The following is a 230,686-nucleotide window of genomic DNA, read 5'->3' as shown; positions in this document are numbered from 1 at the left end:
GGTCACGGATGCTAAGTGTTCCCGCAGTTTGGGATGGCCTACATCCTCGGTTAAGCGCTGGAATAATTTGTGCTTTAGCTGGCCTTTCTCATTGCGCGGAGTTTGTGCGCGAAGTTCTTCGAGAACCCCCGGTGCGAGTCTCGAATAAACTAGGTCGTTTGTAAGATGGCCGATGTATTGCGGTTTCTTGACGCTGCCCGTATACGCAAGCCCACGAAGCCTGAACAGTTCTTGATAGAACTCCGCCGGGAACGTCTTAACCCACTTCCTCAATTCCTTCGCAACAAACGCCTCAAGGATCTTCGCGAGTCCGTCTCTCGCACGATCTGCCTGATAACCCGTAGCTTCATCGACTAGCGCGATAATTCCAACCCGCGCAAAACCGCGAACCAGGATTTCGCACTGCGCGGCTATGCGCTCATACCGCTTCGTCAGCTTTCCTTGTTTCCGCGCTTCGAGAACTGCATCGCAAATGTCCGCCAGTATTGTCGCCTCGTAACCCAAGGCGCGAGTCCCTTGCGGAGTCCTGAATTCAATAGGCCCGAAGGCATCACTACTTAAATTATTAGAAACAAAAGGTTTAAGTCGATCTTGGCTCGCAAATTTGGCAATTCGGTCCCCGCCTCTGCTGGAGCCTCCGCGCGTCATTCCAAGCGCATCTAGCATTCCAACTTGCGCTAGTACTCGGCGACCGTCAGACAGGACGTACGCTGGAATCATCAAATTGCCAATTCTCAGTGGGCTATCGGGTGAACCGTGCGTAGCTTGGGGAACCTCTGTTAATTTTCCTTCTTTACGCCAGCGTGCCTCCACAGCAGTTCTGGCGATCTCACTTCGCCTTTTAGAAGTGAGCGATTCGGCCCGTGCTTTGCCGCCCTTGGAAGCTCCCAACTGGGAAAGTTCCTTCGCGGCTTCTGAGGTTAGTTTGAAAGGTTCTTCCTTCATGAGACTAATCTATACTTGCCCGAGAAAGAATTCAAGATATTTGTTGTCTTCATGCCCGGGCAAGCATGCATCCCCGTATGGGCTCCAATCGCGCAGTTCTAAAAGCGTTTGCTCGTCCAACTGCATGTCGCCAAGAAGGAACGGGGCGGCCTGCAGCCCATAATGAAACTCATCTCTGCCTCCGCGAAGGATCGGTGCTAAGCAGAGGCTCGCCGTGAGATAATTTTGTTAGATAAATCCATCAGCGTAAGCAGGTCCCAGTGAAAGCATTTTCTCGATTGCTCATTCTTTCGTCCCTCATTCTTTTGTCGCTCACCGGCCTGGATTGCATGTCTCAGGCCAAGCCAACAGATATTGCCGCCAAAATCGAGCGCCAGATTCGCGCGACCTACAAATTGCCGCCGGAGGTTCCGGTCGCAATTGGCCCGCTTGCACCCAGCCCTGAGTGGCCCGGATTCGACGCATTCACCGTTACCATTGGTGAAGGAGAGCGCAAGCAGGATTTTCCGTTCCTTCTGGCGAAAGACCAGAAATCCATCGTGAGGGTAAACCGGATAGATCTTTCCGACGACCCGTACGGCGATGTGATGAAAAAAATTGACGTGCGTGGGCGGCCGGTCCGCGGGGCAAAACAATCCAAGGTGGTGGTGGTCGCCTATGACGACTTGCAATGCCCGTTCTGCACCATGATGCATCAGATATTGTTTCCCGAACTGCTCAAGGAATACGGCGACCGCGTAAGTTTTGTGTACAAGGACTTCCCACTGCCGAACCATGCCTGGGCAAATCATGCGGCGGTGGACGCCAATTGTCTGGCCTCGCAGAACCAGGATGCATACTGGAGTTTTGTTGATTCTGTCCACGCCAGCCAGCAGGAAATCAATGCCAAGGGGACGCAGGAATTGCGCCTGGCTGAGTTGGATAGGATCGCCATGCAGCAGGGCGCCGATCATAAGGTTGATGCCGCAAGCCTTCAGGCATGCGTGAAAACCCAGAACGATACGGCGATCAAGGCGTCTGTGCATGAAGGCGAATCACTCGGCGTGGACTCCACGCCTACGTTGTTCATCAACGGCGAGGAAATGTCCGGCGGCGTGGCTCCGCTTCCGCGACTGCGCGCGGCGCTGGATCGAGCGCTGAAAAATACCGGGCAGGCTGCGGCACAACCAGCGGCAAGCCAGTCTTCACCCAAAAATTAAAAGCGTTCGTTGTTGGAAGACAAATATACAAAAGGCCGCAACGCTCGCTGCGGCCTTTTCTTTACAATGCCTGTCTTAACCCCGGCTCAGCCGGCTTTGGCGGTCACCAGCACTGGATCTTCCGCCTGGCGCAAGACGGGCAAAGGGATGAAGCGAAGCGCCAGAACCAGTACTGCGGAAACCAGCGTCAATGCGGCGGTCCAATAAACCGGAATGTTCCAGCTTCCATACTTCTGGAAAAGCAGTGCGGCGATGCCACCGCCGCCGATGGAGGCGACTCCCTTGGCGGTATAGAGGAAGCCGTAATTCGAGGTAGCGCATTTCGCCCCAAAGTAGTCGCCAATGATCGCGGGGAAGAGCGAGAACATGCTGCCCCAGGTGAAATAAACGGCGATCATGTCCGCGATAAACCAGCCGTCGCGACTCAATCCAAGATAGGTTTGTCCCTGGCCCAATTTGCCGACTCCCACCACGCCAAGGAGGCAGCCGGCCTGGATGGCAAACGGTATCGCCATGGCCAATTCGCGGCCTACGAAATCGGAGAACGATCCCCACAGGATGCGGCCGGCGCCGTTGGCGACGCGGCTCCAGGCAACAGCGGCAACAACTGCCCAAGCGGCGATCTTGAAGCTCCGGCCTACCGGGGAGGCTTGCGCTGTGATCATGAGGCCGCCGATGGAGGTCAGAACAAAGCCGACATAGAGAATCCAGAAGTGCGGCGTCAACATCATTTGTCCGCTATTAAACTGCTGCGTGTTGCGCCGAATGCGCGCGGAAACGACCTTCTTTGCCGCCGGGGAAACCTGAAAGTCCGGCCCGGGATTGTGCAGGAACTGAGCGGCAATAATGATGACAAGGCCCTGTCCGATGCCGGTGTAAAGGAATGCGGATTGATAGCCGGACTTGGCCAGCAGCGGGGCAATAATCGTGGGAATGAACAGGGCAGAGCCCGCTCCAAACCCCGCGGTGATGAATCCGGAAACCGTGCCGCGGATATCGGGGAACCACTTGAGCGCGGTGGCAATGGAACCGCTGTAAACAAAGGCCGCACCGACTCCGGCAATCCCGTAAAAAATGTCGAGTTGCAGGACGGTTTTGGCGTATCCCATGGCGGTCCAGCCGATGCCAACCAGGACGCCGCCGGCGGTCAGGAAAATCCGCGGTCCGACGCGGTCAATGAGCCAGCCTTCGATCGGAGTGATCCAGGTTTCCAAAAAGATGAAGACGGTGAACGCGAATTGAATCGCGGTCAGGCTCCAAATAAACTGACCATGGGCGTCCCTGCCGTGAGCTTCCTGGAGCGGTCTCACGAAGAGGGTCCAGGCATATTGCAGGTTAGCTATCATAATCATAGCTATAACGGCGCTTCCGAACTGAATCCAACGCTTGCTCATACTTTTCCCCCTCGAAGATTAAGTTTTGTGCGCCGCCGCGCTACGGCGCTCAGCCAGTAACTTGGTACAAGCGTAAACACTGCGCGTGTGCGGCATGGGAAGGCCGATTCTTTCTCCTACCTCCAGCACCGCGCCAACAATCGCTTCCAACTCCAGCGGACGTCCTGCTTCCAGGTCCTGAAGCATTGAAGTCTTGTGCTCCCCGACCTTGGCTGCTCCCGCCATGCGCTGCTCAATAGAAACCTGCATCTTCACGCCCAGTTTCTCCGTCAGCGCTTCCGTCTCCTGCATGATGTTGCGAACAAGGTTTGTCGTCTCCGGGTTACTGAGCATCTGGGCCAGCGTTGCTCCGGTAAGCGCGCTGATGGGATTAAACGCCACGTTGCCCAGGATCTTCACCCAGATTTCATTGCGCAGATGCGTCGTAACCGGCGCACGCAACCCGGAAGCGATCAGCGCTTCTGCTATCTTCTTGATTCGCTCTGATCGGCTGCCATCGGGCTCTCCCAGTGACATCCGCGTGCCTTCGTTATGCTTTACCACGCCCGGCTCAATAATTTCCGTAGAGAAGTAGATCAGCGATCCGATCACGCGCCGCGCTTCAATCGCCTCTGAAACTACTCCGCCGGGATCAACGCGTTCCAGCCGTGTTCCGGCCAGTGGCCCGCCATCGCTCTGAAAATACCACCACGGAATTCCATTTTGCGTACTCACGACGGCAGTTTCCGGTCCCAGAACAGGCGCTAGTTGCTCCGCCAGCGGTGGCAGACCATGGGCTTTCACGCAGAGAAATACCACGTCCATAGGCCCAGCATCTTTCAAGTCGGCCACCAGTTGCGGATGCGCTACAAAATCATCGTCGGCGCTAATCACGCGCACGCCTTTTTCCTGCATGGCGCGCAGGTGCGGGCCACGAGCATGCAGGGTCACGTCATAACCCTGGCGCGACATCATTGCGCCAATGTACGCTCCTACAGCTCCGGCCCCGACAATCAGAAATTTCACTTCTCGCCGCCTGCAAATGCCGCAGCCACTGCGCGACGCTGTATTTTCCCCGTCGCGGTGCGCGGAATCTTTTCCACGATATGGACCTTCTTCGGGACCTTGAAATCCGCAAGGTGCTGCTTGCAATGTTCGATCAATGCTGTTTCTGCCGATGGTTCTTTCAGCACCACGGCCACAGCCACTTCTTCTCCCCATGTCGGGTGCGGCATGCCAAACGCCACGGCCTCAGCCACGCACGGGTGCGCCATCAGCACTTCATCAATTTCCAGCGGAGCGATTTTTTCGCCACCGCGATTGATCAATTCCTTGATGCGGGCCGTCAGATGCAGGTACCCATCGGCATCAATCGTGCCCTGGTCGCCGGTACGAAACCATCCATTGGTAAATGACTTGGCATTGGCCTCCGGATTGTTCTCATAGCCTTCAATCACGTTAGGGCCCTGGATCACGACTTCGCCCACTTCTCCGCTGGGGAGGATGTTGCCGTCATCATCCATGATCCCGACTTTTACACCGGTTCCGGGGCCGACCGACGCAGATTTGTGTGGCCGTGGCGGCAGCGGATTGGAACACATCTGGTGTGAAGCTTCCGTCATGCCATACGCTTCCAGCACTGGCACCTGGATGAGGTTTTCAATTTTTTCCATCAGCGCGGGTGAAAGGGCGGAACTGCATGAGCGGACAAAACGCAGCTTTTCAATTCCTTCTGGCTTCGCATTCAGTCGCGCAACCGATAGCTGATGGATCGTCGGAACGCAGGAATACCACGTCACGCCGTAATCGCGCACCGTCCGCCAGAAGCTCATGGGATTGAACTTGCCGGGGACTACTACGGTGCCGCCGGTCAAAAATGTTGAAAGCGTGCTTGCGACCAGCCCATGGATATGGAACAACGGCATCACGCACAGAGAGACGTCTTTTGCCGTCAGCCCGTAAGTGGCCGCCACGTTCTGGCAGGAGACGGCGATGTTTTTGTTTTTTAGTGGCACACGTTTCGGTCGGCCTGTGCTTCCGCTGGTATGCAAGACTAATGCCACGTCCTCCGGGCTGGGCGGGACAACCGGAACGCCTTTCGGCGCGCCCTCAATACTTACATTTCCCTTTTCATCCATCTGCACGGCAAATATTGGAATATTCAGGTGCCGCGCGGCGCGCTTGGCCTCCTCCGCGCCTTCCGGCGGGACCAGCAAAACCTTGGCGGAAGTGTCTTCCAGATAAAAGGTAAATTCCTCAAACCGGTAGGCAGGATTCAATGGCGCAGCAGTCCCGGCAAACGCTCCAGCCAGAAAAGCCACGATCGTCGGCAGGCCATTCGGGAGCACATTGGCTATGCGGTCGCCGCGCTTGATCCCAATCCCAGCCAGGGCCTCAGCCATGGTCTTTACCTGCTGGCGGAGTGATTCATACGTGATAGAAGTTCCTGTCTCAGGAATAATCAGGGCGGTGGCATTCCCGGGGGCAGCGTTCAACAGCGAAGGGAGGTCATTCATTAGAGCTTGGCTCCGGTGACAAGGGGGTCTGTTGCCTTCGTTCAGCTTTGGGCGGCAAGTATATACCAGATAAAACATGATGCAAGTAGTTGCCGTTTCGTCGTCCCATTGGCCTAAATCAACCGATAGCACTGGCTCAAAACCACCGGATCCTTTCTAAATCTCGAGCGTAGCGAGAGATCCCTATTGCCGAATTGAGGAGCGTCCAGGCAAACGATTTCTCTTTGCCGAAATACTTGAAAACAGAAGCTTCAGCGCAGAATGCAGCGGCAATAACTCACTGTTCTGAAACGTCTCTGCAAATAAACGGCCCTAAACATGCTGTGATCGACTAGAATCCTCACTCGGAGACCCTCAGAAATGAACACCAGAAAATGTCTCGCCGTTGCCTTGGTTTGCATATCTTCGGTCTGCATATCTTGGGTCTGTGTATCTTCTCTAATCGCCCAGACACGGCGTGGCACCGTGCCGCGCTCCGCCGCCACGGGTTACGCTGCCCACGCCTCGCAGGATAACGTCCAGATCGGCGCGTCACTGCTGACCCACAAAGAGCTGAAAAAAATCTTTGCCACTGACGTGAACCAGTGCTGTCTGGTGGTGGAAGTGGCCTTTTATCCTGCCAAAGATCCTAAAGACAATAAAGACCAGTTCGTAAAAATCTCACTCGATGACTTCATGCTGCGTGAGGCCGGCATGGAACTGGGGACCAGGCCCTCCACGCCGGATGTGCTTTCCGCGCGGCTTGAAGTGCAGCCGGTTGCGCCTGATCGCGAGCACCGCCCCGGCGTGACCAGTGGCTCAGACATCGGCTACGAAAGGACCACGCAGCAGAATGGCCCGGAGCGCACTACTTCCGGCGGAGTCGTTCAACGCTCGAGCGTGGGAATTGGCGTCCCGATTGGCGGCGGAGGAGGTTCACGTCTTCCAGAAAGCCGTACCGCGGAAGGCAATCGTCGCGCCATTGAAGCCGAGCTACAGGAAAAAGCGCTTCCGGAAACCAGCGCCTGGGAGCCGGTCGCGGGCTATCTGTATTTCTCCGTACCGAAAAAGAAAAAGGGCGGCTATGAGCTTGTCTATATGGTGGGAGACAAGAAAGTTGTGCTGCCGCTCAAGTAAATTGTTGTTCTCTCCCTGCATTATCTTTGCGGTCCTGAAAAACGGGACCGCAATTTTTTCACGACAAACAGATATTTGGACCTCCTTGATTTAAATTTCACCAAAGCACATTTTTTTACCCTGAATTTACAAATGGCCCCGTGCAGGTTGGTGAGCGCTTTTATGAACAAAAAACAAGCAAATTCAATCGCTTACACAAGGCAAAGACCTCCGACAGCAACTCTGCATCAAACATTACGGACGTGCCGTTACTCTGGCAGACGGCCATCCGCGGGGCGTAAAATTTTACTGAGACGCTTGGCTTTTCAGCGCAGCGGATTTGTAACTAGAGGCGTATCCCTATGGGAAAAATTTCATGTTTATTGTTTGGTGTGATCGTATTGATTGGGGCGGTTGGATGCGGTGGCGGAGGTTCCAGTACGCCGGCGCCAACCCCTACTCCCTCCAAAGTTTTCCCCAATGACGAGCAGTTGGCGCAAGTGGCCCCGGTCAAGCTGGGAACGTCTGGCGGGAACGCCAATGACCTTGGCACCAAATTCTGCTGCATCGGGACACTCGGCAGTCTCTGGACACATGTGGGCACAACCAACCCTGTGATCCTGAGTAATAACCATGTTCTGGATAGATCAGGGCTGGGCGCGGCCGGTGAAGCGATTAATCAGCCCCTGCAACTTGCCTGCACAGCGACGGGTGCACCACCGCCGCTTACTGTTGCACATCTTACCCAGGGCGCAGCGCTGAAGCCTGTGGCGAATGAAACTACAGGACCTTGCGCAACCGATGCGTCTAAAGCAGCCCTTTGTGGTCACGCTCCCAGCAACGTTGATGCGGCTTTTGCCGAAATCGTCCCAGGGCAGGTTGAGCTTTCCGGCGCTATCCTGGATTTGGGGCCTGTGGGAGCCACGAACATTTCCCCAGCGGCCCCATCCGCCACGATTGGCGCCCCTTCGTTGGGCGAACCGGTGGGAAAGAGCGGCAGAACGACCGGGCTTACATGCTCCACTATCCAGTCACTGAACGATACGATCTTGATAAATTATGAAGGAAAATGCGGCGACACCAGTAACGGTATCGCTCCCGCTTTTACCGCGTATTTCAACAACCAGGTCACGATCAGTGGCGGAAGCTTTAGCGCCGGAGGCGACTCGGGATCATTGGTCGTTGATACAAACACGTCCAGGCCCGTGGGTTTGCTTTATGGCGGCAATAACCTGAGCACGGTGGCCAATCCAATTCAGGATGTCATCACGGCATTTGGCGGACCAGCGGCCTTTTCCATCGTCGGCGGCGGTGACCACGCCGTGAGCTGCGCCAAGACAGCATCGGCTGCAGGAACCCAGGTAGGAACGGCACAGTCCGCTCTCGTGCCTTCTGAACTCCAACGTGTAAAAGCGGTGCAGCAGCGCAGGGCCCAGTCACTGATGCGGGACTTTGGGGTTGCTTCAGTCCAGACAGGCGCCAGCGCGGACAATCCCAATGAAGGCGCGCTCATGATTCACATATCCGGAAAGTCCATTCCGGCGATTCCGCCCGTGATTGACGGAGTACGCACACGCCTGGTCTTTGACGATCCCAGCGCTCTGGCACAACTTCCGCAGGTAAGCGCCAAGCAACTTCAGGATGCCACTGCCATCAAGGAAGCGCACGTTTCCGAATTCCTGGGCAAAGGAATACAGGGCATTGGCGTTGCCGTTAGCGGTGACAATCCGGCTGAAACTGCAATCGCGATTTTTGTGATCAAGGGGGCCGCACACCCAGCAATCCCCGCCACGCTGGACGGAGTGCGAACACGGGTCTTTGAAGGCGATCTCTTCAAAGCCTATTGATCGACTCGATCATTTATGCCATCAGCCCTGGCTGCAAGCCGGGGCTTTTCTTTTAGCCAATCCCCAACTCTCGCGCGGCTTGCTTTGCGATGTCCGCCATCGCGCTCACCGGAGCGATGCGGATAGCATTCTGCTCCAGCGTTTCCCGGGCAAAGGTGACCGATTCATCGTCGGAAGGTAGATCGTCCTCCACAATAGCCGTGAGAAATGTCTGCTTGTTTTCTGCTTTGCGAACCCCCTGGACAAGCTGCGGGAAACTGAAAGCCAGCACTTTGGCGGCGTTCACATCGGTGTTAAGCGTTACGGCATGAAAGAGTTTCACCGTGCCGTTGGGACTATACCCACAATCAATCTTGAGCGGATCGCCGGTACGCGTGTAGCGCGAAACCGGAATTTTCTCTTGCATCAGTGGCCACACGCCAGCAACCTCGAATTCGGAGCGCATCCGCGCTACTATCGCCACGCGCGCACCCGGCTCACGCGCTGATTGGCGACGGCGTGGACGCTCCAGGTAAAGCCGCGCCAGTTCATCAGCTTCAGTCACCGGCGAGGCAGCCAGGCATGCCTGAAATTCCGAAGGCTGGATGGCGTTGGAAAAAGAATCCTGTATGCGGCGGAGGATGAGGTCGTAATCGCCATTCATCTCACGCAACTGGTTGCGCAAATCATTTTCCAAGGCTTGCAGCATTTCCACGTCAGCGTCAGGATCAAGGCAGAGCACGCGTGACCAGTCCCGGGTAAAACGCACCTGGGCGCCACCAGCGGGCGGCAGCAGCACCAGCCCCACGTTGATGAATTCATTTTTGACGGCATCTGGCGCGTAACGAAGGACGAAGAAGCGACACTGAAGCCTCTCCGCCATTACTGCACCGCCGATTGATTGGCTGTCGCTCTTACCTCAGCTGCGTGGCCCCAACCGGAGAATGGCTGGCGCGTGGAATTGCGAAACGCCGTAATCAACTCCCGCACTTTGCTTCTGCGTTCCACGATCGTTGCCGTCAGGGTTTCCATCTCTCCCCAATCGTTGCCTGTCCACGCTGGCGGTACTGTGCCGGCGATTTCATGAATTAACGCGGGATCCATGTTCTCCACCCGGCTGAGCCACGGTTCAAATGATTCCCAGCCGCTCACGCCCTGATAGACAAAGTTGCGCGCGTAAACGCCGCGCAACGCTGAGTCAGGGAAGTTCCATTCTCCGGCATTGAAGCAATAACCCTGGTCAATGAACGTCGCGGTATATTTCCGCTCGTTAGTTTTCTTCCAGAACACAGCCTGGCGTCCATTGGCGTTTCCCAGCCATTTATCTACCACCAGCATACCGGCAAACGCGGCAATGTTCTTCACTTTCGCGAACATGCTTTCCGGAATGTAGTCAAAGACCTGGCCTTCAGCCGGATCGCAAACATAACGAGCGCCGAATTGAAGTCCGGGCTTGCATTGTGACGAAAGGCCAGCCTGATCGATGTGTAGCTCCTGCGTATTTTTGATCAGCCATTCGCGTACTTCAACGATCTCAGTTACCGGTACTGGCAGGCCCACGCTTTCCGCCAGACGTGTTGCCAGCAGCTCATTGGCCAGCACGCGCAGATGTTGCGGATTGTTCTGAAATTTGACGACGTAGAAATGGCCGTCATCGGCGCGCATTAAATGCGCTTGCGCTCCTCCGCGCATCCTTCTCACGTGCTGGACGGCTTCCACCGGCATGGCGGGATTTTAGCACTCAGCGGTCAGCGTTCAGCCAAATGTATTTACCGCAAAGAACGCGAAGGACGCAAAGGAAAAGATATATCGCTTGCCGCATTCTTTGCGTTCTTGCGCCCTTTGCGGTTCAAGGCTGAATGCTGATGGCTGACTCTTTATCTTGGATTCGTGTTAGCCGACTCATAGACCTTCATGAAATTTTCCACGCTCTCAACGTAGCATTCGGCAAAGTCAACCACATATCGGAGTTCCTGGATCAGATTTTTAGCGTCCTGCAGTGACCATCCCAGCACGCGCATGATCGCCAGAGTCATCATGGGCGCGCGATGCACGCCGGCGGCGCAGTGTATATAGATTTTGCTTTTTGGCTGGTCCAGAGCTTCCAGCGCAAAATCCACCCCTGCCTGGAAAAGCGCGGGCGGCTTGGGCATGAAATCGTCGTCAGTGGGATTATTGAGCACCCTTACCGGGTAAGGTTCAGCCAGAGGGCGATCGTCAAACTCAATCTGCATATTGATAATATGCGTGACGCCGCGCTGCACCAGTTCTTCCATGTTCTCGTCGTTCCAGATACCGCCTCCAACCGCAATCCGGTCCGTCACCCAGGTCATGTCCATACTTAAGATGTTAGCATCGGGTGGGCTGGTGATCCGCCGCGAAACTCGCTGATAAGTCCACAAGGCCTGGGCTTCTAATGAAGATCGCTCAAGACGCGGTTGGACGTTGGGCCGGTATTTGGCCTGTCTCAAACTGGCTTAACAAAACTTTTTGCTATCTTTTTACACAAATCTGCCGTCTTTTTGAGATGATTATCCGCACCTATCTCGCATAATAGACACAGCCGAGCATATCGGACATGAGCGAAAGGCACCCTCCGATGATCTGGAGGGGACGATCCTGAGAATTAATCTTGCTAATCCTCACTTATCTGGGAGAGTTCTGATTGGTAGCTAAGGCAGCAAAGTTTACGGAGAAGTGGATTTACTCGTTGGCGGTAGCAGCGGCGCTCAGCGTGGCTTTAGGCGTCGCTTTAACGGCCCAGGAGCGTCCGGCCGGTGAAGCTCCGCAGGCCGCTGCCGGCAGCGCAGTAAAGAATGTGGGCGTTGTAAAGTCAATCCACGAGAAAAACCTGGTGCTCAAAACGGATGCCGGCCCCGAGATTTCTATCTCTGTGCCGGATGGCGCGCGCATTGTTCGCCTTGCCGCCGGACAAACCGATCTGAAGAGCGCCCCTGCCGTTACGTTTGCTGAAATCCAGGTTGGCGACCGCATGTTATTGCGCGGGCGGGCCGCAGCGCATGGCGACATCGAGGCCACGACGATTGTAGTAATGAAACAGGCCGACGTGGCCCAGAAACAGCAGCATGATCGCGAAGACTGGCAAAGGCGCGGCACGGGTGGAATTGTGAGCGCGATTGATCCCGCGGCCGGAACTTTCACCATTTCCATCACGCCAACTCTAAGCGTGCTGGTGAAGACTTCAAAAGACACCAGCTTTCTGCGCTATTCGCCCAACTCAGTGAAGTTTGCCGACGCGCAAAAAGGAACAATTGACCAGATCAAGACTGGCGACCAGTTGCGCGCGCGCGGCACTCGCAGCGCTGACGGCAAAGAAATCGCGGCGGAAGAAGTTATTTCCGGAACATTTCGCAACATTGCCGGGACCATCAGCTCGATTGATGCGGCCAACAACAGCATCACGGTGAAAGACATACTGGCCAAGAAATCCGTGATCATCAAATTCAATTCTGATTCGCAGTTGCGCAAGCTTGCGCCGCAAATGGCGCAGCGGCTGGCGTTTTTCCTGAAAGGCGGAGCGCAAGCGGCACAGGGTGGAACTCCTGCAGGCGGCCAAACCCCGGCCAGCGGAGCGCGTGGGCCTGGAGCAGGGCAGGGTGGCGGGCCAGGCGGACGCCCCGCAGGCGGGCCTGATTTCCAGCAGATGCTGAGCAGAATACCCAGCATTACTCTTGCTGATTTGCAGAAAGAAGATGCAGTAATGGTTGTAGCGACACAGGGAACCAGCGGCAATGAAGTAACGGCTATTACTTTGCTTGGCGGCGTTGAGCCGATTCTCACCGCATCGCCCAACGGCACAAGCGCAGCGGCTTTGTTTTCTGGATGGAACATGGGAGCGCCCGGTGGCGAAGGCGGGGGCCCACAGTGAATCGCAGCAACGATGATATTGAGGAGAGATTGATGAAATTCTGGCCTTCGGGGAGCCGTGTACGGATCTCGGCTTTTCTTTTCTTCTTTACGCTGGCCTGTTCCACTGTGCTCATGGCGCAGACACAGGCTGGCAGGCTGCGTGGACAGATCATTGACGCCACCGGCGCGGTCATTCCCGGGGCCAGCATCACTGTCAAGAATTCCAGCGGACTTGCGATCACGGCAACTTCAGATGGTGCAGGCGCATATGAAATCAAGAACCTGGCGCCCGGCAAGTACACCGTCGCGGTCACAGCGAAAGGCTTTGCTCCCACAACCAAGGATGTGGAAATCGCCGCGGGCCAGTTGAAAGATTTTGATATTCCCTTGGCAATTGTGGTGAAGGAAGAAGATATTGACGTGCAGAGCGATTCCACGAAGGTGAGCACCAGCTCTGACAGCAATGCCAGCAGCGTTGTACTCACGGGCAAAGACCTTGACGCGCTTTCAGACGATCCCGATGAGTTGCAGTCAGAACTTCAGGCGCTTGCCGGCCCTTCCGCCGGACCTAACGGCGGCCAGATTTATATTGACGGTTTCACGGGAGGCCAGCTTCCGCCGAAGTCTTCGATACGTGAAATCCGCATTAACCAGAATCCGTTTTCAGCGCAATATGACCGCATGGGCTTTGGCCGGATTGAAATCCTGACCAAGCCGGGCACCGACAAACTGCATGGCCAGGTCTTTTTTAACGACAATCATTCGTTCATGGATGCGCTGAATCCATTCGCCTCCACGGAACCTGATTTCAGCACGCAGTTGCTCAGCGGAAACATTGGCGGACCGCTGGGAAAGAAGCTCTCCTACCAGATCAACGCGGAGCGCCGTAACATTAATGAAGCCGCAGTCGTGTTTCCCGCGGCCTTTGAGGCGGCCAATCAGCCGGTGATCGGCGTGCTGAACCCGCGCATGCGCACCAATGTGAGCGCCCGGTTTGACTACCAGGTTTCAGCTTCCAACACGCTGATGGCCCGCTACCAGTTCACGCATGATAGTGAAGAGAATAACGGCATAGCCCAGTTGGCCCTGCCTTCACAAGGCTATAACCAGACTGGAAATGAGAACACGATTCAGATCAGTGACACGCAGATCCTGAGCCCGCACGCCATCAATGAAACGCGTTTTGAGTGGGAGCGCGGCGCGACGGACCAGAATTCGCTGTTTCTAACTCCTGCCATCAACGTGCTGGGACAATTCAGTGAAGGCGGCAATCCGCTCGGAATCAGCTCTGTCATTACCAATCACTACGAGCTGCAGAACTATACGTCGATCAACAAAGGCAATCACTTTGTGCGACTGGGGGGCCGACTGCGCGTTAATGGAAACTCCAGCCTTTCCACGCAGAACTTTAATGGAACGTTTACGTTTGGCGCCACAAAAGATCCGATCACGCAACAGACTGTTACTCCATTGGCGAATTTCAACAGCGGCCAGCCGACACAATTCACTGTTCTTACCGGCAATCCCCTTATTGAAGACACTTTTGTCGATGGCGGACTTTACGCGGAAGACGACTGGAAGGTCCACCCTAACATGACCCTGAGTTATGGGTTGCGTTTTGAAACGCAAAACGGCATCAATGACCACGGCGATTGGGCGCCGCGCATTGGATTTGCGTGGGGCCTGGGCGGCAAGAAAAATGCTGCGCCCAAAACGGTGATTCGCACCGGCTTCGGCCTCTTTTACGATCGCTTTCAGCAAAATCTGATCATGAACGCGGAGCGGCTTAACGGAACAAACCAGCGACAGGTCACTATTACGATTGATCCTAATGCTTCTGCCGCGGCGAACGCCGCCACACGCGCGTTGCTGGCATCGCTTTTCGCGGGTTACCCCAATATTCCAGCTTTGCCGGGAACCGGTACCACTACATACACAATTGATCCCGCGTTGCGCACGCCTTATACGATCCAGTTCGCCGGCTCCGTTGAGCGACAGCTTACGAAGACTGCCACGCTCACGGGAACCTATATCCACTCTCATGGCGTCCATCAACTGTTCTCCAGCGTGCTTACGCCAACCCCGCTGCCGCAATATCAGTATGAGTCCGGCGGAGTCTTCAACCAGAACCAATTGATCCTCAGCTTCAACATGCGCGCCGGAACCAGGCTGACTATTTTTAGCTTTTATATGTTCGGTCATGCGAACAGTGACACGGCCGGCGCCAACAGTTTTGCTTCTGATCCAGCAAGGGGCATCGCCGCCGACTACGGCCGCGCGGCGTTCGATGTACGCCAGCGTCTTTTCCTGGGCGGCACAGTCGCTTTACCGTACGGATTCCGTGTTAGTCCGTTCATGGTGGCGAATGCGGGAGCGCCTTTCAACATCACTACCGGCACAGATTTGAACGGCGATTCGATCTTTAATGATCGTCCGGCCTTTGCCGGCGGAGCCACGGGACCAACCATCGTGGATACAACTCTCGGATCATTCAATACTTCGCCCGCGCCGGGACAAACAACCATCCCGTCCAATTTTGGCGATGGTCCTTCTCAATTCACGCTCAACCTGCGTGTGGGCAAGACAATTGGCATCGGGCCAAAGCTTGAAGCCTCGAATCCCAATCCGCCGCAGGGGCAAGGGGAACATAACCATGGCGGCGGAGGAAGGCCCAGCGGTGGTGGCCCAGTGCGCATGGGCGGCCCGCGTGGAGGCGGCGGTCCTTTTGGCGGTCCAGAGAGATCGAATCAGCGCTATAGCCTTACCTTTAGCGCGAACGCGCGCAACGTGTTTAACAACGTTAATCCGGCTCCGCCCATCGGAAATCTCAGTTCGGGCCTTTTTGGACAATCAATCGCTCTGGCCGGAGGCGTATTCAATACGCAGTCCGCAAACCGGCGCATTGATTTGCAAGTGATGTTTTCGTTCTAGGAGATGGGACCAATCGCGTCAACTTGCTCGTCGTGTGCCGGTGTGCTGATGGCGCCAATGGGATACCGTGGCAGCACTTCCCGCAGGGCCCACTCGATGCGATTCACCGAATCATTAATGAGCTGAAGCTGAACATCGTCTAAGCCGCTACGTTTTTGCCCGCCCAGAAATTTGATCACTTGCAGCGCGTTGCGGATATGGTGGTTGAGTTCCGCGATGGTTTTCATCCGCTCCGCCACAAGATCGCGGCTTGCCTTGGCTTCCCTGGCCATCTGCCAAAATAAACCGCCCGCCAAGAGACCCGTAAGACCATTGCTGAAAATGATCATATCCAGCCGTGGCAAGCCTTCTTTTAACAGCAGCCGGTCCAGAATAATACCGATCAAAGAGACAATCACCACGACCAGCAAAGAAAGCAGGCCGCTACGGCGAGACCACAACGATTCAACCGGAAGTTTATCTTCTTTCACAGTAGCTTTATTTTAGAACAGGGCTATGCAGGAGGACGTCGCAGAGCTGGTCTTTACTAAACTTGATGAGTGCCTGGCTTAAGCCAACACGCTGAGTGCTGTTACTGACTGCCGACCGCTGATTGCTGAGCGCTCTCCGCCGAGACTGTCTCCGCGTCGCCCATCCGATCCATCATTAGGCCGAAGGGCTCTTTGCGCACTCGCAGATCGTAGTAGACCAGCGTGAGCCCGATGGCGCTGATCGGCGCGAACAGCGTCAGGGCCAGTACGGAGCTGATGTCCCGCAAGTTTAGCTTTGTCAAATGGACAAAGTGCGGATGGATTATTGGCCACAGTAGTTCCAGACCGGCATTCAGCGCATATTTCATAATGCCGGAGAAGATCGTGGTCAGGAAGAAGACGATGATCACACGTGACCTGAAATTCTGGGTTAGGTCCGAGCTTCTGGGCAGCGCCTGCCCCACGCGGATGTTCTCCAGGACCACGGCGGGAATAGCGACGCCAAACACTCCAGCCCAGTAAACACCCGGAGCCAGCAATAGCAACAATCCAAAGCCGACAATGATCCCCACCATCAGAGAGACAGCCAATATTTTAAGGACCTTGCCGAAAACGCGAAAAAAACAGCTCCGGATGCTCGTGGGCCGTTCTAGACAAACATCCGATACCGCGAACGTGGTGGCTGCGGTAACGATGCAAGGAACAAGCACAATGGCAACTATTGTGAAAAGCACTTCCAAGGCCCCCAATATCCCAACGCCATTCCGGATTGTGCCTAACGTTTTATCGAACAGAATCAGGATCAGCAGCAGCACCCCGTTCGGAATGGCGCTGATGCCTAAAAAAAGCAGGAAATTGTGCCGATAGATGTCGAAGGTCTCAGCGAGCAGGCGGCCAAGAGAGAGCGGGCGGCGTATGGCGGGCATTCCTTACCTCGAAAAAGCGGAAGGGGGCCCGCCTATTGTACAACCGCTGGGCGCGAGAGGATCAATTGTTGAATGAAACTGTTCTTATGCCCGCGATCCAACTATTCCACAGTCACTGACTTGGCCAGATTGCGTGGCTGGTCAACGTCGCAACCGCGGCGAACGGCAATGTGATACGCCAGCAGTTGCAGTGGCACCACTTCCAGAATCGGCAGCAGCAGTTCCGGCGCATGCGGCACATACAAAACGTGGTCAACAGATTCCTTGATCTCTTCGTCGCCCTCAGTGGCCACGGCAATCACAATGCCGGAACGCGCTTTTACTTCTTTCACGTTTGACATGGTTTTTTCATAGCGCAACACAGAGTTCGGATCTCTTGAATCTTTGGTCGCAACCATCACCACGGGCAGGTTTTCATCGATCAGCGCGTTAGGGCCGTGCTTCATTTCGCCGGCGGGATAGCCTTCCGCGTGAATGTAAGAAATTTCCTTGAGCTTGAGCGCGCCTTCCAGCGCGATGGGATAGTGGATGCCACGGCCAAGGAACAGAAAATCCTGCACGCGGTAATACTGCTTGGCCAGCGCTTCGCATTCTTCGTCGCGGGCCAGGATCGATTCAAGCTTGGACGGCAGCTTGAGCAATTCTCCGATGTAGCGCCGCCCGTCTTCGGTTGACGTGGCGCCGCGCAGTTCGCCCAGATAAAGCGCCAGCAGAAAAAGCGCGGTCAGCTGCGCCGTGAATGCTTTGGTCGAAGCCACGCCGATCTCAGGTCCTGCATGCGTATAGACCGTGCCGGAAGCCTCGCGGGCAATCATTGCTCCCACCACGTTGCAAATAGCCAGCGTCTTGGAGCCTTTGGCTTTGGCTTCGCGTTGCGCGGCAATCGTGTCTGCGGTTTCGCCGGACTGCGTGATCAGCAGCGTAATTTCCTTGCTGGAAGTAATGGGATCGCGATAGCGCCACTCGCTGGCATAATCCACTTCCACGGGAATGCGTGCCAGCCGTTCAATCATGAACTTGCCGGCCAAGGCGGCGTGCCAACTGGTGCCGCAGGCGGCAATATTGATTTTTTGCACGTTGCGCAGCTCGTCTTCAGTCACGTCCATCTCTTCCAGAAAGACGCGGCCGGAGTCCAGCGAGACGCGGCCCAGCGTGGTATCACGCACGGCGCGGGGCTGCTCATAAATTTCCTTGAGCATGAAGTGCTTAAAGCCGCCCTTTTCCGCCATGATGGGGTCCCAGGTTACATGCTGGATTTCCCGCTTCACGGGCTTGCCGTCAAAATCCGTGATCTGGACGCCGGAGGTGGTGATCACCGCCAGATCGCCATCCTGAAGGAAGAAAATGTTGCGCGTGTGCGGCAAAAGGGCGGGGATATCTGACGCAACAAAATATTCGTTGTCGCCTATTCCAATGACCACAGGCGGGCCGTTGCGCGCCGCAACAATCTTGTTGGGCTCGTCTTCAGAAATCACGCCGAGGGCAAACACGCCGGTCAGCTGGTTCACCGTCTTACGCACAGCTTCTTCCAGGCTCGGGCGATGCCCGTTGCCCTTTGCGTCAAGCGCTTTTTCAATCAGGTGCGCGATGACTTCTGTATCAGTCTCAGTGGAAAACTTGTGGCCTTCTTCAATCAGCTTCTTCTTGAGCGAGAGATAATTTTCCACGATGCCGTTATGCACCACCACGATCTTGCCGGTGCAGTCGCGATGCGGATGGGCATTCTCTTCCGTCGGGCGGCCATGCGTGGCCCAGCGCGTGTGGCCGATTCCCCAGCTGCCTTCCAGCGGCTTCAGCCGGATCACCTCTTCCAGGTTGCGCAGCTTGCCTTCAGCGCGCCGCACCTGCAGCGCTCCGCCATTGCCATTGCCGCACACGGCAATGCCAGCGGAGTCATATCCGCGATATTCCAGGCTTCTGAGGCCCTCAATAATGACTGGGACAACACGTTTTTTGCCTACGTAACCAACGATTCCGCACATGACCTTTACCTCTGTCGCTTCGCTCCAAACCGCTCCAGGACCTGCACAGCTTTAGTGCTGTTCTGCTCCTGCGGCGGTGGACTCGGCACGCAAGCCGGCCTCGTCCTTAGCCATTCAATTGGACTCCGGTTGTCTCGCGGGGGATTCTGACTAATTCTACTCCGGAAGGGTTATAAACCCCGAGCGTAGCGAGGGGGCCCCTATTAACCTTTGGTAATCCTCTCAGATAATCCCGGAATCATTCAGCAGATTCCTATCACTTTCAATCCTTGGGCGTGACACGGACCCCTGGATGGATTCGTGTTCAATTCGCGTGTATTGGCGGCTAAGATTCTCATGCGGGTAAGGCTCCCTTCCGTTCGCTTAGCTCAGGGTCGGGATTTCACAACATCTACTCTTCGATCCGATATGAAAATTCTTCAATCACCGGATTCGTGAGCACGTCTTTGGCGATCCGCTCGACTTCGGCTTTGGCGGCATTTTTGTCCAGGCCTCCATCCAGGTTCAGTTCAAAGAACTTGCCCTGGCGCACAGCGCCCACGCCTTTGTATCCCATTTTTTTGAGCGCGCCGTGAATGGTTTTGCCCTGAGGATCAAGGACGGTGGTCTTAAGCATGACTGTAACGTAGGCCTTCATGGATAAGGCTATTTTACAAAACTTTGCCGCCGATTGAAGTCTGTAACGCACCGCGGATTCACGCGGTTGAGCGTGGATCGGAATCGGCTGATTTACCACTATACCGGTTCCGGAAATGGCCATGGCGCAGCAGGAGAGCGGAGTGGAAAATTAACTTGCCGCAGATTTTGCAGATAGAGTGCGGATTGAAAAACCCCTTGTCCGAATTCCCCATCGCTGATCCACGCTGGTAAAGATTCGCGCCTGTCTCCTGGGGTACGAAGAACAACTATTCATTCCACCGCGACATTCAGCGGCAACCGCCCACATGACCTGCTTTGTCGCTTGTAACACCGGCTCTTGCAAGCATAACTTCAGTGAATGCTGAAACAAGATTCACTCTAGTAAGAAGTAGCTATTTAGCTTAGTCGTAGCCTAGGTGTAGATAGTGTCCCTTCGCAGCTAGTTTTTTCGATTAGATGAAAGCCCTTCGGGCTGTAATTGTTTTGTAATAGGTGAAACGATTGGGACAAGTTTGTCACTGTTTCACTAGATGCAGCAAAAGTCTTCCCGATCCTGTCCGCTATTAACGTTGGACTAAAGATCCTCCATGGAATGCGACCGGGCATAGACTTCGGGCCCCAGCACCTCAAGACAAGGAGAATCGCATGAAACGTACCTGCATTTTTATATTTGTGCTGGCTTTTTCGGTTTTTACGGCCACCGCAAATGCGCAAGTTACCTCGCTCGCGCTCAATAGTGATCCGGGCGATTTTATAGGAGGCGGCCAGTCTCTTTTCCTTACTCCCGCGGACGGGACTTTCAGCGCAACCACAAACTTTGACAGCGGCGTATCGGTGTCATTCTTTGGGCCTACTCATTTCTGGTTTCTCGACTTTGCCGCAGCCGGCGATGTGCCCTTGACCGTGGGCACTTACACCGGGGCAACGCGATTTCCTTTTCAGGCTTTCGGCGAGCCGGGGCTATCGGTAGACGGCGACGGGCGCGGGTGCAACACCCTTACCGGAAACTTCACCGTGGTGGAAATCGATTACGGCGCAAGTGGCGGCGTCAACTCCTTTGATGCTCTGTTTGAGCAACACTGCGAAGGAGCAACACCCGCTCTGCGCGGCGAGATCCGATTCAATGCTCACCCGATAGTTACCGTGTTCGCGCCCTCGAATCTGACAGTTGGGCAAAATCAGAATGTGCATTTCAACGTGACTGCCACAGACGCCCAGTCAAGGCATGTGGTGCTGAGCGCTACTGGTATACCTGCGGGCGCTATTTTCATTGACAATGGAGATGATACCGGGACCTTTGACTGGACTCCGACCAGCGCCCAGTCTGGAAACTTCTTTGTAACTTTCCTGGGCGATAACCTATCCGGTAACACCGGCGTGGCCGTTACTCATATCAGCGTGATTCCACCACCACCGCCGAATGACGACTTCAATAGCCCAACTGTAATACCATCCATGCCTTTCACCGTAAGCCAGGACGTGACCAATGCAACTACTGCCCCCGACGATCCATTCTGCGCGGGCAGAACACAGACTGTCTGGTTCTCTTTTACCCCAAGCCAGAACATGCGACTGGAAGCCAACACCTTTGGCAGCAACTACGATACAACGCTCTCGGTTTACACCGGTGCACGAGGCGCGCTGACCCAACTGGCATGCAACGACGACTCCAGCTCGCTGCAATCTCGCGTGCGGTTCGATGCGGTAGCGGGTACGACCTACTTCTTCATGGTCTCGTCGTTCTCGTTCTTCCCCGTGTCTTCCGCGAATCTTACCTTTAACCTGGTACCGGCTCCTCCGCCGCTGGTCATTTCCCCCAGCGTCACCCAGTTTGGATCCGTGGATTCAACTACTGGAGCGGCAACCATTTCCGGCTTTGTCTCTTGTACACAGCCGGCCTTTGTGACTATCTTTGGACAACTAAAACAAAGTCACGGAGGCACACCGCTCAGCGGCTTCTTCTCAGCGTTTGTTCCGTGCAATGGAACTACGCCGTGGAGCGCTAACATACAAACCACGGTCGCGCTCTTCCATGGACGATCAGCCGATTTGTTCACTGGAGGCAAAGCCGATGTGACTGCTACGGCATCGGCATTCGACTTTGAAAATGGCGTCTTTGTTCAAAGAAACCTGGCAGTAACCATCATATTGCGAGGCAAACCGTAACGTACCGCGCTCTAGCGCGTTAACTAATTGAACTTCAAACAGCGATGGCCGCAAACCGCGTAAGCGGAGCGGCCATCGGTTTCTAGTCGCCAATCAATCCAGCGCAGTTGAATCACTGCACCCGGAATGCCGTAACAAACTGCACACCATTGGCGTCACTCACGCGGAAGATATTGAATGCGCCTATCTGGACCGTGCCGACATCGGCACTGGCATTGCCTTGGGCATCGGTGGTGATACTGGCCAGGTTAATGCACGTCGCCGCGGTAGACACAGCGCACACGGCATTGCTGAAAGTATGGTTCGGGAAGGCGCCCGTCAACGTGACGTGGGCCGTAGTGCCGGTCACGGTGGCTCTCCCCGTCCCGGGAGAGTTACCCGTGGTCTGGCCGATGCCGCCGGTAATGGTGGCTGCAGGCAACAATGCGAAATTGGACTGGATCCCGCTGCTGAAACCGATGCCGGTGACCTCGACCGGGAATCCAGTAGTGTCAATGATCTGAAAATCGCCGGAGAACGTTCCCTTCATCGGGAAGGTGAAGTTTGTGGTGGCGGAGTTGTTGTTCAATGCCGTTATGTTGGTACAGGCGCCCTGAGGATAGGGGCAGAACTGCAGAACGAAAGTGGCGGTACCCCCTCCAGTGCTCGTGCTTCCGGCGCCATTGTTCGCCGTGGTGTCAAGGGTAATGGTGCCGACGGGACCTATATTCCTGCCGACGTTGTTGAGCCAGCTTGCCAGGAAGGCATCGGGCTGAGCAGGAGTCGGGCTGGGTGATGGAACTGGACTTGGCGAAGGCGATGACATCGGAGTCGGAGTTGGGGTCGGACGCATATTGTTGGAAACCGAGCCGCAACCGGCGAGAAGTGAAAATATTCCTGTGAACAAAAGAAAAGTGACGGTACGCACGAAATCCTCCTTGGAACTTGGGCTTTCAGTTAAGAAGGGGAACGTGTCGATAGATAGGAGAGCGGCTGCTCAGGGCAGGTTGTCCTGGAAAAAGCCTTAACCCCGTGGATAAGAGAGATCCATTCGCATACCAAGATCGTTTGTGAATTCGTGACTTTAGTCTTTTTCCCTGTGCGGGATGAACACACTGAAGATTGTTCCGTGATGCTCTGTTGATTCGCTGCTGCGGACTTTTACCCGGCCTTCATGCTTTTGGATGATGCCCAGCGTTACCCACAAGCCCAGTCCTGTGCCGGTAATGCCTTTGGTGGAAAAGAATGGCTCAAAGATGCGGTGCAACGTTTCTTTGGACATGCCATGGCCGCAGTCGGCCACGGTGACGCGAATGCCTTTGCGTCCGGTGCGCCAGTCTGTGGCTTCGCGCGTGCGCAGCGTCAATTTGCCGCCGTTGCGGGAAGCGTCCAGCGCATTGCCGACAAGGTTGGTAAATACCTGGCGCAGTTCGCCTTCAAAGGCGAGCAGCGGCGCGGCGACACGGTAGTCACGGACGATCTCCACGCCGGCCGAGGCGAGTCGGCCTTGATAAAGCTTGAGCACCGAATCAAGCTGTTCAGAAACGCGCACGGCGGTCCGCGCGGTAGGCTGGCGATAGAAGCGCAGAGTCTGCGTGGCGATCTGGCTCACGCGCGCCAGTTCCTGTTGCGCCAGATGAGTAAAGCTGCGGGCCTGCTCAGGAAGATCTTTTTCCTCATTGATGAGGTAAAGAAGATTGGTTACGGCTTCCAGCGGATTATTAATTTCATGCGCGATCGAGGCCGAAAGGCGTCCTACGGCAGCCAGCTTTTCGCTCTGCAACAGTGCGTCCTGGGCACGTTTGCGATCTGTGACATCCACGCCCAGAACCAGGACACCGGAAATTTTATCGTCGGTTTCCCGCATCGGCTGGTACACGAAATCCAGATAGCGCTCTTCCCTTGGCTGTCCTGGAACTCGCGCAATACTGATGCTGAGACCATTGGCCACGAAAGGCTCACCAGTTTGATAAACCTTGTCAAGAATATCGATGAAGCCTTGTTCCGCAGCTTCAGGCAATGCCTCGCGCAGAGGCTTACCCAGCAAGTCGCGATTGCCAATCAATTCCTGATACTGCCGGTTGGTCCTTTCAAAAACGTGCTCGGGGCCGCGCAACATCGCCATAAATGCGGGCGCCTGGCGGAACATTTCCACCAACCGTGCGCGCTCTGAGCGCACCGCCTGGTCTGCCATGCGGCTCTCATGCACGTCACTGGCTACGCCCAGCCATTGCTGAATCGCGCCGGTTTCATTGCGCAAAGGAAGAGCCCGGAAATGCCACCAGCGCGCAGCACTATCGCTTCCGCGAATCAGCCGCGCGTCGATCATGTAGTCTTCGCCGGTCTTGATGCTATGTGTCCAGACGTTCAAGACTCGTTCCCTGTCCTCTTCATAGAAGAGATCGAGATATTCGGCGCCGTCCCGGGGAAGAACGTCTTTGCCCACATATTCCAGAAATCTCTGGTTCGCATAAACCACGCGTCCGTCGCGATCGGCTGTCCAAAGTCCCTGTGGGCTCAGCTCCGCCAGCACGCGATACTGCTCTTCGCTCTGGCGCAACGCCGCTTCGGCTGTCTTGCGCTCGCGCATGTCGCGCGTCACCGTTGCCAGGCCAGCCATTTCGCCGGTCTGGGGATCATTGACGGGAAAAACGTGATAGTCCACCGGAATGCTCGCGCCGGTTTTGAAATGGCGGAAATTTACTTCGCCCTGCCAACGGCCTTCCCGTACCACCGTGGAAATTACCTCGTCTTCAAGGAAGGGAACGTCTTTGGAGAAAAAGAAATCCTTGATCCTGAGCTGGCGGACATCCTGCGTTTCGGCCAGCCCCATCATGGCGCGGGCACTTTTATTTACGTAAAGCACACGCCCTTGCATGTCGGCCAGGCCGATAAAATCGGTGGACTGGTTCACCACATCCAGCAACTGCTGCTGTTCGCGCTCAGACTCGCGCAACTCGCTTTGCAGGCGCGATTCTCTTTCCAGCGCTTCGCGGCGGAAGCTCGCGATCTTGATGTGGGCTTCCACGCGCGCCAGCAGTTCACGCGCCGTAAACGGCTTTACCACGTAATCGTCCGCGCCGGACATCATGCCTTCAATCAGCGATTCCTCGCCGGCCCGCGCAGAAAGCAGCACCACCGGAACGGAAGAAGTGGCAGGATTCTCCCGCAGCGCAGCCAGGAGTTGCAGTCCGTCCATTTCCGGCATCATCACGTCGCTCAGGACCAGCGCAGGCAACTGCTGACTGGCTTTCTCCAGCGCCTGCCTGCCATTTTCCGCCGTGGTGACTTCAAACCGCGAGCTGAGCAACCGCCGGACGTATTCGCGCATGTCGCGATTGTCATCCGCCAGCAGCACGCGCGGCTTGCTGGAGGTTACCAACAGCGGCGCACTCAACGCATCGGCAGCTTCCAAGTCTTCCCGGCTTGCCTTGTCGTCTACCGTTTGTCCCGGCAGCCAGCTCAAGGCTTCCTGCACAAAGGCTTTACGCGCCGTTCCGAGAACTATCTGCTCCGCCTCTGGCCTGACGCGCTCCCTGGGAAGATGCTGGCTTCCATACGGCAGCGTTACCGTAAATGTTGTTCCTTTGCCCACGTGGCTCTGCACCGCGATCTTGCCGCCATGCATGGCCAGCAGTTCACTCACAAGCGCCAGCCCGATTCCGCTGCCTTCATGCGTACGTCGGCGCGCGTGCTCCACGCGGCGAAACCTTTCAAACAAATGAGGCAGCTCGCGCTCTGGAATGCCCGTTCCCGTATCGCGCACGGAGAATTCAACATGGTCCGCCTTGTTTGCCAGCTCGAGTTCAATGTAGCCATGAAATGTTGACTTCAAGGCATTGGAGATCAGGTTAAGCACGATCTTTTCCCACATCTCACGGTCGATATAGACCGGCTGCGGCAACGGGGCGCATTCCACAACGTAATTCAGCCCGGCTTTTTCAATGGCCGAGCGGAAGATGCTCGCCAGCTCCAATGTGTAAGCGCACAGGTCTGTTGGCTGGTAGCTTGCGGTAACCCGGCCCGCTTCCAGCCGGGAAAAATCCAGCAGGGTATTCACCAGCTTCAGCAATCGCAGCTCATTGCGGTGGACAGTTTCCAGGTCCCTGCCACGCAGCGCCTTTTCCGGATTTGCCAACGCATCTTCGGTTGGCCCCAGCATCAGGGTCAAAGGCGTGCGGAACTCATGGCTCACGTTGCTGAAGAAAGTTGTCTTTGCCCGATCGAGCGCCGCCAGTTCTTCCGCGCGATGCCGCTCACCTTCATAAGCACGGGCATTCGCAATTCCCGCGGCAATCTGTCCAGCGACGAGATCAATGAATCCCGAATAACCGGCGTTGAGCTGCCGGTAAGGATTCAGCGCCGTGATAAACACTCCAGCGGGGCGCTCCTGCCCCTGGCCTGTAATGGGGACAAGGATTGCGCGCGTCGGTGGCCGGTCCCATGCGCCGGTCGGCATCGAACCAAAGCGTTCAGTGAGGTGCTCTACAAACAGCGAGCCCTTCGTGTTCAGAAGGTCACGAATCGGCCAAACTTCATCTTCCGCTCCGACTTCGATCCTTTGCGGGGCCGCCGGATGCCCGCGTTCGATTCCGGTTTCACAGGCCAGCCGCGCCTGCGTCTCACCCTTTTCAAAAAGATACGTGAGCGTGACCGGAAGATCTTGTGGATTGGTTTTGAGGCTGGCCGGAATGGCAATGCAGACATCCTCTTCAGTGTTCTTGGAACTAAGACCAGCCGCCAGATGACGCAGCAATCCAAGCTGGCGCTCACCGATCACGCGCTCAGTTTCTTCCGTTACCACGCAAAAAAGACCGTTGACCTTGCCGTCATCCGCAGTCAAAGGGCTATAGGAGAAAGTATGATAGGTCTCTTCCGAATAGCCGCTGCGCTCCAGGAACAGAAGAAGGGCCTCATCCCAGGTAGCCTCCCCAACTTCAAGTACGCTGCGGATTCGTGGACTAAGGTCGGCCCAGATCTCAGCCCAAACTTCGCGGGCCCGCCTGCCTAGCGCCCAGGGGTGTTTCTTTCCCAGTGACATGTGAGCATAAGCATCGTTATAAAAAAAGGTGAGATCAGGCCCCCAGCCCAGCCACATTGCGTAGCGGGAAGTGATCATGATGCGCACGGCGGTCTTTAAGCTCTGCGGCCAAGTGGAAATTGGCCCCATGGGAGTTTTTGACCAGTCAAATGAGCGAATTCTCTCGCCCAGCTCACCGCCACCGGAAAAGACATGCTCGGGAATTTGACCGTCCGTTGGAAATGCGGGGACTTCGCTTACCGGAGGAGAATCGGGTTGTGCTCTGCGGGTATTCAAGAAAGTTTCCAGATTTTATTTCCTGGAGTCTATTGGCCGAGACTAAGGATTCAATCACTTAGCTGTTTCAGGCAGCCAGATCACGCGAATGTTACACCCCTGCCCAACGGGTTGTGCAAGCGGGCCCGCAAGTCCAAAACAAATTGGGTTCGAATCTATTGGTTGTAGATTGGCTTCTACCCGAGAGAGTTTTGATGCGGTTGGAAACCGCTTTGGATGCCGCCGATTGGCGCTTTCTTTTGATTTCGCGCATTCCTGGAATAGAATGCATCTCCGGGGAGGCTGCGAATGGCCAGATTCTATGAAGACGTCCCGATCCAATGGAAAGAAGGCGAAATGACCTACGGACGAGGGCTTGGCAACCATGTGGCCTGGCGCTGTAAATGCGACCATCTAATGCTGGCGCCGCATGAGGAATTGTACTTTGTCCCTCCCTGCCCTACCTGCGGCCGTAAGTTCCGGGTCATAAAAGGGAAAAAGCCACGGTATGTGAAGAGAGTAGTTGAGCGGGTGGAAAGACCGTATCGGCCGACGTAAGCAGCGCTTTCTTAAACCTTTGGGGCCGCTGCTGGCTCATGCGGAGATAAGCCACGGCCTTCCATGATCAGTCTTGCCATCTCCGCACCCCACATCTCATACATCCGGGGCCCAGGATGAAAGCCATCTTCCGCCATCATGGGCCCGTAACGCCTGCTGGTACAGCGACGAACACGCAGTCAAATTGCGGCTCCGTCCATTCGCGCAGCAGGCGGGCAAACCATTTCGCCCTGGCCCCCAGATGCCAGCGCAAGGGCTGCGGAAGCGCGGGAAATTCATGCATCGGCGGCAGCCCGCTCCAGAGAATCCGCTGCGCACCAAACTTAAGGCGCAAGAGACCGGCTAACTCATCCAGCTCGGCCAGCCACGTAGTTGCGCGCCTTCCGCAGGTCACGTCATTGACGCCAAGCGATATTGCGACGGCTGCGAATGGTTCCTGCGTCATGCTTTTGAGCCTGGCGATAGTGCTGCGGGTGGTGGCGCCCGTCTGCGCTTCAACTCGCCAGACGACACGGAACTTGCTCTTGAGACGGCTCACCATATAACCGGCAAGCGCTTCTTCCTGGGTTCGCACACCCACTCCGGCCGCGGCCGAATCTCCCAGGACCAACAGTTGCAATGGCGTTCCTGAGCCGGCTTCGCCTGAGCGAGGTCCGTCGGCTTCCGGTAATTTGGGCGTCACACGACGCACATAGATTCCCTGGCATACCAGCAGCGGCGACAGCACAGCCATTGCGGTCGCCAGTTTGGCGCCGTTCTTTTTAGTGCGATTCATCGTCTCGCTCAAAACTGAGTATAACCGCGGTGTTACTGACCGACCCAGGATTGAAGATTGAGGATGCACGGCCTCTCTTGGCGCCTTATAATTCGCCGCATCGCTATTTCGCACCCGTTTATCCAGGAGGCACCCCTATGCGGAAAAATCAGAGCAGAAAAACTTGAAAGCCAGCGCAGCGCCGGCAAAATCATCCAGCAATCCGTTTGACCGGCGCAGCTTCCTGGTGGGTGCGGCCGCCGGAGCAGCAAGTCTTGCGCTCCCAGGCTGGGTAAGCGCTACGGAAGATGTCTTTGCTTCATCGCGCACTGGCCTCACTGGGTTTGACGATGACTTATCAGCCATTCGCTCTGAAATCACCAAGCGCCACGATGAAACCGTGCAACGCATGCAGACATGGATGAAACAGCCTTCCATTGCGGCGGAAAATCGTGGGATGAATGAAGGTTGCGAACTCACCATGCAGATGCTGCGGGATGCCGGTTTTCAGCAGGTGATAAAAATCCCCACCGACGGACAGCCGGGCATCTTTGCCACGCTGGACGCGGGCGCTCCTAAAACTCTTGGCCTTTACTTTATGTATGACGTGAAGCAGGTCGATCCTTCGGAATGGTCGTCACCACCTTGGGAGGCCCGTATTGTTGATAAGCCGGGCTTTGGCAAAGTTGTGGTTGGCCGTGGCGCGGTCAACCAGAAAGGGCCGGAGGCTACATTTTTGGCGGCGCTGCATGCTATCCGTGGCGCGGGACGCAAGTTGCCGGTGAACTTTGTTTTTGTGGCTGAAGGAGAAGAAGAAATTGGCTCGCCGCATTTTGCCCAGGTCGTCCACCGGCCGGAAGTTCTGGCCGCGCTGAAGAAAACAGTGGGAATCTTTATGCCGTTTGCTTCGCAGGATCCCGACGGAAAAGTTACGGCGTTCTTGGGCGCAAAAGGTGTAGTCGAATTGGAATTGGTTTCCAGCGGTGAGAAGTGGGGACGCGGCCCCAAAGCCGACATCCATTCCAGCAACAAGGCAAGGCTCGATTCACCGGCATGGCATCTGGTGAAAGCCTTGAACACATTGGTCTCAGCCGATGGCAATGATCCCGCGATTGCCGGCTTTGCCGACAAGGCGCGTCCTATTTCAGCGCAGGAAAAAGCCATGGTCGCGGAAGCGGCGCGACGGCTCGACGAAAAAGCGCTGATGAAGCAGATGGGCGTGGAACACTGGGTGCATGACGTGAGTTTCCAGGAGTCGCTGGAGCTGCTGGTATCCAAACCAACGGTGAACATTGAAGGCCTTGTCGGTGGTTACACCGGCCCAGGCGGAAAGACGATCCTGCCGCATCGCGCCGTGGCCAAAATGGATATGCGCCTTGTGCCGGACATGACTGCTGCCGATGCGTTGGCTGCGCTGAAGGCGCATCTGGCAAAGAACGGCTTTGGCGACATCGAAGTCAACATGACAGGCGGCTATGATCCCACCACTACACCTGCCGACGCAGCGGTTGTCCGCGCGGAACATGCCGTTTACAAACGCAATGGAATCGATCCCATCGTAATGCCGCGTCTGGCTGGTTCATGGCCGGGCTATGTTTTCACCGGCGATCCATTGCACCTCCCTGCAGGACATTTTGGCCTGGGCCACGGCAGCGGCGCGCACGCTCCCAATGAATACTACGTGATCGAATCCAGCAATCCGAAAGTCCAGGGCGTCGATGGCGCAGTGATGTCCTACGTGGAATATCTGTATGAGGTGGCGAGGACGGCGTAGGTAGCAACTGGCAATTGGCCAGACTTATTCACCGCAAAGGACGCCAAGGTCGCTAAGGGACAGGAAAGCTGGATTCCTTCCCTCGTGATGGACACCTCTTCTGCGATATCTGCTTTGGCTAGTTGCCAGTGACTAGCTGCTAGCTGCTTCTCTATTGCACCGTCAAGTTCACTGTGCTGGTGGCCGTTGCGCCGCCGCTCGCGCTGCTGGCCGTAACCACTATTGCCGAAGTTCCAGCTGGCGTGCCCAATCCTTTTGGGCCGGGAGTTGGAGTCGGTGCAGGCGTGTTGTTGCTGACGCCGCACCCCGCCAGCAGCAGCAAAGCTAATCCGGCTGAGGCGGTCGCCAGACGAATCTTTGAACTCTTTGTGCGGGCAAGCGCAAGCGCCAACGCGGCAAGTCCCATCATGCCGAGCAGCAAAGTGAATTGCGGTGGCACGCCGTTTGGCTGCGGGACGGCATTTGATCGCGCAGTGGTGGCGATAGTCAGCGTCACCGGAGTTGTGCCTGCCGCCGTCACGGACGCTGGGTTGAAGCTGCAAGTGCTTGCGGCGGGCAGACCGCTGCAGGCAAAAGTTACCGCGCCCAGGCTTCCGTTGTAATTCACGTTGAGCGTTGTGCTCGTTGTGTTTCCGGCCGCCACTGTAAGATTCGCCGTCTGGGCCGACATCAACAGCGCCGCGTCAATCTGCGTCACATCGCTGGCGGAGTCATTTGCTGTGTTGGCCTCTGCTCCGCCGGAAACCGTGGCTGTATTTGTCACTGAAGATGCGGCATTGGCAGCAACGTTCACCGTGAGCGTGATCGGCTCAAAACTAGTTCCAGCAAACAGCACATCACCGCGCGTGCATTGCAGCGGAGAAAGAGTGCAATTCCAGTTGAGGCCGCTGAGATCGGTTGCGGTGAGACCTGCCGGCAAATTGTCATTCACCGTGATCAGCGCTGACGTATCGGCACCGCCGCTATTAGAAATGGTGATCGTATAAGTAGCGCCGGTCTGCGGACGAACAAAATTTCCGGTGTGCGTTTTCGTGATCGTCAGGTCTGGCACAAGCACGCTTACAGTGGCCGTGGCCGTGCCGCCTGTCCCGCCTTCAGCCGAGGTTACGGCACCCGTTGTGTTCATCTGGTCTCCTGCGGCGGTGGCCAGCACATCGATGGAAAGCGTGCAACTGCTGTTGGCAGTAAGCACGGCGGCTGTCAGGCTGATGTTCGTGGGTAGGAGCGTTACCAAGCTGGTGTCGCAAGTGCCGCCGAGGCTGTCTGGGTTGGCGATGAGCAGCCCCGCGGGCATATCGTCACTAAAGCTCACGCCAGTGAGATCGGTTGCCGGATTGGGATTGGTAAGCGTGAACGTGAGCGTGACGCTACCATTCAAGCTAACAGTGGCGGCGCTGAATGATTTAACGATGGTGGGTGGAGACTGCGCCTGGGCAAGTCCGGTACACATGAACGCCATCATGCACACTGCGAAGGTCATTTGTTTCATGTGCTTCATGCGGCTCACCAGAATCATTGCGCCACTCCCTTTGCCGGTGCTCGCAGAATATCCGGCCGGCGTGCGGCTGGTTGGGCCTGAGGAAGTTGAACAGAGAGCAAGCGTGGAAGCAAGCGAGATGCAGGCAGATTTCATATTTTTTTCCGGAAGATGGCGATGATTGTAGCAGCTCACAATCAGAGCGCAATTAGGAAAAAGGTTTAGATCGGCACTTTTGGGTCACGCTCAGGTAATCAAGCTACAAAAGCGCGTTCTTTGTCGTGAGTGAAGGCCTGTGAATCGCGGTGCAACTCGCGCCCATAGACAACAAGGTTTTTGCGCCGGACATCTAGATTGGCATCCCCTGAAAAAAGAGAAGAAAGAGAAATGATCCATGCGTAAGCACTCTTTAGCTGTATGCCTAACTGCGCTGTTCGTACTGGGAATCGCTCAACCGCGTGCCCACGCCCAATCAACAACCACATGCCCCGCTGGATACTGGGACACGGCTGACGTAGTGATGATGGACCAAAGCCTGAGAAACAATAATTACCATCTGGCAGGAACGATCACTACGCCTGCCGGACCGGACGGAAATTCATACCTGAATGAATCCATACCATCCACCAATAACAGCAGCTCCGGCAAGCTGCAATATGTAAAAACCTATCAAACTGCGCCGGGGCAATCCGGTTTGAAGGGCTATCCCTGGGACATTAATTTGTATGATAGCCAGTACGTTTATCTCTGGGTCACGGAGCAGTGCTGGGCCGATCCATGGGCTTATAAGAAATTCAATTCAGGAAGCAATGATTACTCCATGCGGTTTATGCGCCGTTGCGTTCTCCCCGGCGATGGAAACACCAGCGTGATCGTGAACGCGCCACCAAGCGTGGACTCCAACAACAATACGAATTACATTAACCAGCCAGCCACGCTGCCGCAAAATCCTTCGTCAGCCGATTGCACTGCGCCATCAAGCACGGCCAACCTGAAATATTCGCGCATGACGGTGCAATCCACGCAGTCCGGATTCACGTTTCATGACGACCATCAACAACCAGACGCTCAGCCTCACAGTGGTCCCAGTCGATTATGAATATAGCTGCACTACAGGCTCGGGAGGTCCAGCCGACTGCAAATTCAAAGAGGAGTTTACTTACAACAACACGTACGGCTGGGTGAAATGGCAGTACTGGACTTCAACCGGTTCCGCATGGTCATGGCAAAAGACCAGCCTGCATGACCACCTGAAACCCAATGACGGAAACAGCGGGATCTTCTTCCCGTGCTTCTAATATGTGTTTGTAAAACAATTGTATTGACAAGTAAATTGGAGCGCAGTCGCATCCCCTGGCTGCGCTTCTTTGTTGATGCCGTTGGCCCAGCAGCCCCGCGCGTTGGGGACCATTCATGTGCCACTACTACTAAAGAATTTTAATTCTTAGTTTGATAGTTAAGCATTGATAATAAATAAGTTGATAGATAGCTAAAGCTGGCATAAGCGAAACAAGTAGCTAAATAATTTATAAAAATACTGCAACGTTTTACCAGTCAATATCACTACTCTGCAAGCCCCCTTCCCAAATGTCGCCTGGCGGAACTATCAACGCAAGCCAGGGTGTCTAACAACAACGAATGCAAACTGATCCAACGGCCGTCTCACTCTGTCCGGAGCCGCACAATTTCCGTTTGCACAAACGAAAAAGGAGATTGAATTGAAAGACTGGAAGGAAACGCTGACTAGAAAATGCAGCATTCTATGGATTGCTTTCTTTTTGCTGCTTGCAACCATGGCCCACGCGCAAGTCACCTCGCTCAGCCTTTTCAGTGATCCGGGCGACTTCGTTGGAGACGGCCAAAATGCGCTCTTTACGCCTGCTGACGGGACCTTTAGCGTGCAAGCATCGGCAAATGACAACGTAATAGGCGTGCATTTTGTGGGCCAGCCGGGCGTGTTCTGGGACCTCGAATTTGCCGCGTGCTGCGGCGCGCCACTCGCTGCTTTTGAACAATACTTCGGAGCACAGACCTGGCCCACCCAACCTAGTTTCCTGCCGGGAATGCTGATCTCCGGCGACGGCCGGACCTGCGATGCTGTCACCGGTAACTTCACGTTCCGGCAGCTCAGTTTCAACCCGGACGGCAGCGTCGCCTCCCTGGATGTGATTTTTGTGCAGCAGTGCGACGGCGAGGCTCCGGCATTGAGCGGCGAGATTCGTTTCGGTGCGGTTGAACCCATTTACATCTCTTCGCCGCCGCATCAGGTTGTCCCGGTGGGCCAGACCCTGACGTTCACAGTTTCAGCCATCGACGCCCAGGGCGGACATGTTGCCCTGAGTGCTCCGGTGCCCGCCGGAGGTACCTTGGGATCCTTTGTTGACAATGGCGATAACACGGGAACCTTCACATGGACGCCTAACATTACATTCTTTGGCACAAAGACTTTTTTTAACTTCACTGCAACCGATTCGGCCGGCAATTCCGCTTTTGCTCCCATCGAGATTGACGTGATTGCTCCGCAGCCGCAGACCCCGCCGAATGACGATTTCAATCATGCGACGGTGGCCCCCTCGGTCCCCTTTACCACAAGCCAGGACGTCAGCAATGCCACAGTGGCTCCCGATGATCCGTTCTGCGTCAACAGAAACCAGACAGTATGGTTCGCCTTTACTCCAACGCAGAACATGCGACTGGAAGCTAATACAATTGGCAGCGACTACGATACAACTTTAGGGGTTTATACCGGCACTCGCGGGGCTTTGAACCAGATTGGCTGCGATGATGATTCCAATGGAACTTTGCAGTCAACTGTGCGGTTCGATGCGGTTGCCGGAGTCACCTATTACTTTGAGGTATCCTCATTCTCTACCGTGTCTCCGGCCGATCTGGTATTCAACTTGGTTCCCTCTCTTCCACCGCTTGCGATTACGCCCAGCGTTACAAAGTTTGGAACAGTTGACCCTACCACCGGAACAGCCACCATTACCGGCTCTGTTTCCTGTACGAAGCAGGCGTTTGTGACCCTCTCCGGGCAACTGAAACAAACCCACGGCAATACTCCCATCACCGGGTTCTTCTCGGTATTTGTTCCCTGTGATGGAATAACGCCATGGAATGCCACCATCCAAACGGTGGCCACGCTCTTCCATGGACGGTCCGTGGCGTTGTTCACCGGCGGCAAAGCGGATATATCTGCCACCGCAACTGCGTTTGATTTCGATAGCGGTGAAACGGTCGAACAAGACCTGGCAGTTACGATCACCTTGCGCGGCAAAAACTGAAAGACCCTCATAATACAAAAAGCCCCTGCTATACAAGCAGGGGCTTCACTTTTGATGATTCAGGGAAAACTATGCGCCGCGTCCGACGCCCATATACTCAAAGCCCAGGGCTTTCATGCGTGGACCGTCGAGCAGGTTTTTGGTATCCACCACAACAGGGTTGCGGATGATGCGGCGAATGCGGTCAAAATCGAGCGTGCGGAATTCCGGCCAGCCCGTGCCCAGAACCAGCGCGTCCGCGCCTTCTGCTACGGAGTACGCTGAATCACAATAGCGCACGTTGCCGCTGAGCTCCTGCTGCGCGTCCGGCATTGCGATGGGATCATAGGCTTTCACGTGCGCGCCGCTTTCCATGAGGCTGCGCGCCAGGCGAATGGAGCCGGAGCTGACAACGGAGTTCGTATTCGGCTTGAATGCCAGTCCCAGCAGTCCGACTTGCTTGCCCTCAACCGAGCCCATGGCACTATTGATTTTCCGCATGATGCGTCCGCAAAATTCCTGATTCACTTCACGCGCGGCGCTCAGAATCTTGAGTGACACGCCGGAACCGGCGGCAAGATTGGCCAGCGAGTCCATGTCTGATTCAGTAAAGCTTCCGCCCAGCGATCCCGGTTGCAACGACCGCGGCGCGATCCGCTTATCGAGGCCGAGCGCAAGAGACAGATCAACAGCGTCGGCATTGATGCGTTCGCACAAGCTGGACAGCTCATTGATAAAGGAAACTTTCGTCGCCAGGAATGCCGTTGAAGCTTCACGCACCAGCTCTGCTGTCTGGTGGCTGGTAACAATCACCGGAACGCCGCGCATCACCAGCGGTCGGTAAAGAGCTTTCAGGGAAGTCACCGCAGCGTTTGACGTGGTTCCCAGAACGATTCTGTCCGGCCAGTTGAAGTCTTCCACCGCGCAGCCTTCAGAGAGGAACAGCGGATGGGACACTACCGTGATGTTCTTTCCGGAGGCCTTGAGGCGTTCTTCAATCCTGTGCGCCGTGCCCACTGGTACAGGGGTGACCAGGACCAGAATCTGACCGTGATCGCAATAATTGGCAATCTCCATGGAGATGGCTTCCATGTCACGGTTGGCGTCTTCAGCCAGGTAGATGATTTCTGCGCGCTGCACCATGGACTGCAAGTGCGTGGAATACATAAGCCGCCCGGAGCGGACGCCGCGGCGGACAATGTCACTTAAATTCTTTTCATGGAAGGGCAAAATGCCGCTGGCGAGCAACGTGGTATTCACAGAGTCGCTGCCATACGCTGTCACGGGCACGCCAAAATCGGCAAGACACGCAGCCACTACAGTTCCCAGATACCCACAACCGTAGACACCGATCTGCATAAACTCTCCTGGAGAAAACTAGAGCATCGGCGACTCGGGGGAAGTTATTGAGGGTTCGCCAACTGGTCTTTAATTTTTATGTTGCCGTGCTGACTAACTCAAGCAGTTGTGATTAGAAGCTTTTACTTAGTACACCGCAAGATCGTATTAGGACATGTACCAAGCACAAGTGCATGTCCGGATCCCGATGTTTAAAGGCTTTTCTCGCCCCACCCCAATCGCCAGCGTGCACGAATTCTAGTGCAAAACTAAGGCCCATGCCAGTGCTTTTTGCTTCAGGTTGTCTCATCAATCCATCTTGATTTCGATCTTGTGTCCATCCGGGTCGCGTACCCAGATGGAGAGCCCTTTGCCTTTCGCCCCCGTGTTAACCTCTGCCTGCGAGGGATCCATCCCTTTGCGCTTGAAGGTGGCAATCACGTCGTAAATGCTTGATCCTGTGGCAGATAGACAAATATGCTCTTCGCTCAGGTTGGCCGTGGGCGCAGGGTTTGTGGGCGAAGCTTCAAACAAATCGATCAACGACTCCCCGGCCCGGAGCGTAACAATGTTGTAACCGGCCTTTGATTTGCTCTCTTGCTCCAGGGTCATTCCCAGCTTCTCTATATAAAAGGTCTTCATGGCGGCCAGCCGCTTGGTTACCAGCGCAATGTGGTCGACGCCTTTATAAGTGAACACGGTCTCTCATTCTGCTGCCTGCCGTCCCCGCTGCTCAAGGATATTCTTCAGCCCCGTACCATGCTGCGCACCCTGACTGCGGGCGGGATTGGGTGCGTTGACCGCATCCGGCTATGTTTATGTCCTTCTCGATCTCGCCTAAATATCGCCTTTTCTGGCGCTTAGCTGTTGATCTCGGTTTTACCCGCGGATGAGTCGGCGTGCATTGCCGGTTGACTTCGTCCGGGAGCAAAGTGCCGTCATAGCAAGCGACTGCGGCGGGAACTGGCGGAAAGCGCAGCTCCTTCCAAGCTTTCTTCCATCCCTCACCGCGGGTCGCAAGCGGAATCGTGAATCGGAGGTGATTCAAAAAATGCTCAACACTCGGCCATCTACCCAAACCATTCCTAACCCTGGCTCAAGCAAGACCAACTTCCGGGAAGCCAAGCGGATACAGCAAAGCTTCCTGGCTAACGCGGAAAAACGCACCCTGATCTGGCTGGCGACCAGAACGCCGGCCTGGATCAACTCTGACCATCTAACGCTGCTCGGCTTGCTTTCCATGGCGGCGGCCGGCGCGGCTTACTGGTGGTCGGCCAGCAATCGCTTTGGTCTGGTCGTGGTTGTGCTTTGCCTGGCGCTCAACTGGCTGGGCGACTCGCTGGACGGAACGCTGGCCCGCTTTCGTGATCACTCGCGTCCGCGCTACGGCTTTTACGTTGACCACATTGTGGACGCCTTCAGCGCGTTCTTTCTTCTTGGCGGCTTGGCGCTTTCCGGATACATGTCGCCTGCGGTTGCGCTTGGCTTGCTCATTGCTTATCTGATGTTGTCAGTTGAAATTTATCTGGCCACGTATGCTCTGGGCGACTTCAAAATTTCGTACTACAAAATGGGACCAACGGAGTTGCGCATCCTGCTCTCCATTGGCAACCTCGCGGTGCTGTGGAAGTCCACCGTGCATCTGTTTGGGCGCGCTCACCGGTTCTTCGATGTTGCTGGAACGCTTGGCATCTCCGGCATGTTGCTGATTATGGTGATTTCCGCTGTGCGCAACACCGTACGCCTGTACCGTGAAGAACCGATTCCGGTCGGCAAGCCGCTGCCAAATGCGAGACAGGCTGCGCTGCCTTTTTCAGCGTCTCAGCATCTTCACCGTGAGTCATCTTTGTGAATGTCTGAGCGGAGGACATACCGCCACTCACACTCCTTGCCGCTTCTTTAGCACAGCCTGCGCGGGCGGCGCAGAGACGCGCTTGCGGCGGAACTGGGCCGGAGGACAATTTAACTCTCGCTTGAACGCGCGGTTGAAGGCCGCCTCTGAGCCGTATCCAACGGTGGCGGCGACTTCAGCCACGCTGTCTTCGGTTGACTGAAGCAGCTCCGCGCCGAGCTTCACGCGCCACCGAGCAAGGTAAGCCATGGGCGGCTCACCCAGAAAATGGTTGAACCGCTCCGCAAATCGCGTACGAGACGCAAATCGCGTACGAGACAAACCTACGCGCCGCGCCAGCTCTTCAACGGTCCATGGATCAGCGGGCTTTTTATGCATCAGGGCCAGCGCCTGACCGATGAAGGGATCGCGCGCGCCGGCAAGCCAGCCGATCTGGTCCGGCGGCAGGTTGGTGATGTAACGCCGCAGGGTCTCAACGAACAACACTTCAGAAAGCTTGGCGAGCACCAGGCCGGTTCCGTCATTTGCGCCGCTCATCTGGCCGACGGAAAAGCGGATAGAGTTTTCCAGCCACTCGCCTGAGGGTTCATTGACCACATGCACTTTCAGGATTGGCGGCAGGCCCGCAAGAAAGACCTGGCTCATGCGCGGTTCGCAGGCCAGGAAGCCGCAGACGAAGCGGGTAAGCTCTCCGCCTCCGCCATAACGCGCGACCTTGACTCCCTCAGTGAGGTTGGGGCCAAAAGTCTTGAATGAATCCACTGGTTTTACAGATGGGCCATTGCCGATAAAGTGGGCGTCGCCGTGGGGAAAGACCACGATGTCGCCGGCGGTCAACTCTTCCCGCGTTCCGTCTTCAAGTTTGGCGTAGGCGCGGCCTTCCGTGAGGAAGTGATAGATGATCAGGTGCCCCGACTGGGGCGAGAGACATGCCGTGATCGCGGCTGATTCAGACGTCCTGAAACACCAAGGCGCTGAAAACTCTCCATGAAAGAAAAGCGCGCCGTCGAGCCTTACGACCCTCAGCACATCGGAAAGCACATCCATCAGAACAGCCTCACTGCCATTATAGGTGTTTGGGCCAAGGATACGGGACGCTCGATCAAGTATTCAAGGCCGCATAAGCCCATAGTGTAAACAGATCGAACGCCGATCCAACATAGGTTAAGGAGATGGCCACGGATGACGACGAATGCTGTTGCAAAAGAAATATTGACGAATGCCGATTTTGATCAACTTAAAACCCGCCTGAAAGCGACATGGATGACCGGGGATTACGACGTTTTTGCGCGCTACATGGAAAAGGACGCGGAGGTATTTTACCAGCGGCTTGGAATCAAGCCGAGAGCGCGGCTGTTGGACGTGGGATGCGGCGCCGGACAGCTTGCCCTGATTGCGGCCCGGGCGGGCGCGAAAGTGACTGGCTGCGACATCGCAATCAACTGGCTTGAGAAAGCGCGGACGCGCGCCGCCGCTGAAGGACTGGACATCAACTTTGAAGAAGGCGATGCCGAAGCGCTGCCGTATGAAGATGGACAGTTTGACGCGGTGACCAGCATGTTCGGGGCGATGTTTGCGCCGCGTCCGGAACTGGTTGCGGCTGAACTGACGCGCGTTTGCCGGCCCGGCGGCACAATCGCCATGGCCAACTGGACGCCCGGCGGTTTCGTCGGCCAGATGTTTAAGACGATTGCCAGACACATTGCTCCTTCCGGCATGCCGTCGCCCGCGCTGTGGGGCGATGAAGCCACGGTGCGTGAGCGCTTCAGCGACGGGATCGTCACGCTGAAACTCACTCCGCGCTTGTATCGCTTGGAATATCCCTTCCCGCCGGATGCGGTGGTGGAATTCTTCCGCCTCAATTACGGCCCCATGACGCGCGCCTTTGCATCGCTGGACGCAAGCGGGCAGAAGGTGCTGCGCAGTGAACTTATCCGCCTGTGGGCGGAACACAACGCCGCACCCGGCAACACCACGCTGGTTGCCGCCGAATACCTTGAGGTTGTTGCCACTCGCAACGGCGCTCAGGATGCTCCCGGGCCGCATTTGCTCAAGAAAGAGACTCCGGCAAGCCGTCGCGCTGCGCTGCTGGCTGACCGCATTGAGCAAGGCGCTGCCGGACTGGCCGCGTTTGCTGAAGGAATCTCTGAAGCTGAGTGGCATCTACCGGTCTCCAGCACGGACCATCGCTCCGTTGGCGTGATCGTGAACCATGTTGCCAGCATGTACCCGATTGAGATTGACGTGGCGGGTGCGGTGGCCGGTGGCAATGCCGTTACAGACGTTAGCTGGGATGCCGTGGCACAGATCAATGCCAAGCACGCTCAGGACCAGGCGTCCGCGACCAAGGCCGCAACGCTGGAACTGCTGCGCAAAAACAGCCGTGAAGCGGCCGCCGCGGTACGCGCCTTGACCGATGCTGAACTCGATCAGGCTGCGCCATTCTCGTTGAGCTTTGGCGCGCCCATGACGGCTCAGTTCGTGATTGAAGACCATGCGCTGCGGCATAGCTGGCACCATCTGGCAAAGATAAGGAAGGCACTGAAGCGGTAAGGCGGTGACGATAGCAGATGGGCGTCCGCAATGGTAAAGCAGTCGCAAGCCGTTGCGGAGCCATCCTTCCCTGTTCCGATTTCGGGCTCCTCCGCGTCTCTGCGCCTCCGTGGTGGGTTTTCGCTTTCCGATTTCGGCGATAGGCGCTGAACGGACGGGCGGATCCCTGACAGTTTAGACCGGGCACATAGCTGACACTTTCTGGTCCACTTGGTTGAGGGGATGGGGGTGCAGGGGATGGGGACGCTTCCCCTTTCCCTGCATCAGCCTTGTAGTCAACCCCTGCTTTGGGCAACAGCGTCACTCGCAGTTGCTTACTGTCGAATCTTGCAATGGGTATTTGGGCAAAGTAAACGGTGAACCAGCGATCATCAGTCGGTAACAACCCGATTGGCTCACCCCAGAGAACTTCGCTCAAAAACACATCCTGCTTCTTCCAACGAAACTGCCCTTGGTGTTTTATCTGACGTACCAGCATCTCGTCCGGGTATTCCACTTCCGGCAGCCGTACCGGAAAACTTCTTCCCGACGCCTCATACACCGCAGCTGGCGTCTGCATGGCCAACGCTTCGTGCGGCCGCACCTGGTTATATTCCTGACGGAATCTCTCCATCACTCGTTGCTGCTCTCTCCAGTTCGCTGCCGCTGGTTGGGCTACTTCCTGCTTCAGCGTGCGATGCATTCGCTCATGTCTTCCGTTCTGCTCCGGATGCCCGGCTTCGATCCGCTCCGGCACAATCCCCAGCTTGATCCACCACACCGCCAGCCGTGACAATCCCGCGATCGCATGCGAAGCGAACGGTGCCCCATTATCAGTACGAATCGCCTGGGGCAGTCCATACTCGCGAAACGCCGCTTCAAAGATCGCCTGCACCCGCGCCGTGTCCGTCTTCTCCACTGCCTGGCACTTCAGCAGATACCGGCTGTGAGCATCTGTGATCGTCAGCGGATCGATCCGTCGTCCATCTCCGGTTCGAAACCAGCCTTTGAAATCCGCGCACCACACTCGGTTCGGTCCATCGGCATGTCCCAGAGGTTCACTGTAGGGCTCGGTCCGCCGCCGCTTGCGCCGCCCTATCACCAAACCTTCCCGCTTCAACAGCGCTCCGATGGTGCTCGCCGCCGGCCACACTCGCCCGGGCTCATCCCGCTCCAGGATCCGTTTTAACTTACGCGGCCCCCAGCGCATGTGCGCTTGCCGCTGTTCCAGAACCATCCGCTCTATCTCGGCTGGTGTCTGATTCCCATGCCGCAAGGATGCCCGACTTCGTTCTACCAACCCCTCGATTCCTCGCTCGCGATACCGGCGGATCCACACATACCCGGTCTCCCGCGCGATCTCATAGCGTTGGCACAGCTCCGTCATCGACCTCTGCCCCTGTTCATACTCAAAGACAAACCGCAGCTTCTCTTCCATCACACTGCTCGTTTTCCATGGCATGCACTCTTTCTTAACTCGCGCCCGCCATCGTTCACAGTGTCAAGTATCCGCCCGGTCCATTCTGTCAGGGATGCGCCCGGTCCGTACCATCCCACTGCATCGCCCCTCCCCCCTCCCTCGGTCCCAATGTCTAAAGGACTTACGCGATTCCTCCCCATAGATCCCCATACGCCGTTATTGCAAACAAAGGCACTTATTTGAAACCTCCCCATTTCATCCCCATGCCATTCGGCTGGGAGATTCGGCAGAGGGTCGCAAGCTTAAGAAGCCGCGCGGCGCAACAACCGCCGCGCTACAAACTGTCATCGTGAGCGACAGGTGCCAACCGGAAGCTGAACGATCTAAATCAGGCGAAGCCTCACTCAATTTGGCTGATTGCTGAGTGCTAATTGCTGAATGCTTATTTTCAAAGATCGTTCAACATCCCACTTTTTCGCTCTGGAGCGAATCTCTAAATTTACCATTTGTTCGCCTTTATGCCAAGGAAAAGCTGTCGGGTTCTTCGCCAGTTCGTTAGCTATTTCGGCTGGCTACTCGGGCGCCTGCCTAACGCCTCAACCTTAAGGTCCTCGATTTGCGGCAAAACGGGCGAGCATGAGCAAGAGCCAGATCAACCAGAAGATCCAGCGTATATTGACGTTGGAATTTCCTTGACTGCGTTTTATTGCCGGGAGTTTGAAATCGTTTTGCTTCCAGAGCCAACGCCAACGCAACATTCTGGCTTTGACCCATTGGTCTTTTTCCAAATATCCAGCCATCAGGGGAATCTCATGCAACAGGTTTCTGCGTGCATTCTGGAACCATTCACCCTCTTTGGTGGCTCCGGTAAAGTAGGCGGGTTTGTAGCGCTGCCATATCTCCAGAAATGCCTTTTTGTCCCCGAGAAGCGCATATGATTCGGCTTCAACGTGGGCCAGAAAGCGCGCACAGTGGTCGTGCGGCAGGCCCGCAAGTGCGTCATGGCAGGTGGCGGCCATCTCGCGGAGTTGTTTGCGACGGAATGTGTTGTAACACGTGACCAGATTGGTAATGGTCCACATATGCACGCCGGTACGCTTACGCCATTGGCCCAGCAGTTCACGCGCTTGTTTTCTGCGCTTGAGCGCAGTGAGAGCGCGTCCGGTTTCCGCCCACGCGCGGGTATTTGATTCCACTTGTGCGCGATGCTTTTTCCAATATCTCGCCACAACTCTGCGATAGCCAAAATCATTCATCTTTTGCAAAAATTCACTGCGCAGAGCCTGGGCATTCTGTTCGTTTGCATCAAGAGCTTTCAACAATTCCAGCACTTCACGCGCGCCAGGGTCAGGGAACCACTCGCGCCAGATTGGCTGAGTTGTTCGTTTTTGCGTAGCGTTGCGGTCAAACGCATAATCGGCAAGAATCGCCACCGTACGCAATGTGGGCCGTGCTCCCGTGGCCAATTTTGCGCGAGCTTGGGCATAGGCATCTGCCTCACAGTTTGCTTTGCGGATCGCCTCCCAGGCATAGTTGGGCGGCCATACAGAAGGCTCAGCAGAGGCAAAGAAGAGACATAGCAAGGTCTCAATGGCCTCTTTTTTCTTGCCGGATTCCATCAGCACTTCAGTAAAACGGCCCAGCAGATAGGGGTTGTCCGGTTCAAGCGGACGGACCTTTTCCAGCACGTCGATTGCATCAAATATCCGCTTCCGCTCGTGCAAGAAGTCATAACGAAGCAGGTGTAGAGGAATCTCTTCTGGAAAATCGGCGAGCAGCGTGCTCCATTCAGAATCGAGCTTGGCATCGGTGAAGCCGGCTTTTTCCAGTAAGAGCAGGCGTTTCTGGCAAAAATGCACATCCGTGCGAACTTCAGGCGGAATTTCAGCGAGAAATTGCCGCGCGGTGCCCCATTCCTTGTCTTCTTCCAGCCACGCGATAAAAACGTTCCATCCCCAGCGATACGAGGGAGCGTCTGTCATCAGTGCTGTTATCTCAATCAATGCCTGTCTTTTCTTTCCCTCCTGCCGATGGATCCACGCCAGGCGGCCCAGCGCAGGGCTCGGGTCATCGAGCCGGTTGACGATCTTGTGCATCAGGTCAGCCGCTTCTTCATAGCGGTGCTGCTCAACAAAAACAAGCGCCAGATGGTCGGCGGCCGCAAAAAGTCCCGGGTTCAGGGCTAGGCTCTGCCGCAAGATGGCCTCAATTTCACCCTGCGCGGCAAAGCGCCGGTGATCGTAAAGGGTCCGTCCAAGAAGCAGCCACAGATAAGCACCGTCAGGATAGACAACAATTCCGCCACGCGCCGCCTGCACGGCCGCTTCAGCATCACCGCATTCCAGAAGAAGATGAATACTGCGTTCACGCCAGTGCACCACACGCGGGAAATTCTGCAATGCCGCATTGATGACCGTAACAGCCTCTTTGAGACGGCGTGCGCGCATAAGAATTTCAATCTTCACTTCAAACAGGCTGGTATTTTGCGGATCACGACGGATCGCGGCATCCAGTCTCTGCAGTGCTTCTTCAATTTGCCCACGACGGTCCTGCACTCTGGCCAATTGAATCTGGGCTGAAGAATTATCAGGATGCCGGCGCGCAATCTCATTCAACACATCTTCGGCTTCCTGAAATTTACCGAGCTTCCTGAATGCATCAGCCTGCGAGAACCGAAGCGCAGAATCATAAGGAAAGCGTTCAATGGCAGGGCCAATCATCGCCAGGGCCCGCTCAAAATCTGTACGGCCATGGCCATGTTCAAGCAGCAGGTCAGCGTATGCTTCAATGGCTCCGGGATCGTCAGGCCGAATCGTGGTCCAATGTGAGATCGACTTCTCTGCCGCAGCAACGCCGAATCGTTTCGCTGCCATCAGGACAAGGTTTCGCGCAATCTGGAGCCGCCCTGTGCTGCCGAGAAACAAAGTTTGCATGCTCTCCCACACTTCCTGGCGCTTTGCTGCATCAAGATGAGAGACACAATCCCATGCATGCTCATACCCATAAAGAGTCTTGGGAGCATGCGCGATAGCATTCATCCAGAGATCAAGCGCGTGCGCCCATTCGCCCTGGGCCTGCTGCCAGTCTGCGTGCAAATATAGAGTCGAAACATGGCCGGGGGAGGTGCGATCGCATTGAACAATCAGGCTTTCCATGCGGCGTTTAATTCTTCCCCGGTACTTTTCATCCGCAAGATCATACTGTCGCAGGCAATGGAAGCCCATTTCACGCCATGTCCATGCATCTTCAGGATTGCGTTTCACACGCCGCCTGAGGACTGAATACTTTTTCGCCCTTGAAACCCCCGCACGCTCCAGTTGGCGATAGTAGAGACTTTCCATGTGGTCATGGCCAGGACGTTCGGCCATCCATTTTTTTGCCAATGCCGCTGTAGCATCATCACCGTCGCGCTTGGCAATCAGAAGAACAAGTTCATCCCGTGCGTGCATGGAAAGCGGCAGCTCTTCCACCCATTCTTCGGCGTGCTGGATTGACTGCTCAAGGTCGCCTCGCATTTTGTGAAACGCAACCGCCGCCTCCCTGAAAAGTGCAAGATTGCCTGACTGTTCCAGCCGTGACAAAAGAGCTTCAGCTTCATCCCATTGGCCCATGCGTGCCTGAAAAGGGACCACAAAAGCCAGAAGAACAGGCGACTCTGGATGCTTTGCCAGACCTTCCGCAGAGGCTGCAAGCGCACGACCGGGATGACCAAGCTTTTCGAGTGAACTGATCCATGTAACCCAGGTATCAACAGCGTGTGGAGACGAACCATACGTGCGAACACGGTTTTCAAGCCACTGCAAACCCTCTTCTTCACGGCCTGCTTCCGATAGAGCATCGCAAAAGGCGGTGGCGTAATGCTCATTGCTTTCGTTCAGGCAGGAAGCTACCCGATAAGCAAACAGTGCACCCTCAATATCTCTCTGATGCCACAAAAGATCAGCCAGCACATGCCACGCCGGACCATACGAAGGCTGCCGGCGAATGACTGAATTGATGATTGCGCGCGCTTTGTCCAGTGTCTCATCGGAATCACGCAGCAGATCAGCATATTCAATGGCGTAATTCGCCGGCGGATACTTCCACACCTGTTGCGATTCAACCCCTGGCAGCACACCACGCTCTACAATATCAGCCAATATTCCGCGCATCAGCGCTGTGTTTTGCATTGACCGGCAACTGGCAAGCAGGTTGCTGCGAACATACGCTGCGTTGGGGTAAACAACGGCTAACTGCTGATAACGAGCGAGCGCCTTGCCGGTTTGCGCTTCGTCCAATTCCTGCAGCGCCTGCATCAATTGGGTCACAGGATGCGCAGGATAACGGGCAATGGCCTGCTCAAGCACTGAACGGGCAGCAGTAACCCCGTGGAGAAACATTTCACGCCGATATGACTGGTGCAGCGAGATGGTTGCGGTGTTTTCGGCAGGCAGGAGCTGATCAACAAGCGCAGCTTTTCCTGGCGGCACAATCACTGTGCCCAACGGCCCGAGCGGAATCTGTCCCTGGCCAATACTCTCCAGCAGATACTCCGTACTGCGAAAGCTTTGTGGATCATGAATGATCAGGGTCCCGGCAGCTTCATCAAGGCCCACAGCAGCAACGGCGTGCGCGCTGAAGTCCTCTTCAAGAGTCATGACAAACGCTATGCCGTTCTGAATCAGTTTGGCTGCAATTTCCGGCGTGACGGAGAAGAATCGCGCAACCAATCCGCGCTTTTCCAGCCACTCTGCGGCAGCCCACTCACGCGTGCCGCCAAAAGTGATTTCTCCGGCCATGGTGTCCGGATCAATATGAACATCAGAAGAGGCCAGGGCTGAAGACAAGCTTGTTGGCAGACACGCATTATGCTTTTGAATGGCGCGGCGGAACGGCAATCGAATACGCGCGCCAGAGGGGTTGGCACGTAAATTTTCCAACACCTTGCGATGAAATGGCGACCGGGCTTCAGCAGCCCACCGCTCCATGCCTGCATGATCGTCAGACATGCTGGCGATATCGATGCGAGCGTATGCGATCTGCGATTTGGTTCCACGGTCCGCGAGTGGCGCAAGCTTTTCCAGACCATCAGCAATATATGTGGCCCGTTCTAATAGCTTCCTGCGCTCTTCGCCGGTGTGGGTTTCAGCGGCAGCGCAGAGATACCAGCAGGCCAGCACCGCATTTTCATAAGACTGGCCGCTCTCCGCAGTTTGCGCCAGAATCTCCGCAGTTCCTGCGCGCGACGAAGGTTCAGCAAGCTTGTGGCAAGTCCACGCGCGGCAAACGGCGTTCCGGGCGATACCCGCCAGGCCTGCTCTGCCGACTGCAAAGCTTCCGGCCACCGATCTTCAAACCCCAGGACATCCGCTTCACAGCTGAACACCCAGCCATCGCGCGTCTTGTAAGAGTGGGCACGCTTGAGATACTGGTGGGCGCGGTCAAAATCGCGCACAGTTCCGGCAAGCACCGCATGATAGGCAAACATGCTGGCTTGAATTTCATCGTTGGCGCCGGGAATTTCAGGGTTTGATTCGAATTTACGGAGCACATCAAAGAGTGCTTTACCGCGCCGCTCAATATAACTTGAGTAGTAGATAGCCGAGGGATCAGAAGGATCGCGGCGAAAAGCCTCTTTGAACAATCGCCGTGAAAGTTGCGAGCTACCCAGGCGCGAAGCAAGCCTGCCACCCAACACCAGCTCAGCCGTGGAAAGATCTTCTAAGCGCGTGGATGGCTTCCAATATTCACTGCTGAGCTGGTATGCATCCAGAAATTGATTGCGGTCATAAAGCTCCTGCAATCTCTCAAGAGACAGCATTGGCTTGGTGGAACCAGTAGAACTGAAACTCATGTATATGGTGTACCTGACAAAGCGAACCTGACTTGCGAGTGATTAGCGTTGGGCGTTAGGCGTAGAGTGCCATAGAAATGTGTTCTTGGATAGATAATTCTTGAAGTCGCATTCTCCTATTCCCCTGACCTTGCCAACTCCACCGCCCGGACCAGGGCCTGGGCCTTGTTCAGACATTCCTGATACTCGCTTTCAGGGACTGAGTCAGCCACGATGCCGGCGCCGGCCTGCACGTAAGCCTTCTTGCCTTTCACCAGCATGGTGCGGATGGCGATGCAGGAGTCGAGATTGCCGGCGAAGTCGGCATAGAGAACGGAGCCGCCGTAAATGCCGCGGCGGACGGGCTCGACTTCCTCAATGATCTCCATGGCCCGGACTTTGGGCGCGCCGGTGAGAGTGCCCGCGGGAAAACACGATGACAGCGCGGCGATGGGAGTGAGGTCGGCGCGGAGGGTGCCTTCAACGGCGGAGACCAGATGCATGACGTGCGAGTAGCGCTCCACGAACATCAGATCACGGACGCGGACGGTACCGTAGTCGCTGACGCGGCCAACGTCATTGCGGCCCAGGTCGACGAGCATGACGTGTTCCGCGCGCTCTTTTTCGTCGTGGAGCAGCTCTTCTTCCAGGCGACGGTCTTCGGCTTCATCACGGCCGCGCTTGCGCGTGCCTGCAATGGGCCGATACTCAAGTTTGCGTCCGGTCACACGGACCAGCATTTCCGGCGACGAGCCCAGAACGGTCATCTCCTGCATGCGGAGGAAATACATATACGGCGATGGATTCACGCGCCGCAGTGCCCGGTAAATGTTCAGCGGCTCAACGCCGGGCTCAAGCTCAAGCCGCAAAGATGGCACGGCCTGAAAGACGTCGCCGGCCATGATGTATTCCTTGATTTTTTCCACAGTGCTGATGAAATGCTTTTTGCTTACCGATATCGCAACCTTCACCTTGCCGGCTTTTGGCTTGGGCGCGCGAAGGAATTTTGCCGGCAACGGCGCAGCCAGCTTCTTTTCAATCCTGGCGATATCGCGCAGCGCCTGCGCGTATGCCTGTTTGGGAGATTGGCGGCGGACGTCGGCGGTGGCGATGATGAAAATCTCATGCCGCACGTGATCGAACGCCAGCAGCCGATCGAAGAACATCAGGTTGCAGTCGGGAATTTGGAGATCGTCTTTGGCTATGACAGGGAGCTTTTCAATTTGGCGCACTGCATCATGGGCAAAGAAGCCGACAGCGCCCGCGGTAAACGGCGGAAGTCCGGGGACCGCCGCGGGAGTATGCTCGCTCAAGAGGCCGTCAAGGACCTTGAAGACGTCGCCTTCCTGCTGCGTCTTTTTGCCGCTGCGCTCAATCGTTATCTGGCGGCCGCGCGCTCGCAGAACCATGTAAGGTCGCGCGCCCAGAAAGGTGTATCGGCCAATCTTTTCGCCGCCTTCCACCGACTCCAGCAGAAACGCGTTTGGCTCGTCGGCGGCCACGCTCAGGAAGGCTGACACAGGCGTGCGCAAGTCGGCAGCAACGGTCTTGGCCACCGGAACCAGTGATGCCGTTGCGGCCAGCCGGGAAAACTCTTTGTAATCGGGGAAAAGCATCAGGAGGCCTATCTTAGCCGATTCTTAAATTCTGATTAAGCTACACAGCACGAAAGTACACGTACCTCATATTCATCCAAAGTACACATTTGATTACGCTGGAACGCCAAAGCTAGTGGTTTCAGGAATGCCAATGGACTATACTTTGCGTCAAATAGAAGAAAGCAGAGCATTTCCCGCACGAACTGTTGTGCCCCCTTGGAGTTTCGCGGGACCGAACCGATGGCAGAAGAGGCGCCTCATCAAGCTCCGGCGCCACAGGTGAAGACGATGCTAGTCAGATTCTGGGGTGTGCGCGGCTCAACGCCCACGCCTCAATCAGAAAACCTGCGTTACGGCGGCAATACTTCGTGTGTTGAAGTCCGCGTCAATGGGCACATTTACGTTTTCGACTGCGGCACCGGATTCCGCAACCTGGGCAAACAGCTTTCCCAGGAACGGAATGGCCATCCCATCAACGCGCATATTTTTCTTTCGCACTTTCACTGGGACCACATCCAGGGCATCCCGTTTTTCTCGCCGCTGTATAACGACCGCGAGAGCTCTTTTGTTTTCCACTCATCCAGCCGCACGCGCGGGCTGCAACAGGCGCTTGAAGAACAAATGGCCGACCCATATTTCCCCGTGAACATGAGTGACATGGCCGCGCACCGCAAGTTCTGCACTATCGACGAAGGCCGCACGCAGCTTGAAGGTTGCACTGTGCAGGCCATGTGGCTCAATCATCCGCAGGGCTGCCTGGGCTTCCGCATGGAAACGCAGGGCAAGACCATTGTTTACGCCACGGACAACGAGCCCGGCGATCCGGTGTTTGATAAAAGCGTCCGCAAGCTGGCTGAAGGCGCTGATGTGCTCATTTACGACGCGCAATATCTCCCGGAAGAATACGCTGCCCGCAAACAGGGCTGGGGACACAGCCACTGGCGTGAAGCTATCAACGTTGTGATGGAAAGCGGCGCGAAGGAACTCATTCTCTTCCATCACGACCCTGACCATTCCGACTCCTGCATTGACGCCGTGGTTAAGCAGGCGCGCGAGTACTACCCTAAGGTGAGGGCAGCGTCTGAAGGTATGGAGATAGTGCTGTAGTTTTTCCCGTTGAGTTATTTTTCTGAAACCTCGAGCGCAGCGAGAGGTACCTATAGCCGGTTAGCTTTTGGCCTTTAGCCCTCGGCTTCCGATCATCAATGGCTTTTGTGGCGCAGCCGTCATAAGTGCAAACGCCTGTTATCGACAATAATCGTCTGGCTTGAAGTTTGTGCTGGTGGATGCTATGGCACGGATTTAACGTCATGAGAACGTCCAATTAAGCCGTTGGCCCAATTTTGCCGCATGAAAACGAACGGCTTCTCGTTCCTAAGAAGTCCAAATACTGAGGCGTATTAGCCTGACCGCCAGTTTGCTATCACCGGCTGGATTGAAAGGAGTTTCGTGATGTCTTTTTTGCGTTCTGCTGTTGTTTGCGTTGCCGCCGTCTCTTTCACTTCATTCCTGCTGCCGGCTCAAGTGAAAAATGAACCAACTGTTGTGAAGATAGATTCACGAGTCTTCGACCGATATGTGGGCGCATATGTGATCGGCCGCCAATACTCGACTGTGTCCCGGCAAGGTGACCATTATTACGCTCAAATCACAGGACAGAAGCCGTATGAGATCTTCCCCCAGAGCGACCACGAATTCTTCATGAAAGTGGATGACGCGCCTGACGCGCAGCTTACTTTCATCGCGGACGCGAATGGCCAAACATACAAGTTGTCGTTGCGCCAGGGCGGCCCTCCCCAGTGGGCCCCGAGCCCACAATTGAGCGAGCGCGAGACAAAGCTGGTGGTAGAACAGCAGAAGGCCGGGCCGCTGAGGTTTAAGGAGCAGAAACAGGACCCGAGAACTGAGCCTCTGGTGCGGCAGTTTGTTGACGACGCGCGTCATGGCAAACCGCAGTATGACCGGATGCTGCCGTCACTCGCCGAAATGGTTCGTCAGGACCTGCCAAACCTTCAGGATGACCTGGAGCCGCTGGGAGCGTTCAAGTCCATGGTGTTTAAGGGCGTGAGCCAGGGCGGCTCGGACATTTACCATGTGAAGTTTGAAAATGGTGCGATGGAATTCCGCCTCGGGATCGCAAGCGATGGGACGATCGTGCTACTGGCCTGGGGCGAGCGTGGTAAGGCGCTGGCAAGGATTCCTGACACCTTACTTAAAACATTCTCAGTCAGATCTGGCATTTTTCGCGCGACGGAGCTGAAGAAACTGTTTGAAAAGCACGTCGTCTATCCTTATGCGGCGGCGTAACTGGTCAAAAAATCGCCACTCACTCACAATCCCGTTCTGATTGTAATGGCCTGTTTGGAACAGTTACTTCCAGGTTGCCCGTTATACGTCAAGGACTGTGCGGCAGCCAGCCGGTAAAATCTGTGGAATAAAAAGTCAAAGAGGAACTCGCATGCATGCTGCCGTCTTGCACACGATTGGAGCCGTGCCTCGATACGAAGAATTCCCAGAACCGACGATTGGCGACAAAGATGCCGAAGTGATTGTCCATGTTCACGCCGCATCGCTAAAGCCGATTGACAAGCAACTAGCCAGCGGATCGCATTATGCGAGCCGCGGCGAGTTACCGCGCGTCTGCGGCTCGGATGGAGTCGGGCATCTGGACGACGGGCAACGGGTCTTCTTTGGTGGTCCTCGACCACCCCATGGCGCCATGGCACAGCGTACGGTTGTGCCGCGCGCATTCACCTTTCCCATCCCGGAAAACGTGAATGACGAAACTGCCGCTGCCCTGCCCAACCCAGGTATCTCAGCCTGGCTTTCACTGGCCTACCGTGCCAAGTTGGTGCGCGGTGAAAACGTTCTCATCCTTGGGGCAACCGGAGTGACCGGCAAGTTGGCGGTAAAGATCGCGAAGCTTCTTGGGGCCGCTCGGGTCGTTGCCGCAGGCCGCAATCAACAGGCATTGAACACGCTTCACGATCTCGGCGCCGACGCCACCATTTCCCTCGCTCTGCCGGAGACTGAACTCAGCGAGGCATTTGTGCGGGAAGCCGGTCAGTCTGGATTTCAGGTGGTGATCGATTACGTGTGGGGACACCCTGCGCAGGCTTTTCTCGCGGCGATAACACGAAGAGAATTTATAGCTATCCAATCCGAGACCCGCTTTGTCCAGGTTGGTGAGAGCGCTGCGCCGACAATCACGCTTCCAGCAGCCGTGCTGCGTAGTACGGCACTCACAATTCTGGGTACTGCGGGTATTCCGCCTCGCGACGTTCTGGTCGAAGCCTTTCAGCGCGTGATGGCGCACGCCGCCAAAGACGATCTAAAGATTGACACGGAAAGGGTCCCGCTCGCGGATATCGAGAACGCCTGGCAGCGCAACGAGCCAGGCCGTCGATTGGTGATCATACCCTGACAGCCGGCTCCTGCCATCTCTACTCGCGCGGGCTCCAGCTCTTGCCGCCATCGGTGCTGGCCCAGCTCTGGTTGTCAGAGGTTTTCACCTGCACGCTCATGGTTCCGGCGATAATGCTCACGATCGTGCCGCTGGCATTGTCGCCCAGTTTGATCGTTTCCCAGGTCTGGCCGCCATCGCGTGAATGGATCAGTGAAGCATGGCTTCCTCCGGCCCACACGTCATTCCCGCGCGCGTTCACAACAGAAAACTCCATCGCGCTGCTGGCGATGGGGTAAGCGTCTTCCCACTGGGACTGGCCGCTGGATTTCATCAGCTTCCCGCTCACTATTTTCCACGTTGGCGTTGCGGAATCGACAGATCGATAAGCCATTGCTCCGGCGCTGAGCGAACTGGAAGCCGTCAGACTATCGGATTCCGCCGTTGCTGGCGCCGCGGAAATTTCAGAGGGCTGGTTCTTCTCTATCGCGCCGCTGAACATCCCCGGACCGCCCAGAGCACTGTTGCCGAGCGCGCCCGCGCGCAGAGCCGGAGCCCTGGCTGGTGAATGGAACCCCAGCGTATGCGCCGTGGATTGTACGATCTTGCAGACGGTGCAACCTAAATGTTCCTGTGAAGGCGTGGGCGTCAGCAGGCGCACATTCGAATTGCCGGCAGCATTCGCAGGCAAGTCAGCAAAGATTGTGATTTTGTTGTTCGCCGTGGTAAAGGGCGCAGTGGTGGCCCCAGGTTGCGGCTGCGGAGCCGGAGGCAAATTGTTGCCCTGGCTATCCACCACAATTTTGTCAGCGCCATTTGCGTTAAAGAAATTGGTGTTGACGTAATCTTTCTTTGCCAGCGAGGCTGTAAGCACGGGCACTTTCGCGGGCTGCATCGCCGCATCAGTCATAGGCGCAGCGGATGGCAACTTTTTAGCTACTCTGGCTCTTCCGGAATCCTCAAGCCTTGCTTCGGTTTCTTTGGCCGATGCAGACAAATCATTCCGGGCTTGAATCACTTGCACTTCCGCTTGCTGTATCGGCGCGGCTGCTTTCGGTTCTGCAGGTACAGCTTGATCTCCCGCGGAAGCTGTTTTCTCTTGTTGCGTTTCCTGTGCCGATTGCGGAGCCGGACGATTCGCCACCGCACTGTTCGTCGTCGCGCCAGTTGAACCCGGCTGCGGATTTTTCTGTGGCAGATGAAGCACCATAACGGCGATCACTGCCATGGCAGCCACTGCGGCAGCCGCTCCAAAAACAGGGGTAAACAGCCGTCGCCAGCGTGCCACCGGGGCTGGCGCAAGCACGGTTTGCGTCTCCGGCTGCGCCATCGCCGCCTGGCTCAGCACCACAACTTCACGGCAGGGCTCGCACACGGCAAGGTGCGCAACCACGGTTTTGCTCTCCGCCGCAGGCAAAGAATGCTCCATGTAAGCGGTGAGCGTATCGGCGTCGGGATGCGCCTGGGTTTCGCCGGTCTCAGTCGCGGCGAGCCTCTGGCGCAATAAGTTTGGTAATTCTGGCATTGCTAATCTGATCCCTTATCCTGTTGGAACGCAGCAGGACGATTTTCTTGCAGCTTTCTGGTCACATCCACCTGTAAATAACGCACATCGGCTTCCAGCGTCTCTTCCGCCTGCGCCCGATTCATGCCTCTTGAAACCAGGCCCGCCAGGACCTGTTTTCTCAAGCTTTTAAGCAGCTTTTCCAGCCTCCTGCTGATCGTGGATTCATGGACCCCCACCATACGGCCTATCTCGGTCAGGGTGCGGTCGTCCAGGTAATACGATGCCAAAACCAGCCTGTCTTCGCCGCTCAGTAGTCCCAGCGCCTCGTCTAGGGCAGCCCCCAGGCGGCTATCCAAGGGGCTTACGGGGACGCTGGAGGGCGACGCGGAGAACTGTACCCCTTCTTCCGCCTGTTCTTCAAGGCTTACCAGGCGCTTGGTCTTGCGGTACCGATTGACAAATTCCTGGGCCAGCACAGTCCGCAACCAGCCTTCCAGCGAGCCGCGGCCCATATAAAAATTCAGCCGGGAAACGCGACGGCCTTCCTTCTCAGACGTGCCATAGAGATCGGCGTAGAGGGAGTCGGCCAAGTCGCGCGCGCTGGAGTCTTCTTTGGTGATGCCGCGGGCAATGTCATAGAGCTTTTCGCGGAAGCGCGTAAGAAAGGCCTGCCATGCAGCATCGTGTCCGGCAGCGCATGCGCGGGCCAGAGCTAGTTCTTCTAGCTTCAGGTCGCGCCAGAACTCCAGCTTCTGCTGCGCCGATGCCTGCGGCACGTACTTGACCGCCACTTGTTCCAGCACTACGCCAAAAGCTTGCAGGGTCAGGCCATAGCGCTCGCCTCCGCTCTTCTCAAAGAGAATGCGTAGAGAGAGTGCGTTTGCTTCAGCCGGCCTGGGCCCAGAACTCATGGTTCGGATAGTATCAATTTTAACCGCAAGAATACTGCCATTTTACATTCTTAGAGTGAAAACTAGGGCCCTGGTTGTAAAGGGGAGTTAATATGAAACACTCTTTTCTACCCATTCTGGCGGTTCTTCTCATCGGATTCGCAGTTATCTCCGCAGCCTTTGCGGGAGATTCAGGAAGCTTGCCAGCCACGTCAAACGATTACAAGATCCTTGCGCCTATTACTCATGGCGATCTAACAATTTTTCCTGTAGTTTCCGCCAAATCGCATGACACCAGCGATTTCATTACCCTGGATGAGGGTGTGCGCTCCGGTGAAGTTGTAGTCACTGAAGTGGGAAACCTGCATTCCACGATGCGCCGCCGTCCGCCCTATCAGCCGCGGCCTTACCAGGGCGCTGAGGTCAACCGGCTGGTGCTGGTGAATAACTCAAAACATCCGCTCATATTGCTGGCCGGAGAAGTTGTCACCGGCGGCAAGCAGGACCGCGTCGTCGGCAAAGACCGCATCGTTCCGGCTGAAAGCGATCCCGTGGACCTGTCTGTCTTTTGCGTCGAACACGGGCGCTGGATTGAGACGTCAACAAAGTTCGATACCCATGCATCCGTGATGCTGCAACCCAGCGTACGTATGAAGGCGATGGCCGATCAGGACCAGCAAAAAGTGTGGGATGAAGTTGGAAGAAGCAGAACAGCGATGGCGGCGGCGCTTGCATCTTCGGCGAGCCCTTCTGCTACGCCAGCGCCGGGGCAAACATACGATTCCACTCGTCTTGCTTCCTCTGCTGAGATCGTTGAACTCAACAGCACCAGTTCTTATGCGAAGGCACGCGAGAACAAGGCCGTTCATGCGCAGGTTGAGTCGATCACAGAGCCCATGCGGAAATCGTATGAAAGTGTAATCAAACAACTGCGGAACCAGAATGCGGTTGGCGTCGTAGTAGCAGTGAAGGGACACATTGTCTGGGCGGACATGTTTGCCAGCAGCGCTTTGCTGGCGAAATACTGGCCCAAACTGCTGGAGTCCTACGCCACTGAAGCGTTAACAATGCCGGGCGCGCGTGGCGAAAGCAGCATCAAAGAAGCACAGGAGTTCCTGCTGAACTGGCAGGCCCGGCATGAAGTGGTGGATAGCGAGCCGGGGCTTTATCGGCAGCGTGAATTGATCGGTGACAAATTCAAGGCGTTTCAATTGACGTCCTTGTTGACCAAAGAGGCGTTTGACCTGCATTTGAGCAAGATGGCGGATTAAGGCTTTGTTCGTAAAGTCCGCGAAAAACTTACGTTAGGAAACGTCAAGAACCATTGTGTTTGCGGGCCTGTGATACGGTGCAGGCCCGAATTACTTTCGTCGCGTTACCTATGATTGAGGGTAAAAAATATTCCTGCAACAAACTGGACGGAATGAGTGTCTAATTAAGCAAGACGGTATAAGGGTCGGAGGTGACCTATGGGAGAGAAATTCTCGGTGGCTGAAGTGGCGGCGCTTCGGAATGAACTCCTGCAAGGCGGACTTGATTCATTCCAGACAGCGGAACTTTTGAAAATGTTTTTAGCCGGGCGCGGATACGGTGTCTCACCGGAAAATGCGCTCGATGCGGCAGGCCGAATTGAATGCGCCAATTGCAATGTGGAATCATTGCACAAGGAACTTGAGAGTTTGGCATTAGTGATGTAACCGCATCATGAACGCTGAAAAAGCCGGGCAAACCAGCCCGGCTTTTTTCTTTCCCTGGCAGGGAATCGCACCAAGAAGGCGCGGAGAAGCGAAGGGCCCCCACGAATCGGAAAGTCGAAACTGGTTACCCCCGCATCACCCAGACCAGCACCGCGATGCCGACGACGATCCGGTAGATGGCGAACGGCGTGAATCCCCGCTGGCGGACCCAGTTCATGAACCATGCCACCACAGCCAGCGCCACGATGAACGACACCACGAAGCCGATGACGAGCACGGTCCACTCATGGCCGTCGGCGGGCATGCGGCCCAGAGCTTCTGCGCCGTGTTTGGGATGGAAGGTCTTGAGCAGGTCATACCCGGTGGCGGCGATCATGGTGGGCATCGAAAGAAAGAAAGAAAACTCCAGAGCGGCGGTGCGGGACATGCCGGCCACCTGTCCGGCGGCGATGGTGGACATGGAGCGCGAGGTGCCCGGAAAAACCGCCGACGCCACCTGGCAGATGCCGATCCAGATGGCCTGGACGAGTGAAACGTCTTCCGTGCGTTCCGTCATGTGCCGGCCCACGGTGCGCGGCGAGCCGAAATAAGCGTCGACGATCCACATGATGACGCCGCCCACGAGCAGTGAGACGCCCATTACGGTCAGGCTTTCAAGGTGCTTGCCAATCAGTTTGGTCAGCAGCAATGACGGTACCGCGGTGCAGATAAACGCGATCATCACCAGTGAGAGCGGATGCGTGAGAGCGGTGCGGTCCTGGCGCTCACCGCGTGGGAACGTAGACAGAAAGCGGGCAATGCGCGCGCGAAAATATATCGGCAGGCAGAGGATTGCGCCCAACTGGATCACGATGGAATACATCTTCCAGAACGGATCGTCGAGATGGATGTGCAGCAGCGCTTCTGTAATGCGCAGGTGCGCCGTAGAGCTGACCGGCAAGAACTCTGTTAGACCTTCAACAATGCCTAAGAATAATGAGAGCAGATAGTCGTGCAAAACTCCTCCAGGTTATTTGCGATCAGGTTCTGGGGTGTAGGTGGGAATACCTTGCTGCAGCGCGTAGATCAGCTCCGTGGCGCGCGTCTTCCAGTCCATGAGCTTGGGATCGCCTGCCGAGGCTCGGGCCGCGACTTCCTGCGCCAGGTCCATGGCTTTTTTGCGCGCTTTTTCGCGTTCTTTATCGTGCTGCGCGCCATACATCTGCACCAGAGCGGCCTGTCGCCACGTAGCGTTAAAGAGCGCTTCCGCCGCTTTGGGGGATTGCGGATGCTCGCGCGCATACTTCTCATATAGCTCGGATTCTTTTTCCGGACAGCGCGTCTCGCCCTTCCATGAGCCGCATAGCTTGTTGTCGATCATGTTGTACGCGGCGAGATCGGACCACTTTGTGTGCGGATACTTCTTCATCACCAGCTTCATGTTCTGGTCGTCGATGGGCGTGCGCAGGTCAGGACTCATTTCGCGCGATGAAGGCCGCAGGCGCACATCGGCTTTTTCCAGTTGCCAGCGGATGTCGGCTGCGCGCCACAGCGCCTCACCCGCAAGCGGTGAGTTGGGCCAGTAATCGTAGACGCGATAGTAAAGCCGCATCGCGTCTTCCGCCGCGTGTCTGCGTCCGCCGCGCATTTCGGCCTGGTTCTCTGAGTCCACGGCTTCGCCAAAAATAATCTGGTCGCCGTTGGGCGTGTCCGTGCTGATCACGACGTTGCTTGGCACCCAGCCTGTGATCTGGCGTGTGGTTTCGCGATCGCGATCGACGTCCACCACAATCAAAACGTGCGCCCACGTTTGCTCGCCGATCTTTGTCCGCTCCATCACCAGCGGAACGTCTCTGCCTCGCGTGGCTTTCGCCAGCTTTTGCGAGTTCAAATCCGGCGAGACATTCATCTCCACTTCAGCAATAACGGTCCCTTGTTCTTTCTGCTGCGCCGCCATGATCGAAGAGCAAAATGAAATCGCCAGCAGAAGCGCGGCTGTCCTCAGCTTCATTTTGTTTCTCCTGTATCCACCACGGCCACGCCATAGATCGGGATTTTCTTTTCCAGCTTGTAGATCAGGTCGGTCGCTCGCGTCTTCCAATCCTGGTCTTGCTGCTGGCTCTGTATCTGCTGCGCCAGCGCAATGCCTTTCTTGCGCGCCACGTCGCTCTTGTCGCGATCATTATTAATGCGGTAGATATCAGTGAGGGACGCCTGCCGCCACGCAGCGTTATATAAAGCCTCCGCCGCCTTGGGCGACTGCGGATGCTCACGCGCATACTGCTCATACACCGCTGCTTCTTTCGTAGGACACTCGGACTGCCCGCGCCACTCCTGGCACATCTGGCTCTCGAGCAGGTCATACGCGGCCAGCTCCGCCTGCTTTGACTGCGGATACTTCGCGATGACTTCCCTCAAATATTTTTCTTCCATCGGCTTGCCCGATCGGACGAAGTCTGTCTTCGCCAACTGCCAGCGTATGTCCGCGCCGCGCCACATGGCTTCCGCAGCCAGCGGCGATCCCGGAAATAGTTCCGCCACGCGCGAGTACAAGCGCCATGCATCGTCGGCCGCGCCTTTGCGTCCGCCACGCTCTTCCGCCTGCCGTTCAGAATCCACAGCCTGGCCAAAAATGATTTCGTCGCCGCTCGCGGTGGAAGGCGTAATGATCGCCTTTGCTGGCATCCAGCCCGTTACTTCCCTGCTCACCTGCGCCTGCTGGTCTGCCGCCATGGATATTTTTATCCAAGGCTGTCCGTCAGCCTGGCTGCGCTCCAGGATCGTGAGCGCGGAACCGCGCCCAACCTGCGCCGTTTTCTGCGCATTCGCACCGGCTGAAGCAGACAGCGATTCCTCGCGAATCAGCGTCGCGTGCTCATTTTCTGCGGCAAAAAGCTCAACCGCAAAAGCTTTGGACAGCAAAGCGCCCCCGGCCGCAAGCGCCACCACTAAAAAAAAGCCAGATATTTTGCGGTTTGTCACCATGGTTTACCTTACACGGTTTGCAGAATGATGTCAGAAAAAAGCTGCGGTTCAATGTTGCCACCGGTCAGCACGGCCACGGTCTTGCCTGCGGGAAGTTCGTCCGCGTGAAACATGGCAGCCGCCGTTGTCACAGCGCCGCTGGGCTCAGCCAGTACGCGGGCGGAAAACAGCAATCGCCGCATCGCCCGCCTGATCTCGTCTTCCGTCACCGTAATGATTTCATCCACATATTTGCGGATGTGCTCAAAATTAATCTCGCCAATACTTTGTGACCGCAACCCATCAGCAGCGGTGCGCGCCGCGCTCTCACCGGAGATGGACTGTATCTTTCCCGATCGCAGACTGGCCTGCGCGTCAGCGGCAAACTCCGGTTCCACGCCAATCACTTTGGCTTTGGGCTTCGATTCCTTGATCGCCGTGGCAACGCCGCTGATCAGGCCTCCGCCGCCAACCGGGACCAGCACCAGCTCAACGTCAGCCATGTCCTCAAAGATTTCCAGTCCGATCGTTCCTTGTCCGGCCACAATCTTTTCGTCGTCATACGGCGGCACCGGAACCAGCCCGCGGTCCCGCTCAAGCTCTTCTGCTTTCTTGATGCGATCGTCACTTATTGGCCCCACCAGAACAACTTCAGCGCCCATGGCGCGCGTTGCGTCCAGCTTGATCTTGGGCGCCGCTGCAGGCATCACAATCGTCGCTTTCACGCCCAGCGCTCGCGCTGCAAACGCCACGCCCTGCGCATGATTGCCACTGGAATGCGCCACCACGCCGCGCTTGCGCTCTTCTGCCGAGAGCGACGAGATCTTGTTGTAAGCCCCGCGCAGCTTAAACGATCCTACGGGCTGAAGGTTTTCCGGCTTGATAAAAATCTGCCGATCGTTCTTTTGCATTTGCGGGTCATTCGGCAGTTTGCAAAGCACTAGAGGCGTACGCACCGCGACTTCGCGGAGCAATAAACGGGCATTTTGTATGTCTTTAAGGCTGACCATAAATAAAGTTTTTAAGTTCTCAGGATATCAATGGTAAATGACGCCGCCCAACTATAGTGACGCAAGCGCCATCGCCGCACCGCAAATCAATGCCATCTGGCAAAAATAAAAGATATAAAAGATATTTAGAGCGGATCGCGTCTGCCTACCTCGGGTTGCGAACCCAGGTCCATGAACCGTGAGTCGGATGCTTCAAGGCGTACCGAGCTTAAGGAAACACTGACTTCCCGAATGTAATAAAAGGTTCCTGACAGCAGGCTGAGCATTGCCAGGACAAAAATAATCACTGCTCCTTCCGCGGCCTGCTGCCAGTAGAGACCCAGTCCCAGCAGGAGACAAGAGCCTAGCGTCGCGGCAAGGGCAATCAGCACCAGAAGGAAGCACCGCCTGATCATACTTGCGCGTTCCTCGATGAGCGTGATCTGCGCCGTGTATGCATCGGCCTCCTGCAGGCGGCCATTTTTGGCGGCATCATGCCGCGCATGCACATACTGCCTGAGTCGGCTCACGATACCCATCAGGCGGACATTGATTGAGAGCGCCAGCAAGGCAGTCGCCGAAACGAAGATGGCGGGAGCAAGAAATGCTTGAAACAGCCGGGCGATATCGGTCATGGTCAAGTCTCCGAAGAAAGCGGCCAGAAGTATTCACTGTCCTACGTAAATATCCTTAAGAACATGGTAATAGAGTGCTAGTCTCGCGGGACTTTTCGGCATCGTGTCCTTTTGTTGGCCGCAGTCCGGGTTGTACGGCGTCACCGCCTACACGGGCGCACAGCGGACACAAGAGATTGTCATTCGCATGGAGTTGGGTGCTGACCGGATCAACGTGGTTCAAATGGTGCTTGCTGGAGCGTCCAGGCGCGTATTCGTCGGGCTAGTTCTCGGCATTTTTCGCGGCCGTGATTCCGGCTCGCCGCGCGGTCTCCATTTCGCCGATGAAAGCGCTAAGAACGGAGTAGCCGCTAAGTGGTAAACTCGCGAACCGTCATTCGGGCCTTGTACCGGGCATTGAAGGACACGCTCTACTGCTCAGAAATGCGGACCACACGCAGCACCCCTTCATCGTCAAGAATAGCGAGCATATCGCCGTCATCGGAGAACGCGACCCGCTCACTCATATCGATAATGTCATGCCTGCAATTCGTGGGCTCCGACCAGGAGACCTGGTAAAGCTTTTTGCCGTTCTGCGCGTCATAGACCCGAATGCGTTTCTTGTCAGTGTAGATGTCGTCAGCTCCAAGATTTTCCGTATGCTGGATGATCCAGCCACCCACAGTCTGGCCTTTGTCGAGTATGGCAAACCTGTTTCCCGCCCGGCTGGAAGTGACGCATCCGCTCCAGCACCCAAACTGCGCGGGTGAAATACGGTATTTCTCTCTTTGACTCTTATCGAGAACAGTGATGAGGTCTTTCTCGTAATCAGGACGGTAATCGAGATCATCCGTTAAGGGCAGGATCCAGGTCTCAGGGATACCGTATTTGTCAGCTGAGCACGGCAAGCGCCTGCGCGTGTGCGGCGGCTCCCACTCCTGTTCCAGGCTGCCAAGGACTTCCGCAGGGACCTGCTTGTGGGCCGCAACATCGAACACCAGCAAAGGCTGCTTCGGATCGAAAGAGACGATGCACTGGTTTTTTTCTGGGTCGGGAATGAACTTGACCGAACCGATCACGATATAGTTTCCCCGCCAGCGCACGATCGTCCGCCAGGCATCGCCGCGATAACCCAATTTGGCGACACTGACTGTCCACATCTTCTTGCCGGAGGCATGCAGCCAGGAAACACTGAAAATCAGCAGCAGCACAAGCGCGATTGTTCTTTTCCGGTGGGCCAGCATATTATCCTTTCTTTCATCGAAAATAGCAGCAGGCTGCCGTGCGGAACAGCGGCAAGCTGCGACATCTGCGGGATGCCGCTCCATGTCGTGGATTGCACAAAGACAAATCGCTGAGCATTTTTCGCCGCCGTGATTCCTTCCCGCCGTGCGGCATCCATTTCGACCATGAAAGCCCTTGCGAACCGAGTAACGACAAAGCACAAAGCAAGCGGTTCATATAACATCGCTTCTTCATGGATGTTTATCTGATCGACGGCACCTACGAACTGTTCCGCCACTTTTTTGCCGTGCCCTCGGCAACAGACGCGAGCGGACAGGAAATCGGCGCGGTGCGTGGCGTTCTCGCTTCCGTCGTGTCGATGATTGAAAAGGGCACAACCCATCTGGGCGTTGCCACGGACCATGTTGTCGAATCTTTTCGCAATGAGCTTTATCCCGGCTATAAAACCAGTGAAGGTGTCCCGCCGGAGTTGCTGTCGCAGTTCTCTATCCTTGAAGAAGCGCTTGACTCCATGGGCGTAAAGGTCTGGCCGGAAGTTTACTTTGAAGCCGATGATGCGCTTGCTTCGGCCGCTGCCAAAGCTGCCAACGATGAGCGCGTCGAGCAAGTTTTGATCTGTACGCCGGATAAAGATCTGGGCCAGTGCGTCGCCGGCAACAGAGTTGTGCAGCTTGATCGACGGCGCGACATCCTGCGCGATGAAGCCGGCGTGGTGGAAAAGTTTGGCGTCAGGCCGCAGTCGATTCCGGACTATCTCGCTGTAGTCGGAGACAGTGCGGATGGCTACCCCGGCGTGGCGGGATGGGGGCTGAAAGCCGCTACGCTTGTCTTATCGCAATATCCTCATCTTGAAGACATTCCCAAGGATTCGCAGGCTTGGCATCCTTCGATCAAGAGAGCCCGCGCTTTATCGGAATCATTATTCAGTGCGTGGGATGATGCGCTGCTGTTTCGCACATTGGCAACCCTGCGGCTTGATGTGCCGGTGTTCGAGTCGGTCGAGGACCTTCGGTGGAAAGGCCCACGGCCGAACTTTGAAGAAACGTGCCGTCGAATCAAGGCGCCAGAGCTTGCTCGTCGCGTGGGCAGCGTCACGCCTTTGGATTAGTGATTGCTCTTAGCGGGCAACTTGAAGCAGCAATAGGTGAGTTCGCCGCATCACTGAGAAGACGTTATGCCGGATTTGAGGAAACCCTTTGGCGTGATCTTAACAAAGCCAGAGAAACCTTTATCAACCAGGCAAGTCTCTCTTCCGCGTTGTGTTTATTCATGCCGCAATGCCACGGTAGGATTTACCCGGGCACTTCAAAAGCAACGTCAATTGAGAGCTAGAGGTAAAAGCAGATCAGAAGATGTAGCGTTCACTCCCCAGAAGCCGCTCTGTGATGCCGCGGCGAAGCGCGATTGCATTCACCGGTTGATATTCCGCCAGCGATCTCAGCCTCGTCATGTGGTGCTCCAGATCGTTACCGGAACAGGCGCTCAGCACATTTTGCGAAGCTGCCTGCATCCTGGTGATGGCGTCGCGAAGAAAGACCTGGCAGATATCTTTGGCGGTGCTGTTCCCGTTTGCGGCAAGATTCCGGCAGCGGAGCAAAGTGGATTCCATGGCAAAGGTTTCCATGAAAAGATCAGAAAGACTCATCACCACTTCCTGATGTTTCTCCAAGTCCGCGCCGTGTTTCTGATGTGCAACCCCCAGAGTAAACAATGCAATTCTTTTTGTATTGCGGACAAGGCCCGTTTCCGGATCAGCGCCGCTTTCATCTTGGCGATTGGTGTCGCGTAATTCCTTTTGTGCGGCTTCCAGCAATGGCAGGAGACCGCGTGCTGCACGTTTTAACGGCATACCCGAGATCACCAAACGATTGATTTCACTGGTGCCTTCAAAAAGACGGTTGATGCGCGCGTCACGGTAGTAGCGCTCGACGGCATAGTCCTGGTGGAATCCATAGCCGCCGTGAATCTGTACACCCTCGTCGGCCACGTAATCCAGCATCTCCGCGGCAAAAACTTTTACCATTGAGCATTCAGCCGCGTATTCCTCAGCGGCCTTGAGTTCAACCTTGGCGGAATCGGCGCTGCCGTGTTCCGCGCCGCTCAATTGTGCTTGAATCAGTCCTACCACACGCCAAGCCATGGATTCAGTAGCAAAAATCCTGATCGCCATCTCCGCCAGCTTATGCTGCATGGCCCCGAAGCTGGCAATGGCCACGCCGAACGCTTTGCGCTGCTTGGCATATTTAATGCTGGTGGCAAGAATGCTTTTGGCCGCGCCCATCACGGCCGGCCCCAGCTTGAGCCGCCCAATATTGAGGATATTGAAAGCAATCACGTGTCCGCGACCAATTTCGCCCAGCACGTTCTCTACCGGCACTTTTACATTGTCAAAGTAGATGGCGGTGGTGGAACTGCCCTGGATGCCCATCTTGTGTTCTTCAGCGCCGCTGGTCAGGCCACCAAATGCGCGTTCCACGATGAATGCCGTGAACTTCTCTCCACCCACTTTGGCAAACACGATGAACACATCCGCCGCGCCGCCATTGGTGATCCACATCTTCTGTCCGTTCAGAATGTAATGCTTGCCGTCAGCGCTCAGATCGGCGCGGGTGCGTGCAGCCAGCGCATCAGAGCCTGCAAGCGGTTCAGTGAGCGCATACGCGGCCAGCAGCTCGCCGCTCACAAGGCGCGGAAGATATTTTTCTTTTTGTTGCTCCGAACCGAAGAAAAGAATTGGCAGTGATCCAATGCCGGTGTGCGCGGAATGCCAGCCTGCATACGACGCATCGCGTCCCATCACTTCGGCCACCACCATGACTGAAGGCAGGTCCATTTCCATGCCGCCAAATTTTTCCGGCACAGAGATGCCGAGCAATCCAAGTCTGGCTGACTTCCTCAGTACTTCCAGCGCGACGCCGGGTTTTTTCTGGCGGATAGCAGGCAGATTCGGCTCCACTTCATTGGCCCAGAACTCTTCCACCGTGCGCTCAATGGCGATGTGCTCTTCACTCAGCTGCTCGCGCGTAAAAATTTCTTCCGCCGGCGTGTCTTCCAGCAGAAACCCCGCGCCTTTCTTGAACGCACGAATGGAAGTTGTCGTCGCCATAAAAACTCCTTAGGTAGCCCGCTCAAAGAGACCGGCTGCTCCCTGTCCGCCGCCAACGCACATGGTCACCACGCCATAGCGATGTTTCCGCCGCTCCATCTCATTGGCCATAGTACCCACCATGCGCGATCCAGTCATGCCAAAGGGATGACCGATGGAAATTGACCCGCCGTTCACGTTCAGCTTCTCAGGATCGATGCCGAGATGATGGAAGCAATACACAACCTGCACGGCGAAAGCTTCATTCAGCTCCCAGATGTCGATGTCGTCCATCTTTAATCCTGCGCGCTTAAGAAGTTTGGGCACGGCAAAAATCGGGCCGATGCCCATTTCGTCGGCATTGCAGCCGGACACCTGGAAGCCGCGAAAAACCAGTTGATAAGGAATGCCGAGCTGGTCAGCGCGTTCGCGCGACATGAGTAGCGTAGCGGAAGCGCCGTCAGACAGTTGCGACGAATTGCCTGCCGTGACTGAACCCTGGCCACTCGTCGGATCAAAGTGAGGCTTGAGCGCCAGCAGGCCTTCGAGCGTAGTGTCGGGCCGGTTGCATTCGTCTTTATCGGCCACCACTTCTTCTTTGCCGATCACTTCATTCGTCTTCTTGTCCAATACGGACTTGGTTACCTTGATGGGCGCAATCTCTTTCTTGAAAAAGCCTTCCTGCTGGGCGCGGGCGGTGCGCTGCTGGCTAAGCAGAGAATATTCATCCTGGACCTGCCGGCTGACCTTGTAGCGCTTCGCCACAACTTCCGCGGTATCGCCCATCACCATGTAAATTCCCGGCATGGTTGATTGCAGGAGAGGATTTGGGCTCGCGTCGCGGACCGCCATGCTGATGCTTTCCACTCCGCCGCCAATTGCCGCGTCGACGCCTTCATGCATGATCTGGTGCGCCGCCATGGCAATAGCCTGCAAACCCGACGAGCAAAAACGATTCACGGTAGTCCCCGCCACTGACGACGGAAGTCCCGCAAGCATGGCGGCGACGCGCGCTACGTTGTGGCCCTGCGGGCCGTGCGGCTGCCCGCAGCCGAGTATTACGTCTTCAATTTCGCTGAGATCGAGTTTCGGCGTTTTGCGCAGCACATCCTTTATGCAGTGTGCCGCCAGGTCGTCAGGACGCGTTGCGTTGAACGATCCGCGAAACGATTTTGCCAGCGCCGTGCGCGAGCTTGTAACTACCACCGCTTCTCTCATCTATTCCCTCAAAAGTGCTCCTGAATCCAATATAAACCAGCGTGCAGCATCGTCGCTTTCGGGCATGATTACATGGTGAGAACGATGCGTCCGGAAATTTTTCCGCCACGCATATCTTCGAAGATTGCATTCACATCAGCCAGCGGACGCGTGGCCACCTGGCAGTGCAATTTGCCTTGAGCAGCCAGCGCCAAAACGTGCTCCAGATCTTTGCGCGTGCCGACCGCTGACGCTTTTATGTTGACCTCGCCGGCCGCCATCATGATTGGTGGAAAACAGATCTCTGCCGGAAGGCCCACGGCAAGCAGAGTGCCGGTAGGACGCACACAATAGAACCCCGTGTCATACGCGGCTTTGGAGCCTGACGTGACCAGGACGATGTGGGCGCTGCCGCGACGGCGCATTTCTTTTACAACGTTTGATGTCGCAGCGTTAAACGTATTGGCCGCGCCCAGCGTCTTGGCCAACTCTAGCTTGTCATCGGCCACATCTACCGCCGAAACTTCCAGACCGAGATGTACACCGATCTGAATCGCCAGATGTCCTAGGCCGCCGACGCCGAAGACCGCGAGCCGCTGTCCGCGTTGCGGTTTGGCCTGCATGATGGCGCGATAGACCGTAACACCCGCGCAAAAGAGCGGCGCGGCCTGCACGGATGAAACCGAGTCAGGAATTTTTGTCGCATGGGTAGCCGGCGCTTTGATGTACTCCGCATAGCCGCCATCGACCGTAACGCCGGTAATCTTCTGCTTCACGCAAAGATTCTCATTGCCTTCACGGCAGAATTCACATTCACCGCAAGTCCAGAAAATCCACGGCACGCCGACACGGTCGCCGACTTTGAGCTCCTTCACGCCGGGGCCGACTTCAACTACTTTCCCGGCGACTTCATGTCCAACGATGAGCGGCAGCTTGGTGATCCCACCGAATTGTTTCCAATCGCCTTCGGCCACATGCAGGTCAGAATGGCAAACACCGCAGGCCTCCACCTTGATCAGGACTTCGCCTTGGCCGGGCTTGGGGCGTTCAACTTCCTCGATAACGAATGGTTTCTTCAATTCGTGCAAGACTGCTGCTTTCATGGGCTTCTCCTCATGAGTTGCGGCCTGGGCCGCGATTTTTCAGAGCGGCGAGCGCGGCTACGCACCTCAGGCGCAGGCTCCGAGAATATTCCATCCACAACCTTTTTGATCTGCTCGCGCAGCCAGCGGTTCGGCGGATCATTTTCCGCGCTTTCATGCCAGTACATATGAATCTCCAGCTGTTGCAGGCTCTTTAACGGAAACGGATACAGCCGATGATCAAAACCCGTGTTGAGCATTTGCGCGTAATGCTCCGGGATGGTCAGCAGCATGTCCGTTTCACCGACGACGCGGCAGGCGGCAAAATAATGCTGGCAGCGCAGGACGATCCGGCGCTTGCGGCCCAAGCGGTTCAATTCAGTATCCACCAGGCTGGGACCGAGACGCCGCGACGAGACAAGAACATGGTCCTGCCGGAGATACGTGTCGAGATCGAGTCCACTCCCGACGGCCGGATGCCCCTTGCGCGCCATGACTACCACGCGATCGGAAAATAACGGCTGCTGGCGAACGTTATCACTGATGGTAATAGGGACATCCAGAACAAGGTCCAAGGTGCCGCTGGCCAGTTCCTGCTCAATCTCACGGCGCTTGACGCGCAATGTAGTGATCGAAATCTCCGGCGCCGCGCGGGCCAGAACTTTTGCCAGCGGAGGCAGAATGGTGGATTCCATCAACTCCCAGAAGCCGATCTGAAAATTACGCCGCGTGTGGGCCGGATCAAAATTGCGGTTCTCATAAAGATTTACTTCCAGGATCTGCAGCGCCTGGCGAACTTCATTAATCATGTTGCGGCTGAACGGCGTTGGAACCATGTTGGCGCCTTCACGGATAAAAAGAGGGTCCTGCAGCAGTTCGCGCAGCCGCTTGAGCGCGTGGCTCATGGCCGGCTGCGTGAGCTTGAGCTGGCGGCCCGCGCGCGTGAGATTGCCTTCGCGGTAAATGGCCTCCAGCACAACAAACAGGTTAAGATCGACCTGGCTCAGATGCACGCCATAAATTTTACACTATTCCAATGATTCATTTGATGAATCACGGTAAATCGACTAGCCTTATAGAAGCCCAAGCCGCGCTTAAGGACCGCCAATATGAATTTTGATTACACCGACAAAGTCAAATCCTTGCAGCAGCGTTTACGCGCTTTCATGGAAGAGCATATTTATCCGAACGAGAAGCGCTTCTACCAGGAAATTGAGAATGACCGCTGGGCCCCAACCAAGATAATTGAGGAACTGAAGCCCAAGGCACGCGCCGCCGGGTTGTGGAATTTGTTTCTGCCCGATGACGACCAGGGCGCAGGGCTTACCAATCTGGAATACGCCCCGCTATGCGAAATCATGGGCCGCAGCATTCTTGCGCCGGAAGTGTTCAATTGTTCCGCGCCCGATACCGGCAACATGGAAGTGCTGGCACGCTACGGAACGCCCGAACAAAAAGAACGCTGGCTGAAGCCGCTGCTGGCGGGAGAGATACGGTCTTGCTTCGCCATGACAGAGCCGGCTGTCGCTTCGTCAGACGCGACAAACATTCAGGCCAGCATTCGGCGTGAAGGCAATGAATACGTTTTGAATGGCCGCAAGTGGTGGTCATCTGGAGCGGGCGATCCGCGCTGCAAGATTGCGATCTTTATGGGCAAAACCGATCCAACGGCCAGGAAACATCAGCAGCAATCCATGGTGCTGGTGCCCATGGACGCGCCGGGAGTGAAGATTGAGCGGATGCTGACCGTGTTTGGTTACGATCACGCGCCGCACGGGCACGGTGAAGTAAATTTTGAGAATGTTCGCATTCCGGTAACAAACATGCTGCTGGGCGAAGGACGCGGCTTTGAGATTGCCCAGGGCCGACTGGGGCCGGGGCGCATTCATCATTGCATGCGCTGCATCGGGGTAGCGGAGCGCGCGCTGGAAACGATGTGCCAACGCGTGAAAATGCGCGTGGCATTTGGCAAGCCGCTGGCGGAACAAGGCACGCTGCGGGCGGACATTGCGCAATCCCGCATGGAGATTGAGCAGGCGCGACTGCTCACCTTGAAAGCTGCCTACATGATGGATACCGTGGGCAACAAGGAAGCACGGGCGGAAATCGCAATGATTAAAGTCCTGGCTCCCAACGTGACTTTGCGTGTGCTGGATCGCGCGATTCAGGCGCATGGAGGGGCAGGCGTTTCACAGGATACGTTCCTGGCGGGCGCATGGGCCAACGTAAGGACTCTGCGTCTGGCGGACGGCCCCGACGAAGTCCATCTTGAATCCCTGGCGAAACATGAGTTGCAGAAGGGCTCTCCGCGCGTGGTAAAAGCCGGCGTGGCAAACGCGAGCGACTAGTCCGCTTCAGGGGCTCGCAAGAAAGCTTCGACTTCAGGGATGTTGCGAAATGGCTGAGTAAGAATTTCCGGCAGCCGCACGCGGTCTTCTGTATCAATCCCTTTCACGCCGATGGTTATCTCTTCCTGCGGCACATCGAGCCGAAAAGTGCGATGAATACGGTCCCAGCACGCCAGGCCGCTTGACCAGTTGGTATTGGCTTCGTCCGGTTCATTCGAATGATGAATGCCGTGCATGCGCGGCGTAACCAGAAACCAGCTCAGCGCAGATTCCAATCGGCGAGGCAGACGGACATTGGAATGGTGAAACAGGATTGATAGCGAAAGAAACAGCTGCCAGTAACTGAGCGCTTCAGTATCAACGCCGATCAGCAGAACTTGCGCGGCGCGATACGGCATCGAAACCGCGAGTTCGCCGAAGTGGAATCGGAGCGCGGTGGACGCGTCCAGATCCAGATCAACGTGATGGACTGCATGAAATCGCCACAAGAATGGAACACGGTGCGTGAGCACGTGCCAGAGATAGAGCGTGTAATCCATCAGCAGAACAGCGGTGACAATCTCAAGTGGTCGTGGCAGGTGCACCTGCTTCAGCAGACCTAGCCTTCTTTTCTCCACCGATCGCGCCAGAGGCTGGACGGCGGGCGCTTCCAGAAGTTGCACGGTGAGCGCGCCTAGCGCGGCAACGGCCAGGTTGCGGGTATTGCGGCGAAGTTTGGATTCACGATCGCGTCGCAACGGGCGCTTGCATTCCAGCAGCACAAGACCGGCGAGCACTCCAAGACTCAGCGCCACGCGAAAGAAATTTTTCATTGCAGCGGCCTCAATCCGCTCCGGTCGCGCCCGAATGCGGGACTTGTTCTCCGGGCATTCTGGAACGCACAACTTTTGCCGGCACGCCTACCGCTATCGAATACGGTGGAATGTTGCCGCGCACCACACTGCCCGCGCCTATCACGCATCCTTTGCCCACATGCGCGCCATCGAGAAAAATTGCGTTCGACCCCACCCAGACATCGTCTTCAATAATGATGCCCACGCGCGTGGTGCCCTGCTCGCGAATCGGAATATCAGTCCGATCAAAGTTGTGGTTTTCCGGATGAAATCCCACGTGCTGGCCCATGATCACGTTTTCGCCGATGGAGATGAACCCGGAGCTGCCGAGGAAGGAATAAGCATCGACGGCGGAATTGGCTCCCATGCTGATGCCTTCACCGAGGTTGGATGCGGGCGCGCCCACGATCACCGAGTAAGCGCCAATCTTCACGTTGTCACCCAGCACAACACCTTTGCGCATGAGACCGTCAATGATGACGCCGCGCTCCAGAGTCACGCCTTTGCCAAAACGAATGAGCGACGCGCCACGGAGATTGACGCCTTTGGCCATAAATACAGTTGCGACGCGACGCTGCAGAAATAGAAGTTTGAAGACGCCGCGCATCAGCCAGATGGCGCGCCGGAGCATCAATCCCAGCAATAAGGAGAGTGGAATACTTCGATCCAGATGGAATGGCCGTCCTTTTATTTTGCTCCCGAACGATTCCACGGATTTATAGAGAAAGTCGCTCATGGGAGACCAGAACCGAACGGAGCTTGTAAATTCCACCCTTCCCGAATTTGACCAGAGCATTATAACGGGGGAAGTTTCTCCGGAATGGTGGTCCAGCAGCCGTTCCACAGCCCGCGATAGAGACCTGCTGCCCGCTTGAAATCCGCCTGAAAGAGAGACCTGAGCGTGACGTAGCCTACATATTTAGTCATGGAAAAAGCGAACAAAGGCAGCTGATGGCGAGGCAGATACTTGCGCGCGCACAGGACGGCGTTTCTCATGCTGTAAAAATCCCGCTTGGCAAATCCCATGCTCTGCTTTGTAACGTAGGAATCACGGTGCCACACAATCGATGCAGGCGCATACATGGCCTTGTATCCCGCGCGCAGGGTTCGCACCGACCAATCCACATCTTCATAACCCATGAAAAAGATCTCATCCAGCAAACCGACTTTCCGCACAGCTTCAGCCCTCACCAGAAGCGCGCATCCGGAAACAAAAGAAACTTCCTTTGTCTGGTCATAGCTGCCAACGTCACTCTCACGCAACCCAACATGGATAGGAAAAGTTTTCCAGGGAACATACTCGCCGCCAGCGTACCAGATTTTATCCGCAGGCTCGAAGTAGTAAATCTTGGGGTTCACCATGCCGATGCGTTCATCGCTCTCCGCTACTTTGACTAGCTCGGTGAGAAAATTCGGCGCAACAATCGTGTCATTATTCAGCAGCAGCAGGTAGTCCGTTCCGCGGGTCAGAACGTCACGCATGGCGACATTGTTGCCGCCGGTAAATCCCAGGTTCTTGTCATTCAGGATGACTCTTACATCGGGAAAGTCCTGGGCCAGCTTTTTGCCGGAGCCATCGACAGAGCCGTTGTCCACCAGCACCACTTCAAAAGCGGGATAGTCAATCTTCCTGAGGGAAAGCAGACAGTCGCGGGTAACGTCATAGCTATTCCACGTAAGGATAATGATGCTGACTTTGGGCTGACGGCGTGGCGTTTTTTCCATGTGTTTCGTGGGTCGAAGTTCTTCCGGCAAAGACAGGCGCTCCCAATCCACCAGGTCATGATCGCAGAATTAATTTAAAAGCATTTCCCTACACCCATTTTGCCAATGTGGAACCAAAAAGCAGCGCCAATGAAAGCCGCTAGTTTAACATCTAACAAATCGGGAAAGAGATGTTCGCTGGAACACGCTTCGCCTGTATGGTTACAGTATATTCTAGCGAATGAAAGGGTTTGCCGGATGGCTGAGAAAACCACGTTGCTGCCGATTTTGAACCGCACTTCGGCGGCTGACTTTCACGGCACGCTTCGGCAACACGGCCTGGGCGAACTCAAGCGGCGCGAGGTTTCGACGCTGCAAATCAACGTGGGCAAGCTCTGCAACCAGGCTTGCCACCACTGCCACGTGGAAGCCGGCCCCAAGCGGACAGAGATCATGCCAGCCAACGTTGCGGAACGCGTCATTGCACTGCTGGCGGCAACGCCTTCGATCCACACCGTTGACATCACGGGCGGCGCACCGGAACTGAATGCAAATTTCCGCTGGTTGGTGCGCGAGTCGCGGCAGATGGGAAAACAGGTGATCGATCGCTGCAATCTCACGGTCCTTTTTGAGCCGGGGCAGGAGACGCTGGCGGAGTTTCTGGCAGCCAATCAAGTTGAGATCACTGCAAGCCTGCCTTGCTATACGGAAAGCAATGTTGACCAGCAGCGCGGTAAAGGCGCGTTTGAGAAGAGTATCCGCGCGTTGCGGCTGCTGAATGCAACCGGTTATGGACGCGGACAGGGGCTGACGCTGAATCTGGTATATAACCCCCTGGGAGCTTCCCTGCCGCCACCCCAGCAAAAGCTGGAAGACGATTACAAGACGCAGCTACGCGAGAATTTTGCAATCGAGTTTGACCGGCTGTTCACCATTACCAACATGCCGATCAAACGCTTTGCGGAATTTCTTTTCCGCGAAGGAAAACATGAAGCGTATATGGCTCTTCTCACAAACCACTTCAATCCCGCGACCGTGGAAGGTTTGATGTGCCGCGATCTGGTAAGCATTGGATGGGACGGCCGGATTTACGATTGCGACTTTAATCAGATGCTTGATCTGGAAACACCTGGCGGAAAAGTCATCTGGGAAATTGATTCTTTCGCAGAGCTGGCGCAAAAACCGATTAGCACCGACGGCCATTGCTTTGGCTGCACCGCGGGCGCGGGTTCCAGTTGCGGAGGCAGCCTGCAATGACGCCACCTCACGCAATTGAGGTGAGCCCCGCCGACGAATTCAACAAGAAGCTGGTTGAAAATGCGCACCCGCCTAATTGGACCAATCCCAAGCAGGCAGGCCGCTACAACCTGATTGTTGTCGGCGCCGGAACGGCAGGGCTGGTGGCGGCGGCTGGCGCGGCAATACTGGGCGCGCGCGTAGCACTGATTGAACGCGCGCTTACGGGCGGTGATTGCCTTAACTATGGATGCGTGCCATCGAAAGCGCTGATTCGCTCGGCGCGTGCAGCCTACGCGGTAACAGAGGCGCGTGAGTTCGGAATCGAGACGCAACCACCAACAGTAGAGTTTGCCGATGTGATGCGGCGCGTTCGCCGGGTTCGCGCAGAGATTGCGCCGAATGATTCCGTCCAGCGCTTTACCCGACTGGGTGTGGATATGTTTCTCGGTCATGGCCATTTCACTGGAAGGCATTCGCTTGAAGTGGAAGGGCAGCGGCTCGACTTCAGGAAAGCGATCATCGCCGTGGGTGGGCGCGCAGCGGTGCCGCCGATACCGGGATTAACGGAAGCAGGTTATCTCACAAATGAAACTGTGTTTTCACTCACGGCGCTGCCGCGGCGGCTAATTGTGATTGGCGGAGGACCAATTGGCTGCGAACTGGCGCAAGCTTTTGCGCGGCTGGGCAGCCAGGTGTCTCTGGTGAGCGATGTTTCGCGGCTGCTTCCAAAAGAGGATCCTGATGTTGCCGCCCTGTTGGAGCAACAATTCCGGCAGGAAGGGATTGAGCTTATTCTGGGCGCGAAAGTCGAGCGGGCTGAGAAGTCGGCTGTGGGTAAGATTTTGATCGTCAATCGCGGGCAGAAAAACGAAACAGTGGTAGGCGATGAGATCCTACTGGCGGCGGGGCGCGTACCGAATATCGAAGGGCTGAACCTGGAAGCTGCGGGCGTGAAGTATGACGGCAAGGGCGTGACCGTTGATGACCATCTGCGCACATCGAACAAGAGCATATTCGCCGCCGGGGACATTGGATCGCCATTTCACTTTACGCATGCGGCAGAAGCGCTGGGGAGAATCGCGCTGCAGAACGCGCTGTTCTTCGGGCACAAACGGGCCAGCGACCTGGTGATTCCGTGGTGTACATATACCGATCCTGAAATCGCGCATGTTGGATTGAACCAGGAAGGTGCGAGCAAGAGCGGAGTGGAAACGGAAACATTTCAGCTCCCCTTCAAGGACAATGACCGTGGCGTGGTGGACAACGACACGCAGGGTTTCGCGCGCGTCCATGTGCGCAAGAAAGACGGCAGGCTGCTGGGCGCCACGTTGATTAGCCGTCATGCGGGAGAGAGCATCGGCGAACTGGTGATGGCCATTCAGCACAAGATGAAAGTGGGGCAGTTGGGCGGAGTGATCCATCCTTATCCCACTGAAGCTGAGATCATCAAGCGGTTGGGCGACGCATCGCAGCGCGGCCGACTGAAGCCATGGATGAAACGAGCTCTGGTAAAAACATTTCAGTGGCGGCGCTAGCACAACGCGATTTCACAATTCCTTAAGCTTTTGTAAAAAATCCCTGGAACGCCTGAACAATCCTGGACGGGAGATTTTCATCCTTTTTCTTTCCCAGCAGCTCATGACCTGCGCCTTCTATTTCCATCAGCATCGTTTGCGCCGGGATCAAGGCGAGCGCGGCGTTCATCTCATCGTGCGAGCCAAACGGATCTCGCCCGCCATGGACAAATAATGACGGCGTTCTGAGTTGAGGAAAGTGCGCGGTGCGCAGCTCTGCGGATTTGCGCGGCGGATGCAGGGGGTAAGAGAGCAGAAGAAGTCCCGCTGCGAGTTGCTGATGCTCGGCGGCGAGCATGCTGCCTTGCCGACCGCCGTAGGAATGTCCGCCGAGGAAGATGCGTCCCTGCGTTTTCGATCGCAAGACATCCACGGCACGGCGCAGTCCTTCACGGTCGCGCGCAGCCATGGCGGGAAACGGCGGCCCATGAGGGCGCGACTGGCGAAATGGCAGATCGCAACGCAGCACGAGATATCCAGCGTCGGCAAAAGCATCGGCCACGGCGATTAACAATTTGCTCTGGCAGTTTGCTCCAGCGCCGTGCGTAAGGACCAGCGCATCGCCATTGGTCTGCGAGGGCTCATGAAGAAAACCGCGAACGGGAGGGTCAGCCGACAAATCAGCGAACTCGAGGTATGTGCTCATGGCGCAACTTCCATGCTGGAGAATCGAAGACGCTCAACTTCTTCATGCATCTTGAGCGACGCCTGCTTGCGGTCAGTAAAGAAAAAGCTGTTGGCGGAAAAGTTTGCCCTGGCGATTACCGAATGCTTGCCCAGCAGATTCAAGAGATGAGGAAACAGCTTCATAGTCCCGAAATAGCAGGCTTCAGCGGCGGCAATACCGTCAGGGATGGCATACTCAATGCTTGCGGCGGAAACCGGTACCTGTAAGTCTACCGCGGGCTGGAAAAGCGAAGAATGAAACGGCAGCACGCGCGAACCATCTGAGCTGGTGCCTTCAGGAAAAAGGAATAACCGCAAACCGTGCGCGAGGGCCGATTGTATTTCCGGCTGGATGGTATGCGTTTCACTACGGCGGGAACGGTCAACATAAATGGTTCCGGCGAGTGTGGCAATCCATCCAACGGCGGGCCATGCGCGGACTTCACGCTTGGCCACAAAAGCGCACGGCGCAACGGCGCTATAGACCAGAATATCGAGATAGCTGAGATGATTGCTGGCAATCAAGCCCGCGCCAGGCGGGGCGCCTGCAACTTCAACGCGGATACCCATGCGCGGAAGAGTCCTGCGCGACCAGCGATGCAGCACCTCAATGCGAACCTGTTCTGATAATCTTCCGCCCAGGCGTCGCAATAAATATTCCGCCAGGCAGCAGAAAACTCCCCAGAGCAAGCCGCAGCCGCGCGCCATCACGCGTGCAATTCGCTTCGGCAATGCGGCGGGAGCAATTTCCATGAACAAAATGCTGGCCTGCTGGCAATCCAAAGTCAACTCTATCTGCGCAAGAAAGTCCACGCGCAGGCGTTCTGATAAGGTCTATGCACTGGCACGCCAACAGCGGGTTGCGGCAGAGAGACCAGCGCGACGCAACTGATAGAATAACGGCAAACTGCTAGACTGATTCGCAGCTTGCCATCGCCGATTCGAACACATGATTCCGCGCGCGGCAGTGGGCGTTCTTATTTTCCAGAAGATGAGGAAGCACCGAATGAAAGCACTGTTCACCATAACGTTATTATTCATCGCCCTACTTTTAAGCGGATGCCTGGGATCAAGCAGCAGTTCCACCGCGCCCACTCTGGCTTTTCTATACGTTGTTGGACAGGGCGACAATGCCATCCACGGCTTCAGCGAAAAGTCCACCGGTGATTTGTCACCACTTGCGGTGTCCTCGTTCTCTACCGTTCCGCGCCCTGTTTCCATTGCGCTGCATCCTTCCAAGAATTTCCTTTACGTACCAAATGAGACTTCCAACACTGTTTCCGGCTTTACGGTTGACCACACCGCAGGCGTGCTTGCGCCCATTGGTACCGCGCAGCCGCCTACTCCGGTTTGCGGCCCGGGCGTCTGCTCCAATCCAATAGGAGTTGCCGTTAATTCCGGAGGCCAGTTTCTGTTCGTGTTGAACCAGGGTTCATCGCCTTCGATTTCCGCTTCAATTTCAGTTTTCAACATTGATCAGACTCGAGGCCTGCTGAGTCCAGCTTCATTTACAACGCTTGCGGCGCCAAGCCCGCAATTTCTGGCAATCTCTCCCACGCAGGGCTTTTTGTACGTTTCGAACGGAGCAGCGGGCACTATTTCAGCTTTTGCCATTGGAACCAACGGCGCTTTGACAGAACTTTCCGGCTCGCCGGTCTCCCTGGGCGCAGGCGCGATCGTTGCGGGGCTGGCCATTGATCCCAAGGGCCAGTTCCTTTACGCTGCCGATTCCGCCAACAATAAAATTGCCAGCTTCAATGTCGCCGGCGGACCACTGGCCGCGGTTGGATCAGTTTCTGCCGGAACCAAACCTGTGGCTGTGGCCGTGGACGGAACTTCTTCATTCGTCTATTCGGCGAACCAGGGATCGAATGATGTTTCCGCTTTCAAGGCCGCTTCCGGCGCGCTTACGCAAGTTGCCGGCTCGCCTTTTTTAGTGCAACCAACCGGTTCCATTGGACTGCCGCAGCCGACATTCCTGACTGTGGACGTTTCCAACACGTTTCTTTATGTCGCCAATCAAGGATCTTCCAGCATCTCCGCCTTTGGCATCAAGGCTTCTGACGGCACTTTGGGCCTGATTACAAATTCGCCTTTTATCCAGTCAATTCAGCCACTTTGGCTCGTTACTACCAAGTAATGTCAGCGAACTAACGAATCGCAAAGAGATGCGCCAACGACTTGAAACTCAGGGTGAGAGATGCTCAGGCGACTTGCTTTTTGCGTTGCCGCGGACGCTCCGCAAGGCGACGCACTTTCCTGTCCGCATAATCGGCAAGGCGGAACAAGGTTACCCCGGCAAAAAGTATGGCGAGCCATGCCATGCCGAGAATGATCCAGAGCACCATAACCTGTAAGATTCGTTCCAGTGCTGTTGGGTTGGTCTTATTGCCCGTTCGACCGAGAATCAGCCCCCTTGTGCACTTCGCCGCCCTTCATTACAAAATCAATCTTCTGCAATAGCGCCACATCCGCAACCGGATCGCCCTTGACCGCAACTAAATCCGCATATTTTCCCACGGCAATGCTGCCAACATCATTTTGCATGCCCAGCAATTCCGCGGCGCTGGTGGTGGCGGAGCGGATAGCCTGGATCGGAGTCATGCCGTACTTCACCATGTAAGGAAATTCCACTGCCGGATCAATGCCCCAGTCAAAGCCGCCTACGTCCGTGCCAAAAGCAATCTTCACTCCGGCGTTCAGCGCGCGGTGAAAAGTATCTTCATGGATCTTGATCATCTCCAGCCAGACTTTTGCTCCGGCAGCGGCGCGTCCCTGGGCAACGTATTCGCCAACATAAATCGTGGGGACGTAAAAGATCCCTTTTTGCGCCATGGTTTTCAGGTCAGCTTCAGCGATGTAGTTTCCGTGCTCAATGGAATCCACGCCGGCCTCAACCGAATTGTGTACGCCATTGAGCGCCATGGCGTGCGACGCCACCTTGTGATGTTGCCGATGCGCTTCGTCCACAATCGCCCGTAGCTCGTCGAGCGTAAAAGTTGGAATGTCATCCAGCACTCCGTCCGGCCGCACAAAATAACTGCGGTCAGAATAGACCTTGATCCAGTCCGCGCCATAGCTGATCTGCTCGCGCACCGCTTTGCGGCCATCTTCGGGCCCATCCACCACCTGCACGCCATGCGGGACGGTTATTTCCGGCGAATATCCTGAGAGCGGATAAGCGCCCGTAACATCCATGGCGCGCGTGGCCACTTTCATGCGCGGGCCGGGAATAATTCCATTGTTGATGGCCTTCTTTAAATCCACGTCGGCATAACCTGCGCCTTCGGTTTCCAGGTCGCGGATGGTGGTAAAGCCGTAATCCAGTGCGCGGCGCACAGAGCGTGTCCCCAGAATCGCGCGGTACGCCGTGGATTGCTTCAGCAACTGCTCGTCATAGTCTGCGGCTGTGATATCGCCCTGCAACAGCGTATGCGTGTGCGTATCAATCAATCCGGGCAGGCATGTGTGGTCAGAAAGATCAATCACGTGGCCGCCTGCCGGGGCCTGCGCATTTTCCTGCACCTGCTGGATTCGCTCACCCTGGATAGTGATCAGCACATTGCGCTGCACCTTGCCGCTTTCCGGTTGCACCAGCGCTCCGCAGCGGACATAACGGGTCGCAACCGCGGCTACGTTCTTGATGGGAGCTTTTTGTTCCTGTCCAACCGCAAGTGAAACCAGAAACAAGCTGGCTGCCAACGCCGCAACTCGATTCATCGATAGACCTCTCATCCAGACCCTCCAGGGAAGCTGATAATCCTAACAGGAAACCTGTATAACCATCAGTCTTCGCCCGTCGTCTATTGGGGCCATTACTTCTGCGGATCCAGCAAATCTTTCAGTTTGGGCAATATGTGGGAATAGCTGGGCGCTACGGCGTCCACTCCGCTGGGTACGGTTCCGTCTGCGCTTTTCAAAAGCAGCATCACACGCAGATGCGGATTAACCATCTTCAAGGTCCGCGCGGCAGACCAGCCGGATTCAGTCGATAACTCGGAATCCAGCACCACTGCGGAAATGTGGTTGCTCACGCATACCGCCACGGCCTGTTCCGGGGTTGAGGCCGCAATCACCTCATACTCCCTGCCGGGAAAAGCATCGCGCATCGCCCTCAGTTGATAGGCGGAGCGTGAAACGCACAGAATCCGGGGTTTCTCCCGACCCGACATGGCCCGATGCTTCCCTTCCGGGCTTCAGCAGCTAAGTGGGTCTGGGATAGCTCTTTTGGCTAGGGCAGGCTGACCGCGGCAAAAGCTTTTTTTAAGTGTAACAGCTTATGTCTGGTTTCGAACGTACTAAGGCCCGATTTGTCCGCCATCGTACATCCGTCCAAATTGCTCTGGAAGCACCCAGTCCTATCCGTCTTGATCCGTGGTGAGCTTTAGTCTGTCCGATCACGGCGATGACCGGGGGCCCGGGAAAACCCGCCTTTGGTTACAGCCCACTGCCTGCATCCTTCAGCCATAGACCCCACCCCCCTATAGCGCTTTGTTGAAAACAAAGGTCAACCTCAATTCAACCGAGCGGTCACCGAACGGTCGAAAGCCTTTTTTCGCGTTTTTCGGCCGTCGAATCAGGCCCAATTTCAGCCTTCTTTTTCCGTTTTTACTGTTCGGTCGGCAGAGGGTCGCAACTGCCTAAGCCCGCTTTGCCCCAGATACCGGATATTAATACCTCTTTAGCTAGAAGCCAGTAGCTCACAGCTAGAAGATTCTTTATAATCTACCTTTTGTTCGCCATGTATGTCAACGAAAAACAGAACGGATTATTTGGTTCCGTCCCTTCCCAAAGAACCTCAAAGGCTAGCCACACGGCATCTATGCCGTCTTTAGAAAATTGCCATCATCGCTCACGGGGTGGAGCAGCGGAAAATCATTGAACTTCAGCCGCTGCGGTATCGGACTTCAGTTTGAAGTATCTGGTTGCCGGGCTGTGCGGATATTCGTCGGCGATCCCGATTTTTGCTCTGAGCGCTTTTCGCGTCCTGCCAAAATGTCATCCACCACTTGGAGAAACTTCGCAGGATCATCAGGCGAAGCATGGAAGTCGCACGGCACTTGCTTTTCCCCGATGCGCTCAAGGGACAGAATTGGAGCAGGGCAGCTCCCCCGGAACGCTCCTATCAAATGCAATTTATCTTTTTCGGGTATTGAATGACCAAGTACGAATAAATCGAAGGCGTCATTCTGGCAATTTTCCACTGCCTCTCTGAATCCAAGAGCGGACATGACGCTGTATCCCTTCTGCTCCAACAGCATCTTGCGTGTTGCCAGCAGGACGTCATCATACGAGACTGAGAGTATTCGTTTGGGCATAGTTCTAACGGCAACATTGTGAGACGCTGAAACCGTGCCTGTCAATGGGCCTTTCTCTGCGCTAAAAATTGGGTTCGATGCGTTGTTCACATCGGGACGGGTGGCCCACCTTTTTCTCCTTCTTCTCGAACTCACCATTCCCTGGCTGCCCCATCCTTTGCGTCCTGCTAGTGTGGTGTCTCTGAAATAACTCGAACAATGCATGCAATAAACAAATCATTGTCGGACCGCAGCCGCCCTCGGCTGCGCGGAATAATCTTTTGGGCACGCAAGTATCGGGCCAACTCTTTGTAAAGATATTTGGGAGACACCACACTAGAACGCATCCAAACAGGCTGATCGCGGACGCCAAAGGCGTGGGATTCCACACCGCTCCATTGCGTAGATCGGGTCGATCTAAGAAAACGTTCTGTTACAATTTTCCGTTCGCCTTACGGGGGTCGGTTGGATTTATCTTCGCATTTTGTGCCTGGTGTTGTTGCTCCTCGCGCTGGTGTTTATCGGGTCCACCACTATGCCCACCGCATGCCGCATCTGGTCACCGTAACTGCTGGAATGGTCTTGCCTGAATGCAGGCGCTGTGGCGACAAGGTGAGGTTTGTGCCTATGCTTGCCGCCGAATCCATTAATGTTGACGTGGATTTTACCGATCAGGATTTTGCCGCATGAACTAACAAACCGCGGAGATTCTCTTCCCGCCCCGCGCTTCCATGGCCGACTTGCCTGATGGCCCGCCTTTTTCTCTTTCTTCTCGAACTCACCATCCCGTGGCTGCCCCATCCTTTGCGTCCTGCTAGTGTGGTGTCTCTGAAATAACTCGACAATGCATGCAATAAACAAATCATTGTGGACCGCAGCCGCCCTCGGCTGCGCGGAATAATCTTTTGGGCAAGCAAAAGGTATTTGTGAGACACCACATTAGAACGCATCCAAACAGGACTGATCGCGGACGCAAAGGGTGGGATTCCACGCCGCTTGCCGCAGGATATCTGGTCTTTTTCGAAAAAAAGACTCCGCAGCCATGGAAAGATCAAGTGTCAGCTACAATCTGCGCACCATTCACGTAAGAAAAGATTTCCTCCCTCCCCGCAAAAACCTAAACCCGCCACTTAATTTTCTTCAGCCATTTTTCCCAACAGGCGCCAAAAAAAACGAATAAAACTTTTTACACGCTTTCGCTTTTTGCCTATATGTTTGTATGCGCTGAACCAATCTGCCACGAGCCAATTGCTATTTGCCAATTGCTAATTGCTTCAACAAACGGGCAGCGCCGGTGCTATCAACACCGAACGCCGCCCTAACCAAATCGCCTACCGAAGGAGGCAACATGGCTGGTATTCAAAGTAAACGCTCTTCCCGCCGTCCGCAACCTGCTCGCAAAACCCGTAAACGGCGTCGGTTTCCTTCCCTGCCCAAACCCATCATCACCCGGCGCGGCAAGACCACTATTCGCCGCTATAACGGTCGCCGCTTCCACCGCTTTGAGGAAGCCCAGGGCAAGCCTCTGGACTATATTGAACTCTTTACTACCGGTGAATATCACTCCATTGCCGTTCGCTTTCAGGATAAAACCTGCATGAACTTTGTCATCGAGCCCACCTTTACCCTTGAACCCGAGTACTCTGACTGGAAGACCGGCAATGGGCGTCGAATCAAGCGCTGGCCGCTCATTCGCAGCCAGCCCCACAACGCCTGACCTATGGCGGCGTCACAACTTCTCCCCATCCTTCGTGCCTTTTGCGGAGGGTGGGTTTTACAGCCTCATACAGTTACCAAGTCGGATTTTTTCTGATCAGCGCTTGTCAGCGTTCATCTGCGGCGAAAGGTTTGGCTTTTCAATCTCGGCGATTTTGGCAACCTTGGCGTGTCTCCGTGGTAAAGATTCCGGCTTCACCGCCTCGCATTGATCACCCCTGTATTCATGTGTCACAATCTACATATACCTGCCTCGGGAGACACTTACCTGACTGAAAGAAAAGAAACCATTCTGGTTGCGTCCTGGAACCCGGTTCTTGCGGATCTGCGGAAAACCATTCTTGAAAAGGAAGGCTTTGCGGTGCTGCAGGCCAAAGGCAGTGCCGGTGTCCGCGCCTTGTGCAAAAAGAAAAAGGTCAATTTTGTTCTTATCGGATATTCATTGCCTCCTTCAGAAAAGCGAAAGGTCTGGGTTGAGGCGCGCAAGGTGTGCAAGACCCCCATCCTTCAGTTGTATCAAGGCGCGGAACCGGAACTGATTGAGTCAAACGCGTTTGCTCATGAATCGCACACGCCAGATGACTTTGTGAAATCAGTCAGGTCCTTTCTTCGCCGGCTCAACAACTAAAACTTTGGTGAGCAAAAACGTTGTTAAAAAACCTGGGGCCGATGCGTTGTTCACATCGGCCCCAGGTTTTTTACAACAGGGAGAGCAGCTCCCCAAACTTAATCGTGCAAAATCACGTTCAAAAGAGAACTATGGATCGTTAATTTGCCGTTGTAGTCAACGAATCCCATTTGCCGGAAGCGATTCATGAAAAAGTTGACGCGCGAGCGCGTGGTGCCAATCATCTCCGCCAGCACTTCCTGGCTGATCTTGGGAATCACGGTCTCAGGCGCGGTGCCGTCTTTGCCGAACTGGGCCAGTAGCAGCAGTGCGCGGGCCAGCCGCTTTTCGCTGGAATTGAAAAGCTGGTCCACCAGGTCTTCCTGCGTGCGCGCGTTGCGGGCCAGAAGATAAGCCACAAAAACTTCAGAGAATGCCTGTTCCTCATGCAGCACCCGGATCATCTCATCGCGCTCAATCCTCAGTATGGTGGAAGGCGTTAGCGCGGTGGCTGAAGCCACGCGATGCACTTTAGGCGCGGCTATGCATTCTTCGCCTAGAAAGTTGCCGGCGCCAAGCAATGCCACGGTGGCCTCTTTGCCGGTCTTGGAGACCACGCTGATCCTGATTCTGCCCTTCTGGATATAAAACACCTCGGTGGCTTCATCTCCTTGGCCAAAGATTTTTTCGCCTTTCTTTATTTCCGCAATGGTGCGGCTGGGGCCGGGTTTGGCCAGGAACTCCATGGGCGCAAAGTGCCCATCTGTTGCATTGGCTTCTTTAGCCGCTTTTCTTGCCTTGGCTAGTTTTGCCGCTTTGGCGGACTTGGCTGCAACAATCAACGCAGCCTTGGCGGCCATAGCCGCTTTCTCTTGCCGATTTTGTATAAGGTTTTGCACTAGCTTAAGGCTACTCCTATGCGGAGTACAAATGTGTGCACTATTGAGCAGTTTGTACGATTTATGTCTTTTATCGAACAGATGCTTCAAAATGGGAATTTGGCGCCAAAGCGCATGCATGGCGAATGGTTACGGATGGGAAGGTGGCTTGATGGCCCACCGCCACTCGATCGGGCGAAAACCATGGTCGACAGCAGGCGCCAGAATCGCTTCCGGCCTGGAGCCGCAGGCGATACAGATCGCCCCCACGGCGCGGATTTCCGTTTCCTGAGTGATAACGTCATGGCGCGTGCCCAGCGATCCGGCGATCACCGGACCATTGCACTTCTGGCACGGAAAAGCCGTCAGATGGAGATAATGCGTTGCGGTTTCCAGCGGGCCCGCAAGCGCTCCATTCCAGGTCATTGGAGGCATCATCCTGGCATTCACAACCGCAGCATCGGTCAACTCGGGAACTTTGGACATCGGCCTCTCCTTCTCTTGTGCGGCGATTGGCCTGCATAGAGCCAGCATGGCTGGGCGCCGGGCCGCGCGGTGACACCGGCGCCGCTTTGAAACACCTTTGTAACCAGTATGGCCCATCGCCGCTGCATAAGTCTGCCCCAGATTGCACACAAGGCTTTTGCCGGGCCGATTTGTTCAATTGTGGACAGTAATTTTCCCGATAAAATGTCATGGTTGCAGATGCGGTCTTCGGCAGATCGCCATCTAATCCACAATGGCTCCCGCTCCTATTGCACTTTCCCGGAACACCAGGTATCCATCTTCATGGCTGATCATTGTCACGGTCGTTCTCTGCCCGTTCCTCTGTGGAATTGTGCGCGGACAGGCGCCCCCTGATCGCCAGGATGCGGGGCAGTTGAAGTCAGAGCAGGTAGTCGAGAACCTGGTGCGGATGAACCTGCAACGCGCCCAGGCCCTTCAGGCGTATGAATCCACCAGGATTTACCGCCTGGAGTACAAAGGATTTCCCGGAGGGCGCGCAGCTGAGATGGTGGTCAACATGAAATACCGCGCCCCGGGCGCCAAGGAATTTGTAATCGTTTCCCAGAGCGGCTCAAAGATATTGATTGACCGGGTCTTGAAGAAATTGATGGAAGGCGAGAAAGACGCGATCGACGGGGAAAACCAGAAGCGCATTGCCGTGAACCAGGAAAATTATGAGTTCGCCCTTGTCGCATACGAATCCGGCCCGCGCGGCGGGCTGTACGTGCTTTCCGTGAAGCCACGCACCAGAAACAAATATCTTTTCCAGGGAAAAATCTGGGTTGACAGCCGGCAATTTGCCATTGTGCGCATGGAAGGCGGCCCGGCCAAAAACCCTTCCTTCTGGATCAAGGGCACGCAGATTGAAACTCGCTATATCAATGTGAATGATTTTTGGCTGCCGGCGCAAAACCACAGCTTTACTTCAGTCCGGCTTGGCGGACACGCCGACTTAAGCATTGAATACAAGGACTACCGCATCACAGCCGCCGGCCCGTTCAACAACGTCAGCGCGGCCTCGGATTCCGGCAGATAAGCCTAATCTCTAGGCAGCGGAACGGCAGCGGCAAACGCCATGGGACGAGGGCTTTCACCCTTATGGTTTTCTTCCATGTGGGCCTTGAATTCAGCGTTGACCTTGTCATTTCTCTGTTTTGTCGTGAGTTTACCCCGTGCGGAGAAACTCTGGCTGCAATCCGAACACCGCCACGCCACCGGATTGCCATCGATCTTTTCTGTAACAATTAATTGAGCCATGGCACTCATCATGTCACAGATCCGCTGCTTTTGCCTGTGCAATAGAGAACGGCCCGTCTTCCTTAAGTCTCTCACCTGCCGCGCTCGCGCAATGAGGCCACAATCGACAATGGTCCCAATCTGCTTATAGCCAGCCTGCATGAAATCATGCATCGGCGGCCGCGCAATTCCTCCAGCCGGCAAGAGCGTACGGATTGATCTGGGGACTCGCGCTCGCATTGGCTCCGGACCGCGTTTGCCGATTCAAATCTCGATTAGAAAACTCTAACAATTCTGCTATTATCCCTGCACAAAAAGGGGCCCACCATCAGCCGTTAGCGGGTGGCGGACAGTGGGCGGTTACGAGCAAATCTCCTTCTACCTGTCTGCCTACGATTGATGGTGCTACGTAAGGAAGTGCAACGATCAAGGGTGGACAGAGGAGGAATTTACACCGATGTTAGGGTGGAATGCAAGCCAAAAAAGGGGCCGCCAAAAAGCCACAGTCAGAGGCCCAGCTACAACTCGGGCAACGGGTCCGCCGGCTCAGGGAGCAACGGGGCTGGTCACAGGAGGGCTTTGCCCATGAAGCCGGCCTGGGACGCTCTTTTGCCGGGGCCATTGAACGCGGCGAAAAAGATATCCGTATAAGCACCCTCATAAAGCTGGCCCGGTCCCTGGGCGTGAGCATCGCGCAGCTGTTAAAGGGTATTGGTTCCTGACGATCCGCGATTCGCAGCCAAGGCTGCGCTGCCTACATCAATTTGTTGGTGATCAAGGTTCCCCGCCCATGCCATTTATCCAGATGGATTCGCTGCACAATCTCCAATACTCTCATCTCCCTGCTGGCGGCAATCAGGCGATTGCAAACGGAACAATGAGACTCAATAACGCCGGGGTTGGTTGCATCAAACCGCAAGACGAAGGGGTCTAGCGACAACGGTGGCATTCTAGAACTACCTTCCCTGGTTCAGTGTGAACGCTTAATCAAAATTCAGGAAGATGGGCCTTATGCAGCCGCGTCCCACCCTTTCCGATGCTACAGATCTTTCTTGTTATGTCCATTAAAACGCAATTAAAAATATTAATCATGAAATATTTTTGCTGAAAATTGCGAACAGGCCGGCCTGCCCAGGCAGAAGAGTGCTGCGCCAATTGTGCAATAAGTTTTTTGTTGATCGCGGATAGAATTCTGTCAATTGAAAAAGTCGGGCTGGCGGAAAGCTGGTAGATCAATTCGCTATTTCGGTTTTTTGTTCTTCGATGGCGCGGCTTCCTCAGGATCTTCCGGCTGCGCCAGCAGCTTGAATTCCACTTCCCGCGAGCGTGAGCTTACGGCTTTATCGGCGTTGTTGGTGGTGAGTTCCTTGAGCGTGCCGCGCAGGATGTAATAGCCGTCGTCACCCTTGGTTTTTCCCGGCCCGCGGCTGAACCTGCCCTTGAATTCATACCAGACGCTGTGCAGCTGTCGCGTGGTGAAAGAAACGTCGTGGCCCTGCACGTCGGCCTTGGCGAAAAACTGGTCCAGAAAAACGCCGTTGTCGCTGTCGGACTCGCCCATCCGTGAGATATATCCGGTGACCGCCTTAGGATCGAGCGTGATCTGCAGGAACTCGCCTTCCCTGATAAAGCTGTACATGCCGGAGATATCTTCTGCCGGGTGCGGCACAATGGCGTTGGCGCTATCTTCCTGAACCGCCTTGTTCTGGCCGCGCGTAGCCATCCCGGCCTGGGCGTAGCAGGCCCCTGCCAGCATCGCCAGGGCGAGCGGCAGCAGGGCCTTTCGGGATAAAACCATGAGCTGGGGCATGTAGTAATTAAAGATATAATCTTTCTCATCACCGGGAACAAGCGAAATGCAGTCGGCCAAAAAAGCGCTTTCCAATGAAGCATTTCCGGCTTCTACTGCTGACCTGCGTTTTGCGCTGGAACCCGAGCCGTGGCTGCGCATATTCACGCGCAATATCGGCGACTTGTTCCGCAAAGCTCCACCGCCGGTCTGGATCAGCTCTGCTCCCGGCAAGTACTGGCCCGATGCGCTGGTGCATCGTCCGGTGGCATGGAAGGCCGCGCGGCAGTCATTTCTAGGGCATGCGCTGGTTATTGCCGCGATCTACGCGCTGAATCTGGCATGGCTGAACCAACCGCAGGTGCTGCCGCAAACGCCGCCGAACCAGACGGTCATCCATTACGAAGTCTCTGAATATCTGCCGCCGGTAAATACCCAAAAGGCAAAGCCTGAACCTCCGCGGCGCGTGCGTCCGCAGAAGGCTGATCCTGAATTTGCGCCGCAGGAGATCGTGGTGACCAATGAGAACCACATCAGCACCCGGCAAACTATCGTCCAGCCCAGCCAGTTGGTGGTGAAGCAGGACACTCCTTTGCCGAACTTGATTGTCTCCACAGCGATCCCCGGTGCGCCCATAGCGATGAACCATCCCATTCAAGTGCTGCCCGTTAATGTTCCGCCGATTGGCGAGCCCGCTCAGCCAGTGGTGCAGAGCAGGCTGCGACCTCTGCTATTTCCCCCCGCAGCCCAGCCTGAAGTGGCTGCACCCGCTGAAGCCCCAGCCAGCCATCGCACGATGCCTGCTCTTCCAGTAGAAAGCGCCATCGTGGTTCCACCTTCGCCCGACGTCACAGCGCGCAAGCCCGACGCTCTTCAGCTTCCCGCACAAGCTCCTCCGCAGGTAGCTGCGCCCGCGCCAGAAGTAACCGCCAATCGCGGGCTGCAATCCATACCTTTGCCGATGTCCGCGCCGCAGGTTGCGCCTCCTGCTCCCACTGCGGCCAGCCGCAATCTTAGCGCCCTTGGATTGCCCGCGCAGGCAGCAACCGCCGTGCCCCCTGCGCCGCCCGTTGCAAATGGAAATGCCGCGAGAGAAAAAGCGCTGGGACAGTTATTGGTACTCAATGCGCAGCCAGTCGCGCCCAGCGGGCCGTTGATTGTCCCTGAAGGCAATCGCCCCGGAGAATTCGCCGCGAGCCCCGCAGGGCATTCCGGTGCAACTGCACGCCCGGAAATTGCGCAGCATGATTCCAGCAAGACCGGCTCGCCGTCGAACATCTATGTCTCTGCTCCGCCAACTAAAGTTGCAAGCAATACTGTGATCGCATCCGCCTCGCCTCCGGCTCCTCGTCCTCTCACTCCCGATAAAAGTGAACCGTCACGCGACAGCGTTGACACGCGCGTCTTCGGGACGCGCCGTCATTATTCCATGCGGCTCAGTATGCCGAATCTCACTTCATCCACGGGAAGCTGGAGTATCCGATTTGCCGAGCTGAACGCCACGCATGGCGGAGCTGACCTGAGCGCGCCCGAGGCCATCACCAAAGTTGATCCCGCGTACCCGCAGGACCTGATGCACGACCGTGTGGAAGGAACCGTGGTCCTCTACGCCGTCATTCATGCCGATGGCAGCGTGGGCGATGTAAAAGTGCTTGAGGGTTTTGACGATCGGCTGAATGAAAATGCGCGCAAGGCGCTTGAACAGTGGCGATTCCGTCCCGGCACAAAAGACGGCATGCCGGTGGATATTGAAGCTGTTGTCCGCGTGCCCTTTAAAGTTCCGCGCAGAGAGTTCTGACTATCGCGCAGCCACCAGGTTGTTTGAAACAGCCTCAATCGCCTGATAAATCTTCGGATGTGTGCAGACTTCGTAATAGTAACGGTCTGTAACCCCTTTGGGCGAGAAATCTCGTGCGTCCACGTGTGTGATGCAGCCTTCACGCACAATAATGTGATGAAAGCTTCCCTGGCCTAGCGGTACTACGCCAGCATAAACACGCACCGCGCTCTTCTGCCAGATCATCGGGACCTGTAGATCGTATGCCTGGAGTGAGATCTCTCCGCGCAGCTTCTGAAATGCCGCTTCATTAATGTGAATGCCGCCAATGTTGTAGCGCAGCAGAAATTCGTCAGGATTGCCGCCGGTGTCTTCGTCTTCAACCGCCTTGAATGAAAACACATTGAAGAGCAATTCGTGGTCTTTCATGAGCCGGCGCACGCCCTTACTGCATGAGGAGAGACGATCGCTCTCATTCAGCGCCTTTGAGATCATGATTTTCTTGTTGCCGTCCATCAGGTACATGGGCGCGGAATCCTGGTATGAGATTCCGATGCCAAGCTCCAGGCTCGGCAGCCCGGCAGAAAGCGATCGCTCATTGTAAGCGGTCACCACCTGGATGATTTCCTTTGCCAGCACGCAGGTTTGCGCCACACCTAGCGCCGGTTCGCCGTCACGCTCAAACAGCGCCAGGATCAGCGCGTCGCCTTCAATAAAAACTTTTTTCGCTTCATATTTCGGCAGCAGCTTGTTGATTGGATCGTAAAAATTCAAGCTGAAGTAAGAAGCGGGATTCAGCCCTTTTTCCAAAAGCGTGCGCGTCAGCGTGGTTGATTCGCGAATGTCAGCCTTCAGCACCACGTGGTGAATCACTTTTTCTTCTGCCGGCTTTTGCTCTTCCGCCAGCAGAAATTCATAGAGCGTGTTGTTGATGGCGGAAAGCTCACGGAAACGCTCGTTGGCCAGCACATTGACGTTTTCCATAGCTTCAACCACAGCTTCCATGCGGCGCAGGTCACGATGATAGCGCGTGAAGTCGGTAAAGAAGCGCGCAGCCAGTTTGGCGCGCTCGGCCGGTTTGCAGCTTTCCACTTTTTTCACCGCGGCGTGCATTCCGTCGGGAGAAAGTTTGCCGTGCTCTTCCAGCAGCGTTTCCACGCGCCTGCGTTCCTCGCGGGAGATCAGCGCGTTCTTGATTTGCTGTGGATTGATTGGCGGCGAGTACTGCGCCAGCAGCGGCACCGCTTCATACGACGCAACCACGCTGTCAATCACGCCTTCGCGCTCCAGCAACTCCGTCCATGCATTCAGCAGAGCTTTTTGCGCCTTGCCTTTGGCGTTGCTGTCTTCAGGCGATCCGCCGGCCATGATTTCATGCGCGTTTTCCGGCACATTCAGGATGCCACCGACCATCGGGTCTTCCACATCGCTCACCAGCCCAAGCGATTTCAGGTATCGCGCGGCAATGTCGCGCATGGTTTCAAACCTGTCTTTATCGCGGTCATAATTGCCCAGCATCACGTAATGCTCGGCATTGAGCAGGTTGTCCTGGCCATCTTCAGTGAATACCAGCCGGTTCAGGAACAACTCGTATTTTGCCGTCATCGCATCGCCAAAAAGCGAGCGCCTGGTGCGCCCCAGGATTTCTTTTTCTGCTTCCCGCAGGATGACAAACAGGTCCTGGCCGGCGCGGCGCAGCACGGTCTTTTTGTTGATCTGGAAATGCGCAATCCGTTCGCGCATCTCCACGGTGCGGCTTTGCCCGGACTGGCGGGGACCTTCATACGACTTCACACGGTTGCGGCAGCGCTCCAGCGCCACGGCATATTGGTGCACCAGCTCGGTACGCTGAAACTTTAGGATGGCCAGCCTAAAAAGCAGATCCAGTGAAACGTTGTTCTCGGCTTTCGCCCGGTTCAATGACACAATATGCAGTTCGGTCAGCAGCCTCTTGAATTCCACCGAATCCGATTGTCGGCTCGCGTGGCCGTTGGGGCGCATCGGCGGGCGACCGTTTGGCCGATCGTCCGCGACCATGTCTTCCACGTTTCCGTGTCTGGCCACGAGTTTAAAAATGTGCTGGCGGGCAATTTCAGTGAACTTGGAACTCAGGTAAACGTCGTGCCGGAGATTATCTATTCCCGTGACCAGGCCTTCCAGAACGAGCGAGGGTTCATCGCTGGTCACAACAAGCTGACGGGCGTGATCAGGCAAACTACCGCGTTGAAGGAACGAAAACGACATTTCGGCCGGGTGTACTTTGGGGGAATGCCTGGATTGTACCCCAGCTGTGCGGCTTCCGTTACGTTACTATCGGCACCATCAAAGCAGGCTAAAGCCTTGTTCGCCGACGCCTGTTCTTACTGCCCCATCTTTCTGGCTTTCTCAAATTCATCGCCCTGCTGCCAGCCGGCCAAATTGGGCTGGTTCGCCGCGTCCCAGCCAAGAACGAGTCCAAACTTCGCCAATTTGGCATCAGCGGTGAAGTCCATGTCGGGACGATATTGGTCAGAAGGCTGGTGATAGCGGTGGGCTACGTAATCCCGCTCTTTTTCTTCCCCCCAGGCAAGATCATGCCCTTTGAAGAGCACGCCCTCATTCACGCTGAATGCCGGTACGCCTACCCGGGCAAGACTGAAATGGTCAGACCGGTAATAATGCCCCGCTTCCGGATGATCGTCCGGCTGGATTGACATGGAAAAATCCTTTGCCACTTTTTCTACCAGCGGATAAACCGTTGTGCGCTCCGCCCCGGACACGACGAGCTGCTGCGGTTCACCCAGCGGCTGAATATCGTCATAATTCAGGTCGAGTGAAATATTTCTCGCCGGGATCGGCGGATGCTGACCCAGATACTTTGATCCCATCAGTCCCTGTTCTTCTGCCGTGACCGCACCAAAAATAACCGTCCGTTTGGGCTTTTCCTGGGCTGCGGCAAACACCCGCGCCAGTTCCAGCAGGATTCCGCATCCCGTCGCATTGTCCGCTGCGCCGTTATAAATATTGTCGCCCGGCTCATCAGGATGGATGCCCAGATGATCGTAATGCGCAGTGTATAGGATCGCCTGCTGCGCGGCCTTGGGATCGGAACCCTTTACCTGTGCCAGCACGTTTCTTGAAGTAAAGCTGCGCACCGTGCTTACGACTGTTTCTTTCACGCGCACAGGCAGTTCCACCGGCTTGAAGCTGCGCGTGGTTGCGTCATGCAGCATTTTGTCCAGGTCCATCCCGGCGGCAGTCGCCAGTTTGCGCGCTACTTCCAATTGGATCCATCCTGCCGACTTCAGCTTGGGGTCCGTGTCGTCCTTAAGCAGCGATGATTCGCCTCCCCAGGAGTTGCGCACGACCTCCCAGCCATAGCTGGCCATATCTGTTTTGTGGATCAGCACCACGCCCACCGCACCGCGCCGCGCTGCTTCTTCATACTTGTAAGTCCAGCGACCGTAATATGTGAGCGCGCGGCCCTTAAAGAAATTTGGATCGTCTGAAGGCGGCTCATTCACCAGCATGAGCAGCACCTTGCCCTTCACGTCCACGCCTTTGTAGTCGTCCCACTTGTATTCCGGGGCATTGATTCCGTAGCCTACATAAACGAGCGGCGCGTCGATTTCAGATTTTTGCGCGTGCGTCTGGTCATTCACCACGTAATCATCGGCAAATTTCAGCGCCATCTCCGCACCGGACTTGGGCACAAAAGAAAACTTGGTCTGCTTGGGATCTGTGGTTACACCAAAAAAATTGATCTTTTGGAAATATGTTCCATGCTCTCCGGCGGGCGCCAAACCGTAGCTCTTGAACTGTGCGGCAATCCAGTCTGCCGCCATGTCTCCGCCCTTCTGTCCGGTTCCGCGGCCCTGCAAAGCGTCGTCGGCAAGGTATTTCACCGTAGCCCGGATTTTCTCCGCATCAATGGCATTCATGGCTTTCTGCGCGGCGGGAGGCAATGCGTTTTGAGCGGATGCAGCGGATATACAAACGAAGACGATAGACAGGAATGTGCCGAGTTTTTTCATTGTTCCTCTTTGGCTGAATACTGATTGCTGAAGTTACTCTTCCATCCGCGACCGCGGATCAATTTTTCGCTTCTCAACCGGGTTTGAATTCTGAAACGTTTTCTCCCGGTTGAAAGATTTGCGCTGTTGCCGCGCCACTCAGTGAAGCCAGGCGACGATTCAGTTGCTCTACGTCCGCCTTTGACCAGCTGACTGTGGCAAAATCTATCTCGCCTTCCGGCGAAATGAGAAACGTTGTAGGAACATTCGTCAGCTTATAGGCATTTGAAACCGGATATTTTCCCACTGGATCCAGCAAAACCGGAAAGCTGACATTGTATTGCTTGTTGAATGCCTGTGTGTCCGCGGCATTGTCCTGGGAAACGCCAACAAAGGTAAATGCGCGGCTTTTGGTATAAGCCTTATAAATGCGGTCAAGATACGGCAGTGCCATCTGGCATACCGGGCAGCTCACCTTAAAGAATACGGCTACTACAGGACCTTTCTTGCGCTCCTCTTTGAGTGAAAATTTACGGCCATCCAAATATTGCAGTTCGATTTCCGGTGCCTGAACTCCGGCTTCCAGTGCGGGCATTGGGTCCCCTCCAGCTAAAACTCTATTGTAGATAACTTGTGGGCTTCGTGAAAATCCCTGCTCAGGCGTTAGCGTGAAGTCGCTTTCCGCGGGTCAGCGACACATGCGCCGCCATGATTCTCAGGCAGGTCCCTGCGCGGATTGCCTCGTTCGTCTCGATTATCGAAGAAGCAGTTCTGCGATTTTTGCGATGATCCCTGGAAAACCAGCGACATTCCATTACCGATTTGGTTGGATTGATAAATGTTGCTGTGGTTCGCCCCCGATTGTCGGGTTGCAGGATAACTTTTGAATGCCGTAGCGCTGGCGCCTGAAGAATTGTCCGCCAGCACTTTATTTCCGGCGATGACCGCGCCGGTAACGTTCCCGCGAAAGACAAATCCAATCACTCCAGATCTATCAATCTGCACGGTATTATCCAGAAACTTAAAGTTGGCAAACGTGGCTTCTCCGCCAACCACAAAGCCGAACCTTCGCGGATGAATGATCTTGTTTCTCTCGATGGTAACGCCGTTATTCACCAGGCTATCGATGTTGAAGCCGTAGTCGGTGTTGATTGCCGTATTGTCATGAAACGAGCCACCGGCCAGGTCCCAGCCGCCGTATCCAATCTGAACGCCCTCCACCAGGTTGTTCCTGACTTCGGCAGTCGCGTTCGCCACGCATATGGCCGTGCAAACCAGGCAGACAGTCTGTTTCATGCTGACGTTTTCAATAATATTGTCGCGATCCTGCCCTGGCTTGGAACGGTCCACCGATAATATCCAGATTGGAAAGGCTTCCCAGCGCGGACTAATTGCGCCGATTTCCGCCGCGGCATTCACTACATTCACGTCATGAATTCGGTGTCCGCCCATATCTGAGCGGAGATGGATCGCTTCCAGCGTAAGCGCCGTAACGCCGTGTTGCCGGGCCCGCGATTTCAACTCCGGGTAATTTCCATCAATCGTCAGGTCTGAAATCTCAATTCCCGAAGCTCCGTCTGAATTGGTGCCAAAGACCAGGCCAATGCCGCTATTCACCGGCATATGCTGAAGATTTTTGGGGTCCGTGATCGGCAGGTAGTCGCTCAGCTTCACCACGGTCTTGTCTTTTCCCGCGCCATGTATCTTCCATCCCTTGCCAATGGTGAAACCAGCCGGGTTCGGATGCGGAACGGCGATGAGGTAATCGTAGGCGCCCAGAGTTGAGAAGGTTCCCGGCCCAAGACAAACGGTCAGGTTTTCTGTCTTCACAACCGACTTTTTAGGATTCTGCGGGTCCGTGCAGCCCTCGCTGTAGCAGCGCAGGATGGTATCGAAGGCAGCGACAGTGCTGCCGTCGCGCGCGTCAGCCATGGAAGACCCGGAGCCGTCTCTCCCATTGCGAAGCGCAATATAAACCCGGGTTGTGCCATGAGGAAGAGATTTGGCCGGGGTAGAGCAATCAGAGACTGAAGATGCTGCCTGGGTTGGCTTTGTCTCTCTCGTCATCGTAGATGCTGCGCTTCCCTGACTGATCAACGCTGCCAATGTAATGAAGATCGCTCCCACTGTTTTATGCATCGCCTATCCCTCGAATGATTTTGCGCGCTAGCCCGGTAAGCGGCAGGCGATAGGCAGAACGCAAAGGAATCCACCGGTCAGCCGACTGCTTCTTATTCTTGCCGGCATGCACAAAGACAGTGTAGTCCGTGGTGGTAATGGCATGGCGCAGCTTCAGCAAAGGCAATTTGCTTGGTTTGCTCGCCTCTTCGATTTCGGGCAGCTCCCACATTCCTGGCATCAGCGAGCTTTGCTTATTCCGCTGGCGCAAGAGCACGCTGCCATTCCGGCGGGCCAACGCATAATGCAGCTCTGCCTTCCGCCGCGCCGGACGCCCAACTTTTTCCGTCGGGCCACGAGCACCGCACAGGTCTGCAACTGGACAGGCATGGCACAGTGGCTGGACGGGCAGGCAAACCACGGCTCCCAGTTCCATCATGGCCTGATTAAAGTCGCCAGGGCTCTGCCGATCTAAAAGGTCTCCGGCGATCTCCCAGTACTGCTTCTCCCCAACGGGCTCTGCAAGCAGAGCTTTGTGATTTACCAGGCGATCAATCACGCGCTTAACATTGCCATCCACCACGGCCACGGGCTCGCCAAAAGCGATGCTGCTCACGGCAGCCGCCGTGTAGCGGCCAACGCCGTGCAATTCCATCAGCTCAGGTGTGGTCCGGGGAAAAGATCCGCGCCGCACAATCTCTTTTGCCGCCGCATGCAGCGCCCGCGCCCTGCGGTAATAACCCAGGCCGCTCCATGCCGCGAGCACAGTACTTTCTTTAGCGCGGGCCAATTTCTCAGCACACGGGAACTGCGCAATGAACTTCCTATAGCGATCTTCAACCACGGCCACGCGGGTCTGTTGCAGCATGATCTCCGAAACAAGAATGTGGTACGGATCGGTTGCTCCACGCCACGGGAGCTTGCGTTGGGATTCCTGGTACCAGGCCAGCAAGAGCCGGCGGAACATGGTTTTGTCCAGCCGGACGTTACTTTTCTGTTGGGAAGCGGCCATGCTGCAAGAAATTGTAGCGCAGTTAGCGGCGCATGATTTTCCCATGACAGCAAAAAGCCAGCCGCGGAGGGCTGGCTATTTTAAAGTTTCAATCCGGAGTTATTTGCTAGGAGAAGACTTTTCTGCCTTTGAAAGATCGGCCTGTGTCTGGTCAACCTTCTCCTGGTAAATTTCAACATTCCTCTTGTCGCCTTCCAGAGCGTCCTCATACATCTGGCGACGGAAATCGCTGGTCTCGTTCGCCATGAGGTCTTCATATTTCTTGACTGACTGCTTCCAACCATCCCGCTGTTGCGTATAGGAATTAAGCTTTTGCTTCAGCTCCGCAACTTCAGGCGTATCTTTCGGCGCATCTTTTGTCGCCGTAGCGGTCTTTTCCGCATCCTTGGCCTTGTCAGGGCTTTTAGCGGCTGCCTCCGATGCGGCTGGCCCAGCGGAGATCGCATTGTCTGCGCTCCTGGCCTGCGATTGTGTTTCAGGCCTGACTGTTGCTACATCGTCATTGGTAAGCACCTTGACGACTTTCTTTTCCTGGCGGTTTTGTTTTGCCAGTTCGCCCAAGCTAGGCTGGTCTGACTGGGCGGCGCACGCGCCGCCCGCGGCCAGCACAAAAGTCAACATTGGGTAAATGAACTTCTTCATTTGGCCTATGCTCCTAATACATGATTTCGTGCGTCGCCAGCAATTGTGGGGGGGTAGAGCCTCCCAGGTTCTTCAAAGCGCACACGTCATAGTGAAAATTGATGCTGCCGCCAAAATTGTCGTCCTGCACCGTGTTGGTGGCGCTCACGTCGTCTCCCGCCAGGATCGCCCCAAACAAGTTTGTGCTTGCTCCAGCGCCGCCGGTGAATGACACCTTACCGCGAACCAAAATGAGTCCATACCAGTTCAGGCCGCCATTGATTTCAAGGTCGCCATCCACAATCAGGATGCCGGATCCGCTCGCGTCAGCAGTCAGCTTTACACTGCCGGGAACATATTCCGTGACGGAGGTATAACTTCCCGGAGCAGGCTCCGTGGGGAGCCCGGAAGGATATGTGCCGAATGTCTGGCCGGTTTGCGTACCACAATTCTTATAGGTAGCGGGGGTGGTTGTAAGGTCCTGGGTACCCGTGCACGTATAGTTCGGGACTGAAGCCCCTGTCCTGTACTGATTGATTAGATTGTTAATGTTCAGCGAGTTTGGCCACGGATTTACGCCCTGGACCGACGGGCCTGACTGCGTTGTCGTGCCCTGGGTCGGATCGGATCCGAAGCTGGTTATAGTATTTCCAGAACCGCCAACCACGTTCACTGAATTCTCGGTAAAAATCGCATGCGCAGAGGTGTTACAGGCGTTAGCAGGTTGGCCAGCGCGAGGGACACAGCTGGTAGTCGCATTGTTTCCGCTTCCACTGGTGGAGCAAGTGCATGCGCAATTGTCATAGGCATTCAGTATGTAGCTTCCCTGCAATTGCACAGGCGCCATAACCGAAATCGGGGCAGGCGGAATAAGCGGCGGCCTGAAGGCCACTTCCATTTGCACCATGCGTCTCGATCCCGGATTAGCGCCCACCTTGGGCGTGACTGCCAATGAGGTGATTTCCCAGACCGGCATGACGGTCACCGCCTGTGTAGCGCACGACCCGCTACTTACTACGACTTCTTGCGATCCATCCCAGCAAACTTGCTGGCCGTTCGCAAGTGCGCCGTTTACCTTGGTGCCTGAAGACCCCAATGCTCCCATCAGGTTTTGCTTGGCGGCGATTCTCACCCACTTAAATGGCAGAGCATCTGATCCGTTCACGCCGGCCGTCTGCGTCATGGTGGTGGCCGTAAAAGTGCTTGAATTGGTCAGCAACTGGCCGCCTTGGCCATTCGAGCCACAAGGTCCTGCGCCTGGAGTCAATGCCAGATTGGCATATCTTTCCCAGCAAAGCTGATCGTCAAGATAAGGATTAGCTGCAAGGGTGCTTCCTGAAGCCGTAGTAGGATCAATCCCCTCAGCATTCGTAGGGTTCGTCAGGTAAATCATATGGAAGGGCGAATTCGGGGTCAGTGCCATTGCATTGGCATTGAGCGCGGCGTCCTTGGCCAGAAGAAGGCGCGCGTCTTCAGCGCCGGCCCGCGCCGCAAAATATGCTTTTTGCGAGTCGCGGTAATTATTGTTCACGCTGTTTTCCGTGTCAGCCATGAACATGAGCCCCATGCCGATGGCGGCAAGCAGAAGCAGAGCGAGCAGGGCCACCATCATGGCGATGCCACGCTGGGTTTTCAGCCGCTTTATATTTTTTCCGTTCATGTTGTCACCTCAGTTGTTCACTAAACGTGCCATGCCCGTCATGGTTACTTGTATGCTGTTATGCGCGTCGCTGTCCTGCGCTGTGCCTTGTGTCGTCAGGGTAATCTGCACTGTTTTAATTTTCGGCAAGTCACTAGGCGCTGCAGGCAAAGTTATTGTTCCGCCGTCCGCTTTAAACGCCGTGAAAAACGTAGTACCCACCACACCCTGCACCTGGGTAAACGTTGTTGCCGCAGTTGCTGCTGTCCCCTTTGCCACTTGACTCCGGCGTATGCAGGGACAGGGATTTGGCGCGCTGCTTGTCCATCCAGAACCGTCAAAATAGCTGTATTCAACGGTATCCACCGTGCCATCGCCATCAACATCGCCTTCTATCACAATGTCATTGTTTGAAAGCGAAACCAGGCCCAATGCGATCTGGTTGGCTGTCCCGATGCCTCCGTACATTGCCGCTGAGGGATAACCCGCCTGATGCAGATCGCGCGCAAACTGATCAATGAACTCGCGTTCCTGCTGTGTCAGGTCAACTTTCTGGTCTTCAACCCTGTAGCGTACCTGCGCGCGGTCAATCTGCGAGAACACCGCGCCTACAACGATGGAAAGCAAAAGCACGACCATCAATAATTCGATCAAGGTAAAGCCGCGCTGCCGTGAATATTTTTTATTCTTATTCATGGGTTCTCACATTCCTACGATCGTGCGCAGTGATACCGGCGCAATGTAGGCCATGGCATGACTTCTGTTGTAGCTGGTGGGATGGCCCGCGGCCACAATCACCAGCTTGGCCCCCGTTGGAAGCGTGGTCACGTGCCAGCGCACGTCATAGGCAGTCCGCTGGCCATTGGTATTGCAAACTGTGTAGTTAATCTGGTAATTTGCGACTGCCGCCTGGGTAAAATCAACCTCGCCATTGCCGTTTGCATTCAGCGCCGCTCCCGTTCCGTTCCCCGTGGCGCCCGCTGTTGTAACAAAGGAAGTAACATTGGCGCAGTCAGTCACCTGCAGGATTGTGTCGGTATTTGCCGGCACGGCAGAGATCGCTTCCAGCACGGCCTGGGCCGCATTGGTTGCCGTGGTGTCCATACGGTTCGTGTTGTCGCGGGTCATTCCCAGAACAATCATGATCATCCCGCCCAGCACTCCCACGGTTAAAACGAACATGGCCACCGTTAACTCCACCAGGGTGAATCCACTGGCGTTCTTGCGCGAGCGTTTATTTTGTTGTTTCATAAATTCCGCCTATAACCAGCAAGCTGTATAACCGCATGTGCCCCCGGTCGCAACCGATAATCTCCAGCTCTTGATTCTTCCCGATGGCGTTACCGTAACTGCTTCCCAGCCTCCCGCGCTTTGCATAAACCATTCGAATCCCGTTCCGTTTGCCGTACACACGGTAGGATTGCCGCCGCCCTCAGTGCAGGGCAAGCCGCGAGCGTTAAAACCTATACTTTGGGCGACAAGTGGCATAGCAACGTTGAGAAACGCATCCAGTTGGGCATGATCAGGCGGCGCGCCCTGAAACGTAACTGCCGGAGACAACTGCACGTCGGGCTCCCCAGCAGCATATGTCGTATTGGCAGGATCATTGGTCACGAACGCCATATTGCCGGCTGCCGCGTTGGTATAGTTCACATACGCCGGCAGGTTTGTTTTTACGGCCTGAATTCGCGCCTGTTGCAGCAGACTCGCAACCGAGTGGCCTGCTGAATCCAGCTGATAGTTACGATATGTCTGGAAAATGTTCGGCACAGCAAGGCCTGCAATGATCAGCATGACCACGCAAACTATCAGGAGCTCAACCATGGAAAATCCGGATTGGTAGTTCTTCATGGCAGGCATCTCGGCTTTTTTATCTCGATTGTTAAATGACATAAGCTTTTCAAGCAGCCCGTTAGAAATGAAATACAGCCGCAACCGCATGAGATAGGCGGCCTTCCAAATCTAGACCGGAGGGGGTGGAAGTAAAAGGTGACGGAGGTACTAAGCGCTCTTGCACGGCGCCAACTTTGGTAACGTTGAAATGGCCCTCAACTTGCGCATTTTGGGCCTTTCCATGGACCTCACGTCTAGCCCTAATGAATGCAGCCGGTTAGGGCAACTTTGGCTTCAACAGCCCAGATTTCGACAGGTGGCCAGTTGCCACACTCATCTTGATTTTTAGTAACCTGGGAAAACACATTTTTGGCCAAGGCCGTGGGTCGCTGGATGCGAAAAGGTTGAATATCTTCAATTCACAAAAGCAGTGCGCTCAGCCCGAAGGCGGAATTCTTACTGATTTTGGATGGCTGTAATCGACATTGCGGTAAGCATCCACCGGCCCTTGACCTCTTGCCAGATGGAAATAGCGCGAAGGCCGGAAGATGGCAATGGCGCTTTAGCAGAAGCCTTCACGTGCAAGATGTAGGTCACCTTCATGTCAGTTCCCTCGGGTTGGATTTGCATGTCGCCCAGCGAGAATTCCTGCACTTCCGATGCCTGCCATAGTTCCACCCAGCCGGCACGATCAAGCATGCGGCCATTGGGGGCCACGCCGATAAATGTGGGAGAAAGATGCCTTTCCACGTTGACCCAGTCTTCGCCCTGAATCGCCTGCCACATCAGGCGCTCATTTTGTTCTGCCCCGGTCGCGTTCGTCCATGTGGCGTGCTTTGGTTCGCCGGCACAGCCGGCTATTACCGCGAAGGCCATCAATGTAAGGAGGAAACGCATAGCAAATTCTAACCACAGAGGTCACAGAGTAACACAGAGAATCAGCGTTCGGCTGAACGACAAAAGCGTGCTTACAAAGCTTGAGGGTCACTGAGAAACTGCCTCCGTGACCCTCTGTGTTCTCTGTGGTTAAGTTCCTGCTGTTAGTCGCCGAAAACTTCTTCCTTCTTTTCCTGCGTGGCTTCTGCTTTCGGTGCCGCCGGAGCGATGGCGCCAAGAGGAATAAACCCTCCCTGCGGCTTGGGCTCTTTCAGGATGTGCTCGCGGTAGAGCGCTTCCATGCGGGCATCGTCCGCGGACTTTTTTATCTTCTCGTCGCGGGCGCGCAGCTTCTCTTCGCGCGCGGTCTTGGCGATTCCCAGATCGTCCAGCGTGGTGTTGCGGCCTGCGTGCACATGCGCTTCATTCAGGTTCAGCTTGTGAGCGCTCTGGTTCAGGCCCACGGCCTTGCCGCCGGCAAAAATCTCATGGCGCCCGTGCTCTTCATACCACTTGGTGAGCGTGGCCGTCATGTGCATCTTTTCAATGATGTTGCGCCAGCCCACGCCCGTGTTATAGGCGCAGAAGCTGATTTCGCCCTCCTGAGTGGCGTAAGGAATAATGCACTGCTCGGTACGGCGGAAGTCGTAGTTGTAAAGGTCCTGGAACCACATTCCGGCGATGAACAGGAAGTTCCAGCGGTCCTGGCGACGCTTCTTGATATCTTCAACCGTGCGATCGCCGGAGACGCTCCCGTACTTCGCGTCGGGATTTTTCGTTGCGCCAAACGTTTTGTCAAATTTCTTCAGCAGATCGATCAGCTTGAAGTGCTTGGGGGCCTGGAACGGATCGTAGTTGCGGGCCAGAGCCAGCGCCATGCCGAAGACCGAGAGAAACCGTCCGCGACCAGCGTCATTGACCTTAGCCACGTCCTGCGCGATGCGGTCACCATTCAGGAACGCCGTGACTGGCACTGCTTCCTTAGTTTCTTTATCGATCATCACGGCCATGCCCACGCCGCAGTTCGGGTGGCATCCACAGCTCAGTTGTCCCCAATCTGCACTGGGGCCATGGATCAAGTCGGCCCAATCAGAGAAGGTGGACATAAATGAGATTGGGAACCAGTCGCGCTTGGGCTCGCCCAGGCCGGTCTGGTTTTTTACGTCGTGCGCCAGATGGCTCAGCGTGTAGCGCTGCGCCTGACGGCGGTCGTCGGTAATCTCTTCATCGCGGCCAGTAAATGAAACCGGCTGGAAGCTCAGGAAGCTGATGGTCCTGGGATTATCCAGCGCAAACTGAATGATGCGGCCCACCTGCTCATTATTGATCCCGTTGATGATGGTGGTGACCGGAACAATATCCACGCCGTTTTCATGCAGGTTGTGGATGGCGCGCAGCTTCACGTCAAACAAATTACCGACCTGCCGATGCGAGTTCGCTGCGTTTCCGATACCGTCAAACTGCAGGTAAGCGTAGCGCAAACCGGCTTCCGCGGCCTGGCGGCAGAACTCAGGTGACTTCGCAAATTCAATTCCGTTGGTCGCGGCCTGCACTGAGTTGTAACCAACTTGGCGGGCGTAGCGGACGGCATCGAGGAAATATGGAGACAGAGTCGGCTCGCCGCCGGAGAACTGTACTGACATCTGCCTGCGCGGTTTGATCGAGATCGCGTTGTCCAGCATGGTCTTGATCTCGTCCCACGTCAGCTCATGCACAAAGCCGACCTGGTTCGCGTCCATGAAGCAGGGGTCGCACATCATGTTGCAGCGGTTCGTCAGGTCGATCGTAAGGACCGATCCGCGGCCGTGCTTTACCGTGCTGGTGCCGTGGTTGTGCAGCTTTTCGTCGTTGTGTGCGCGGATATCGCGCCCAGGGAAAACGTCTTCCAGATGCTTGAAGAATTCAACGTCAACGGCCATCACGTCTTCAAAGTGGCCATGCAGCGGGCAATCCTTCACCATCAGGATTTTGCCGTCGCGCTCCACGATAGTGGCTTTGATCTCGCCGGCTTTTTCATTGAGCAGGATCTCATGCGGTAATTTGCCGTCAACAATCTGCTGCCGGATTTCCGGAACGCACTTGGGGCACAGAGAGTCCGTGGAGCGCGGCCAGCCTAGCGGCGGCTTCGTCTTTTCCCACGACTTCAATATCGGCTTGTCTGACCATTTTGGCGTGAATGAAGGCCGCGGCTTGATGCTGTTGATCTTTTCAAAAACAGCCCAAGCCCCTTTCGCTCCGTAGGTCAGGACTTTCTCTGCGTACTTTACCGGCTTGTGCATTAGTTGTGCCTCTCCTTGCGCCCTTGGCGCCCTCTTCCAAGCTATGAGACAGAAACAAAACGGGATATTGGTTTCGAGATTATAGTAATTGCCGGGCGGCTGTTTATTTAACAAGGTTTACGTGAACGGGTGTAAATAATGGTTCAGTGGTTTTTCTCAGCATTAAACGGCGAGACGAAAACACGGCTAAGTCGTTGGATTTAAAAGCACTAGACCCTTCGTAACGCCGCCTGATGATGAAACCCAGGCACTTGTAGTCTTGAAGTGAGCAGCGGCAATCTGAACCACTCCGCCCAGAAAATCGTATCTTCAGGCAGATGCAGATGAAAGACATTTTCAACACAGGCGTAGCGTACCTCTGGACAGCCCTTTGGATCGTCTGGCTGGTGAGCGCGCTTACAGCGAAGCGCAGTGTGCAGAGGCAAACTATTGCTTCACGCCTGGAGCAGACCATCCTGGTTACCACGGCATTCTTTTTACTTTTTGACCGCCGCCTTTGGCCGCGCTGGCTACGCCAGAGAGTCCTGCCTGCACACGATGACGCCTTGCTGTGGACTGGACTCATTCTTACTGCCGCCGGCGTAAGCTTTGCGATCCTGGCGCGCTTTTGGATTGGAAGAAACTGGAGCGGAACCATCACGATCAAAGAACAACATGAGCTGATTCAAAGTGGCCCGTATCGTATTGTCCGCCATCCGATTTATACCGGCTTGCTGCTGGCTTACCTGAGTACCGCGATCGTTCATGGTGAACTGCGTGGCTTTGTGGGCTTTTTCCTTTTGCTTCTGGGCTTCGGGCTCAAACTGCGGATGGAAGAAGCTTTTATGGTCCAGCAGTTTGGTAACGCATATCTGGACTACAAACAGCGCGTGAAAGCGCTGGTGCCTTTCGTGGTCTAACGGCTCTCTGAGCGACGTCCAGCTACGACCATCTTGAATGCTAAAATCTTTAGTCTGAGGTAAAGGATTCGATGGAAGCTGTGCGCACCGGCTTGCGCCAAATTATGCAGGACCTGCTGCGCGCGCGACCGCCAGAAGAAGCTGTTCTGCTGGCGTGGCCGCTAGTTTGCGGTAAAGAAGTGGCGTCCCGCACCACAGCAGCAGCGTTTTCTGACGGCACACTGACCGTAGAAGTCTCGGACTTGGGCTGGCGCAATCAGCTTCAGTCTTTTGCTCCACGATATTTGAGTGGGTACGAGGGCTTGCTGGGACAGGTGGTAAAGAGCGTGCAGTTTAAAGTGAAGCAGTCGGCAGCCAGCACTCAGCGTTCAGCTCCTGAGTAGTGTGAATGCGGACAGAAAGCCTGGGAACCCGAAGAAAAAGTTCATGGAAAAGGAAAGAATTGGGAGATCGGCCATTAGATCACAGAAAATCTATCACTCCGTTTCCTCCGTTCCTCTGCGTTTCAAAGGTTTTTGTTTCATGAACGATTCCGTCTCATGACTGAGTGCTGATTGCTGAACCCTGAGTGCTAACAATGAAAGTCACTGAAAAAGACGTCGCGTATGTTGCCGACCTGGCCAACCTGGAGCTCACAGACCAGGAGCGCCAGCGCATGCTCAAGGACCTGAACTCAATTCTCGACTACATTGATCGGCTGAACGAACTGGATACTTCCGATGTTCCACCGATGGCGCAGATTTCGGCAAAATTTGGCGCATTGGACGGGAAGCAGCGCGATGGCATGGGCGCGGCTTGGCGTGAAGATGTTCCGCAACCATCGTTGCCACACGCAGAAGCGATGAAGAATGCGCCGGAAAGTGATGGAGAATTCTTTAAAGTACCGAAGGTGATTGAGAAATAACTTTGCTGTCTCAAAGGTTTGATCTTCTCCGCGTCTCCGTGCCTCCGTGGTGAGGTTTTGTTTTGCCAAATAGAAACCCATAATGGACCTGAACTCGCTCACTATCGACTCCACCCGAACCGCTATCGCGGCAAAACAAATTACCGCGTCCGAACTCGTGGAAAAGTTTTACGGGAAGATCAAAACTGACGATCCTGGAATTCACGCTTACCTCACTCTCTGCGAAGACCGGGCTTTAAAGCATGCGAAACAGATCGACGATCTGGTAAGCAAAGACTCTCCTCTGCCCCCGCTGGCGGGCGTCCCGGTCGGGATCAAAGATGTGATGGTCACGAAAGGAATACGCACGACGGCGGGCTCAAAGATCCTGGAAAATTTCATTCCCCCCTATGACTGCACTGCCGTGGCCCGGCTTGAAGCCGCAGGCGCAATCGTTCTGGGCAAGATGAATTGCGATGAGTTTGCCATGGGCTCGTCGAATGAGAACTCCGCCTATGGGCCTGTCCGCAACCCGCGCGATAAATCTCGCGTCCCCGGCGGCTCCAGTGGAGGTTCCGCCGCTGCCGTTGCAGCGGGAACCGCTGTTGCGACGCTGGGCTCTGACACAGGAGGCTCCATCCGCCAGCCGGCTTCTTTCTGTGGCGTGGTTGGGCTCATGCCAACCTACGGTCGCGTCTCGCGTTACGGCCTGATTGCTTTTGCTTCATCTCTTGATCACATTGGCCCACTCACCAAAACTGTGAAGGACGCGGCGATTCTCCTGCGCGTGATTGCCGGACGTGATCCGCTGGACTCAACTTCCGCCGACGTGCCTGTTCCCGACTACGAAGCTGAACTGCTAAAGCCCGTAAACGGCCTGAAGATCGGCGTGCCAAGAGAATATTTCGGCGACGGCTTGGACGCTGAAGTCCGGGCAGCCGTCGAAGCCGGGATTGCCAAACTGCGCGAAGCCGGATGCGAGATTGTGCCCATTTCCCTCCCACATACGTCTTACGCCATCCCCACTTATTACGTGATTGCGACCGCAGAGGTCTCCGCCAACCTGGCCCGCTTTGACGGCGTGCGCTACGGCTACCGTGCCAAAGGCGCTCGCACGCTTTCCGACATGTATCGCAAGAGCCGTGACGAAGCTTTTGGGACCGAAGTAAAACGCCGCATCATGCTCGGCACATACGCGTTAAGTTCCGGATATTACGATGCCTACTATCTAAAAGCTCAGCGGGTGCGCACCCTGCTGACGCGCGACTTCGAACAGGCTTTTCAGAAAGTTGATGCCATCGTAACGCCAACCGCGCCGACTCCGGCCTTCAAACTCGGCGAAAAGGTCGACGATCCCCTGGCCATGTACCTTGCCGACATCTATACCGTTACCGCCGATCTGGCCGGTGTACCGGGGATCAGCGTTCCCTGCGGCAAGAACTCGGCTGGCCTGCCCATCGGCTTGCAGGTCCTGGGACGGCACTTTGATGAGAGTACGGTGCTCCGCGTAGCTTCTTCCATCGAGTCAAGTTCCTGATTTACCGCAAAGGGTGCAACGGCCGCAAAGGAATGGGAAAGCCCTTTGGCGTTGGTCTTCCATTTCTCTCTTCTTTGCGTCCTTCGCGCCCTTTGCGGTGAAAAACCTAACCGCTCTCCCTGATTCCAGTCTAACTTAATCGAATGGAAGTTACAGATGCAGCAATAGTGGCGCAGGTCCTGGCCGGCGACAGAAATGCTTTTCGTGTCCTGGTCGACCGCCATTCGCGCAGCATCTTCCGCGTGATCTACCGCATGACCGGGAACCAGCAGGATACGGAAGAGCTCGTCCAGGAAACTTTCCTGCGGGCCTACAAGAGCCTGGAGCGTTTTGAGCTTCGCGCCAACTTCAGCACATGGCTCTACCGGATCGCGGTGAACCGCACGCTTGACTTCCTGACCGCGAGAAAAACGCATATGCAGACGAAAGATACTTATCAGATTGTCGATAACCCTGACGCCGAGGACAGCGCGCAGATTCAGCTTCCGGCCCAAAACCCAGGGCCAGACCGGCTGGTGCTGAGCGCGGAGATGAAGCAGAAGATTGCCGGGGCACTTGGTTTACTCACGCCGGCTGAGCGCGTGGCCTTCACCATGCGCCACATGGAAGGCCGGTCTATTGAAGAGATCAGCCAAGCGCTGAACCTGAAAGCCAGCGCCGCCAAGAACAGCGTGTTCCGCGCGGTGCAAAAACTCAGGCAGCAGCTGGAACCTTATGCCGGTCCGGGTTCTTCAACGCGCGGAGCGCGGTGGGGCGGGAGCGCAGTGAAATGAACCATCTAAGCGAAGAACAGATCGTATTGCATTATTACGGCGATGTAGAAGAAGCATCGGAAGTGGAGCGCCATCTGGCCGCCTGCGCGGAGTGCCGCGCTGAATTTGCGCGTGTGCAGTCCACGCTGCAGCAGATCGAACCATTGGAAGTCCCTGAGCCTGGCCCGGGCTTTGAAGAAAAAACATGGCTGAATCTGCGTGACCGTCTGCCGGAAAAAACAGGCTTTCTTAGACGGGTGCTCAGGCCGTCGCCACCAAAATGGGCATTCGCGGGAGTAATGGCCCTACTGCTGGTCGCAGCGTTTCTGGCTGGCCGTTTCTGGCCCCGTCCCGGCCCGCAGATCGCGCAACAACCGGCTTCACAGGTCAATCCGCAACGTGTGGTTTTAGTCGCTGTCGGCGATCACCTGGAGCGGTCGCAGATGCTTCTGGTGGAAATCATGAACAATGACACCAAAGGTCCCATCAATTTTTCCAGTGAACAAGCCGAGGCCCGCGAGTTGCTGGATAACAATCACCTATATCGCGTGAGTTCGCAACAAGCGGGCGATCCGCGGGTGGCTCGATTGCTCGACCAATTGGGTCGCGTGCTGGCGGAGATCGCCAATGGTCCAGCAGAAGTTTCGCCCGACGATTTAGAGCAGGTGCGCCACACGATCCAGTCTGAAGGGCTTTTGTTCAAGGTACGCGTAGTCGGTTCTGAAGTGAATTCTAGAGCGCGGCGTCCGGAGCTTTCCGGCGGCAGCGTAAACCAGAGGCTATAACCATGATGAATCGCAAATTATTTCTGATCTTATTTTTAAATATCGCTGTTTCTTTTGGGCTGTCTTCCGCCGCTGCGGCGCAGCAAGTGCCCTCGGCTGCACTGCTGGATCCGCAGACCGCGGAGAAGGCGAACGCGCACGAAGACGAGCTGTATCAGGCCGCCAAAGACGCGCTTGATAACGGCGAATACGATAACGCCATCAAGCAATTCGATGGAGTGATCAAGATCCACGGACGCCGCGCTGACGGCGCCATGTACTGGAAGGCCTACGCTCTGAACAAGGCCGGTAACAAGGCGCAGGCGCTGACGGCGATTGGCGAGCTTCGCAAGAACTATCCCAAGAGCAATTGGCTGCGGGACGCCGGGGCGCTGGAGCAGGAAATTCGCGGCGTCAGCAATCCAGAAAACATTTCCGATGAGGAATTGAAACTGCTGGCGATCCAGAGCCTGATGAATTCCAATCCGGAGAAAGCCGTTCCCTTGCTGGAAAAGATCATCACGGGGAATTATCCCCCGAAGCTGAAAGACAAAGCACTGTTCGTACTTTCGCAGAGCGGATCGGAGAAAGCCCAGGAGATTCTCGTGGGGCTCGCCAAGGCGAACAATCAGCCGGATTTACAGAAGCGCGCTATCCGTAACATGGGCATGAACGGCAATCCCCGCAACCGCGCCGTGCTGAAGGAAGTTTATAACTCCTCCACGGACATAAGCGTGAAAAAGACCGTTTTTCAGGCGTGGCTTATGTGTGGCTGCAAGGATGACGTCGCAGCGCTGGCGAAGACAGAAAAGAACCCTGAGCTTCGCCGCGAAGCCATTCGCTACTTGGGCATGATGGGAGGTCGCGCGGAGTTGCTCGATTTCTACAAAAACTCACCTGATGTCGAGACACGCAAGGAGGCCGTGGGCGCGATGCTTATGTGCGGGTGTGCCCATGAACTGGCGGAGATCGTTCAGACAGAGAAGGACCCGGCTGTCCTGGACAAAGCCATCAATACCCTTGGTCTGGTAGGCGGCGAAGAAAGCCTTGCCGCTTTGACCAAGGTCTATAACTCGCAAGCTGATGTTTCCACAAAAAAGAAAGTCATCAATGCGTTGTTTCTGCATGGCGCCGGGAAAGAGATGGTGGCGCTGGCCCGCAAGGAAACTAATCCTGAACTGAAGAGATCGCTGATCTCAAAGATGTCTCTCATGAATTCGCCGGAAATCAGCGACTACATGATGGAAATCCTGAACAAGTAAGGAGCGCTCGATGAAAACCTGGCAGAGACACATACTCGCAATTTTGCTGGCTGGTTATGCCGTCATGACGGCTGCGCAGCAACCCGCGCAGCCAGTCGCCCAGAAACCGAAGATATCCAACGCGAAGGTGCAGGAGCTTTCCGCGTCGTCCGGTCTTCAGGCGACTGTGGATGGCCTGGTGCAGAAACAGACCGCGCCGCTCTGGATCGGCTACAGAATTCCTGCGACCGCTAAAGAACGTACGATGTGCTGTTTTGACTCCTTCGATCAAGAAGTATCGAGTGCAAGCAAGTGTTGTATAGGCTGCAAGCTGGAGTCGGAAAGAGGCAGCTCCTTTAGCGGGACGAACTCCGACTGCTCGCCGCCAGAGCCCTTGCCCTATGCGTTCATTTTCCTGCGCGCCGAAGAAAAGCAGATTAGAAAAATTCGCGTGTACAGCGCTGACTGTCCTCTCGACTTTGCCAATCTCCCACTTTATTGGCTGGAAGACGTAAAGCCGGAGCAGAGCGTGGAACTGCTGAGCAAAATGGCCCTTGCTGAAGCCTCCGAGAGCGAGTCCCGAAGGAAAGGCCCGGAGCATCAGGCGGTGATGGCCATCGCCATGCATGACACGCCAGCCGCCGATGCCGCGCTGGAAAAGATGATTCAGCCGGGACAACGCCCGTCGCTGCGCGAAAACGTCGCGTTCTGGCTGGGTGTGGAGCGCGGAAAGAAAGGCCTGGAGCTTCTTCGCAAGTACGTGCGCGACGATCCAGATGATCGTATGCGGGAGAAAGGCACGTTCGCGTTTTCACAAAGCAAAGAACCGGAAGCGCTGAAGGACCTGATCGGCATGGCCCGGTACGACCAAAGCCCGCGCGTCAGGGGGCAGGCAATTTTCTGGCTGGCGCAGAAGGGCAGCAGAAAAGCCGCGGAGCAGATTACTGACGCAATCGAAAACGATCCTGAGACGGAAGTGAAGAAAAAAGCAGTGTTTGCGCTGAGTCAGATGCATGATGCCGATGCGGTCCCACGCCTGATCAACGTGGCCAAAACGAACAAGAACCCCGTCGTGCGTAAGCAAGCCATCTTCTGGCTGGGACAGATGAACGATCCGCGGGCGCTGGATTTTCTGGAAGAGATTCTGACTAAGCAGTAGTTGGTAATTAGTACTTAGTATTTAGCGGATATTGGAAGATCTTAGCAGCCTGGAAAACATCGAAATCGCTGCGGTCTTGCAGCTAAATACTGCGTTACTGCGGCAGGAACGTCCGCGTCAGATAATCGCTCAGGCTCATGGTGATCATGATCATCAGCCAGAAGACGCCGGCGGAAATCGTGAGCTTGGTAAGCTTGCTGCTGTAATGAACGTGCATAAAGAAGAGAACGACCAGGACCGCTTTAATGACCGCGATCGTAAGCGCGACTACCGGATTCCATTTTCCTAAATCAACAAAAGCGATGCCCCAGGTAAGGCAGGTACCGACCACCAAGGAAAGCAAAATTACCAGGTAAAGACCGGGAGTGGGATGTGAATGTTCAGACATGTTCGTTTCTGGTCCTTAAACTCCGTGTTGGTGCCGGCTGATCAAATACAGCAATGGGAACAGGAAAATCCATACAATATCGACAAAGTGCCAGTACAGGCCGCCCAGTTCAATGGGCGTGTAGTAGGCAGGGCCAAACTCCCCGCTTTTGGCGCGTAGTAAAAGCCACCCCAGCAGCCCCAGTCCGATCACCATGTGAAAGGCGTGAAGGCCGGTCATGAGGAAGTAGAAGGAAAAGAAAATCTCTGTCCGCTTGGCTGTCTGCTCGGCCGAAATTTCAGTGACGTTGGAATTGCCGTGGTGCTTGGGATCGCGGATTTCCTCCGCAATATTGCCCAGCGATTTGTCCGTGGCACTGCAGCCGCCCCAGGCATTGAAACCTTTGCCGATCACGTGGCCGGGGATGTGGCACTCGTCCCATTTGTCGTAATACTCCTTAGCTTTTACGCCAAGGAACGCCGCACCCAGGAGCATGGTAGCCAGAAGCAGCCAGACCTGCGTTTTGCGCCTACCATTTTGCGCCGCCCAAACCGTCATGGCCATGGTGAAGCTACTGGCGATCAGAACCAGCGTATTGGCGAATCCCCATGAAACGCTGATGCTGGTGCTGCCGGCGACGAAGGCCGGGTAATACTTGAGGCGGTAGATCAGGTATGCGGTAAAGAGTCCGCCAAACATCATTAGCTCAGTGAGCAGGAACACCCACATACCAAAGGTGGAAGCTTCCTGCTGCTGCTCCATGCTGTCGAACTGGTGCGCCAGCGCCGGATGATGATCGGTAGTGGTTGTCTGGCTAGTGGACAACGGTGACCTCCGCATCTTCTCCGTAGGCATACGGATCTTTGGTGACGATCGGGATCTCGTGGAAATTGTGCGTCGGTGGCGGCGAGCTGGTTTCCCATTCCAAGCCGGTGGCCTGCCACGGATTGTTCCCAGCGATCTCTCCATACCTTAGCGACCATGCAAAGTACAGGATCGGCAGCAGGAAGCCCACGGCCAGGACTGAAGCGCCAGCGCTTGATAGCACGTTGAGCACCTGGAACTCAGGCGGATAAGCCCAATAGCGGCGCGGCATGCCCATGTATCCAAGAAGAAACTGCGGGAAGAACGTGAGGTTGAATCCAATGAACGTGATCAGCGCAGCCAGCTTGGCTGGCGCTTCAGGATACATTCGTCCTGTTATTTTGGGCCACCAGAAATGCAATCCGCCCAGATAAGCCGTAACCATGCCGCCCACCATTACATAGTGGAAGTGCGCTATGACAAAGTAGGTGTCATGGATATGGATGTCCAAACCCAGAGCGGCCAGAAAAAGCCCGGTCAATCCGCCGATGGTAAACAGGCCGATGAACGCCATAGCGTAAAGCATCGGGGTACTCATCTCGATTGAGCCCTTGTACATGGTGGCGGTCCAGTTAAAGACCTTCACGGCTGAAGGGATAGCCACCGCGTAGCTTAAGAGCGAAAAAACCAGAGCCGAATAAACCGAGATGCCCGCCACGAACATGTGGTGCGCCCACACAACAAATCCGAAAACCGCGATTGCGACACTGGAGAACGCCACGAACGAGTATCCGAAAATTCGTTTGCGGGAGAAGCACGGAACGATTTCGCTGATGACGCCCATGCCGGGCAGAATCATGATGTAAACGGCGGGATGCGAGTAAAACCAGAACATGTGCTGAAACAGCACTGGATCGCCGCCCAGTTTCGGATCGAAAATGCCAATGTGGAAGCCGCGTTCCAGCGCCAACAAGATCAGGGTGATCGCAATGACCGGGGTTCCCAGAATCATGATCAGGCTGGCTGCATAGTTCGACCATATAAAGAGCGGCAGCCTGCCCCAGGTCATGCCGGGAGCGCGCATGCGGTGGACGGTGACAATGAAGTTCAGGCCGGTAAAAATCGAGGAAAAACCGGCGATAATCACGCCCACGGCCAGCATGATGACATGCGTCTTTAAATAGCCGGAGCTGAGCGGGGCATAGAAGGTCCATCCGGAATCCACGCCGCCTGAGACCATAGCAGCCATGGAAAATATGCCACCGGCCATGTACAGATACCAGCTCAGAAGGTTGATCTTGGGGAAAGCCAGGTCCTTGGTGCCCACCATAATCGGCACCAGGAAATTGCCCAGCACCGCGGGAACTGATGGGATCAGGAAAAAGAAGACCATGTTCACGCCGTGCATCGTGAACAATTTGTTGTAGGTATCAGCCTCGAACAACTCTCCGTTTGGGGTGAGCAGGTGCAGCCGGATCAGCGATGCAAACACGCCACCAATGAGGAAGAAGAACGTGATGGAAAACAGGTACAGGATCGCAATGCGCTTGTGGTCTTTCGTAAGCAGCCACGATCTGATTCCGTAATTGTCGTTCAGGAAATGCCTTTCCGGCATTACCGGTTTAACGATCGCTGTTGCGGTACTCATGGTTTCTTCCCAGATGGATTCGCAGACCTCTTTCCCTGCGGGGTTTGTGCCGGTTGCTGCTGGTTCTCTTGCTTATTTTGTTGCTGAATGTTTGGCACTTCACTGTCACGGATTTCCGTAGGCGTGGAGCGATTATTCAGCGGGTTCGCTTGTTGTGGTGACAGGTGCTTGATGTATTCGGTAATGGCGATGATTTCATCTTCACTCACCACGCCTCGAAACGTCGGCATGATGGATTGGAAGCCGGAAACGACCTTGGCGTTCGGTTCAAGGATCGATTCGCGAATGTAATTGTCGTCCGCCAGCACCACGCGATTATCAGTAAGGCGGATGGGACGGCCATAGACGCCTTCAAGGTTCGGGCCACGCGCGCCTGAATCCGGCCGGTGGCACGTTGTACAGCCGTATTGCTGGAACGCTTTTTCACCCAGCGACGCCAGCGATCCTTCAGCTTTGCCGCTGGCCAGCCAGTTGGCGTAATCTTCCGGCGTCATCACAACCACCTGGCCAACCATGCCTGAGTGCTTGGTGCCGCAGTATTGCGAGCAGAACAGGTGATAAGTCCCCGGCTGGGTGGCCCTGAACCAGGTAAAAACGTAGCGGTTCGGCAGCACGTCCTGCTTAACGCGGAATGCGGGAACAAAGAAGCTGTGGATCACGTCCTGTGAAATCAAGGTAACTTTCACGTCGCGTCCGGTGGGCACATGCAGAGTATTGATTTCGCGCTGTCCGCCAGGGTGCTGGAACTTCCACATCCATTGCTTGCCCACGCCGTAAATCTCCAGCGGGTTCGCTGGTGGGCGTTCCATGTGGTAATAAATGACTGCGCCCCAGACAAAAATGACCATCGAGATACCGAGCGGAATTACCGTCCAGATGATCTCCAACAGAGTGGAGCCGTGGATCTGTTCCGCCTGCCGTCCCGGCGTTCTCCGGTACTTGATGGCGAAGAAGAGGATCAGAATGGCGATGAGCAGCGAGAAAAAGGTGGTAATCAACACCAGGAACAGGTAGAGCGCGTCCACCTGCCCCGCCATGCTCGAGGCCTGCTCCGGAAAAATGGGAAAGTTCAGTTGCATCTATTCGGCTGTCCTGGTTAAGCGGCCCTTGTGGGCAGCGAGCGAATCGCGGCGAAACATGATCAACATAAAACCACCCAGCGCCAGAACCGTGGCGAGGGCGCTCAAGCGCAAAACATTGAAAATGGCAGCGCCGTACCGGCCTTGCCGGGGATCATAGTGGTAGCAATAAAGAAGCACCTCGTCCACAATGTTCCCGATCTTGCCTTTTGACGCTTCTACCAACCCGAGTTGAATATCGCGCGGGGAGTATTCGATTCCGTAATAGTACTGGGCCACGCGACCCTGCGGCGTAAGCAGCATGATGCCGCTGGCATGCGCATACTGCTGGATCTCCGGGTCCCACGCATAGCGGAAACCTACGGCCCGCGCCAGCGCATCAATCTGGTCTTTCTGGCCCGTCAGGAAATGCCAGCCTTCAGCGGCAGTTGGACGCCGGTAGCGCTTAATATATCGATCCTTCATGGCAACGGCGTCTGACGGCTTGTCACGCGGATCGATGCTTACCGTTATGACGTTAAATTCGCGTCCAATATCGAACCTGCGAATTCCAAGCATCGCGCCGGTAAAGCCGCTCAATACCTGCGTGCACAGCATGGGGCACTGGAAATACACCAGCATCAAAATGACCGGTTTCTGCCCAAAGTATTGCTGCAACTGAATTGCCTGGCCGTGCTCGTCGTTGAAAGCCAGATCGAGCGGGACTTGCTGGTTCAGGCGCTGGTCAAGCCCAACCTGGTCGAGAATTGAAGGCTTCGTGTTGGGAACGGATTCGCCCGGCTGAAGCTTGGGCGCAGCCTGAGACCACGCTGAAACCGAAGCGCAAGCTGCAATCGTAATCACAGCCAACGCCTTCCGAATTGTACTGCCGTAATTCACTTCTTTACTCCTGCTGTTGGCGTCGCGCGGCCCGCCGGTTGGCCATTATCAGCGGCCCCGGAGGGATATGCGGCGCTGGGCGCTCCCACATTTGCGGGCTGAAATGGCCCGCTCACTTGCGGTAAGCCTCGCTGGGCCAGAATTTCCATGGCGCGGCTGACTGGGATATGAATACTTCCATTGGATGATTTGCCCGTGGAACTGAGCCACTTCTCTTCTGAGCCGCGGAAAATCTGCATATCGTGCTCATCGTCATATTGCAGGCGAGGAGCTTTAATGGTGCGGCTGAGATGGTCTTCTATTTTCCCGCGTCCATACCAATCCGGAGCAGGCTTGATTTCGCCTTCACTGGTTGGCACCACTTTGCCCAGTCCTTCTTTCGGCGTTTCGCGTTCCTGCTGCAACTGCTGCTCCATGGGCGTGAGTTTGGCTTCGTGGTCGCGCTCCCATCTTTCCAGGAAGCGGATCATCACGATCATGAGGACGAACGCCAGCAAACCGCCCACGGCCAGGATCACTCCCGACCACACCACGCCCTTAACGCTTATGTCGCTTTCCTGATGGCCTTCCTTGATGTGCCCGCCGGATTGAGTTTCAAATTTGTTTTTATCCATGTTTCGATTCCAGCATTTCGACAAAACCAGGATCATTTACCGGCATGAGCGAGCGCTTGCTCAGCCGCAAGAAGAAGAAGAACAACCAGATTCCTCCCATAGCGATGGGGCAGAGAATGTACATGGCCGCATCGGCCAAGCCGAAGCCGTTCAGCCCGTTGGTTGCAGGATGACCCGGCCCGAATTCCGCGCCGGGATAAAAGTTGGGGGCGGTAAGCCAGAACAGGTCCACCAGCCGCATGAACAACAGCAGAAAACACACGGCAACGATGCGCCCGGCATGGCGCTTCAGGCTGCGCGAGAGCAGCAGGGCGAACGGGAAGACGAAATGAACGAAAATCAGCGCTGTCCCGAAATACTGCCAGCCATGGTAAAGGCGCATCAGGTACCAGCGAATCTCTGAGAGCATGTTGCCGGACCAGATAATCAGCCATTGCGAGAACGAGAGATAAGCCCAGAGCACGACGAACGCAAACATGAGCTTGCCGAAGTCATGCAGGTAGTCGATCTTGAACATGCGCGAGACCGGTTCAATCTGAGCCAGCCGCGTCAGCAACCAGATGGTAAAGCAGAACGTGGTAAGCACCTGGCCCACCATGAAGAGCATGCCCCAGACCGTTGACCACCACTCAGGATAGAGAGACATGGTCCAATCGATGGAAGCGAAAGTGATACTGAACCCGAAGAACACGATGCCGAAGCCACTCAGGTTCTGGATGGGCACGAACTGCGCTGGAGTGGTGGTGCCTGCCTCCTCGCGGACTGACCAGCGTTTGAGGAAGTAGTAGATAATCCCCCAGGCGACGAAGTAGAACACGCCTCGCACCAGCCAGAACGGGACGTTCAGGTAGTAATGAAGCTTGTCCGCGCCGTAGTGCGCGATGAATTTCGCTAGTTCGGTCGAATCCTGAGGCCTTTGTGTCCAGACAAAGAGACGCTTCACGCCAAAGGCAATCGGCAGCCAGAACAGACCCATCAGCCACCAGTTACCAGCCCCGGCTTCCCAGATCCTGCGCCCCAGGCGGCCCCAGTTGCCGCCGCTGGTGTATTGCAGGCAAAGGAGCGCCAATGAACCCGTGGTGAGGCCCAGCCAGAACATGAACCCAAACAGCCATGCGCGGAGGAAGAGGTCCCACTTGGCAAGCGCAACTGTGAATACGAGAAGCACAACGCCGAACACGGCTCCGACGACCAGCGAGCGCGAGCGCATGCGGTCAATCATCGCCGGCGGCGCAAAATCTTTAGGAGTAACACGCACCAAAGTCTGGCTCATCGCTTGTTCCCCTTTGGCTGCGTATCAGGCACCGGCGTTACCGGAGTTGTTACGGCGGGCGAAATTATAGATGTATCTGGGATAGTAATTCCTTGTTCTGACGGCTTGCTCAATTGGTCTCGATCGGCAGCCGCGACGTCCGTTTCACTTGCGTTCTGGCTGAGCTGCAGCGCGCGAATATAGGCGGCAATGGCCCAGCGATCAGCAGGTTTTATCTGGGCGGCGTAGTCCGGCATACCGCCAAAACCATTGCTGATGACATCATAAAACCAGCCGAGCGGCGCGTTCTTGAGCCGCTGCACATGGAAAGACGGCGGACGCTTAAAGCCGCGCTGCACGATCATGCCGTTTCCATCGCCCAACTGCGAATGGCAGGGAGTGCAATAGATAGTGTAGCGTTCCTGGCCCCGCGCCAGTATGTTCTGCCGTCCCTCCGGAGTATCCCCCTTGAACGGCAGATCGCCGGGAAGATCGTTGCCGTAAACGTTTCCGCGTTTGCCGGTCAGGTAATAACTGTTGGGATCGAGCTGCTCCTTGTCCACGATCACGCTTTCCTGACATTCCGGCGACGCATTGTTGGAACAGTTTGCCGAGTCGCCGGAAACCGTGCGCGAGATGGTTCCGGGAACGGGATAGCGCGCCGATCGGCGATCAGAATAGAACTCGCTTGATCTAAGCGGAATAAATTTTGGCTGGTTATGCATGTCCTGCCGGCAGCCGGCAAGAACAGCCATTCCTGCCGCCGCAAACAGCAGCCATGCAACGCGGATTTGTGCCGGACGGTTAATACGGCACCTCCGTGATCTCTTCAGGCTTATAACTCTCCAGCAATTTGCGAGTGTCAGACGGGCTGAACCGGGGGTCCTGAGACTCAATACACAAGAAGAAGCGGTCACGACTGGCGCGCACAAAGTTCGGTGAATTAAATACCGGGTGATACGGCTGCGGAAGTCCATTCAAGGCCAGCATGCCAAACACAGCAGCCAGGCACGCGCCCAGCACCGCGCATTCAAAAGTAACCGGAATGAACGCAGGCCATGAATGAAATGGCTTGCCGCCGACATTGATCGGATAAGCGACGGCCGAAACCCAGTATTCCAGCGAATATCCGCCAATCATTCCAAGCATGGCCCCAACCAGCACGATCAACGGCACACGATTATGGTGCGCGCCAATAGCTTCCGCGGCTTCTTCCAGCGGATATGGGGTGTACGCATCCATTTTGCGATAGCCGGCGGCATAAGCGCCCTTGGCCGCTTCCACCAGTTCCGTAGGCGTTTCAAACTCCGCCATCAATCCGTAAATAGGTCCAGCTGTCATTATTCTTTCACCTTCGCCTGCGGAATCAGGTTCCGCATTTCAAAGATGGAAATGGCCGGCATAAGCCGGATAAAGATAAAGAAGAGCAAAGTAAAGAACCCCATGGTTCCAACGAAAATCATCATGTCCCACTTCGTAAACCAGTACATGCCCCACGAACTCGGAATGTAATCGCGCTGGAGGCTCATGACGACAATGACAAACCGCTCAAGCCACATACCGGTATTCACCACCACGGACACCAGGAACAGTATCCACGGCGTGGAACGCACCTTGTTGAGCCACAGCGACTGCGGTATGAGGATGTTGCAGAGGATGAGCATGTAGTAATAGTGCGAGTACGGGCCATGCAGCCGGTTATTGACCATGGCCAGTTCGTATTTGTCATGGCTGTACCAGCCGATAAACATTTCCATCGCATAGGAATAGGCGACGATTTGGCCGGTTGCCAACATTAGCTTGCCGCAGTTCTGCAAATGCCGCAGGGTGATGAAATCCTGCATGCCATAGAGATAGCGGAACGGAATCGCCAGCATCAGCACCATGGCGAAACCGGAATAGATTGCGCCGGCGACGAAGTATGGCGGGAAGAAAGTAGTGTGCCATCCCGGCACCACGGACACCGCGAAATCCAGTGACACCACGCTATGCACCGAGAGAACCAGCGGAGTACAAAGACCAGCCAAAAGCATATAAGCCGTCTCATAGCGGTTCCAGTGCTTGGCTGATCCGCGCCAGCCCATCGCCAACATGCCATAAATGCGCCGGACAACCAGCGTTTTGGCGGAATCGCGCAGCGTAGCAAAGTCAGGAATGAGTCCAATGCCCCAGAACAGGAACGATGCCGTGAAGTACGTTGAGACGGCAAATACGTCCCAGATGAGCGGGCTGCGGAACTGCGGCCAGACACCCATGGTGAGCGGAATAGGAAACAGCCAGTAGGCTGCCAGCCACGGACGTCCAGTGTGAATCAGCGGGAACAAGCCGGCCTGCATGACGGCAAAAATCGTCATGGCCTCAGCAAATCGGTTGATCGAGGTACGCCAGGTCTGCTTGAACAACAGAAGAATGGCAGAGATCAGCGTGCCCGCGTGGCCGATACCGATCCACCACACAAAGTTCACGATGGCGAAGCCCCATCCAATCGGGATGGTGATGCCCCAGATTCCCACGCCTTTAACCAGCAGGTAGCCAATCGCGGTCTGCAACATGCCGAAAATCGCCAGCGAAATAGCCACAATTGCTACCCAGAAGATAGGGGTGTGCTTGGTGAGCACAATTCCGGCAATGCGGTCCGTTATGGTGCCAAAGGTCTGGCCGGGCCCGATAATGGGCGGCCTTACACCTTTAGGCGGCAGAATGTCTGGTGCAGCCATCTCTTATGTATTCTCCGTGCCAGACGCTAATTTAGGATTGGGGTTTCGCACCGCCGCCACATACGTGGTGCGCGGGCGTGTATTCAATTCCGCCAGAAGCTGATAGTCTCGCGGATTTCTCTTGCCATACCGGTCGCCGTTCTCCCACTTCAGGCGGGCCACCCGGCTGCTGGGATCATTGATGTTGCCGAATGTAATTGCCCCAGTAGGACAGGTCTGCTGGCAGGCCGTCTTGATCTCTCCATCCTTGATTTGCCGGTCTTCTTTTTCTGAAGCGATGCGGGCTGCGGTGATGCGCTGCACGCAATACGTGCATTTTTCCATCACGCCGCGGCTGCGCACGGTCACATCCGGGTTGCGGCCCAGCTTGAGGCTAGGCGTGTCGTAATCCGCAAACAGGAAGAAGTTAAACCGCCGAACTTTATACGGGCAGTTGTTGGAGCAGTACCGCGTGCCCACGCAGCGGTTATAAACCATGTCATTCAGGCCTTCAGTGGAGTGCGTGGTCGCGCCCACGGGACAAACCGGCTCGCACGGCGCATCTTCACACTGCATGCAGGGAACCGGCTGGAAGTAAACGCTCGGATTGGCCGGATCGCCTTCATAATAGGAGTCAATGCGTATCCATTGCATCTCACGGCCACGCTGCACCTGCTGCTTGCCCACGACGGAGATGTTATTTTCCGCCTGGCAGGCCACCGCACATGCCTGGCAGCCAACACAGGAATTCAGGTCGATAGACATGCCCCAGGCATATTCACGGAAATACTGATTGCCCTGCGAATAGCGGTAATCGGGATATAGCGACTCAGGATGGTCCGGCTTGTCATGAGGCTCCTCTTCAGGATTCTCATGGACAAAGTTCTTGTTCCTGATGAACTCTTCCAGGTCCGCCACCTTCACCGGCTCACGGTCGTCCATGCTGAAGTGGCCCTGCGTGACGGCGATGTCCCAGAATCGATTGGTAACGTTAATCTTTGCGCCGCCGGCAATATATTGCGTGCCGCTGGGACGGACTTTGTAAGCGTTGTAACCTGTGCCGGTCCCTACGCGCCCAGTCCTGGATTGACCATAGCCCAGAAAGAGCGTGACTGCATTGTCAGGATGACCCGGCTGCGGCCAGTAAGGAGCTTCTACCTTGCGGCCATCCGGGAAGACAATCTCGATAATTCTTTGCGCGTCCGACTGATGGTCGTTGTCGTCCTTAAGCTGATTCAGCTTCCAGTCCGCCGCCATTTTGGGACTAATCATGGCAACGTTGTCCCATGTATTGCGACTCAGCGGCTTCGGCGTCTCTTGCAGCCAGGCATTGTTAATAAAGCTGCCATCGTAAATCGTGGGGTCGGGACGGAAGGAAACTTCAATTTCGCCGGCGGCAGCCGTAGCGGGCAGAGATCCAATCTTGGCGCTTAGCTGTTTGGCAGGGGAGGTAGTGTTGGCCACAAAACCATCATGGACTGAGGTGCGCCAAAAACTCTCGAAATCAGCTGTGGGATGTTGCGACTTCCAGTAAGTTTGCACCAGATCATGCGAGCCCGTGCCCGGCTGGTCAGTAAACAGCGCCAGCGCTTCATGACAGTTTCGGCCGTCATAAAGCGGCATGATCATAGGCTGAATTACGCTGGCGGTGCCGTCATAGGACCGCGCATCGCTCCACGCTTCCAGATAGTGCGCTTCCGGCACATGCCAGTGCATGTAGTCAGTGGTCTCGTTTTTGTAGTTGGAGAACTGTATGCGGAGCTTGGCTTTCTGCACGGCAGTGACAAAGTCGAGATCAACCGGAGCGTTATACACAGGATTGCCGCCAATGATTACCAGGGTATCCACTTTGCCCGCGTTCATGTCAGCAATCAATTCTTTAATGGACTGCCCGTGCTCCACCGCATCCACTTCAACGGGATCAATGTATGTAACCGTCTGGCCGACATTGCCCAGCGCACCGTTCATGGCATGCGCCAGCGCATAGACCGTGGGGGACTGGAACTCGCCCGGAACAACCAGGCATTTGCCTTTGTGCTCTGTCAGGTCGGCGGCAACCGCATCGACAAACTTTTGCTGGTCAGGATTCAGGCTCCCTGCCGCTCCGCCCACGCCGACTTTTGCCGCCAGCGCACGAGCGACGGTCTCCACTTCTGAAGGACGCAGGACGAGTCGATGATCGGCCTTGGCCCCCGTGGTCGAAGGTGAGCTCTCCGCCACATAGAGGCGGTTCATCTGGTCGCCATTTTCCAGCTTGCGTCCGCGCATAAAGTCACGCGAATAGCGGACAAAGCCCGGGAACCACTCTCCGGAGAGGAAGTCGGCGTCCAGCGACACCACGACTGCCGCGTTTTCAAACTTGTAAACCGGATCGTAATATCCGCCGAAGGCGAGCTTCGATCCGGCGCGCATGTTATCGCGATTGACCGGGTCCCAGCGATGCCACTTTGACTGCGGGAAAGCCTGCTGTACAGCCTTCATCTGCCAGCCAAAGGTCGGCGAAGTCATAGCCCCGGTAAGGAAGCGCAACCCCGCACCCTGTGTGGCCTTAAGACCATCCTTATCGTTGATCCTGCTGTTGACGGCCATGGCGAAGTCGCCCCATGACCGCAGTTCGCCCATATTGGTCAGCGTGGTAGAGCGGTCAGGATCATAAAGATTCAGGATGGAGGCCTGAGCAAAAAGGTCCGTGGCGCCCAGGCTGGCCGCGTGCAGCGGATTGCCTTCAATCTTGGTAGGGCGAAATTCGTGTGTTTCCACCAGCAACGGCAGCGCATGACCATGGAAAGGCATGGCCGTGGCATAAAAAATTGGCTTTCCGGGGATCAGCTCTTCCGGCTGCCGGACATAAGGCAGGATCTGCTCCAACGGCTGCCGCGTGCAGCCGGCCAGTCCAGCCAATGCCATGGATGCGCCGGCCAGTTTGAGGAAGCTGCGGCGCGAAACGGGATCAACCCATTCTGAAGCCTGACGCGGAAATTCGCGCTGCAGCAATTCGCCGAAGGCTTCCTGGTCCGCAAGCTCCTCTAAAGTACGCCAGTACTTTGGTCCTTTAGCATCGGCCAGCTTTTTGCGCACGGCTTCCAGCTCCATGCTGGCCGGCTTGATCTCACTGGCAGAAATCAGATTAGGTTTTATATCGCTGTTATTAGACATTCGTTTCCATTTGTTTCCACCCTATCGGTGGCAGGTGGAGCAACTGGTTATATCCTGCTGCGTGCGCAGGTGATATTCCTTCCGCAAAGCCGTACCGAGCACTAACTGGTCAGTAAAGGATTCTTTCTTCCCGGCAATCATCACTTCAACCGGGCTCTCCGGAGTTGGCTGTTGATACTTCATGTTGAAAACTTCATTCTTCGGCCGCAAAAACTTTTCCGGCTGACGATGGCAATCCAGGCACCACTCCATCTGGAGCGTGTTTTCCTCATACATCAGCGGCATTGCATCCACCTGGCCATGGCAGCTGTAACAGCCCACGCCCTTATTGATGTGAATGCTGTGATTGAAATAAACAAAATCCGGCAGATCGTGCACGCGCGTCCATTGCAGTGACTGGCCGCTGGAGAAGCTATAGCGCACCGGCGCCAGCATGGGAGCATTCGTCCATATCTGCGCGTGGCAGTTCATGCAAGTCTTGGTGGGAGGGATTCCGGCAAAGCTTGAATCCTCCACCGAGGTGTGGCAATACCGGCAGTCCAGCCCGAGACCGGCGGCGTGGTGCTGATGGCTGAACGGCACTGGTTGTTCCGGCGCAATATGCTGCGCCGTAACATAAGGAGAGCGCTGGAGCTTCAAGACGGCCGCGCCCACGGCCGAGAGCAGGAGCACTACTCCCAGTATGCTGGCGCGAGCCAGAGTATTTGCACTGCGGTGAAAGATCTGTGCCATCGAATAAAATTTGCCCGAAGACCGTCGCGCTGGATGCTCTGACGCGAATCGGCAGCCTCACATTCATCGGTGATCGAGATCACTGACGAAAACGGATGATTATAAACAAGAGTTGCGCATTTCAGCTACCCCATGCAGGAGAAATGCAAAAAATATTTTTTAGCATTCAAAAAAATCAGTAAATCGCCTGAGGAGTTCTGTGATTTTTTCAGACTTTGCCGCGGGAGATCACGAAAGTATTGCGTCGACCGAGTCGCGTTCAGAAAAAATGGCCCCTCACTCGAATCGAGAAGCCGTTTGGATTCACGATGACATTCTTTCGCGAACTCCTATTGGATATGTTTTCAGCTACGGAACGATCTTCTTGATGGAAAATCCTGCCAGCCCGGCCTGTCCTCCAGCTGCGCTGCGGCTGAGTTGAGCTTCGACGTAATAGACACTGTCCCTAGGATCAAAGCCTTGAGAATCCGGCCAGGTGAAGTTGAATGTGGGATTATCCGGTGTATTCCCTTCTTGATATGAGGCGCTGGGAGAAGACGCATTGCTGTCAAAAGTCATAAGGGGGTAATTGGGCCGGTGCTAAAGGTTCACCTGTTTAGGCGAGAGGGAAAACATGTCCTGCGCGCGAACTGGATGTGGAACAGATTGCCTCCTAATATATATACATGCCAAAGCCAGAGCGCACAGAGAGAGCTGCTGCCGATCTGAGCATCCAGGTACTCACGTTGAGCAGAGACATGGCTTTTGTTGGGCAATTGCACACAAGTACCATAATGGAGGTAAGTCTCTCTATTTATAGCCGGCTAGGCACCATCTGGAAGACGTTTCACATCCTAATGTCGGGGTAATGTTCCTTGCAGCACACAGGCATGGCCGGCCTCTCAATGGAACGCTGTATCTGCATCCACGCTCATTTCTACCAGCCGCCACGGGAAAATCCGTGGCTGGAAGCAGTTGAGCGCCAGGATTCCGCCTATCCTTATCATGATTGGAATGAGCGCATCACCGCCGAGTGCTACGCGCCCAACGGCGCTTCGCGCATTCTTGATGAAGCCGGATATATCCGGCGGATAGTAAACAACTATTCGCGCATCAGCTACAACTTTGGTCCGACCCTGCTCTCATGGCTGGAAGACAACTCTCCGGAGACGTACGAATCGATCCTTGAGTCAGACAAGGCAAGCCAGGAAAGATTTTCCGGCCATGGATCGGCGCTGGCACAGGCTTACAACCACGTGATCCTGCCGCTGGCCAATTCGCGCGACAAGACAAGCCAAATCATCTGGGGTATCCGCGATTTTGAGCACCGCTTTGGCCGCACGCCGGAAGGCATGTGGCTGGCTGAAACTGCAGTTGACGTGGAGACGCTGGAGACGCTGGCTGAGCAGGGCATTCAATTTACGATCCTGGCTCCGCATCAGGCCGGCAGAGTACGCAAAATTGGCGGACGTAGTTGGAAAGACGTAAGCGGCGCACGTATTGATCCCACACGCGCCTATCTGGCCAAGCTGCCTTCAGGAAAAAGAATCAACCTCTTCTTTTATGATGGGCCCATTTCCCGCGCCGTGGCCTTTGAACAGCTCTTGAACAGCGGAGAGCAGTTTGCCAACCGACTAAAGAGCGGATTCTCTGACCGTCGCGACTGGCCGCAATTGATGCACATTGCCACTGACGGCGAAACGTATGGCCACCACCATCGCCACGGCGACATGGCGCTGGCATATGCGCTGGACAGGATCGAAGCTGATTCTTCCATGCGGCTTACGAATTACGGCGAGTTCCTGGAGATGTATCCGCCGACGCATGAAGTGCAGATTATTGAAAACACTTCATGGAGCTGCGCCCATGGAGTGGAACGCTGGCGCAGCGATTGCGGCTGCAATTCCGGACGCGCGGGCTGGAACCAGCAATGGCGCGGGCCGTTACGTGAGGCCCTGGATTATCTGCGCGATTGTGTAGCTGGATTATTTGAGAACAAAGGCGGCGAGATGCTGCACGATCCCTGGGCCGCGCGCAATGACTATATAGATGTAGTGCTGGACCGTTCGCCGGATTCCTTGTGGCTATTTTTTGAGAAATATTCCCGCCATCAACTGAAGCCTGCCGAAACCGTGGACGCTCTTAAACTGCTGGAGATGCAGCGGCATGCCATGCTTATGTACACCAGCTGCGGCTGGTTCTTTGACGAACTGAGCGGCATTGAAACCATGCAAGTGCTGCAGTATGCCGGGCGAGTGATCCAATTGGCACGCGAAACCGGCAACGTGGACCCCGAACCGGAATTTCTGCGGCAGCTTGCCCTTGCCCAGAGCAACCTGCCGGAGCTGGGCGATGGTGCATCCATCTACAACCGCTGGATTGCGCCTGCATTCGTGGATCTATGCAAAGTGGGAGCGCATTTTGCCATTAGCTCAATGTTTAACGGCGATCACATCGTCCCGCAGTACTGCTATTCGATCAAAAGCGTGGACTATCGCCATGCCGAATCCGGGACTGCGCGGCTGGCGCTGGGCATTTCCCGCGTCACGTCCCGCATTACCCGCGAAGCGCGCGACTTGAGGTTTGCCGCAGTGTATCTGGGCGATCAGGTATTGCACGCGGGCGTTCGCGAGCTTGATAAGAAAGAAGATTACGAAATGCTGGCGGCAGAAAGCATGGCCGCCTTTTCCTGCGGCGACTTTGGCGAACTGCTTCGCCTGCTCGACGAGCAGTTTGACGGCATGCCGTATTCCTTCCGCGCTTTGTTCAAGGACGAGCAAAAGAGAATTCTCGACATTGTTCTTTCCCGCACGCTGGGAGATGCCGAGGACAGTTACTATGAGATTTACGAGAAGCATGGATCGCTCATGCGCTTCCTGAAAGAGATGGGCCAGCCTGTCCCGGATGTCTTGCGCTTCACCGCGGAATTTGTTCTCAACAGCGACCTTATACACACCTTTGAAACCGAACCGGTGGATTTTGTCCGGATTGCCATGCTCATGGAAATGGTCAAGCGTGAAGGCGTGCAGGTGGATGAAGCCGGGGTCCGTTATGCCGCAGGCAACAGCCTTACGCGCATTTTGCGGCGTCTGCAAGAGAACCCCAAGGACAGTGAAACGCTGGAACGCGCCAACGTGCTCACCAGCCTTTATCCCATGATGCCGTTTTCAGTGGATTGCTGGCACGCACAGAACATTTATTACTCCATTCTGGATAAAGTTTTCCCCGAGATCGCCCGCAAAGACGATCCCGCATCGCGCCTGTGGCAGGAGCGCTTTCTTGCTTTGGGAGAAAAACTCAGGATCAGCGTTCCGGCGGTAGCGCCGGAAAATGAATTTCAGATTGCAAGCTGAAAAGCCGGATAGGACAGAGCTATGAAGAATCGGACAAAAATCATTCTTGGCGGGGCTGTCGCAGGTACGCTCATGGGGGGCGCGGCGGCGGGCATAGGAACTGTGATGGCCGTGCGGCATGGGCTGCGCAGGTTTCGCGAGCATCGGCTGCGCGAGTTGCGCGGGCAGACAGTGCTGATTACCGGCGGATCACGCGGCCTGGGGCTGGCGCTGGCGGAAGAGTTTGCGCAATTTGGAGCGAAGATCGCCATCTGTGCCCGCGATGAGCAGGAACTGGCGCGCGCCCGGCAGCAGTTGGAAGACATGGGAGCTGTGGTTTGTGCCGTCCCATGCGATGTGAGCAAGCCGGAAGAAGTGAATCACATGATCGACTCAGTAACCCGGAACATGGGCAAGATTGATGTGCTGGTGAACAATGCGGGCGTGATTTCCGTGGGGCCGATTCTTTCCCAGGAGTTGAAGGATTTTCAGGAAGCGATGGACGTGATGTTCTGGGGAACGGTCCATTCTACGCTGGCCGTGCTGCCGCAGATGCTGGGGCGCGGCGCGGGCAGAATCGTGAATATTTCTTCCATCGGCGGCAAGGTGAGCGTGCCTCACCTGATTCCTTACGGCTGCGCCAAGTTTGCCGTGACTGGCTTTTCTGAGGGGCTGCATGCTGAACTGAAACGCTTTGGCATTCGCGTGCTCACGGTTGCTCCGGGACTCATGCGCACCGGCTCACACCTGAACGCGCAATTTAAAGGCAGGCATGAAGCTGAGTTTGGCTGGTTCGCCGTAAGCGGAACGAATCCGCTGGCTTCGATTTCGGCTGAACGAGCTGCACGAAAAATTGTGAATGCCACGTGCGCCAATCGCGCCGAGCTGGTGATCAGCTGGCAGGCGAAGCTGCTGGCGGGACTACATGGCGTTGCGCCGGGACTCACACAGGAAGTGCTGGCGCAGGTAAATCGTCTGTTGCCGGATGCGGCGGGGAATACGGAGAAGAAGCCTGGGCACGAAAGCCAATCGGCAGTGACGCGATCACCATTGACGGCGTTGGGCAAGCGGGCCGCAAGGCGTTATAACCAGGTGGAGAAGCCGGCTTAAATTCCCATGGGCCAAAACCGGTTCAGCCGCAGATTTGCGCTGATCATCGCAGATTTAAAAAATTCGCCGCGAATTTCGCGAATAGACACGAATCAAGCCAAGAATAATTCTAGATCTTTCGCGTGAGTTTGCGGCTGATTTCGTCTTTTATCTTTATCTGCGAACATCTGCGTAAATCTGCGGCGAGTTCTCTTTTGCCTTACTGTCGGGCGTGGAAGATTCAGAAATTGCCATCTGCAACACTTCGGCAATGTGCAGGGCCTTGCGTCCGGTGAGCCCTTCAATCTGTTGGTAGCAGCTGAAACCATCGGTGATGATGAGCGTGTCCGCGGTGGCGTTACGCACGGCGGGCAGCAAGACGCGCTCTCCGATCTTTACTGAGACATCATACTTCTCGGCTTCAAAGCCGAATGACCCGGCCATGCCGCAGCAGCCGGAATCGAGGACATGGAAGTCCAGACCGAGGCGCTTCAGCAATTCCGATTCAGAATCAAACTTCAGCACCGACTTGTGATGGCAATGCGCATGGACGATCGCTTTGCGCTTGAGTTGCGGCGGGCGATAGTCGGCTTGATTGATCAGAAATTCGCTGAGCAGATAAGTCTGGCTTTTGAGCTTTTGAGCTTCAGGATTGTTGCCCAGAAGATTTGTCATCTCGTCGCGAAAGACGGAAACGCAGCTTGGCTCGATGCCAATGATTGGTGTTCCAGCCTCTATGTCGTCGCGCAGAGCGGAAAGCGTTTGTTCCAGCGTGGCTTTGGCCCGGTCGAGCATGCCGAAGTCATATAAAGGACGACCGCAACATAGGACTTGCTGAGGGATTTTCACCTGATAGCCCGCGTGTTCCAGGACTTCCACAGCGGCTTTGGCGATTGAGGGATGGAAGTTGTTGCTGAATGTATCCGGCCAGAGAATCACCGGCGGGCGATCAGCATTGCACAGCGGGCGCTTGCGAAACCACTCCGTGAATGTCTCTGTGGCAAACGCGGGCATGTTTCGCTTTTGGGAGATGCCGCCGACCCACTTCGTCAACTGCGATGTCAACGGCGCGCGGCCAAGAAAATTCACCAGCCACGGCGCAACGCGAGCCATGGCTGCCCAGCGCTGGATCAAGCCCATGGAAAAAGCGGCGCGGGGACGCGAGCGGCTTTCATAGTAATGGGCCAGAAATTCGGCTTTGTAGGTGGCCATGTCCACGTTGATGGGACATTCGCTCTTGCAGGCCTTGCAGGCCAGGCAGAGATCGAGCGCATCCTTCAGGTACTCATTCTTCCACCCGTCTTTGAGCGTCTCACCGCGCAGCATTTCAAAGAGCAGGCGCGCGCGGCCGCGGGTGGAGTGCTTCTCTTCGCGGGTGGCCATGTAGCTGGGACACATGGTTCCGCTGTCGTCTTTGCGGCACTTGCTCACGCCAACGCAGCGCAGCGTAGTCTCAGGAAAATGGCCGTGATCTTCGGGGAAAGAAAAATATGTCTTGACCGGCGCGGGCCGATAGGTGGCGCCGAGACGCAGATTCTGGTCGAGCGGGTTGGCGTCAATCTTTTTGCCCGGATTCATTTTCCAGCCGGGGTCCCATATGCGCTTGAATTCGCGGAAGGCTTCCATCAGCTCTGGGCCAAACATGCGGACAAGAAGCTCGCCGCGGGCCTGGCCGTCACCATGTTCGCCGGAGAGTGAACCGCCAAGCTGCACGACGAAGTCCGCAGCTTCTTCAACAAAGGCACGAAATTTTTTGATGCCCTCTTTAGAGACAAGATCAAAATCAATCCGCATGTGCACGCAGGCATCGCCAAAGTGTCCGTAGAGCGCGCAATGATAGCCATACTTGGCGAGCAGACGATGCAGGCCGCGCAGATATTCTCCAAGCTTTTCCGGCGAGACCGCCGCGTCTTCCCAGCCTTCCCATGCTTCGGGTTCGCCGGGGACCTGCGACGTCGCACCCAAACCGGACTCGCGGGCCTTCCAGACCAGAAGAGTTTCCTGCTCGTCGACGAAGAGCTTCATGTTGGGTGGATCAGGCTGGCGGCTGAGCTGCTCCATCAACCCGCGCGCTTTGGCGGTTGATTCTTCTTTGGTCTCGCCGCCGAATTCGCACAGCAACCAGCCTTTGCCCTCAGGCAGCATGGCGATACTTTTGGGATGAAGGCCCTTCTTCTTCATGTTCCCGATGAGAACGTCATCCATGCCTTCAAGGCCGATGGGCCCAGCCTTGCAGACTTCAGGCACGTTATCCGCCGCGTCGTAGATGTGCTTATATCCGAGGACCAGAGTGGTGCGTTTCTTTGGCCAGTCAACCAGACGAACTTTGGCGCCCAAAATCATGACGCAAGTGCCTTCTGCGCCGACGAGCGACTTGGCTACATTGAAGCCGCGCTGAGGCAGAAGTTCGTCGAGACTATAGCCGGAGACGCGGCGCGGAATGTTGGGATAGCGGCTGTGGATGAGATCAGCGTATTGATCGCGCAAGGCTCGCAGACGCGAATAAATTTCTGCGCGACGTCCACCAGCGCGAACTATCTCTTCAAACTCCCCGTCTGACGTGGGGCCGACGCGCATGCGCTCGCCCTCATAGGTAAGAATGTCGAGTTCCAGCACGTTATCCACGGTGCGGCCTGCCATCACCGAATGCACGCCGCAGGAGTTGTTACCAATCATTCCGCCCAGGTTGCAGTACTCATGCGTGGAAGGATCAGGGCCAAAGGTGAGATTGAATTCATTGGCGCGGTTGCGAAGCTTATCCAGCACGCAGCCGGGCTGCACCCACGCGTATTTTTCCTGCGGATTGATCTCGATAATCTGGTTAAGGTATTTGGAGAAATCAACGATCACTGCGACGTTGCAGGATTGTCCGGAGAGGCTGGTGCCACCGCCACGCGGCAGCAACGGCGCGCCGTGCTTGCGGGCAATTGCGACGGTTTGAATAACTTCTTCCATCGTTTTTGGAATCACTACGCCTATGGGCACCTGTCGGTAATTGGATCCATCGACGGCGTAAAGAGCGCGGGTGCCGTCGTCAAAACGGACTTCGCCGGTGATGGCGGCGCGCAGATCGGCGGCGAGGGCGTCGGCCCGGGAGCGGGATTCGGAGGACGTCCAGTCTGGGGCCGGTGGAGTCATGCGTGAAGATTATGACATGGAGAGTGTGCTGTCATAAAAAGCTTTCGCCGCAGATTTGCGCTGACAAACGCAGATCAAAAAAATCAGCCGCGAATCAACACGAAGAACGAGAATCATTTTGAACTTTCAATTTGATTCGTGTTTATTCGCTAAATTCGCGGCTTGCTCTTTTGTTTACTTTCTATTTGGGCTTGTTTGGCTCCCGTTCCGGAACAATGGGAGCATCGCTCTTGCGTTCCTCATTGCGCCCGATGGCGACGTTGATGGCGCCAATCCTCACCGGCGACTGGACTTTGGGATGCGAGGGCTTGCCGTCAATGAGCGGCCCGGTTGGCACAAAGACCAGCGGCAGCTTTTCCTGCCGGGTGCGCAGCGCGGCTTCAATCGCCCGGTTGGCGTTAAAGGTGAAGTGCGCCGGCTGGAAGCCGCCGTGCGCGTGCTCGCGCACTCCCGCGGCGAACAGCGTCATGGTGCCCAGGAAGTGCGGGCTCTCAGCGCTGAGCGCAGCGTTCGGCGGAGCGCCGAGGTAGACTTCCCAGACCACGCCGGGCGCTCGCTCAGAGACCACGTTGTCCAGTTCGATCACCAACTTTTCGTTCTTGTTCTGGAGCAGCGCGGGGATACGCTCACGGATCTGCGCGATGTCAATGGGAATGGCGACTTCGCGTTCGCCCAGTTCGACCGGAGGGCCAGGCCATGGGATCAGGACCTGCGCAATAACAAAGATCCACCATGGGAAGATGAGTCTCAAACAGTACTCCTTTACTTCAGTCGGCTCCCCTTCATAAGTGTAGTTCAACTGCTCGGCGCAGCGCAGGACATCGCACGGAGTCATGGTAACGGCAGTCCCGCTCTCATTGAAGAAGGTGTAGGTTTGACCCTTCCAGGTGGTATCGCTCAGGGGATTGTGGCGACCGCCGCCCTGGGCGAGCCAGAGGTTCCAGTAACGATCGATATTGGAGTGATGCACGTAAAAAACCGGGTCCTGGGCCGCCGTGGGAACGCCGCCCATCCAGCCGCCGATATCGCCATGCACGTTGTTGTGAGGATTGCTTTCAATATCGCCCTGGCCAAGGAAGTAGTCAAACTCGGCCATGCCGGCGGAAGGATCGACGTGTGAGGCCGGGAACGACGCAGATCCGGTGTTCCAGCCGGTGCCGCGGTTCGGGTCGGCGACATAGAGTTCACTCTTGGGATCGCGGAACGGAACCGGCAAGGTGCGCTGCGAGGGATCGTGATAATCCCAGTAAGGCAAGGCCCAGCCGGGATCGCCAGACATCTTGCGGATGATCCGCTCCCACCAGTAGAGATACATGCGGTGCCAGGACCAGAAAAAGTGTGTGCCGTGCTGGCAAGTGTTCCATGCGGGGAACGAGCCGGAAAGCGTGGTGCGATGAATGGCTGCCTGATAGTTCCAGCTCGGCGGGTTGGAAGTGGGAAGCGCCTTCATGGCCTTGATGGCTTTGCGATAAGAGACCAGGACCGGATCACTGGCAGCCATGCCGCCAAGATTGCGGCGCATGACGGGCGCGGCCCAGACTGTTTCCAGGTTGAAGAGTGAAGAGCCCAGCACAGTTGAGGCAGTAGCGCCCGCTGTGACGATGAAACGTCGACGCGTGAAGCGATTGCTCATTGCAGTACCCCTCCGTTCATGCTGCAAATTTTGCGAGAGCATTTGTTGTAAAAGAGCTCCCGTTGGTACGGTAGTGCTTGCTCCGCGCCAATCGTTACAGAGCTTGCAGATGTGCGGATCGGCAATTGTCCAGCAACGGCGTAGAGCACGCGAGCCCCATCGTCATAGCGGATTTTGCCGATGATGTGGTGAGCTTCGGCGCCAGAACGTTGGCCGCAAGGAAGCCGATGAAATTGGCCATTTGGTTATTGTCCGCCAAGATAAATCCCGACTTTCAACTTCTGCGCCCAGCGAGCGATGCGAACCAGGTTGTCGAGTCCCCTGATGGCCAGAGGGTCCTTGACCTTGGCCTGTGCCTGAACGCATTCGGCCAGCAAAGCATCGACTTCGCCGGGTTCGTACAATGCATCCTCCGAAATGTCGTTCAAGCGCGATAAAAGCGGGTATGCGGGAACCAGCGCGCCGTTCATCCCGTTGCGGTGGTACGACTCCCAATCGGCGCCGAGTTCCGCGAGAAGGGCGTCTTCCTCGAACATTCCAAGGCCGAACGCCAGATCCCGGTCAACTGGTGAGGTTGGCTCGGATGTTCTGGCGTATCCCTCTGGATCACGAGCCAAAAATACGGACCGATCACCTGGCTCCCAGTAATTTTCTAATTGTCCGCGCGAAGCCGCCAGACCTTGCCGGGTAAGCCATTGGGGATCAAAATCGAGTGACGGCTTGTCTATCAGCCCAAGCCGTTTTTCGAGGTAGGCTGAGAACCTGGAAACATCGGACATGGCACGCTTCACAAACTCAGCATCGGCATGAGGCGGGTTCCGTGCCAGGTCTTCGAACTTCTTCTGCTGTTCAGCTGTCACGATAGGTGTGTAAAACCCTGGCTTGGAAATGAAAGCGGCTATGCAGCCATCGAGCATCGACCAGGTTACGTCACCTTTATATTCATTTACGGCATCCAGAAGCGAAAACATCTGTTCCGGTTTGGGCCGAAAAAGGGAAAAGCAAAAACGCGGAAATTCCCATGTGTCCTGCTTCGCCAGGTTATAGCTTAAATCACCGGGGAAGTCTTCACGGCGTATGTCTGAAGGCGATGCCGCAAAACTCCACCACTCAAGCGGTGCAAGCTTGCTGATGACGTGAGGCAGCCAGTCGCGATTGGTTAGGGTTGCTCGGTCCTTTGGCACTGCATGACTCGTCGCGGAGGCAGGCAGGCTACCCAACAGCAAGGCAGTCACCAATAATTTTGCACCCAGTTTCACGGGCTGTAATTATAGTGCTGGGCGGCCATGAATATAATGAACGAATTAATGCCGACCAAGACTTTATCGTCCTCACCTGACGTTCAGGCTTCCCCGCGATCTTCGAGACACAAAGTCTTCATTCCTATCGTCATTCTGGTCTGGGCCGTAATTTACATCGGTACTCTTTTTCAGCCGCCATTGATGGACGATGCCGACACCGTCCACGCCGAAGCTGCGCGCGAAATGGTGGAACACAACGATTGGGTCACGCTGAAGATCAATGACGGCTTCCGCTACCTGGAGAAAGCGCCGCTCATGTACTGGTGCGTGGCAGCCAGTTTCAAGCTATTTGGCGTGCATGACTGGTCTGCGCGAGTGCCGATTGCGCTGGGCATGCTGGCGCTGCTGCTGGTTGTTTATCGAATCGGCAGACACTTTTATGGCGATGAGGGCGGCCTTTACGCGGCCCTGGCGCTGGGCACAGGATTCGGCCCGTTCATTTATACACGGTTCATGATCCCGGAAATGCTGGTAGCACTGTGGCTGGCGCTGGGATTTGATTTCTTTCTGACCACGCTGGAACAGGCTGACGCGGGAGAAGATCCATCGGCGTGGCTGTGCTGGGGCATTGCCGCCACCATGGCGCTCAATGTATTGACCAAAGGATTGATCGGGCTGGTGTTTCCCATTGGAGCCATTTTTCTTTTTTTGCTGCTCACCGGAAATTTGCGCCACCTGCTGAAGATGCGGCTGGTCTCGAGCTTTTTAATCTTCCTGATCATCGCCGCGCCGTGGCACCTGCTGGCGGGATCGAGGAATCCGGCGCAGGGCGAGGCGCGCGGATTTTTCTGGTTTTACTTTGTCAATGAACATTTTCTGCGCTTCCTGAAGAAGCGTTTCCCTGCCGATTACGACACTGTGCCGCTCTGGCTCTTTTGGGGTTTGATGCTGGTGTGGCTGATGCCATGGACTGCGTTTCTTATGCAAGCCATACGGCAGGTTCCGGCCAAGTTGGCGGCGATGCGCGACGGACTGAACGGCCAGCAGCGCGCAACGCTGCTTTTTGCCCTGTGGCCGCTGGTGATTTTGGTTTTCTTCAGCTTCTCCAGCCGGCAGGAATATTACGTTCTTCCCGGCTTGCCGGGAGTGGCATTGCTGCTGGGCGGATGGCTGGCGCGGGAGTCGATTTCAGCACCGGGCAGTGCAGAGCGGCGCAGCGGAAGAATTTCATCGATCGTGCTGGTAGTGGTGGGCGTGGCGATTTGTATTGTATGCGCGGCGCTGGCATGGCACGCGCAAGCTCCGCCACCGAACTACGACATCGCGGAGCTGCTCAAGAAAAATCCGCAGGACTATGCGCTTTCCTTTGGGCACATTCTTGATCTCACGCCGCAAGCCATGGGAGCTTTCAAGGTACCGCTGCTGGCGGCGGGATTCGCGTTTGCCTTGGGAACAATTGCGAGCCTGCTTTTAAGGCGGCGCAATCGAGTTTTCGCCGCGAACCTGGCGCTAACGTTGATGACAACGGTCCTGCTGTATGCGGCGCATCAAGGGCTGGTGATCTTTTCGCCGGTACTTTCGTCGAAGGTGTTGGCGCAGGCCATTGAGCGGAACTGGAAACCCGGCGCAATCATTGAAGACAATGGCGACTATGAAGCAGCTTCTAGCGTGAATTACTACACGCAGCATCAGATCCGAATCCTGAACGGGCGCTGCAATAACATCTGGTATGGATCAAAGTTTCCTGACGCGCCACCGATCTTTGACGATGACGCGGCTTTTGTAAAGCTTTGGCGCGGCGACAAACTTGTTTTTCTCCTCACCGATTACAAGGCCAGCCCTGACCGCAAGCCAGCGGAAGAGTGTCCGCAGAAAGAGCACCTTCCGGATTATGTTGCCCAAGACGCCTGTGTGCTGGCCAAGTGGGGCGGCAAGCTGGTGCTTACGAATGGACCGAAACCTTGTCCTGATCAGGCTTGGCCGCGCTGACAGGTCCTGGCTTGCGCGGATGCGCCGGACGAATCTTGCCATTTTCAAGAATGAAAACCTCGCCGCGCCAGTGAACGGTGTGATCGGCAAAGCTGGCGAACCAAACCGCGAACGCCACAAGATCGCGGATCGGCACTAGCCACAGATGCCGCCAAAGAGCGCGATCATGCACCACACCGATGCCGACGTTAATCGCCACAGCGGCGCGCAAGGCCGCGGCTGCGGCCAACGTTGCCCACGACCACCAGACAAACGGCGCCAGCAGGACGGCAAAAATCGCCCAGGGCAGGCCGAAGGTTAGAAGCAGGCCAACGTAACCGAGGCGGCGCGAGTCGCGCGTGCTGCGCGCCCAGCGCATCTGGTGCTCAAAGAATCCGCGGAAGCTGTACGCGGGCAGATGGGTTTCCACCACAACATCCGCCAGCACTACTTCATAGCCGGCTTTGGCAATGCGAAAGCCCAGTTCAAAATCGTCGGCAAGATAATCCACCAGCGGGCGCAGGCCGCCGATGGCTTCAAGCGCGGTGCGCGACATGGCAAGCGTGGAACCAAGGGCAAAATGAATTCCGCCTTCAATCTGGCGCGCCACCAGCACGCCGGCGATGAAGTCGGTGCTGATCCCGATGGATTCAAGCTTTGAACCCAGCGTATCGGCGGCGATGCCGCGATACGGGCAGGTGACCATGCCAACCTGCGGGCGGGCGAACGGAGCCATCACGCGGCGCAGATAATCAGGCGTGACGAAGATATCGCTGTCGTTGATAAGGATGTGGTCATACTGCGCTGAGTCCAGCATCTGCACCAGGTTGCTGGTCTTGCGATTATTGCCGAGCACTTCAGGACAGACCAGAAGCCGAATCTTGCACTTGGGAAACTCGCGGATCAACCGCTCTACGGCTTCCACTGCGGGATCGTCCGGCTCACTGACGCCAAAGATGATTTCGTACTCCGGATAATCCTGCGTGCAGTGGCTGCGGAAGCTTTCATACATCTGCGGATCAACGCCGCGCAACGGCTTGAGGATGCTTACAGGCGGAGCAATGGCAGAGCCTTCCTGGCTGCGCGAGCGGAGAAAAGTCCGGGCGCTCCACAGGCAGAGCAGGTAAAAGCCCATGCCGCACACTGCCAGCCCAGCCGCTATTAATCCTGAAACAAGGTTTAACATTGCCGTCCGCGATCTACGTTCATTCTAAATTGGTTACTCAGTGCCTTAATAATACTTTACAAATCGATGTTAGATGCGGATAGCTGGTAATTCCAGAGCAAAATAATTTCGCCAGTGGCTCGCAAGCGGCCCCCGGTTCGATCAGTTAACGTTCGATGAGCTACGTTCGATGAGTAACGTTCGATACCTTACATAGTCAGGGCGGTGTTCACCTGTCGCCAGTCGATCTTGCGCAGCAGTTCCTTGATGCGGTCCTCAGGGCCAAAGATCCGGACTTCAACGTTCTCAATGAACGGCGTATCCGGCTTGTGAACAAAGAAGTTGCGGTAAACGTCATTGGCCTCCTCCCATCGGCCATTCTTGGTGCCGCTAAAAAATAAAACATAAGCAACGCCATGGCTGAAAGGATTGTTGCGGTCCTTGTGCACAAAAGTTGCGCCTGGAACCTTGGGATCAAATTTTGGCTCGGGGCCGGTGATCATGGGGACGACCCGCATGTTGAAATGGACCTGCACCTGGAGATGCTGAAGGTCTTCAATTTGCGCGGCCTCAAGCTGCTTCTTCGATATGTCTTTTTCAGCGGCGTTCTTTTTAAGCCGAGGCTCAACCAGCGTTTTATAGCGCTTTGAGTCTTTGCGCAGCTCATAGGTGCGCTGCAGCAGCTGGTCAATATCCATGGGGCGGTCGCCAAAGGTGTCCACCGTAGGATGGTCAATGGTGGCGTCTATTTTTTCGTCCCAGTCAGGGCTGCGGAACTGGTCAAGCACCTTGTTCATTACGGTCGTGTATTTGTTCAGGGCCTTTTGCTCGGCTGGAGTGGGATCGTGCTTTTTGTAGAACGCAAACACCGCCGTGGAAATAACCACACACATCAGCGCAACCTTCAAAATGTGACGACTCTTCAATTTCTGGCTCCTTGAAATGGCTTTCAATTATGCGATCAGGGCGCTGCCGGTGGGGGGACCAAAATCCTTTGCTGCCCAAATTCATCTTATAATATGGGTAGCTGATGTCGAACCGGATGGTCGCTGTCTGGGTTGTGAACGCCGGGGATTCCCGGGCTGCGCGATCCAGAGAGAGGAAAGTCCGAACTCCGCAGAGCAGTGTGCCGGATAACATCCGGGAGGGTGGTTTCAAAGCCACTTTACGGAAAGTGCCACAGAGAATATACCGCCGCCGGCCGGGTGAGCGGACGGTGAGAGCCGTTCTGCTCGAACCGGACGCGAGGGTGAAGCAGGCGCAAGCCGTTGCGGAACCCTTGGACTAAAGTGAATGGCGAAAGCCGATTCGCTTTTGCGCCGGACGCAAAGGCAAAACGGGCGCAAGCCCGCAAAGCCTGAGATGTTCGACGGTTGTGGTAAGGGTGAAAAGGTGCGGTAAGAGCGCACCGGTCGGGCAGTAATGCGCGACGCATGGCAAACCCCACACGGAGCAAGACCAAATAGGGAAGGAATTCCGGATAGCGATATTCGGGATGCGTGCCTGCTCGGTGCGCCAAACTTTCGGGTAGGTCGCTTGAGCCGATCAGTAATGACCGGCCTAGAGGAATGACCGTCAGCGGCGGCAACGCCGTACAGAATTCGGCTTATAGGTTTGACATCACTTGTGGCCCTCATCATCGGAGACGATGGTGGGGGCTTTCAATTTCTGCAATCCCGAAGCGAAGCGAGGGAACCCTATAACCACAAAGGTCACGAAGGAACACGAAACAAACCTAAAGCTCTTCCCCGCGCCGCCGTGGTGAAAATTGGGTTTACCGTCCTGAGCCGCGCTCATCTGCGATTATCATCGGTAGGTTTTGCCTTTCAGCTTCCGGCGGCTCGGTAAATCACCGGATCACCCGATCTCTTGCGCACCCCTACCCCTCCCTCGCTCCCCATATCTAAAGGACTTACGCGATTCCTCCCCATGTATCCCCAGAAGCCGTTATTGCAAACAAAGGCACTTATTTGAAACCTCCCCATTTCATCCCCATCCCATCGGCTGAGAGAACCGGCAGAGGGTCGCAAAGGGGCAGTTGCCGTACAAATACACCAAGTACCCGCTTTTTTGGCTAGGAGCCAGCAGCTTCATTTTGTCAAAGACCACCCTCCAGGACATATTTCCATCCAGAGGTCAATGTAAAACTTTACCATTTGTTCGCTTTTATGTCAAGCGAAAAGTGGCCTAAAAATGCCGCCGCAAACCCAGATTGTCGTATGAAGCCGGGTGGAGCACACAACTTCCACCTGAGGTGAGGTTCTTGGTGGAAGAGCGGCTTCAGCGCCGCGAAAAAGAAGATAGGAAAGCCCTTCTTTGCGCCAGCAGCCCGCGCGCAGCATTAGCGGAGCGCGCTAGAAAACCTTGCAATTCATCCCCGGTTGTAAGATAACTACCATTCCGCTACCCCTCTTCTTATGGCCAAGAAAGGTTCTACCTCTGCAAGATCCTCGCGCGGCACCGACCTGGGCTTTGAAGCAAAGTTATGGCAAGCCGCGGAAAAACTGCGCGGCCACATGCACGCCTTTGAGTACAAGCAGGTTGTCCTGGAGTTGGTTTTGCTCAAATACACAGGAGCCATTATCTAAATGGAATCACTATTCAAGGAAACACATTATTCAGTAAAGCTACTCATCGAGAACATTGATCGTGGCCAGATCGGCCTGCCCGACTTACAGCGCCCTTTTGTTTGGCCTGCGAAGAAGATTCGCGATCTTTTTGATTCTATGTATCGCGGTTTTCCGGTCGGCTATCTCCTTTTTTGGCAGAGCAGTAGTGACGGTCGCCAGATCGGCATCGATGGTAAGCAAGCTGCGCCCTCGTTGCTCATTGTTGACGGCCAGCAGCGGCTCACATCGCTTTATGCCGTCCTTAAAGGCAAGCAAATCATAAACAGCGACTACCAGCACGTAAAAGTCGAAATAGCCTTTCGTCCATCTGACGGGAGTTTCGAAGTCTCCGATGCTGCCATCAAAAAAGACCCGGAATTCATACCGGACGTATCCACGCTCTGGTCTAAGAACACAAACCAGTGGAAGTTTGTCACTGACTTTATTGGCGCCGCCAAACAAAGACGCGAGATCAGTCCGGAAGAAGAATCCCGACTGGCGGATGCAATCAATCGGCTTTACGGCATCGAAGGCTATTCTTTTACGGCGTTGGAGTTGTCGCCGAATCTTACGGAAGAACAAGTGGGGGATGTATTCGTTCGCATCAACAGTAAAGGAAAGAATCTTAAACAGGCCGATTTTATCCTTACCCTAATGTCCGTTTTTTGGGATGAAGGTCGCAAACAGCTTGAGCGTTTCTGTTACGAATGCCGCAAGCCTGCGGTCGACAAGCCGAGCCCATTCAATTATTTCATCATGCCCGACCCTGACGAACTACTACGTGTAGCCGTAGGCTTTGGCTTCAAACGCGCCCGTCTGCAACAGGTCTATTCGTTGCTGCGTGGCAAGGATTTCGATACAGATCTTTTTTCCGAAATGACGCGGGAGAAGAATTTCGCAATCCTCAAGGATGCCCAGCCCAAATTGCTGGACGTGCAAACCTGGCATGAATTTCTGGATACGCTGGTTGCTGCAGGCTTCCGCAGCGCGGAAATGCTAACGTCCAAGAATAGTGTTCTATATACCTATGTCCTTTTCCTTCTTGGGAAATATGAGTATGCAGTGGATAGCTTTTCATTGCGCAAAGTAATCGCGCGGTGGTTCTTCATGAGTTCTCTAACCGGCCGCTACACAGGTTCGTTTGAAACTCAGGTTGAAGCCGACTTTGGCCGACTCAGGAATACAAAATCCGCTCACGACTTTGTTGCCGTCTTGGATCAAGTGATTACCACCACACTCACGGATGACTTCTGGCGGATCACCGTCCCTGACCAGCTCGCCGTTGCTAGTTCGCGAACCCCGGCAATTTTTGCTTATTATGCCGCGCTCGTAGTTTTGAATGCTCCACTGCTCTTTTCAAACATTCCAGTTGCGGCATCGCTTGACCCAGCCCGTCGACGACGTCGTCGTGCGACGGACCGTCACCATCTTTTCCCCAAGAATCATCTAAAAAAACTGGAACCACCAATTACGGATCGGTCTGAAATCAATCAGGTCGCTAACTTTGCTCTCGTTGAATACCAGGATAATATTCGGATATCTGATACGCCTCCATTTGAATACTTCCCGGTGTATGCGGCTCGACATACTCCCAATGAGTTAAAAGACATGCTGAGATGGCATGCGCTCCCTGAAGGGTGGACCAAACTTACTTACGCAGAATTCTTGACCCAGCGCAGGAAGCTCATGGCAGCGGTCATCAAAGACGGGTTTGAAACCCTGCAGGCAAGAACAAAAGAAGAGTTGGAAAAAGTGCTTGCGGAATGGGCAACCAAAGCGAGCGCACCTCTTCCCGTTGAGAACTCAGACCACAAAGTCTTCGATCCGCAAACGGGAGGATACCAATACGGCGTTGTTTATGATCTTTACCGCCGATTGACGGATGGTCAATGGCATGCTCTCGAAGAACTCGAAGAGATTACAGCCGGAAGAGCCAACTGCAGCGATCGGCTTGCAAGGCTCAAACGGCGTGGAGTACACAGAGGTTGGTGGGTAATTGAGGAAAAAGACGGGAAGTACCGCATGCACCTCATTGGACAGGCAACGGCTGCGCATGCATGAGCTCAGATCAATCTCGCGTTAGGGCGGCTATTATAAAGAACTTCTGCCGCGCGGAATCTTCAATCACTTTGACCAGTCTTCCCACAGCAACCCTTTTACCCTGGAAAACTCCGTAACGTTGGCGGTAATGAGCGTCAGATTGTGGTGCATGGCCTGGCCGGCAAGCAGCAAATCATAGGCCCCGATTGGCTTTCCGGATGCCTCCAGTCTGGCCCGCAGTTCTCCCGCCACCTGTGCTGCTCCCTGATCGAACGGCAGGACATCAATTTGCCCGGCAAAAAATGTGTTGTAGCGCCGCGTATTGTCGGCGACGCGCTTGCTCTTGCAGACGCCATACCACAGCTCGAATGCCACAACAGAGGAGGTAAAAAAATTGCCGCCTTTGTGGACCGCGGCCGCAAATCGCGTCTGCACCTCATTGGTTACGGAGGCCATAAGGGCGATGCAGGCGTTTGTATCCAGCAGATAATTCATTTAAAGATCGCGCGCTTTGGGGTTTTTGGTTGACGGCGCTTTTTCATGAAATCCGGATCAGCGGGAATATTCTTCAATTCGGTCAGCCACGCATCAGGATCGTCCATCAGAGGCTCCAGGACTATGCTTTTGCCAACCCGGCGAATGCGGACCTTGTCTCCCTTGAAGCGGAACTCCCGCGGCAGGCGAACAGCCTGGCTGCTGCCATTCTGAAACAACTTGGCGAATTGGCCCATAACATCCCTTTCTTGTAGAAGTATATACTATTAGTATATATTTTTGTAAAAAAGGTGATGGGGGTTCTTGGGCCTCTTCAAGCCAATATGGGATGGGGTATGGAGGGGGGTGCTGGATCGTCAGCCATCAGAAAGGCCAGGTCTTCACCACGCAGGCGCTAAGACACGGAGAACAATCAAGTTCCCGCGTCGGAATGCCCCAGAGGGCGATGACACGGTGCGCGCGACAGAGTAACGGTCGGAATCCAGGGCCTATTTTTCCCCTAGACCCCCACTTTCCCTGCGACTACAATATCGGTGTCCGCATCCTAAATGTGGACGAACAGGCGGTATCGGGGGTTCCCGAACTGCACTGGAGGCAAAATGAGCATCACTTCGTTCAACGGAGGGCAGCACCCGATTTTTGAAAAGACGGGCGCCCGACCGAATCTGCCAAAGATCACGACCACTACTATCCACGACAAAAAGCTGCGGCATGAGCCCATTACCTGCCTAACGGCGTATGACTACGCCACGGCGCGGCTGGTGGACCAGAGCGGGATTGACATGATCCTGGTGGGCGACTCACTGGCCCAGGTTGTGCTGGGCTATGACAACACCCTGCCCGTGACGATGGAAGAAATGCTGCACCACACGCGGGCGGTGCGTCGGGCGGTGCGGTCAGCCATGGTGATTGCCGATATGCCCTTTGGCGCCTACCATGAAGACGAGAAAAGCGGCGTACACAATGCCCTGCGCTTTGTGAAGGAAGCCGGCGCTGAAGCCGTGAAGCTGGAAGGCGGCGTGCAACGCGTGGGACTGGTCAAGCGCGTGCTCGACGCTGAAGTCCCGGTGATGGGACACATTGGGTTGACGCCGCAGTCGCTGCATAAGATGGGCGGCTATAAAGTTCAGGGCAAAGATTTTTCCGGCATTGAGCGCCTGGTGAAAGACGCTGTAGCGCTGGACAAAGCCGGAGTATTTTCCATTGTGCTGGAAGGCGTGCCGCGCGAAGTTGCCGCGATGATTACCCGCGAGGTTAGCGCTCCGACGATTGGCATTGGCGCCGGTCCGGACTGCGACGGCCAGGTATTGGTCTTCCATGATCTGGTGAACCTTACGTTTGCACCGCCGGCAAAGTTTGTGCGCCAATATGGCGACGCCGCGGCGCTGTTTACCAACGCCGTGCAGCAGTTCAAGGCCGATGTTGAGACACGCGCTTATCCTGCAGACGCGGAATCGTACCATCTGCCCAAAGACACCAAGGTGGAGTTGGAAGCGATTCTAAGACGCAAAGAGATGAAGGCGTACGCGAAGTAGAACAGCTCTTAGCCATTGGCCCTTGGCTCTTAGCTTGGGTAACGAGGCACCAGCATTGATGCCTCGGCGTTCAGTAACGGCGTTGTGCGCAGTTTCGTTGCAGAGGAAGTCATTTCGCTATCCTTGATTGTCAGCTGCAAAATTGCACTTACGGGAGAGCCAAGAAGCATAAAGCTGAGAGACAAAGCTAATGACTAATTGCTAATGGCTAACTGCTGATTTCCCCCATGCTCATTCTCACTTCTGCCGCAGAGGTCACAGTTGTAAGCAAAGAAGCGCGACGCGCCGGCAAACGCGTGGGCTTTGTGCCCACCATGGGCGCGCTCCATCAAGGCCATCTCTCGCTAGTGCGCACCGCACGCGCGCAGGCTGACGTGGTGATCGCGTCAGTCTTTGTGAATCCCTTGCAATTTGGCCCAACGGAAGACTTCAGCAAGTATCCGCGCGATGCGGAAAAAGATTCTGACATGCTGGCCGCGGAGAAATGCGATTATCTTTTTCTGCCGTCGGTTGAAGAGATGTATCCGCCGGGCGCAACCACCTGGGTGAACGTGGAAGGCCTGAGCGAAAAACTCGACGGCCATTCGCGCCCCGGACATTTTCGTGGCGTGACTACCGTCGTGGCCAAGCTGTTCAACATCGTGCAACCGGACTTTGCTTTCTTTGGACAGAAAGATGCTGCGCAGGTAGCGATCATCAACAAGATGGTGCGCGATCTGAATTTTGATGTGCGAATCGTCGTTTGCCCCATCGTGCGCGAAGCCGACGGACTAGCAATGAGCTCACGCAACGCCTATCTGAGTCCCGATCAGCGCAAGCAGGCGCTGGTTTTGTATCGTTCGCTCATGCGCGTGCAGACTCTGGCGGATCGCGGCGAAAGCAGCTCTGCCCGGCTGAAAGTCGCCGGCGAACAAGTGATGGCGGAAGAAGCCGCCGTCAAGCTGGATTATTTTGAGATCGTAAACCGTGACACGCTCGATCCCATGGCCGATATTTCCGGCGGCGCGCTGGTTGTCGTGGCGGCGTATGTGGGCAGCACACGGCTGATCGACAATATTGTGGTGAGCGGAAAAGGAAATGCGGCTGAGCCGCGATGAATGTCCAGTAATTCCGGCGCGCTTTGCACAAACCTTACCACTGATAATACCGATTGACACGGATTAAAAAGCTCAAAGAACTCATTTTGAATTTTGTAATCCGTGTCATCCGTTTCATCTGTGGTGAGATTTGTTTTTTGCACAAGGTAAATCCGGCAGCTCACTTTGAAACGAACTTATTCCCCGCGATCACATACCGCAGCGGCAGCTCCGCCGCTTTGGTAATGCCGATGCGCTGTGTGACCGCAACTTCTTGCACTTGGAAGCCGTCGCTCATCACCTGAAGGTCCGACGCGGGAGAAAGCATGTCTTTTGCATTATCGCGCGGACGCGTGATACCCAGCGCTTCACACAGCTTCCCGGGACCGCTGGCCACTTTGCGCAGATCTCGCGCCGACGTGAGATCGAGATCAGCCAGGTCGCGCGCGTCAGCCATCTCGCGCAAGCCGCTCACGGGTTCCAGCGCGCGGATCAGCACGCAGCCCGCGTCGCCCGCGGGCAGGCAGGAAATATTCAGGCAGTAATGCACGCCATAGATAAAGTAAACATAAGCGTGTCCCGGAGGTCCCCAGAGCACGGCATTGCGCGCCGTGTGGCCGGCAGCGGCGTGCGCAGCCAGATCGCCCGCGCCGAGATACGCCTCCACTTCAACGATGCGTCCTGCAAGCCGCTTGCGTCCTTCACGCCGCACAATTAGCTTGCCCAGCAGTTCGCGAGCAACTATCCGCGGATCGCGATTGAAGAAAGCCCGGCGCAGCAGCTTGGCCTCGCGCGTCATACCGGCCGGGACTGCACATGCGCAAAGCGCTCTTTCAATCGCAGAAATGGGCTTTCCAGCCAGCGATACGAAGCCGCAGCCAGCAGGATGGTAATCGCCAATCCAACGACCGATTGCGCCAATACCATAAAAGGCGTGGAAGCGTGCACCAGGCGAATCGCACAGAAATGCGCGAACTCATGCAGGACATAAAGCCCGTAAGAAATTTTTCCCAGATAGAGCAGCGCCCAACTGCGAAAGAACCCATGCTGCGCGCCCAACACTGACAGCAGTACCACCGCACTTGCCATCGCCGTAAACGGATGCCCCACCGCCATCTGCCATGTAGTGAACTTCAATGTAGGACTGGTAACGGTGAACGCATACACCGCAATCCATGTCACAACACCGCAGCAGAGCATTGCCACGCGTTGCAGACGAGTAAACGGCGGCAGCTTATGTCCGAACAAAGCAATCAAGATCCCGAAAGCGATAGGATCAAGCCGTGTAAACGTGTTGTATTCAATCGTCTCGACCGGCGCTGCGGAAACCGCCAGCCACACGCGCCAGACGTTCGCAACAATCAATATTCCCACGGCGATGATCGCCATCGTGCGCACTGACGCTTTGCGCAACGCCAGCGGCCATGCCAGATAAAACTGCTCTTCAATCGATACAGTCCACAGCGGTGTAGCGAATGACGCAGGCAATCCATAGAACACATAAATCCAGTTGCCCGCCAGCAAGCTATAGCCGACCACATACCGCATCGGCAGATGCTGCTCGGGGACCACTGCCGCAAAGACTGTCGCGAACGCGACGAACGCAAGATACAGCGGCCATATGCGCAGAATGCGTCGAAGATAAAAGCCCCGCAGGTCCAATGCGCCAGTCGTAGCACGCTCGCGCAGCAGCAGGCTGGTAATCAGATAAGCGCTCAGAGCGAAAAATAAATCCACGCCGTAAGCGCCCGCGCCAAATGTCGGAATGAGCAGGCTGCTCAGCCAATGCGGATATCCCGCGGTGTTATAAAACTCCATCGTGCGCGGGGCTGCATGAAAAATAAACACGCCCAGAAAAGCAAAGAACCGCAGCACATCCAGCTCAGGTCGATAAAAACGCGCCGAATGTCCAGCGCGCCCGCGCGCGTTAACGCCAGCCACTGCCGGAACTGTCTCTGCAACCGTTGTCATCTACTTCTTTGCCGCGCCCCGGCGCGTCGCCGCGTGCGGCGCAGCGCCAACAGAGGCCTGCGTCTTCGCCGCAATCCATTCATCCACATTCCGCTCCAGAATATCCAGCGGCAGCGACCCTGATCCCAGCACCACATCGTGAAATTCTTTTAGATCAAACTTCGTGCCCAGCTTTTCTTTCGCGCGCGCGCGCAACTCTTTAATCTTCAGCTCGCCGGTCTTGTAAGCAAGCGCCTGTCCCGGCCATGCAATGTAGCGGTCAATTTCATTGGTGATGTCCAGTTCGTGCTTCGGACAATTCTCCATAAAGTATTTGATCGCCTGTTCGCGCGTCCAATGCTTCACGTGGATTCCGGTATCAACCACCAGCCGCACCGCACGCCACATTTCATAGCTGAGCTGGCCGAACTTGGAATACGGATCGCTGTAAAGACCCATGTCATCGCCCAGCGACTCGGCGTAAAGCCCCCAGCCTTCCACGTAAGCTGTGTACTCGCCAAAGCGGCGGAACTTTGGCATTTCTCCCAATTCATGCGCGCGGGCAATCTGCAAATGGTGTCCTGGCACAGATTCATGCATGGAAAGCGCCATCATTTCCCACTTGGGCCGGGCATCAGGCTTATAAAGATTAACGAAGTAGGTTCCCGCGCGTGATCCGTCAGCAGCGCCTGGGCGGTAATATGCCGCCGTGGTATCCGGAGCAAACGACGCCGGGATCGCTTCCACTCCGTAAGGCTCACGCGGCAAGGTGCGGAACACTTTCACCAGGTTCGGATCAATGGTCTTGGCCAGCGCCTTGTATGCCACAAACAGTTCTTCCGGCGTCTTGTAAAAAAACTGCGGATCGGTCCGCAGGAATTTAAAGAACTCATCGCGCGATCCTTTGAATCCCGTCTGCTGCATTACGCGGTCCATCTCACCATTGATGCGCGCCACTTCTTTTAGTCCGATCTGGTGCACCTCTTCTGGCGTCTCATTCGTCGTCGTATAGTGGCGAATCATCTGCGCGTAGAGCTCGCCGCCATGCGGAAGCTGCCACGCGCCCACTTTGTCGTAACATGCAGGCAGATACTCGCTTACAAAGAACTGCTTGAACTTGGTAAATGCAGGAACAACCTGTTGCTCCACCGCTTTGCGCGCGTCCTGCTGCAGCCGCTGTTGATCGGCCTGGCTGATTGCAGATGGAAAGCTCTTGAACGGTTTGTAAAACCCGCTCTGCGTGGGATCACTCACAATCTGCTTGTCGATCTGCGCCGGAATCCGCTCCATGATCACCCGCGGATGCACCATGCGCTCCTTGATGCCCTCGCGCAACAGCGCCGTGAACTGGTCCATCGCAATGGGGACAGCGCGCAGGCGCGCCAGCCAGTCCTCATAATCTTTCACCGTCTCAAACCGCAGCGAGCTGCTCAGGTCGTCACTGGTCTGCGGGCCTTCACGCTGGTTAAAGGTCATCAGGAACCAGCGGACTTTGTATTGTTCCAGGCGGTCCAGATAGCGCTTCTGGAACAAGTCGTAGTTGAGCTGGTCGGCCTTGTTCAGCTGCTTGCGGTCGATCTTGGCCAGCTTGGCTAAAATCTCATGGTTGTTCTGGTCGCGCCGCGCATACGCTTCTGGACTCCTGTCCATCCAGCGATCATTCCATCGCCGATCACCCAGCTCCGACGCCCGTTCCGGGTCTCCTTGCATCTCCTGTTCCCAGGCCGCATTGAACAGATCATGCAGTGCTTTAGTGGCATTCGCCCGCGGAATGGCCCGTCCAGTGGCAGCCAAAGCTAAAAGTACAAACACGAAAGGCCAAGCTCGCATTAGTTCCTCCGATTCTCAGCGGAAAGTGTATAGCAGTTCATTGCAGCATTAAAATCATCGCATCATCCAAAGCCGCAGCTGTTCTGGTTTTCCAACTGGAGGCATGCCATGAGGTTTAAAAGATCAATTGTATTAACCCTGCTGTTGGCCTTTGCGTCGTGGAGTGGGGCCGCAACCCTTCCTGCAGGAAGCCATGCCACCGTTCGCCTCAACACGTCTCTGAGCTCAGCCACGGCGCACGCCGGCGAAATATGGAGCGGCACTCTTACGCATGACATTGTGGAACATGGCAAAGTCGTGGTCCACGCGGGCGCTCCAGTCAAAGGCAAGGTCACGTACGTGAATCGCAGCGGACGCCTGCATAAACCGGGCGCGCTCACACTGCGTCTGAGTTCCATCAACGGAGAGACTGTTTACAGCTCCCGCGTTACGCGCCAGGGTAAGAGCCACACCAAGAGCAATGCCACAAAAATCGGTGGCGGCGCGGGCGCCGGAGCTGTGATTGGCGCGCTGGCCGGAGGCGGCAAAGGAGCAGCTATCGGTGCGGGAGCGGGTGCTGCCGCTGGAACCGGAGTTGCTGCAGCCACGGGCAAGCAGGAAATCAGGATTCCGGCAGAAAGCGTTCTGACCTTTACGATTACGGGATCGAAGTAAATTTTGGGAGGAGACACAAAACGCGAAAGCCGGATGATCACAAGAGCTTTCGAGTTTTATATTTCGGTTTGATTTCTGAATTCAGGTAAGCTCCTTTTGATGGTGCCGTTAGAAGCCCCTGATATTCATCATTTGGAACGTCAAAGTATCGATAGATTTCACCTGAACTCTTAAATTCAATATCAAGTGTTTGCGATTTGGGATCGTACAAAATTGCGGAAATCGCGCTTGATTCGACAAGAACCCTTGTAGGATTTTTCCCAGCAATTGGATCAATTGGAAAAAAGGATGAATCAGGATCTAATCCAAACTGTCGAATCTCTGCAGCGTAGGAAAGAAGAACGTCCTGGATCTCTTTTGTTGAGCAGTTTCCAAGCCGTATCCAGATAACCTTAGGCGGCGGTCCGAACAGGAAACCCCTTTGGCTGAAATCGGTGTCCTTGGACACGATTGTGAAGCCAAACTGCTTTGCGTATTCCCACACTTCAATATCAATGGCTGATGCCAGTCCCAAGTCCCGTACGTGTGCAGAACCGGGAAACTCGTCAGAGAGGCTCCGTACCAGCTTGTAGGAGAGATTCTGGTCAAAGAGTAGTTTCAAGCAGGGGCAGTAAACAGTTTACGCTCGCGGTCTGCGGCGAACGTAAGACAGGCTTTAATGTCTTCGGCTTCAAGATCAGGAAAGTCCTTGAGAATTTCTTCCTGAGACATACCCGAAGCCAGATACTCAAGCACTTCGTAGACGGTTATACGCAGGCCACGGATGCAAGGCTTTCCCCCTCGCTTTCCCGTCTCCATGGTGATCCGTCCTCCGTAGTTCATGGAACCAGAGTATGTCTTTCAGCACCACCGGTCAAGCATGTTCAGGGCTGCGAATCCCGCTACTTCCCTTTCAGCGCCGCCATCGCTGCCGCCGCATGCTCGTCCGGCTTCAATCCCGTCAGCACGGCTGAAATTTTGCCTTCCGGGCTGATCACAAAGGTCGTCCGCTCGATTCCCATGTACTTCTTGCCGTACATGCTCTTCTCTTTCATTACGCCGTACTTGTTGCAGACAGCCTTGTCTTCATCCGCCAGCAGCGAATAAGGCAGGTCGTATTTCTCTTTAAATTTCTTCTGGGCAGAGGGTTTGTCGGCGGAAATGCCCAGCACCACTGCCCCTGCTTTTTGCATCTTGGTGAATGCGTCGCGGAACCCGCACGCCTCTATCGTTCAACCTGGCGTGTTGGCCTTGGGATAAAAAAAGAGCACCACGTGCTTGCCGCGATAATCTTTTAATGCGGTTGGCTTGCCATCTTCATTGGCAAGAGAGAACTCCGGGGCTTTATCATTAACTTCCATAGGGTTTCCGTGTTTATAAGATCAATGAATTTATATAGCAGAAGCAGGTTCCTTGCCAGCGCGATGCTTGTGCTGGTATGTGCGGCGGCCGTCACCAGCGCGTTTGCCCAGCGTCGCAAGGCGCACAAGCTGCGCGCTACGGCCGTGGTTGAAGTCACTACGGATTCGGCCGGCATCGTCGCCACGCACGTTTTTCCCGTCGCCATCCTGGACGAAGGCAGCTTCCATGATGCCAGTATCTATAAATCCGCGCCGCAGCCCATGGCGCTCGATAACGGCATTGTCTATGAAGTGCAAAAAGAAGGCATACCCGTTGGCTACGCCACCATCCTGAGCAGCACAAACAATAAGGGCTGGACCGCGCTGGCTAAGTGGCAAGTTGCAGACCAACCCAAGAAAGCGCAGGCATCGACCCCTGTAACCACAGGTGATAACCGGCCAATCATTCATCGCGGCGATGCCAACCCATCCCCCACGCCTGCCAGTACTTCCGCTCCCGGAACTTCAAATTCGACAACAAGCGCCTCTTCCGCAAGCGCTCCCTCAAATGACTCTTCCAGCGCGCCGGAGGATGCTGACCGGCCCGTGCTCCGGCGGCGCTCTCCGCCCCAAGCAGAACCAGAATCTACGCCACAGCCTTCGCCAACTCCGTCTGCCCAAACACCGACGACCCAGGGGTTTCCTGCCCCACACACTAAACTCCCTGTAATTACCTCCGGCACCAAAACTTTTGTGGCCGTCTCTGATAACGAATCGGCCGATGTGCGCTCTTTTGCTTTCAAGTGGAAGCCCGGGGAAGCGCAGCAGATGGAAACCAGGATGCGCAAGCTTGCCCTGGCGCAGCTTCCACGGGAAAACGTGCAGCTCAACGCTAATTCTCTTCAAAATGTGGTGATGCGCTCTTTTGATCTGGACCTGAGCAATGACGCAGTGATCGTATTTAGCGCGGAAATTCCGGGCAGCTATCTGGCGCCGGGCGGCAAGAGCACGCCGGGAAAATTCGTCTCGCGCTATGTAACCGTGATTGCGCGTGTGGACTTTGAAGGCGTGCCGCAGAAACTTGCCTCCAGCGTGACTGACTCTTCACGGCTGGACGTTGCCCCGAGGCTGGAGCTGATCGATGCCGTAGACGTAGACGGCGATGGCCTGGCCGAGCTGCTATTCCGTGAATACGGCTTCGACGACAAAGGCTTCATCATCTATGGCGTGGGCCGCAGCACGGTAACCAAAGTATTTGAAGGCGCAAGCATGCCGCTGCGGTAAGCGCGCGCAAAGCTGGCACGGATGATTTGGCGATCAGTAGATCGTGAAGTTCTAAAAAAGCGTTGGCTAGACCGTCAACATGATTGCTTATGGAACGTTAAGCGGCGTACTCAGTGTGCCAATCAGGTTTGATTTCCGGTCAAGCACGCCCAGGCGCAGTGTGTATTGGCCCGCCTTCAGGTCCAGCGCTCGCTGGCAAGGGAAAAAACTCTTCATCATCTTGTCATAATCGCTCTGGGGCAGGGCAGCCGTAATGGTGCCGCCTTCAACGCGTATTGGGTCGCCCTTTTTAGGATAAGCCCACACCACGCAGTTCAGTTCAGCATGCTTCAGTCCGTCGCTGCCCTGCTGAAAGGCCAGCGTGTGCGGATCAATGTGAAAGACCACTGACATTTTATTCTGTGTTTGCGGCGAAGCGGGAAGTACGGCCGCAGCAAAGGAAACCGCAGTCAGCGCGGGCGCATTGATATCCAGGGCCTGGCTGAATTCATTTTCCATGGTACTGGTGCTTAATACAGTGAGCGGATTATTGGCATAGTAGCCATCGCGATATTGCAGCTTTACTCCAGGGCGTCCGACACTGACCTTGATGTGGCGGAATTTATTGTTCCATGTCTTGTTGGCCGGATAATACTCCAGTGTGTAATAGGTTGAGCCATCATCCAGGCTGGTGCGCACGCCGGTATCAATGTCATTGCGGTTGAAAAAAGTTTTTCCTCCGGTGCGTTGCGCCATGCTGGACATCGCTGTCTGGGCGGAGAACTGGTCATCCTTGGATACTCCCGCTGCGCTGATGGGATAAAGCGCCACCTGCGCTCCCATCAGCTCGTCGGCGATCTTCTCCACCATCGGCGAATAATCCTCTATCTGCATGATTTCTGGGCTCATGACCGTGTCCGGATAGAGACTGAGCGGAAAACCTTCAGAAATCCAGATCAGGTTTTTGCGGCCGGGATATCCGGCCAGCGTCTGGGCCAGAAAAATCATTCCCCGAAAAGCGGCACTGCGCCCCTGGGGAACATTACGGAAGGTGCCCCTCTGTGTGAATGGTGAAGCGGCTGCTTCCGCCGTAGCCAGGTGCGCCACGCCAATGCCTCTGTAATGCGTGATGGCGTCCCGCAACGTCGCGGGATCGGTGCTGAAATCATGCAACAGGCGCAAATTGTTCTCTAATGCATACACTGCGGTCGGCTGCAGCGTGGGGTTCGTTCCCAGGTATTTCACCAGCATGTCCTGCGCATAAGCATGATTGCTGAAATCCGTATTGATCGCATCCAGCAGGATTATGTTCAAAGCGCTGTTGCCGCTGTAGAGCGGCTCGTTTGAAAAAACGTTCGGCGCAGGCTGATGAGACGCAGCCTTCACACCCCCAGGCTGATGGAAGCTGAAATCCACCACCTTCTGCGGCTCATCGTTCTCTTTTACAACAAAGTCCTCGGCTTTCAGGTCCTTCACCGGCGAGCCTTTTTCATCGGTGGCTACCACGTCCACCACAACCAGCCTTGTTGTGGTGCGAAATGTCTGCGGAGCGCGCCCGTTTGGGTTCTGAGCAAATATCTGTTGTGATTGCAGGCAGAACAATGCCAGAAAGAGGGCGGGAAACCGCTGAGCCCATAACTTCATAAGAATCTCCAGAGAAGCTGGAACAATATAACAAAAGCGATTTCTCTTTGGTTGGAGAATTTCGATCTTATGTAACAACTAGATAGGACTTAGGCAAAACATCTTATGCCAAACTACCCGCCGCTCACCGCCGGAACAATCAATATCTCTGCATCGGCAGGGACCTTCATTGCCAGCCCGTCGGCAAAGCGGATGGCCTCGTCGCCCACGAATATGTTGACGTGCTGCTGTGGATGTTGATGGCTACGGCATGGCTGAACGGCTCATCCGCGCATACAGCTTCGACAAGAAAAGCTTCATCGTCTATAGCGTCGGCCCGAGGTGCCGTCACGAAGGTTTTTAAGGAAGCAAGCATGCCGCTGGACGCTGCTCCGCTAAAATAGTTTCAGTTCAAGCTGTCTGGATACATGACAGCGGAAAATCGCGAGTGACTTTTCAACTTGTAGGTGAAATTTCCGGGATTGAGCTAATTGCGGTCGGCAGGTCCATTCGCGAGCTGAAACGGCTTCGAAAGGTCTATGGCCGTGGCCGCTGGAGAAAACTCAAAGGAATTGCATCAATCCGATTTTTTCTGATGGTACGATACATTGAGGCGAACTGCATTGGTATGAGGCGCACGGCATTGGCAGAAAAGAAATCAAAATCAAACGGATCATCTCCTAGAAAAAAAGGGCCCGCGGGGTCACAACCCGTCGTGTGTGTAAGAAACGATGACTATCCCGCCTCGCTGGAATTACGCAAAATCTACCAGCTCACGCGTGATTCGGCTGCGGCCAGGCTCGGAATGCTGCGTGTGGTCGATGAGTCAGGGGAAGATTATCTATATCCCGACGATTATTTCGTGGCCATAAAACTCACACCGGCTGTCGAGCGTGCCCTTCGCTCTGCCTCTTAACTCACCCGCCACTCACCGCCGGAACAATCAATATCTCTGCATCGGCAGGAACCTTCGTTGCCAGCCCGTCAGCAAAGCGGATGGCCTCGTCGCCCACGAATATGTTGATGTGCTGGCGGACCATGCCCTGTTCATCCACAATCCGGTCTTGCAGGCCGGGATATTCCTTCCACAGCGCTGTGAGCGTTTCCGCGACGGTCGCCGGTGAGCCGTCTACCGCAAGCAGGTTGCGGCCCCCAGCAAACGAAGCCAGATACGTTGGTATACGGACCGTGATTGGCACAGGCTATCTCGCAGCCCGCGCGCGGCCAGGGCCTTTGCGCTTTGCAGACTTGGATTTTCCGGCCGCCCTGCTTCTTCCTGCTTTGCTGTTGCTGGCTTTGCTTTTTCCGATCTTCCTCTTCTCCGCGTCTCCGCGTCTCCGCGGTGAATCCGTTCCATCTCCGCCCACCCATGCCGCCTTCACGCAAACCACCGCCGGCAGGCCCTCGATAATCACCTTCCAGGATTTCCCATCATCGCTCGATCCATAGACCTTGCCACTTCTCGTCCCGAAATAAACACCAGCGGGATCGCATGTATCCGTTGCGAGCGCATCGCGCAGAACAGTTTCCATGGCGTTCTTCTGCGGCAGGCCACGCGTGAGTGGTTCCCAGCTTTCGCCCGCATTGGTTGTCCTATAGACCCGCAGCTTTCCTTCCGGCGTGCAGCGATATTGGTCTGACTCAATCGGCACAATGTAAACCGTCTCCGGATCGTGCGGATGCGCGGCCATGCAGAAGCCAAAATCCGACGGCACGCCGTTCGCGATGTCCTTCCAGGAGTTGCCGCCATCATCGCTGCGATAAAGCCCCCAATGGTTTTGCAGAAATAGCCGCTCCGGCCGGTCGCGATGTTGCACCACCTTGTGCACGCACTGGCCAAACTCCGGATGCTTGTCCGGCAGAAACTCTGCTCTTACGCCGTTGTTCCGCGCCTGCCACGTGGCTCCACCATCATCCGTGCGATATGCACCGGCCGTGGAAATGGCAATCATCATGCGCTTTGGGTTTGTCGCGTCCGGCACAATCGTATGCAGGCACAGCCCGCCGCCGCCGGGCTGCCACTTTGAGCGATGAGGATGATTCAACAGCCCTTCCACCGGCGTCCACGTCTTTCCCGCGTCGCGCGACTCAAACAGCGCTGCAGGTTCCACACCGCAATAGAGTGTGTCAGGATCGTCATTGCGTCCGGGCGTGATCTGCCAGATATTCTTGAGCGTCAGCTTGGATTCCTCTGGGAACTTGACTGAATAAGCTTCCGGCTCTGTGACGGTCTTGCCGTAATCGTCAGACGAGCACAGCACCGTGCCCCATTGGAAGCTCTGCTGGGCCCACCACAGCCTGCGGCGACCCTGGCGCTGGTCAAATGCCATGGCATAGACCGGTGCACCTATCGAGTATGGCCCGCCCACGTCCCATTTCTTGCGTGCTTTATTCGAGCGCAGCACAAATGCGCCCTTCATGGTGCCCACCAGCACGATCACGTCGCCATTTTTCGCCGAGACGTGTTTAACTTTCGGCATGGTTCCTCCGTCAGAATTTGTTTCCGCCATTTTATCGGTGAGACGCCCATAATTTCCAATTCGACCCGCCTCGGCGATTTGCAATTACAGATTAAGTTTGAAGTCTGTGCCGTTGATGTCTAAGATTGTCCCTTTCACCACGCTAACGCGATACCTTATGCAGGTCTCAGAGAGGACAACGATGCGGAAAATTATTCTTGCGATAGTTTTGGTTGGACTGTTTGGCTCCATGCACGCTTTTGCCCAGGGCCAGGATTTCAGCAAGGTTGAAATGAAAGTTCAGAAAGTTGCGGGGAGCGTTTACATGATTGAAGGCGCGGGCGGAAATATCGCAGCCTCCGTCGGCGACGACGGCATTGTCATGGTGGACGATGAGTTCCTGCCGCTCGCAGACAAGATTGAAGCCGCTCTGAAAGGCATTACCGACAAACCGGTCAAAGTCGTCCTGAACACGCACTGGCACGGTGACCACACCGGCGGCAATCCACATTTCGGCGAAAAAGCCCCGATCGTGGCGCAGGAAAACGTGCGCAAGCGCCTGGTCACCGGCGGCAAGACCCGTTTCGGCGAAACCAAGCCTGCCGAAAAGACTGCTCTGCCCATCATCACCTTTGAAAACGATGTTTCGGTCCATCTGAACGGCGAAGATATTCACGCCATCCATTTTCCCAATGGCCACACCGATGGCGACAGCGTGATCTTTTTCAAGCAGTCCAATGTGGTCCACATGGGCGATGATTTCTTTAACGGCGGCATGTTCCCGTTTATCGACATCGATAGCGGCGGCAGCGTACAAGGCATGATCGCCGGCGACGAGAAAGTCCTGTCCGAAGTCCCAGACGACGTGAAGATCATTCCCGGCCACGGCCCGCTCGGAACCAAGGACGACTTAAGAAAATTCGTCACCACATTGAAAGAAACTTCCGCCGCCGTCGAAGCCGGAATCAAGAAGGGAAAAACTCTCGATCAGCTCAAGCAGGAAAAAGTCTTGGCCAAATGGGATTCATGGGGACAGGGCTTCATCAAAACTGACATGTTCATTGAGATTCTGTATGACAGCCTGAAGAACAAGCCCAGCGGTCCGAAGAATTCGCATGGGCATTTGAGCAAATAGCAGCTGGCAAATAGCAACTGGTAACTAGCCGTGGCAGGTTGCGACAGTAACGTGAGCGCTTTCGCCTGCCGCGGCCGCGGAGATTGGCTGCACTTTCGGGGGGAGAAATGAAAGATTTTCGCGACTTCAAAGTCTGGGAAAAAGCTCACGAACTGGTCCTCGCAACGTATCGCGCAACAGAGACATTTCCCAAGCATGAAATGTTCGGCTTAGTAAGCCGGATTAGAAGGTGTAGTTCTTCCATTCCTGCAAATATAGCTGAGGGGTGTGGGCGGCTCGGCAATTCAGAACTTCATAGATTCCTTCAGATTGCTTGTGGTTCGGCAAATGAGATGGAATATCACCTCCTGCTTGCAAAGGACCTTGGCTATTTGAATGAGGAGGCATATCTCATTCTCGACCAGCAACTCGCCGAGGTGAAGAGAATGTTGGTTGCACTAACACGTAAAGTTGGCTCGGAACGAAAATCTTAATTGGTTTGGCCAGTTGCTAGCTGCTAGCTGCTAGTTGCTTCTTCAGCAACTCATTCACCAGCTCCGGCTTGGCCTGCCCTTTTGACGCCTTCATCACCTGGCCTACAAAAAATCCTAGGATGGTCGTCTTACCGGCGCGGTATTGTTCCAGTTGTTTCGGATTTGCGGCAATGATTTCGTCGATGATCTTTTCCAGAGCTGCTACATCCGTAATCTGCTGCGGCTTTTCCCGCTCATAGACTGCGGGAAAATCTTCATGAGAAGCAAATGCCTTGTCGTAAAGATCTTTGAGGATCTTGCTGGAAATAGCACCCGACTCCGCCAGATCAGCGGACAGCGCCACGCCTTTCATTGAAATAGGGGACTGTTCAATCTCCAGGCTTGCCGCTTTTAATCGGCCCATCAGTTCGCCCTGTACCAGGTTCGCCACGCGCTTGGGATTCTTTGCCGCTTTGGCGGCCTCTTCAAACTGGTCGGCCAGCGACTTTGTCACTGTCAAGACCCGAGCGTCATACTCAGTAATGCCATAGTCGGCCACCATGCGCTTGCGGCGCGCTTCCGGCAATTCCGGCAAAGTCTTCCTGATTCCCTCCTGCTTTCGTGCATCCACCACCAGCGGCAGCAGATCAGGCTCGGGAAAGTAGCGATAGTCATGCGCCTGCTCTTTGGATCGCATGCTGTAGGTCCGGCCTTCCTGGGCATTATAGAGACGCGTTTCCTGCTGAATGCGCTCGCCCGCTTCCAGCGCTTCAATCTGCCGGTCAATCTCATACTCAATGGCGTCGCGGATAAAGCGGAAGGAATTCACGTTCTTGATTTCCGCCTTGGTACCGAACTTTTCCTCTCCGCGCGGACGTACGCTTACATTGGCATCGCAGCGCAGCGATCCTTCTTCCATATTGCAATCGCTCACGCCCGTGTACAGGATGATCTCTTTCAGCAGCGTCAGGTATTCAAACGCCTCATCCGCCGATCGCATGTCAGGCTCGCTGACTATTTCCACCAGCGGCGTCCCGCTACGGTTCAAGTCAATCGACGTATAGGTATTCGAATCGACCAGACCGTCGTGAATGCTCTTGCCCGCATCCTCTTCCATGTGCAACCGCGTGATGCCGATTTTCTTACTGCCGCCGCCTGCTTGCGTAATCTCAATATAGCCATGTTCGGCCAGCGGCTTATCAAACTGCGAAATCTGGTAGCCCTTGGGCAGGTCAGGATAAAAATAATTCTTGCGGGCAAAGATTGAAGTCTCTCGCACCTGGCAATTCAGTGCCTGTGAAGCCAGCACGGCAAACTCTACCGCGCGCTTGTTGAGTACCGGCAGTGCGCCGGGCAGTCCCAGGCATACTGGGCAGACATTTGTGTTGGGCGGAGCGCCAAACTGAGTGGAGCAGCCACAGAAAATCTTGGTCTGCGTGAGCAGTTGAACGTGCACCTCCAGCCCGATCACCGGCTCATATTTCTCGCGCAGGGCTGAAGAAAGCGAACTGGCAGGCTTGGGACTGGCGGGCATGGAAAGATTATAGAGGCAACTGAATGCTTATTTGGGAGCAGGTGCGCTTTCCGGCTTATCCATCGGAATATCAAAGTAGAACAGCTCTTTGGTGCCGGCCTTGATGCCGGAGACATACAAATGCGCTCCCGGTTCTGGCGGATCTCCCTGCATGTCAAAAAATAAATATCCGGCATGGGTGGAATGCGGCGTCACCGGAACAGCGGCGAATTGCGCCGACTCATACTCTTCCTGCGTGTCCTTGCTGATAGCCTCTTTTTTCTTGCCTACAGGGAACGGCAGATGCATCCCCGGATGGCTCTGGTCCGCGCGATTAGGCCTGACGAACTTGCGATAGATGTCTTCGTTGCTCGCCGGCTGCAGCTTGTCCCGTCGAGCCGTGATGTATTCGATCTTCAGGTCCTGAAGCATCAGCGTCTGATCGCCGTCATTGGAAATCAGCAGGCGCACCGGAAAAAGGCCACGCTCCCAGTAATTCTCTTTGAATATCCCGGACATTTTCTGAGCGTCCACTGGATCGGCGGCGATGGTCACCTTTTCGTCGTTATGCGCCTCATGCAGCGGATATGTGCTGGCATGGTTGGCTGGCGGCGGATTGAAATGCTTTTCGCTGAAAAGCAGCGTGGTAAGCAGGACGACACAAAGGCTGATGCGGGCGGCTTTCACAAAATTCATTATATCCAGCCGCCGGGCAGGTTTGCACAACCCCGCCGTTTCCATAGAATGTCCAAGTCATTCAATGTATGTTTTCTACAGTTTGCTTCTGGCCTGTGCGGCGCTGCTCTCGCTGCCATGGTGGATCATTCAGATGCTCCGCCTGGGCAAATACCGCTCCGGACTGGCGGAGCGCCTCGGTTTTGTCCCTGCTCGATTGAATGATGCCCAGCCCGGATCTATATGGGTGCATGCCGTTTCCGTGGGCGAAGTGCTGGCGGTAAGCCAGTTGATCAATGACCTGAAGCAGCAAAATCCCGATCGGCAGATTTTTGTCTCGACCACCACAGCCACCGGCCAGGCGCTGGCGCGCCAGCGCTTTGGCGAAAGCCGCGTTTTCTTCATGCCGCTAGATTTTGGCTTTGCTGTCCGAAGATATCTGAATGCTTTGAAGCCGCAGCTGATCGTGATCGCAGAAACCGAGTTCTGGCCCAACCTGCTCCATCTGGCCGGCAAGCGGCAGACGTCGCTGGCAATCGTGAATGCGCGCATCTCTGACCGCTCATACCCCCGTTACAGGCGCTTCAAATGGTTCTTTGGACGCGTACTCTCTGAAGTGGATTTGTTTCTGGCGCAAACAACAGTAGACGCCGAGCGTCTGCGCGAAATTGGCGCTCCCACTGAACGTGTGCGAGTCAGCGGCAATTTGAAATTCGATATTCGCCCAAGTGCTCAAACCGTGTTGGTGACCGGCCTGCGGGCAGCTATCGACAAAGAGTCGCCAATAATCGTCTGCGGCAGCACCGCTGAAGGCGAAGAAGAGCTGCTGCTGGCGGCATTCAAGACAGTCCAGCAGCAATTCCCCAAGGCCGTGATGGTCATGGCGCCACGGCATCCTGAGCGGTTTGAAAAAGTGGCAGCTTTGATTTCGACAGAGGGCTTTGTTCTTCAGCGCCGTACTCTTTGGCAACCGCCGCAAGCGATTCGCAGCGGCATCTTCCTGCTGGATAGCGTTGGGGAACTCGCCGCAATTTATGAACTGGCGGACATCGCGTTTGTGGGCGGCAGCATGGTTCCCACGGGTGGCCACAATATTCTTGAACCCGCGCAGTACGGCGCTGCCATTCTGGTGGGACCGCATACTTTTAATTTCCGCGAGGTCGTCAGCATCTTTGAGCAAGGCAAGGCAGTAAAGACCGTTACGGCTGAAACTCTTGGCACACAGTTTCTCTCATTATTGGGCCATCCCGATGAACTACAGCGCATGGGTCGCCTTGCAAAAGATTTATTTAGCAAACATGCCGGAGCCACGCGGCGCACCCTGGACGCTCTGGCCCCGCTGTTGAAGCATCAAGAGAGTGCCCGATGAACCCATTCTCGGCCATCTTCGGCGCGGGCGTTGCGATGCGAAATGCCTTATATGATCGCCGCATCTTTCAGGTAAAAAAGCTGTCGCGGCCGGTTATCAGCATTGGGAACATCTCCGTTGGCGGCAGTGGCAAAACGCCTTTCGTGATCGCGCTGGGACAGTTGTTGGCAGAGCGCGGGATCACCTTTGACGTCCTCTCTCGCGGATACGGACGCACTTCCACCGAAATTGCCGCGGTCGATCCTAACGGTTCATCCGCGCAGTTTGGCGATGAGCCTCTGTTGATCGCTCGCAAACTGCGGGCACCCGTGATTGTTGGGGCTGACCGTTATCAGGCTGGCCTTCTGGCCGAACAGAAATTCTCCACCAAGCTGCACTTGTTAGATGATGGCTTTCAACATCGCCGCCTGCATCGCGATTTTGATATTGTCCTCTTGCCTTCCGAAGACCAGACAGGATCTTTGCTGCCTACAGGCCGCTTGCGCGAACCGATCAGCGCATTAAGCCGAGCGGATTCCGTTGTCCTAACCGATTCTCAAGTACCGCCAATTGGATCCACAAGCATTTTGCGTGCCCGCCGGGTCATTGAAATCCCTGCCGCTGCGGAAAAAGCAATCGCTTTTTCCGGAATTGCGCGACCCCAGCAGTTCCTTGACGGGTTGAAATCTTCAGGGATGGAAATCGCTGGGACGCTCACTTTCCGCGACCATCATCGCTACGACCAGCGCGAGATAGACCGTCTGCTCGCCCTTAAAAAACAAACCAAAGCAGACAGTTTCATCACCACGGAAAAAGACCTGATCAATCTGGGAACTCTCGCCACGCAACTTTCCCCGCTTATGACGGCGGGGCTTCGAATTGAGCTGAAATCGTCTCAGCAGGTGTTAACAGAGATCATTAAGATCATTGAACAGCGCTCAGGCCAGCAGATTCAGCCTCCGGCATGAGAAAATCGTGAGTCCATGCAAAAAGCCCAAAAACCGGCCGACCGCCTCGTCAAAATCATCGAGCAGTTTTCCAAGCTCAGCATAACCGTCCTGGGCGACCTGATTGCCGACGAGTTTATCTATGGCGAAATCTCGCGCGTCTCGCGGGAAGCGCCGGTGCTCATCCTGCGCCATCGTAACCGCACGGTCGTCCCGGGCGGTGCGGGCAATGCCATTTACAACCTGGCCGATCTGGGAGTGACGGTCCTCCCTGTTGGCGTTATCGGCGACGACGAAGCCGGCCGCATGCTGCTACATGCATTCCGGCAAAAACATATTTCTGTGAGCGCCATACGCAGGATCAAGGGCCGTGGAACGGTTACCAAGACGCGCGTCCTTGCCGGAACCACGCACTCGCCCCGCCAGCAGGTCATACGGGTGGACCGGGAACCGGAAACGCCGCTGGACCGAGCCGCCGTTCGTGACCTCACGTTTCAGGCCCGCGGCTATGTCCGCGCCTCCGACGCGTTGCTGATCTCCGATTACGGCTATGGAGCAGCCACCCCGGAAATTTTTGACAACATCCGCTCGCGCGCTTCTCTCAACGGCGTTCCCGTAACCCTCGATTCGCGCTATCGCACGCTGGCTTACAGTGGCGTTACGGCCGCCACGCCGAATGAATCAGAGTTGGAAGAGGTCCTGGGAACACGCATCGGCAATGACAACGCTCGCCTCTTCGCCACCGGCAAGGCCGTGATGCAGAAAATGAAATTGCAGTCCCTGCTGGTGACGCGCGGCAAGGACGGCATGGTGGTTTTTTCCCGCGGCAACAAGCCGGTTCCTATACCGATTTATGGCTCAGATGAAGTGGCTGACGTTACCGGGGCCGGGGACACTGTCATAGCCACCTACACTGCCGCGCTTGCCGCCGGGGCCGACCCAGAATCTGCCGCGCGCCTGGCAAATTACGCCGGAGGCATTGTAGTGATGAAACGCGGAACCGCTACGGTAACCCGCGCTGAACTGCTGCGCGCCGTAATGGAGGGATAACTGGCTGCCACCACAAAAAAAGTATTTTCAACCGCTGAACTGGCAGAGCAGGTGCGGCAATGGCGTTTGGCCGGGGACAAGGTCATCCTTACCAATGGATGTTTTGATCTTCTTCACGTAGGTCATGTCCGCTATCTGCGCGCCGCCAAGCAGCTGGGCGGAAGGCTCATTGTCGCGGTGAATTCAGATGCGAGCACGCGAGCACTGAAAGGTGAAGGCCGGCCTCGCGTTCCCGGTGACGAACGTGCGGAAATCCTGGCAGCGCTCAGTGATGTTGACGCCGTTACACTCTTTGATTCGCTGGACGTGACCGAACTTATACGCTTGCTGCGCCCGGACATTCACGCCAAAGGCACTGACTACACTGAAGAGAATGTGCCGGAACGCGATGTGGTAATTGCCTGCGGCGGGCGTGTCGCCATTGTCGGCGATCCTAAAGACCACTCCACTACCGAGTTGCTGAGAAATAAAGTACTGAGGCGGGAATGGCCAAAATCCTGATTGTCCGGCTGGGAGCCATGGGAGACATTCTGCATGCCTTGCCGGCAGCAACCGCGATCCGGGCTGCCCTTCCCAATGCAACTATAGGGTGGCTGGTGGAAGAGCGCTGGTCTGAGTTGCTTACCGCCCAGGGGAGAAAAGCCAGTCCGTACAACGTGAGCCCCCAAAAGCCGGTCGTCAACAACATTCACACGCTTGATACACGGCGATGGCGACAACACTTCTTTCGTCCTTCTGCCACCGCGGAAATTGCCGGCGCGCTGAAACGCGTGAGAAAAATCGACTACGACTTTGCCCTGGATTTTCAGGGCGCCATCAAGTCCGGGATTTTTGCCAAGCTGGGCGGCGCAAAAATCCTGGCGGGCTATGCGGACCCCCGCGAATCCGCAACAAAGCACTTTTACAGAAAAGTGCTTCCGCGCCAGGGCAACCATGTGATCGAACAGAACCTGGCGTTGGCGGGTGGGGCTCTTCAGCCGGTGCTCGGCAGTCGCGAATTGAAGCTGCTTGCTCCCCAGCTCCCTGTCGATCCTACGGCTGAAGCCTGGGCAGATTCTGAAATCAGGCGGCTGGGAATCGCCAGCTACGCCATTGTGAATCCCGGCGCAGGCTGGGGCGCGAAGCAATGGCCGGCGGAGCGATTTGGGCAGGTCGCAAAGGCACTCGCGGCACATAACATCAAGACACTGGTCAATGCCTCTGCGGAGGAAAGCGAACTGGCTCGCGCGGTGGTTAACGCCAGCGGCGGCAATGCATTTGAGTTGCGCTGCACTATCGGGCAGCTGATTGCGCTTACACGTCGCGCACGCATTCTGGTGGGCGGTGATACCGGCCCGCTGCACCTTGCGGCTGCGCTGGAAATTCCTGTTGTCGGATTGTATGGACCTACCGATCCCGGACGCACCGGACCGTATGGGGCCAATGCGATTGCGCTGCGGCATCCGGAAAGCGAGACCACGTTTTCTCACCATCGAGAGGTTGAAGCCGGGTTGCTGAAAATTTCAACAGAAGAAGTGATTGCCGCCGCTCGCCACCTGTTGGGAGGCGGCCATGCCTAGCTGGTCGCGGATTGCCACTCGGTCACGCGTGCCTCTGGGCTTTGTTTTCGCAGCCGCATATTTCTGGCTCGCGCGGCCAACGTGGATTTCTCTGGGCGCAGGTTTTGCCGTGGCAGCCGTGGGCGTTCTGGTCCGCGCTCTTGCCTCAGGACACATACGCAAAAACGCCGAGCTTGCCACCACAGGCCCGTACGCTTACACGCGCAATCCGCTCTATCTTGGTTCCATCATCATTGCCATAGGTTTCATCATTGCAGCCCGTAATCTCTGGATTGGTATTGGCGCGCTGGCAATGTTTGCCTTTATCTATCTTCCGGTGATTACCGCCGAGGAAAAATATCTGCGATCGGCATTCCCCGGCTATGATTCTTACGCCAAAGAAGTGCCGCGCTTTTTGCCGCGCCTCACACCGTACCGCGCAGAAGCCGAAGTGGTTGACGGCGCAACACATTTTTCTTCAGCGCTTTATCTTCGGCATCGCGAGTACAATGCCGCCTTGGGTGCGGCGCTGATGCTGGGCGCTCTTGTGCTGAAAATGCTGGTAAAACATTGATCCAAACTCGTGATCGCATTTTTTTGCGCGCCATCTGCGCCTTGCTGGCGCTGGGTGGCCTGGCAGCCTCCTTTGCGTCTTCACCTCAGGCAAAGAAGCCAGGCCCCGCGGAACCCTCTCGCCCCGCTCGCGCAACGGAACAGAGCGAGCTTGTCGCACCGTCAGTAGCTCACCCGCGTGCGGAATATCAATTCCCCATTGGGCAAACCTACGTCTATAGCGGAGAATGGCGAGTTTTCAACGCCGGGATTGCCACACTGCGTATGGAGCAGGCTGGCCGGGAGAATCGAATTGTTGCCGCAGCCGATGCCGCCGGGACCGTCTCTCTGCTGTACCACGTTCAGGACCGGCTGGAATCTTTTTTCGATCCCTTAACTTTTTGCTCTCACAACACGTCCCGCCACATTGAAGAAGGTTTCCGGCGTGTGGAAAGCAACATCTCATTCGATTACCAGCGCGGCAAAGCCGTGCTTGATCACAAGAACATCAAGAAGAAAGAAAGCAAGCATGAAGAACATGACATTCCCGGCTGCGTGACGGACATGCTCTCTTCCATCTATTACGTGGCATCTTTGCCCTTGCTGCCAGCCAAAACCTACAGTTTCCCTATCAATGATGGCGGCGCAACTGTAACGGTCATGGTCCATGTGGAAGCGCGAGAGCAGGTGAAAACGCCCGCTGGGACTTTCAACGCGATCCGCGTGCAGCCGGAAACTTCATCGCCCCTACTCAGGGACAAAGGAAAAATCTGGGTCTGGTACTCAGACGATGCAGCACGCGTTCCCGTACAGATGCGCGCGCGACTCTCCTGGGGAACTCTCACTTTCTACCTGTTGCGGATTGAAAAAAAATGACTGCCACTCTCTTTTGTGGCGGCAATTTGTTCAACGGCGGCACCCGGCTTGCTTTTTCTGCCATAATAGCTCTAATAGCTTTGAAGACTTGAAGGGGGACCATGAGCACACAGCCGAAATCTGATCCGGAACTGGTGGAAGTATTTGACACAATGCAGGAATCAGAGGCCATGGTCGTGCACGGACTCCTGACCTCCGCCGGTGTTGAGTCGGTAGTTACCAACCTGCAGGCGCCGCAGGACGTTTTTCCGGGTGTGGGCGGCATTTCCGTTCGTGTAAATCCGGCCCAGGCAGAAGAGGCGCGGCGACTGATTGAGGACTATCGCGCCAATCCAGCGTCAGAAGATGATTCTTCACCGCTCGATGATGATAAGAACCAAAGCTAGGCCATTCCGTCGTGGGCAGGCAGGTAGGCCCACAATGTGCATCGTCACACAAATAATCGGCTGTCCTGCGTTTAGGGCCATCCGGCCAAAAAACAGAACTACCCCTCTCTGGGTGGCCGCCCGGAGGCAGATGGTGGAACGTGCGCATCCTGATTATTGAAGACGAACCTAAGATTGCCCGCAGCCTGTCAGAAGGCTTTGAAGCGGAGCACTTTGCCGTGGACCTGGCGGAGGATGGCGAAAAAGGCCTGGAACTGGCGACCGAGATGCGCTACGACGGCATTGTTCTGGACTGGAACCTGCCTCGCATGGATGGTCTTTCTCTTCTGCGAAAATTGCGGCAAGCGGGATCTACCACTCGCGTGCTGATTTTAAGCGGCCGCCGTGAAGTGGCTGATCGCGTGGCAGGACTGCAAGCCGGCGCCGATGACTACTTGGTTAAGCCATTTTCTTTTCAGGAATTGCTGGCGCGGATGCAGACTCTTCTTCGGCGAGCCCAGGAAACGTCTGAGATCCTTAAGGTCGGCGACTTGGTGCTTGATCCGCAGCGCCACATGGTCGAGCGCGCCGGCAAACCCATCAAGCTCAGCCAGCGCGAATATGCGCTGCTGGAGTACCTGATGCGCAATGTTGGACGCACAGTGACGCGCACCATGGTGGTGGAACACGTTTGGAATTTATGGTTTGATGGCCTCACCAGCGTGGTGGACGTTTACATCAGCTATCTGCGCGCCAAGATTGATCATAATTTCTCTCCGCCACTGATTCATACGGTGCGCGGCGTGGGGTTCATGCTTTCCGCCGAGCCCAAGCTGGAGAAAAAAGAAAAGTAGCCGGCACGCGGCGTTCCTTCATTGCGAATGAAGCCGCGGTTCAACGTGTTTTCCGTCCAGCAGAAATGTCACCGCACCCTGCAGGTCTGTGCGATAGGTTTTAACGCGATAGATCTGCAGTCGATCCAGCACTACTTTTCGCGGATGTCCAAACGGATTCTGATATCCCGCGGAAATCACCGCAAACTGCGGATGGACAGCGGCGAGCAGCGCCGATGAAGTTGATGTGGCGCTGCCATGATGCGGAACTTTTAGTAGATCAGCCTGCGGAGATTCTGCCGCCACATACTGCTCCATATTTCTTTCCAGATCGCCGGCCAGCAACGCCCTTGTCTCTCCATAGCCAATCAACAAAGCCAACGAGTCGTCATTCGCACGATTTGGTTTCGGTTGCCAATCTGCCGGTGGCGAAAGGACGCGGATCTTCGTTCCGCTCCAATCAAACTCTTCGCCCGCAACATGTTTCTGGATGGGAATGTGCTGCGCTGAAGCGGCGGCGTAGAGGTCCATTAACTCAGGTGTTTCAGGATTAATGCCAACCCACAATTCCGATGGGTGAAAATCTTCAATGATGCTGGGCAAGCCGCCGATGTGGTCTCCGTGCGCATGCGTTAGCGCAACCACGTCAAGGTGGTCCAATCCTCGGGACCAAAGATAGGGCGCTACCACATCTTCGCCGAAATCGAATTCACTGCGCACCGGACCGATGCTGCCGCCGCCATCGATCAGCATCGTTCGCCCCTGAGGGGAAATCACAAGAATGGAATCGCCCTGGCCCACATCGATGGCGGTAATCTCCAGCTTGCCGCTTTCGGCTTTTGCTCCGGACTGGTAAACGGCGACGATGCCGCTGGAAACAAACAACACCACCGTGCCCGCCAGTGCGATTGCACGTTGCCGGCGCACCGTTATCAAGGCCAGAAGGATTCCAGCCGCCGCGAGAAATACCAGCAGCGGAGCAGGATCGGGCACACGCCAGTGCGAGATGTGGAAATGCGCGACCCAGTCAACGCAGGCAATCGTCCAGTGCAACGCAACTGACGCGATTCTGGCAGCAAGGTGCGCAAAAGGCATGGAAATGTAGCTCAGAGCAATAGCGATAACGCCCGAGTTGAGCATGATTCCAGCCAAAGGGAGAACCAGGATATTGGCGGCAAGTCCAAGGATTGCTGCGCGATGAAAATATGCGCGCATGGGCAGTACCACGGCTGCCTGCGTAACGGCCGAGACCAATCCCAGCTCATAAAGCATCAATAGGCCGGAGGCCGCGCCGGTGACCATTATTCGCGCGAGCCGCAGGCCAAAGAACCGCGCCAGCCTGCCCGCTATGAGCCGTAAATCCAGGCGAAACTGGGCAATTTTGGGATCAACGCTGAGATCGTAAGCCGTTGTGTCAAGGTGCGAGAGTGCCTGTCGATAAGGATTGGACGTTCGATCCAGCAGTGGCACGCTGATACCAGTGATCCCCAAAAGCGCCAGAAAGGTCAGTTGAAATCCGGGCTCAAATAGGGCCATGGGCGAAAGTGTGAGCACCGCCAGAACGGCGAAGCCAGTTGCATTCAGACCGCTGCGGTCGCGATAGAGAAGACGCGCCACCAGAAACAGCGAAAGCATGAGCACCGCACGCATGATCGGCACGCCCATGCCGGCAATGTAGGCATAGAACACGGAGAGCGCGATGGTGAGCAGCGATGCTGGCCATTGCGGAAGGCGAAGCCGACGCGCCAGCCAGAAGATCGCAAATGCCAGTAACGCCACATTCATGCCGGAAACCACCAGCAGGTGGTAGACGCCGGTCTGTTGGAACTCTTCGCGCACATTGCGCAGAAGCATTGAATCGTCGCCCATGATCATGGCGGAAAAAATGGCAGATTCTTCGCGACCCCAGAGACCGCTCTGGTGAATATGCTGCAGGATGCTATTACGGACGCGGCTGCGCCAGAATCCAAAGCGGCTGCCCGATGTCCCCGGAAGGACTTCAATCTCGTCGGCTTTCACTGAAGCCAGCGCTGTGATTCCTCGCCCGCGCAGGTAGCCCTCGTAGTCGAACGCTCCCGGATTGCCGAAATTGTGGGGTAGCTTCAGTCTTGCGCGCAGCCGGATACGCTCTCCGTATTTCAGAGTTGCGCCCGGAGCATCGTAGACCGTTGCGCGTATCCCTACAGGCTGAAGAAACTTTGTGCCATCCAGTTCAATGGATTCGGTCTCCATCTCAAATCGTTCTCGCGATTCGTCATTCGCCAGCAATGCGCCATCATTGGTAACGTGCGCAACAATTTCAACCTTGTTTTCCCCGGATGTCGCGGGACCTTCCCGGAAAAACTCTGCCGGAGGAACAAACAGCCGAGGAGCCGGCGTGGCGATGCGTGCGAATGCTCCGGCGCATACCAGCGCGAGCAAAGCCGCAGCCTGTGCGGGGCGCAAACTCTTGATCGCAACCGCGACAATCGTGCAAAGAGCCAGCGGCGCTGCTGCCCATCCCCACAGCGCAGTAGATACCTGCCAGTGGATCGACAACCAGATTCCGCATGCGAACACTGCGGCGGCTAAAGCAAGAGGGGCGCGGGGTTGGGCTTTCATTGGCAAGCGCTAAAGTTTGCCGAACGAATATAAACGAGAGATCGACAACAACAAAATGTTCTGACAAGAAATAAAGAAAGGACTTAGCCGCGGGCCAGACGCACAACGCTTTCAATGTGAAAGGTCTGGGGAAAGAGATCGACCAGATGAACTTCCTCCACGTGGTAACCAGTCTCCAGGAACAGGCGTGTATCGCGCGCCAGCGTGGCTGGATCACAGGAGACGTAAACGATTCTTTTTACCCGCAGTGCGGCCAGCAGTTGTGTTGTCTTTGCGCCCAGGCCCGCGCGCGGAGGGTCCACCACAACCAGCTCAGGCTGCATGTTGAGGCAGCGCGGCAGAAAGCCTTCCACGGGGCTCAGCACCGGAACGATATTCTTGACGGCATTCGCTTGGAGGTCGGCGGCAGAAGCAGGGGCTGATTCCACGGCAAACACTTGATCGAAACGCTTGGAAAGATGACCGGCAAACAACCCGACGCCGGCGAAAAGATCCAGCGCAATCTTTCCGTGAAAGTCACCCACCACGGTCTGCACCAGCTCCTTCACGAGATAACGGTTGACCTGGAAGAATGATCCCGCGCTCACGCGATAAGATTTCTCTCCCGCCTGATACGGCAGTGCAGTCTCGCCGACGGTGTATTTCGGCAGCTGGCCACCGGGCTCAGCGCCTGCGCTTTCCGCAAAGAAGGCAATTCCTTTGATCTCCGGGGCTTTTGCCTGCAACGCGGTAGCGACCTCGCGCATTTCCGGCGCGTCCGATGCTAGGTAAATTTCCAGCACCATCTTGGCGTCGGCGTGGTCGGCAAAGAATTCAATCTCATTCACGCCAGCGGGCACTTTGCCGCCTTCGCCCATTTCCCACACATGAGCCAGCACGCGATTAATGGCTGCTGAGCTGATCGGACACTGTTTCACGGGCAGGAGCTCATTGGTGCCCATCTTGTAATAGCCGATGGCGAAATCGGGCGTGGTGCGAACTTTCAATCGCGAGCGGTTGCGATAGCCCCACGGCTCGCCGGAATGCGTGATGATCTCACCTTTCCACTCCAGCTTGCCGTTGCGCAACAGCGTTTCTTTCAGGATGGCGCGTTTGTTTTCCAGTTGCGCGGTATAGCCCGCGTGCTGGTAATGGCAGCCACCGCACGTGCCAAAATACGGGCACGGCGCAGCAATCCTGTACGGCGAAGGCTTCAGTATCTGATCGACGGTGGCGCGGGCGAAACTGCTTTTTTCCTGGACGATTGTCGCGCTGATTTCCTCCGCGGGCAGCACAAAGGGCGTAAAGACCGTCTTGCCTTCAGGAAGCCGGGAAAGGCCGTCGCCGCCGTACACGAGTTTTTCGATTGTCAGGTTCACAGGTAAAAGAGGCTGAGCCGTGGAATCTTTGCTTTTTCAAACAGGCGCTTGTGAATAAATTGCTTTTGCAATTGCTCAATCTGCACGCCCGGCATTTTGCTGCGATAGGGCGCGATCTCCCGGTCAGCTTCTGTACGTAGAATGAACAACTCGTTTTCAGGAGTGGTCATGGTCAGGGCGGCAAGAAGTTTTTCTTCCATCATGGTGAGCCGCCTCTCCAGGTCCTCCAATCGTAGACTCTTTACGGTAGCCAGGGTTGAGGCTAAGTCCGCTAGTGTAACAGCACACTCTTCCGCAACCAACGTTACCGCAGTGCCTGACTTCACCCGGCGTAGCTTTTCCGCATTTGCGGCAAGATAACGAGCTATTTCTTCATTGTGCAAGCCCGGATCGGCGCTGGTTTTTTCCGGCTGTGCGCCGACGGCCGCTTCTTTCATCTCTTCCGCCGCGGTAAGCACCGCCTGCGCGCACCAGGCCAGGCCGTTAATCTTCTGCGTTTTCGATGGCCGCCGCTCATACTTGTCAAACGCTTCGTCAATCCCACGCAGGACAGCCTCCAGTGGAACTCCAGCTTCTTTCCATGTGGTCATCAGTGCCCAGTCAAGCGTGGAAACAGTCAGAAGCGTTCCCCGGCGTCTACAGAAGTGCTGTTCAATTTCCGTGTAGTAATTGAAATAGTTGTCCACAGCAGGGGCCGTCACGAAGCGGGCTTCTGTTTTTGCGCCGCGTTGTTGCGTTCCCATATGATGCGGAGCCCGTCGAGTGTGAGCAGATCGTCAACGTTCTTGATGTACTTTGAGTGGTCTCCAATCAGGCTGGCCAATCCGCCGGTTGCTACGACCTTGGTATCCGGTCCCAGTTCGTTGATCAGGCGTTCCAGGATGCCATCCACCAATCCCAGATAGCCGAAGAACAAGCCTGCCTGGATGCTGCCGACAGTATTGGTACCGATAACTTTCGACGGCTTGCGAATATCAACGAGGGGAAGGCGCGCGGTGTGCTCATAGAGCGCACGCGCTGAAATGCCGATGCCGGGCGAGATCACTCCGCCCAGATATTCTCCCTTGCGTGAAATCGCGTCAAAGGTGGTTGCAGTACCCAGGTCAACAACGACGCAAGGGCCGCCAAATTTTTCAAACGCTGCCACGCCGTTCACAATGCGGTCTGCACCCACTTCTTGCGGGTTCTCATAAAGCACCGGCATACCGGTCTTGATGCCCGGCTCCACGAAAAGAGGTTTGAGGTGGAAGTAACGCTCGCAAACTTCACGCAGCGTGGAATCCATGGGCGGAACTACAGAAGAAACGATGATTCCGCGCACTTCAGCAGCTTCAACGTTTCCAATGGCAAACAGGTTGCGGAAGAGAACGCCGTATTCGTCCACGGTGTGGGTCATTACGGTGGCCACGCGCCAGTGCGCCATCAGGCGAGGGGTCGTGGTCTTGCCGGCAAATCCAGGAGCGGTGTTTTCATAGACGCCCAGCACCGTGTTGGTATTGCCCACGTCAAGAACCAGGAGCATCTTTCCTCCCAGGCCGGACACTTCCGGAAATAACGATTCGCAGACCCTTGTCTGTGCGCACCCGCAGAAAGCCGCGTGGATCAAGGCCGTCTGTCACACCGTTGTAACCGCCATCTTCATCCACATGGACAAGCTTGCCCTGCGCATAAGAAGAGCGCGACTCCACGCGCCGCATGATGGGCTCAAAGCGCAACGCAGGAGTACGAATCGGGCTGCTCATGGCGCGAAGCAAAGCGCGATATTCGCGGTCGAGAGCGCGAATCAGCGCCGCCGCAACGTCTTTCCGCGAGTATTCCCTGCCGCCTTCAATACACATGGAGGTGGCAGATTCCCTCAGGTCATCAGGGAAACTTTTCTGGTTTACATTCACGCCAATGCCGATCACGGCATGGTGCACTTTGTTTCCTTCAGAACTCATCTCCGTAAGGATGCCGGCAAATTTCTTGTCATTGATCAGCAGATCATTGGGCCAGCGGATATCGGCAGCCAGGCCGCTTGTCTCCCTCACCGCGTCTTGCACGGCGACTCCTGCAATGAGGGAAAGCCATAGCGCTTCTGCGGGCGTCATGGGCGGGCGCAATAAGAATGAGCAATAAATGCCGGTACCGCGTTCAGAGTGCCAGGTATGAGCACTGCGTCCGCGGCCGGCGGTCTGTTCTTCAGCCAGAAAAACTGCGCCTTCCGGAGTGTCATCAGGATGCTGGCTGGCCAGCGCCGCTCCACGCAACGCAATGGAGTTGGTGGAGTCGGCCTGTACGCAGTGATGAATATTGCCGGAAAAGATGGTGTTGCGCACCAAAGGCGCAAGCAACTCCGGCAATAGATACTCCGGGTTCGTCACAATATTTATTTCCCTGCGGCCGCTGGCGGCGCCATATGCGCTTCAACGTTGAGGTCGATTTTTATGTCATTGCCGACCATTCCCGGCGCTTTGGACACGCCAAAGTCCTGGCGATTTACCGTGAGGCTGGCATGAGCGCCCATCACTTTTCCCATCTTGCCGGCGTCAACAGGCCCTTTCAACTCAAACGGCAGGTCCACGTCCTTGGAGACGCCCTTGATCGTCAGCGTGCCGTGGGCCACATAGTCATTGCCTTTTTTTTCAACCGACTTGCTTTGGAAGGTGATGTCGGGAAATTTCTCTGCATCGAAGAAACCAGGCGAGCGCAGATCATTGTCCCGCGACGTATTATCAGTGTTGACACTCGCAGTCTTGATGTCCACGTTCACAGAAGACTTGGTAACGTCCTTGCTGTCATAAAGGACCTTTCCCTCAAACGTATTGAAGCGGCCATTTACGGTGCTGACCATCAAGTGAGTAACAGCAAAGTTAACCGATGAATGGTTGGGGTCAATCTTGTATTCATCGGCAGCCAGAGCAGAACCGCAAACGGCGACGATCGCCAACAGCAATCCCAGGATTTTACGCATAGAGTGAAAAGTTCTCCTTTTTCAGACTTACTTGTAGCAGGTATAGAGCTTGCCTATAATACCGAATCTCTGCCGCGAACTCCCGCGGACTAGCTATCTTGTTGATATAGCTGGAAATGGGTCGTCCAGAATCGATGATAAGAATTCGCTAGTGCGACGCCTCCAGCCCGCGCCCTTGAGCCTTGCGGGGTAGTGCAGTTTACTACTTTAATCATCCAGAGCGCGCGCTATTTTAGACAGGAACGCTCTTTACGCCGGAACAATCCGCATGCTCAAGTCCACAGCCTGCGGCGAATGAGTGAGCGCTCCAATAGAAATGTAGTCCACACCGGTTTCGGCGTACTCGCGAACATTTTCCAGTCGAATGCCGCCCGAGGCTTCTACCGGAACCTGCCGCGAATGGGCCGCAACGCGCTGCACGGCCTGGCGAACGTCTTCCACTTTCATATTGTCCAGCAGAATGCTCTCCGCTCCGTTAGCCAAAGCTTCATCCAGTTCGGCCAGTGATCGAACCTCGATTTCAATCGGCTGCTCCTCGCGGCGGTTGCGCAACGCCTTCTGCAAAGCCACAGCCACGCCTCCAGCCAGAGCGATGTGGTTATTTTTTATGAGCATGCCGTCAGAGAGATCAAGCCGATGGTTCTGGCCTCCTCCGCAGCGGACCGCGTATTTATCCAGCACGCGCAGTCCTGGGGCCGTTTTGCGCGTATCCAGGATTCGGGCCTTGGTGCCATGGATGGCGTCAACATATTTGCGCGTGGTGGTGGCAATCCCGCTAAGCCGTTGAAGCACGTTCAAAATGACTCGCTCACAGGAAAGCAATGCGCGCGCATTGTGCCGCACCACGGCAATGGCCTGTCCTTTATGTAAGCGAACGCCGTCAAATATCTCGCCGTGGCTGATCACTTCCGGGTGGCCGATCACGTTGCGGTCCAGATGCTCGTAAATTTCAAGAATGCGGGCGGTTGCGCCCACCCCGGCAAGAATGCAATCCTGCTTGGCCAGGATGGTGGCGGTGGCGCGCTGCTGCGCGTCAATGCAGGCGCGCGACGTGGCGTCACTGGTCGCCCTATCTTCAAGCAGCGCGTGTTCCAAAATCGCGCTTAGTCTTCGGCTATGCCAATCCATGGTTTCCTGTCGCTTCGCTCCAAACCGCTTTAAAAGTATCGTTCTCGCTAGTTTACCCAGCCCTGCATCACGCCGCTCGGCCAGCACGCGCCTCGCGGCTTACATTCCCTTCGAGTCTTTAGCTTAACCCAGCTTTGCTAATGCGGCCTTTCCCTTTTCTATCAGCGTGTGCAATTCACCCTGACGCCTGCGTATACCCTCAACCACCGGCGCCGGAGCCTTGGCAAGAAACTGCTGGTTGCCAAGCTGGCGGTCGGCATTTGCCAACTCGCCTTCCAACTTGGCCAGATCTTTCGTCAGGCGCTCGCGTTCAGCAGCAACGTCGATTTTTTGCTCGTACACCAGCGCAACTTCAAACTTTGGCGTGGTGCGCGCGCCTGGTATCTGCGCAAGGGACTCATTCACAAACTCAATGCCATCAACGCCGGCCAGCCGCTCTACCATCCCTCGATTTTCAGTTACCAGCTTTGTCACATCGGCGGCAGCGTGGATCTTTACTGGGGTCTTTACTTTTGGCTCAACCTTCATTTCCGCGCGCATGTTACGGACTTTTTCAATCAGGTCCTGGAGCACCAACATCTGCTCTTCCGCCTGATCATTGAGCCAGCGCTGGTCCAGTTCAGGGTAACGCGCCAGAGCAATCGACTTGGCTGGCGGCTTGCCTTCATACATCGCATGCCAGACTTCTTCTGTAATGAATGGCATGAACGGAGAAAGCAGGCGCAACGAGCCTTCAAACAGATCACCCAGCAAAGCGACGGCGCTGCGCGCTTCTTCCGGATTGCCCGAAAGCGCGGGCTTAATGATTTCCAGATACCAGTCGCAGAACTCGCCCCAGAAAAACTTGTAGATGGTGTTGGCTGCTTCGTCAAAGCGATAGTCGGCAAGGCTCTGGTTCACCTCTCCAGCAACGCGGTTGAAACGCGAATAAATCCAGCGGTTCTCCAGTTTGGCGAGCTGCTCCGGTTTTGCGCCTCCGGTCAGAGTGGCCCCTTCAACGCGGTCCAGGTTCATGAACATGAAGCGCGCGGCGTTCCAAATCTTGTTGGCAAAAGCGCGATAGCCGTCGGTGCGGCTCTCAGAGAACGCAATATCAGTCCCTGGGGAGGCCATGGATGCCAGCGTGAAGCGTACCGCGTCAGTCCCGTATTTCTCCGTGACCTCAATAGGATCGATCACGTTGCCCTTGGTCTTGGACATCTTCTGGCGATCGGCATCGCGCACCAGCGCGTGGATGTAGACGTTTTTGAAGGGCACGGTGCCCTGCGGATGTCCGGCCATGAAGTGGCAGCCCAGCATAATCATGCGCGCCACCCAGAAAAACAGGATGTCAAAGCCGGTAATGAGCAGCGTGGTGGGATAAAAAACGTCAAGATCGCGTGTCTTTTCCGGCCAGCCAAAGACGGTGAATGGCAGCAAGCCAGAAGAGAACCACGTGTCCAGCACGTCGTTATCCTGTGTGAGCTTGTTGCCGCCGCATTTTTCGCACGTCTTCGGCGCTGTACGCGCAACAGTAATGTGCGAGCACCCCTGGCAGTGCCATGCTGGAATGCGATGTCCCCACCAGAGCTGGCGGGAGATGCACCAGTCATGGATGTTGCGCATCCACTCGAAATAAGTCTTGGCGTAATTCTCCGGGGTGAACTTGATCTCGCCTTTTTCCACGGCTTCAATCGCGCGATCTGCCAGCGGCTGAATTTTGATGAACCATTGCGTGGAAAGGCGCGGCTCCACAATGGTCTTGCAGCGGTCACACTTGCCGATAGCCAGCGTATGGTCCTTGATGCCTGCCAGCAAGCCAAGCTCTTCCAGGTCGCGCAGGATTTTTTCCCGCGCTTCAAAGCGATCCAGACCTTTATACGCCCCGCCATTCTCATTGATGCGCGCCTGATCGTCCATTACGTTGATCTGCGGCAGGTTGTGGCGCAAGCCAATAGCAAAGTCATTGGGATCGTGCGCAGGCGTGACCTTTACCGCGCCGCTGCCAAACTGCGGATCGGCAAAATCATCGGCGATGATGGGAATCTCGCGGTCCACCAGCGGCAGACGCAGTTTTTTGCCGACGAGTTTTTTATATCGCTCGTCTTTCGGATTGACCGCTACCGCCGTGTCACCCAGCATGGTTTCCGGCCGCGTGGTGGCGATGGTGACAAACTGCTTGGGGTCGTCAGCCAGCGGATAGCGGAACTCATAGAGTTTGCCGGCAAAATCTTCATGCACGACTTCCAGATCGGAGATGGCCGTCATGCAGCGAGGGCACCAGTTCACGATGTACTTGCCGCGATAAATCAGTCCCTGCTCATGCAGGCGGACGAAGCATTCAATCACGGCGCGAGAGAGGTTCTCGTCCATGGTGAAGTACTCGCGGTCCCAGTCTACAGACGCGCCCAGCCGCTTCATCTGCGCCTGAATGGCGCCGCCATAATGCTTTTTCCACTCCCAGACGCGTTGAAGAAACGCTTCTCGTCCCAACCCTTGCCGGCTCTTGCCTTCCGTGGCAAGCTGGCGCTCCACCATCATCTGCGTGGCGATGCCCGCGTGATCGGTGCCCGGAAGCCAGAGCGCGGTAAAGCCGCGCATACGCTGCCAGCGGGTGATGATATCCATCTCCGTCTGGTTGAGCATGTGGCCCATGTGCAGCCGACCGGTAACATTCGGCGGCGGCAGCAACATGGTAAAGATGGGCTTGGCAGCCTCCGGCGAGCCAGGCTCCGGCGTCTTCACGGAGAATAGCTTTTCCGCGACCCAGTATTCCGCCCAGCGCACTTCAATGGCGCTGGGATCATAGGTTTTTGGGAGTTCGTGGGACATGTGCGCCGTAAGGAGCTAATCTTCGATATTACAGGCGCAATGCGGATGTGAGCAACCGTCGGCGAATTGCAGCGATTTATTGTCGAACCAAGAGAAAGAGGCCTGACGTTAAAAAGAAAATCGCGCAAACAGCAAATCCTGCCACTAATTGCTGATCGCGCGATTTCAGATTACTCCCTATTTACCGTTCGCAGCGCAAGCGGCCATCATCATTAATGATGTCACTTTTGCACTTTTGGAAGTCATCCAGCTTGGCGTCTCGCGATCCACCATCCCTGGTCTGGCAGTGGGCCTTCAGGTCGTCACCATCGATGTGAATGCTGTCGCATGACTGCGTGTAAGAACCTGCCGGAAAGTTTCCCTGCTGATAGGTGCCTGCCGGATAACCGCCACGTCCGATTCCGTATCCAGCAGCCACGCATTTCAGGTTGCCATCGTCATTGATGATTTGTCCCTTGCATTTCCGGTAATCATCGAGCTTGCTATTGTTCCAATCGCCGTTTACGGTCTTGCAACGTGCTTCAAGATCATCGCCATGGCTCTTGATGTCCTTGCAGGTCTGGGTATATGAGCCGGTAAAGCCGCCGGCCGCCGATGGATAGCCCTGATAACCACCCACAGGCACGCCCGGCCCGCCATAAACGCCCGAAACGCAGCGCAGCTTGCCGTTATCATTCACTATTTCGCCACGGCATTTGTTGTAGTCGTCCAGCTTGGTATCTTTCCAGTCGCCATTTGATGTTGGGCAACGGGCGTGCAGGTCGTCACCGCTTGCATGCACATCCTGGCAGGACTGCGTGTAAGAACCGCCCGGAAGTCCCGCAGCAACGCCGCCGTTAACTCCGCCGCTTCTGCTGCACCGCAAAGCGCCATCGTCGTTAATAATGTCGCTGCGGCAGCTTTGCACGTCGCGTAGCAGAGCGCTTTGCCAGCGTCCGCCGGAATCCTGGCAGTTTGCCATCAGGACGTCATCGTGAAAATCAATGTTCCTGCAAGTTTGTTGATACGATCCTGGCGGCATCGACTGTGCCTGGGAAATTCCCAGTCCCACAATGAACATCACAGCCACCGCCCCGGATTTTAAAATTGAAGCCCTCAAAATGCTCCGCATAAATCTTTTCTCCCTTCACTGCGCCATCGAATTCTGGTCTGTGAAGTTAGATTCCATGCCGCGATGCGCTGTTGTGGCAAGAATTGCGCCAGAGCTGCTGCTTAAAGGCAACCCGCTCATGCATGGAGCACTGAAATGCAAAAAGCGACGCCAGAGACGCCGCTTCAGGAACACAGGATTGTTGCGCTTATTTCTTTGACCGCAGCTCGCGCATGATTTCTTCCACCAATTCCGGCTTCAGCCGCTCCATCACGCGATGCACGGCCTGGGCGATGTTATGGTGTTCTGCTCCGGTTTCCGTTGCTGCTGCAACAGCCGCAGCTTCCACGCCGGACGTAACAGCTTCATGCACCTGATGAGTCATGGCTTCATGCGCCGAAGCCAAAGGCGGATCGATGCTCTCTGGAACAGCCGCTATGCTTTCAACAGAGGCCGCAGGAGCCATCTCCACAGGCTCGGCAATGCGCACTGGCGGACGATATTCGAACGAGGGCACTGCTTCTTCTACTGGCCTTGCCTCAGACACCGGGGCCGCAGGGGCCGGCGGTTCAGGCTGAATTTCTACCGGCGCCACTACCGGACTTTCATGCACTTCAACCGGGGCGGTGGCGTGGCTATAAGCAGCCATCGCGGCTGCCACACGCGCTTCAAAATCTGCATCGCTGACCTCCGCTGTCGCTGCCGAGATCGGAGACTGTTCGCCAGCGGTAGAGGCAACTTCCATTGCGGCTGCTGAAGGCGCTTCCTGGGCTGCGGCGTTTGGATGATAAGCCGGATGTTCCTCGGAGGCTGCCTTTCTTGCAGCGTCAGCAACTGATTCAAGTGTCGACAGCAATCCGGGTTCGACTCGGTCAGCCACGGTAGCTCGTGTGGTTTCATCAGCCGTTTCCTGCAACTCCGGTTCGCGCGGAATCTCTATTTCACCGGTAGGCGGTGCAGCCGTTGGCAAAACTTCGTAAGAAGCCGCGTCTGCTTGTGGTTGCGGCTCCGGTTCCTTGTAGACGGGTATAAATTGCGGATGCGCGGGCTCCACAGCCGCAGCGGACGAAGCCTCAGCGGCTTCCATCGGCATTGCATTTGTTTCCGGATCAGCAAGCGGCTCCATTGCCACTGTTTCCGGTTCCACTTCAGCGGCAACCGGTTCAGGCGCAACTTCTACCGGCGTGGCGGTGATTTCAGGTTCGGGCTCCGCAGCAGGCGCAACGGCAGCGGGTTCCGGTCTTGCTTCTTCTTTCCATCCACCAGGCAGCTCGTAGTCTGCTGTGGGAATCGGCGGAGCAGGCACAATTACCGACGTTTCAAATGTTGCCGCGGGGCTGCTCACGCCAAAATGCTGCGGCGCTATAGAGGAATCTGCTCCCAGCATATCGTTGAACGCGGCGGCGCCAGCCATATGATCTGGCACTTCCACCATCGGCTGTGAGCTGGGTTTGCCCATGGAATTGTGGTCTAGGTGTTCAACCGCTGCGCTCGTATCTTCTTGGTATTGAACCTCCGCGCGCGCAGCCTGTTGCACTATCGGCGGCGCCGGCATCTGCCCAATGCGCTCTTCAAATTTCTTGATAATTGCCAGCAGATCGCTGGCCTCAAACGGCTTGATGATGACGCCATCTGCCTTTACGCGGTTCGCGTCTTCCGGTTTGTACGGCTCCATCTTGCCGACAGTCAGCAGCACCGGCGTCTTCATTGTCTCCAGAGAGCCGCGCACTTTTTCGCAGACTTCCAGCCCGGAATATCCCGGCATGTAAACGTCAAGGATGATGATGTCGGGCTTCTGCTCGGCGATTTTCTTCACGGCAGCCGCGCCGTTGCTGACAGCCACCACGTCGTAGCCCGCATCAGAAAGGATTTTCTTGCCCATGTTCTGGGCAGTCATGCTGTCATCGGCAAATAGAATTCTTAAAGACACGTAAAAAACACCTTCTTAAAGCTGCGCGCCGTGCATCAACTGTCATCAGTGCGCCACTGGCTATGCCACATCCGGACGAACCAAAATCGCGCGCCGGCGCATCATCCCTTGTATGAGGCGGGAAACAGGGCTAACTTACTGATAATTAGCTTTGAAGTCAATCAGAACACTACCTCAGAACCAACAGAGGCATGCATTCTGCGCATTCCAAAAGTGCTAGCCCCTGTGGGTTCCGTGAGAGGGTAGTCAAGCGCCCTGCTTAAAACGGAATCAGCTTGCGCAGCCCCTTCTTCTCTTTTTTCTTGCTGCTGGATTCCTGTTTGCGGTCCACCGGCGCTGCCTGTTTGTCCGCAGCCGCCTGGCCATCCTGCGCGGTTGTCTGGCTGCTCGACGCCGGATCGGGCTTCTGAATCTCATTCACCTGCGGCAGAGCTGGTTTAGCAGCGGCTCCATCTGCTGGCGTGGTGTCTGCAGTGCCCGGCGCTTTCTCGTTTGCATCCGGAGTTCCCGTTCCCGTACCTACGGCCTGCACTCCAACACTGTTGCTGGGCGCCACGCCGCTCACCTGTTGATTCAAGTCATTGATGATTGCCGGCGCGCTTGTTACTGTTTCATCCTGCAGATTGGGCTCGCCTACTTTGGTTGCGGGCGCAACGTTCGGATGCTTCTTGAAGTTGCCGGTCAGTTTCGCTACCAGCTTTAGCTTCTCGCGGCTCGCTTCTTCCGCCTTGCTCTCCGCCAGCGCTTCTGCCGTAGGCTGCGGGATCGGGGCTTTCAAAGCCTCTAAACGTCGCTTGGCATCGCCCACCCGGTCTGTTGCCGGATAGCGCGTGATGATCCTGGAGTAAGCGTCAATCGCCTTCTTTTCAAATTGGGCGACCAGCTTTTCCCTCTGTGCTTCCGGCATCTTCTGCTTCCTCAGCCCAGCAGCTTCTTTTTCGTAAATGTTCCCCAGCTCAAACAGCGCCTCATCGGACTGTGAGTAGAGCGGGTAGGATTCCGTCAGCGATTGCAGCCTTGCCTGCGAGGCCGCCAGATTGTCGCGCAGGTAATAGAAGTGCGCGATGCGATACTGGCGCTCTCCCAGGATTTCCTGTACCTCGCGCAGTTTCTGCTTCGCCTGCGGCACCAGCGGGCTGTCAGGATATTGCTGGATTAGCTGTTTATACTCGTCCGCCGCGCGTTGCGCCTCGGCATAATCGCGGTCCGGCTTTTCCATTTCGCGATAATGCATGGACGCAATCTTCAACTGCGCCTCTGACGCTTCCGGCAGGTTGGGGAAAAACGTCTGGAAGTCCTTGTATTCCGATTCGGCCTGCTGCCATGCCGCTTTGCCGCCTTCGTTGTACCACGCATCGCCCAGCGCTAGCTTGGCCCGCGCAATGTACTCGGAATCAGGATACGTATTGATCAGTGTCTCAAGCAGCGTCCGGGCTTCCTGATAACGCGCCTTTTTCATTGAATCCATGGAGCGGTCGAACAAGCTCTTATCCGGTTGCTTTGAATCAATGTTCGCCAGGGGGTTCTGGACTTTGTGATGGCATCCGCTTGAGGCCAGCACTGCGCCGGCCAACACGGCTGAAACAAGAATTTTTCGCACCATTTACCTACCTCAAAATTCTAAGGACGTGCTCTGAACGGAACTACGATCTTACGAAACCTGGTTTTACAAATCTGGTCTTGCTAATCAGCGCCCTTACGAACCCACGCTCTTACTGGCCAAATAGCTTTCTCGATCAAGGGTCTTGCTGGCCACGATCTTTTCAATCAACGATCTTTCGCAACAACAATCCCAAGGCCAATGTTTTTCCAGGCCCATTCGTTGCACTGTAGCTTCAGACTCTTTGCAGCGTGGCTTCCGTCGCCAGCTTCAGCAGGCGCTGCGTGTTCTCTCTGGGATTTCCCTTGCCAAAAACGGCGTTTCCGGCGACCAATACCTCGACTCCCGCCCGCACTGCCTGACCAATCGTGTCCGGGGCCATGCCGCCGTCAATCTCGATCCTGAAATTCGCATTGCGCGCCGTGCGCATCAGCGCCAGCTTGCGTACCTTCTCCAGTGACGAAGGAATAAATTTCTGCCCGCCAAACCCCGGATTCACTGACATCACCAGAACGTGATGCACCATGTCCAGCACTTCTTCCAGCGTGCCCACCGGCGTTGCCGGATTGATCACCACTCCCGGGTTCGCTCCATGGCTGCGGATCAGCTCAATCGTCCTGTTCAGGTGCACGCATGCTTCCTGATGCACAGAAATCCAGTCCGCTCCGGCATCCACAAACGCCGGAATGTACTGGTCAGGATTCTCAATCATCAAGTGACAATCCAGCGGCAGGTTCGTTACCTTCCTCACGCTGGCCACCACCGGAGGCCCAATCGTAATATTCGGCACAAAATGCCCGTCCATTACGTCAACGTGCAGCACGGTTGCGCCGCCTTCCGCCACCGCCTGGATCTGGTCTGCCAGGTGGGCAAAATCCGCCGACAATATGGAGGGCGCTAGCTCAATCAATAGAATCGTCTCTTCAGAATGTCTCTTTGGGCCGAAGGGTTACTCAAATTTTAGCACGCTGAACTGCCAGTGCTTACGCCTAAAAGCTGATTCAAAAAGCCTTAGTTCCAGGGATCGAACCTGCAGGTTACCCTTTTATGCCCTTTTATAAGAATGAGCGAACCTTTCGATCTTGCGAGTTGCTGTTCCGGCGACTTTTGTGTGGTACCGCCGCCCTCGGCAGCGGTCTTTTCTCAGGCCCTTTTTCCTGATCAGCGTCTCACTCCTTAGTTAACACTCCGACCCTCTCTACCCCATCCACTGCACTTCATCCCTATAGACCTGCCATCCCGACAGATCCGTAAATGAGGCCGCGTTTTCTTCAGCGGCCGAAGAGGATCGGAGGGATCTGCTCCGCCACCGTATCGGGCAACCATGAAACCTGCGCTCCTGCCGCAAAAATTTACTCTTTGGTTAACACCCGGACCCTCCCCTACCCCCTCCCCATTCATCCCAGTCCACCCCAAATTGGCGTGAGTTTTGAGGTGCACCCCTGAGGTGAGACAGAAAATTTATCCCACACGTGTGATTGTGAATGGTGAACCCCTGAATTGAGACAGTCCATAGAGTCATAATGCACCCTCGTTATTCTCCAGCAGGGGGTTGGGGTTCGGGGAAGGGGACGGCGTTTGAGTCCCCGTCCCCGATCCCGGTAATGTATTAGCCTTCCCAAAGGTCAAAATTACTGTAGCCACCTTCAGACTTTGGTCTTGGTTTTGGCTCTGCTCGCGCTCAAACTCTTCTGGTGTCCGGTATCCCAGCGCCGAGTGCAGCCGTTTCCGGTTGTAGTAACGCTCGATGAAATCACCCAGGTTTTCCCGCAGATGTTCCAGGTCGCGATACGCGCTGGCGTGAATCTCTTCCTGCTTCAGCGTCTGCATGAACCGCTCACAGCGAGCATTGTCATACGGATTGCCCGCTCGGCTCATGCTGGCCACCATCTGGTGTTTCTCCAGCAGTGTTACATACTCATGCCAGATACACAAACTGCTCGCGCAGGCGAATGTAGGTGATATCGGACACCCATAACTGGTTTACCGCTGTCAGCTTCATGTGCCGCGCCAGGTTCAATGCTATCTCCAGGCTGTGATTGGAATCGGTGGTCATCACATACTGCTTCCGTTGCAGCGCCAGCAGATTGTCTTCCCGCATCAGCCGCAGCACCCGCTTGTGATTCACCACCATTCCCATCTTCTGGTTCAGCTCAAACCATACCCGTCGGTATCCGTAGCGCCGTCGATGCTCCACCACGATCTTCTGGATCACCGCCCGCACCATCATCTCTTCTTCGTCCGGACACTGCTCGGCGTAGCTGCGGTAGTAACCTGCCCGACTCACCACCGCCACCTGGCACATCTTCTCCACACTCAGACTGCCATCTGCCTTTCCTTCTTCCAACTCGCTGCCTTGCACACGCATTACTTCCTGGATCTGGTCGTAGACTCCGCTCCGCCAGCGCTTTCGCTCTGCCGACGTCGCGCCTCGACCTTGTGCAAGGCACCGCGCAAAAAATCCACCTCCAGTACCTTCTCGGCCAAAGCCTTTTTCAACTGCTCCACTTCCGTCACCAGCGCTTTCTCCCGTCGCCGGTCCGTTCGCAGCATCTCCGGATCCAGACGCTCCTGCCACCGCGCCAGTCCCCGACGATCCACTCCCAACTCCAATGCCACTTCCGCTAAATTCTCTCCTGCCTGTACTCTCGCCACCGCGGCCTGCCAAAACGGCAACCCGCGTTTCTTGGCACCTCTTAAATTCGCCACTCGCAGCTCCCTTCCTGCTCAGTGGGGATATTATCTCTGTCTCATTTTCGGGGTGCAGCACATGGCGTAGGATTCATCCCAAGACCAAACACAGCTCCATCCCAGACTAATGGGCCCAGCGGACAAACACTATTTTACTCTTTGATTAACAGGAGCAGATGCGAGAGACTAGCCGATTTGCTTCGTCATTTCAATTGCGAAGTAGGACATCTTGGCAGGACATGTCCGCGGAAATATTTCGTTTTGCGGTGGCTCAAAACATTCGCAGGTTTTACCTCCCAGCCGATACAGCCAGGGAACGCTTGGCGCCAAGGCTTCGCGCCAGCAACGCTGTGCCGCTTGCGAAAATTACAAAGCCTGCATAGGCCGGGCTCAGGTGCACAAAGTCGGTGTAGCCAATGGCGAAATGTACTCCCAGCGCCGCTGCAAAACCGCAGAAACCCATCAAGGCAATCATCTCTACCAAGCTGCGTGAAAGCCGCGCATGCCGCACGATCATCGTCAGAAGCAGCCCGACGGAAAACAGGCCACCTCCGAACCCCGCTCGATCGTGGGCCAGCACGGGGATCAATAGCGGTGAAGTAGCTCGCAGCTTGTCCGGTTGGATTCCAATAAAGGCTACATCCTGCGGCACAAAGACAAATGTCATGCCCACCACAAGAATCGTCGCGCCAGCTCCAACCAGGCCCAGCCCGCAGAAAAGCAGGAGCTTCCGCCCGGTTCCTTCTATACCGGTCGACGCGTGCTGCCCGCTCTCCCATATGGACCTCGGAGTAAGGGACCCGGGGACTAGCCTTCTGCCCCGCCACAGACCGGCAACAAAAACCGGCAATAGAAATGCCGTAGCTACTCCGTGCCAGGTATCAAGGTATCCATATCCCAGATACGCCAGAAAACTTAGAAAGCCGCAGACTCCGGATATCGCATATGTCCACCACGCCCACTCTGCTCCCTCGCGCAAGGGAAACTCGGCCAACCACCAATAGGCAATGCCAATCGCAATGAGCGTACCCCCGAACGCCACCCGGTCATGAAACATGAACCGCACCAGGTTCGCGCTGGTGTGCTGCTTTAGGTCCGCCGCAGTCATCCCAAGCGCATGCACGTCATGAGGCAGAAGCTGGCCGCTGATTGATTGTGCAATCGCAAAGCCTCCACTGATGAGCAATACCATACCTGTCAGCGACAATAAGAATCGCCCGTCGCCCAACAGAGCTACCAATATGCCGCGATCGTCTGCCTTGGAAATTGTCATGGGATTCAACGCGCGAGCGTATCACAGACTCCCGGTTTTTAAACGGCTCCTTTATATTCATCCCATGCCCCTGCTCTCCATCCGCAATCTCGTCAAGCTCTACCTGACTGCCGAAGGCATGTTCGGCAAAACCACGCGCGAGGTCCGCGCCGTGAATGGCGTCTCGCTAGACATCACTCAGGGGGAGACTCTGGGCCTTGTCGGCGAATCGGGCTGCGGCAAGACCACCCTGGGACGCATGCTACTCCGCCTTATTGAGCCCACTTCCGGCAGCATCACCTTCAACGGCCAGGACGTGCTCGCAGCCCATGGTAGCGAACTGCGCCGCCTCCGCCGCGATATGCAGATCATCTTTCAGGATCCCTTTGCCTCGCTCAACCCGCGCATGCGCGTGGAAGAAATCGTGACCGAGCCGCTGGTCATCCACGGAGCAGCCTCTGCTAACGGTGGTCAATTAACCAGACAATCGACCGCGCCCTTGTCCCGCACCGCCAATCTGCACCAAGCCGCCATCGACATCCTTCGTGCCGTTGGCCTCGACGAATCCGCCCTGCGCCGCTATCCCCATGAATTCTCCGGCGGACAGCGCCAGCGCATCGGCATTGCTCGCGCTCTCGTCCTGCAACCCAAATTTGTTGTCTGCGATGAGCCCGTCTCCGCGCTCGACGTCAGCGTCGGCGCGCAAATCGTGAACCTGCTCAAGAAACTCCAGCGCGACTTCGGCCTCACCTATCTCTTCATCTCGCACTCCATGCCGGTGGTGCGCTACTTGTGTGACCGCATCGCCGTGATGCGCCGCGGAGAAATCGTCGAGATTGGCCCCGCGGAAGAAACCACCGCGCACCCCCAGCACGAGTACACGCGCACGCTGCTGGCAGCCACGCCCGAGCCAGAATTCAAACTGCTGTAGCAGGAGCGCGTAAAGAAAAGAAATGTGTGCGCTTCACGGTGACGCCCTTGATCTGTCATCCTGAGCAAGCGAATGCGACCGCAGGGAGCATGCGCGCGTCGAAGGACCCCGAGAATGTTTCGAACGTAAATGCAGCATCAGGGAGTTCTACCCAAAATCTCTGGCCAGCGCCTAGCAGGACGATTAAACTCTTACAGCCTCATGAAATTCGCTTCTCTTAAATTCTCCGCACTATTTCTCTTCTGCGTGACGGGCGCACTCTCCCAGGACGCTCACACCCAGCTCGTCATCCTCGGCACGGGTACTCCCATCATCAATCCTGACCGTTCCGGACCGTCGGTTGCCGTGGTGGTGAACGGCTCCGCTTATCTCGTCGACTTTGGCCCTGGCGTGGTGCGTCGCGCCGCTGCTGCCGCCCGCGATAAGCACATCACCGCGCTCACTCCAAAGAATCTCAAGGTCGTTTTCACCACGCACCTGCATTCTGACCACACCGCCGGCCTCTCTGATCTCTATCTCACTCCCGCCGTCGAAGGCCGTCCTGGAGCGCTGGAACTCTATGGCCCGCCGGGAATCGCCGCCATGGCGCGTCACATCCAGGCGGCTTATGTGAAAGACGTGGACATTCGCGTCCACGGCCTCGAGCACGGCAACGCCAAGGCATATCACATCAACGCGCATGAGATTCATCCGGGAATTGTTTACAAAGACGCGAACGTAACCGTGAGAGCTTTTGCCGTCGCCCACGGTACTTGGGATTTCTCTTACGGCTACCGTTTTGATACCGCCGACCGCAGCATCGTGATCTCTGGCGACACGGCCCCTACTCAGGCAATTGCCCGCGCCTGCCACGGCTGCGATCTCCTGCTGCATGAGGTGTATTCAACCGTGTGGTTCCAGCAGCGCACGCCTGCCTGGCAAAAATACCATTCGAGCTTCCACACATCCACAACCGCGCTTGCCGGAATTGCAAATGCTGCAAAGCCCAAGCAACTTGTGCTCTATCATCAGTTATTCCGGCCGGAGGATGACGTCGATAAGGTGTTGATCGATGAATTGCGCAAGGCGGGATACATCGGGCCGGTAACCTCTGCGCATGATCTCGACGTTTTTTAAATTAGAGACGCGCTGGGTGGGATTTTCGGTTTTTCCGATGACGGCGATGTCGGCGATTCCGCGCGATCCCGGCGATGGCTGATCGGTGTTATCAGCGGTAAGGTTTTAGGTTTTACTTCTTTCCTAAAAACCTGATCCGTCCGTTCAGCGTGCGATGGTCCGTGCCAAAGAACGTCAGGAAAGTCGGTGAATTTACGTCGTTGTCCACCACGGTGGGATTTTCACGGTTCGTGATATTGTCCACGCCAATACGTGCCGCCCACCGATATCCGTGAAACGTAAACTTGCGTTCCACCGTCGCGTTCAGGGTAAAGAAATCTGGAAAGCGAAACTGCCCCGGGCCGGAAACGATCTGCCCAAGCTGGTCAACCGTTACAAAGCTGAATCCGGAACGCCATATGCTGGACCATGACATATCAAACTTCTTGAGCTTCCACGGCAAAGGATAGCTGCCCCATGTCTGCAGTTGATTGGGCGAATCCCACGGCAGCACTCCGCCCACCTGGTTTCCCACCAGCAACGCGTCAATGCCAAAGTCCACCGTCTGGTTTGAAGTGGCGCGTGAGCGCGTGTAGGAAACCAGCGCCGGATATCCACGCTTCAACTCTTTGCGCAGCGTCAGTTGCGCGCCGTCATAGCGATCTTTCTTGTCGCTCAGCAATAGAAAATTATTTCCTGGCTGGCTGGCAAAGTCCCAGCCATGCGCGCCGTGCCGGCTCAGGTATTCCAGTCGAGCATAAACTTTTCCCGGCAATCTCCGCTCCACTGCCACGCTCCAGTTGTTATAGCGCGGCAGCGTGAGCAGCCTTGGATCCACAGTAAAAGTCGGCGTGAATACCGCCGCCAGTGGAGAGAAAAATTCGTCTGTCCGCGTGCCCTGTGATCCATTGCTGGCCAGCGCCAGGTTTGACCGGTCAAAGTAAACGCCAATGCCCGCGCTGAACTTGGTTTCGCTGGCCGCGCTGATCAGCATCGTCCCGGCAATTCTAGGTGAAAAGAAGTCGCGGCCCAGATAAGAATCGTGGTCCCATCGGCCGCCGGTTTCAATAATTACGCGCTGCGTCGGCGTCCACCGGTCTTGAATATAGGCGCTTGATTCCAGCGTACTCAGGCTGAAGGGCGGCGCGTTCGCAAAAGTGATTTGCCGCAACAGCGCTCGGCTTTCGTCGACGAACTGCACCATCCCGCGATCAATATTCGCGTGATACAGCACGCGGTCCGCGCGTCCGCCCACCGTGAATTGATGCGTTCCCGCCAGCTTCCACGGTCTCAGATACAAATTGGCAAAGCCCTGTGTGCGCGTGGAGATATTTTCATTGGTGACCCAGAAATTTCCGGAGCGCCCTTCCGGCCCCAACACGTAAGGCAGATCGCCCTGCGGCAGCGACGATGCCTTGTTACGATGGAATGCTCCGCCAAACTCCAGCAGCGTGTCCTGCGCCAGAGTGATCTGGTCTTTTAGCCCCAGCAGGTAAAGATAATTATGGTTGTGCAATGAGACTGAGACCGGATCAAACGGCGAGATTCCCGCATTCTGCGAATCCTGCAGGTTCAGCACCGCGCTTGCGGTCAACACGTTTCCCGGCGTCAGGTTCATGCGCAGCCGGCCCAGATCGGCGGTGCGCCACAGCCGGTTCGTGTCCGCGCCGTCCGGCAGTTCTTTGATCAGGTTGTAGTCCACCTCGCCTTCATGCGATATGTCGAACCACAACTTGTCTTTGATCAGCGGCCCGGAAAAATATCCGCGCGGCGTCCAGTTATTCAGCTGAAAGCCTTTCACGTTTTGGAATGTCGGAAAAAAATCCGTGGCATTGATGCGAAACCGGTTGTCTCCATCCTGCACCTGCAGGTCCACCAGCCCGCCCGATCCTTTGCCAAACTGCGATGAATAGCGGCTGCTGCGCACGTCAATCTTGTGCAGTGAATCCGGGTTCAGGCGGAGTGAAAGCGCTCCACCCGCCGGCTGGCTTATTTCAAAGCCATCCAGGTAATCCTGTATTTCTTGCGTGCTAGCTCCGGCAATGTGGATCTGCTTCCCGCTGTCGGCTACAACACCCGGGATATAAGCCAGCACGCCGCGATAGTCGCGCGTGGTGGGATAAGGAATATTTGAAATGTCGCTCGCGGTAATGGCCTGCGCGCTGCTGGTTTCCTGCGGATCAATCGGCGATGCCTGCGCCGTGACTTCTATTTCTTCCTTGTACTCGCGCACCGGCTGTAGCTTGACTTCCACCGGTGACTGTTGCCCGGCTGCAATTTCCAGCTTCGCCACCGCCGTGGTATAGAAACCCTGCTTTTCGACTAAAATTTTGTACGTTCCCGGTGCCAGCCGCAAAAGCGCACTACCTGAAGGCGTTGTGCGTTCCTGCGCCACAGTTTTGTCATTCTGCTGCGCGATCACAATCACCCTGGCCAGCGGCTGGCCATTCTGGTCTGTCACTGTGACCTGTAATTGTCCCGTCCCCACAGACGCGCCCTGCCACAAGCCTTCCGCTGAAGCTCTTGCTTCCCATGGCAGAGCAGAGCAAAGCATCAAGACCATTAGAATGCGGTGTATGGTGTGCCAAGACATCGGGTAGGCTCCGAGAACGCGCCCTATTCGCTTTCTCAAGCAGGTAACAAGCTGGCTTTATTGTATGCGAGCTATAGGCGATTCACCACAACCGCAGGTCCATTGACCTGCGGACATAGGATCAGCGTAAAAGGAGACGGGAACGAAAAGAGCAAATTTACTTTCCGCGCAGTTCGCATTAAGGTTTTTCCTTTTCAATCTGGCAATCTTTGGCAACCGGGGTCTCCGGCAAGCCCGATTTTGGCTTGCTCGGGTGGAATTCCGGCGATTTTCGCAATCCTGAAATCACTCCGGTTGTGAATGCGGCGTTGACTCCACGATGATCGGCTTTCTCACTTCAGGCTTTGCGCCTTCGGCTTTCGGTTCGATTCTCTCACCCGCGCGGCTGCGCTCATCGAACTTGCCAAAGATCATCTTGCCGGCCGTAGTTTGCAGCACAGACGTCACGGCAATATCCACGTTCTTGCCGATGAGCTTGCGGGCGTTGTCCACCACTACCATCGTGCCATCATCTAAATAAGCCACGCCCTGGTTGTATTCCTTGCCTTCTTTCAGGATGAAGACGCGCATCGTCTCGCCCGGCAACACAATCGGCTTTAGCGCATTGGCCAGCTCATTGATGTTCAGCACCTCAACGCCCTGCAGCTGCGCCACTTTGTTCAGGTTGAAATCATTAGTAATGATTTTCCCCTCATACACTTTGGCCAGCTCAATCAGTTTCAGGTCAACTTCGCGAACCGTGGGAAAATCGTCTTCCACAATCTGCACACTCACCGTCACCATCTTTTGCACTCGCTGAAGAATATCCAGCCCGCGGCGTCCGCGATTGCGTTTGAGTGAATCGGCTGAGTCGGCCACCAGTTGCAGTTCGCGCAGGACAAACTGCGGGATCACTACCACGCCGTCCAGGAAGCCGGTATCGGCAATATCGGCAATGCGGCCATCAATGATCACGCTGGTGTCCAGGATTTTGAAGCTTTTGCGCCCTTGTTTTTCCGCGCCAAAGATTCCGCCCAGCGCCGCCAGGTTCAGCAGGTCGCCCTTGTTGGCGCCCACAATCAACCCAACGTATGACATCAAAAGCATGACCATCAGCATGAGGAAACGCTGCGTTTCTGAATGCGTGATGCTGTTCTTGATGACAACGCTGAAGAGGTAAGCGCCCAGAATGCCCAGGATGCTGCCGATCACGGCCCCGATCAGCCGCTTCAGGCTCACTACGCGCAGGCGCGCTTCAAACCACACCACCATCAGGCCAATCACCACGCCGACGCACGCCGCGATCCATGCGGGCAGGTTTGCTAATCCGAACGGTCTTAAGTGGTAACAGGCGACTGCAACAACAGAAATGAAAACGAGACGAATAATTATTAGGTCCATACGGACCCTCCCGACCGGGGCTGCTGCTGGTCAAGGTAAAAAGTTTATGGTGTTCTTCGAACCCTTAATAAGTAGCTCCCCACAGCTTTTGGCATGCAGGGATTAAAAAATAACTTAAAAAGCCCCGCAATAATTCGAGTTCGGCACAGTATACATCAGCCAGCCAAATTCCAATGCCACCTTGTTTGTTATCGACTAAGTAAATACCGCGCCCTGTTTGTTATTGACCGGCCTCAGGAGCGCAAGGCATCTTGGTGATGCAGAGCTTCGCATCCAATTTTTTGATCTTCGCACACCCCGCCTTTGCTCTGCGAACAAGTTGGCCGGAAGTAGATGAGCGGCCTGGTTCTCCCGATTTCGGGAGGCCCTTTAAAACCGGCGCTGAAAATCTCGGGGGAGAATAGGCGCCGGTTTTATATTGAGGCGATTAGGAGGCGTGAGCGAGCCCTGACCTTGTCCAAGGGCGAGCGGGAGCCTCCTGCCGAAATCCTGAGCGCTGGTCTTGCGCGAAGGATCTACTCTAGAACCGCTTGGAGCCGTGAGCGAGCCCTGCGCCTGCCGAAGGGTGAGCGGGAGCCCGCAGGCGAAAACCTGAGCGACCCTGAGCCTTGCCGAAAGGGAGTCGAAGGATCTCTTTGGCCACTGATCTGTTCCGCGCCGCCTGAGCGTCTTCCCTACCTCTCCAGAATTTCCTTGTAGGCATTCAGCGCGACTTTTTTCGGCTGCATGGGTAAAGGCACATCCACGCTGCGGCTGGAATTACCCTTGATCCCAAGCTGGCCTATGCGCACCATGCCCTTGCCGAAATCGGCGAAAACGGGAACCAGCATAAGAAACTGGTCGTCTACCTCGCTCTGCGTGATGGTCATGTGCAGATTTACCTTCCCGCCGTCAGCGGGAGAGAGTTGATAGTCGAAGTGGTACTTCGGTATCTGCGTTCCGTAAACCCATTCATTAAAGAACCAGTCCATGCGCCCGTTGCCCGCCAGGTCCATGGTTTTTGACATATGCTTCTGGACAATGGCTTTGAATGACTCGGTCGACGCTGGCTTGTCGCTGTGGCTTTCCACGAAATCATGCATCATGGCAATGAACGGCTTGTCCTGGTCCTGCGGGCTATACATGATGGAGCGAAGCATCTGCAGAACGTACGCCCCTTTAGGATAGGTAACGTTCTGGTAAGCGTTCGCCGTGCGCGGAGAGATCAGGCGTAATCCCATCCAGAGAGGGCCTGCATCATTAGGAGCGATGCCGAAATTGTTTTTTTCCACGATGCGTTTCTGCAGCCGGTCCCAGAATTCAATGTAATCCTTGCGCCAGTCGCCGGCCACGGCTTGTTGCAGAAACAGCCCTGCGGAGAATTCGGCAAACCCTTCTGAAAGCCACTGATCGTGATAAGAAGCCCAACCCACGGCGTGTCCCCACCATTGGTGCGCCACCTCGTGCGGCGTTACCTCCTGCACAAATCCAGTAAATTTGCTGTTGATGGTCCCAAAGAGCATCCAGCGCTGCGTTGAGTCCGTGTAGGCTGAGATCGGTAGATAGACCAGGTTGGGCCAGGATTGGCCAAAGTTAAAATCCGGCTGTTCCGTAATAGAGATTTCATTGTAAGGAATCTTGCCGAAGAAAAAGTTGCAAAGCTGTAATTGGGCGCGTGTCTGCTCCAGCGCGTACTTGGTCATACTTTTCGGCGCCATCGTCTGGAGAATGCTGTAGTGACTCAGATTGTCGGGCAGCACTGTAAGGTAGTAGCCGGAAATCTTGAAACCCGTCTTTTCGTCCGCCAGTTCCAGTTTCTGATAATTGCCATAATTAAATCCCGCTACGGCCACAGGCCCAGGAGTCACCCAATGCGTCACTGCATACTCCTGCTCTATCGATTCATCCTTCAGCGTGCCAATGCTGATGACCTTGTACTTTTTCGGGACTTTGAACGTGAGATCGTATAGCGCATGTTCCCCAAACCCATTCAGGTTCGGATACCACGATGTCCGTGCCCGCACGTAATAGCTGCCATCTCCGGCTGAGTCCAGCACCTTGTCTCCCTCATACTGCACTGTGATGGAGTACTGCTTTCCCAGCTCCGGAGCCTGCGGCAAAATCACGTAAAACGAGCCGTCTTCTTTTCGGCTCTCCTGAACGTAATAGATGTCCTGTGCATGGTCATCCACCACGCGGGAGACGCGCAGGTTGGGCAATAGCCCGAATTTGAGTACTCTCTCGCCTGCAAGCAGCGGCTCAAATGAAATGGTTGCCGTCGAAAACAGATGGTCGTTCCTGGAAATGATCGTTTCGATCTTGTACCCGTGCGTTGCAAAAAGCCGGCGGTCCTCAGACGAACTGGCTCGGCGCTCCGCATATTCCGGCTGCGTATGGGCCAGGTACCAGACGCCGTCGTCCATCGCTCCCTGGTCGTAGTTGATCAGCGCTACTTCCTCCGGTGAATCAAGCTGCGGCAACGCGCCCACGCGTGTCCGCATGAAAAAACGCATGTCCTTGTGTTTCCTGCCGTGGAGATAGGCATTCATGAAAGGGGGATGGCCCGGATTGTAAACGGCTGCCAGAAGGTCGGCGTCAACATTGTCCATGGTTTCGCCATGCAGCAGATACTCGGTAAAACCCTGCGCTACCTCGCGCGTTTTCCGCACCTTTTCCTTCCAGCGATCGAAAAGGCTGACGGCATCGCCCGGAGTCTCGACCTTTTCCTTGACTCCACCAAGAAACTCCTGGCGCTCTCCGCCGGTGAAACGGAAAACGGCTTCGGTAAAATCCTCGTCAACTTCCGGGCTTCCCGAACGCCGTTTGAGTTCTGCTCCATCGAGCGCGGTGACTGCCTTGAGATTCAAATGGCCTTCCCCAATGAAGATTGCTCCGGTAACAATCCCATTCACCGGGTTCAACAACGTCAGTGTGCCTTTCTGCAGATGGAAGGTCGCAGTGTCAAAATGTAAGGTGAAATCCTCGATACGGAAAGTGTCGCCGAGGCCAATATTTCGCAGTTGCTTGTAAATGGGATCGCTATTGGCGTAAGCGCGGCCTTTGCCTGAAACGGTAATTTCCTCTCGTTGTTTGGCGATCGCCAGCTTCAGCTCCAGTTCTGCTGTTCCGTGCAAATCTACTGTCTTTACCAGCGGCTCAAAGCCTTCCCGGGTTACCCGTAATGAATAGTTACCGGGCTTTAAGTCAGGGGACACAAACCTGCCTCGCTCATCGGAGGAAAATATGATTGGTTGAGAAAGCTCCCCGCCGCTAATTTCAATACGCGCGCCCACAATCACAGCGCCTGAAGGATCAAGAACTGTGCCGGAGATGGTTTCGGCATGCAGAAGCACCGGACTCGTTAAGCAAAGCAGGAACAACGCAAGCTTTGGCAGCAAAGAGAATAGCTGCGCCATGGAACCACCCGGCAGGACCGGCATGTTGTAGAAGCGAATTGGAAAAGCTTTCATTCTTTTTTAAAACTCCGTGGAGCAGAGTACTCGGGCTAGCGCCCGTAAGTATTCATCGCATGCTGCCTAAGATCAACTTAAATTGATGTTGATATAAATCAAATAAGTAACATTACTGAGCTTCTACCGCCGGGACCGTTGCAATCATAGGTGTGACCGGTCAACCACTTCCCGCCGGAACAGCCGGCATTTGGCTTGAGGGCAAACATTCCCCGCAGGGCGGGGGTAACCCTTTGCACAACAGTAATGTTGCTTCAACTGCTCTCCATGTGCGACATTAGCCATTCCCTGCTTTCCGGGGCAACGGCTCGTTCACGTTTAGAATCGAATCCGCGGTCAGGTGGTTTATGGCGACAACAACAGAGAAACGCACATATGAAGAAGCTGTGAATTGGCTTCGCGATCATGGCTTTGACATTCTCGAAGCTCCCGGCACAAAAAACCGTGTCTTCCTGAAAAAATCGAGCGTTTCCGCCGCCATTGAGCGCGGCGATGATGGCGCGGCCCGTCTCTTTGCCAAGCCCGGCATCCAGATTGGCGGTGAAATCTCCCGCCTTGTGGACAAGGGATACCAGAAATTTCTGAAGACCACCAAGGCAGAAGTTCCGGCTACAGCCGAACATCTCCAGGCGATTCATCAGTTTTCTGAAGAACTCACAGAAGCCACCGGCGCTACCAGCCTCTATAACCAGTCGCTGGGAACCGTAAGCGACCGTTATACATATGACCGCGTGGAGAACCGCGATCTGCCTGAGGCCCAGCGCCCCAAGCGCGCCTGGGAAGGCAAAAAGAAAACCGGCCGCAAGCCCGCCTGATTCTGTTTTGACAAATTAGTCTTCTCCAACCTAGACTTTCAAGGTCTTGAAGTAAATTGATTTGTACTTCTTTAGCTCTGGAGGAGATTCCTGATCATGTTCCACAAAAATACTCGGGCCCTTGCAGTTCTGTTCATGCTCTCGCTTTTCGCCACAGGTGCCTTCGCCCAAGGCGGCGCGGCTGCCGGCAGCAAAGACGCAGCCAAGAAAACGGCTTCGTCCGATGCCAGCACAAAGAAAACTAAAAAAGCGGACCTGGTCGATATCAATGCCGCCAGTAAGGAAGAACTCACCGCGCTTCCCGGAATCGGCGACGCATACAGCCAGAAGATCATTGATGGCCGCCCATACAAGACCAAGCGTGATCTCGTCACCAAGAAGATCGTACCCCAAGCCACCTACGACCAGATCAAAGACAAGATCATTGCCCACCATGTTGGGAGTTCTACAGACAAGAAGGGCGGCAAAAAAGGCGCTGCTGCCACGGCCACACCTAAGTAGAAACCTTGCGTGACTTTGAAGCGCTCCTGGCGGGGCGCTTTTTCTTTGGCAAGACCACAGTCTCGTCCGACTCCTCCACCCAATTCACCCGGAAGACAGGAACGGCTTCGCTGCGGCCTTTTACTTTCAGTTCCGGCAGCCGCTCCAGATCAATCGTCTTGCCCGTTTTGCCGAGCTTTCTTGCGGTCGACTCTGAAATCAAAATCTGTCCGCCCGCGGCATTTGTCATCAGCCTCTGCGCGGTGTTTACGGCATCCCCCACTACCGTATAGTCAAGCCTCCGTGGCGATCCAATGTTGCCCGCAATGGCGTTCCCCGTATTGATCCCGATACCTACGCGCAGCTCCGGCCACTCTCGCGTCGCTGCGTCTCGGTTCAATTCGACCAGCAGCCGCTGGATCTGCATTGCCGAATTTACTGCAGCAGCCGCGTCATTGCCCTTGGAGATCGGCGCTCCAAACACTGCCATTACCGCGTCGCCAATGTATTTGTCCAAGGTGCCGCCATTATCAAAAATCACGTCCGTGACGCGCGTGAAATATTCGTTCAGTATCTCCACCACCCGGCTCGGCTCCATGGTTTCACTCATGGTGGTAAAGCCGCGAATGTCGGCAAACATTACAGTGACTTCCTGATTCACGCCGCCCAGCCTGATGTCAGGATTCGCCACAACCATTTCCACGACCTCTGGCGAGAGAAAGCGTTCAAGGGCCGAACGCTGCAAGGATTGTTGCGCGATCTTTTCATGCGCCATGGCATTGTCCACGGCCGCGCCCGCCTGCGCCGCCACCAGCGCAAAAACGTTGAGCTCATCTTGGGTGAACGCTGAGGCTTTCTCCAGATTGTCCACATACAGCACGCCAAAAAGCTGGTCTTTGCCCACCAGCGGCGCGCACATGGCGGAGCGCAAGCCGGAAATCTTGAGGCTTTCACTGCCGCTGAAGCGCTCGTCCGCGCTCACGTCATCAATTAGTATCGGCTGGCGCTCTTTGCGAATCAGCTCCAGCACGCGCGTGCTCAGGATGATCTGTGGCCGGCTCCCGGCGCTAGCCGGATCGCGATAGCGAACCTCGGTTTGCTTTGCTACCTCCCCGCGCTCGTCAAACAGCATTACAAAGCCCCGCTCCACGCCTTCAATCAGGCAGGCCAGCGAAATCACCTGCTCGCAGATATGTTCCAGGTCAAGCTTGGAACTCAAGGCTTTACCGGCTTCATATAGGACCGTGAGCAGATAATTTTCACGTTCCAGTTTTTTTACGCGGACAGCCAGGTCTGTAAGCTCATTGCTGTGCGTATCACTGCTGCGCGGCAACGCGGCCTGCTGGGGCCGGTCGCGCATGAGGTTGTTCAGTGTGGAAGGCCATTCGCCCCGCCGGACCTGAAGTCCGTTATCATCCACGTTTTCCAGGCGCAGCCGGTAAAGTCCCAGCAGGGCAACATCGCCATTTTTAAGTTCGGTTTCTTTGCTGATTTTTTCGTCGTTCAGGACAATGCCGTTCGTGCTGCCTCGGTCGGCAACAAAAATGGAGTTGTCTCTGAGCTTGAAGACCGCATGAAAGCGGCTGACGCTGGCGTCATTCAGAACGAGATCGTTCGCATTGCCCCGGCCCACCGTAATGAGCGGCTTGTTAAGTTCCAGAATGCCGTTTTTCCCGTCAGGCGACGAAATAATTAGGCGGGCCATATTCCATGGTTATTGTTTTTCTAGAAGCTCGTCAATGTTGACAACTTTACCTTTTTGCACTTTGATGTTTCTGTGCACGGGCTTGTAGCCGCTCATCTGCAAAACAATGCTGTAAACACCAGGATCGGCGGGCCACCGCGCATTCGTCTTTTTGGGAGCGGCCTTGCCGTCCACCATGATCGTTGCGCCTTCAGGGTTCGTCCGGATATGCACCAGCCCTTTGCCTTCCGGAATGGTATCGGTGCCAAAGAACCGCCGCAGCGGGTTCGGGCTTTTGCCGTCCTCAGGTTGAACGTTCGTGCTCAGCAATACCGGCGAAAAGCTCATGGTCTGGCCCTCAGCCACGGTATCTTCCATGGACATTTCTTTGAAACCGGCTTTGCGCACCGTGACTTTATGAAATCCTTTTTCGACGGTTAGCTGCGTCGGCGTGGTCAGGCCGCTGTCTTTGCCGTCCACCCAGACATTTGCGCCCTGCGGATTGCTGGTGACCACAATCGTGGAAACCGCCGGCGCCAATTGTGCCGAAACATCAATGCTCTTTCCGGCCACTGACTCCACTGACTTTGTCTGTTGCAGATAGCCTGACTTGCTGAACACAATCGTATGCGTGCCAGCCGCCAGATGCGATGCGGTAAACGGCGTCACCCAATTCGGCTCGCTCCATCCATCGATTTCCACCTTGGCGTTGTCCGGCTGTGAAAGCAACTTCAATTCGCTTTGCGCGACAAAGACTTTATTCGGCGAACTGGTGGCCTTGAATGGCGCTGGTGCTGCTTTTTGCGCAGACGTAGATTTTTTCGTCGGGAAAAATTTGACAGTAGTGTCCGGCGCTATCTCTTCTTTTTTCTCCGGCGTGGGCGCGGGAATGGCGATGGCTATTGGCTCGCGTGCCGCCTGCTGTGCTTCTTTTATCTTTGCTTCTTCCGCAAGCTGACGCATCTTTACCTGCGTCCGATGATACGCATAACCTCCCATGGCGCAGCCCAGCACTACGATAGTCACAATGGTGGCCATCAGAACGCTGTGCTTGCTGGAAAGAATTGCCGTTGTGGGACGCTTTACCGGAACAGGCTTTTTAGCCAGCGCCGGTGCGGCTGCTCCGGCGACTCTGGCGGTGTTTCCGGCGACCACCCTTAACGGCAATACCAGGGTCTTTTCCGGTGCGCCGGGCGCGGGTGTAATGGCAGAAGTTGAGCCGGTGCGCACCGGCCCAGCCAGTTTGTAGTTTTCCAGGTCGCGTACAAGGTCCGCTCCGGTCTGGTAGCGATCGTCAGGCGCTTTGGCCAGTGCCTTGGTGACAATCGCGCTCAAACCGGGATGGACAGTTACATCCAGATCGCGTGGCGTGATCGGGTTTTCGTTGACGATTTTGTAAATGATCGTCGTAACATTCTGGCCGACGAAAGGTTTTTCGCCGGTCAGCATCTCATAAAGAATAACGCCCAGGCTGAAAAGGTCAGACCGTCCATCCAGCTGCCGGCCTTTAACCTGTTCGGGGGCCATGTAGTTTGGCGTACCCAGCACCTGCCCGGTATTCGTCACCTGCCCGCCAGACTTGGCAATGCCAAAGTCCATGATCTTTACCGTGCCGTTGCCGGTAATCATGATGTTGGCAGGTTTTATGTCGCGATGGACAATGCTATTCGAATGCGCATAATCCAGGCCACGGCATATCTGCCGCGTTAGCTGGAGCACTTCTCCTGTCGCCAGAACGCGCTTTTCCGCCAGCAGTTCATGCAGCGTGGTGCCTTCAATGAACTCCATGGCGATGTAGAAAATTCCGTCCTGCTCGCCGGCGTCGTAAATAGTAACGATGTTGGGATGGTTCAGGACGCCCGCCGCGCGCGCTTCATTCTGGAAACGGCGCACCATTTCCTGCGCGTCCAGTCCGTGGACGTCGAGCCGCATCGTTTTAAGCGCTACGGTCCGCCCGATCGTAGGGTCCAGCGCCTTGTACACAACGCCCATGGCGCCGCGACCAAGCTCACCGGTAATCTCGTATCTGCCAACCGTCTGTAGAGACATCATGAGGGCTTATCTTTTGTGACTCAGTGGCGCCCTTGCCTGTCTTGGGGGAGTAGACGTATTCAAATTTATTCGAAACTATTGCTGGAGGACATACACTCCGAGTGACCCGAAAATATCTCATTCCATTACTCCGGGTCAATGCTCGTCCCCTGTGGACATGTGACTTTAGTTTGCCGATACACCGGGGAGAAATACCTTAAGCTAGCCGCTCCCATCGCCTTACAATGTTTCCCATGCGCCTTCAACTGATCGCCTTGCTTCTGCTGCCATTTGTCCTTTCCGCCCAAACGATAACGCCGGACAAAGCTTCATCGCGCCCACCACAAGGCGCGATGAATTCGCAAGGCGGGGAACTTTCCGACGACCAGCGCGCCAATCTTGAAGAAGGCATCAAGCACATCCTGCTCTCCCAGGTCGAAGCGTGGAACCACGGCAAGCTTGAGGGCTTTATGCAGGGTTACTGGCACTCGCCCGATCTCACGTTCTTTTCCGGCGCCACGGAAACCCGTGGATGGGAGCCCACTTTGGCTCGCTACCGCCAGCGCTACCAGGCTGAAGGCAAGGAAATGGGCAAGCTTGAATTTCAAAAGTTGGATATCGATCTGCTGAGCCGAAGGTCCGCCGTAGTGACCGGCGAATGGCATCTCACCATGTCCGATGGCAAACAACCGCACGGACTGTTCACGCTGATCTTCAAACGCATTCCGCCAGAAGGCTGGAGGATTGTGCATGACCACACTTCGGCGGCGGAATAGGTCGCGGGAATCTCAAGCGGCTGTCGAGAATTGTCGTGCTTTGCCGGTCTTTGCCGCTTGGCATCTTTTCATGACTCTCATAGGCTGGACTCGCTTCGGGAGTCTAGCATGCTCAAGAGGGTTCTTGCAGTGCTTCTTATCTCTGGCGTCCTTCAGGGCCAGCAACTGACATTTTCCAACAGCAACTTACCCATTGCGCATGCTGACACAATCGCTGCCGGTCTAGGGGTTGGCTTTGACGAGCGGCACAATCTGCTGCGACGTGGCTACCAGGAAGATATTGCTGTGTTTCTATGCTCCCCACCATTTCCGAATGGAAGTTGTGGCTTCACAGATCATCGTAAACTGAACGGAATTACTCCTGTTTCACTTATGTTAGATCTTCCACCAGAGATTACAGCCTCCTATAGGAAGGGACGGAAGTACCTTCCGATTAGCTCAGGTGCACCGGTACACCTTTCCGACAAAAATGACGTGCTCTTGCTCAGGATGATTGCAGGCAGTGGTACACCTCTTGGGGTTTTGTCCATTCGTGGGATCCTGCAGTATGAAATCGCCGAACCGGGACAAGCAGCTACAACTCAAGCCATCAATACCGTTTTCCAAGCTACTGTAGTGGAGCACAATACCGAAGTAGTTGAACACCTGTGGCCTTACGGCAGCCACCCGGGGCAGCATGTGAAGGATGTTGCTCTAGTACCAATTGAGATCTTTCAATCTTTACTGTTATGGATTGGTTGCATCTTTCACTCGTGCGATAGCGGCATGTGAAGGATGTCGCCGAGTACCATTGGAATCTTCCAATTTTTACTGTTCTGGATTGGTTGCACGTTCGCTCGTGCGATATATGAGCTAAATTTTCCCGCGCATCCGTTGTAGTTCTCTATATGCCTCACTCTTTGAAATTCCCTGCTCTTTTGCCAGGACCTTTAGTGCCCCATTCTCATCGAGCTGCTGCTCGCGCATGATCTCCTGCATCCGCGAAACCAGGTTTTTCTTCTGCGCCTGCGGAAAGCCTTTAGACTTCCCAATCAGCAGCGTAATCTCGCCTTTGATCTCCCGCTGCTGCAAACCTGCCAGCACCTCCGCCGCGCTGCCGCGAATAAATTCCTCATGCACCTTGGTCAGCTCACGCGCCAGCACCACGGGCCGCTCCGCTCCCAGCAATTCGACGATATCTTTCATCGTCTCCGCAATGCGGTGCGGCGCTTCGTAAACCACAGTCGTCTGCTGCACATCCCGCACTGACTCCAGCAGCGTACGTCGCTCACCGGATCGCGCAGGAAGAAAGCCCAGAAACTGAAAGCTATCGGTAGGCAATCCGCTGCCAGCCAGAGCCGCCACCAGCGCCGACGCGCCCGGTATCGGAACCACCTTCACGCCGCGCTCAATCGCCAGCTTGATCACGCGATATCCGGGATCAGAAATCCCCGGCATCCCCGCGTCGGAAACCTGGGCAACATTCAACCCTGCGGTAAGCTTCGCCACCAGTTCTTCCGCCCGTGCAGCCTCATTGTGTTCGTGATAGCTCACCGTGGGCTTGTCAATACCGTAGTGATGCAGCAGCTTGGCCGTGTGGCGCGTGTCCTCGCAGGCAATCAGGTCGGCTTCTTTCAATATCCGCACCGCGCGATAGCTGATGTCTTCCAGATTGCCGATTGGAGTCGCCACAACATACAGCGTGCCCGGTTTTTTCTGCTCGATCATGCGTTTGTTTTCCGGCGCTAAGAATAGCATCTGCCACATGGCTCTCTGCTAAAATCACATCGCAAACTCTTACAATTGAGGGTGTCTTTAAGTGCCTCTTTACGAATATCAGTGCAAGAAGTGCAAACACAAATTCGAAAAGATACAAAAGTTTTCTGATCCTCCGGTTAGAAAGTGTCCGGAGTGCGGCGGCCCGGTCGAAAAGGTCATGCATGCTCCAAACGTCCAGTTCAAGGGCACTGGCTGGTATGTGACCGACTATGGCGGCAAGGACAAGTCCGAAAAGTCCAAATCTGAGGGCAGCTCAGATAAAAGCGGCTCAGAGAAGAAGGAGTCGTCCGCCAAAGAAGACGGAGCGAAGTCGAAAGACAAGGACAGCAGCTCGAAGAAGTCAGAATCCAAAAAGTCCGAGAGCAAGAAATCCAAGGACTAAAACATTTTTGGCGTCCTGGCGAATCTTCTAAAACAAAAGGCCGCAAACAAGCGCATCCTTCAGCGCTTGCCTGCGGCCTGATTTTTGCTTTCTCAGCTTGCGCGCTTTGCCGGCGTCGGCTTTGCTTCCGTTCGCCCGCTCACGGTAAACACCATCTGCCGTTTCGGCACATCCGCGTCCACGACTACGTGATCGCCGTGCAGCACTTCGCCTTCCAGGATCTTTAATGCCAGCGGGTCCTGGATCAGCCTTTGGATGGCCCGCTTCAGCGGACGAGCACCATAAGCCCGGTCGTAGCCTTCCAGGAACAGCAGTTCCTTGGCCGGTTGCGAAAGCTCGATAGTGATCTTACGGTCTGCCAATAGCTTGCGCAGATCGTCCAACCGCAGCTCGATGATATGCGTTAACTGCTCCTCGCCCAGCGGCTTGAACACAATCACGTCGTCCACGCGATTCAGGAACTCAGGCCGGAAATGCTGCCGCAGCGCTTCCATTACATGGTCGGTGGCTTCAGCAAACGCTTCCGGCGAACTCACGCCTTCAGCCTGCAAATAACTGGCGCCAATATTCGACGTCATGATGATCACCGTGTTCTTGAAATCCACGGTGCGGCCGCGAGAATCCGTTAGCCGTCCGTCATCAAGAATCTGCAGCAGAATGTTGAACACATCCGGATGCGCTTTCTCGATCTCGTCGAACAGAATCACGCTGTAAGGCCGGCGGCGCACGGCCTCAGTAAGCTGCCCGCCTTCGTCATAGCCAATGTATCCGGGAGGCGCGCCAATCAGCCGCGAGACCGCATGCTTCTCCATGTATTCCGACATGTCGATCCGCACCATGGCGTGCTCGTCGTCAAACAAGAACTCCGCAAGCGCCCTCGCTAGTTCAGTCTTTCCTACGCCCGTCGGGCCCAGAAAAATGAACGAGCCAATCGGCTTCTTGGGATCGCTCAACCCCGCGCGCGAACGCCTTACCGCATTCGACACGCGCTGTAACGCTTCATCCTGTCCAACCACGCGCTGGCGCAGCCGGTCTTCCATGCTCACCAGCTTGCGCACCTCGCCTTCCAGCATCTTTGATACCGGTATGCCGGTCCACTTGGAAACGATCCGCGCCACGTCTTCTTCGTCCACTTCTTCTTTCAGCATGCGGCGCTGCTTGTCGTCTGCCTGCGCGCTCAACTTCGCCAGCTCCGTCTCGGCCTGGCGCAGATCGCCATAACGGATCGCCGCCACGCGCTCCAGGTTTCCGTTGCGCTCCGCCTGCTGCTCTTCAATCTTCAGCTGCTCGATTTTTTCTTTAAGGGCGCGGATGCGGGTGATGCCTTCCTTCTCTTCCTTCCAGCGGACCTTCAGCGCGTTGGCCTGCTCACGGATCTGCGCCAACTCGCGCTCCACCACAGCCAGCCGGTCTTTCGAGTTGGCATCGTCTTCCTTCTTCAGCGCCTGCTTTTCGATCTCAAGCTGCGTCGCCCTGCGCTCCAACTGGTCGATCTCGGTCGGCATGGAATCAATCTGTATGCGCAATGAAGACGCGGCTTCATCGATCAGGTCAATCGCTTTGTCCGGCAGAAAACGGTCGGTAATGTAGCGGTTCGATAAAGTCGCTGCCGAGACAATGGCTGAGTCCTTGATCCGTACACCATGGTGCACTTCGTATTTTTCTTTCAGGCCGCGCAGGATCGAGATCGTATCTTCTACGTTCGGTTCGCCCACAAACACCGGCTGGAAGCGCCGTTCCAAAGCCGCGTCCTTCTCGATATATTTACGGAATTCGTTCAGCGTGGTCGCGCCAATCGCGCGCAGCTCTCCGCGAGCCAGCGCCGGTTTAAGCATGTTGCTGGCGTCAATTGCGCCTTCAGATGCGCCCGCCCCGACGAGCGTGTGCAGCTCGTCAATAAAGAGAACGATCTGCCCGTTGGAGTCTTCAATTTCCTTTAGCACCGCTTTCAAGCGGTCTTCAAACTCCCCGCGATACTTGGCCCCGGCCAGCATCGAACCCAAATCCAGTCCGACCACACGCTTGTTCTTCAAGATTTCCGGAACGTCGCCGGAGATAATGCGTTGCGCCAGCCCTTCCACAATGGCCGTCTTGCCCACACCTGGCTCACCGATCAGTACCGGATTGTTTTTCGTCCTGCGCGAAAGGACCTGCACCACGCGGCGGATTTCTTCGTCGCGGCCGATCACCGGATCAAGCTTGCCCTTCCGCGCCAGCTCCGTCAGGTCCTTGGCATAGCGGGCCAGCGCCTGATATTTTCCTTCAGGATTCTGGTCGGTCACGCGCTGCGAACCGCGCACCGAAGTTAACGCCTTCAAAATCGCATCGTGGTCGGCTCCTGCGCCGCTCAGAAGCTGGCGTGCTTCGTTGGCTTTGTCTTTATCCGCCGTCATCGCCAGAAGCAGGTGCTCCGTGGAGACATACTCGTCCTTGAAGGTATCCGCTTCTTTGAAAGCTTGGTCCAGCAATTTCGACATCGCAGCGGAAAGATGCGGTTGTGCCGCGGCGCCAGAGACTTTCGGCAGCCGGTCAATCCTCTCCATCACCTGCAACTGAAGTGTCGCCGGATTCACGCCCAGCTTGGCCAGGACAGGCGCAACAATCCCTTCGGCGTCCTGCAACAGCCCAGCCAGCAAATGCAACGGCAGCATTTCCGGATTGCCGTGCTGGCCCGCCAGCTCATTTGCCTGCTGGATTGCTTCCTGCGCCTTGATCGTGAATTTGTCCCAACGAATTGCCATATTAAGTGCTCCTCAACTTCTATTAGATCGCTTGTTGCTGCCAAGTGTTTCTGTTTTCTATTGTCTTCCTTTTGCGCTTGATCTGCCTGCATAGCGGCTGCGGCTTAAAAGAAAACGGGAGATGAACATTTCATCTCCCGTACGGCCGTTCATAAGCAGCGTTTGGCCTTCTCCTTGGCTACTTACCCCTGGAGGGTCTTCTGGCCGATTCCAACTTTGATCTGCCGCGGCTTGGCTTCTGCCCTCTTTGCCAGCATGATCTTCAGAACGCCCTTTTCATAGCTGGCTTCCACCTTCTCTGCGTCCACTGTGTTCGGGAGCTTAAAGGTGCGGGCAAAAGAGCCGTACCTGCGCTCAATGCGATGGAAGTTCTCTTCTTTCTCTTCCTTCTCAAACTTGCGCTCGCCCTGAACGGTCAGGGTGTTGTTTTCTACGCTGACGTTGATGTCCTCATCGTTCAGGCCGGGGATTTCCAGCTTGAGCACCAGGTGCTGCTCGTCCTCGTATACGTCAACGGGAGGAACGAAGCTGCCCGCGCTCAGCTGCTCTTTGCCGGTAGGCTCAAAGGTCTGGAAAAAGCTCGCCAGTTCACGAAAGGGGTCGATTCGAGTGATGGTCATGGTTCTTGTCTCCTTCAAATGAGTTTGTGTTTCTTATAATTGCCGGTTACGGATGATTTGATGCTATATGACTACAAAACGATAATAAAATATGAGCGTGTTATTGTCAAGTATCTAACAAAAAAATATTAAGGAGCATGCCTTTGACGCAGCTCGTTGAAAACAAATGACTTATTTTATCTGTTATGAGTGGACTTAGAATTGCGGATAAATTACAATTGAAGTGTGCAGTAGGTAGATTGCTGTTAAATAATTGGGGGCTGAAATTACAATCTCGAAAATGTTAATGAATATCACATGATTATGTTGTGTTCAAACACACATAAAGTGGTTGCACAGTAACATGCATGAGTGATAACTTTTATATATAATAATGGCACGGTGACATTACTTGTCACGTTGGCCATTGATCTTTTAAAAAGTTTGGCCCCGCTATGAAAGCCGGGGCCAGGAGTTATATCCAGATCAGGGCGACGATCAGGCCGTCCATCTGGATAACAACCATGACAAACCGCGCTGGGCGATGAATCATGGAACACCCCTTTCCTTCGGCCCGTAATTTCAGGGTGTAACAGCACCCTGAGAGCCGAAAAAGGGAACTTGGAATGGCCCCGGCCAGACTCGAACTGGCATCTCCGAGCTTAGTAGGCAGGCGCTCTGTCCGTTTGAGCTACGGGGCCATACTCTTTAGTTTATCAAATAAATTGAAGGAATCAACCCCAGCCTAAGTCCTTCATAACTATAAAGCTATGGCAGAACAAAAACCGATCAAGGTTGACGAAGATAGATTCGACGCGGTACTCAAGCGCCTCATAGAGCACAAGCCAGTGCCAAAGAAAAGCGTCAAGGCAAGCCGCCGGACTAAACGGGGCAAGATACTCAAGACGCAATGAACACATTTCCTGAATACTGGGATGCAATCCAAAGGCTACGCCCAATTGGGCGATTATCAACATGGAGCAGGGCAGGAAAAGCCAAAATCGTGTTTGAAATTGTGAGCGTAGATCACAGTTCCATAACAGTAAATCCCAGCAATGGACAGACTAGAAAAATACCGCGCAGCGATTTTGAAAGCGTCTTTGATGTTTGGGACGATTACAAGGCTGGCAAGGTAAAGCGGCACGAGCTAAGTTTCTCTGTAAATTCCAGCTACATAATCACGCTTTTACATCTTATTGAAAGTCACCCCTAAAATCACTTCGCTGTGCGAATTACTATAGAGCAGCAAGTAAAAACCCGCCTTGCGGCGGGTCGGGTTTTAAACGCTGTGAACAGATCGCCAGCGTTTGAGCGGTTTGTAACTACCAGATTTCCAACTTACCAATTCAGGGACAACCTGCAAACACGATTCAAGATTGAACGTGAGCGAAGTTTTGTCCTGAAAGATAATTTCTATGATTCGATAATCGGGTGAGATTGATAATTCCACTTCGGCAACGATCTTGCCCTTTGCCGTTGGAAACTTCATAACGCGCTGATACGGAGTGGCTTTCTTTCTTGCGCGTGAGCGGGTAGCCTTAGAGACAGCCATGATTCGCCTTTCAAGGAAGGTGATTTGTGGTTAGGGCTGCGTCGGTGGTTGCACACTGGCGCGGCCCGACTTGCTTATAACTCTATATCGAATTTAAAGCAACGAAAAAATAACGAAACAACAAATAAACAAATTCAAAAGAAATAAACCCGCCTGTTTTCGCGGCGGGTTTTCTACGGTTTCAATATGCCCCATTTGACATACACACCTGAGATGCCAAACACCCCTACAGCCCGTAAGTTTTTGTCTGAGCATTTTGAGCGCTGGAAAATATCTCAGAATTATTTTCCAAGTTTAGCCCATAACTCCGCTGTAGGTGTTCCGTCTATAGTCACTGAATGTGCGACAATCTGTGCAACTAAAGAGTCGGCACCATCTCCGGTAAGAGTGTGAGTATAATTTTCTGAAAACACAAGACGACAATGCCCTTTACTGATTTCGTCTATTACGCGCACCTGTCCAAGATTTATTAGTTGTTGTGAGTTATCGTTAGCCATCCACACAAATGTAGGAAAATTCTTTTCTTTGTTTTCGCTCATGGCTAAATGATACTCCCCACTACCACGCGGGAACGCCAGCGGTAAGTTCTTTGTAGGGCAGTTCCTTTTTCTTAGCAAGGTTTCTCATAACCATGTCATGCATTGTGGACTGCTCTTTTCTACGATTGAAACGCCACTCAAACTCGTGCAGATATCGCTGCATGTGCTTAGGGCTTAACTGGTGATACGTTCCAATAATTCCACGCTTGAGCAGTGAAAACGCGCTCTCGACAGTGTTTGTGTGAATGGTACCGGACTTTGTATATCGCGCATACTCGCCCTTGCTATGGGTGACTGTGCGATGTTTGAGTCCGGTTCCTTTCATCGCAAACGGATAGATCACACTGTCATCCGTCATAATGACCCGCGCATCTTTGCTGACATGCTCTGCCATTAAATCTTTAACCACTTCGGAAGTTGCGTAGGGAACTTTTCTTAGTTTCAGATCGCCGCCACGTTCCCGCAAACCGATTACCGGAGTCTTAGCTTTCTTACCAGCGTAAACGCCCCTGCGCTTGCCGCCGACATAGGTTTCATCAATTTCAATGATGCCGCTTAGCATGTTTCCCTTACCGTCTGTCATTGCTTCGCGTATGCGGTGGGCCAGGTACCACGCTGTTTTGTAAGTGACCCCAAGCGAACGCGCAAGCTGGTTTGCGCTCATGCCCTTTTTGGACTCGCACATCAAAGCAATCGCCATGAACCATTTTTGTAAGGGAAGGTGGGAATCGTGAAAGAGGGTATTGGACTGTGCTGTGAATTGTTTGCCGCAATCTCCGCACTGGTAGACCCGCCGGAACTTGCCAGTCTTGCCGTGTGAGTCATACCGCTGTACCCAATCAGAGTTACAGGCAATGCAGCGCACCCCATGAGGCCAGCGCATGTTAACCAAGTGTTCGATGCATTGCAGTTCCGAAGTAAAGCGCTGGTGAACGTCAATCAATCTCATTGGGTCGCCTCTTTTGTACTGAGGCAATCCTAACTCGTTAATAATTCTGCGTCAAGTATATAATACTGAAAATATTCCTATTATTTTCAATTGCTTAGGTTGAAATTTTAGTGGTTTTAGCTCACGGATAGCAAAAAGCACTTCAAATAATACGTCTCCGGCACGCCCAGCAGGATCGGGTGGTCTTTGGCCTGGGTTCGTTTTTCCAGCACCCTGACAGAGCGGTGAGCGTCCTGCGCGGCCTCATTTAGCACCTCAAAAAAGTCCTGTTCGCTCACGGCAAATGAGCATGAGCACGTGACCAGCACTCCGCCGGGACGCAGCATTTTCATGGCCCGCAGGTTGAGCTCTTTATATCCACGAATCGCCGATTCCAGATGCTTCTTTGACTTGGCGAAAGCCGGCGGATCGAGCACGATTGTGTCGTACTGCTTGCCAGCGGATGAATAGTCTTTCATCAGATCAAAGGCGTTACCTTCAATCCACTCAATCTCCCTCTTGTGCGCGGCCGCGTTCAGCTTTTCATTCTGCTCGGCCACTTCCAGCACTTCGCGGGAGATGTCCACGGCAGTCACCTTGTCGCAGGCCAGCGCCAGGTGGAGCGCAAACCTGCCCTGGTAGGTGCAAACGTCCAGCGCCTCGCCTTTGGCGTATTGCGCTGCCGCAGCGTAGTTTTCGCGCTGGTCCAGAAACGCCCCTGTCTTCTGGCCGCCCAGCGCGTCATAGTGGAACTTAATGCCATTCATCGCAAAGACCGTGCTGCTCTTGTGGCCCTCAACCAGCCCGGATTCCATCTCCGGCAGCTGCTCCAGCTCGCGGATACGGGCATCGGCGCGCTCCACAATGTTTTCCGCACCGGCAAACTCTTTCAGCCCTTCGATAATCGCCTGCTTCCGCTCCGGCGCGGCCCATGCCTGCGTCAAGACCTGAATCGTAAAAACATCATTGTAACGGTCAACAATCAACCCCGGCAGGCGATCTGCTTCGCTGAAAACGAGCCGGCAGGCATCAGAGTCCCGCACGACTTTGGCTCGATAGTCCACAGCTTCAGCCAGCCGCTGCCGTATGAGTTGCAGCAACTCTTCTTCTGACCGCAGGGCCTCACGCCCCAGCAGCCTCAGCTTGATCTGTGACGATGAACTGTAAATCGCCGATCCCAAAATCTTGTCTTTCGGGCCGATTACATGGACCATCGCGCCGGGCTTGGCGCCAGCGTCATAGAGCACATCCGAGGCGTAAACCCAGACATGGCCGTCGCGGAGCCGTTTGGCTGCGCGCTCATTCACAATCACTTTTCTAGTTGGACCGTTTGCCATCAGGCAATCAGCATATAGGAAGGAACGTTACTGTGTGGGGCTGGTTTCCTGCTCGGGCTGCTCGGCTTCGGTTTCGGCCTCCGCCACTTCTGCCGCTCTAGCTTTGGATTTCTTTTTTACCGGTTCCGGAGCTGCCGGTTCGCTGGCCGGATCAAAGTACAGGATTCGTCCGCAGGAGTTGCAGGTAATGATCTGCTCGTTGGTGCGGACTTCCTGCCAGATTTGGGGACGGACCATAACAAAGCAGGCCATACATTTCTGGTCGCGGGCTTCAGCCAGGGCAGACTTGCGCTGCCGCATCACGCGGTCATAGTGGGCCAAAGCGCTGTAATCCACTCCGGCGCGCAGCTCGTCGCGCTTACCTTTCAGTCCTGCCAGAAGTTTTTCGTCTTCAGCCGTGCGAACATGCGCTTCGGTTTTTTCTTTTTCCACGTCCGCGGCTTCAGTCTTTAATTCGGCTTCGGCAAGTTTCAGGGCTTTTTCTTCATTCTCCAGCCCGATCATCAATTCCAGAATTTTGTCTTCGCAACCGCTGATCTGCTTTTCCGCGAACTCCACCTCGTGCATCAGGGCGCGATATTCGTCATTTGTCTTTACGCTGGATGACTGGCTGCGGTACTTGGCAATTTTTTCCTGGAACCCCTTGATGTCGGCTTCATTCTGGCGACGGCTGGCCTCATTGGCTTTAACCCGCGCTTTGGCCTGCTCCACGGCAGCCTTATGCTCTGCCAGTTTCGCCTCGATGGCAGCCACCCGCCTGGGCAGGCTGGCCACTTCTTCGGTCAGGCGAAGGGCTTCCCGATCAATTTTTTCCAGCTCGATGAGTCTTTGCAGGTCTGCGTTCATGGGGAAGGGCTAGACCCAATTCTAACATGCGTAATTGGCCGTTCGGCACCACTTTTGCGCCTTTAACTAGGTTTTTCTACTGATTGCCGCGCTGTGGTGGCATGCTTAGACTCAAATCATATGATCGTAGAAATCACCAGACTGCTGTTGGGCGTGGCCATTGCTGTCTTTCACCGTCCACTGGCCAACATGATCATGCAGCAGGAGCGTCAACTTGACGGCTTCTTCCGCAGCCGTGGCGTGCAGCTGCCCGCGCCCCCCAGTGACGCCACCGCCCAGAATCTCTATTTCATCATCGGCATCTTCATTGCGTTGATTGAATCTGGACGGATCTGGTTCTCCATCAGCTAAGCCGCGCTTCTACACTCCCCAGTTTTCTTTAATCCTTAGGCATTGGGGGAGTAGTGTCCGGTTTTCCTCTGAAAAAGAAGCGCGCAATCAGCAACAAGGCAATCGCTCCCCAGCCGAGGTATGGCGCCATGGCATGCCTCTGGGGATCAGGAGACGATCTTATGACAAAGCCAGCCACGGCCATCGCGATCGCAACTAGCACAAGAACCCAATAAGCTGCTGGTCTGTTTCCCATAGTCTTTGTACGCTCCAATGTCGGAAAAGTTACGCGGCCAATCTTAAAGCGCTCGCTTCAAGCAGCCGCATGCCATAAAAAACTGGGCCTTACCTCTGCGGCAAGACCCAGACCCTTGTGTTTGCAGCTATTTTTTCCTTCCGCCTGTTGAATGTCCCGCCGCCGGGACGCTTTGCGGCGACTGATTATGATAATTGGGGAACGCAGGATGCTTGGCCACGGGCAGCGGGTTCTTCTTGAGCGCATCCATTACCAGCGCCACCGCTTTTTCCAGCTGCGGATCATGCCCGCTGGCCCAGTCCCTGGGCATGATTTCGACTTCATAATCGGGCGCAACGCCGTGGTTCTCCACGTCCCAGTCTCCCGTGCGATTGTAAAAGGCCACACGCGGCGCGGTGACTCCTCCGCCGTCCATGAGCTCAGGATAGTCATAAATTCCCACCAGTCCGCCCCATGTACGGGTGCCGACGAGCGGGCCCAGCTTGGCATCGCGGAAATACCATGGCAGCGCATCGCCTCCGGAACCGGCATACATGTTGGTGATCATGGCTTTCGGCCCAAATATTGCCCCTACAGGCGTGGTGAAATCATGGCCTTCACGCGTCATCCAGTAATTCTGGAGCGGTCGCCGCAGGTAATCGATCACATAATCTGCCGCTGAACCGCCGCCATTGAAGCGTTCGTCAATCACAGCGCCTTCACGTCCCACCTGGGCAAAAAAGTAGCGATTGAATGACGTGTAGCCGCCAAATCCTGTATCAGGTAGATAGACATAAGCCAGTTTCCCGCCGCTGAGCTTTTCCACCCTCTGCAGATTGCCTTCAATCCATGCGCGGTTGCGCAGTGCCGCTTCACTCTCAATCGGCACCACTGTCACATTGTGCGCGCCTTTGCCGTCCGCCGCAGGGCCAACTTTCAGTACAGTCGATTTATCTGCTGTGCCCTCAAAGAGCTCAAAGATTTCATCTGTCCCGCGCAGTTCGCGGCCATTCACGGCCAGCAGGTATTCGCCTTCCTGGACGTTGACTCCCGGCTGTGTCAGGGGCGCGCGCAGTTGCGGGTTCCAGTTTTCACCCTGATAGATCTTTTGGAACCGATAACGGCCATTTTCCACCGTGTATTCCGCTCCCAGCAGACCTACCTTACCCTGCTCCGCCGGCGGCTCCGGAGGCGTGCGGATGTACATGTGGCCCACTGTGATTTCTCCCAGCATTTCCGCCAGCAGATAGCTGAAGTCATAGCGGCTCCCCAAGTTCTCCAGATAGGGCTCATATTGTTTCTTGGTGGCGGCCAGGTCCAGACCGTGCAGGTTGGGATCGTAAAAGAAGTCGCGCTCTATCCGCCAGACTTCGTTGTACTCCTGCTTCCATTCCGCACGGGGATCGACGCGCACTTCCATCTTGGTCAAAGCCAGCGGCATCTCCGGCTTGCCTGCTGCCGGACCACCTTCACCGCGGGCTGGGGCCGTGGCTGAACTGATAAACCATTTCCTGTTCTCGCGACGGCCTTTGCTGTAAAGCATCTTCTTGCCGTCAAACGAGACGGCAAAATCATTTGCGCCTTCCATCAGCTTTTCCGGCTTGCGTGACGTGAGATCAAAACGCCAAAGCGTGTTCATCTGGTCCGGTCCGCGACGAGGCGAATCTTCAATCAAGAAGATTGTCCCGGCTTTTCCTGCGACGAGCTTGCTGTAGTCGCGAGGCGGAATCGGCATGGCCACAATACGCTGGCCAATGTTTTCCGTATCAATCCGCACCACCACGCCTTCATTCTTTACTGACTTGGCTGCGCGCGCGTCCTGCGCCTTGGCTTTCTCCTCGGCACTGCCTGGTTCCTGCTCTGCCTTGTCTTCGGCCTTGGATGACTTATCGGTATCTTGCTTAGCGTCATCCGCAGCGGATTTTTCTTCATCGCTTTCCGGCGCCAGCGGTGAAGGCTGGTCTTTGCGCAGCACCATCAGATACGGGCTGCGCGTAATCGGGCGATTGGTGCTGGAAAGATCGAGCCAGCCGGTTGTCGGGCCCACGTCTGTGCTGGCCGTGAAATAAAGATATTGTCCTTTCTGGTCGAAGGCTGGGAATCGCGCATCGCTCAGGCCGTCCGTGAGCTGAAAACTCTTCGCTTGTTCCAGCGAATAAGCAAAGATGGCGTGCATATGGCTCGTGAGAGTTTTTGAATAGGAAATCCAACGGCTGTCAGGCGACCACACAGGATCAAGCGTGCGCTGCGGCGCGTCGTAGGTATCCGTGTCAACCTTTACCGGCGTTCCCTTGGCCAGATCGATATACCAGAGGTTGAGCCGCTTGTCACTGAAAGCAATTTTCTTGCTGTCCGGCGACCATAGCGGGTCGTAATAGAAGGAAGCCGGTGTTCCCAGAGAAATCTTTCGCGCTTCTCCCATGCCATCAGGATTTTTCAGGAATAGCTGATATTCCCCGGACTCATCAGAGAAATACGCTACCCACTTGCCATCTGGCGACCATGAAGGATCGCGCTCCATAACGCCCGGCGTGTTCGTCAGATTGCGGATGTCGCCTTTTTCCGCCGGTACGGTCAGCACTTCACCGTGAGCTTGAAACACCGCTCGCGCCCCGCTGGGAGATAGCGTGGCCGAAGCAATCTCACTTTCAGCTTTCTTGAAATGCGGCCGGACATTGGGGAGGTCGGCAGGTACCGTCACCGCAACCGCTTTGGACTTGCCCGTCGCGGGATCAAAGAGGTTCAAAGAACCAAACTGCTCATAGACAATCGCACCCGGTCCTGCTGAGGCCGATTTGATGTCAGCGCCATTGCTGGCAAGCGCCTGCTCCACTTTCTTGTCTTTGGGATCGTAGGAGAAAAGCGTGAACGGGCCATTGCGATCAGACAGAAAATAAACCCTCCCGCCAACCCACATGGGATTGCCGTCATTGGAAGTTTCGCGCGGCACCTGGTCTACGTTGAGATCAGACAGGTTTGCGATCCACACGCGCGATGCCTTGCCGCCGCGATAGCGCTTCCATCCAATCGCTGAGAGCCTGCGGTTGTTGTCTACCGGAACGTACGCAATGTGCTTGCCGTCTGTAGAGAACGCGCCGAATTCCGCAGTGGGCAGCGGCAATTCATGCGGCAAACCGCCTTCGAGCGAGACGGTGAACAGCCGGTTGAAGCGTGAATAACTGTTGCGCGTTGAACGGAACAGGATAGATTTACCGTCGGGCGACCAACCCACAACTTCATCGACTGCGGGATGGTGCGTAAGTCGGCGCGGAACTCCGCCTTCACTCGGCATTACGTAAACGTCTACATTGCCGTCATAGTCGCCGGAAAAGGCGATCATGCTGCCGTCCGGTGAAAACACCGGATCACTCTTGGTGCCGTCGCCGCTGGTCAGCAGCCGCGCTTCGCCGCCGTCACGCGCCACCAGCCACAAGTCGCCCGCATAAGAAAACGCGATGTTCGTTTTGGAAAGCGTGGGCTTCTGCATGAGCAACGGCCCAGAAGCGTGCGCGCTGAGAGCACAACAGAAAAGAGCAACGATCAGGAACAGACGGGTGAGGGAATTTTTCATAGGAGACACCAACCGGAAATGAAATGATTTGACTCGACGAGGCAGCTTAGGTTAGCAGCACGCATGCGCAAGAAACAAGGGCTGAAACCCTGAAACACAGAGGAACAGAGGAAAGGAAGGGGAACAAGTTTGAAGACGCAGCCGATTATCTTCGTCTCCTACTTTCTTTCCTTCGCTTACTCCCTTCCTCTGCGTTTCAAGGGTTTGCTCTTCGTTTTGCGAGATCCTTTCTTAGTAGCTGGTCGAACCCTGGCGGCCCGTTCCAGTAAAACCGCCACGTGAGCGATCGCCGCATTGTCTGTGCCCATGCCTTCGGGAGTCTTTGCTTTGATCCCGACCTGGTCTGGCTTTACGCCCAGCAACTCAGCCACGCGCGCCTGGATTTTCTTTGCGTGGGGGACGATCTTGGGTTCGGCCAGAATCAACGTGGAGTCGATATTGCTCACTTTGTATCCGGCAAGGCGCACCTGCTTCAGCGCTTCTTCCAGAAAGATGACCGAGTTTGCCCCTTTCCACTTGGGATCGGTCGGTGGAAAGTAGCTGCCGATATCGCCCGCCGCCACCGCTCCCAGGAGCGCGTCAGTAATGGCATGAAGAAGGACGTCGCCGTCCGAGTGTCCGGCGAGGCCTTTATCGTGGGGAAGCTCCACACCGCCAATCTTTAAAGGGACGCCGGCTTGAAATTCGTGGGAGTCCCATCCGTAACCGATTCTCATGAATTACCTACCGCGGATCCACGCGGATACACGCGGATTTTTTTATTGGAATTCTCAAAAACGATTCTCTTGAACTGGGGCTTTGGTGACCCAAAATTTAGTAACAGGCCAATCTCCAGTTGCGTTGCCCGAAGATAATTCATGACTTGGGCTTCATGGGCCCGATCTAGATTCTGGACGGCTTTAAGTTCGACGAGGACGGCGTTATCAACCACCAAGTCAGCCTTGAATTGACCTACATCTTGACCGCGAAAATAGACAGGCACTGGAACTTCTCGTCGAACCAAAATTCCGGCTTTGGTAAGAGCGAAGAACATACAGTTGTTGTAAACGGATTCCAGAAAGCCGTGGCCAATCTCGTTATATACATCGTAATAAATGCCGAGAATCTTTTCGGTGATTTCGGAATGTAGCAGTTTCGAGTTTTGTTTTTCCATTGATCCGCGTTCATCCGCGTTGATCCGCGGTAAAAAGGTTTTGCTAGCGCTCCCGAGCGCTCAGTCCAATAAAATACTCCGCCAAATCCATGTCCCCCGGCGTAGTGATCTTGATGTTTCTCGCCGAGCCCATCACCACCCAGACGCTGTCTCCCAGACGCTCCACCAATGACGCTTCGTCGGTGCCGGTAAAGCCATCGGCGGCGGCGCTGTCAAAGGCGCGCTTGATCAGTTCATAGCGGAAGCCCTGCGGTGTCTGCGCTTGAACGATTCGTTCACGCGGAATAGTCGAAGTAATAATTGCGCCTTCTGCCGCGCGCTCCACCTGCTTGATGGTATCGACTGCCGGCAATCCGGCGATGGCGGCGCCGTGCTTCTCCACTTCATGAATCACGTTGGCAATAATTTCATCATCGACGAACGGCCGCACGGCATCATGCACCAGCACAATATCGTCAGGAGCAGCTTTGAGCTGTGCCAGCGCGTTGGCCACGGATTCCTGGCGGTGTTCGCCTCCTTCCACGACTTTCACTTTTTCTGCCAGTTTCTCTTTTTCCAGTTGACGGGTAAAGCGCTCCATCTCATTCTTGCGCAGCGCCACTACAATCTGGCTGATCTGCTGATTGCGCGCAAAGACACGCAGCGTGTGGATCACGATGGGCGTTCCACTGATTTCAAAAAATTGTTTTGAGGGCGCGCCTTTTTTGCCGGCCGGCGCCATGCGGGTGCCAAGACCGGCCGCGGGGATAATGACGGTGACCTTCATACGGGGAGGAAAGTATAGCAACTTTGTCTGTTAACGGCTGCCGCTGCTTAGGCTGTGGACTTCGATGCCGAGTTTGGCAATTTGGAGCTTGGCGGGACCGCGTCTTCTCCTGAAAGCACTTCTCGCAGCGCCCATTCAATCCGACGAGTTCCTTCCTGAATGACTTTGACTTGTTCTGCCTGTTCTTTTAAATATGGCGAATACATGATCGGCTGCAGCGCATTGCGGACGTGGTGGTTCATCTCAGAGACTACGCGCATCTTTTCAAGAATGAGCTTGTGCTGGTGACGCTCATAGGCGAATACCAGGACTCCAGCAAGAACGCCGATCAGCAGGTCATCGACTGCCGCTGTCACGCCGCTCACGCCCCAGCGGTCCAGCAGCGTCCTCAGAGTGACGCCAAGAAGAAATATCCCGAAGCCCAAGCCAAAACTGAAAATGGCCCGGCCCTTCAGCGTGCTCGGTTTCCTGTACATAGGCTGGCAATTATTTCACAATGGTACGAAGTGTTTCCAAGAACTCAATGCTGGAAAAAGTCCTCAAGTATATCCGCAAACAGCAACTGCTCCGGCCGGGTGAGCGCGTGGCAGTCGCGTGTTCCGGTGGCGCCGATTCCGTAGCTCTACTCCGCATCCTCTCGGACTTGCGGGAAGAACTTGGCGTCGTTCTCTTGGTTGCCCACTTCCATCACGGGATTCGCGGTGCCGATGCCGATGGCGACAAGCAATCCGTCGAAGAACTGGCAGCCAGTCTGCAGCTGGAATTTCACTACAGTTCGGGCAATGTGCCGGCACACGCTGTCGCGCAAAAAATCAGCATTGAGACGGCTGCCCGCGAATTGCGCCATAAGTGGTTCGCCGAGCTGATCAGGCAAGGGAAAACCGACAAGATCGCCACGGCCCACACGCTCGATGACCAGGCTGAAACCGTGCTGATGCGCATCCTGCGCGGTACTGGCGCACGCGGACTGGCTGGCATTGCTCCTGCACACAAAGCAAAGCACCTCGTCCGGCCTCTTTTAACCACTAGCCGGAGTGAAGTCGAGGCCTATCTGAAAGCTATGAGCCAACCCTGGCGCGAAGACTCATCCAATCTGGATCTTGGCCACACCCGCAATCGCGTCCGGCATACCCTGCTTCCTCTGCTTGAACGCGACTTCAATCCGGCAATCCGGCAGACTCTGGCCGATCTCGTAGACGTGGCGCAGGCTGAAAATGACTATTGGAACGACGAACTCTCCGCATTGTTGCCGAGGCTGATTCATGAAGGAAAGCCCAGCCGCAGCGGACGCAGCTCAAGCGGCGATGCCCAGGGTGTCCTGGCTCTGGATCTTTCGGCCTTGCGAAATCTGCCTTTGGCCATCCAGCGGCACGTCATCCAGAGAACTCTTCAGCGGTTAGGTATTTCACTCGAATTTAAGCATATTCAACAACTTACGGCACTGGCGGATCATGGAAAACCGGGTACAAAGGTGGCGTTACCTGATGGTTTAGTGGCAAATCGCAGCAGCCGAGAGGTCCAATTCAGCCGCAATATGCAAAAAACGCTAGGAAACTACTCCTACTCCCTGCCAATTCCGGGCGAAGTTGCCGTACCGGAGCTGGGAATTACCATCCGAGCGCGGTTAATAAGTGATGGAAAACAAAAGGCTTCAAGTTATAATGGGGTAACGCTCTTAGAAGCAAGCCTGCTTGGTTCCGAACTAAAAGTAAGAAATTGGCGTGCTGGAGATAAGTTCTTTCCGGTCCACACCCAATCCCCCAAGAAAGTAAAAGAGTTGCTGCAGCCCGGTCGACTGGGGCATGAGATTTCTCCCGACGAGCGCAAAACTTGGCCTGTGATAGAAAGCGCGGGACAAATCGTCTGGATGCGGTCTTTTCCCGCTTCCAAGGACTTTGCCAGCAGCTCAGGGGACGCGGTCCTGATCGAGGAGATAACCATGACTACCGAGGCAGGCGAGTGAACAGCGTTCAGTCTGAATATCCCAGAATTCTGTTGACTGCTGACCAGATCAAGAAACGCGTGCAGGAGATGGCCCGCCGGATTTCCGCTGATTTTCAGGGCAAAACCCTGCATGTTGTCGGCGTGATGGAAAACGGATTTGTCTTTATGGCTGACTTGGTTCGGGAGCTCAATCTGGACGTGGTTTGCCAGTTTGTAAAAGCCGAGTCAAAGGAAGCCAACTCCACCACCACCGAGATCTTTTTCAGTCCTGAGCTCGACGTGAAAGGGCAGCATGTTTTGCTGGTGGAAGCGCTGGTGCAGTCCGGCCTGACGAGTGAATTCCTGATTCGGAACCTGGTGGGACGGGGTGCTGCCAGCGTGAAACTGGCTGTCCTTCTGGACAAGCAGTCGGCCCGCCGTGTGTCCCTGCAGCCCGATTACTTTGGTTTTCTCATGAATGAAAATTTTGTCGTAGGCTATGGGCTGGGAGAGCGCCATTTGGGCCGAAATCTGCCTTATATCGCGGGACGGGCCGAATCTGGGGTAATTCCTTAAGCATGTCTTAAGCGGTTTTACTGCCCCCAGAGTGGCGGGAATAGGTATAAAATCTTTGGAGTGGGAAAGTTTAAGTCCGAAACCCAGTCGTTCCGCATCTAATTGGCATAACCCGGCGTGTCAAGGGCTCGGGGAACCTTTTTCATTGGAAAACGTCTGTAACGGATGCGACGTCTTTAAAAGCCATGCAGGTCAGAGTTATAGGTGTCCTGACCGGGAATCTAGGAGCAATCAGTGAATTCGACATTTAAAACGGTGATCTTGTGGGTGACGCTGGTAGCGGTCGCCGTCGTCCTTTGGAGAATGATTCAAGGCGGCCCGAACGCCGGCAAAGACCAGGAAATCGCCTACACCCAGTTCATGTCAGACCTGAATGACGGCAAGGTCGCGGATGTCACGATTGAAGGCAATGTGGCGCGGGGCAAGTTACGCGATGGCAGCATGTATCATTCCGTGGTTCCAGCCACAAATCCTGCCCTGTTGAAGGCGCTGGACGACCACAAGGACACCAAGACGACGTTTAAAGATAGCCAGGGATGGAACTGGCCCATGGCCATTATCCAGTTCTCGCCTTTCATACTGCTTGGTGTGCTGTGGTTTGTGATGATCCGGCAAATGCAGACCGGTGGGAACAAGGCGCTAAGTTTTGGCAAGAGCCGCGCTCGATTGCTCTCCATGCAGCAGAAGAAGATCACGTTTAAAGATGTGGCTGGCGTGGATGAAGCCAAAGAAGAGCTGCGCGAAATTATCGAGTTCCTGCGCGAAGCGCAGAAGTTCCAGAAGCTCGGCGGACGCATTCCTAAGGGCGTGCTGCTGGTCGGCCACCCGGGAACTGGTAAGACCCTGCTGGCGCGTGCGGTCGCCGGCGAAGCGAACGTACCGTTCTTCAGCATCTCCGGTTCAGACTTTGTTGAAATGTTTGTCGGCGTAGGCGCAAGCCGCGTACGCGACCTGTTTGAGCAGGGCAAGAAAAACGCGCCCTGCATCATCTTCATTGACGAAATTGACGCTGTTGGACGCCATCGCGGCGCAGGCCTGGGCGGCGGACACGATGAACGTGAACAGACACTCAACCAGTTGCTGGTCGAGATGGACGGTTTTGAATCGAATGAAGGCGTGATTCTGATCGCCGCCACCAACCGGCCTGACGTGCTTGATCCCGCTCTGCTGCGTCCGGGACGTTTCGACCGCCGCGTTGTGGTTCCACTTCCAGATGTTCGTGGACGCGAAGAGATCCTGCGCGTGCATACCCGTAAGATTCCCTTGGCGGACGACGTTGATCTCTCCATTCTGGCGCGCGGCACACCGGGCTTCTCTGGCGCCGAGCTTTCCAATATGGTGAATGAAGCTGCGTTGAATGCGGCCCGCAACAATCGCAAATCCGTGCTGATGTATGACTTTGAGTTGGCCAAGGACAAGGTCCTGATGGGCGCAGAGCGCAAGAGCCTGCTCCTGACGGAAGAAGAGAAGAAGGTCACGGCATATCACGAAGCTGGCCATGCGATTGTGGCGGCCCTAATGCCGCATGCCGATCCGCTGCATAAGGTCACCATCATTCCTCGCGGAATGGCTTTGGGCGTGACCATGCAGCTGCCGGAAACTGACAAGCACAATTACACGCTTGATTACCTCAACACGCAGATTGCCGTGATGATGGGCGGACGCCTGGCGGAAGAAATTTTCCTCAACCAGATGTCCACCGGCGCCGGCAATGACATTGAGCGCGCCACGGAAATGTCGCGCAAGATGGTTTGCGAATGGGGCATGAGCAGCCTGGGACCGCTGACCTTCGGCAAAAAAGAAGAGCAGATATTCCTGGGTCGCGAGCTTTCACAGCATCGCGATTTCAGCGAAGAGACTGCCCGCGAGATCGATTCTGAAGTCCGCCGCCTGGTCAACACCGGCTATGAAAAAGCCAAGAGCATCATTCTGGAAAACCGTGATGCCATGGTTCGCATAGCTTTGGCCTTGCTGGAGCGCGAAGTACTGGACGCCAACGAACTGAAGTTGATTCTTGAAGGCAAGCAGCTTCCGGCCCGCGTCGTCCCGCAAAAGGGCGATGGCGACGGTGTGCAGCAGGTCCTGAAGCCGGAGCCGGGCAGAACGCCGGGAATCGCGCCGGGCAAACCTTCTCCCGCATAAACTTTTCTGTAGATTCACATGCAGGGGCAGCTTCGGCTGCCCTGTTTCTTTGTTCGTTACCGCGCTTTCCACCATGCCATTAAAGGTATCGTCGGAGTTAGCCGAGAATTTTTCTCACTCCACATATCTTGAAGCTTCTGCCTAGTAAAATCCATAAGCCATCTCAGCAAAACCAATTGCAAATTTAAGTTTCAAGGCGTATTTGTTATGAACTTAATCACTGAGAGGGTAGGAGTTCTTATGTTGAGCCGCAAAGCCGTTCTGTGCGTCATCCTGCTGTTCGCTTCAACTCTGGTAACAACCGCCAAGGCGCAAACAGCGCAGCCAAAGGGCAGCCCTGCTCCCGAGAAAGTGATTGCCATCCATGCCGCGAATTTGATTGATGGCGTATCGAACCAAGTCCGGCACAACGTGCTGGTTGTGATCAAAGGCAACAAGATTGAAAGCGTAACGAGTGGAGGCAATTCGCCGGCAGGAGCCACTGTTATCAATCTGCCTGCGGAGGTCACGGTTCTCCCGGGGCTGATCGATACCCATACCCACATTTTTCTTCAGGGTGAAGACCCCAAGGTTGAGAGCTACGATGACCAACTGTTGAAACATCCTTCATCCTACAGGGCCGCGCGGGCCGCCGTGTCGGCGCGGCGCGCACTGGAACAGGGATTCACCACGCTACGCGACCTTGAGACTGAAGGCGCAGGTTACGGCGACGTGGGAATCAAAGAGGCGATCAACAATGGCTTTATTCCAGGCCCGCGACTACTGGTGGTAACGCGCGCCATCTCCGTGACAGGCGGTTATCCGCTGGAAGGCTACAACCCTGACATTGTGGTACCGAAAGGCGCGCAGCTTGGCGATGGCCCTGTTGAGTTGCGCAAGATTACGCGCCAGCAACTGGAAAACGGCGCAGACTGGATCAAGGTTTACATGACGCACCGCTCATGGGTCGATAAGGAAGGCCATTTGGTTTCCCAACCCACATTGACTGTGGAAGAGCTGAAAGCCGTAGTGGATGAAGCGCATGGCCAGCAGAAGAAGGTTGCTTGTCACGCCTACAGCGGTATTGGCCTGCATCGGGCGTTGGATGGCGGGTGCGACTCCATTGAACACGGACTGTCCCTGGACGATGCCGCGATCGCGCAGATGCTCAAGCAGGGAACATGGTACGTGCCGACCCTTAGCGTTTACTACACAGATTGGTCGCCGGAAAATACTGAAGATGGAAAGCGTGATCGCGCGCGGGCCACTGAACATGAGGTCTCATTCAAGAAAGCATTGAAGGCCGGAGTGAAAATTGCTTTCGGAACGGATATGGGCGGTATTCCATGGACTGAGCCCATCGCAAATGAATTTGGTTTCATGGTCAAGTTCGGCATGTCGCCCATGGACGCCATCAAGTCCGCAACTTCCACGGCCGCCAATCTGCTGGACATGAAAGGCGATATCGGTGTGATTGCGCCAGGAGCATTTGCCGACATCATGGCGGTACAGGGTGATCCGCTCACAAACGTAGAAGCACTTAAGAGCGTGAAGTTTGTGATGAAAGACGGCAACGTATTTAAGCAGTAAAGCCGCGTTGAATCGGCGAGTCAACGAAATCGTTCATCTACAGGTTTGAGGAGAAAAGTCGATCAGCATGAAAAATACTGGCTCGTCATCTGCAACCATGGCAGTGGCACGGATTATCGTGGGCGTCATGTTTCTGTTCTTCGCCCAATACAAACTCGTGGGGCATGACTTTGCTCACGGTGGTTATGCGAAATATGTCACAGGATACGTCCAGGAAAGCGCCGTGCCCGCGTACAAGCCATTCCTGCGAGCGACGCTGAAGTATCCAACCGCCTCCGGCTATGCCGTTGGCGTGGCGGAGCTGCTGATTGGGCTTTCCATGGTGCTGGGCTTCTGGGTGCGTCCCTTTGCCATTGTAGGGGCATTGTTCATGGCCAACCTGCTACTTTCTACCTGGGTCCTTCCGCAAGGCGTTCCGATGTGGCGATATTTTGGCAATGAACTGGATAATATAGGACTTCTACTTTTGTTCCTGGTGTTTTTTGCCCACAACGCAGGAACCTCTCTCGGGCTCGACAAGGGGAAATAGGAACAATCGCGGTTACAATCCAACAACTCAATCCATTTGAGACGCATGGCCACGCTCAAGGCACAAGCACGCCCCCAAAGAGCCGGTAAAATATTGAAGAATATGGAGTTTGCAGGGGCCTTTCCAGCAGAGTCCGGAAGAAGCTTGTCTTAAAAGAAACAAAGGCGCAGCATGACAATAAGAGGAAGGAGAAGCCGATGACGAATAAGTCAGCAGAAGACGCACAGAAGTTCCTGGCATCCATCGTGGAAAATGCTGAAGACGCGATCATCGGGTGCACGCCGGACGCGACCATCGAGAGCTGGAACCAGGCAGCGGAAAAGCTGTTTGGTTATCGCGCTGAAGAAATCATTGGACAGAACATTGCCACACTAGCGATTGATGAGGCGATACCCGCGGTAAATGCTGTCATTGAGCGCATGAAGCGAGGCGAAACCGTACATCCTTTTGACGGCAGTGGCGTGACCAAGGACAGACGCCGGATTGAAATCAGTTGTTCCGCATCGCCGGTGAAAGATGCCGATGGAAAATTGATAGGCGTCGCGGCAATTTTAAGGGACGTAAGTGAGCGCAGGCGCGCCGACGAAGCGCGAGCTCTGCTGGCAGCGGTGGTTGAGTACTCTGAAGAGGGAATTATTGCCGTTTCACTGGACAAGAGGGTCTTGAGCTGGAACCGGGGCGCGCAGGCCATTTATGGATTTCCCGCGGAAGACATTCTTGGAGAATCTGTCTTCGCCACCATTATTCCGCCAGAGCGGGTAGATGAATACAACAGATGCTTCGCACGCGTGCTGGCAGGAGAGACACTGGTTCGATTCGAATCCGAGCGCCATCACAAAGATGGCCGCCGGGTTGACGTGTCCCTGACATATTGTCCAATCAAGAACCCGAAGGGAGAGGTCATCGGCGTTTCCGCGATCGCACGCGATATCACACAGGCCAAAGCTACGCAGCAGGCGCTACGTGAAGCGAACGAAAATTATCGCGCTCTTATCCAGACCATGCCAGACGTCATTTGGATGGTTGACAGCAATGACCAGATAAAATTTCTAAGCCCTAATACAGAGAAGGTTTTGGGGTACAGCGTGGAAGAATGTTACGCTCGCGGGCTCCCAATTCTCTTCGAATGCGTCCATCCGGATGAAGCCCAACAAGTCCTGGGCTCGTTCAGGTTGTTCTTTAACGAAGGCGCACCATTCGACATGGAGTTCCGCGTACGCCGCAAAGACGGAGAATGGCGCTGGGTCCATAACCGGGCCATCCAGACATTTGAAAAAGACGGCTTGCGGTATGCCAGTGGGCTAGTGACGGACATTACCCAGCGCAAAGCAGCCGAGGAATCGCTGCGCGAATCGGAACAGCGCTACCGGCTCCTGTTTGAGCGCAACCTGGCGGGCGTATTTCGGTGTTCGCAGGTAGGAAGCTTTCTTGATTGCAATGACGCGGGCGCCAAAATTCTTGGTTATGATTCGCGCGAAGACCTGATTGGCCGCTCCGTGTTGGACGTATTTTTCGATCTTGCCGACAAGAACGTTGCCGACCAGAGAATGGCCAAGTACGGAACTGCTTCCAACCAGGAGTTGTCTCTCCGTCGCAAGGATGGAAGTTCGGTCTGGGTAATGGCCAACACCACCATGATTCCCGGCGCTGCCGGGACTGAAATTGAAGGGACATTTCTGGACATCACTTTGCTCAAGCAGGCGGAAGAGCAAATGCGCATGGCCAAGGAAGCCGCGGAATCCGCCAACCGGGCAAAGAGTGAGTTCCTGGCGAATATGAGCCATGAAATTCGCACGCCAATGAACGGCGTGATAGGAATGATTGACCTGGCCCTCGATACCGATCTTACTCCCGAGCAGCGCGATTACCTGGCAACCGTAAAAAGCTCGGCTGGCGCATTGCTCGAAATCATCAATGACATTCTTGATTTTTCAAAGATTGAAGCGCGCAAGCTGGAATTGGAACGCGTCCCCTTCAGCGTAAGAGAGGTTGTAAAAGCGACAGTCAAAGAATTTTCCGTTCAGGCCAGGAACAAGCAGCTGTCTCTGCAAACCCATTTCTCGGCGGACTTGCCTGACATCGCAATCGGCGATCCCGGACGCCTGCGGCAAATATTGATGAACCTTGTTGGCAATGCGGTGAAGTTCACCGACAAGGGAGAGGTCATTGTAAGCGTAATAAAACTGCACGGCGAAACACTTCAATTCAGCGTGAGCGATACGGGAATCGGAATCTCCGAGGACAAGCAAAAAACGATTTTTGAAGCCTTTGTACAGGCGGATACTTCCTCCACCCGCCAATACGGAGGTACGGGACTGGGTTTGGCGATCGTTACGCAATTGGTTGCGCTCATGCAAGGCCGCATATGGCTGGAGAGCAAACCCGGCAATGGCAGCACGTTTTACTTTACGGCTCGCTTCGGTCAAGCTGCCGCGACCCCGGTCATAGACACGATGCAGGCTCGCGAAGAGCGCATGGCGGCAGTTCCAACCAGGAAGCTCCATATCCTGATTGCCGACGATAACCTGGTGAACCTCCGACTGGCCCGGAGTCTGTTGGCAAAGCAAGGCCATTCTGCCGTGGCTGTGGGTAGTGGACGAGAGGCTCTGGCCGCACTGGAGCAACAAAGTTTTGATTTGGTCCTGATGGACGTGCAGATGCCCGATATGGACGGCTTTGAGGCTACCAAAGTCATACGCGCCCACGAACAAATCTCCCACAAACATCTGCCGATTGTCGCCATGACCGCCCATGCCATGATCGGAGACCGTGAGCGCTGCCTGGCCGCAGGCATGGATGCCTATGTGACAAAGCCCGTAGATGCCGCAAAGCTGTTCATCGCCATCAAGGATGCTCTTCCCAAAGATTCGGCTTCAAACCCTTCTCAGTCCGAAAGCACGCCTCTACGCGCGCAAGCGCCACAGACAATTGATCTGGATCACTAAACAACCGTCCTTCGCATGATTACTGGCGCTTAAGTCCGGTGCGCGCTGCGAACGGGCATGTGCCAGCGGGGAAAGGCTGCGGCCTGTAAAATAGAGTCAGTCAATGGTGCATTTCACTGAACAATACGATGTAGTGGTTGTCGGCGCAGGCCATGCCGGCTGCGAAGCCGCGATGGCCGCCGCCCGCATGGGACTTAAGACCGCGCTTTTTACGCTGAATGTGGACTTAATCGCGCAAATGTCATGCAATCCTGCTGTCGGCGGGATCGCCAAAGGACACCTGGTCCGCGAGGTGGACGCGCTGGGCGGGATCATGGGCGAAGTCACGGACGCCGTAGGTATTCAGTTCCGCCTGCTCAACACTTCACGCGGGCCGGCGGTGTGGTCACCGCGCGCACAATGTGACAAGCAGCAATACCGGCTCAAGATGCGTGAAGTGCTGGAGAGCCAGCCGAATCTGTTTATCAAGCAGGCTGAAGTGGCCGAGCTGATAATTGAAGACACCGAGGACTCACCGCGGAGGCGCGGAGACGCGGAGAAAAACAATTCTGGGGAAAATCATCGGGGGATCGGATCCGGAACATTCAACCACGAATCATCAGCACAATTAGATTCCTCCGTGTCTCCGTGCCTCCGTGGTAGGTTCGCCGTTGCACGTGGCATCAAACTCCGCGACGGGCGCACGGTAG

General features: G+C 55.4%; 194 protein-coding genes, 1 tRNA gene, 1 other RNA gene and 4 pseudogenes (2 of these 200 cut by a window edge). 75 read left to right on the top strand and 125 right to left on the bottom strand.

Going from position 1 to position 230,686, the window contains the following annotated elements; all coding sequences use genetic code 11:
* On the bottom strand, positions 1–945 hold the 5' portion of the coding sequence (locus LAO76_19550; protein ID MBZ5493117.1) for a P63C domain-containing protein. 114 nt of this gene lie to the left of the window's left edge; only the first 945 of its 1,059 coding nucleotides appear in the window; its start codon is at positions 943–945; its stop codon lies beyond the left edge, outside the window.
* Between the two features lie 260 nt (positions 946–1,205).
* Here LAO76_19550 and LAO76_19545 point away from each other — a divergent pair, with 260 nt between their 5' ends.
* The gene (locus LAO76_19545) at positions 1,206–2,144 is read left to right on the top strand and encodes a DsbA family protein (GenBank protein ID MBZ5493116.1); all 939 of its coding nucleotides are present in this window, start codon (positions 1,206–1,208) and stop codon (positions 2,142–2,144) included.
* 86 nt (positions 2,145–2,230) lie between these two features.
* On the opposite strand, the gene oxlT is transcribed toward LAO76_19545, so the two are convergent.
* The 3 genes from oxlT to LAO76_19530 are packed head-to-tail and all read right to left on the bottom strand — an operon-like array spanning position 2,231 to position 6,033.
* Entirely contained in the window at positions 2,231–3,538 is a 1,308-nt protein-coding gene (gene oxlT / locus LAO76_19540) for an oxalate/formate MFS antiporter (protein MBZ5493115.1), read from the bottom strand.
* Between the two features lie 18 nt (positions 3,539–3,556).
* Positions 3,557–4,543 (bottom strand): 2-dehydropantoate 2-reductase, encoded by a 987-nt coding sequence (locus tag LAO76_19535; protein MBZ5493114.1) that lies wholly within the window; start codon positions 4,541–4,543, stop codon positions 3,557–3,559.
* Positions 4,540–6,033 carry an acyl--CoA ligase gene (locus tag LAO76_19530; protein ID MBZ5493113.1) on the bottom strand — a complete coding sequence of 498 codons (1,494 nt, stop codon included), beginning with the start codon at positions 6,031–6,033 and terminating at the stop codon, positions 4,540–4,542. Before LAO76_19530 ends, LAO76_19535 begins: the two co-directional genes overlap by 4 nt.
* A 465-nt stretch (positions 6,034–6,498) precedes the next feature.
* Between LAO76_19530 and LAO76_19525 the strand changes: the two genes are divergently transcribed.
* Together LAO76_19525 and LAO76_19520 are read left to right on the top strand one after the other, a co-directional pair.
* Positions 6,499–7,149 carry a hypothetical protein gene (locus LAO76_19525; GenBank protein MBZ5493112.1) on the top strand — a complete coding sequence of 217 codons (651 nt, stop codon included), beginning with the start codon at positions 6,499–6,501 and terminating at the stop codon, positions 7,147–7,149.
* 341 nt (positions 7,150–7,490) lie between these two features.
* Positions 7,491–8,975 (top strand): S1 family peptidase, encoded by a 1,485-nt coding sequence (locus tag LAO76_19520; GenBank protein ID MBZ5493111.1) that lies wholly within the window; start codon positions 7,491–7,493, stop codon positions 8,973–8,975.
* A 52-nt stretch (positions 8,976–9,027) separates the two neighbouring features.
* Here the strand turns inward: LAO76_19520 and LAO76_19515 are convergent, their stop codons facing one another.
* From LAO76_19515 to LAO76_19505, 3 genes are all read right to left on the bottom strand, one after another.
* Positions 9,028–9,837, bottom strand: coding sequence for a DUF3037 domain-containing protein (locus tag LAO76_19515; protein ID MBZ5493110.1), 810 nt, complete (start codon positions 9,835–9,837; stop codon positions 9,028–9,030).
* Complete coding sequence (locus LAO76_19510) at positions 9,837–10,679, bottom strand: phosphatidylinositol kinase (GenBank protein MBZ5493109.1); 843 nt, start codon at positions 10,677–10,679, stop codon at positions 9,837–9,839. Before LAO76_19510 ends, LAO76_19515 begins: the two co-directional genes overlap by 1 nt.
* Positions 10,680–10,831: 152 nt before the next feature.
* Complete coding sequence (locus LAO76_19505) at positions 10,832–11,425, bottom strand: dual specificity protein phosphatase family protein (protein MBZ5493108.1); 594 nt, start codon at positions 11,423–11,425, stop codon at positions 10,832–10,834.
* A gap of 194 nt (positions 11,426–11,619) precedes the next feature.
* Here LAO76_19505 and LAO76_19500 point away from each other — a divergent pair, with 194 nt between their 5' ends.
* Both LAO76_19500 and LAO76_19495 read left to right on the top strand, forming a co-directional pair.
* A complete protein-coding gene (locus tag LAO76_19500; protein ID MBZ5493107.1) occupies positions 11,620–12,843 on the top strand; it encodes a DUF5666 domain-containing protein in 1,224 nt (407 codons plus the stop codon).
* A gap of 32 nt (positions 12,844–12,875) precedes the next feature.
* Positions 12,876–15,755 carry a carboxypeptidase regulatory-like domain-containing protein gene (locus LAO76_19495; GenBank protein ID MBZ5493106.1) on the top strand — a complete coding sequence of 960 codons (2,880 nt, stop codon included), beginning with the start codon at positions 12,876–12,878 and terminating at the stop codon, positions 15,753–15,755.
* Here LAO76_19495 and LAO76_19490 read toward each other — a convergent pair.
* From LAO76_19490 to purS, 4 genes are all read right to left on the bottom strand, one after another.
* Complete coding sequence (locus LAO76_19490; protein MBZ5493105.1) at positions 15,752–16,225, bottom strand: hypothetical protein; 474 nt, start codon at positions 16,223–16,225, stop codon at positions 15,752–15,754. The two genes, LAO76_19495 and LAO76_19490, sit on opposite strands and share 4 nt — an antisense overlap.
* A 101-nt stretch (positions 16,226–16,326) precedes the next feature.
* The gene (locus tag LAO76_19485; protein ID MBZ5493104.1) at positions 16,327–17,151 is read right to left on the bottom strand and encodes a hypothetical protein; all 825 of its coding nucleotides are present in this window, start codon (positions 17,149–17,151) and stop codon (positions 16,327–16,329) included.
* Positions 17,152–17,252: 101 nt separating this feature from the next.
* Positions 17,253–19,133 carry a glutamine--fructose-6-phosphate transaminase (isomerizing) gene (gene glmS / locus LAO76_19480; GenBank protein MBZ5493103.1) on the bottom strand — a complete coding sequence of 627 codons (1,881 nt, stop codon included), beginning with the start codon at positions 19,131–19,133 and terminating at the stop codon, positions 17,253–17,255.
* A gap of 391 nt (positions 19,134–19,524) precedes the next feature.
* Complete coding sequence (gene purS / locus LAO76_19475; protein ID MBZ5493102.1) at positions 19,525–19,770, bottom strand: phosphoribosylformylglycinamidine synthase subunit PurS; 246 nt, start codon at positions 19,768–19,770, stop codon at positions 19,525–19,527.
* A 647-nt stretch (positions 19,771–20,417) separates the two neighbouring features.
* Between purS and LAO76_19470 the strand changes: the two genes are divergently transcribed.
* Complete coding sequence (locus tag LAO76_19470) at positions 20,418–21,938, top strand: hypothetical protein (protein ID MBZ5493101.1); 1,521 nt, start codon at positions 20,418–20,420, stop codon at positions 21,936–21,938.
* Positions 21,939–22,050: 112 nt separating this feature from the next.
* Here the strand turns inward: LAO76_19470 and LAO76_19465 are convergent, their stop codons facing one another.
* From LAO76_19465 to LAO76_19455, 3 genes and pseudogenes are all read right to left on the bottom strand, one after another.
* Complete coding sequence (locus tag LAO76_19465; protein ID MBZ5493100.1) at positions 22,051–22,845, bottom strand: hypothetical protein; 795 nt, start codon at positions 22,843–22,845, stop codon at positions 22,051–22,053.
* Positions 22,846–23,001: 156 nt separating this feature from the next.
* Complete coding sequence (locus tag LAO76_19460) at positions 23,002–27,234, bottom strand: PAS domain-containing protein (GenBank protein ID MBZ5493099.1); 4,233 nt, start codon at positions 27,232–27,234, stop codon at positions 23,002–23,004.
* Positions 27,235–27,782: 548 nt separating this feature from the next.
* A pseudogene (locus tag LAO76_19455) lies at positions 27,783–28,546 on the bottom strand (SGNH/GDSL hydrolase family protein).
* 163 nt (positions 28,547–28,709) lie between these two features.
* On the opposite strand from LAO76_19455, the gene LAO76_19450 reads away from it, so the two are divergent.
* Positions 28,710–30,299: a M20/M25/M40 family metallo-hydrolase gene (locus tag LAO76_19450; GenBank protein MBZ5493098.1), complete on the top strand. Its 1,590-nt coding sequence runs from the start codon at positions 28,710–28,712 to the stop codon at positions 30,297–30,299.
* A 151-nt stretch (positions 30,300–30,450) separates the two neighbouring features.
* On the opposite strand, the gene LAO76_19445 is transcribed toward LAO76_19450, so the two are convergent.
* Positions 30,451–31,932, bottom strand: coding sequence for a DUF11 domain-containing protein (locus LAO76_19445; protein ID MBZ5493097.1), 1,482 nt, complete (start codon positions 31,930–31,932; stop codon positions 30,451–30,453).
* 238 nt (positions 31,933–32,170) lie between these two features.
* Here LAO76_19445 and LAO76_19440 point away from each other — a divergent pair, with 238 nt between their 5' ends.
* The 3 genes from LAO76_19440 (at position 32,171) to LAO76_19430 (ending at position 35,060) form a co-directional block, all read left to right on the top strand.
* Positions 32,171–32,875: a hypothetical protein gene (locus LAO76_19440; GenBank protein MBZ5493096.1), complete on the top strand. Its 705-nt coding sequence runs from the start codon at positions 32,171–32,173 to the stop codon at positions 32,873–32,875.
* Positions 32,820–33,074, top strand: a complete 255-nt coding sequence (locus tag LAO76_19435) for a hypothetical protein (protein MBZ5493095.1) — start codon at positions 32,820–32,822, stop codon at positions 33,072–33,074. The genes LAO76_19440 and LAO76_19435 overlap by 56 nt, the downstream gene beginning before the upstream one ends.
* A 420-nt stretch (positions 33,075–33,494) precedes the next feature.
* On the top strand, positions 33,495–35,060 hold the full coding sequence (locus LAO76_19430; GenBank protein ID MBZ5493094.1) for a hypothetical protein: 1,566 nt from the start codon (positions 33,495–33,497) through the stop codon (positions 35,058–35,060).
* A 69-nt stretch (positions 35,061–35,129) separates the two neighbouring features.
* Here the strand turns inward: LAO76_19430 and LAO76_19425 are convergent, their stop codons facing one another.
* Complete coding sequence (locus LAO76_19425) at positions 35,130–36,398, bottom strand: nucleotide sugar dehydrogenase (GenBank protein ID MBZ5493093.1); 1,269 nt, start codon at positions 36,396–36,398, stop codon at positions 35,130–35,132.
* Between the two features lie 288 nt (positions 36,399–36,686).
* Complete coding sequence (locus LAO76_19420; protein ID MBZ5493092.1) at positions 36,687–37,076, bottom strand: VOC family protein; 390 nt, start codon at positions 37,074–37,076, stop codon at positions 36,687–36,689.
* Positions 37,077–37,428: 352 nt separating this feature from the next.
* Here LAO76_19420 and LAO76_19415 point away from each other — a divergent pair, with 352 nt between their 5' ends.
* Positions 37,429–38,229, top strand: a complete 801-nt coding sequence (locus LAO76_19415) for a CDP-alcohol phosphatidyltransferase family protein (GenBank protein ID MBZ5493091.1) — start codon at positions 37,429–37,431, stop codon at positions 38,227–38,229.
* Positions 38,230–38,256: 27 nt separating this feature from the next.
* On the opposite strand, the gene LAO76_19410 is transcribed toward LAO76_19415, so the two are convergent.
* The gene (locus LAO76_19410) at positions 38,257–39,276 is read right to left on the bottom strand and encodes an AraC family transcriptional regulator (GenBank protein ID MBZ5493090.1); all 1,020 of its coding nucleotides are present in this window, start codon (positions 39,274–39,276) and stop codon (positions 38,257–38,259) included.
* Between the two features lie 135 nt (positions 39,277–39,411).
* Here LAO76_19410 and LAO76_19405 point away from each other — a divergent pair.
* Positions 39,412–40,245, top strand: a pseudogene (locus tag LAO76_19405) (class I SAM-dependent methyltransferase).
* Between the two features lie 30 nt (positions 40,246–40,275).
* Positions 40,276–40,782 carry a DinB family protein gene (locus LAO76_19400; GenBank protein ID MBZ5493089.1) on the top strand — a complete coding sequence of 169 codons (507 nt, stop codon included), beginning with the start codon at positions 40,276–40,278 and terminating at the stop codon, positions 40,780–40,782.
* Between the two features lie 331 nt (positions 40,783–41,113).
* Here the strand turns inward: LAO76_19400 and LAO76_19395 are convergent.
* From LAO76_19395 to trpE, 4 genes and pseudogenes are all read right to left on the bottom strand, one after another.
* Positions 41,114–42,223 (bottom strand): annotated as a pseudogene (locus tag LAO76_19395) (integrase core domain-containing protein).
* Positions 42,224–42,783: 560 nt separating this feature from the next.
* Positions 42,784–47,340 carry a tetratricopeptide repeat protein gene (locus LAO76_19390; protein MBZ5493088.1) on the bottom strand — a complete coding sequence of 1,519 codons (4,557 nt, stop codon included), beginning with the start codon at positions 47,338–47,340 and terminating at the stop codon, positions 42,784–42,786.
* On the bottom strand, positions 47,271–48,014 hold the full coding sequence (locus LAO76_19385) for a hypothetical protein (protein MBZ5493087.1): 744 nt from the start codon (positions 48,012–48,014) through the stop codon (positions 47,271–47,273). The genes LAO76_19390 and LAO76_19385 overlap by 70 nt, the downstream gene beginning before the upstream one ends.
* A gap of 116 nt (positions 48,015–48,130) precedes the next feature.
* A complete protein-coding gene (gene trpE, locus LAO76_19380) occupies positions 48,131–49,609 on the bottom strand; it encodes an anthranilate synthase component I (protein ID MBZ5493086.1) in 1,479 nt (492 codons plus the stop codon).
* Positions 49,610–49,879: 270 nt separating this feature from the next.
* Here trpE and LAO76_19375 point away from each other — a divergent pair, with 270 nt between their 5' ends.
* From LAO76_19375 to LAO76_19365, 3 genes are all read left to right on the top strand, one after another.
* Positions 49,880–50,698, top strand: a complete 819-nt coding sequence (locus LAO76_19375) for an MBL fold metallo-hydrolase (GenBank protein MBZ5493085.1) — start codon at positions 49,880–49,882, stop codon at positions 50,696–50,698.
* 345 nt (positions 50,699–51,043) lie between these two features.
* A complete protein-coding gene (locus tag LAO76_19370) occupies positions 51,044–51,898 on the top strand; it encodes a DUF3471 domain-containing protein (protein ID MBZ5493084.1) in 855 nt (284 codons plus the stop codon).
* Positions 51,899–52,049: 151 nt separating this feature from the next.
* The gene (locus LAO76_19365) at positions 52,050–53,015 is read left to right on the top strand and encodes a zinc-binding alcohol dehydrogenase family protein (protein MBZ5493083.1); all 966 of its coding nucleotides are present in this window, start codon (positions 52,050–52,052) and stop codon (positions 53,013–53,015) included.
* A gap of 19 nt (positions 53,016–53,034) precedes the next feature.
* Here LAO76_19365 and LAO76_19360 read toward each other — a convergent pair whose 3' ends face one another.
* Positions 53,035–54,519 carry a hypothetical protein gene (locus LAO76_19360; GenBank protein MBZ5493082.1) on the bottom strand — a complete coding sequence of 495 codons (1,485 nt, stop codon included), beginning with the start codon at positions 54,517–54,519 and terminating at the stop codon, positions 53,035–53,037.
* 2 nt (positions 54,520–54,521) lie between these two features.
* Complete coding sequence (locus LAO76_19355) at positions 54,522–55,412, bottom strand: sigma-70 family RNA polymerase sigma factor (protein ID MBZ5493081.1); 891 nt, start codon at positions 55,410–55,412, stop codon at positions 54,522–54,524.
* Between the two features lie 92 nt (positions 55,413–55,504).
* Between LAO76_19355 and LAO76_19350 the strand changes: the two genes are divergently transcribed.
* Both LAO76_19350 and LAO76_19345 read left to right on the top strand, forming a co-directional pair.
* Positions 55,505–56,662, top strand: coding sequence for a hypothetical protein (locus LAO76_19350; protein MBZ5493080.1), 1,158 nt, complete (start codon positions 55,505–55,507; stop codon positions 56,660–56,662).
* Positions 56,663–56,860: 198 nt separating this feature from the next.
* The gene (locus tag LAO76_19345) at positions 56,861–57,088 is read left to right on the top strand and encodes a hypothetical protein (protein ID MBZ5493079.1); all 228 of its coding nucleotides are present in this window, start codon (positions 56,861–56,863) and stop codon (positions 57,086–57,088) included.
* A 124-nt stretch (positions 57,089–57,212) separates the two neighbouring features.
* On the opposite strand, the gene LAO76_19340 is transcribed toward LAO76_19345, so the two are convergent.
* The 5 genes from LAO76_19340 to LAO76_19320 all read right to left on the bottom strand — a co-directional run bounded on the left by LAO76_19340 (position 57,213) and on the right by LAO76_19320 (position 61,655).
* Complete coding sequence (locus LAO76_19340; protein MBZ5493078.1) at positions 57,213–58,085, bottom strand: undecaprenyl-diphosphate phosphatase; 873 nt, start codon at positions 58,083–58,085, stop codon at positions 57,213–57,215.
* A gap of 12 nt (positions 58,086–58,097) precedes the next feature.
* Positions 58,098–59,078 carry a hypothetical protein gene (locus tag LAO76_19335; GenBank protein ID MBZ5493077.1) on the bottom strand — a complete coding sequence of 327 codons (981 nt, stop codon included), beginning with the start codon at positions 59,076–59,078 and terminating at the stop codon, positions 58,098–58,100.
* Positions 59,075–60,052: a hypothetical protein gene (locus tag LAO76_19330; GenBank protein ID MBZ5493076.1), complete on the bottom strand. Its 978-nt coding sequence runs from the start codon at positions 60,050–60,052 to the stop codon at positions 59,075–59,077. Before LAO76_19330 ends, LAO76_19335 begins: the two co-directional genes overlap by 4 nt.
* 8 nt (positions 60,053–60,060) lie before the next feature.
* A complete protein-coding gene (locus tag LAO76_19325) occupies positions 60,061–61,041 on the bottom strand; it encodes a threonine/serine dehydratase (GenBank protein ID MBZ5493075.1) in 981 nt (326 codons plus the stop codon).
* A 125-nt stretch (positions 61,042–61,166) separates the two neighbouring features.
* Positions 61,167–61,655 (bottom strand): DUF2721 domain-containing protein, encoded by a 489-nt coding sequence (locus LAO76_19320; protein MBZ5493074.1) that lies wholly within the window; start codon positions 61,653–61,655, stop codon positions 61,167–61,169.
* Between the two features lie 103 nt (positions 61,656–61,758).
* Between LAO76_19320 and LAO76_19315 the strand changes: the two genes are divergently transcribed.
* Positions 61,759–62,016: a hypothetical protein gene (locus LAO76_19315; GenBank protein ID MBZ5493073.1), complete on the top strand. Its 258-nt coding sequence runs from the start codon at positions 61,759–61,761 to the stop codon at positions 62,014–62,016.
* Between the two features lie 49 nt (positions 62,017–62,065).
* Here LAO76_19315 and LAO76_19310 read toward each other — a convergent pair whose 3' ends face one another.
* The gene (locus LAO76_19310) at positions 62,066–62,878 is read right to left on the bottom strand and encodes a hypothetical protein (protein MBZ5493072.1); all 813 of its coding nucleotides are present in this window, start codon (positions 62,876–62,878) and stop codon (positions 62,066–62,068) included.
* A gap of 233 nt (positions 62,879–63,111) precedes the next feature.
* Between LAO76_19310 and LAO76_19305 the strand changes: the two genes are divergently transcribed.
* Positions 63,112–63,987: a flap endonuclease gene (locus LAO76_19305; protein ID MBZ5493071.1), complete on the top strand. Its 876-nt coding sequence runs from the start codon at positions 63,112–63,114 to the stop codon at positions 63,985–63,987.
* A 237-nt stretch (positions 63,988–64,224) separates the two neighbouring features.
* Here the strand turns inward: LAO76_19305 and LAO76_19300 are convergent, their stop codons facing one another.
* The 4 genes from LAO76_19300 to LAO76_19285 all read right to left on the bottom strand — a co-directional run bounded on the left by LAO76_19300 (position 64,225) and on the right by LAO76_19285 (position 69,256).
* The gene (locus tag LAO76_19300; GenBank protein ID MBZ5493070.1) at positions 64,225–65,985 is read right to left on the bottom strand and encodes an acyl-CoA dehydrogenase family protein; all 1,761 of its coding nucleotides are present in this window, start codon (positions 65,983–65,985) and stop codon (positions 64,225–64,227) included.
* A gap of 9 nt (positions 65,986–65,994) precedes the next feature.
* Positions 65,995–67,182, bottom strand: coding sequence for a thiolase family protein (locus tag LAO76_19295; protein ID MBZ5493069.1), 1,188 nt, complete (start codon positions 67,180–67,182; stop codon positions 65,995–65,997).
* A gap of 68 nt (positions 67,183–67,250) precedes the next feature.
* Positions 67,251–68,264 carry a zinc-dependent alcohol dehydrogenase gene (locus LAO76_19290; GenBank protein ID MBZ5493068.1) on the bottom strand — a complete coding sequence of 338 codons (1,014 nt, stop codon included), beginning with the start codon at positions 68,262–68,264 and terminating at the stop codon, positions 67,251–67,253.
* Complete coding sequence (locus LAO76_19285; GenBank protein MBZ5493067.1) at positions 68,261–69,256, bottom strand: LysR family transcriptional regulator; 996 nt, start codon at positions 69,254–69,256, stop codon at positions 68,261–68,263. The genes LAO76_19290 and LAO76_19285 overlap by 4 nt, the downstream gene beginning before the upstream one ends.
* Positions 69,257–69,352: 96 nt before the next feature.
* Between LAO76_19285 and LAO76_19280 the strand changes: the two genes are divergently transcribed.
* On the top strand, positions 69,353–70,591 hold the full coding sequence (locus LAO76_19280) for an acyl-CoA dehydrogenase family protein (GenBank protein ID MBZ5493066.1): 1,239 nt from the start codon (positions 69,353–69,355) through the stop codon (positions 70,589–70,591).
* Here the strand turns inward: LAO76_19280 and LAO76_19275 are convergent.
* Genes LAO76_19275 through LAO76_19265 form a run of 3 tightly spaced genes read right to left on the bottom strand, consistent with a single transcriptional unit; the run spans position 70,588 to position 73,149 of the window.
* On the bottom strand, positions 70,588–71,403 hold the full coding sequence (locus LAO76_19275; protein MBZ5493065.1) for a sterol desaturase family protein: 816 nt from the start codon (positions 71,401–71,403) through the stop codon (positions 70,588–70,590). The two genes, LAO76_19280 and LAO76_19275, sit on opposite strands and share 4 nt — an antisense overlap.
* Positions 71,404–71,413: 10 nt before the next feature.
* A complete protein-coding gene (locus LAO76_19270) occupies positions 71,414–72,160 on the bottom strand; it encodes an acyltransferase (GenBank protein ID MBZ5493064.1) in 747 nt (248 codons plus the stop codon).
* A gap of 59 nt (positions 72,161–72,219) precedes the next feature.
* On the bottom strand, positions 72,220–73,149 hold the full coding sequence (locus LAO76_19265; protein MBZ5493063.1) for a glycosyltransferase family 2 protein: 930 nt from the start codon (positions 73,147–73,149) through the stop codon (positions 72,220–72,222).
* 237 nt (positions 73,150–73,386) lie between these two features.
* On the opposite strand from LAO76_19265, the gene arsS reads away from it, so the two are divergent.
* Together arsS and LAO76_19255 are read left to right on the top strand one after the other, a co-directional pair.
* On the top strand, positions 73,387–74,385 hold the full coding sequence (arsS, locus tag LAO76_19260; protein ID MBZ5493062.1) for an arsenosugar biosynthesis radical SAM protein ArsS: 999 nt from the start codon (positions 73,387–73,389) through the stop codon (positions 74,383–74,385).
* Entirely contained in the window at positions 74,382–75,902 is a 1,521-nt protein-coding gene (locus tag LAO76_19255) for a mercuric reductase (GenBank protein ID MBZ5493061.1), read from the top strand. Before arsS ends, LAO76_19255 begins: the two co-directional genes overlap by 4 nt.
* Before the next feature lie 22 nt (positions 75,903–75,924).
* On the opposite strand, the gene LAO76_19250 is transcribed toward LAO76_19255, so the two are convergent.
* Both LAO76_19250 and LAO76_19245 read right to left on the bottom strand, forming a co-directional pair.
* Positions 75,925–76,587, bottom strand: a complete 663-nt coding sequence (locus LAO76_19250; GenBank protein MBZ5493060.1) for an alpha/beta fold hydrolase — start codon at positions 76,585–76,587, stop codon at positions 75,925–75,927.
* Positions 76,584–77,420: a 1-acyl-sn-glycerol-3-phosphate acyltransferase gene (locus LAO76_19245; GenBank protein MBZ5493059.1), complete on the bottom strand. Its 837-nt coding sequence runs from the start codon at positions 77,418–77,420 to the stop codon at positions 76,584–76,586. The genes LAO76_19250 and LAO76_19245 overlap by 4 nt, the downstream gene beginning before the upstream one ends.
* Positions 77,421–77,613: 193 nt before the next feature.
* On the opposite strand from LAO76_19245, the gene LAO76_19240 reads away from it, so the two are divergent.
* Positions 77,614–78,747 (top strand): lactonase family protein, encoded by a 1,134-nt coding sequence (locus LAO76_19240; GenBank protein ID MBZ5493058.1) that lies wholly within the window; start codon positions 77,614–77,616, stop codon positions 78,745–78,747.
* Positions 78,748–78,811: 64 nt separating this feature from the next.
* Here the strand turns inward: LAO76_19240 and LAO76_19235 are convergent, their stop codons facing one another.
* The 3 genes from LAO76_19235 to LAO76_19225 all read right to left on the bottom strand — a co-directional run bounded on the left by LAO76_19235 (position 78,812) and on the right by LAO76_19225 (position 80,779).
* Entirely contained in the window at positions 78,812–78,955 is a 144-nt protein-coding gene (locus LAO76_19235) for a hypothetical protein (protein ID MBZ5493057.1), read from the bottom strand.
* A 37-nt stretch (positions 78,956–78,992) separates the two neighbouring features.
* On the bottom strand, positions 78,993–80,327 hold the full coding sequence (locus LAO76_19230; protein ID MBZ5493056.1) for an amidohydrolase family protein: 1,335 nt from the start codon (positions 80,325–80,327) through the stop codon (positions 78,993–78,995).
* A 95-nt stretch (positions 80,328–80,422) separates the two neighbouring features.
* Positions 80,423–80,779 carry a response regulator gene (locus tag LAO76_19225; protein ID MBZ5493055.1) on the bottom strand — a complete coding sequence of 119 codons (357 nt, stop codon included), beginning with the start codon at positions 80,777–80,779 and terminating at the stop codon, positions 80,423–80,425.
* A gap of 1,611 nt (positions 80,780–82,390) precedes the next feature.
* On the opposite strand from LAO76_19225, the gene LAO76_19220 reads away from it, so the two are divergent.
* The 3 genes from LAO76_19220 to LAO76_19210 all read left to right on the top strand — a co-directional run bounded on the left by LAO76_19220 (position 82,391) and on the right by LAO76_19210 (position 84,248).
* On the top strand, positions 82,391–82,594 hold the full coding sequence (locus LAO76_19220) for a hypothetical protein (GenBank protein MBZ5493054.1): 204 nt from the start codon (positions 82,391–82,393) through the stop codon (positions 82,592–82,594).
* A gap of 658 nt (positions 82,595–83,252) precedes the next feature.
* Positions 83,253–83,621, top strand: a complete 369-nt coding sequence (locus LAO76_19215) for a hypothetical protein (protein ID MBZ5493053.1) — start codon at positions 83,253–83,255, stop codon at positions 83,619–83,621.
* Positions 83,622–83,846: 225 nt separating this feature from the next.
* Positions 83,847–84,248 carry a hypothetical protein gene (locus tag LAO76_19210; GenBank protein ID MBZ5493052.1) on the top strand — a complete coding sequence of 134 codons (402 nt, stop codon included), beginning with the start codon at positions 83,847–83,849 and terminating at the stop codon, positions 84,246–84,248.
* A 98-nt stretch (positions 84,249–84,346) separates the two neighbouring features.
* Here LAO76_19210 and LAO76_19205 read toward each other — a convergent pair whose 3' ends face one another.
* Both LAO76_19205 and LAO76_19200 read right to left on the bottom strand, forming a co-directional pair.
* Positions 84,347–84,973, bottom strand: coding sequence for a Crp/Fnr family transcriptional regulator (locus LAO76_19205; protein ID MBZ5493051.1), 627 nt, complete (start codon positions 84,971–84,973; stop codon positions 84,347–84,349).
* Between the two features lie 282 nt (positions 84,974–85,255).
* Complete coding sequence (locus tag LAO76_19200) at positions 85,256–85,591, bottom strand: hypothetical protein (GenBank protein MBZ5493050.1); 336 nt, start codon at positions 85,589–85,591, stop codon at positions 85,256–85,258.
* Positions 85,592–85,844: 253 nt separating this feature from the next.
* On the opposite strand from LAO76_19200, the gene LAO76_19195 reads away from it, so the two are divergent.
* Entirely contained in the window at positions 85,845–86,648 is an 804-nt protein-coding gene (locus tag LAO76_19195; protein MBZ5493049.1) for a hypothetical protein, read from the top strand.
* 2 nt (positions 86,649–86,650) lie between these two features.
* On the opposite strand, the gene LAO76_19190 is transcribed toward LAO76_19195, so the two are convergent.
* On the bottom strand, positions 86,651–86,869 hold the full coding sequence (locus LAO76_19190; protein MBZ5493048.1) for a hypothetical protein: 219 nt from the start codon (positions 86,867–86,869) through the stop codon (positions 86,651–86,653).
* 449 nt (positions 86,870–87,318) lie between these two features.
* Between LAO76_19190 and LAO76_19185 the strand changes: the two genes are divergently transcribed.
* Complete coding sequence (locus tag LAO76_19185; GenBank protein ID MBZ5493047.1) at positions 87,319–87,570, top strand: helix-turn-helix domain-containing protein; 252 nt, start codon at positions 87,319–87,321, stop codon at positions 87,568–87,570.
* A gap of 518 nt (positions 87,571–88,088) precedes the next feature.
* On the opposite strand, the gene LAO76_19180 is transcribed toward LAO76_19185, so the two are convergent.
* Positions 88,089–88,718 (bottom strand): hypothetical protein, encoded by a 630-nt coding sequence (locus LAO76_19180; protein ID MBZ5493046.1) that lies wholly within the window; start codon positions 88,716–88,718, stop codon positions 88,089–88,091.
* Here LAO76_19180 and LAO76_19175 point away from each other — a divergent pair.
* Positions 88,705–90,435, top strand: a complete 1,731-nt coding sequence (locus LAO76_19175) for an energy transducer TonB (protein MBZ5493045.1) — start codon at positions 88,705–88,707, stop codon at positions 90,433–90,435. The genes LAO76_19180 and LAO76_19175 overlap by 14 nt on opposite strands.
* On the opposite strand, the gene LAO76_19170 is transcribed toward LAO76_19175, so the two are convergent.
* From LAO76_19170 to LAO76_19115, 12 genes are all read right to left on the bottom strand, one after another.
* Positions 90,436–92,628 (bottom strand): hypothetical protein, encoded by a 2,193-nt coding sequence (locus LAO76_19170; GenBank protein ID MBZ5493044.1) that lies wholly within the window; start codon positions 92,626–92,628, stop codon positions 90,436–90,438.
* Between the two features lie 146 nt (positions 92,629–92,774).
* Positions 92,775–94,427, bottom strand: coding sequence for a M28 family peptidase (locus tag LAO76_19165; GenBank protein MBZ5493043.1), 1,653 nt, complete (start codon positions 94,425–94,427; stop codon positions 92,775–92,777).
* Positions 94,428–94,500: 73 nt separating this feature from the next.
* Positions 94,501–95,001 (bottom strand): TlpA family protein disulfide reductase, encoded by a 501-nt coding sequence (locus LAO76_19160; protein ID MBZ5493042.1) that lies wholly within the window; start codon positions 94,999–95,001, stop codon positions 94,501–94,503.
* A gap of 68 nt (positions 95,002–95,069) precedes the next feature.
* The gene (locus LAO76_19155; GenBank protein MBZ5493041.1) at positions 95,070–96,545 is read right to left on the bottom strand and encodes a hypothetical protein; all 1,476 of its coding nucleotides are present in this window, start codon (positions 96,543–96,545) and stop codon (positions 95,070–95,072) included.
* Positions 96,538–97,491, bottom strand: a complete 954-nt coding sequence (locus tag LAO76_19150; protein ID MBZ5493040.1) for an A/G-specific adenine glycosylase — start codon at positions 97,489–97,491, stop codon at positions 96,538–96,540. The genes LAO76_19155 and LAO76_19150 overlap by 8 nt, the downstream gene beginning before the upstream one ends.
* Positions 97,492–97,635: 144 nt before the next feature.
* Positions 97,636–98,178, bottom strand: a complete 543-nt coding sequence (locus LAO76_19145) for a hypothetical protein (GenBank protein ID MBZ5493039.1) — start codon at positions 98,176–98,178, stop codon at positions 97,636–97,638.
* 13 nt (positions 98,179–98,191) lie between these two features.
* A complete protein-coding gene (locus LAO76_19140) occupies positions 98,192–99,817 on the bottom strand; it encodes a hypothetical protein (protein MBZ5493038.1) in 1,626 nt (541 codons plus the stop codon).
* Positions 99,818–99,826: 9 nt separating this feature from the next.
* Positions 99,827–100,492 (bottom strand): type II secretion system GspH family protein, encoded by a 666-nt coding sequence (locus tag LAO76_19135; protein ID MBZ5493037.1) that lies wholly within the window; start codon positions 100,490–100,492, stop codon positions 99,827–99,829.
* 6 nt (positions 100,493–100,498) lie between these two features.
* Positions 100,499–101,047, bottom strand: coding sequence for a prepilin-type N-terminal cleavage/methylation domain-containing protein (locus tag LAO76_19130; protein ID MBZ5493036.1), 549 nt, complete (start codon positions 101,045–101,047; stop codon positions 100,499–100,501).
* 9 nt (positions 101,048–101,056) lie between these two features.
* Entirely contained in the window at positions 101,057–101,689 is a 633-nt protein-coding gene (locus LAO76_19125; protein ID MBZ5493035.1) for a prepilin-type N-terminal cleavage/methylation domain-containing protein, read from the bottom strand.
* Positions 101,690–102,085: 396 nt separating this feature from the next.
* Complete coding sequence (locus LAO76_19120) at positions 102,086–102,526, bottom strand: nuclear transport factor 2 family protein (GenBank protein MBZ5493034.1); 441 nt, start codon at positions 102,524–102,526, stop codon at positions 102,086–102,088.
* 143 nt (positions 102,527–102,669) lie between these two features.
* Complete coding sequence (locus LAO76_19115; GenBank protein MBZ5493033.1) at positions 102,670–104,784, bottom strand: radical SAM protein; 2,115 nt, start codon at positions 104,782–104,784, stop codon at positions 102,670–102,672.
* A gap of 323 nt (positions 104,785–105,107) precedes the next feature.
* Here LAO76_19115 and LAO76_19110 point away from each other — a divergent pair, with 323 nt between their 5' ends.
* The 8 genes from LAO76_19110 to LAO76_19075 all read left to right on the top strand — a co-directional run bounded on the left by LAO76_19110 (position 105,108) and on the right by LAO76_19075 (position 112,019).
* Positions 105,108–105,683, top strand: a complete 576-nt coding sequence (locus LAO76_19110; protein ID MBZ5493032.1) for an isoprenylcysteine carboxylmethyltransferase family protein — start codon at positions 105,108–105,110, stop codon at positions 105,681–105,683.
* 71 nt (positions 105,684–105,754) lie between these two features.
* On the top strand, positions 105,755–106,066 hold the full coding sequence (locus tag LAO76_19105; GenBank protein MBZ5493031.1) for a DUF721 domain-containing protein: 312 nt from the start codon (positions 105,755–105,757) through the stop codon (positions 106,064–106,066).
* Between the two features lie 194 nt (positions 106,067–106,260).
* The gene (gatC, locus tag LAO76_19100; protein ID MBZ5493030.1) at positions 106,261–106,587 is read left to right on the top strand and encodes an Asp-tRNA(Asn)/Glu-tRNA(Gln) amidotransferase subunit GatC; all 327 of its coding nucleotides are present in this window, start codon (positions 106,261–106,263) and stop codon (positions 106,585–106,587) included.
* Between the two features lie 82 nt (positions 106,588–106,669).
* On the top strand, positions 106,670–108,103 hold the full coding sequence (gatA, locus tag LAO76_19095; protein MBZ5493029.1) for an Asp-tRNA(Asn)/Glu-tRNA(Gln) amidotransferase subunit GatA: 1,434 nt from the start codon (positions 106,670–106,672) through the stop codon (positions 108,101–108,103).
* 143 nt (positions 108,104–108,246) lie between these two features.
* Positions 108,247–108,876, top strand: coding sequence for a sigma-70 family RNA polymerase sigma factor (locus tag LAO76_19090; GenBank protein ID MBZ5493028.1), 630 nt, complete (start codon positions 108,247–108,249; stop codon positions 108,874–108,876).
* Entirely contained in the window at positions 108,873–109,640 is a 768-nt protein-coding gene (locus LAO76_19085; protein MBZ5493027.1) for a hypothetical protein, read from the top strand. Before LAO76_19090 ends, LAO76_19085 begins: the two co-directional genes overlap by 4 nt.
* 2 nt (positions 109,641–109,642) lie before the next feature.
* A complete protein-coding gene (locus tag LAO76_19080) occupies positions 109,643–110,881 on the top strand; it encodes a HEAT repeat domain-containing protein (protein MBZ5493026.1) in 1,239 nt (412 codons plus the stop codon).
* Between the two features lie 10 nt (positions 110,882–110,891).
* A complete protein-coding gene (locus LAO76_19075) occupies positions 110,892–112,019 on the top strand; it encodes a HEAT repeat domain-containing protein (GenBank protein ID MBZ5493025.1) in 1,128 nt (375 codons plus the stop codon).
* A gap of 94 nt (positions 112,020–112,113) precedes the next feature.
* Here LAO76_19075 and LAO76_19070 read toward each other — a convergent pair whose 3' ends face one another.
* From LAO76_19070 to LAO76_19010, 13 genes are all read right to left on the bottom strand, one after another.
* A complete protein-coding gene (locus tag LAO76_19070) occupies positions 112,114–112,407 on the bottom strand; it encodes a cytochrome C oxidase subunit IV family protein (GenBank protein ID MBZ5493024.1) in 294 nt (97 codons plus the stop codon).
* Positions 112,408–112,422: 15 nt separating this feature from the next.
* Positions 112,423–113,088 carry a cytochrome c oxidase subunit 3 gene (locus LAO76_19065; GenBank protein MBZ5493023.1) on the bottom strand — a complete coding sequence of 222 codons (666 nt, stop codon included), beginning with the start codon at positions 113,086–113,088 and terminating at the stop codon, positions 112,423–112,425.
* Positions 113,089–113,200: 112 nt separating this feature from the next.
* On the bottom strand, positions 113,201–114,838 hold the full coding sequence (gene ctaD, locus LAO76_19060; protein MBZ5493022.1) for a cytochrome c oxidase subunit I: 1,638 nt from the start codon (positions 114,836–114,838) through the stop codon (positions 113,201–113,203).
* A complete protein-coding gene (gene coxB / locus LAO76_19055; protein ID MBZ5493021.1) occupies positions 114,835–115,917 on the bottom strand; it encodes a cytochrome c oxidase subunit II in 1,083 nt (360 codons plus the stop codon). The genes ctaD and coxB overlap by 4 nt, the downstream gene beginning before the upstream one ends.
* Positions 115,918–116,796 (bottom strand): SCO family protein, encoded by an 879-nt coding sequence (locus LAO76_19050; GenBank protein MBZ5493020.1) that lies wholly within the window; start codon positions 116,794–116,796, stop codon positions 115,918–115,920.
* A complete protein-coding gene (locus tag LAO76_19045) occupies positions 116,793–117,410 on the bottom strand; it encodes a hypothetical protein (GenBank protein MBZ5493019.1) in 618 nt (205 codons plus the stop codon). The genes LAO76_19050 and LAO76_19045 overlap by 4 nt, the downstream gene beginning before the upstream one ends.
* Positions 117,403–118,683 carry a hypothetical protein gene (locus LAO76_19040; protein ID MBZ5493018.1) on the bottom strand — a complete coding sequence of 427 codons (1,281 nt, stop codon included), beginning with the start codon at positions 118,681–118,683 and terminating at the stop codon, positions 117,403–117,405. Before LAO76_19040 ends, LAO76_19045 begins: the two co-directional genes overlap by 8 nt.
* On the bottom strand, positions 118,680–119,387 hold the full coding sequence (locus LAO76_19035; protein ID MBZ5493017.1) for a cytochrome c: 708 nt from the start codon (positions 119,385–119,387) through the stop codon (positions 118,680–118,682). Before LAO76_19035 ends, LAO76_19040 begins: the two co-directional genes overlap by 4 nt.
* 79 nt (positions 119,388–119,466) lie before the next feature.
* Entirely contained in the window at positions 119,467–119,976 is a 510-nt protein-coding gene (locus LAO76_19030; protein ID MBZ5493016.1) for a DUF3341 domain-containing protein, read from the bottom strand.
* Between the two features lie 26 nt (positions 119,977–120,002).
* Entirely contained in the window at positions 120,003–121,379 is a 1,377-nt protein-coding gene (nrfD, locus tag LAO76_19025; protein ID MBZ5493015.1) for a polysulfide reductase NrfD, read from the bottom strand.
* Positions 121,380–121,382: 3 nt separating this feature from the next.
* Positions 121,383–124,451 (bottom strand): TAT-variant-translocated molybdopterin oxidoreductase, encoded by a 3,069-nt coding sequence (locus LAO76_19020; protein ID MBZ5493014.1) that lies wholly within the window; start codon positions 124,449–124,451, stop codon positions 121,383–121,385.
* Between the two features lie 84 nt (positions 124,452–124,535).
* Positions 124,536–125,246: a cytochrome c family protein gene (locus LAO76_19015; protein ID MBZ5493013.1), complete on the bottom strand. Its 711-nt coding sequence runs from the start codon at positions 125,244–125,246 to the stop codon at positions 124,536–124,538.
* A 348-nt stretch (positions 125,247–125,594) separates the two neighbouring features.
* Positions 125,595–125,804, bottom strand: coding sequence for a hypothetical protein (locus LAO76_19010; protein MBZ5493012.1), 210 nt, complete (start codon positions 125,802–125,804; stop codon positions 125,595–125,597).
* Between the two features lie 326 nt (positions 125,805–126,130).
* On the opposite strand from LAO76_19010, the gene LAO76_19005 reads away from it, so the two are divergent.
* Both LAO76_19005 and LAO76_19000 read left to right on the top strand, forming a co-directional pair.
* Positions 126,131–128,578, top strand: coding sequence for a DUF3536 domain-containing protein (locus tag LAO76_19005; GenBank protein MBZ5493011.1), 2,448 nt, complete (start codon positions 126,131–126,133; stop codon positions 128,576–128,578).
* A 21-nt stretch (positions 128,579–128,599) separates the two neighbouring features.
* Positions 128,600–129,667: an SDR family NAD(P)-dependent oxidoreductase gene (locus tag LAO76_19000; protein ID MBZ5493010.1), complete on the top strand. Its 1,068-nt coding sequence runs from the start codon at positions 128,600–128,602 to the stop codon at positions 129,665–129,667.
* A 153-nt stretch (positions 129,668–129,820) separates the two neighbouring features.
* Here LAO76_19000 and LAO76_18995 read toward each other — a convergent pair whose 3' ends face one another.
* From LAO76_18995 to LAO76_18980, 4 genes are all read right to left on the bottom strand, one after another.
* On the bottom strand, positions 129,821–132,784 hold the full coding sequence (locus LAO76_18995) for an FAD-binding protein (protein ID MBZ5493009.1): 2,964 nt from the start codon (positions 132,782–132,784) through the stop codon (positions 129,821–129,823).
* Between the two features lie 181 nt (positions 132,785–132,965).
* Entirely contained in the window at positions 132,966–134,417 is a 1,452-nt protein-coding gene (locus LAO76_18990) for a tyrosinase family protein (GenBank protein ID MBZ5493008.1), read from the bottom strand.
* Positions 134,418–134,511: 94 nt separating this feature from the next.
* Positions 134,512–134,658, bottom strand: a complete 147-nt coding sequence (locus LAO76_18985) for a hypothetical protein (GenBank protein ID MBZ5493007.1) — start codon at positions 134,656–134,658, stop codon at positions 134,512–134,514.
* 4 nt (positions 134,659–134,662) lie between these two features.
* Positions 134,663–135,601 carry a hypothetical protein gene (locus LAO76_18980; GenBank protein MBZ5493006.1) on the bottom strand — a complete coding sequence of 313 codons (939 nt, stop codon included), beginning with the start codon at positions 135,599–135,601 and terminating at the stop codon, positions 134,663–134,665.
* Positions 135,602–135,724: 123 nt separating this feature from the next.
* Between LAO76_18980 and LAO76_18975 the strand changes: the two genes are divergently transcribed.
* Positions 135,725–137,647 (top strand): glycosyltransferase family 39 protein, encoded by a 1,923-nt coding sequence (locus LAO76_18975; protein ID MBZ5493005.1) that lies wholly within the window; start codon positions 135,725–135,727, stop codon positions 137,645–137,647.
* Here LAO76_18975 and hpnI read toward each other — a convergent pair.
* A complete protein-coding gene (gene hpnI, locus LAO76_18970; GenBank protein MBZ5493004.1) occupies positions 137,601–138,812 on the bottom strand; it encodes a bacteriohopanetetrol glucosamine biosynthesis glycosyltransferase HpnI in 1,212 nt (403 codons plus the stop codon). The two genes, LAO76_18975 and hpnI, sit on opposite strands and share 47 nt — an antisense overlap.
* Before the next feature lie 188 nt (positions 138,813–139,000).
* Complete coding sequence (locus LAO76_18965) at positions 139,001–139,717, bottom strand: hypothetical protein (protein ID MBZ5493003.1); 717 nt, start codon at positions 139,715–139,717, stop codon at positions 139,001–139,003.
* A 104-nt stretch (positions 139,718–139,821) separates the two neighbouring features.
* Between LAO76_18965 and rnpB the strand changes: the two genes are divergently transcribed.
* The 3 genes from rnpB to LAO76_18950 all read left to right on the top strand — a co-directional run bounded on the left by rnpB (position 139,822) and on the right by LAO76_18950 (position 143,461).
* Positions 139,822–140,416: RNase P RNA component class A (rnpB, locus tag LAO76_18960), an RNA gene on the top strand.
* Positions 140,417–141,208: 792 nt separating this feature from the next.
* Entirely contained in the window at positions 141,209–141,379 is a 171-nt protein-coding gene (locus LAO76_18955) for a type I restriction-modification system subunit M N-terminal domain-containing protein (protein MBZ5493002.1), read from the top strand.
* Entirely contained in the window at positions 141,380–143,461 is a 2,082-nt protein-coding gene (locus LAO76_18950; protein MBZ5493001.1) for a DUF262 domain-containing protein, read from the top strand.
* Between the two features lie 63 nt (positions 143,462–143,524).
* On the opposite strand, the gene LAO76_18945 is transcribed toward LAO76_18950, so the two are convergent.
* Together LAO76_18945 and vapB are read right to left on the bottom strand one after the other, a co-directional pair.
* Positions 143,525–143,935: a type II toxin-antitoxin system VapC family toxin gene (locus LAO76_18945; protein MBZ5493000.1), complete on the bottom strand. Its 411-nt coding sequence runs from the start codon at positions 143,933–143,935 to the stop codon at positions 143,525–143,527.
* Entirely contained in the window at positions 143,932–144,171 is a 240-nt protein-coding gene (gene vapB, locus LAO76_18940; protein ID MBZ5492999.1) for a type II toxin-antitoxin system VapB family antitoxin, read from the bottom strand. The genes LAO76_18945 and vapB overlap by 4 nt, the downstream gene beginning before the upstream one ends.
* A gap of 363 nt (positions 144,172–144,534) precedes the next feature.
* On the opposite strand from vapB, the gene panB reads away from it, so the two are divergent.
* Entirely contained in the window at positions 144,535–145,470 is a 936-nt protein-coding gene (gene panB, locus LAO76_18935; GenBank protein MBZ5492998.1) for a 3-methyl-2-oxobutanoate hydroxymethyltransferase, read from the top strand.
* Between the two features lie 227 nt (positions 145,471–145,697).
* Positions 145,698–146,567, top strand: a complete 870-nt coding sequence (gene panC, locus LAO76_18930) for a pantoate--beta-alanine ligase (protein ID MBZ5492997.1) — start codon at positions 145,698–145,700, stop codon at positions 146,565–146,567.
* A gap of 160 nt (positions 146,568–146,727) precedes the next feature.
* Here panC and LAO76_18925 read toward each other — a convergent pair whose 3' ends face one another.
* From LAO76_18925 to LAO76_18915, 3 genes are read right to left on the bottom strand one after another with little or no spacing between them, the layout of a single operon-like run.
* Positions 146,728–147,345: a DNA-3-methyladenine glycosylase gene (locus tag LAO76_18925; GenBank protein ID MBZ5492996.1), complete on the bottom strand. Its 618-nt coding sequence runs from the start codon at positions 147,343–147,345 to the stop codon at positions 146,728–146,730.
* Positions 147,342–148,517: an acyltransferase gene (locus tag LAO76_18920; GenBank protein ID MBZ5492995.1), complete on the bottom strand. Its 1,176-nt coding sequence runs from the start codon at positions 148,515–148,517 to the stop codon at positions 147,342–147,344. The genes LAO76_18925 and LAO76_18920 overlap by 4 nt, the downstream gene beginning before the upstream one ends.
* The gene (locus LAO76_18915) at positions 148,518–150,326 is read right to left on the bottom strand and encodes a DUF885 domain-containing protein (GenBank protein MBZ5492994.1); all 1,809 of its coding nucleotides are present in this window, start codon (positions 150,324–150,326) and stop codon (positions 148,518–148,520) included.
* Between the two features lie 108 nt (positions 150,327–150,434).
* Between LAO76_18915 and LAO76_18910 the strand changes: the two genes are divergently transcribed.
* Positions 150,435–150,980 carry a hypothetical protein gene (locus LAO76_18910; protein MBZ5492993.1) on the top strand — a complete coding sequence of 182 codons (546 nt, stop codon included), beginning with the start codon at positions 150,435–150,437 and terminating at the stop codon, positions 150,978–150,980.
* A 37-nt stretch (positions 150,981–151,017) separates the two neighbouring features.
* Here the strand turns inward: LAO76_18910 and LAO76_18905 are convergent, their stop codons facing one another.
* The 3 genes from LAO76_18905 to bcp are packed head-to-tail and all read right to left on the bottom strand — an operon-like array spanning position 151,018 to position 152,320.
* Positions 151,018–151,581: a DUF5615 family PIN-like protein gene (locus LAO76_18905; GenBank protein MBZ5492992.1), complete on the bottom strand. Its 564-nt coding sequence runs from the start codon at positions 151,579–151,581 to the stop codon at positions 151,018–151,020.
* The gene (locus tag LAO76_18900) at positions 151,578–151,802 is read right to left on the bottom strand and encodes a DUF433 domain-containing protein (protein ID MBZ5492991.1); all 225 of its coding nucleotides are present in this window, start codon (positions 151,800–151,802) and stop codon (positions 151,578–151,580) included. The genes LAO76_18905 and LAO76_18900 overlap by 4 nt, the downstream gene beginning before the upstream one ends.
* A gap of 59 nt (positions 151,803–151,861) precedes the next feature.
* Positions 151,862–152,320: a thioredoxin-dependent thiol peroxidase gene (bcp, locus tag LAO76_18895; protein MBZ5492990.1), complete on the bottom strand. Its 459-nt coding sequence runs from the start codon at positions 152,318–152,320 to the stop codon at positions 151,862–151,864.
* Between the two features lie 24 nt (positions 152,321–152,344).
* On the opposite strand from bcp, the gene LAO76_18890 reads away from it, so the two are divergent.
* A complete protein-coding gene (locus tag LAO76_18890; GenBank protein MBZ5492989.1) occupies positions 152,345–153,583 on the top strand; it encodes a hypothetical protein in 1,239 nt (412 codons plus the stop codon).
* An 87-nt stretch (positions 153,584–153,670) separates the two neighbouring features.
* On the opposite strand, the gene LAO76_18885 is transcribed toward LAO76_18890, so the two are convergent.
* On the bottom strand, positions 153,671–155,206 hold the full coding sequence (locus LAO76_18885) for a VWA domain-containing protein (GenBank protein ID MBZ5492988.1): 1,536 nt from the start codon (positions 155,204–155,206) through the stop codon (positions 153,671–153,673).
* Positions 155,207–155,900: 694 nt separating this feature from the next.
* Here LAO76_18885 and LAO76_18880 point away from each other — a divergent pair.
* Positions 155,901–156,101 (top strand): hypothetical protein, encoded by a 201-nt coding sequence (locus LAO76_18880; GenBank protein ID MBZ5492987.1) that lies wholly within the window; start codon positions 155,901–155,903, stop codon positions 156,099–156,101.
* A 1-nt stretch (position 156,102) separates the two neighbouring features.
* Here the strand turns inward: LAO76_18880 and LAO76_18875 are convergent, their stop codons facing one another.
* Together LAO76_18875 and LAO76_18870 are read right to left on the bottom strand one after the other, a co-directional pair.
* A complete protein-coding gene (locus LAO76_18875) occupies positions 156,103–156,384 on the bottom strand; it encodes a MoaD/ThiS family protein (GenBank protein MBZ5492986.1) in 282 nt (93 codons plus the stop codon).
* 165 nt (positions 156,385–156,549) lie between these two features.
* A pseudogene (locus tag LAO76_18870) lies at positions 156,550–157,665 on the bottom strand (exo-alpha-sialidase).
* Between the two features lie 181 nt (positions 157,666–157,846).
* Here LAO76_18870 and LAO76_18865 point away from each other — a divergent pair.
* The gene (locus tag LAO76_18865; protein MBZ5492985.1) at positions 157,847–158,779 is read left to right on the top strand and encodes an MBL fold metallo-hydrolase; all 933 of its coding nucleotides are present in this window, start codon (positions 157,847–157,849) and stop codon (positions 158,777–158,779) included.
* Between the two features lie 107 nt (positions 158,780–158,886).
* The gene (locus LAO76_18860; GenBank protein ID MBZ5492984.1) at positions 158,887–159,252 is read left to right on the top strand and encodes a four helix bundle protein; all 366 of its coding nucleotides are present in this window, start codon (positions 158,887–158,889) and stop codon (positions 159,250–159,252) included.
* A 16-nt stretch (positions 159,253–159,268) separates the two neighbouring features.
* Here the strand turns inward: LAO76_18860 and gatB are convergent, their stop codons facing one another.
* Together gatB and LAO76_18850 are read right to left on the bottom strand one after the other, a co-directional pair.
* A complete protein-coding gene (gene gatB, locus LAO76_18855) occupies positions 159,269–160,765 on the bottom strand; it encodes an Asp-tRNA(Asn)/Glu-tRNA(Gln) amidotransferase subunit GatB (protein ID MBZ5492983.1) in 1,497 nt (498 codons plus the stop codon).
* Between the two features lie 27 nt (positions 160,766–160,792).
* Positions 160,793–161,440, bottom strand: a complete 648-nt coding sequence (locus LAO76_18850; GenBank protein MBZ5492982.1) for a hypothetical protein — start codon at positions 161,438–161,440, stop codon at positions 160,793–160,795.
* Positions 161,441–161,504: 64 nt separating this feature from the next.
* Between LAO76_18850 and LAO76_18845 the strand changes: the two genes are divergently transcribed.
* From LAO76_18845 to LAO76_18805, 9 genes are all read left to right on the top strand, one after another.
* Positions 161,505–162,788 carry a 3-deoxy-D-manno-octulosonic acid transferase gene (locus LAO76_18845; GenBank protein MBZ5492981.1) on the top strand — a complete coding sequence of 428 codons (1,284 nt, stop codon included), beginning with the start codon at positions 161,505–161,507 and terminating at the stop codon, positions 162,786–162,788.
* Positions 162,785–163,735, top strand: coding sequence for a tetraacyldisaccharide 4'-kinase (lpxK, locus tag LAO76_18840; protein ID MBZ5492980.1), 951 nt, complete (start codon positions 162,785–162,787; stop codon positions 163,733–163,735). The genes LAO76_18845 and lpxK overlap by 4 nt, the downstream gene beginning before the upstream one ends.
* Positions 163,736–163,750: 15 nt before the next feature.
* Positions 163,751–164,764, top strand: coding sequence for a sugar kinase (locus LAO76_18835; protein MBZ5492979.1), 1,014 nt, complete (start codon positions 163,751–163,753; stop codon positions 164,762–164,764).
* Positions 164,765–165,265 carry an adenylyltransferase/cytidyltransferase family protein gene (locus LAO76_18830; protein ID MBZ5492978.1) on the top strand — a complete coding sequence of 167 codons (501 nt, stop codon included), beginning with the start codon at positions 164,765–164,767 and terminating at the stop codon, positions 165,263–165,265.
* Positions 165,250–166,323 carry a hypothetical protein gene (locus tag LAO76_18825; GenBank protein MBZ5492977.1) on the top strand — a complete coding sequence of 358 codons (1,074 nt, stop codon included), beginning with the start codon at positions 165,250–165,252 and terminating at the stop codon, positions 166,321–166,323. Before LAO76_18830 ends, LAO76_18825 begins: the two co-directional genes overlap by 16 nt.
* Positions 166,316–166,876: an isoprenylcysteine carboxylmethyltransferase family protein gene (locus LAO76_18820; protein ID MBZ5492976.1), complete on the top strand. Its 561-nt coding sequence runs from the start codon at positions 166,316–166,318 to the stop codon at positions 166,874–166,876. Before LAO76_18825 ends, LAO76_18820 begins: the two co-directional genes overlap by 8 nt.
* Positions 166,873–167,730, top strand: coding sequence for a DUF3108 domain-containing protein (locus LAO76_18815; GenBank protein ID MBZ5492975.1), 858 nt, complete (start codon positions 166,873–166,875; stop codon positions 167,728–167,730). The genes LAO76_18820 and LAO76_18815 overlap by 4 nt, the downstream gene beginning before the upstream one ends.
* Before the next feature lie 101 nt (positions 167,731–167,831).
* Positions 167,832–168,116 (top strand): DUF2007 domain-containing protein, encoded by a 285-nt coding sequence (locus LAO76_18810; protein ID MBZ5492974.1) that lies wholly within the window; start codon positions 167,832–167,834, stop codon positions 168,114–168,116.
* Between the two features lie 140 nt (positions 168,117–168,256).
* A complete protein-coding gene (locus tag LAO76_18805; GenBank protein ID MBZ5492973.1) occupies positions 168,257–168,949 on the top strand; it encodes a response regulator transcription factor in 693 nt (230 codons plus the stop codon).
* 18 nt (positions 168,950–168,967) lie between these two features.
* Here the strand turns inward: LAO76_18805 and LAO76_18800 are convergent, their stop codons facing one another.
* The 16 genes from LAO76_18800 to LAO76_18725 all read right to left on the bottom strand — a co-directional run bounded on the left by LAO76_18800 (position 168,968) and on the right by LAO76_18725 (position 188,363).
* Positions 168,968–171,529, bottom strand: coding sequence for a ComEC/Rec2 family competence protein (locus LAO76_18800; GenBank protein MBZ5492972.1), 2,562 nt, complete (start codon positions 171,527–171,529; stop codon positions 168,968–168,970).
* A gap of 83 nt (positions 171,530–171,612) precedes the next feature.
* The gene (gene rlmD / locus LAO76_18795) at positions 171,613–172,887 is read right to left on the bottom strand and encodes a 23S rRNA (uracil(1939)-C(5))-methyltransferase RlmD (GenBank protein ID MBZ5492971.1); all 1,275 of its coding nucleotides are present in this window, start codon (positions 172,885–172,887) and stop codon (positions 171,613–171,615) included.
* A complete protein-coding gene (locus tag LAO76_18790; GenBank protein MBZ5492970.1) occupies positions 172,884–173,573 on the bottom strand; it encodes a hypothetical protein in 690 nt (229 codons plus the stop codon). Before LAO76_18790 ends, rlmD begins: the two co-directional genes overlap by 4 nt.
* Before the next feature lie 11 nt (positions 173,574–173,584).
* Positions 173,585–174,409 carry a type III pantothenate kinase gene (locus tag LAO76_18785; protein MBZ5492969.1) on the bottom strand — a complete coding sequence of 275 codons (825 nt, stop codon included), beginning with the start codon at positions 174,407–174,409 and terminating at the stop codon, positions 173,585–173,587.
* Positions 174,393–175,250, bottom strand: coding sequence for a biotin--[acetyl-CoA-carboxylase] ligase (locus tag LAO76_18780; GenBank protein ID MBZ5492968.1), 858 nt, complete (start codon positions 175,248–175,250; stop codon positions 174,393–174,395). The genes LAO76_18785 and LAO76_18780 overlap by 17 nt, the downstream gene beginning before the upstream one ends.
* A 5-nt stretch (positions 175,251–175,255) precedes the next feature.
* Positions 175,256–175,840, bottom strand: a complete 585-nt coding sequence (locus LAO76_18775; GenBank protein ID MBZ5492967.1) for a YceI family protein — start codon at positions 175,838–175,840, stop codon at positions 175,256–175,258.
* A 249-nt stretch (positions 175,841–176,089) separates the two neighbouring features.
* Positions 176,090–176,968, bottom strand: coding sequence for a carboxylating nicotinate-nucleotide diphosphorylase (gene nadC / locus LAO76_18770; protein ID MBZ5492966.1), 879 nt, complete (start codon positions 176,966–176,968; stop codon positions 176,090–176,092).
* 123 nt (positions 176,969–177,091) lie between these two features.
* The gene (locus tag LAO76_18765) at positions 177,092–179,779 is read right to left on the bottom strand and encodes a valine--tRNA ligase (protein MBZ5492965.1); all 2,688 of its coding nucleotides are present in this window, start codon (positions 179,777–179,779) and stop codon (positions 177,092–177,094) included.
* Positions 179,780–179,960: 181 nt separating this feature from the next.
* Positions 179,961–180,890 carry a CVNH domain-containing protein gene (locus LAO76_18760; GenBank protein ID MBZ5492964.1) on the bottom strand — a complete coding sequence of 310 codons (930 nt, stop codon included), beginning with the start codon at positions 180,888–180,890 and terminating at the stop codon, positions 179,961–179,963.
* 187 nt (positions 180,891–181,077) lie between these two features.
* Entirely contained in the window at positions 181,078–182,799 is a 1,722-nt protein-coding gene (locus LAO76_18755) for a response regulator (protein MBZ5492963.1), read from the bottom strand.
* Between the two features lie 259 nt (positions 182,800–183,058).
* Entirely contained in the window at positions 183,059–184,402 is a 1,344-nt protein-coding gene (gene bamD, locus LAO76_18750; GenBank protein MBZ5492962.1) for an outer membrane protein assembly factor BamD, read from the bottom strand.
* A gap of 232 nt (positions 184,403–184,634) precedes the next feature.
* Entirely contained in the window at positions 184,635–185,309 is a 675-nt protein-coding gene (rpe, locus tag LAO76_18745) for a ribulose-phosphate 3-epimerase (protein ID MBZ5492961.1), read from the bottom strand.
* 608 nt (positions 185,310–185,917) lie between these two features.
* Positions 185,918–186,289: an integrase core domain-containing protein gene (locus LAO76_18740; GenBank protein MBZ5492960.1), complete on the bottom strand. Its 372-nt coding sequence runs from the start codon at positions 186,287–186,289 to the stop codon at positions 185,918–185,920.
* A gap of 28 nt (positions 186,290–186,317) precedes the next feature.
* The gene (locus LAO76_18735) at positions 186,318–186,767 is read right to left on the bottom strand and encodes an IS3 family transposase (protein ID MBZ5492959.1); all 450 of its coding nucleotides are present in this window, start codon (positions 186,765–186,767) and stop codon (positions 186,318–186,320) included.
* Positions 186,767–187,108 (bottom strand): hypothetical protein, encoded by a 342-nt coding sequence (locus tag LAO76_18730; protein ID MBZ5492958.1) that lies wholly within the window; start codon positions 187,106–187,108, stop codon positions 186,767–186,769. The genes LAO76_18735 and LAO76_18730 overlap by 1 nt, the downstream gene beginning before the upstream one ends.
* Positions 187,109–187,379: 271 nt before the next feature.
* Positions 187,380–188,363, bottom strand: coding sequence for a hypothetical protein (locus LAO76_18725; GenBank protein ID MBZ5492957.1), 984 nt, complete (start codon positions 188,361–188,363; stop codon positions 187,380–187,382).
* Between the two features lie 64 nt (positions 188,364–188,427).
* Here LAO76_18725 and LAO76_18720 point away from each other — a divergent pair, with 64 nt between their 5' ends.
* Positions 188,428–189,273, top strand: coding sequence for an ATP-binding cassette domain-containing protein (locus LAO76_18720; protein ID MBZ5492956.1), 846 nt, complete (start codon positions 188,428–188,430; stop codon positions 189,271–189,273).
* A gap of 201 nt (positions 189,274–189,474) precedes the next feature.
* Positions 189,475–190,389, top strand: coding sequence for an MBL fold metallo-hydrolase (locus LAO76_18715; GenBank protein MBZ5492955.1), 915 nt, complete (start codon positions 189,475–189,477; stop codon positions 190,387–190,389).
* A 112-nt stretch (positions 190,390–190,501) separates the two neighbouring features.
* Here LAO76_18715 and LAO76_18710 read toward each other — a convergent pair whose 3' ends face one another.
* The 3 genes from LAO76_18710 to LAO76_18700 form a co-directional block, all read right to left on the bottom strand.
* The gene (locus LAO76_18710) at positions 190,502–192,961 is read right to left on the bottom strand and encodes a TonB-dependent receptor (GenBank protein ID MBZ5492954.1); all 2,460 of its coding nucleotides are present in this window, start codon (positions 192,959–192,961) and stop codon (positions 190,502–190,504) included.
* A gap of 285 nt (positions 192,962–193,246) precedes the next feature.
* The gene (locus LAO76_18705; protein ID MBZ5492953.1) at positions 193,247–194,341 is read right to left on the bottom strand and encodes a TRAM domain-containing protein; all 1,095 of its coding nucleotides are present in this window, start codon (positions 194,339–194,341) and stop codon (positions 193,247–193,249) included.
* A 674-nt stretch (positions 194,342–195,015) separates the two neighbouring features.
* Entirely contained in the window at positions 195,016–197,790 is a 2,775-nt protein-coding gene (locus LAO76_18700; GenBank protein ID MBZ5492952.1) for a carboxypeptidase regulatory-like domain-containing protein, read from the bottom strand.
* A gap of 347 nt (positions 197,791–198,137) precedes the next feature.
* On the opposite strand from LAO76_18700, the gene LAO76_18695 reads away from it, so the two are divergent.
* Together LAO76_18695 and LAO76_18690 are read left to right on the top strand one after the other, a co-directional pair.
* Positions 198,138–198,605: a hypothetical protein gene (locus LAO76_18695; protein MBZ5492951.1), complete on the top strand. Its 468-nt coding sequence runs from the start codon at positions 198,138–198,140 to the stop codon at positions 198,603–198,605.
* A 96-nt stretch (positions 198,606–198,701) separates the two neighbouring features.
* Entirely contained in the window at positions 198,702–199,106 is a 405-nt protein-coding gene (locus LAO76_18690; protein ID MBZ5492950.1) for a helix-hairpin-helix domain-containing protein, read from the top strand.
* Here LAO76_18690 and LAO76_18685 read toward each other — a convergent pair.
* Together LAO76_18685 and LAO76_18680 are read right to left on the bottom strand one after the other, a co-directional pair.
* Positions 199,099–200,790 carry an FHA domain-containing protein gene (locus LAO76_18685; GenBank protein ID MBZ5492949.1) on the bottom strand — a complete coding sequence of 564 codons (1,692 nt, stop codon included), beginning with the start codon at positions 200,788–200,790 and terminating at the stop codon, positions 199,099–199,101. The genes LAO76_18690 and LAO76_18685 overlap by 8 nt on opposite strands.
* A 9-nt stretch (positions 200,791–200,799) precedes the next feature.
* Positions 200,800–202,821: a protein kinase gene (locus tag LAO76_18680; protein ID MBZ5492948.1), complete on the bottom strand. Its 2,022-nt coding sequence runs from the start codon at positions 202,819–202,821 to the stop codon at positions 200,800–200,802.
* Between the two features lie 233 nt (positions 202,822–203,054).
* On the opposite strand from LAO76_18680, the gene LAO76_18675 reads away from it, so the two are divergent.
* Together LAO76_18675 and LAO76_18670 are read left to right on the top strand one after the other, a co-directional pair.
* Positions 203,055–203,576 carry a nuclear transport factor 2 family protein gene (locus LAO76_18675; protein ID MBZ5492947.1) on the top strand — a complete coding sequence of 174 codons (522 nt, stop codon included), beginning with the start codon at positions 203,055–203,057 and terminating at the stop codon, positions 203,574–203,576.
* 108 nt (positions 203,577–203,684) lie between these two features.
* On the top strand, positions 203,685–204,347 hold the full coding sequence (locus LAO76_18670; protein MBZ5492946.1) for a hypothetical protein: 663 nt from the start codon (positions 203,685–203,687) through the stop codon (positions 204,345–204,347).
* A gap of 81 nt (positions 204,348–204,428) precedes the next feature.
* Here the strand turns inward: LAO76_18670 and rsmI are convergent, their stop codons facing one another.
* Positions 204,429–205,283 (bottom strand): 16S rRNA (cytidine(1402)-2'-O)-methyltransferase, encoded by an 855-nt coding sequence (gene rsmI / locus LAO76_18665; GenBank protein MBZ5492945.1) that lies wholly within the window; start codon positions 205,281–205,283, stop codon positions 204,429–204,431.
* A 91-nt stretch (positions 205,284–205,374) separates the two neighbouring features.
* Here rsmI and LAO76_18660 point away from each other — a divergent pair, with 91 nt between their 5' ends.
* Positions 205,375–205,716 (top strand): zinc ribbon domain-containing protein, encoded by a 342-nt coding sequence (locus tag LAO76_18660; protein ID MBZ5492944.1) that lies wholly within the window; start codon positions 205,375–205,377, stop codon positions 205,714–205,716.
* Positions 205,717–205,808: 92 nt separating this feature from the next.
* Here the strand turns inward: LAO76_18660 and clpB are convergent, their stop codons facing one another.
* The 8 genes from clpB to LAO76_18620 form a co-directional block, all read right to left on the bottom strand.
* A complete protein-coding gene (clpB, locus tag LAO76_18655; protein MBZ5492943.1) occupies positions 205,809–208,457 on the bottom strand; it encodes an ATP-dependent chaperone ClpB in 2,649 nt (882 codons plus the stop codon).
* A gap of 182 nt (positions 208,458–208,639) precedes the next feature.
* Positions 208,640–209,077, bottom strand: a complete 438-nt coding sequence (locus tag LAO76_18650) for an Hsp20/alpha crystallin family protein (GenBank protein ID MBZ5492942.1) — start codon at positions 209,075–209,077, stop codon at positions 208,640–208,642.
* 606 nt (positions 209,078–209,683) lie between these two features.
* Positions 209,684–209,757 (bottom strand) — tRNA-Ser (locus LAO76_18645).
* A gap of 578 nt (positions 209,758–210,335) precedes the next feature.
* On the bottom strand, positions 210,336–210,608 hold the full coding sequence (locus LAO76_18640; protein MBZ5492941.1) for a hypothetical protein: 273 nt from the start codon (positions 210,606–210,608) through the stop codon (positions 210,336–210,338).
* Between the two features lie 281 nt (positions 210,609–210,889).
* On the bottom strand, positions 210,890–211,147 hold the full coding sequence (locus tag LAO76_18635; GenBank protein MBZ5492940.1) for a hypothetical protein: 258 nt from the start codon (positions 211,145–211,147) through the stop codon (positions 210,890–210,892).
* Positions 211,148–211,166: 19 nt separating this feature from the next.
* Positions 211,167–212,096, bottom strand: a complete 930-nt coding sequence (locus LAO76_18630; protein ID MBZ5492939.1) for an IS1595 family transposase — start codon at positions 212,094–212,096, stop codon at positions 211,167–211,169.
* Between the two features lie 116 nt (positions 212,097–212,212).
* Positions 212,213–213,412, bottom strand: coding sequence for a class I SAM-dependent rRNA methyltransferase (locus LAO76_18625; GenBank protein ID MBZ5492938.1), 1,200 nt, complete (start codon positions 213,410–213,412; stop codon positions 212,213–212,215).
* A gap of 27 nt (positions 213,413–213,439) precedes the next feature.
* The gene (locus LAO76_18620) at positions 213,440–214,258 is read right to left on the bottom strand and encodes a hypothetical protein (GenBank protein ID MBZ5492937.1); all 819 of its coding nucleotides are present in this window, start codon (positions 214,256–214,258) and stop codon (positions 213,440–213,442) included.
* Positions 214,259–214,378: 120 nt separating this feature from the next.
* Here LAO76_18620 and LAO76_18615 point away from each other — a divergent pair, with 120 nt between their 5' ends.
* Positions 214,379–214,609, top strand: coding sequence for a hypothetical protein (locus LAO76_18615; protein MBZ5492936.1), 231 nt, complete (start codon positions 214,379–214,381; stop codon positions 214,607–214,609).
* Positions 214,610–214,971: 362 nt separating this feature from the next.
* Here LAO76_18615 and LAO76_18610 read toward each other — a convergent pair whose 3' ends face one another.
* From LAO76_18610 to LAO76_18590, 5 genes are all read right to left on the bottom strand, one after another.
* Positions 214,972–218,394 carry a PDZ domain-containing protein gene (locus LAO76_18610; GenBank protein ID MBZ5492935.1) on the bottom strand — a complete coding sequence of 1,141 codons (3,423 nt, stop codon included), beginning with the start codon at positions 218,392–218,394 and terminating at the stop codon, positions 214,972–214,974.
* A gap of 176 nt (positions 218,395–218,570) precedes the next feature.
* Positions 218,571–219,110, bottom strand: a complete 540-nt coding sequence (gene ispF / locus LAO76_18605; GenBank protein MBZ5492934.1) for a 2-C-methyl-D-erythritol 2,4-cyclodiphosphate synthase — start codon at positions 219,108–219,110, stop codon at positions 218,571–218,573.
* On the bottom strand, positions 219,107–219,547 hold the full coding sequence (locus LAO76_18600; GenBank protein MBZ5492933.1) for a GxxExxY protein: 441 nt from the start codon (positions 219,545–219,547) through the stop codon (positions 219,107–219,109). The genes ispF and LAO76_18600 overlap by 4 nt, the downstream gene beginning before the upstream one ends.
* A gap of 43 nt (positions 219,548–219,590) precedes the next feature.
* Entirely contained in the window at positions 219,591–220,313 is a 723-nt protein-coding gene (gene ispD, locus LAO76_18595; protein MBZ5492932.1) for a 2-C-methyl-D-erythritol 4-phosphate cytidylyltransferase, read from the bottom strand.
* A gap of 47 nt (positions 220,314–220,360) precedes the next feature.
* A complete protein-coding gene (locus LAO76_18590; protein MBZ5492931.1) occupies positions 220,361–220,789 on the bottom strand; it encodes a hypothetical protein in 429 nt (142 codons plus the stop codon).
* Positions 220,790–220,809: 20 nt separating this feature from the next.
* On the opposite strand from LAO76_18590, the gene tilS reads away from it, so the two are divergent.
* The 7 genes from tilS to mnmG all read left to right on the top strand — a co-directional run.
* Complete coding sequence (tilS, locus tag LAO76_18585; protein MBZ5492930.1) at positions 220,810–222,276, top strand: tRNA lysidine(34) synthetase TilS; 1,467 nt, start codon at positions 220,810–220,812, stop codon at positions 222,274–222,276.
* Positions 222,273–222,812, top strand: a complete 540-nt coding sequence (locus LAO76_18580; protein ID MBZ5492929.1) for a hypoxanthine phosphoribosyltransferase — start codon at positions 222,273–222,275, stop codon at positions 222,810–222,812. Before tilS ends, LAO76_18580 begins: the two co-directional genes overlap by 4 nt.
* Positions 222,813–223,046: 234 nt before the next feature.
* Positions 223,047–224,954, top strand: coding sequence for an ATP-dependent zinc metalloprotease FtsH (gene ftsH, locus LAO76_18575; protein ID MBZ5492928.1), 1,908 nt, complete (start codon positions 223,047–223,049; stop codon positions 224,952–224,954).
* A gap of 240 nt (positions 224,955–225,194) precedes the next feature.
* Positions 225,195–226,523 (top strand): amidohydrolase family protein, encoded by a 1,329-nt coding sequence (locus tag LAO76_18570; protein ID MBZ5492927.1) that lies wholly within the window; start codon positions 225,195–225,197, stop codon positions 226,521–226,523.
* 67 nt (positions 226,524–226,590) lie between these two features.
* Positions 226,591–227,052, top strand: coding sequence for a DoxX family membrane protein (locus LAO76_18565; protein ID MBZ5492926.1), 462 nt, complete (start codon positions 226,591–226,593; stop codon positions 227,050–227,052).
* A gap of 197 nt (positions 227,053–227,249) precedes the next feature.
* The gene (locus LAO76_18560; protein MBZ5492925.1) at positions 227,250–229,997 is read left to right on the top strand and encodes a PAS domain S-box protein; all 2,748 of its coding nucleotides are present in this window, start codon (positions 227,250–227,252) and stop codon (positions 229,995–229,997) included.
* A 103-nt stretch (positions 229,998–230,100) separates the two neighbouring features.
* Positions 230,101–230,686, top strand: partial view of a tRNA uridine-5-carboxymethylaminomethyl(34) synthesis enzyme MnmG gene (gene mnmG / locus LAO76_18555; protein ID MBZ5492924.1) — the beginning only. 1,664 nt of this gene lie beyond the right edge of the window; the window shows 586 of its 2,250 coding nt (coding positions 1–586); the start codon lies at positions 230,101–230,103; its stop codon lies off the right edge, out of view.

Source organism: Terriglobia bacterium, assembly GCA_020072645.1.
Lineage (GTDB): Bacteria > Acidobacteriota > Terriglobia > Terriglobales > Acidobacteriaceae > Angelobacter.
The sequence above is the reverse complement of the archived record's forward strand: the minus strand, read 5'-3'. Positions and strand labels throughout refer to the sequence as shown.

Coding starts and splice junctions, on each gene's coding strand:
- LAO76_19445 (MBZ5493097.1), bottom strand. CDS start 31,932: ATGAAATCTGCCTGCATCTCGCTTGCTTCCACGCTTGCTCTCTGTTCA.
- LAO76_19005 (MBZ5493011.1), top strand. CDS start 126,131: ATGGAACGCTGTATCTGCATCCACGCTCATTTCTACCAGCCGCCACGG.
- LAO76_19075 (MBZ5493025.1), top strand. CDS start 110,892: ATGAAAACCTGGCAGAGACACATACTCGCAATTTTGCTGGCTGGTTAT.
- LAO76_19240 (MBZ5493058.1), top strand. CDS start 77,614: ATGAAAGCACTGTTCACCATAACGTTATTATTCATCGCCCTACTTTTA.
- rsmI (MBZ5492945.1), bottom strand. CDS start 205,283: ATGATCGAGCAGAAAAAACCGGGCACGCTGTATGTTGTGGCGACTCCA.
- LAO76_18675 (MBZ5492947.1), top strand. CDS start 203,055: ATGCGCCTTCAACTGATCGCCTTGCTTCTGCTGCCATTTGTCCTTTCC.
- LAO76_18920 (MBZ5492995.1), bottom strand. CDS start 148,517: ATGACAACGGTTGCAGAGACAGTTCCGGCAGTGGCTGGCGTTAACGCG.
- LAO76_19310 (MBZ5493072.1), bottom strand. CDS start 62,878: ATGCTGGCCCACCGGAAAAGAACAATCGCGCTTGTGCTGCTGCTGATT.
- LAO76_18820 (MBZ5492976.1), top strand. CDS start 166,316: ATGCCTAGCTGGTCGCGGATTGCCACTCGGTCACGCGTGCCTCTGGGC.
- LAO76_19010 (MBZ5493012.1), bottom strand. CDS start 125,804: ATGACTTTTGACAGCAATGCGTCTTCTCCCAGCGCCTCATATCAAGAA.
- LAO76_18635 (MBZ5492940.1), bottom strand. CDS start 211,147: ATGAGCGAAAACAAAGAAAAGAATTTTCCTACATTTGTGTGGATGGCT.
- LAO76_19150 (MBZ5493040.1), bottom strand. CDS start 97,491: ATGTTCCGCCGGCTCTTGCTGGCCTGGTACCAGGAATCCCAACGCAAG.
- LAO76_18670 (MBZ5492946.1), top strand. CDS start 203,685: ATGCTCAAGAGGGTTCTTGCAGTGCTTCTTATCTCTGGCGTCCTTCAG.
- LAO76_18925 (MBZ5492996.1), bottom strand. CDS start 147,345: ATGACGCGCGAGGCCAAGCTGCTGCGCCGGGCTTTCTTCAATCGCGAT.
- LAO76_18560 (MBZ5492925.1), top strand. CDS start 227,250: ATGACGAATAAGTCAGCAGAAGACGCACAGAAGTTCCTGGCATCCATC.
- LAO76_18950 (MBZ5493001.1), top strand. CDS start 141,380: ATGGAATCACTATTCAAGGAAACACATTATTCAGTAAAGCTACTCATC.
- LAO76_19235 (MBZ5493057.1), bottom strand. CDS start 78,955: ATGGTGCTCTGGATCATTCTCGGCATGGCATGGCTCGCCATACTTTTT.
- LAO76_19185 (MBZ5493047.1), top strand. CDS start 87,319: ATGCAAGCCAAAAAAGGGGCCGCCAAAAAGCCACAGTCAGAGGCCCAG.
- coxB (MBZ5493021.1), bottom strand. CDS start 115,917: ATGCAACTGAACTTTCCCATTTTTCCGGAGCAGGCCTCGAGCATGGCG.
- LAO76_18845 (MBZ5492981.1), top strand. CDS start 161,505: ATGTATGTTTTCTACAGTTTGCTTCTGGCCTGTGCGGCGCTGCTCTCG.
- LAO76_19440 (MBZ5493096.1), top strand. CDS start 32,171: ATGCGTAAGCACTCTTTAGCTGTATGCCTAACTGCGCTGTTCGTACTG.
- LAO76_19375 (MBZ5493085.1), top strand. CDS start 49,880: ATGCTAGTCAGATTCTGGGGTGTGCGCGGCTCAACGCCCACGCCTCAA.
- LAO76_18810 (MBZ5492974.1), top strand. CDS start 167,832: ATGAGCACACAGCCGAAATCTGATCCGGAACTGGTGGAAGTATTTGAC.
- LAO76_18735 (MBZ5492959.1), bottom strand. CDS start 186,767: ATGCGTGTGCAAGGCAGCGAGTTGGAAGAAGGAAAGGCAGATGGCAGT.
- LAO76_18995 (MBZ5493009.1), bottom strand. CDS start 132,784: ATGACTCCACCGGCCCCAGACTGGACGTCCTCCGAATCCCGCTCCCGG.
- LAO76_18625 (MBZ5492938.1), bottom strand. CDS start 213,412: ATGGCAAACGGTCCAACTAGAAAAGTGATTGTGAATGAGCGCGCAGCC.
- LAO76_19065 (MBZ5493023.1), bottom strand. CDS start 113,088: ATGATGTTTGGCGGACTCTTTACCGCATACCTGATCTACCGCCTCAAG.
- LAO76_19230 (MBZ5493056.1), bottom strand. CDS start 80,327: ATGAATCGAGTTGCGGCGTTGGCAGCCAGCTTGTTTCTGGTTTCACTT.
- LAO76_18565 (MBZ5492926.1), top strand. CDS start 226,591: ATGAAAAATACTGGCTCGTCATCTGCAACCATGGCAGTGGCACGGATT.
- gatB (MBZ5492983.1), bottom strand. CDS start 160,765: ATGCCCGCCAGTCCCAAGCCTGCCAGTTCGCTTTCTTCAGCCCTGCGC.
- LAO76_19360 (MBZ5493082.1), bottom strand. CDS start 54,519: ATGCCAGAATTACCAAACTTATTGCGCCAGAGGCTCGCCGCGACTGAG.
- LAO76_19370 (MBZ5493084.1), top strand. CDS start 51,044: ATGTCTTTTTTGCGTTCTGCTGTTGTTTGCGTTGCCGCCGTCTCTTTC.
- LAO76_18890 (MBZ5492989.1), top strand. CDS start 152,345: ATGAATTTATATAGCAGAAGCAGGTTCCTTGCCAGCGCGATGCTTGTG.
- LAO76_19410 (MBZ5493090.1), bottom strand. CDS start 39,276: ATGGATGTGCTTTCCGATGTGCTGAGGGTCGTAAGGCTCGACGGCGCG.
- LAO76_18985 (MBZ5493007.1), bottom strand. CDS start 134,658: ATGGCCAATTTCATCGGCTTCCTTGCGGCCAACGTTCTGGCGCCGAAG.
- LAO76_19510 (MBZ5493109.1), bottom strand. CDS start 10,679: ATGCCGGTGGAAGCCGTCCAGCACGTGAGAAGGATGCGCGGAGGAGCG.
- LAO76_19225 (MBZ5493055.1), bottom strand. CDS start 80,779: ATGTCGGGTCGGGAGAAACCCCGGATTCTGTGCGTTTCACGCTCCGCC.
- LAO76_18610 (MBZ5492935.1), bottom strand. CDS start 218,394: ATGAAAAATTCCCTCACCCGTCTGTTCCTGATCGTTGCTCTTTTCTGT.
- LAO76_18915 (MBZ5492994.1), bottom strand. CDS start 150,326: ATGCGAGCTTGGCCTTTCGTGTTTGTACTTTTAGCTTTGGCTGCCACT.
- LAO76_19325 (MBZ5493075.1), bottom strand. CDS start 61,041: ATGGTCAGCCTTAAAGACATACAAAATGCCCGTTTATTGCTCCGCGAA.
- LAO76_18690 (MBZ5492950.1), top strand. CDS start 198,702: ATGTTCCACAAAAATACTCGGGCCCTTGCAGTTCTGTTCATGCTCTCG.
- LAO76_19210 (MBZ5493052.1), top strand. CDS start 83,847: ATGTGTCACAATCTACATATACCTGCCTCGGGAGACACTTACCTGACT.
- LAO76_18650 (MBZ5492942.1), bottom strand. CDS start 209,077: ATGACCATCACTCGAATCGACCCCTTTCGTGAACTGGCGAGCTTTTTC.
- LAO76_18615 (MBZ5492936.1), top strand. CDS start 214,379: ATGATCGTAGAAATCACCAGACTGCTGTTGGGCGTGGCCATTGCTGTC.
- trpE (MBZ5493086.1), bottom strand. CDS start 49,609: ATGCTTTTCCCCGATTACAAAGAGTTTTCCCGGCTGGCCGCAACGGCA.
- LAO76_18785 (MBZ5492969.1), bottom strand. CDS start 174,409: ATGCTCCTGGTTCTTGACGTGGGCAATACCAACACGGTGCTGGGCGTC.
- LAO76_18850 (MBZ5492982.1), bottom strand. CDS start 161,440: ATGAATTTTGTGAAAGCCGCCCGCATCAGCCTTTGTGTCGTCCTGCTT.
- LAO76_19015 (MBZ5493013.1), bottom strand. CDS start 125,246: ATGGCACAGATCTTTCACCGCAGTGCAAATACTCTGGCTCGCGCCAGC.
- LAO76_19020 (MBZ5493014.1), bottom strand. CDS start 124,451: ATGGAGCTGGAAGCCGTGCGCAAAAAGCTGGCCGATGCTAAAGGACCA.
- LAO76_19135 (MBZ5493037.1), bottom strand. CDS start 100,492: ATGAATAAGAATAAAAAATATTCACGGCAGCGCGGCTTTACCTTGATC.
- LAO76_19205 (MBZ5493051.1), bottom strand. CDS start 84,973: ATGGAGTTCCTGGCCAAACCCGGCCCCAGCCGCACCATTGCGGAAATA.
- glmS (MBZ5493103.1), bottom strand. CDS start 19,133: ATGTGCGGAATCGTTGGTTACGTAGGCAAAAAACGTGTTGTCCCAGTC.
- LAO76_19175 (MBZ5493045.1), top strand. CDS start 88,705: ATGCAGTCGGCCAAAAAAGCGCTTTCCAATGAAGCATTTCCGGCTTCT.
- nadC (MBZ5492966.1), bottom strand. CDS start 176,968: ATGGATTGGCATAGCCGAAGACTAAGCGCGATTTTGGAACACGCGCTG.
- LAO76_19415 (MBZ5493091.1), top strand. CDS start 37,429: ATGCTCAACACTCGGCCATCTACCCAAACCATTCCTAACCCTGGCTCA.
- LAO76_18705 (MBZ5492953.1), bottom strand. CDS start 194,341: ATGGACCTAATAATTATTCGTCTCGTTTTCATTTCTGTTGTTGCAGTC.
- LAO76_18620 (MBZ5492937.1), bottom strand. CDS start 214,258: ATGAACGCAGACCTGCAAAGACTCATCGAGCTGGAAAAAATTGATCGG.
- LAO76_19335 (MBZ5493077.1), bottom strand. CDS start 59,078: ATGAAGCTGAGGACAGCCGCGCTTCTGCTGGCGATTTCATTTTGCTCT.
- LAO76_18760 (MBZ5492964.1), bottom strand. CDS start 180,890: ATGCGGAGCATTTTGAGGGCTTCAATTTTAAAATCCGGGGCGGTGGCT.
- LAO76_19355 (MBZ5493081.1), bottom strand. CDS start 55,412: ATGAGTTCTGGGCCCAGGCCGGCTGAAGCAAACGCACTCTCTCTACGC.
- nrfD (MBZ5493015.1), bottom strand. CDS start 121,379: ATGGCTGCACCAGACATTCTGCCGCCTAAAGGTGTAAGGCCGCCCATT.
- LAO76_19320 (MBZ5493074.1), bottom strand. CDS start 61,655: ATGACCGATATCGCCCGGCTGTTTCAAGCATTTCTTGCTCCCGCCATC.
- ispD (MBZ5492932.1), bottom strand. CDS start 220,313: ATGAAGGTCACCGTCATTATCCCCGCGGCCGGTCTTGGCACCCGCATG.
- LAO76_19425 (MBZ5493093.1), bottom strand. CDS start 36,398: ATGCAGATCGGTGTCTACGGTTGTGGGTATCTGGGAACTGTAGTGGCT.
- LAO76_19090 (MBZ5493028.1), top strand. CDS start 108,247: ATGGAAGTTACAGATGCAGCAATAGTGGCGCAGGTCCTGGCCGGCGAC.
- LAO76_19265 (MBZ5493063.1), bottom strand. CDS start 73,149: ATGGAAAAAACGCCACGCCGTCAGCCCAAAGTCAGCATCATTATCCTT.
- clpB (MBZ5492943.1), bottom strand. CDS start 208,457: ATGGCAATTCGTTGGGACAAATTCACGATCAAGGCGCAGGAAGCAATC.
- LAO76_18700 (MBZ5492952.1), bottom strand. CDS start 197,790: ATGAAAGCTTTTCCAATTCGCTTCTACAACATGCCGGTCCTGCCGGGT.
- lpxK (MBZ5492980.1), top strand. CDS start 162,785: ATGAACCCATTCTCGGCCATCTTCGGCGCGGGCGTTGCGATGCGAAAT.
- tilS (MBZ5492930.1), top strand. CDS start 220,810: ATGGTACGAAGTGTTTCCAAGAACTCAATGCTGGAAAAAGTCCTCAAG.
- purS (MBZ5493102.1), bottom strand. CDS start 19,770: ATGAAGGCCTACGTTACAGTCATGCTTAAGACCACCGTCCTTGATCCT.
- LAO76_18775 (MBZ5492967.1), bottom strand. CDS start 175,840: ATGCGTAAAATCCTGGGATTGCTGTTGGCGATCGTCGCCGTTTGCGGT.
- LAO76_18740 (MBZ5492960.1), bottom strand. CDS start 186,289: ATGGTGGCCAGCATGAGCCGAGCGGGCAATCCGTATGACAATGCTCGC.
- LAO76_18885 (MBZ5492988.1), bottom strand. CDS start 155,206: ATGAAGTTATGGGCTCAGCGGTTTCCCGCCCTCTTTCTGGCATTGTTC.
- panC (MBZ5492997.1), top strand. CDS start 145,698: ATGCTCATTCTCACTTCTGCCGCAGAGGTCACAGTTGTAAGCAAAGAA.
- LAO76_19080 (MBZ5493026.1), top strand. CDS start 109,643: ATGATGAATCGCAAATTATTTCTGATCTTATTTTTAAATATCGCTGTT.
- LAO76_19295 (MBZ5493069.1), bottom strand. CDS start 67,182: ATGAGAGAAGCGGTGGTAGTTACAAGCTCGCGCACGGCGCTGGCAAAA.
- LAO76_18695 (MBZ5492951.1), top strand. CDS start 198,138: ATGGCGACAACAACAGAGAAACGCACATATGAAGAAGCTGTGAATTGG.
- gatA (MBZ5493029.1), top strand. CDS start 106,670: ATGGACCTGAACTCGCTCACTATCGACTCCACCCGAACCGCTATCGCG.
- LAO76_18570 (MBZ5492927.1), top strand. CDS start 225,195: ATGTTGAGCCGCAAAGCCGTTCTGTGCGTCATCCTGCTGTTCGCTTCA.
- LAO76_19045 (MBZ5493019.1), bottom strand. CDS start 117,410: ATGGATAAAAACAAATTTGAAACTCAATCCGGCGGGCACATCAAGGAA.
- arsS (MBZ5493062.1), top strand. CDS start 73,387: ATGGCTGAGAAAACCACGTTGCTGCCGATTTTGAACCGCACTTCGGCG.
- oxlT (MBZ5493115.1), bottom strand. CDS start 3,538: ATGAGCAAGCGTTGGATTCAGTTCGGAAGCGCCGTTATAGCTATGATT.
- ispF (MBZ5492934.1), bottom strand. CDS start 219,110: ATGAGAATCGGTTACGGATGGGACTCCCACGAATTTCAAGCCGGCGTC.
- LAO76_19215 (MBZ5493053.1), top strand. CDS start 83,253: ATGGCTGGTATTCAAAGTAAACGCTCTTCCCGCCGTCCGCAACCTGCT.
- LAO76_19040 (MBZ5493018.1), bottom strand. CDS start 118,683: ATGAGCCAGACTTTGGTGCGTGTTACTCCTAAAGATTTTGCGCCGCCG.
- LAO76_18600 (MBZ5492933.1), bottom strand. CDS start 219,547: ATGGAAAAACAAAACTCGAAACTGCTACATTCCGAAATCACCGAAAAG.
- LAO76_18765 (MBZ5492965.1), bottom strand. CDS start 179,779: ATGTCCCACGAACTCCCAAAAACCTATGATCCCAGCGCCATTGAAGTG.
- LAO76_18865 (MBZ5492985.1), top strand. CDS start 157,847: ATGCGGAAAATTATTCTTGCGATAGTTTTGGTTGGACTGTTTGGCTCC.
- LAO76_18975 (MBZ5493005.1), top strand. CDS start 135,725: ATGCCGACCAAGACTTTATCGTCCTCACCTGACGTTCAGGCTTCCCCG.
- LAO76_18680 (MBZ5492948.1), bottom strand. CDS start 202,821: ATGATGTCTCTACAGACGGTTGGCAGATACGAGATTACCGGTGAGCTT.
- LAO76_19290 (MBZ5493068.1), bottom strand. CDS start 68,264: ATGAAAGCAGCAGTCTTGCACGAATTGAAGAAACCATTCGTTATCGAG.
- LAO76_18825 (MBZ5492977.1), top strand. CDS start 165,250: ATGGCCAAAATCCTGATTGTCCGGCTGGGAGCCATGGGAGACATTCTG.
- LAO76_18725 (MBZ5492957.1), bottom strand. CDS start 188,363: ATGACAATTTCCAAGGCAGACGATCGCGGCATATTGGTAGCTCTGTTG.
- LAO76_19275 (MBZ5493065.1), bottom strand. CDS start 71,403: ATGAAAAATTTCTTTCGCGTGGCGCTGAGTCTTGGAGTGCTCGCCGGT.
- vapB (MBZ5492999.1), bottom strand. CDS start 144,171: ATGGGCCAATTCGCCAAGTTGTTTCAGAATGGCAGCAGCCAGGCTGTT.
- LAO76_19085 (MBZ5493027.1), top strand. CDS start 108,873: ATGAACCATCTAAGCGAAGAACAGATCGTATTGCATTATTACGGCGAT.
- LAO76_18710 (MBZ5492954.1), bottom strand. CDS start 192,961: ATGTCTTGGCACACCATACACCGCATTCTAATGGTCTTGATGCTTTGC.
- LAO76_18990 (MBZ5493008.1), bottom strand. CDS start 134,417: ATGAGCAATCGCTTCACGCGTCGACGTTTCATCGTCACAGCGGGCGCT.
- LAO76_18910 (MBZ5492993.1), top strand. CDS start 150,435: ATGAGGTTTAAAAGATCAATTGTATTAACCCTGCTGTTGGCCTTTGCG.
- LAO76_19515 (MBZ5493110.1), bottom strand. CDS start 9,837: ATGGCGGAGAGGCTTCAGTGTCGCTTCTTCGTCCTTCGTTACGCGCCA.
- LAO76_19330 (MBZ5493076.1), bottom strand. CDS start 60,052: ATGGTGACAAACCGCAAAATATCTGGCTTTTTTTTAGTGGTGGCGCTT.
- LAO76_19105 (MBZ5493031.1), top strand. CDS start 105,755: ATGGAAGCTGTGCGCACCGGCTTGCGCCAAATTATGCAGGACCTGCTG.
- LAO76_19470 (MBZ5493101.1), top strand. CDS start 20,418: ATGAAACGTACCTGCATTTTTATATTTGTGCTGGCTTTTTCGGTTTTT.
- LAO76_19530 (MBZ5493113.1), bottom strand. CDS start 6,033: ATGAATGACCTCCCTTCGCTGTTGAACGCTGCCCCCGGGAATGCCACC.
- LAO76_19435 (MBZ5493095.1), top strand. CDS start 32,820: ATGACGACCATCAACAACCAGACGCTCAGCCTCACAGTGGTCCCAGTC.
- LAO76_19305 (MBZ5493071.1), top strand. CDS start 63,112: ATGGATGTTTATCTGATCGACGGCACCTACGAACTGTTCCGCCACTTT.
- LAO76_18715 (MBZ5492955.1), top strand. CDS start 189,475: ATGAAATTCGCTTCTCTTAAATTCTCCGCACTATTTCTCTTCTGCGTG.
- LAO76_19030 (MBZ5493016.1), bottom strand. CDS start 119,976: ATGGCGGAGTTTGAAACGCCTACGGAACTGGTGGAAGCGGCCAAGGGC.
- LAO76_18955 (MBZ5493002.1), top strand. CDS start 141,209: ATGGCCAAGAAAGGTTCTACCTCTGCAAGATCCTCGCGCGGCACCGAC.
- LAO76_19520 (MBZ5493111.1), top strand. CDS start 7,491: ATGGGAAAAATTTCATGTTTATTGTTTGGTGTGATCGTATTGATTGGG.
- LAO76_18590 (MBZ5492931.1), bottom strand. CDS start 220,789: ATGTACAGGAAACCGAGCACGCTGAAGGGCCGGGCCATTTTCAGTTTT.
- ctaD (MBZ5493022.1), bottom strand. CDS start 114,838: ATGAGTACCGCAACAGCGATCGTTAAACCGGTAATGCCGGAAAGGCAT.
- LAO76_19190 (MBZ5493048.1), bottom strand. CDS start 86,869: ATGGCTCAATTAATTGTTACAGAAAAGATCGATGGCAATCCGGTGGCG.
- bamD (MBZ5492962.1), bottom strand. CDS start 184,402: ATGGTGCGAAAAATTCTTGTTTCAGCCGTGTTGGCCGGCGCAGTGCTG.
- panB (MBZ5492998.1), top strand. CDS start 144,535: ATGAGCATCACTTCGTTCAACGGAGGGCAGCACCCGATTTTTGAAAAG.
- LAO76_19345 (MBZ5493079.1), top strand. CDS start 56,861: ATGGGAGAGAAATTCTCGGTGGCTGAAGTGGCGGCGCTTCGGAATGAA.
- LAO76_19145 (MBZ5493039.1), bottom strand. CDS start 98,178: ATGAAGAAGTTCATTTACCCAATGTTGACTTTTGTGCTGGCCGCGGGC.
- LAO76_19255 (MBZ5493061.1), top strand. CDS start 74,382: ATGACGCCACCTCACGCAATTGAGGTGAGCCCCGCCGACGAATTCAAC.
- LAO76_19200 (MBZ5493050.1), bottom strand. CDS start 85,591: ATGTCCAAAGTTCCCGAGTTGACCGATGCTGCGGTTGTGAATGCCAGG.
- LAO76_18630 (MBZ5492939.1), bottom strand. CDS start 212,096: ATGAGATTGATTGACGTTCACCAGCGCTTTACTTCGGAACTGCAATGC.
- LAO76_18835 (MBZ5492979.1), top strand. CDS start 163,751: ATGCAAAAAGCCCAAAAACCGGCCGACCGCCTCGTCAAAATCATCGAG.
- gatC (MBZ5493030.1), top strand. CDS start 106,261: ATGAAAGTCACTGAAAAAGACGTCGCGTATGTTGCCGACCTGGCCAAC.
- LAO76_18800 (MBZ5492972.1), bottom strand. CDS start 171,529: ATGAAAGCCCAACCCCGCGCCCCTCTTGCTTTAGCCGCCGCAGTGTTC.
- LAO76_19035 (MBZ5493017.1), bottom strand. CDS start 119,387: ATGCATAACCAGCCAAAATTTATTCCGCTTAGATCAAGCGAGTTCTAT.
- LAO76_19195 (MBZ5493049.1), top strand. CDS start 85,845: ATGGCTCCCGCTCCTATTGCACTTTCCCGGAACACCAGGTATCCATCT.
- LAO76_19115 (MBZ5493033.1), bottom strand. CDS start 104,784: ATGCACAAGCCGGTAAAGTACGCAGAGAAAGTCCTGACCTACGGAGCG.
- LAO76_19495 (MBZ5493106.1), top strand. CDS start 12,876: ATGAAATTCTGGCCTTCGGGGAGCCGTGTACGGATCTCGGCTTTTCTT.
- LAO76_19130 (MBZ5493036.1), bottom strand. CDS start 101,047: ATGAAACAACAAAATAAACGCTCGCGCAAGAACGCCAGTGGATTCACC.
- LAO76_19110 (MBZ5493032.1), top strand. CDS start 105,108: ATGAAAGACATTTTCAACACAGGCGTAGCGTACCTCTGGACAGCCCTT.
- LAO76_19140 (MBZ5493038.1), bottom strand. CDS start 99,817: ATGAACGGAAAAAATATAAAGCGGCTGAAAACCCAGCGTGGCATCGCC.
- LAO76_19165 (MBZ5493043.1), bottom strand. CDS start 94,427: ATGAAAAAACTCGGCACATTCCTGTCTATCGTCTTCGTTTGTATATCC.
- LAO76_19280 (MBZ5493066.1), top strand. CDS start 69,353: ATGAATTTTGATTACACCGACAAAGTCAAATCCTTGCAGCAGCGTTTA.
- LAO76_19365 (MBZ5493083.1), top strand. CDS start 52,050: ATGCATGCTGCCGTCTTGCACACGATTGGAGCCGTGCCTCGATACGAA.
- LAO76_18860 (MBZ5492984.1), top strand. CDS start 158,887: ATGAAAGATTTTCGCGACTTCAAAGTCTGGGAAAAAGCTCACGAACTG.
- LAO76_19000 (MBZ5493010.1), top strand. CDS start 128,600: ATGAAGAATCGGACAAAAATCATTCTTGGCGGGGCTGTCGCAGGTACG.
- LAO76_18685 (MBZ5492949.1), bottom strand. CDS start 200,790: ATGGCCCGCCTAATTATTTCGTCGCCTGACGGGAAAAACGGCATTCTG.
- LAO76_19250 (MBZ5493060.1), bottom strand. CDS start 76,587: ATGAGCACATACCTCGAGTTCGCTGATTTGTCGGCTGACCCTCCCGTT.
- hpnI (MBZ5493004.1), bottom strand. CDS start 138,812: ATGTTAAACCTTGTTTCAGGATTAATAGCGGCTGGGCTGGCAGTGTGC.
- LAO76_19120 (MBZ5493034.1), bottom strand. CDS start 102,526: ATGCGTTTCCTCCTTACATTGATGGCCTTCGCGGTAATAGCCGGCTGT.
- LAO76_18720 (MBZ5492956.1), top strand. CDS start 188,428: ATGCCCCTGCTCTCCATCCGCAATCTCGTCAAGCTCTACCTGACTGCC.
- LAO76_19270 (MBZ5493064.1), bottom strand. CDS start 72,160: ATGAGCGACTTTCTCTATAAATCCGTGGAATCGTTCGGGAGCAAAATA.
- LAO76_18900 (MBZ5492991.1), bottom strand. CDS start 151,802: ATGAACTACGGAGGACGGATCACCATGGAGACGGGAAAGCGAGGGGGA.
- LAO76_19155 (MBZ5493041.1), bottom strand. CDS start 96,545: ATGCATAAAACAGTGGGAGCGATCTTCATTACATTGGCAGCGTTGATC.
- LAO76_19300 (MBZ5493070.1), bottom strand. CDS start 65,985: ATGGCGACGACAACTTCCATTCGTGCGTTCAAGAAAGGCGCGGGGTTT.
- LAO76_19125 (MBZ5493035.1), bottom strand. CDS start 101,689: ATGTCATTTAACAATCGAGATAAAAAAGCCGAGATGCCTGCCATGAAG.
- LAO76_19385 (MBZ5493087.1), bottom strand. CDS start 48,014: ATGAGTTTCAGTTCTACTGGTTCCACCAAGCCAATGCTGTCTCTTGAG.
- LAO76_18640 (MBZ5492941.1), bottom strand. CDS start 210,608: ATGGCTGTCTCTAAGGCTACCCGCTCACGCGCAAGAAAGAAAGCCACT.
- LAO76_19350 (MBZ5493080.1), top strand. CDS start 55,505: ATGAAACACTCTTTTCTACCCATTCTGGCGGTTCTTCTCATCGGATTC.
- LAO76_19160 (MBZ5493042.1), bottom strand. CDS start 95,001: ATGCCCGCACTGGAAGCCGGAGTTCAGGCACCGGAAATCGAACTGCAA.
- LAO76_19070 (MBZ5493024.1), bottom strand. CDS start 112,407: ATGTCTGAACATTCACATCCCACTCCCGGTCTTTACCTGGTAATTTTG.
- LAO76_18945 (MBZ5493000.1), bottom strand. CDS start 143,935: ATGAATTATCTGCTGGATACAAACGCCTGCATCGCCCTTATGGCCTCC.
- LAO76_19485 (MBZ5493104.1), bottom strand. CDS start 17,151: ATGCCCGCCATACGCCGCCCGCTCTCTCTTGGCCGCCTGCTCGCTGAG.